This window comes from Ancylobacter novellus DSM 506, assembly GCF_000092925.1.
Classification (GTDB): domain Bacteria; phylum Pseudomonadota; class Alphaproteobacteria; order Rhizobiales; family Xanthobacteraceae; genus Ancylobacter; species Ancylobacter novellus.
The window spans coordinates 2468602-2693309 of the sequence record NC_014217.1 but is presented as its reverse complement, the minus strand read 5'-3'; the positions used below and the strand labels follow the sequence as shown (position 1 = coordinate 2693309).

Annotated in this window: 221 protein-coding genes, 2 tRNA genes and 1 pseudogene (2 of these 224 only partly in view); 100 read left to right on the top strand and 124 right to left on the bottom strand. The window is 68.6% G+C overall.

Annotated features, from left to right (window positions below; translation table 11 throughout):
* The 5 genes in view from cobN to SNOV_RS12820 are tightly spaced (each overlapping or abutting the next) and all read left to right on the top strand, a layout consistent with a single transcriptional unit that may run on beyond the window.
* On the top strand, positions 1-608 hold the 3' end of the coding sequence (gene cobN, locus SNOV_RS12840; RefSeq protein WP_013167370.1) for a cobaltochelatase subunit CobN. It extends 2875 nt beyond the left edge of the window; the window shows 608 of its 3483 coding nt (coding positions 2876-3483); the start codon falls outside the window, past its left edge; it ends in the stop codon at positions 606-608.
* A complete protein-coding gene (gene cobG / locus SNOV_RS12835; RefSeq protein ID WP_013167369.1) occupies positions 605-1906 on the top strand; it encodes a precorrin-3B synthase in 1302 nt (433 codons plus the stop codon). Before cobN ends, cobG begins: the two co-directional genes overlap by 4 nt.
* The gene (locus tag SNOV_RS12830) at positions 1907-2542 is read left to right on the top strand and encodes a precorrin-8X methylmutase (protein ID WP_013167368.1); all 636 of its coding nucleotides are present in this window, start codon (positions 1907-1909) and stop codon (positions 2540-2542) included. It abuts the gene before it with no gap.
* A complete protein-coding gene (locus tag SNOV_RS12825; RefSeq protein WP_013167367.1) occupies positions 2539-3294 on the top strand; it encodes a precorrin-2 C(20)-methyltransferase in 756 nt (251 codons plus the stop codon). Before SNOV_RS12830 ends, SNOV_RS12825 begins: the two co-directional genes overlap by 4 nt.
* Positions 3291-4049: a precorrin-3B C(17)-methyltransferase gene (locus tag SNOV_RS12820; protein ID WP_013167366.1), complete on the top strand. Its 759-nt coding sequence runs from the start codon at positions 3291-3293 to the stop codon at positions 4047-4049. The genes SNOV_RS12825 and SNOV_RS12820 overlap by 4 nt, the downstream gene beginning before the upstream one ends.
* On the opposite strand, the gene SNOV_RS12815 is transcribed toward SNOV_RS12820, so the two are convergent.
* Positions 4019-4819: a cobalt-precorrin-6A reductase gene (locus tag SNOV_RS12815; protein WP_013167365.1), complete on the bottom strand. Its 801-nt coding sequence runs from the start codon at positions 4817-4819 to the stop codon at positions 4019-4021. The two genes, SNOV_RS12820 and SNOV_RS12815, sit on opposite strands and share 31 nt — an antisense overlap.
* Between SNOV_RS12815 and SNOV_RS12810 the strand changes: the two genes are divergently transcribed.
* The 15 genes from SNOV_RS12810 to modC all read left to right on the top strand — a co-directional run bounded on the left by SNOV_RS12810 (position 4818) and on the right by modC (position 24665).
* Positions 4818-6086, top strand: a complete 1269-nt coding sequence (locus SNOV_RS12810; RefSeq protein ID WP_013167364.1) for a bifunctional cobalt-precorrin-7 (C(5))-methyltransferase/cobalt-precorrin-6B (C(15))-methyltransferase — start codon at positions 4818-4820, stop codon at positions 6084-6086. The genes SNOV_RS12815 and SNOV_RS12810 overlap by 2 nt on opposite strands.
* Complete coding sequence (locus SNOV_RS12805; protein ID WP_013167363.1) at positions 6083-6469, top strand: cobalamin biosynthesis protein; 387 nt, start codon at positions 6083-6085, stop codon at positions 6467-6469. The genes SNOV_RS12810 and SNOV_RS12805 overlap by 4 nt, the downstream gene beginning before the upstream one ends.
* Complete coding sequence (gene cobM / locus SNOV_RS12800; protein ID WP_013167362.1) at positions 6466-7224, top strand: precorrin-4 C(11)-methyltransferase; 759 nt, start codon at positions 6466-6468, stop codon at positions 7222-7224. Before SNOV_RS12805 ends, cobM begins: the two co-directional genes overlap by 4 nt.
* Positions 7221-8531 carry a cobyrinate a,c-diamide synthase gene (locus SNOV_RS12795; protein WP_013167361.1) on the top strand — a complete coding sequence of 437 codons (1311 nt, stop codon included), beginning with the start codon at positions 7221-7223 and terminating at the stop codon, positions 8529-8531. The genes cobM and SNOV_RS12795 overlap by 4 nt, the downstream gene beginning before the upstream one ends.
* Positions 8532-8543: 12 nt before the next feature.
* Positions 8544-8921, top strand: a complete 378-nt coding sequence (locus SNOV_RS12790) for a DUF423 domain-containing protein (protein ID WP_013167360.1) — start codon at positions 8544-8546, stop codon at positions 8919-8921.
* Positions 8922-8999: 78 nt separating this feature from the next.
* Positions 9000-11501, top strand: a complete 2502-nt coding sequence (locus tag SNOV_RS12785) for a glycogen/starch/alpha-glucan phosphorylase (RefSeq protein WP_013167359.1) — start codon at positions 9000-9002, stop codon at positions 11499-11501.
* A 159-nt stretch (positions 11502-11660) separates the two neighbouring features.
* Entirely contained in the window at positions 11661-13895 is a 2235-nt protein-coding gene (gene glgB / locus SNOV_RS12780; protein ID WP_013167358.1) for a 1,4-alpha-glucan branching protein GlgB, read from the top strand.
* A 24-nt stretch (positions 13896-13919) separates the two neighbouring features.
* Positions 13920-15188, top strand: coding sequence for a glucose-1-phosphate adenylyltransferase (gene glgC / locus SNOV_RS12775; RefSeq protein WP_013167357.1), 1269 nt, complete (start codon positions 13920-13922; stop codon positions 15186-15188).
* A gap of 23 nt (positions 15189-15211) precedes the next feature.
* Positions 15212-16669, top strand: a complete 1458-nt coding sequence (gene glgA, locus SNOV_RS12770) for a glycogen synthase GlgA (RefSeq protein WP_013167356.1) — start codon at positions 15212-15214, stop codon at positions 16667-16669.
* Positions 16666-20808, top strand: coding sequence for a bifunctional glycogen debranching protein GlgX/4-alpha-glucanotransferase (locus SNOV_RS12765; RefSeq protein WP_013167355.1), 4143 nt, complete (start codon positions 16666-16668; stop codon positions 20806-20808). Before glgA ends, SNOV_RS12765 begins: the two co-directional genes overlap by 4 nt.
* A gap of 83 nt (positions 20809-20891) precedes the next feature.
* Positions 20892-21146, top strand: a complete 255-nt coding sequence (locus SNOV_RS23830) for a hypothetical protein (protein WP_013167354.1) — start codon at positions 20892-20894, stop codon at positions 21144-21146.
* A 370-nt stretch (positions 21147-21516) separates the two neighbouring features.
* A complete protein-coding gene (locus SNOV_RS12755) occupies positions 21517-21756 on the top strand; it encodes a hypothetical protein (protein WP_013167353.1) in 240 nt (79 codons plus the stop codon).
* A 168-nt stretch (positions 21757-21924) separates the two neighbouring features.
* Positions 21925-22728, top strand: a complete 804-nt coding sequence (gene modA / locus SNOV_RS12750) for a molybdate ABC transporter substrate-binding protein (RefSeq protein WP_013167352.1) — start codon at positions 21925-21927, stop codon at positions 22726-22728.
* A 147-nt stretch (positions 22729-22875) separates the two neighbouring features.
* Entirely contained in the window at positions 22876-23565 is a 690-nt protein-coding gene (gene modB / locus SNOV_RS12745; protein ID WP_081441031.1) for a molybdate ABC transporter permease subunit, read from the top strand.
* Complete coding sequence (gene modC, locus SNOV_RS12740; protein WP_013167350.1) at positions 23562-24665, top strand: molybdenum ABC transporter ATP-binding protein; 1104 nt, start codon at positions 23562-23564, stop codon at positions 24663-24665. Before modB ends, modC begins: the two co-directional genes overlap by 4 nt.
* Positions 24666-24674: 9 nt before the next feature.
* Here modC and SNOV_RS12735 read toward each other — a convergent pair whose 3' ends face one another.
* From SNOV_RS12735 to xylF, 8 genes are all read right to left on the bottom strand, one after another.
* The gene (locus tag SNOV_RS12735; protein WP_013167349.1) at positions 24675-24872 is read right to left on the bottom strand and encodes a DUF3309 family protein; all 198 of its coding nucleotides are present in this window, start codon (positions 24870-24872) and stop codon (positions 24675-24677) included.
* A gap of 51 nt (positions 24873-24923) precedes the next feature.
* Positions 24924-25334 carry a winged helix-turn-helix domain-containing protein gene (locus SNOV_RS12730; RefSeq protein WP_013167348.1) on the bottom strand — a complete coding sequence of 137 codons (411 nt, stop codon included), beginning with the start codon at positions 25332-25334 and terminating at the stop codon, positions 24924-24926.
* 57 nt (positions 25335-25391) lie between these two features.
* Positions 25392-26744, bottom strand: a complete 1353-nt coding sequence (locus SNOV_RS12725; protein WP_013167347.1) for a PepSY-associated TM helix domain-containing protein — start codon at positions 26742-26744, stop codon at positions 25392-25394.
* A 99-nt stretch (positions 26745-26843) separates the two neighbouring features.
* Positions 26844-27395, bottom strand: a complete 552-nt coding sequence (locus SNOV_RS12720) for a copper chaperone PCu(A)C (RefSeq protein WP_013167346.1) — start codon at positions 27393-27395, stop codon at positions 26844-26846.
* Positions 27396-27484: 89 nt separating this feature from the next.
* On the bottom strand, positions 27485-27877 hold the full coding sequence (locus tag SNOV_RS12715) for a hypothetical protein (protein ID WP_013167345.1): 393 nt from the start codon (positions 27875-27877) through the stop codon (positions 27485-27487).
* 86 nt (positions 27878-27963) lie between these two features.
* Positions 27964-28797 (bottom strand): ATP-binding cassette domain-containing protein, encoded by an 834-nt coding sequence (locus SNOV_RS12710; protein WP_013167344.1) that lies wholly within the window; start codon positions 28795-28797, stop codon positions 27964-27966.
* 11 nt (positions 28798-28808) lie between these two features.
* Positions 28809-30137, bottom strand: coding sequence for a sugar ABC transporter permease (locus tag SNOV_RS12705; protein WP_013167343.1), 1329 nt, complete (start codon positions 30135-30137; stop codon positions 28809-28811).
* 86 nt (positions 30138-30223) lie between these two features.
* Entirely contained in the window at positions 30224-31264 is a 1041-nt protein-coding gene (xylF, locus tag SNOV_RS12700; RefSeq protein WP_013167342.1) for a D-xylose ABC transporter substrate-binding protein, read from the bottom strand.
* A 291-nt stretch (positions 31265-31555) separates the two neighbouring features.
* On the opposite strand from xylF, the gene SNOV_RS12695 reads away from it, so the two are divergent.
* The 5 genes from SNOV_RS12695 to SNOV_RS12675 all read left to right on the top strand — a co-directional run bounded on the left by SNOV_RS12695 (position 31556) and on the right by SNOV_RS12675 (position 37253).
* A complete protein-coding gene (locus SNOV_RS12695; RefSeq protein WP_013167341.1) occupies positions 31556-32593 on the top strand; it encodes a LacI family DNA-binding transcriptional regulator in 1038 nt (345 codons plus the stop codon).
* A gap of 35 nt (positions 32594-32628) precedes the next feature.
* Positions 32629-34086 (top strand): xylulokinase, encoded by a 1458-nt coding sequence (gene xylB / locus SNOV_RS12690; RefSeq protein WP_013167340.1) that lies wholly within the window; start codon positions 32629-32631, stop codon positions 34084-34086.
* Positions 34083-35402: a xylose isomerase gene (xylA, locus tag SNOV_RS12685; protein WP_013167339.1), complete on the top strand. Its 1320-nt coding sequence runs from the start codon at positions 34083-34085 to the stop codon at positions 35400-35402. The genes xylB and xylA overlap by 4 nt, the downstream gene beginning before the upstream one ends.
* 155 nt (positions 35403-35557) lie before the next feature.
* Positions 35558-36190, top strand: coding sequence for a L,D-transpeptidase (locus tag SNOV_RS12680; RefSeq protein WP_013167338.1), 633 nt, complete (start codon positions 35558-35560; stop codon positions 36188-36190).
* A gap of 49 nt (positions 36191-36239) precedes the next feature.
* Positions 36240-37253 carry an amino acid ABC transporter substrate-binding protein gene (locus tag SNOV_RS12675; protein WP_013167337.1) on the top strand — a complete coding sequence of 338 codons (1014 nt, stop codon included), beginning with the start codon at positions 36240-36242 and terminating at the stop codon, positions 37251-37253.
* Between the two features lie 193 nt (positions 37254-37446).
* Here the strand turns inward: SNOV_RS12675 and SNOV_RS12670 are convergent, their stop codons facing one another.
* From SNOV_RS12670 to SNOV_RS12650, 5 genes are all read right to left on the bottom strand, one after another.
* Positions 37447-38250: an enoyl-CoA hydratase gene (locus SNOV_RS12670; protein ID WP_013167336.1), complete on the bottom strand. Its 804-nt coding sequence runs from the start codon at positions 38248-38250 to the stop codon at positions 37447-37449.
* Entirely contained in the window at positions 38247-39518 is a 1272-nt protein-coding gene (locus tag SNOV_RS12665; RefSeq protein ID WP_013167335.1) for a CaiB/BaiF CoA transferase family protein, read from the bottom strand. Before SNOV_RS12665 ends, SNOV_RS12670 begins: the two co-directional genes overlap by 4 nt.
* A 78-nt stretch (positions 39519-39596) precedes the next feature.
* Complete coding sequence (locus SNOV_RS12660; protein ID WP_013167334.1) at positions 39597-40322, bottom strand: GntR family transcriptional regulator; 726 nt, start codon at positions 40320-40322, stop codon at positions 39597-39599.
* A 101-nt stretch (positions 40323-40423) separates the two neighbouring features.
* Positions 40424-40738 (bottom strand): antibiotic biosynthesis monooxygenase family protein, encoded by a 315-nt coding sequence (locus SNOV_RS12655; protein WP_013167333.1) that lies wholly within the window; start codon positions 40736-40738, stop codon positions 40424-40426.
* A complete protein-coding gene (locus SNOV_RS12650; RefSeq protein WP_013167332.1) occupies positions 40735-41160 on the bottom strand; it encodes a winged helix-turn-helix transcriptional regulator in 426 nt (141 codons plus the stop codon). Before SNOV_RS12650 ends, SNOV_RS12655 begins: the two co-directional genes overlap by 4 nt.
* 106 nt (positions 41161-41266) lie before the next feature.
* Between SNOV_RS12650 and SNOV_RS12645 the strand changes: the two genes are divergently transcribed.
* Positions 41267-41878 (top strand): FMN-dependent NADH-azoreductase, encoded by a 612-nt coding sequence (locus SNOV_RS12645; protein ID WP_013167331.1) that lies wholly within the window; start codon positions 41267-41269, stop codon positions 41876-41878.
* 116 nt (positions 41879-41994) lie between these two features.
* Here SNOV_RS12645 and SNOV_RS12640 read toward each other — a convergent pair whose 3' ends face one another.
* Both SNOV_RS12640 and SNOV_RS12635 read right to left on the bottom strand, forming a co-directional pair.
* Positions 41995-42681, bottom strand: coding sequence for a GntR family transcriptional regulator (locus SNOV_RS12640; protein WP_013167330.1), 687 nt, complete (start codon positions 42679-42681; stop codon positions 41995-41997).
* A 118-nt stretch (positions 42682-42799) separates the two neighbouring features.
* A complete protein-coding gene (locus tag SNOV_RS12635) occupies positions 42800-44005 on the bottom strand; it encodes a pyridoxal-phosphate-dependent aminotransferase family protein (RefSeq protein WP_013167329.1) in 1206 nt (401 codons plus the stop codon).
* Positions 44006-44174: 169 nt separating this feature from the next.
* On the opposite strand from SNOV_RS12635, the gene SNOV_RS12630 reads away from it, so the two are divergent.
* Positions 44175-47147: an FAD-binding and (Fe-S)-binding domain-containing protein gene (locus tag SNOV_RS12630; RefSeq protein ID WP_013167328.1), complete on the top strand. Its 2973-nt coding sequence runs from the start codon at positions 44175-44177 to the stop codon at positions 47145-47147.
* 149 nt (positions 47148-47296) lie between these two features.
* Here the strand turns inward: SNOV_RS12630 and SNOV_RS12625 are convergent, their stop codons facing one another.
* The 3 genes from SNOV_RS12625 to SNOV_RS12615 form a co-directional block, all read right to left on the bottom strand.
* Positions 47297-48616 (bottom strand): TRAP transporter large permease, encoded by a 1320-nt coding sequence (locus tag SNOV_RS12625; protein WP_013167327.1) that lies wholly within the window; start codon positions 48614-48616, stop codon positions 47297-47299.
* Complete coding sequence (locus SNOV_RS12620) at positions 48613-49131, bottom strand: TRAP transporter small permease (protein WP_244412751.1); 519 nt, start codon at positions 49129-49131, stop codon at positions 48613-48615. The genes SNOV_RS12625 and SNOV_RS12620 overlap by 4 nt, the downstream gene beginning before the upstream one ends.
* A 140-nt stretch (positions 49132-49271) precedes the next feature.
* Positions 49272-50255, bottom strand: a complete 984-nt coding sequence (locus tag SNOV_RS12615) for a TRAP transporter substrate-binding protein (RefSeq protein WP_013167325.1) — start codon at positions 50253-50255, stop codon at positions 49272-49274.
* Positions 50256-50484: 229 nt separating this feature from the next.
* On the opposite strand from SNOV_RS12615, the gene SNOV_RS12610 reads away from it, so the two are divergent.
* Both SNOV_RS12610 and SNOV_RS12605 read left to right on the top strand, forming a co-directional pair.
* Entirely contained in the window at positions 50485-50922 is a 438-nt protein-coding gene (locus SNOV_RS12610; RefSeq protein WP_013167324.1) for a GlcG/HbpS family heme-binding protein, read from the top strand.
* Between the two features lie 290 nt (positions 50923-51212).
* A complete protein-coding gene (locus tag SNOV_RS12605) occupies positions 51213-51626 on the top strand; it encodes a BA14K family protein (protein ID WP_244412999.1) in 414 nt (137 codons plus the stop codon).
* Between the two features lie 79 nt (positions 51627-51705).
* Here the strand turns inward: SNOV_RS12605 and SNOV_RS12600 are convergent, their stop codons facing one another.
* From SNOV_RS12600 to SNOV_RS12590, 3 genes are read right to left on the bottom strand one after another with little or no spacing between them, the layout of a single operon-like run.
* On the bottom strand, positions 51706-51906 hold the full coding sequence (locus SNOV_RS12600; RefSeq protein WP_013167322.1) for a hypothetical protein: 201 nt from the start codon (positions 51904-51906) through the stop codon (positions 51706-51708).
* Positions 51907-51908: 2 nt separating this feature from the next.
* Positions 51909-52811, bottom strand: a complete 903-nt coding sequence (locus SNOV_RS12595; RefSeq protein ID WP_013167321.1) for a dihydrodipicolinate synthase family protein — start codon at positions 52809-52811, stop codon at positions 51909-51911.
* Positions 52812-52823: 12 nt separating this feature from the next.
* The gene (locus SNOV_RS12590; RefSeq protein ID WP_013167320.1) at positions 52824-53054 is read right to left on the bottom strand and encodes a hypothetical protein; all 231 of its coding nucleotides are present in this window, start codon (positions 53052-53054) and stop codon (positions 52824-52826) included.
* A gap of 301 nt (positions 53055-53355) precedes the next feature.
* Here SNOV_RS12590 and SNOV_RS12585 point away from each other — a divergent pair, with 301 nt between their 5' ends.
* Together SNOV_RS12585 and SNOV_RS12580 are read left to right on the top strand one after the other, a co-directional pair.
* Positions 53356-53622 (top strand): hypothetical protein, encoded by a 267-nt coding sequence (locus SNOV_RS12585; RefSeq protein WP_013167319.1) that lies wholly within the window; start codon positions 53356-53358, stop codon positions 53620-53622.
* A gap of 132 nt (positions 53623-53754) precedes the next feature.
* Positions 53755-53831, top strand: a tRNA-Met gene (locus SNOV_RS12580).
* A 60-nt stretch (positions 53832-53891) separates the two neighbouring features.
* Here SNOV_RS12580 and SNOV_RS12575 read toward each other — a convergent pair.
* Complete coding sequence (locus SNOV_RS12575) at positions 53892-54173, bottom strand: hypothetical protein (RefSeq protein ID WP_013167318.1); 282 nt, start codon at positions 54171-54173, stop codon at positions 53892-53894.
* Positions 54174-54356: 183 nt separating this feature from the next.
* Between SNOV_RS12575 and SNOV_RS12570 the strand changes: the two genes are divergently transcribed.
* A complete protein-coding gene (locus tag SNOV_RS12570) occupies positions 54357-54800 on the top strand; it encodes a hypothetical protein (protein ID WP_244412750.1) in 444 nt (147 codons plus the stop codon).
* 15 nt (positions 54801-54815) lie between these two features.
* Here the strand turns inward: SNOV_RS12570 and SNOV_RS12565 are convergent, their stop codons facing one another.
* The 3 genes from SNOV_RS12565 to SNOV_RS12550 all read right to left on the bottom strand — a co-directional run bounded on the left by SNOV_RS12565 (position 54816) and on the right by SNOV_RS12550 (position 58086).
* Positions 54816-55055 (bottom strand): DUF2188 domain-containing protein, encoded by a 240-nt coding sequence (locus SNOV_RS12565; protein ID WP_013167316.1) that lies wholly within the window; start codon positions 55053-55055, stop codon positions 54816-54818.
* A 73-nt stretch (positions 55056-55128) separates the two neighbouring features.
* On the bottom strand, positions 55129-57408 hold the full coding sequence (locus SNOV_RS12560; protein WP_013167315.1) for a putative bifunctional diguanylate cyclase/phosphodiesterase: 2280 nt from the start codon (positions 57406-57408) through the stop codon (positions 55129-55131).
* Positions 57409-57585: 177 nt separating this feature from the next.
* Positions 57586-58086 (bottom strand): NUDIX domain-containing protein, encoded by a 501-nt coding sequence (locus SNOV_RS12550; RefSeq protein ID WP_013167314.1) that lies wholly within the window; start codon positions 58084-58086, stop codon positions 57586-57588.
* 30 nt (positions 58087-58116) lie between these two features.
* On the opposite strand from SNOV_RS12550, the gene SNOV_RS12545 reads away from it, so the two are divergent.
* Positions 58117-59043: a metallophosphoesterase family protein gene (locus SNOV_RS12545; protein ID WP_013167313.1), complete on the top strand. Its 927-nt coding sequence runs from the start codon at positions 58117-58119 to the stop codon at positions 59041-59043.
* Here the strand turns inward: SNOV_RS12545 and SNOV_RS12540 are convergent.
* Entirely contained in the window at positions 59030-59623 is a 594-nt protein-coding gene (locus SNOV_RS12540) for a hypothetical protein (protein WP_013167312.1), read from the bottom strand. The two genes, SNOV_RS12545 and SNOV_RS12540, sit on opposite strands and share 14 nt — an antisense overlap.
* A gap of 173 nt (positions 59624-59796) precedes the next feature.
* Here SNOV_RS12540 and SNOV_RS12535 point away from each other — a divergent pair, with 173 nt between their 5' ends.
* Complete coding sequence (locus SNOV_RS12535) at positions 59797-60906, top strand: alpha-hydroxy acid oxidase (protein WP_013167311.1); 1110 nt, start codon at positions 59797-59799, stop codon at positions 60904-60906.
* Positions 60907-61036: 130 nt separating this feature from the next.
* Positions 61037-61327, top strand: a complete 291-nt coding sequence (locus SNOV_RS12530; RefSeq protein WP_013167310.1) for a hypothetical protein — start codon at positions 61037-61039, stop codon at positions 61325-61327.
* A gap of 179 nt (positions 61328-61506) precedes the next feature.
* Here SNOV_RS12530 and SNOV_RS12525 read toward each other — a convergent pair whose 3' ends face one another.
* The gene (locus tag SNOV_RS12525) at positions 61507-62115 is read right to left on the bottom strand and encodes a pyridoxamine 5'-phosphate oxidase family protein (RefSeq protein WP_013167309.1); all 609 of its coding nucleotides are present in this window, start codon (positions 62113-62115) and stop codon (positions 61507-61509) included.
* An 11-nt stretch (positions 62116-62126) separates the two neighbouring features.
* On the bottom strand, positions 62127-62903 hold the full coding sequence (gene phnF, locus SNOV_RS12520; RefSeq protein WP_013167308.1) for a phosphonate metabolism transcriptional regulator PhnF: 777 nt from the start codon (positions 62901-62903) through the stop codon (positions 62127-62129).
* 105 nt (positions 62904-63008) lie between these two features.
* Between phnF and phnG the strand changes: the two genes are divergently transcribed.
* From phnG to SNOV_RS23475, 10 genes and pseudogenes are all read left to right on the top strand, one after another.
* Positions 63009-63485, top strand: a complete 477-nt coding sequence (phnG, locus tag SNOV_RS12515; protein WP_013167307.1) for a phosphonate C-P lyase system protein PhnG — start codon at positions 63009-63011, stop codon at positions 63483-63485.
* A 1-nt stretch (position 63486) separates the two neighbouring features.
* Entirely contained in the window at positions 63487-64083 is a 597-nt protein-coding gene (phnH, locus tag SNOV_RS12510) for a phosphonate C-P lyase system protein PhnH (protein WP_013167306.1), read from the top strand.
* Between the two features lie 4 nt (positions 64084-64087).
* Entirely contained in the window at positions 64088-65215 is a 1128-nt protein-coding gene (locus SNOV_RS12505; protein WP_013167305.1) for a carbon-phosphorus lyase complex subunit, read from the top strand.
* Positions 65212-66096, top strand: a pseudogene (locus tag SNOV_RS12500) (alpha-D-ribose 1-methylphosphonate 5-phosphate C-P-lyase PhnJ); the annotation flags it as partial. The gene SNOV_RS12505 and the pseudogene SNOV_RS12500, both read left to right, overlap by 4 nt.
* A 203-nt stretch (positions 66097-66299) precedes the next feature.
* A complete protein-coding gene (gene phnK / locus SNOV_RS12495; protein WP_013167303.1) occupies positions 66300-67076 on the top strand; it encodes a phosphonate C-P lyase system protein PhnK in 777 nt (258 codons plus the stop codon).
* Positions 67077-67083: 7 nt separating this feature from the next.
* The gene (gene phnL / locus SNOV_RS12490) at positions 67084-67785 is read left to right on the top strand and encodes a phosphonate C-P lyase system protein PhnL (RefSeq protein ID WP_013167302.1); all 702 of its coding nucleotides are present in this window, start codon (positions 67084-67086) and stop codon (positions 67783-67785) included.
* 52 nt (positions 67786-67837) lie between these two features.
* Complete coding sequence (locus SNOV_RS12485; RefSeq protein ID WP_013167301.1) at positions 67838-68977, top strand: alpha-D-ribose 1-methylphosphonate 5-triphosphate diphosphatase; 1140 nt, start codon at positions 67838-67840, stop codon at positions 68975-68977.
* On the top strand, positions 68974-69585 hold the full coding sequence (gene phnN, locus SNOV_RS12480; RefSeq protein ID WP_013167300.1) for a phosphonate metabolism protein/1,5-bisphosphokinase (PRPP-forming) PhnN: 612 nt from the start codon (positions 68974-68976) through the stop codon (positions 69583-69585). Before SNOV_RS12485 ends, phnN begins: the two co-directional genes overlap by 4 nt.
* A gap of 67 nt (positions 69586-69652) precedes the next feature.
* Positions 69653-70621: a glutathione S-transferase family protein gene (locus SNOV_RS12475; protein ID WP_013167299.1), complete on the top strand. Its 969-nt coding sequence runs from the start codon at positions 69653-69655 to the stop codon at positions 70619-70621.
* Between the two features lie 130 nt (positions 70622-70751).
* Positions 70752-71738, top strand: a complete 987-nt coding sequence (locus SNOV_RS23475; protein WP_013167298.1) for a DUF7946 domain-containing protein — start codon at positions 70752-70754, stop codon at positions 71736-71738.
* Between the two features lie 7 nt (positions 71739-71745).
* Here the strand turns inward: SNOV_RS23475 and SNOV_RS12470 are convergent, their stop codons facing one another.
* Positions 71746-72429, bottom strand: coding sequence for a class I SAM-dependent methyltransferase (locus tag SNOV_RS12470; RefSeq protein ID WP_013167297.1), 684 nt, complete (start codon positions 72427-72429; stop codon positions 71746-71748).
* 53 nt (positions 72430-72482) lie between these two features.
* Positions 72483-73670: a tRNA 2-thiouridine(34) synthase MnmA gene (gene mnmA / locus SNOV_RS12465; RefSeq protein ID WP_013167296.1), complete on the bottom strand. Its 1188-nt coding sequence runs from the start codon at positions 73668-73670 to the stop codon at positions 72483-72485.
* Between the two features lie 281 nt (positions 73671-73951).
* On the opposite strand from mnmA, the gene sciP reads away from it, so the two are divergent.
* Complete coding sequence (gene sciP, locus SNOV_RS12460; RefSeq protein WP_013167295.1) at positions 73952-74227, top strand: CtrA inhibitor SciP; 276 nt, start codon at positions 73952-73954, stop codon at positions 74225-74227.
* A gap of 89 nt (positions 74228-74316) precedes the next feature.
* Here sciP and SNOV_RS12455 read toward each other — a convergent pair whose 3' ends face one another.
* Positions 74317-76221 carry a sensor domain-containing diguanylate cyclase gene (locus SNOV_RS12455; protein WP_013167294.1) on the bottom strand — a complete coding sequence of 635 codons (1905 nt, stop codon included), beginning with the start codon at positions 76219-76221 and terminating at the stop codon, positions 74317-74319.
* A 122-nt stretch (positions 76222-76343) separates the two neighbouring features.
* Positions 76344-76886, bottom strand: coding sequence for a GNAT family N-acetyltransferase (locus SNOV_RS12450; RefSeq protein WP_013167293.1), 543 nt, complete (start codon positions 76884-76886; stop codon positions 76344-76346).
* Positions 76887-77185: 299 nt separating this feature from the next.
* On the opposite strand from SNOV_RS12450, the gene SNOV_RS12445 reads away from it, so the two are divergent.
* On the top strand, positions 77186-77722 hold the full coding sequence (locus tag SNOV_RS12445) for a GNAT family N-acetyltransferase (RefSeq protein ID WP_013167292.1): 537 nt from the start codon (positions 77186-77188) through the stop codon (positions 77720-77722).
* A 4-nt stretch (positions 77723-77726) separates the two neighbouring features.
* Here SNOV_RS12445 and SNOV_RS12440 read toward each other — a convergent pair whose 3' ends face one another.
* The 6 genes from SNOV_RS12440 to SNOV_RS12415 all read right to left on the bottom strand — a co-directional run bounded on the left by SNOV_RS12440 (position 77727) and on the right by SNOV_RS12415 (position 86509).
* Positions 77727-78257 carry a dihydrofolate reductase family protein gene (locus tag SNOV_RS12440; RefSeq protein ID WP_013167291.1) on the bottom strand — a complete coding sequence of 177 codons (531 nt, stop codon included), beginning with the start codon at positions 78255-78257 and terminating at the stop codon, positions 77727-77729.
* Between the two features lie 66 nt (positions 78258-78323).
* The gene (locus tag SNOV_RS12435) at positions 78324-79322 is read right to left on the bottom strand and encodes an alpha/beta fold hydrolase (RefSeq protein WP_013167290.1); all 999 of its coding nucleotides are present in this window, start codon (positions 79320-79322) and stop codon (positions 78324-78326) included.
* 143 nt (positions 79323-79465) lie between these two features.
* Positions 79466-81538 (bottom strand): membrane protein, encoded by a 2073-nt coding sequence (locus SNOV_RS12430; RefSeq protein WP_013167289.1) that lies wholly within the window; start codon positions 81536-81538, stop codon positions 79466-79468.
* Entirely contained in the window at positions 81535-84435 is a 2901-nt protein-coding gene (locus tag SNOV_RS12425) for a DUF4159 domain-containing protein (protein ID WP_013167288.1), read from the bottom strand. Before SNOV_RS12425 ends, SNOV_RS12430 begins: the two co-directional genes overlap by 4 nt.
* The gene (locus SNOV_RS12420; protein WP_013167287.1) at positions 84432-85385 is read right to left on the bottom strand and encodes a DUF58 domain-containing protein; all 954 of its coding nucleotides are present in this window, start codon (positions 85383-85385) and stop codon (positions 84432-84434) included. The genes SNOV_RS12425 and SNOV_RS12420 overlap by 4 nt, the downstream gene beginning before the upstream one ends.
* A 113-nt stretch (positions 85386-85498) precedes the next feature.
* On the bottom strand, positions 85499-86509 hold the full coding sequence (locus SNOV_RS12415; RefSeq protein WP_013167286.1) for an AAA family ATPase: 1011 nt from the start codon (positions 86507-86509) through the stop codon (positions 85499-85501).
* A gap of 238 nt (positions 86510-86747) precedes the next feature.
* On the opposite strand from SNOV_RS12415, the gene SNOV_RS12410 reads away from it, so the two are divergent.
* From SNOV_RS12410 to SNOV_RS12395, 4 genes are read left to right on the top strand one after another with little or no spacing between them, the layout of a single operon-like run.
* Entirely contained in the window at positions 86748-87335 is a 588-nt protein-coding gene (locus SNOV_RS12410; protein WP_013167285.1) for a DUF1285 domain-containing protein, read from the top strand.
* Positions 87332-88003 (top strand): CoA pyrophosphatase, encoded by a 672-nt coding sequence (locus SNOV_RS12405; RefSeq protein ID WP_013167284.1) that lies wholly within the window; start codon positions 87332-87334, stop codon positions 88001-88003. The genes SNOV_RS12410 and SNOV_RS12405 overlap by 4 nt, the downstream gene beginning before the upstream one ends.
* Positions 88003-88263, top strand: coding sequence for a DUF6111 family protein (locus SNOV_RS12400; RefSeq protein WP_013167283.1), 261 nt, complete (start codon positions 88003-88005; stop codon positions 88261-88263). Before SNOV_RS12405 ends, SNOV_RS12400 begins: the two co-directional genes overlap by 1 nt.
* An 11-nt stretch (positions 88264-88274) precedes the next feature.
* Complete coding sequence (locus tag SNOV_RS12395; RefSeq protein ID WP_041782240.1) at positions 88275-89486, top strand: CCA tRNA nucleotidyltransferase; 1212 nt, start codon at positions 88275-88277, stop codon at positions 89484-89486.
* 116 nt (positions 89487-89602) lie between these two features.
* Here SNOV_RS12395 and SNOV_RS12390 read toward each other — a convergent pair whose 3' ends face one another.
* The gene (locus SNOV_RS12390) at positions 89603-91462 is read right to left on the bottom strand and encodes an ABC transporter ATP-binding protein (protein ID WP_013167281.1); all 1860 of its coding nucleotides are present in this window, start codon (positions 91460-91462) and stop codon (positions 89603-89605) included.
* 159 nt (positions 91463-91621) lie between these two features.
* Between SNOV_RS12390 and hemF the strand changes: the two genes are divergently transcribed.
* Positions 91622-92515 carry an oxygen-dependent coproporphyrinogen oxidase gene (gene hemF, locus SNOV_RS12385; protein WP_013167280.1) on the top strand — a complete coding sequence of 298 codons (894 nt, stop codon included), beginning with the start codon at positions 91622-91624 and terminating at the stop codon, positions 92513-92515.
* Positions 92516-92645: 130 nt separating this feature from the next.
* Here hemF and SNOV_RS12380 read toward each other — a convergent pair whose 3' ends face one another.
* A complete protein-coding gene (locus SNOV_RS12380; RefSeq protein ID WP_013167279.1) occupies positions 92646-93122 on the bottom strand; it encodes a tRNA (cytidine(34)-2'-O)-methyltransferase in 477 nt (158 codons plus the stop codon).
* Positions 93123-93383: 261 nt separating this feature from the next.
* On the opposite strand from SNOV_RS12380, the gene petA reads away from it, so the two are divergent.
* The 3 genes from petA to SNOV_RS12365 are packed head-to-tail and all read left to right on the top strand — an operon-like array spanning position 93384 to position 96135.
* A complete protein-coding gene (petA, locus tag SNOV_RS12375; RefSeq protein ID WP_013167278.1) occupies positions 93384-93971 on the top strand; it encodes a ubiquinol-cytochrome c reductase iron-sulfur subunit in 588 nt (195 codons plus the stop codon).
* A 24-nt stretch (positions 93972-93995) separates the two neighbouring features.
* A complete protein-coding gene (locus SNOV_RS12370; protein ID WP_013167277.1) occupies positions 93996-95270 on the top strand; it encodes a cytochrome b in 1275 nt (424 codons plus the stop codon).
* Between the two features lie 22 nt (positions 95271-95292).
* A complete protein-coding gene (locus SNOV_RS12365; RefSeq protein WP_244412748.1) occupies positions 95293-96135 on the top strand; it encodes a cytochrome c1 in 843 nt (280 codons plus the stop codon).
* A gap of 165 nt (positions 96136-96300) precedes the next feature.
* Here the strand turns inward: SNOV_RS12365 and SNOV_RS12360 are convergent, their stop codons facing one another.
* From SNOV_RS12360 to SNOV_RS12340, 5 genes are all read right to left on the bottom strand, one after another.
* The gene (locus tag SNOV_RS12360) at positions 96301-96777 is read right to left on the bottom strand and encodes a MaoC/PaaZ C-terminal domain-containing protein (protein ID WP_013167275.1); all 477 of its coding nucleotides are present in this window, start codon (positions 96775-96777) and stop codon (positions 96301-96303) included.
* Positions 96778-96784: 7 nt separating this feature from the next.
* The gene (locus tag SNOV_RS12355; protein WP_013167274.1) at positions 96785-97243 is read right to left on the bottom strand and encodes a MaoC family dehydratase; all 459 of its coding nucleotides are present in this window, start codon (positions 97241-97243) and stop codon (positions 96785-96787) included.
* A gap of 108 nt (positions 97244-97351) precedes the next feature.
* Positions 97352-98449 carry a redox-regulated ATPase YchF gene (gene ychF / locus SNOV_RS12350; RefSeq protein WP_013167273.1) on the bottom strand — a complete coding sequence of 366 codons (1098 nt, stop codon included), beginning with the start codon at positions 98447-98449 and terminating at the stop codon, positions 97352-97354.
* A gap of 78 nt (positions 98450-98527) precedes the next feature.
* Complete coding sequence (pth, locus tag SNOV_RS12345) at positions 98528-99139, bottom strand: aminoacyl-tRNA hydrolase (protein WP_013167272.1); 612 nt, start codon at positions 99137-99139, stop codon at positions 98528-98530.
* Positions 99140-99249: 110 nt separating this feature from the next.
* Positions 99250-99888, bottom strand: a complete 639-nt coding sequence (locus SNOV_RS12340; RefSeq protein WP_013167271.1) for a 50S ribosomal protein L25/general stress protein Ctc — start codon at positions 99886-99888, stop codon at positions 99250-99252.
* A 388-nt stretch (positions 99889-100276) separates the two neighbouring features.
* Between SNOV_RS12340 and SNOV_RS12330 the strand changes: the two genes are divergently transcribed.
* Positions 100277-103123, top strand: coding sequence for an autotransporter family protein (locus SNOV_RS12330; protein WP_013167270.1), 2847 nt, complete (start codon positions 100277-100279; stop codon positions 103121-103123).
* 10 nt (positions 103124-103133) lie between these two features.
* On the opposite strand, the gene SNOV_RS12325 is transcribed toward SNOV_RS12330, so the two are convergent.
* The 7 genes from SNOV_RS12325 to lgt all read right to left on the bottom strand — a co-directional run bounded on the left by SNOV_RS12325 (position 103134) and on the right by lgt (position 110271).
* A complete protein-coding gene (locus tag SNOV_RS12325; RefSeq protein WP_013167269.1) occupies positions 103134-103994 on the bottom strand; it encodes a hypothetical protein in 861 nt (286 codons plus the stop codon).
* 270 nt (positions 103995-104264) lie between these two features.
* Positions 104265-105218, bottom strand: coding sequence for a ribose-phosphate pyrophosphokinase (locus SNOV_RS12320; RefSeq protein ID WP_013167268.1), 954 nt, complete (start codon positions 105216-105218; stop codon positions 104265-104267).
* A gap of 150 nt (positions 105219-105368) precedes the next feature.
* The gene (locus SNOV_RS12315) at positions 105369-106034 is read right to left on the bottom strand and encodes a hypothetical protein (protein ID WP_041782232.1); all 666 of its coding nucleotides are present in this window, start codon (positions 106032-106034) and stop codon (positions 105369-105371) included.
* A 157-nt stretch (positions 106035-106191) separates the two neighbouring features.
* Positions 106192-107343 carry a M24 family metallopeptidase gene (locus tag SNOV_RS12310; protein WP_013167266.1) on the bottom strand — a complete coding sequence of 384 codons (1152 nt, stop codon included), beginning with the start codon at positions 107341-107343 and terminating at the stop codon, positions 106192-106194.
* Positions 107344-107564: 221 nt separating this feature from the next.
* Positions 107565-108326 (bottom strand): peptidoglycan editing factor PgeF, encoded by a 762-nt coding sequence (gene pgeF / locus SNOV_RS12305; protein WP_013167265.1) that lies wholly within the window; start codon positions 108324-108326, stop codon positions 107565-107567.
* On the bottom strand, positions 108323-109432 hold the full coding sequence (locus SNOV_RS12300) for a class I SAM-dependent methyltransferase (protein WP_013167264.1): 1110 nt from the start codon (positions 109430-109432) through the stop codon (positions 108323-108325). The genes pgeF and SNOV_RS12300 overlap by 4 nt, the downstream gene beginning before the upstream one ends.
* Entirely contained in the window at positions 109429-110271 is an 843-nt protein-coding gene (lgt, locus tag SNOV_RS12295) for a prolipoprotein diacylglyceryl transferase (protein WP_013167263.1), read from the bottom strand. Before lgt ends, SNOV_RS12300 begins: the two co-directional genes overlap by 4 nt.
* 191 nt (positions 110272-110462) lie before the next feature.
* On the opposite strand from lgt, the gene SNOV_RS12290 reads away from it, so the two are divergent.
* From SNOV_RS12290 to SNOV_RS12270, 5 genes are all read left to right on the top strand, one after another.
* A complete protein-coding gene (locus tag SNOV_RS12290) occupies positions 110463-110750 on the top strand; it encodes an accessory factor UbiK family protein (protein WP_013167262.1) in 288 nt (95 codons plus the stop codon).
* Between the two features lie 232 nt (positions 110751-110982).
* A complete protein-coding gene (locus SNOV_RS12285) occupies positions 110983-111480 on the top strand; it encodes a type III secretion system chaperone family protein (RefSeq protein ID WP_013167261.1) in 498 nt (165 codons plus the stop codon).
* A 564-nt stretch (positions 111481-112044) separates the two neighbouring features.
* Positions 112045-112869, top strand: coding sequence for a pyrroline-5-carboxylate reductase (gene proC, locus SNOV_RS12280; RefSeq protein WP_041782230.1), 825 nt, complete (start codon positions 112045-112047; stop codon positions 112867-112869).
* Between the two features lie 111 nt (positions 112870-112980).
* The gene (locus SNOV_RS12275; protein ID WP_013167259.1) at positions 112981-113763 is read left to right on the top strand and encodes a TetR/AcrR family transcriptional regulator; all 783 of its coding nucleotides are present in this window, start codon (positions 112981-112983) and stop codon (positions 113761-113763) included.
* Positions 113764-113801: 38 nt separating this feature from the next.
* Positions 113802-114155, top strand: a complete 354-nt coding sequence (locus SNOV_RS12270) for a tRNA-binding protein (protein WP_013167258.1) — start codon at positions 113802-113804, stop codon at positions 114153-114155.
* A gap of 150 nt (positions 114156-114305) precedes the next feature.
* Here the strand turns inward: SNOV_RS12270 and SNOV_RS12265 are convergent, their stop codons facing one another.
* From SNOV_RS12265 to SNOV_RS12255, 3 genes are read right to left on the bottom strand one after another with little or no spacing between them, the layout of a single operon-like run.
* Positions 114306-115688, bottom strand: coding sequence for an ATP-binding protein (locus tag SNOV_RS12265; protein WP_013167257.1), 1383 nt, complete (start codon positions 115686-115688; stop codon positions 114306-114308).
* Between the two features lie 17 nt (positions 115689-115705).
* Positions 115706-116452 carry a response regulator gene (locus tag SNOV_RS12260; protein ID WP_013167256.1) on the bottom strand — a complete coding sequence of 249 codons (747 nt, stop codon included), beginning with the start codon at positions 116450-116452 and terminating at the stop codon, positions 115706-115708.
* A 14-nt stretch (positions 116453-116466) separates the two neighbouring features.
* Positions 116467-117051: a MarR family winged helix-turn-helix transcriptional regulator gene (locus SNOV_RS12255; RefSeq protein WP_013167255.1), complete on the bottom strand. Its 585-nt coding sequence runs from the start codon at positions 117049-117051 to the stop codon at positions 116467-116469.
* Between the two features lie 247 nt (positions 117052-117298).
* Between SNOV_RS12255 and SNOV_RS12250 the strand changes: the two genes are divergently transcribed.
* A complete protein-coding gene (locus tag SNOV_RS12250) occupies positions 117299-118186 on the top strand; it encodes a branched-chain amino acid aminotransferase (protein WP_013167254.1) in 888 nt (295 codons plus the stop codon).
* A gap of 66 nt (positions 118187-118252) precedes the next feature.
* Here SNOV_RS12250 and SNOV_RS12245 read toward each other — a convergent pair whose 3' ends face one another.
* From SNOV_RS12245 to uvrC, 4 genes are all read right to left on the bottom strand, one after another.
* Positions 118253-118711 (bottom strand): molybdenum cofactor biosynthesis protein MoaE, encoded by a 459-nt coding sequence (locus SNOV_RS12245; RefSeq protein WP_013167253.1) that lies wholly within the window; start codon positions 118709-118711, stop codon positions 118253-118255.
* Between the two features lie 15 nt (positions 118712-118726).
* Positions 118727-118978, bottom strand: coding sequence for a molybdopterin converting factor subunit 1 (gene moaD, locus SNOV_RS12240; protein WP_013167252.1), 252 nt, complete (start codon positions 118976-118978; stop codon positions 118727-118729).
* A complete protein-coding gene (pgsA, locus tag SNOV_RS12235) occupies positions 118978-119607 on the bottom strand; it encodes a CDP-diacylglycerol--glycerol-3-phosphate 3-phosphatidyltransferase (RefSeq protein ID WP_013167251.1) in 630 nt (209 codons plus the stop codon). The genes moaD and pgsA overlap by 1 nt, the downstream gene beginning before the upstream one ends.
* Before the next feature lie 156 nt (positions 119608-119763).
* Positions 119764-121827 (bottom strand): excinuclease ABC subunit UvrC, encoded by a 2064-nt coding sequence (gene uvrC / locus SNOV_RS12230; RefSeq protein WP_013167250.1) that lies wholly within the window; start codon positions 121825-121827, stop codon positions 119764-119766.
* Positions 121828-121949: 122 nt separating this feature from the next.
* Here uvrC and SNOV_RS12225 point away from each other — a divergent pair, with 122 nt between their 5' ends.
* Together SNOV_RS12225 and SNOV_RS12220 are read left to right on the top strand one after the other, a co-directional pair.
* Positions 121950-122783, top strand: a complete 834-nt coding sequence (locus SNOV_RS12225; RefSeq protein ID WP_013167249.1) for an FkbM family methyltransferase — start codon at positions 121950-121952, stop codon at positions 122781-122783.
* A 201-nt stretch (positions 122784-122984) separates the two neighbouring features.
* Positions 122985-123929, top strand: a complete 945-nt coding sequence (locus SNOV_RS12220; protein ID WP_013167248.1) for a DMT family transporter — start codon at positions 122985-122987, stop codon at positions 123927-123929.
* A 4-nt stretch (positions 123930-123933) separates the two neighbouring features.
* Here SNOV_RS12220 and SNOV_RS12215 read toward each other — a convergent pair whose 3' ends face one another.
* A complete protein-coding gene (locus SNOV_RS12215; RefSeq protein WP_013167247.1) occupies positions 123934-124710 on the bottom strand; it encodes an SDR family oxidoreductase in 777 nt (258 codons plus the stop codon).
* A gap of 318 nt (positions 124711-125028) precedes the next feature.
* On the opposite strand from SNOV_RS12215, the gene SNOV_RS12210 reads away from it, so the two are divergent.
* Together SNOV_RS12210 and SNOV_RS12205 are read left to right on the top strand one after the other, a co-directional pair.
* A complete protein-coding gene (locus SNOV_RS12210; protein ID WP_013167246.1) occupies positions 125029-125640 on the top strand; it encodes an outer membrane protein in 612 nt (203 codons plus the stop codon).
* A gap of 385 nt (positions 125641-126025) precedes the next feature.
* On the top strand, positions 126026-126673 hold the full coding sequence (locus SNOV_RS12205; RefSeq protein ID WP_013167245.1) for an outer membrane protein: 648 nt from the start codon (positions 126026-126028) through the stop codon (positions 126671-126673).
* Positions 126674-126769: 96 nt separating this feature from the next.
* On the opposite strand, the gene SNOV_RS12200 is transcribed toward SNOV_RS12205, so the two are convergent.
* From SNOV_RS12200 to SNOV_RS12155, 10 genes are all read right to left on the bottom strand, one after another.
* Positions 126770-127378, bottom strand: coding sequence for a glutathione S-transferase family protein (locus tag SNOV_RS12200; protein ID WP_013167244.1), 609 nt, complete (start codon positions 127376-127378; stop codon positions 126770-126772).
* A gap of 99 nt (positions 127379-127477) precedes the next feature.
* Positions 127478-127693 (bottom strand): cold-shock protein, encoded by a 216-nt coding sequence (locus SNOV_RS12195; protein WP_013167243.1) that lies wholly within the window; start codon positions 127691-127693, stop codon positions 127478-127480.
* Positions 127694-127802: 109 nt separating this feature from the next.
* Positions 127803-128675 (bottom strand): 23S rRNA (adenine(2030)-N(6))-methyltransferase RlmJ, encoded by an 873-nt coding sequence (locus tag SNOV_RS12190; protein ID WP_013167242.1) that lies wholly within the window; start codon positions 128673-128675, stop codon positions 127803-127805.
* An 18-nt stretch (positions 128676-128693) separates the two neighbouring features.
* Positions 128694-129365: a ribonuclease T2 family protein gene (locus SNOV_RS12185; protein WP_013167241.1), complete on the bottom strand. Its 672-nt coding sequence runs from the start codon at positions 129363-129365 to the stop codon at positions 128694-128696.
* Positions 129362-129943 (bottom strand): hypothetical protein, encoded by a 582-nt coding sequence (locus SNOV_RS12180; RefSeq protein WP_013167240.1) that lies wholly within the window; start codon positions 129941-129943, stop codon positions 129362-129364. Before SNOV_RS12180 ends, SNOV_RS12185 begins: the two co-directional genes overlap by 4 nt.
* 257 nt (positions 129944-130200) lie before the next feature.
* Positions 130201-130554 (bottom strand): cupin domain-containing protein, encoded by a 354-nt coding sequence (locus SNOV_RS12175; protein WP_013167239.1) that lies wholly within the window; start codon positions 130552-130554, stop codon positions 130201-130203.
* 65 nt (positions 130555-130619) lie between these two features.
* Complete coding sequence (locus tag SNOV_RS24250) at positions 130620-131144, bottom strand: peptidoglycan-binding domain-containing protein (RefSeq protein ID WP_013167238.1); 525 nt, start codon at positions 131142-131144, stop codon at positions 130620-130622.
* 221 nt (positions 131145-131365) lie between these two features.
* A complete protein-coding gene (locus SNOV_RS12165; protein WP_013167237.1) occupies positions 131366-132979 on the bottom strand; it encodes a hypothetical protein in 1614 nt (537 codons plus the stop codon).
* 68 nt (positions 132980-133047) lie between these two features.
* Complete coding sequence (locus SNOV_RS12160) at positions 133048-133743, bottom strand: cysteine hydrolase family protein (protein ID WP_013167236.1); 696 nt, start codon at positions 133741-133743, stop codon at positions 133048-133050.
* Between the two features lie 237 nt (positions 133744-133980).
* The gene (locus SNOV_RS12155) at positions 133981-134787 is read right to left on the bottom strand and encodes a hypothetical protein (protein WP_013167235.1); all 807 of its coding nucleotides are present in this window, start codon (positions 134785-134787) and stop codon (positions 133981-133983) included.
* A gap of 458 nt (positions 134788-135245) precedes the next feature.
* Between SNOV_RS12155 and uvrB the strand changes: the two genes are divergently transcribed.
* Both uvrB and SNOV_RS12145 read left to right on the top strand, forming a co-directional pair.
* Entirely contained in the window at positions 135246-137807 is a 2562-nt protein-coding gene (gene uvrB, locus SNOV_RS12150; protein WP_013167234.1) for an excinuclease ABC subunit UvrB, read from the top strand.
* Positions 137808-138164: 357 nt separating this feature from the next.
* On the top strand, positions 138165-138551 hold the full coding sequence (locus SNOV_RS12145; RefSeq protein ID WP_013167233.1) for a DUF805 domain-containing protein: 387 nt from the start codon (positions 138165-138167) through the stop codon (positions 138549-138551).
* Between the two features lie 55 nt (positions 138552-138606).
* Here the strand turns inward: SNOV_RS12145 and SNOV_RS12140 are convergent, their stop codons facing one another.
* Positions 138607-139581 carry a TIM44-like domain-containing protein gene (locus SNOV_RS12140; protein WP_244412747.1) on the bottom strand — a complete coding sequence of 325 codons (975 nt, stop codon included), beginning with the start codon at positions 139579-139581 and terminating at the stop codon, positions 138607-138609.
* Positions 139582-139819: 238 nt separating this feature from the next.
* On the bottom strand, positions 139820-140140 hold the full coding sequence (locus SNOV_RS24105; RefSeq protein ID WP_244412745.1) for a hypothetical protein: 321 nt from the start codon (positions 140138-140140) through the stop codon (positions 139820-139822).
* A gap of 241 nt (positions 140141-140381) precedes the next feature.
* Between SNOV_RS24105 and ppc the strand changes: the two genes are divergently transcribed.
* Positions 140382-143168: a phosphoenolpyruvate carboxylase gene (gene ppc, locus SNOV_RS12130; protein ID WP_013167230.1), complete on the top strand. Its 2787-nt coding sequence runs from the start codon at positions 140382-140384 to the stop codon at positions 143166-143168.
* Positions 143169-143196: 28 nt separating this feature from the next.
* The gene (locus SNOV_RS12125; protein WP_013167229.1) at positions 143197-143490 is read left to right on the top strand and encodes a cupin domain-containing protein; all 294 of its coding nucleotides are present in this window, start codon (positions 143197-143199) and stop codon (positions 143488-143490) included.
* A gap of 12 nt (positions 143491-143502) precedes the next feature.
* Here the strand turns inward: SNOV_RS12125 and SNOV_RS12120 are convergent, their stop codons facing one another.
* Together SNOV_RS12120 and SNOV_RS12115 are read right to left on the bottom strand one after the other, a co-directional pair.
* Positions 143503-144240, bottom strand: coding sequence for a 3-keto-5-aminohexanoate cleavage protein (locus tag SNOV_RS12120; protein ID WP_013167228.1), 738 nt, complete (start codon positions 144238-144240; stop codon positions 143503-143505).
* Positions 144241-144269: 29 nt separating this feature from the next.
* Positions 144270-144743: a YaiI/YqxD family protein gene (locus tag SNOV_RS12115; protein WP_013167227.1), complete on the bottom strand. Its 474-nt coding sequence runs from the start codon at positions 144741-144743 to the stop codon at positions 144270-144272.
* Positions 144744-145097: 354 nt separating this feature from the next.
* Between SNOV_RS12115 and ggt the strand changes: the two genes are divergently transcribed.
* Positions 145098-146873 carry a gamma-glutamyltransferase gene (gene ggt / locus SNOV_RS12110; RefSeq protein WP_013167226.1) on the top strand — a complete coding sequence of 592 codons (1776 nt, stop codon included), beginning with the start codon at positions 145098-145100 and terminating at the stop codon, positions 146871-146873.
* Positions 146874-147083: 210 nt separating this feature from the next.
* Here ggt and SNOV_RS12105 read toward each other — a convergent pair whose 3' ends face one another.
* From SNOV_RS12105 to urtA, 7 genes are all read right to left on the bottom strand, one after another.
* On the bottom strand, positions 147084-147437 hold the full coding sequence (locus SNOV_RS12105) for an FmdB family zinc ribbon protein (RefSeq protein WP_013167225.1): 354 nt from the start codon (positions 147435-147437) through the stop codon (positions 147084-147086).
* Between the two features lie 127 nt (positions 147438-147564).
* Positions 147565-148794, bottom strand: coding sequence for a formamidase (fmdA, locus tag SNOV_RS12100; RefSeq protein WP_013167224.1), 1230 nt, complete (start codon positions 148792-148794; stop codon positions 147565-147567).
* Positions 148795-148848: 54 nt separating this feature from the next.
* On the bottom strand, positions 148849-149538 hold the full coding sequence (urtE, locus tag SNOV_RS12095; protein WP_013167223.1) for an urea ABC transporter ATP-binding subunit UrtE: 690 nt from the start codon (positions 149536-149538) through the stop codon (positions 148849-148851).
* A 10-nt stretch (positions 149539-149548) separates the two neighbouring features.
* Complete coding sequence (urtD, locus tag SNOV_RS12090; RefSeq protein WP_013167222.1) at positions 149549-150319, bottom strand: urea ABC transporter ATP-binding protein UrtD; 771 nt, start codon at positions 150317-150319, stop codon at positions 149549-149551.
* A gap of 11 nt (positions 150320-150330) precedes the next feature.
* Positions 150331-151503, bottom strand: a complete 1173-nt coding sequence (urtC, locus tag SNOV_RS12085; protein ID WP_013167221.1) for an urea ABC transporter permease subunit UrtC — start codon at positions 151501-151503, stop codon at positions 150331-150333.
* A 10-nt stretch (positions 151504-151513) separates the two neighbouring features.
* On the bottom strand, positions 151514-152440 hold the full coding sequence (urtB, locus tag SNOV_RS12080) for an urea ABC transporter permease subunit UrtB (protein ID WP_013167220.1): 927 nt from the start codon (positions 152438-152440) through the stop codon (positions 151514-151516).
* Between the two features lie 94 nt (positions 152441-152534).
* Positions 152535-153818, bottom strand: a complete 1284-nt coding sequence (gene urtA, locus SNOV_RS12075) for an urea ABC transporter substrate-binding protein (protein ID WP_013167219.1) — start codon at positions 153816-153818, stop codon at positions 152535-152537.
* Positions 153819-154305: 487 nt separating this feature from the next.
* Here urtA and SNOV_RS12070 point away from each other — a divergent pair, with 487 nt between their 5' ends.
* From SNOV_RS12070 to SNOV_RS12060, 3 genes are all read left to right on the top strand, one after another.
* Positions 154306-157695 (top strand): hybrid sensor histidine kinase/response regulator, encoded by a 3390-nt coding sequence (locus SNOV_RS12070; RefSeq protein ID WP_013167218.1) that lies wholly within the window; start codon positions 154306-154308, stop codon positions 157693-157695.
* Positions 157685-158617: a response regulator transcription factor gene (locus SNOV_RS12065; RefSeq protein WP_013167217.1), complete on the top strand. Its 933-nt coding sequence runs from the start codon at positions 157685-157687 to the stop codon at positions 158615-158617. The genes SNOV_RS12070 and SNOV_RS12065 overlap by 11 nt, the downstream gene beginning before the upstream one ends.
* Before the next feature lie 226 nt (positions 158618-158843).
* Positions 158844-159173 carry a hypothetical protein gene (locus tag SNOV_RS12060; RefSeq protein ID WP_013167216.1) on the top strand — a complete coding sequence of 110 codons (330 nt, stop codon included), beginning with the start codon at positions 158844-158846 and terminating at the stop codon, positions 159171-159173.
* A gap of 99 nt (positions 159174-159272) precedes the next feature.
* Here the strand turns inward: SNOV_RS12060 and SNOV_RS12055 are convergent, their stop codons facing one another.
* Positions 159273-159722 carry a DUF779 domain-containing protein gene (locus tag SNOV_RS12055; protein WP_013167215.1) on the bottom strand — a complete coding sequence of 150 codons (450 nt, stop codon included), beginning with the start codon at positions 159720-159722 and terminating at the stop codon, positions 159273-159275.
* 110 nt (positions 159723-159832) lie between these two features.
* A complete protein-coding gene (gene adh, locus SNOV_RS12050; RefSeq protein WP_013167214.1) occupies positions 159833-161350 on the bottom strand; it encodes an aldehyde dehydrogenase in 1518 nt (505 codons plus the stop codon).
* A 238-nt stretch (positions 161351-161588) separates the two neighbouring features.
* On the opposite strand from adh, the gene SNOV_RS12045 reads away from it, so the two are divergent.
* From SNOV_RS12045 to SNOV_RS12035, 3 genes are all read left to right on the top strand, one after another.
* The gene (locus SNOV_RS12045; RefSeq protein WP_013167213.1) at positions 161589-163439 is read left to right on the top strand and encodes a sigma-54-dependent Fis family transcriptional regulator; all 1851 of its coding nucleotides are present in this window, start codon (positions 161589-161591) and stop codon (positions 163437-163439) included.
* Positions 163440-163496: 57 nt separating this feature from the next.
* Entirely contained in the window at positions 163497-163760 is a 264-nt protein-coding gene (locus SNOV_RS12040; protein ID WP_244412743.1) for a hypothetical protein, read from the top strand.
* Between the two features lie 183 nt (positions 163761-163943).
* The gene (locus SNOV_RS12035) at positions 163944-166271 is read left to right on the top strand and encodes an ATP-binding protein (protein WP_013167211.1); all 2328 of its coding nucleotides are present in this window, start codon (positions 163944-163946) and stop codon (positions 166269-166271) included.
* A gap of 6 nt (positions 166272-166277) precedes the next feature.
* Here SNOV_RS12035 and mnhG read toward each other — a convergent pair whose 3' ends face one another.
* Genes mnhG through SNOV_RS12005 form a run of 6 tightly spaced genes read right to left on the bottom strand, consistent with a single transcriptional unit; the run spans position 166278 to position 172343 of the window.
* A complete protein-coding gene (gene mnhG / locus SNOV_RS12030; protein ID WP_013167210.1) occupies positions 166278-166640 on the bottom strand; it encodes a monovalent cation/H(+) antiporter subunit G in 363 nt (120 codons plus the stop codon).
* The gene (locus tag SNOV_RS12025) at positions 166637-166918 is read right to left on the bottom strand and encodes a K+/H+ antiporter subunit F (RefSeq protein ID WP_013167209.1); all 282 of its coding nucleotides are present in this window, start codon (positions 166916-166918) and stop codon (positions 166637-166639) included. Before SNOV_RS12025 ends, mnhG begins: the two co-directional genes overlap by 4 nt.
* Positions 166915-167412 (bottom strand): Na+/H+ antiporter subunit E, encoded by a 498-nt coding sequence (locus SNOV_RS12020; protein ID WP_013167208.1) that lies wholly within the window; start codon positions 167410-167412, stop codon positions 166915-166917. The genes SNOV_RS12025 and SNOV_RS12020 overlap by 4 nt, the downstream gene beginning before the upstream one ends.
* On the bottom strand, positions 167409-169073 hold the full coding sequence (locus SNOV_RS12015) for a monovalent cation/H+ antiporter subunit D (protein ID WP_013167207.1): 1665 nt from the start codon (positions 169071-169073) through the stop codon (positions 167409-167411). Before SNOV_RS12015 ends, SNOV_RS12020 begins: the two co-directional genes overlap by 4 nt.
* On the bottom strand, positions 169070-169414 hold the full coding sequence (locus SNOV_RS12010) for a Na+/H+ antiporter subunit C (RefSeq protein WP_013167206.1): 345 nt from the start codon (positions 169412-169414) through the stop codon (positions 169070-169072). Before SNOV_RS12010 ends, SNOV_RS12015 begins: the two co-directional genes overlap by 4 nt.
* Before the next feature lie 13 nt (positions 169415-169427).
* Entirely contained in the window at positions 169428-172343 is a 2916-nt protein-coding gene (locus SNOV_RS12005) for a monovalent cation/H+ antiporter subunit A (protein ID WP_013167205.1), read from the bottom strand.
* 96 nt (positions 172344-172439) lie between these two features.
* Between SNOV_RS12005 and SNOV_RS12000 the strand changes: the two genes are divergently transcribed.
* Positions 172440-172667, top strand: a complete 228-nt coding sequence (locus tag SNOV_RS12000; protein ID WP_013167204.1) for a helix-turn-helix domain-containing protein — start codon at positions 172440-172442, stop codon at positions 172665-172667.
* A gap of 331 nt (positions 172668-172998) precedes the next feature.
* Here the strand turns inward: SNOV_RS12000 and SNOV_RS11995 are convergent, their stop codons facing one another.
* The 4 genes from SNOV_RS11995 to SNOV_RS11980 form a co-directional block, all read right to left on the bottom strand.
* The gene (locus SNOV_RS11995; protein ID WP_013167203.1) at positions 172999-175071 is read right to left on the bottom strand and encodes an ATP-dependent helicase; all 2073 of its coding nucleotides are present in this window, start codon (positions 175069-175071) and stop codon (positions 172999-173001) included.
* Between the two features lie 310 nt (positions 175072-175381).
* Complete coding sequence (locus SNOV_RS11990; RefSeq protein ID WP_013167202.1) at positions 175382-175564, bottom strand: hypothetical protein; 183 nt, start codon at positions 175562-175564, stop codon at positions 175382-175384.
* Positions 175565-175626: 62 nt separating this feature from the next.
* On the bottom strand, positions 175627-176022 hold the full coding sequence (locus SNOV_RS11985) for a hypothetical protein (protein WP_013167201.1): 396 nt from the start codon (positions 176020-176022) through the stop codon (positions 175627-175629).
* 38 nt (positions 176023-176060) lie between these two features.
* A complete protein-coding gene (locus tag SNOV_RS11980) occupies positions 176061-176870 on the bottom strand; it encodes a sterol desaturase family protein (protein WP_013167200.1) in 810 nt (269 codons plus the stop codon).
* Between the two features lie 226 nt (positions 176871-177096).
* Between SNOV_RS11980 and SNOV_RS11975 the strand changes: the two genes are divergently transcribed.
* Positions 177097-178209, top strand: coding sequence for a Zn-dependent alcohol dehydrogenase (locus SNOV_RS11975; RefSeq protein ID WP_013167199.1), 1113 nt, complete (start codon positions 177097-177099; stop codon positions 178207-178209).
* Positions 178210-178213: 4 nt separating this feature from the next.
* On the opposite strand, the gene SNOV_RS11970 is transcribed toward SNOV_RS11975, so the two are convergent.
* Positions 178214-178576: an antibiotic biosynthesis monooxygenase family protein gene (locus SNOV_RS11970; RefSeq protein WP_013167198.1), complete on the bottom strand. Its 363-nt coding sequence runs from the start codon at positions 178574-178576 to the stop codon at positions 178214-178216.
* Positions 178577-178899: 323 nt separating this feature from the next.
* Between SNOV_RS11970 and SNOV_RS11965 the strand changes: the two genes are divergently transcribed.
* Genes SNOV_RS11965 through SNOV_RS11945 form a run of 5 tightly spaced genes read left to right on the top strand, consistent with a single transcriptional unit; the run spans position 178900 to position 183630 of the window.
* A complete protein-coding gene (locus SNOV_RS11965) occupies positions 178900-180174 on the top strand; it encodes an ABC transporter substrate-binding protein (protein WP_013167197.1) in 1275 nt (424 codons plus the stop codon).
* A 9-nt stretch (positions 180175-180183) separates the two neighbouring features.
* Positions 180184-181065, top strand: a complete 882-nt coding sequence (locus tag SNOV_RS11960; RefSeq protein ID WP_013167196.1) for a branched-chain amino acid ABC transporter permease — start codon at positions 180184-180186, stop codon at positions 181063-181065.
* Positions 181062-182078, top strand: coding sequence for a branched-chain amino acid ABC transporter permease (locus tag SNOV_RS11955; RefSeq protein WP_013167195.1), 1017 nt, complete (start codon positions 181062-181064; stop codon positions 182076-182078). Before SNOV_RS11960 ends, SNOV_RS11955 begins: the two co-directional genes overlap by 4 nt.
* A 3-nt stretch (positions 182079-182081) precedes the next feature.
* A complete protein-coding gene (locus SNOV_RS11950; RefSeq protein ID WP_013167194.1) occupies positions 182082-182897 on the top strand; it encodes an ABC transporter ATP-binding protein in 816 nt (271 codons plus the stop codon).
* Positions 182898-182907: 10 nt separating this feature from the next.
* Positions 182908-183630 (top strand): ABC transporter ATP-binding protein, encoded by a 723-nt coding sequence (locus SNOV_RS11945; RefSeq protein WP_013167193.1) that lies wholly within the window; start codon positions 182908-182910, stop codon positions 183628-183630.
* Between the two features lie 24 nt (positions 183631-183654).
* Here the strand turns inward: SNOV_RS11945 and SNOV_RS11940 are convergent, their stop codons facing one another.
* The 16 genes from SNOV_RS11940 to SNOV_RS11870 form a co-directional block, all read right to left on the bottom strand.
* Positions 183655-184395 carry a GntR family transcriptional regulator gene (locus SNOV_RS11940; RefSeq protein ID WP_013167192.1) on the bottom strand — a complete coding sequence of 247 codons (741 nt, stop codon included), beginning with the start codon at positions 184393-184395 and terminating at the stop codon, positions 183655-183657.
* 64 nt (positions 184396-184459) lie between these two features.
* The gene (locus SNOV_RS11935; protein ID WP_013167191.1) at positions 184460-185242 is read right to left on the bottom strand and encodes an alpha/beta fold hydrolase; all 783 of its coding nucleotides are present in this window, start codon (positions 185240-185242) and stop codon (positions 184460-184462) included.
* A 9-nt stretch (positions 185243-185251) separates the two neighbouring features.
* A complete protein-coding gene (locus tag SNOV_RS11930) occupies positions 185252-185548 on the bottom strand; it encodes a DUF6166 domain-containing protein (RefSeq protein ID WP_013167190.1) in 297 nt (98 codons plus the stop codon).
* A gap of 12 nt (positions 185549-185560) precedes the next feature.
* Positions 185561-185686 carry a hypothetical protein gene (locus SNOV_RS24245; protein ID WP_013167189.1) on the bottom strand — a complete coding sequence of 42 codons (126 nt, stop codon included), beginning with the start codon at positions 185684-185686 and terminating at the stop codon, positions 185561-185563.
* Between the two features lie 134 nt (positions 185687-185820).
* Complete coding sequence (locus SNOV_RS11925) at positions 185821-186123, bottom strand: alkylphosphonate utilization protein (protein ID WP_013167188.1); 303 nt, start codon at positions 186121-186123, stop codon at positions 185821-185823.
* A 33-nt stretch (positions 186124-186156) separates the two neighbouring features.
* Positions 186157-187989, bottom strand: coding sequence for a dihydroxy-acid dehydratase (ilvD, locus tag SNOV_RS11920; protein WP_013167187.1), 1833 nt, complete (start codon positions 187987-187989; stop codon positions 186157-186159).
* A 75-nt stretch (positions 187990-188064) separates the two neighbouring features.
* On the bottom strand, positions 188065-188694 hold the full coding sequence (locus SNOV_RS11915) for a TPM domain-containing protein (protein ID WP_013167186.1): 630 nt from the start codon (positions 188692-188694) through the stop codon (positions 188065-188067).
* Positions 188694-189485: a TPM domain-containing protein gene (locus SNOV_RS11910; protein WP_013167185.1), complete on the bottom strand. Its 792-nt coding sequence runs from the start codon at positions 189483-189485 to the stop codon at positions 188694-188696. Before SNOV_RS11910 ends, SNOV_RS11915 begins: the two co-directional genes overlap by 1 nt.
* Before the next feature lie 23 nt (positions 189486-189508).
* A complete protein-coding gene (locus SNOV_RS11905; RefSeq protein WP_013167184.1) occupies positions 189509-190120 on the bottom strand; it encodes a LemA family protein in 612 nt (203 codons plus the stop codon).
* Between the two features lie 94 nt (positions 190121-190214).
* Positions 190215-190673 carry a YbaK/EbsC family protein gene (locus SNOV_RS11900; protein WP_013167183.1) on the bottom strand — a complete coding sequence of 153 codons (459 nt, stop codon included), beginning with the start codon at positions 190671-190673 and terminating at the stop codon, positions 190215-190217.
* 71 nt (positions 190674-190744) lie between these two features.
* Positions 190745-191029, bottom strand: coding sequence for a hypothetical protein (locus SNOV_RS11895; RefSeq protein ID WP_013167182.1), 285 nt, complete (start codon positions 191027-191029; stop codon positions 190745-190747).
* 90 nt (positions 191030-191119) lie between these two features.
* The gene (locus tag SNOV_RS11890) at positions 191120-192061 is read right to left on the bottom strand and encodes a homocysteine S-methyltransferase family protein (RefSeq protein WP_013167181.1); all 942 of its coding nucleotides are present in this window, start codon (positions 192059-192061) and stop codon (positions 191120-191122) included.
* Positions 192061-193086, bottom strand: a complete 1026-nt coding sequence (locus SNOV_RS11885; protein ID WP_013167180.1) for an ABC transporter substrate-binding protein — start codon at positions 193084-193086, stop codon at positions 192061-192063. The genes SNOV_RS11890 and SNOV_RS11885 overlap by 1 nt, the downstream gene beginning before the upstream one ends.
* Positions 193087-193100: 14 nt before the next feature.
* Positions 193101-193910, bottom strand: a complete 810-nt coding sequence (locus SNOV_RS11880; RefSeq protein WP_013167179.1) for an ABC transporter permease — start codon at positions 193908-193910, stop codon at positions 193101-193103.
* The gene (locus SNOV_RS11875) at positions 193907-194824 is read right to left on the bottom strand and encodes an ABC transporter ATP-binding protein (RefSeq protein ID WP_013167178.1); all 918 of its coding nucleotides are present in this window, start codon (positions 194822-194824) and stop codon (positions 193907-193909) included. The genes SNOV_RS11880 and SNOV_RS11875 overlap by 4 nt, the downstream gene beginning before the upstream one ends.
* 86 nt (positions 194825-194910) lie before the next feature.
* Positions 194911-194986 (bottom strand) — tRNA-Ile (locus tag SNOV_RS11870).
* Positions 194987-195334: 348 nt separating this feature from the next.
* Here SNOV_RS11870 and SNOV_RS11865 point away from each other — a divergent pair.
* The gene (locus SNOV_RS11865) at positions 195335-196057 is read left to right on the top strand and encodes an SIMPL domain-containing protein (RefSeq protein ID WP_013167177.1); all 723 of its coding nucleotides are present in this window, start codon (positions 195335-195337) and stop codon (positions 196055-196057) included.
* Positions 196058-196254: 197 nt separating this feature from the next.
* On the opposite strand, the gene SNOV_RS11860 is transcribed toward SNOV_RS11865, so the two are convergent.
* A complete protein-coding gene (locus SNOV_RS11860; RefSeq protein ID WP_013167176.1) occupies positions 196255-197151 on the bottom strand; it encodes a diacylglycerol/lipid kinase family protein in 897 nt (298 codons plus the stop codon).
* Positions 197152-197309: 158 nt separating this feature from the next.
* Here SNOV_RS11860 and SNOV_RS23825 point away from each other — a divergent pair, with 158 nt between their 5' ends.
* On the top strand, positions 197310-197699 hold the full coding sequence (locus tag SNOV_RS23825) for a hypothetical protein (RefSeq protein WP_013167175.1): 390 nt from the start codon (positions 197310-197312) through the stop codon (positions 197697-197699).
* Between the two features lie 53 nt (positions 197700-197752).
* Here SNOV_RS23825 and SNOV_RS24240 read toward each other — a convergent pair whose 3' ends face one another.
* On the bottom strand, positions 197753-199306 hold the full coding sequence (locus tag SNOV_RS24240) for a hypothetical protein (RefSeq protein WP_013167174.1): 1554 nt from the start codon (positions 199304-199306) through the stop codon (positions 197753-197755).
* Between the two features lie 222 nt (positions 199307-199528).
* Positions 199529-200497: a tetratricopeptide repeat protein gene (locus tag SNOV_RS11845; protein WP_244412741.1), complete on the bottom strand. Its 969-nt coding sequence runs from the start codon at positions 200495-200497 to the stop codon at positions 199529-199531.
* A 360-nt stretch (positions 200498-200857) separates the two neighbouring features.
* Here SNOV_RS11845 and SNOV_RS11840 point away from each other — a divergent pair, with 360 nt between their 5' ends.
* The 3 genes from SNOV_RS11840 to SNOV_RS11830 all read left to right on the top strand — a co-directional run bounded on the left by SNOV_RS11840 (position 200858) and on the right by SNOV_RS11830 (position 204341).
* The gene (locus tag SNOV_RS11840; RefSeq protein WP_013167172.1) at positions 200858-203128 is read left to right on the top strand and encodes a TonB-dependent receptor; all 2271 of its coding nucleotides are present in this window, start codon (positions 200858-200860) and stop codon (positions 203126-203128) included.
* Between the two features lie 87 nt (positions 203129-203215).
* Positions 203216-203899, top strand: a complete 684-nt coding sequence (locus SNOV_RS11835) for a Fe2+-dependent dioxygenase (protein WP_013167171.1) — start codon at positions 203216-203218, stop codon at positions 203897-203899.
* Positions 203900-203978: 79 nt separating this feature from the next.
* Positions 203979-204341: a DMT family protein gene (locus tag SNOV_RS11830; protein ID WP_013167170.1), complete on the top strand. Its 363-nt coding sequence runs from the start codon at positions 203979-203981 to the stop codon at positions 204339-204341.
* 202 nt (positions 204342-204543) lie between these two features.
* On the opposite strand, the gene SNOV_RS11825 is transcribed toward SNOV_RS11830, so the two are convergent.
* From SNOV_RS11825 to SNOV_RS11815, 3 genes are all read right to left on the bottom strand, one after another.
* Positions 204544-205701 carry a PQQ-dependent sugar dehydrogenase gene (locus SNOV_RS11825; protein ID WP_013167169.1) on the bottom strand — a complete coding sequence of 386 codons (1158 nt, stop codon included), beginning with the start codon at positions 205699-205701 and terminating at the stop codon, positions 204544-204546.
* Positions 205702-205804: 103 nt separating this feature from the next.
* Entirely contained in the window at positions 205805-206146 is a 342-nt protein-coding gene (locus SNOV_RS11820) for a hypothetical protein (protein ID WP_013167168.1), read from the bottom strand.
* Between the two features lie 135 nt (positions 206147-206281).
* Positions 206282-206923, bottom strand: coding sequence for a glutathione S-transferase family protein (locus SNOV_RS11815; RefSeq protein ID WP_013167167.1), 642 nt, complete (start codon positions 206921-206923; stop codon positions 206282-206284).
* Positions 206924-207065: 142 nt separating this feature from the next.
* Between SNOV_RS11815 and SNOV_RS11810 the strand changes: the two genes are divergently transcribed.
* From SNOV_RS11810 to SNOV_RS11800, 3 genes are all read left to right on the top strand, one after another.
* Positions 207066-208268 (top strand): pyridoxal phosphate-dependent aminotransferase, encoded by a 1203-nt coding sequence (locus tag SNOV_RS11810; RefSeq protein ID WP_013167166.1) that lies wholly within the window; start codon positions 207066-207068, stop codon positions 208266-208268.
* Between the two features lie 112 nt (positions 208269-208380).
* Positions 208381-208869, top strand: coding sequence for a DUF992 domain-containing protein (locus tag SNOV_RS11805; RefSeq protein WP_041782216.1), 489 nt, complete (start codon positions 208381-208383; stop codon positions 208867-208869).
* A gap of 428 nt (positions 208870-209297) precedes the next feature.
* Positions 209298-209792: a DUF3280 domain-containing protein gene (locus SNOV_RS11800; RefSeq protein WP_013167164.1), complete on the top strand. Its 495-nt coding sequence runs from the start codon at positions 209298-209300 to the stop codon at positions 209790-209792.
* A gap of 116 nt (positions 209793-209908) precedes the next feature.
* On the opposite strand, the gene SNOV_RS11795 is transcribed toward SNOV_RS11800, so the two are convergent.
* Positions 209909-210802, bottom strand: coding sequence for a LysR family transcriptional regulator (locus SNOV_RS11795; RefSeq protein ID WP_187291146.1), 894 nt, complete (start codon positions 210800-210802; stop codon positions 209909-209911).
* Positions 210803-210846: 44 nt separating this feature from the next.
* Positions 210847-211824 (bottom strand): thioredoxin-disulfide reductase, encoded by a 978-nt coding sequence (gene trxB / locus SNOV_RS11790; RefSeq protein WP_013167162.1) that lies wholly within the window; start codon positions 211822-211824, stop codon positions 210847-210849.
* Between the two features lie 277 nt (positions 211825-212101).
* Here trxB and SNOV_RS11785 point away from each other — a divergent pair, with 277 nt between their 5' ends.
* From SNOV_RS11785 to SNOV_RS11770, 4 genes are read left to right on the top strand one after another with little or no spacing between them, the layout of a single operon-like run.
* Positions 212102-212578: an Lrp/AsnC family transcriptional regulator gene (locus SNOV_RS11785; protein ID WP_013167161.1), complete on the top strand. Its 477-nt coding sequence runs from the start codon at positions 212102-212104 to the stop codon at positions 212576-212578.
* On the top strand, positions 212575-213474 hold the full coding sequence (locus SNOV_RS11780; RefSeq protein ID WP_013167160.1) for a glycosyltransferase family 8 protein: 900 nt from the start codon (positions 212575-212577) through the stop codon (positions 213472-213474). The genes SNOV_RS11785 and SNOV_RS11780 overlap by 4 nt, the downstream gene beginning before the upstream one ends.
* Before the next feature lie 4 nt (positions 213475-213478).
* Complete coding sequence (locus SNOV_RS11775; protein WP_013167159.1) at positions 213479-214102, top strand: methyltransferase domain-containing protein; 624 nt, start codon at positions 213479-213481, stop codon at positions 214100-214102.
* Positions 214099-215190: an ELM1/GtrOC1 family putative glycosyltransferase gene (locus SNOV_RS11770; protein WP_013167158.1), complete on the top strand. Its 1092-nt coding sequence runs from the start codon at positions 214099-214101 to the stop codon at positions 215188-215190. The genes SNOV_RS11775 and SNOV_RS11770 overlap by 4 nt, the downstream gene beginning before the upstream one ends.
* A gap of 221 nt (positions 215191-215411) precedes the next feature.
* On the opposite strand, the gene SNOV_RS11765 is transcribed toward SNOV_RS11770, so the two are convergent.
* The 5 genes from SNOV_RS11765 to carA form a co-directional block, all read right to left on the bottom strand.
* Positions 215412-216485, bottom strand: a complete 1074-nt coding sequence (locus SNOV_RS11765) for a glycosyltransferase family 4 protein (protein ID WP_013167157.1) — start codon at positions 216483-216485, stop codon at positions 215412-215414.
* A gap of 22 nt (positions 216486-216507) precedes the next feature.
* A complete protein-coding gene (greA, locus tag SNOV_RS11760; RefSeq protein WP_041782214.1) occupies positions 216508-216981 on the bottom strand; it encodes a transcription elongation factor GreA in 474 nt (157 codons plus the stop codon).
* 136 nt (positions 216982-217117) lie between these two features.
* Entirely contained in the window at positions 217118-220453 is a 3336-nt protein-coding gene (gene carB / locus SNOV_RS11755; RefSeq protein ID WP_013167155.1) for a carbamoyl-phosphate synthase large subunit, read from the bottom strand.
* Between the two features lie 193 nt (positions 220454-220646).
* A complete protein-coding gene (locus SNOV_RS11750; protein ID WP_013167154.1) occupies positions 220647-221144 on the bottom strand; it encodes a hypothetical protein in 498 nt (165 codons plus the stop codon).
* Between the two features lie 181 nt (positions 221145-221325).
* Positions 221326-222528, bottom strand: coding sequence for a glutamine-hydrolyzing carbamoyl-phosphate synthase small subunit (gene carA, locus SNOV_RS11745; protein WP_013167153.1), 1203 nt, complete (start codon positions 222526-222528; stop codon positions 221326-221328).
* Between the two features lie 236 nt (positions 222529-222764).
* Here carA and SNOV_RS11740 point away from each other — a divergent pair, with 236 nt between their 5' ends.
* The 4 genes from SNOV_RS11740 to dnaG all read left to right on the top strand — a co-directional run.
* The gene (locus tag SNOV_RS11740; protein WP_013167152.1) at positions 222765-223232 is read left to right on the top strand and encodes a GatB/YqeY domain-containing protein; all 468 of its coding nucleotides are present in this window, start codon (positions 222765-222767) and stop codon (positions 223230-223232) included.
* A 145-nt stretch (positions 223233-223377) separates the two neighbouring features.
* On the top strand, positions 223378-224034 hold the full coding sequence (locus tag SNOV_RS11735) for an AzlC family ABC transporter permease (RefSeq protein ID WP_244412738.1): 657 nt from the start codon (positions 223378-223380) through the stop codon (positions 224032-224034).
* Complete coding sequence (locus SNOV_RS11730) at positions 224031-224333, top strand: AzlD family protein (protein ID WP_013167150.1); 303 nt, start codon at positions 224031-224033, stop codon at positions 224331-224333. Before SNOV_RS11735 ends, SNOV_RS11730 begins: the two co-directional genes overlap by 4 nt.
* Before the next feature lie 135 nt (positions 224334-224468).
* Positions 224469-224708: the 5' portion of a DNA primase gene (gene dnaG, locus SNOV_RS11725; protein WP_013167149.1), read on the top strand. 1698 nt of this gene lie beyond the right edge of the window; only the first 240 of its 1938 coding nucleotides appear in the window; it begins with the start codon at positions 224469-224471; its stop codon lies off the right edge, out of view.

Genomic DNA, 224708 nt, shown 5'->3' with positions numbered 1-224708 from the left:
CCGCCTATCTCGCCAGCGCCTCGCATGCCTATGGCGGCTCGGAAGGGCAGGCGCAGGAGGCGGGCGCGGCTTTTGCGGCGCGCGTCGCGGCGGCGGACCTGTTGGTGCATGGCGGCGACGATCCCGGCCGCGACCTGCTCGAAGGCGATGCCGATCTCGCCTTCATCGGCGGCTTCGCGGCGGCGGCCGAAAAGCTGGGCCGCACGCCCGACCTCGTGGTGCTCGACACTTCCGACCCGGCGCGGCCGAAGGCCCGCCCGCTCGCCGAGGCGATCGCCCGCATCGTCCGTGGGCGGACCAATCCCCGCTATATCGCCGGACTTATGCGCCACGGCCCGCGCGGCGCCGCGGAGATCGCCGAGACGGTCGACCGGCTGGTCGGCTTCGCTGAAGCGACCCGCGCCGTGCCCGGTCCCCTGATCGACGCGCTGCATGCCGCCTATGTCGGCGACGAGGCGGTGCGCGAATTCCTCAGCGGCGCCTCCCCCGAGGCGGCGCGTTTCGTCGCGGCGCGATTCGAGCGGGCGCGGGAGCGGGGCTTGTGGCATCCGCGCCGCAATGATGTGTCGGCCGGGCTGGCGGCACTGGCGGGGGAGGCGGCGGAATGAGCGTTGTCACCCCTGCCACCGATGTCACCACTGCCACTAATGACGTCGCCACCGGTGGCGCCGGAAATGTCACCGAAAATGCCACCAGCGATGTCACCCGCCTGCGGCGCGGCGCCTGCCCCTCGCTGCCCGCCCCGATGCAGACCGGCGACGGGCTGCTGGCGCGGCTCCAACCCTTGCAGCCGTTGACTTCTGAGCAGCTCTCCGGCCTCGCAAGGCTGGCGCGCGAGCTCGGCAACGGCATCGTCGAGGTGACGGCACGCGGCAAGCTGCAATTGCGCGGCCTGACGACCGCCGGCGCGCCCCGCCTGTCGGAAGCCGTCGATGCGCTGGGAACCGTTGTGCCGCAAGGCTTTCCGGCCGAGGTGAGCGCGCTGGCGGGCCTCGATCCCACCGAGCGTTTCGACCCGCGCCCGCTGGCGCGGGCGATATCGGAGGGCGCGGCCGACCTCATTCCAAGCCTCGCGCCGAAAGCGTCCGTCGTCGTCGACGGAGGCGGCGCGCTGCATCTCGCCGCGCTGAAGGCCGATATCGGCGTGACGGCGGGTGGGGAAGATAACGCTCTGATCTTGCTCGCGAATCGTCCCGCCGGCGAAATTCCGCTCGACCGGGTTCCCGCCATCGTGGTCGCCCTGCTGGCGAAACTGGCCGAGCGCGGGCCGGCGGCACGGATGGCTAACCTCTTGATGGAACACGGAATCGAGGCGCTACGCGCGGAATTCGCGCTTGCGCCCATCCCGCCCGCGGCGCCCCGCCCGCCGGCCGAGCCGGTCGGCCTGCACGCACTGAACGACGGCACCTTTGCGCTCGGCATCGGCCTCGCCTTCGGGCAGGTCGAAGCCGAGGCGCTACAGGCGCTGGCCGAAGCGGCGCGGGCGGCCGGCGCCCGCCATGTCGAGCCCGCCTCGGGGCGCGCGCTGCTCATCGTCGGGCTCTCGCAAGAGGTGGCTAATGCCTTGAAAAATAAAGCCTCCGGGCTCGGCTTCATCACCGATCCGGCCGATCTGCGCCGGCGCGTCTACGCCTGCGCCGGCCAGCCGGCCTGCGCCTCCGCCCGCCTCGACACGCATGCAACCGCCATGCGGATCGCCGCGCTGGCCAAGGGCCGCGAGGTCCATGTTTCCGGCTGCATCAAGGGCTGCGCGCATCCCGCCCCGGTTGCGCTGACCATCGTGGGGCTGGACGAAGGGGCCGGGATCGTGGTCGAAGGCACGCCGCGCAGTGCTCCGGCGCGGGTCGTGCCCGTGTCGGGGCTCGCGCAGGCCGTGCGGGAATTGCTGGAAAAGGAAGACGCCTGAGTGTCCATCCCGTTCGATTACGTCCGCGACGGCAACGCCATCTATGAGCGCTCCTTCGCCATCATCCGCGAGGAGGCCGAGCTCGGCCGCTTTTCGCCGGAGGAGGCGGATGTGGCGGTGCGGATGATCCATGCCTGCGGGCTGGTGGAAGCCGCCTTCGCCATTGATTTCGCTCCGGATTTGGTGCGCGCGGCGAGAGCCGCGCTGGACGCCGGCGCGCCGATCCTGTGCGATGCCGAGATGGTGGCGCATGGCGTCACCCGTGCCCGCCTGCCGGCCGGCAACGAGGTGATCTGCACCTTGCGCGAACCCGCCGTCCCCGGCCTCGCCGAGCGGCTCGGCACCACCCGCTCCGCCGCCGCGCTGGAGCTGTGGCGCGACAAGATGGAGGGCGCCGTCATCGCCATCGGCAATGCGCCGACCGCCCTGTTCCGCCTGCTGGAAATGCTCGACGCCGGCGCGCCCAGGCCCGCCGCCATTCTCGGCATTCCCGTCGGCTTCGTCGGCGCGGCCGAATCCAAGGACGCGCTGGCCGCCGGCGACCACGGCGTGCCGTGGCTGGTGGTGCGCGGTCGGCTGGGGGGCAGCGCCATGACGGCCGCCGCAGTCAACGCGCTGGCGAGGCCGGGCATATGAGTGCAAATCTTTCGGGCGCGAGCAATCTCCCCGGACGCCTGATCGGCGTCGGCGTCGGGCCGGGCGATCCCGAACTGATGACGCTGAAAGCCGTGCGCGCGCTGAAGGAGGCCGACGTCGTCGCCTTCTTCTGCAAGCAGGGCAATGGCAGCCATGCGCGGGCCATCGCCAGCGGCCATTTCCGCGAGGGCATCGAGGAACTCATCCTCGGCTATCCGGTGACGACCGAAAGCCCGAAGGACGAGGCGCCCTACAAGGACGCCATCGCCGGCTTCTACGAGGGTGCCGCCAAGGTGGTGGCCGGCCATCTCGATGCCGGGCGCACCGTGGCGGTGCTGTCGGAAGGCGACCCGCTGTTCTACGGCTCCTACATGCATCTGCATGTGCGGCTGTCGCCGCATTACCCGACCGAGGTGATCGCCGGCGTCACCGGCATGTCCGGCTGCTGGTCGCAGGCCGGAGCGCCGATCGCTCAAGGCGACGACGTGCTCGCCGTGCTGCCGGGCACGCTCGCCGAGGCGGACCTGACGCGCCGGCTCGGCGAGGTGGATGCGGCGGTGATCATGAAGGTCGGGCGCAACCTGCCGAAGATCAGGCGGGCGCTCGCAGCGGCCGGCAAGCTGGAGCGCGCGCTCTATGTCGAGCGCGGCACGATGAACGGCAGCCGCTGCGAGAGGCTGGCGGCGCGCGACGAGAGCCCGGCGCCCTATTTCGCCATCGTGCTGGTGCCCGGCTGGGGAACGAATCCATGAGCGGCAAACTCACCGTCATCGGCCTCGGGCCGGGCGACACGCGCTTCCTCACGCCGGAGGCGAGCGCCGCGCTGGAGGCCGCCGAGGCGGTCTATGGCTATGGGCCCTATCTCGATCGGGTGCCCGCGCGGGCCGGTCAGGCGCGCCATGCCTCCGACAATCGCGAGGAGCTGGACCGCGCCGGCGCCGCGCTCGCCCACGCGGCAACGGGCGCCACGGTGGCAATGGTGTCCGGCGGCGATCCCGGCGTCTTCGCCATGGCGGCCGCGGTGATCGAGGCGATCGAGGCTGGCCCGGCGGAATGGCGCGGGCTGGAGCTCGTGATCGTGCCGGGCATCACCGCCATGCTGGCGGTGGCGGCGAAGTCCGGCGCGCCGCTGGGGCACGATTTCTGCGCCATTTCGCTCTCCGACAATCTCAAGCCCTGGGAGGTGGTGGAAAAGCGCCTGCGCCTCGCCGCGCAGGCCGGCTTCGCCATGGCCTTCTACAACCCGGTCTCGCGGGCGCGCCCGCACCAGCTCGACACCGCTTTCGACATATTGCGCGAGGAGCTGCCCGACACGGTGCCGGTGATCTTCGGTCGCGCGGTGGGGCGGCCGGACGAACGGCTGCGCACGCTCCCGCTCGCCCATGCGCGCGGGCACATGGCCGACATGGCGACCTGCATCATCGTCGGCTCGGCGGAGACGCGCCTCGTCGAGCGGCCGGGCCGGCCGGCGCTGGTCTACACGCCGCGCCGGGCAGGGGATGAGTGATGGAGCCGGCGCTCCAGCCACGCCAACGCTTCCTCGACGCTTGCCACCGTCTCGACCTCTGGCCGCGCCGGGCGCGCCACCATGATCACCTCGATGCCGAGCGCGCGGGCGGCGGCGATCTTGCCATAGGTCGCCGCGCCGCCGCTGTTCTTGGACAGCACGGCGTCGATGCGATTGTCCTTCAGCAGCGCGCGCTCGTCTTCTTCCGGGAAGGGGCCGCGCGCCTCGATGGTGGCGACGGAAGGCAAAGCCAGCGGCGGATCGACCGGATCGATGCTGCGCACCAGCCAGTGGTGCTGCGGCGCGGCTTCCAGCGCGTGGACCTCGTTGCGGCCGAGCGCGGCCAGCACGCGGCGCGGCGACGTGCCGAGTCGCGCCACTGCATCGGGGATATCGGCGGCCTCGGTCCAGAGGTCGCCGGGCTGGCGCGTCCATTCGGGGCGCAGGAGCGCCAGCAGGGGCACGCCGGCGAGGCGCGCCGCCTCGGCGGCGTTGCGCGAGATATTGGCGGCGAAGGGGTGGGTGGCGTCGATCAGCGCATCGATGCGCTCGGCTCTGAGATGCGCCGCGAGGCCCTCCGCCCCGCCGAAGCCGCCGGAGCGGAAGGGCGCAGGCTGGTCGAGCGGGTTGCGCGTGCGCCCGGCAAGCGACAGGCTGACCTCGTAATCGCCATGCGCGGCGAGCGCCGCCGCCAGCGCGCGCGCTTCGGCCGTGCCGCCGAGGATCAGCAGGCGCGGGCGCTTATCGCGGTTCGGGTCGGGCAGGGTCATGCAGGGCACTGAATCCATAGAAACCGGGCGGCCTGACGATGCGCAGGAGGCGCGCTGGTTGTCCATCGTCGGCATCGGCGAGGATGGGCCCGATGGTCTGTCGCCAACTGCGCGCGCCGCCATTGAGAAGGCCGAGGTGGTGTTCGGCGGCGCGCGGCATCTGGTGCTCGCTGGCGAGGCCGTGAAGGGCCGGGCGCAGGCCTGGCCGTCGCCCTTCGAGCGCGGCATCGAGATGGTGTTGAGCTTACGCGGGCAAAGGGTCTGCGTGCTGGCCTCGGGCGACCCGCTCCTTTACGGCGTCGGCGCGACGCTGGCGCGGCAGGTGCAGGCGGAAGAGATGCGGGTGATCCCGGCGCCGTCTTCCTACAGCCTTGCCGCAAGCCGGCTCGGCTGGCCGCTGGCGGAAATCACCTGCCTCACCGTGCATGGCCGCGCGCTCGACCTGATCCGCGCGCATCTGCATCCCGGACGGCGGCTCTTGGTGCTGACCTCGGACGCCGCCGGGCCAAGCGAGATCGCGGGGCTGATGACGGCAAGCGGCTTCGGCGGCTCGGTGTTGCATGTGTTGGAGGCGCTGGGCGGGCCGCGTGAGCGGGTGCGCTCGGGGAAGGCGGCGGCGTTCGACCTCGCCGATATCGACCCGCTCAACCTCGTCGGCATCGAGGTCGTGGCCGGGGAGGGCGCGCGCGTCATCGCGCTGACGCCCGGCCTGCCGGACGAACTCTATGAGCATGACGGCCAGCTGACCAAGCGCGAGATCCGGGCGCTGACCCTCTCCGCGCTGGCGCCGCGCCGGGGCGAAGTGCTGTGGGACATCGGCGCGGGGGCAGGGTCCATCGGCATCGAGTGGATGCTGACCGATCCGTCGCTCAAGGCCGTCGCGATCGAGGAGCGGCCCGAGCGCGCCGCCCGTATCCGCCGCAACGCCGCTTCGCTTGGCGTGCCGGGGCTGGAGATCGTCGAGGGCCGCGCGCCTTTGGTGCTGGCCGGTCTGCCGGCGCCGGACGCCATCTTCATCGGCGGCGGGGCGGGGGATACGGGCGTGCTCGACGCCGCCATCGCCGCGCTCAAAACCGGCGGACGGCTGGTGGTCAATGCGGTGACGCTGGAGACCGAGGCACTGCTGATCGCCCAGCACGCTGCACACGGCGGCGAACTCGTCCGTCTCTCCGTCGCCCGCGCGGCGCCGGTGGGCGGGCTGACCGGCTGGCGGCCGGCCATGCCGGTGACACAGTGGAACTGGGTCAAGCCGGGAGGCGCGTCGTGATCGTCGCCGGCGTCGGCAGCCGCCGCGGCGTGACGGCGGAGGAGGTCTGCGCCTGCGTGCGCGGGGCGATGGCGCGGCACGAGGTGAAGCTGAACGAGATTTCGCTGATGGCCACCCCGGCGCTGAAGGGTGGCGAGGCCGGCATCATCAAGGCGGCGCTCGACCTCGGCTTGCTGCTGGTCATGGTGCCGCAGCAGCAATTGGAGGCGGCGGGGGCGCGGGTGGTGACTCATTCCGAGCGGGTGGTGGCACTGATGGGCGTGCCTTCGGTGGCGGAGGCCTCGGCGCTGGCGGTGGCGGGGCGGCGCTCGACGCTGATCGGGCCGCGCTTCGTGCTCGGACCTGTCACCTGCGCGCTGGCGCGGGAGGCGGAGAAATCATGACGGTGCATTTCATCGGCGCCGGACCCGGCGCGGCCGATCTGATGACGCTGCGCGGGCGCGACCTGATCGCGCGCTCACCCGTCTGCCTCTATGCCGGTTCCATCGTGCCGCCGGAAGTGCTCGGCTGGTGCCCGGAAGGTGCGCGTATCGTCGATACCGCGCCGCTGTCGCTCGACGAGATCGAGGCGGAATACGTTGCGGCGGATGCCGCCGGGCTGGACGTGGCGCGGCTGCATTCGGGCGACCTTTCCATCTATTCAGCGGTGGCCGAGCAGGTCCGGCGGCTGGAGCGGCGCGGCATCGCCTATACGCTCACCCCCGGAGTGCCGGCCTTCGCTGCCGCCAGCGCCGCACTGGGGCGCGAACTCACCGTGCCGGGGCTGGCGCAGAGCGTGGTGATCACCCGCGTTTCCGGCCGGGCCTCGGCCATGCCGGATGGCGAGACGCTGGCCGCCTTCGGCGCGACCGGAGCGACGCTGGCGATCCATCTTGCCATCCATGCGCTGGACAAGGTGGTGGCGGAGCTCACGCCGCTTTACGGGGCGGATTGCCCGGTCGCGGTGGTGGTGGAGGCGACGCGCCCCGCCGAACGCATCCTCCGCGGCACGCTGGCCGACATCGCGGCCCAGGTCGCTGCCGAGCCGGTCGAGCGCATGGCGCTGATCATGGTCGGGCGTGCGTTGGCGGCGGAGGATTTCCGCGAGAGCGCACTCTACGACGCCGCCTATCAGCGCCGCTTCCGGGGGCGGGAATGACTGCCCGCGGCCTCATCATCGCCGCGCCGCGCTCGGGGTCGGGCAAGACGACGGTGACATTGGGAGTGGCGTCAGCGGTGACATCGCGCGGTGTCACCATGCGCGCGGTGAAGTCCGGGCCGGACTATATCGACCCCGCCTTCCACGCCGCCGCCACCGGCCGGCCGGGGCTCAACCTCGACAGCTTCGCCATGGCCCCCGCGCTGATCGACGCGCTGGCTGGCGAGGCGGCAGCCGACGCCGAGCTCGTCATCGTCGAGGCCTCAATGGGCCTGTTCGACGGCATCACCGGCGAGCCGGGCCGCTCCGGCGCGGCGGCGGACCTCGCGGCGAGGCTCGGCCTGCCGGTGGTGCTGGTGCTCGACATCTCCGGCCAGTCGCAATCCGCCGCCGCGGTGGTGCGGGGCTTCGCGACGCATGATCCGGCTGTGCGCATCGCCGGAGTGATCCTCAACAAGGTGGCGAGCGCCCGGCATCGGGCGCAGGCGGGCGAGGCCATCGAGGCGCTGGGCATCCCCGTGCTCGGCTCGCTGCCGCGCGAGGCGGGGACAAGCCTGCCCGAGCGCCATCTCGGCCTGGTGCAGGCGGGCGAGCATGCGGCGCTGGACGAGTATCTGGCGCGGCTGGCGGCGCTGGCGCAGGCGCATATCGATCTCGACGCGCTGATCGCGCTCGCCGTGCCGATGACCGCGAGCGCGGCGCCCCCGGTGGCCCTGCCGCCGCCTGGCCAGCGCATCGCGCTGGCACGCGACATCGCCTTTTCCTTCGCCTATGAGCACCTCATCGCCGGTTGGCGGCGGGCGGGGGCGGAGATCCTCCCCTTCTCGCCGCTCGCCGACGAGGCGCCGGACGAGGGGGCCGATGCGTGCTGGCTGCCGGGCGGCTATCCCGAGCTGCATGGTGGCACCCTCTCCAATGCCACCCGCTTCCTCGACGGTATGCGGCGGTTCAGCGAGACGCGGCCGGTGCATGGGGAGTGCGGTGGCTTCATGGTGCTGGGGCAGGCGATCGAGGATGCCGACGGCGTCTCCCATCCCATGCTCGGCCTGCTCGGCCACGCTACCAGCTTCGCGAAGCGCAAGCTGAACCTCGGCTATCGCCGTGCGGTGACGCTCGAAGCCTCGCCGGTCGGCCCGGCGGGGACTCGGCTTCGTGGCCACGAATTCCATTATGCCAGCGTCACATATCGCGGCGACGATGCGCCGCTGGTCGAGCTGAGCGACGGACAGGGTAATCTGATGGGACCCGCCGGCAGCCGCCGCGGGCAGGTGTCGGGAACCTTCTTCCACGTCATCGCCACCGACTGAATGGAGTGAGTCATGAACGCCTATCGCCGCTTCCTCGTCCTCCTCGCCGGGCTGATGGGTGCGGCGGGAGTGGCCGCCGCGGCGGCCGGCGTGCACGTCGATGCCGATCCGGCCCTTGCCACCGCCGCCAGCTTCCTCATGCTCGGCGCGGCCGCCGTCGTCGGTGCCAGCGCGCTGGCAGCGGCAAAGGGGCCGGGCTGGTCCTTCGCTACCGTCGGCGGAGGCATCATCGCCGCCGGCACGCTGCTGTTCAGCGCCGCGCTGATCACGCGGGTGCTCTGGGGCATGGCCATTTTTCCTATGGCCGCACCGACGGGCGGGACTATTCTGATCCTCGGATGGCTTGTCCTGGGACTGGCGGCATTCGAGCGGGGAACCCGCACCAGCTGAAGTTGGCCAAAAGGTTGCATCAGGCAAGGAACGGCGGCCGCCATCCGGGTGGCAGGTCGCAACGGGAGCACAAGCTGCATGTCAGTCGAGGTCGAAGATAAGATGCTGGACAAGCCGGAAACCACATCCCGTCCGGCGCCGGCCGTGGGCGATGACGTCGCCAAGTTCCGTGCCGCGGTGATTTCCAAGCTCACCTATGCGGTGGGCAAGAACCCGGCAGCCGCGAGCGATCGTGACTGGTTCCTCGCCACCGCCTTCGCCACCCGCGACCGTATCGTCGACCGCTGGATCACCTCGACCCGCCAGACCTATTCGGAAGGCCGCAAGCGGGTCTACTACCTCTCGCTCGAATTCCTCATCGGCCGGCTGCTGTTCGATGCGCTGACCAATCTCGAGCTGCTCGACACGGTGCGCGCGGCGCTCGGCGACCTCGGCGTCGACCTCGACCGGCTGCGGCAGGTGGAGCCGGACGCGGCTCTGGGCAATGGCGGCCTCGGCCGCCTCGCCGCCTGTTTCATGGACAGCATGGCGACGCTCTCCATCGCAGCCTATGGCTATGGCATCCGCTACGAGAACGGCCTGTTCCGCCAGATGATCAAGAATGGCTGGCAGCAGGAATTCCCCGAGGACTGGCTGTCCTTCGGCAATCCCTGGGAGTTCGAGCGGCCGGAAGTCACCTACGATGTCGGCTTCGGCGGCTCGGTGGAATCCGTGCCGGTCGGCGGCGAACGCAAGAAGCAGATCTGGCATCCCGCCGAGACGGTCGAGGCGGTGGCCTACGACACGCCCATCGTCGGCTGGCGCGGCCGGCACGTTAACACGCTGCGGCTCTGGTCGGCCCGCGCGGTCGACCCGCTGCGGCTCGACGCCTTCAACCAGGGCGACCACGTCGGCGCGCTGGTCGACCAGGTGAAGGCCGAGGCGATCTCCAAGGTGCTCTATCCGAGCGATGCGACGCCCGCCGGCCAGGAATTGCGGCTGCGGCAGGAATATTTCTTCACCGCCGCCTCGATGAACGACCTGATGCGCCGGCACATCGACAGCTTCGGCGATGTGCGCTCGCTGCCGGACAAGGTGGCGATCCAGCTCAACGACACGCACCCTTCCATCGCTGTCGCCGAGCTTATGCGCGTGCTCCTCGACGAGCACGATCTGGAATGGGACGAGGCGTGGGACATCACGGTCCGCACCATATCCTACACCAACCACACGCTCCTGCCGGAAGCGCTGGAGACCTGGCCGGTGCCGCTGATGGAGCGCGTGCTGCCGCGCCACATGCAGATCATCTACCTGCTCAACGCCAAGCATCTGGAGAAGGTGCGGGCGGAGTTCCCCAATGACGGGGAGCTGCTCTCCTCGGTGTCGCTGATCCAGGAGGATCACGGCCGGCGCGTGCGCATGGGCAACCTCGCCTTCCTCGGCTCGCACTCGATCAACGGCGTGGCGGCGCTGCACAGCGAGCTGATGACGACGACGGTCTTCAAGGATTTCTACCGGCTGTTCCCCGAGCGGATGAACAACAAGACCAACGGCATCACCTTCCGCCGCTGGCTCTACCAGTCCAATCCGGGCCTCACCAACCTGCTGGTCGACGTGTGCGGGCCGGAGGTGCTGGACGATGCCAGCCAGCTGAAGAAGCTGGAGCAGTTCGCCGCCGACCCGTCGCTGCACGAGCGGCTCGCCGCCGTGCGCCGGCAGAACAAGGTGGCGCTGGCGCGGGTGATCCGCGACCGGCTGGACATCAAGGTCAATCCGGGCGCGCTGTTCGACGTGCAGATCAAGCGCATCCACGAGTACAAGCGCCAGCTGCTCAACGTGCTGGAGACCATCGCGCTCTACGACGCGATGCGCGCCAACCCGGCCAAGAACTGGGCGCCGCGGGTCAAGATCTTCTCCGGCAAGGCGGCGGCCAGCTACCAGATGGCCAAGCTGATTATCAAGCTCGCCAACGATGTTGCCCGGGTGGTCAATGACGACCCGACGGTGCGCGACCTGCTCAAGGTGGTGTTCCTGCCGAACTACAATGTGAGCAAGGCCGAATCCATCATCCCGGCGGCGGACCTGTCCGAGCAGATCTCCACCGCAGGCATGGAGGCCTCGGGCACCGGCAACATGAAGATGGCGCTCAACGGCGCTCTCACCATCGGCACGCTCGACGGCGCCAATGTCGAGATCAAGGAGCATGTCGGCGACGACAACATCTTCATCTTCGGCCTCACCGCCGACGAGGTGGAAGAGCGCCGCCGCACCGGCATCGGCGAGATGGAAGCGATCCGCGCTTCCGAGCATCTCGGCGAGGTGCTGGACGCGGTCGGCTCCGGCGTGTTCTCGCCCGACGAGCCGGACCGCTTCAAGCCGCTAGTCGACGCGCTGCGCCACCACGACTACTTCCTGGTGACCTCCGACTTTGACGCCTATTGGGACGCCCAGCGCAAGGTCGACGCGCGCTGGCTCGACAAGGCGGCGTGGTGGACCTCGAGCGCCATCAACACCTCCAACATGGCGTTCTTCTCGTCCGACCGGACCATCACCGAATACGCGACCGACATCTGGCACGTCCCGGTGCGGCCGGTCCGCTGACGCCGCCGGCGGGCCGGCCGGCGCCATGCCGACGGCCCGTCATTTACCTATCGCCACGGTTGGTGGCTGCGCATTGTGGACTTTGTCTTGGCGGTAGAGGAACCTTCACTGTGCCCGGGCCTTGATACCGAGAGTACGGGACAGGAGAGGTTGGCGGTAATGTTGGCGTGGCAGGCCCCCGGCCATGAGGTCGATGCACTCGTTGGGGGCCGCCATCACGACCCGTTCGCCCTGCTGGGGCCGCACGAGACGCCCGGCGGCCTCGTCATCCGTGCCTTCGTTCCCCATGCCGAGACGCTGGAAGCGATCGAGCCCGACGGCACGCTGATCCTCGCGCTTGACCGCCGGCATGATGCCGGCTTCTTCGAGGGGCGGGTGGCCGGCCGACCCGCCTGGGCGCGCTACTGCCTCAGGGCGCGCAATCGCGGCGGCGAATGGGTGCTGCACGATCCCTATTCCTTCGGTCCCGTGCTGGGGCCGATGGACGACTATCTCCTCGTCGAGGGCACGCACCGCCAGCTCTATGAACGGCTCGGCGCCCATCCCGACGTGCATGAGGGCGTCGAGGGCGTGCGCTTCGCCGTGTGGGCGCCCAACGCCTCGCGCGTCTCGGTGGTCGGCGACTTCAACCAGTGGGACGGGCGCCGCCACCAGATGCGCAAGCGCGTCGACAGCGGCCTGTGGGAGATCTTCGCTCCCGGCGTCGGCGAGGGCACGATCTACAAATACGAGATCATCTCCGGCGACGGCCGGCTGCTGCCGCTCAAGGCCGACCCGTTCGGGTTCAGGGGCGAGTTCCGCCCCGCTACCGGCTCGGTGGTGGCGCGCACCGACAATTTCGAGTGGCACGACGAGGCCCATGTCGCCTCCCGCGACGAGGGCGAGGCGCGGCGCAAGCCGATGTCGGTCTACGAGGTGCATCTCGGCTCGTGGCGGCGCGGCGACTGGGACCGCTTCCTCACCTATGACGAACTGGCCGACCAGCTCGTCTCCTACGCATCGTGGATGGGTTTCACCCATATTGAGCTGCTGCCCGTCTCCGAGCACCCGCTCGATGCTTCCTGGGGCTACCAGCCGATCGGTCTTTTCGCACCGACCAGCCGCTTCGGCGATCCGGAGGGGTTCGCCCGCTTCGTCGACAAGGCGCACCAGGCGGGGCTGTCGATCATCCTCGACTGGGTACCGGCACATTTCCCGACCGACATACACGGCCTCGCCCATTTCGACGGCTCGACGCTCTACGAGCATCCCGACCCGAAGCGCGGCTTCCATCCCGACTGGAATACGGCGATCTACGATTTCGGCCGGCGCGAGGTCGCCAATATGCTGATCGCCAACGCGCTCTACTGGCTCGATCGCTTCCATATCGACGGGCTGCGCGTGGATGCGGTGGCCTCGATGCTCTATCTCGACTACTCGCGCCGCCACGGCGAATGGTCGCCCAACCCTGACGGCTCCAACGACAACAAGGATGCCGTCGCCTTCCTCCAGCGCGCCAATACGGTGATCTATGCCGAGCATCCGGGCACGGTGGTGATCGCCGAGGAATCGACCTCCTGGGCCGGCGTCTCGCAGCCGGTCCACACCGGCGGGCTCGGCTTCGGCTTCAAGTGGAACATGGGCTGGATGCACGACACGCTCGACTACATGTCGACCGATGCCGTGTACCGCCCCTGGCACCACGACAAGATCACCTTCGGGCTGATGTACGCCTTCTCGGAGAACTTCGTGCTGCCGCTCTCGCATGACGAGGTGGTGCACGGGAAGGGCACCATCTTCAGCCGCATGCCGGGCGACGACTGGCAGCGATTCGCCACCATGCGCGCCTATTATGGGATGATGTGGGCCTATCCCGGCAAGAAGCTCCTGTTCATGGGACAGGAATTCGCCCAGCGCAACGAATGGAGCGAGGCTCGCTCGCTCGACTGGCACCTCGTCGGCATGGGGCCGCACCATCGCGGCATGCAGCTGCTGGTGCGGGACCTCAACCACCGTTACCGCGACGAGATCGCGCTGCATGCGCGCGACTGCGAGCCGGACGGCTTCCGCTGGATCGTGGTCGACGACCGCAACCAGTCGGTATTCGCCTGGCTGCGCTTCGGCGGCCCGGACGATCCGCCCATCGCCATGGTCTCGAACCTCACGCCCGTGCCGCGGCCGCATTACCGTATCGGCCTGCCGCAGACCGGCACCTGGCGCGAGATCCTCAACACTGATGCGGCCGATTATGGCGGCTCGGGGCTCGGCAATCTCGGCACGGTCACGGCCGTCGCCGAGCCGGCGCACGGCCAGCCGGCGAGCGCACACATCGTGCTGCCGCCGCTCGCCACGCTCTATTTCAGATGGGAACCCGAACCACCTCCGCCTGAGGGCGAGACGGCGGCCGGACAATAGCAAGGCTCAGGGAGAAGACGCCAAATGGCACGGCCCACGCTCCAGAATGCTCCACTGGCCCGTTCGGCGATGGCCTATGTCCTCGCCGGCGGCCGCGGCAGCCGGCTGATGGAACTCACCGACCGCCGGGCCAAGCCCGCGATCTATTTCGGCGGCAAGTCGCGCATCATCGACTTCGCTTTGTCCAACGCCATCAATTCCGGCATACGCCGCATCGGCGTCGCCACGCAGTACCAGGCGCACAGCCTGATCCGCCACATGCAGCGCGGCTGGAACTTCCTGCGCCAGGAACGCAATGAGAGCTTCGACGTGCTGCCCGCCAGCCAGCGCGTCTCGGAGACCATGTGGTATCTGGGAACGGCAGACGCAGTCTTTCAGAATCTCGACATCATCGAGGCCTACGACACCCGCCACATCATCATCCTGGCCGGCGACCACGTGTACAAGCAGGACTACGAGGTCATGCTGCAGCAGCACGTCGACGCGGGGGCCGACGTGACGGTGGGGTGCCTCGAAGTGCCCCGCGAGGAGGCGAGCGCCTTCGGCGTGATGCATGTCGACGAGAAGGACAACATCATCTCCTTCCTGGAGAAGCCGAAGGACCCGCCGCCCATGCCCGGCCGGCCGGACAAGGCGCTGGCCTCCATGGGCATCTACGTCTTCGAGACCAAGTTCCTCATCGACCAGCTGCGCCGGGACGCCGCCGATCCCAACTCGGCGCATGATTTCGGCAAGGACATCATCCCCTACATCGTCAAGCACGGTAAGGCGGTGGCGCACCACTTCTCGCGCTCCTGCGTGCGCTCCGACATGGAGACCGCGCCCTATTGGCGCGACGTCGGCACGGTCGACGCCTATTGGGAGGCCAATGTCGACCTCACCGGCGTGGTACCCGAGCTCGATCTCTACGACCGCGACTGGCCGATCTGGACCTATGCCGAGATCACGCCGCCGGCAAAGTTCGTGCATGACGACGAGGGCCGCCGCGGACAGGCGATCTCCTCGCTGGTCTCCGGCGGCTGCATTATCTCCGGCTCGTCGCTGCGCCGCGCGCTTTTGTTCACCGGCGTCAGGGTGAATTCATACGGGTCCATCGAAAACGGTGTCATATTGCCCTACGTGGAGGTCGGGCGCTCGGCGCGGCTGAAGAATGTGGTGATCGATTCCCATACGCGCATTCCGGAGGGCCTCGTGGTGGGAGAGGACCCGGAATTCGACGCCAAGCGCTTCCGGCGCACGGAAAAGGGCATCTGCCTCATCACCCAGTCGATGATCGACCGCCTGTCGAATTGAAGAACTGAAGGGCTGGGTCCGGCGTGTCATCGTTGAAGATTCTTTCGGTCGTTTCCGAGGTTTTCCCGCTTGTGAAGACCGGCGGGCTGGCGGATGTCGCCGGTGCGTTGCCGGCGGCGCTGGCGCCGCACGACATCGAGACCCGCACGCTGCTGCCTGGCTATCCGGCTGTGCTGGTGGCGCTGGGGGAAGGCGAGACGGTGCACCGCTTCGACCATCTGTTCGGCGGGCCGGCGCGGCTGCTCGCCGGCACGGCGGGCGGGCTCGACCTCTTCGTCATCGACGCGCCGCATCTCTACGACCGCCCCGGTGGCCCCTATGTCGGTCCGAACGGCGTCGACTGGGGCGACAATGCCCAGCGTTTCGCTGCGCTCGGCGCGGTGGCTTCCGGTCTCGGCCTCGGGCTGCTGCCCGGCTTCGTGCCCGACATCGTCCATGCGCATGACTGGCAGGCGGCCTTGGCGCCGGCCTATCTGCATTATTCCGGCGGGCGGCGACCGGGAACGGTGATGACGATCCACAACATCGCCTTCCAGGGCCAGTTCCCCGCCTACATGTTCGGCATGCTGGGCCTGCCGCCGCATGCGTTCGCGGTAGACGGCGTCGAATATTACGGCATGGTCGGCTACCTCAAGGCCGGCCTGCAGCTCGCCGATCGCATCACCACCGTCTCTCCCGGCTATGCCGGGGAGATCAGGCTGCCAGAGGGCGGCATGGGCCTCGACGGGCTGCTCAGCGCCCGGAGCGACGTCGTATCGGGCATATTGAACGGCCTCGACGAGGCGGCGTGGAACCCCGCCACCGACACGCTCATTCCCTCGCCCTTCGACGAGAAGAAGCTGAAGGCGCGCGCCGCCAACAAGGTGGCGCTGAAGCAGGCCTTCGGCCTCGATCCCGATCCCGACGCGCTGCTGTTCGGCGTGGTGAGCCGGCTCTCCTGGCAGAAGGGGCTCGACCTCCTGGCCGACAGCCTGCATACGCTGACCGGCCTCGGTGCGCAGCTGGTGCTGCTCGGCTCGGGCGATGCCGATCTCGCCGGCCGCTTCTCCTGGGCGGCGCAGACCAATCCCGGCCGCATCGGCGTCGAGCTCGGTTATGACGAGAAGGCGGCACATCTGATCCAGGCCGGCTCCGATGTTCTCATCGTGCCCTCGCGCTTCGAGCCCTGTGGGCTGACCCAGCTCTCGGCGCTGCGCTATGGCGCGTTGCCGCTGGTCTCGCGCGTGGGCGGCCTCGCCGATACGGTGATCGACGTCAACGAGATGGCGCGCACCACCGGCGTCGGCACCGGCGTGCAGTTCTCGCCCGTCACCGCGCCGGCCTTGCAACTGGCCCTCAAACGCATCGCTGGGCTGTGGCAGGACAAGGTGCTGTGGAAGAAGCTGCAGCGCAACGCTATGACCACCGACGTTTCCTGGGAGCGCGCTGCCAAGCAATATGCCGCGCTGTTCCGCCAGCTCGCCGCGGAGCGCGCCGCGTGAGCGATCCGGGCGTTTCGCCGGGTCGTCACGAGCCGCTGGGCGTCACGGCGGACGCCTTGGGGGTCAATGTCGCGGTATTCTCGGCCAATGCCGAGCGCATCGAGTTCTGCCTGTTCGACGCGGCGGGCGAGAAAGAGATCGCCCGTATTGCGCTGCCGGGACGCACAGGGGACGTGTTCCACGGCCATATCGTCGGTGTGCCACCCGGCGCACGCTACGGCCTGCGCGCGGCGGGGCCGTGGGCGCCGTCCAGCGGCCACCGCTTCAATCCCCACAAGTTGCTGGTCGATCCCTATGCCAGCCGGCTCGACCGGCCGTTCCGGCTCGACGTCAGTATGTTCGACGTCCGCGCTCTTGGTGCCGACCGTGACGAGACCGACAGCGCGGCGGTAGTTCCGAAGGCGATCGTGCCGCAGCCGGAGGGCACGGCGCCACGCGCGGCACTGCCGTTCCGCTGGGACGGCGAAGTGCTCTACGAGCTGAATGTGCGCGGCTTCACCAAGCGCCACGAGGCAATTCCACTCAATATGCGCGGCACTTTCGCGGCGCTGGCGCAGCCGCCGGCGCTCGACCATCTGGTGAAGCTCGGCATCACCACGGTCGAGCTCATGCCGTCCATGGCGTGGGTCGACGAGCGGCATTTGCCGCCACTCGGGCTGACAAATTACTGGGGCTACAACCCGGTGGCGTTCGGCGCGCCGGATCCGCGCCTTGCGCCCGGCGGCTTCGAGGACGTGGCGCTCGCTATCGAGGCGCTGCACGGCGCCGGCATCCGGGTCGTGCTCGACGTGGTGCTGAACCACACCGGCGAGAGCGACGAACTCGGGCCGACGGTGAGCCTGCGCGGTCTCGACAACGCCACCTATTACCGCCACGCCAAGGACAATCCGGCGCGCCTGATCAACGACGCCGGCACCGGCAACACGCTGGCGCTGGAGCACGCGCCGGTGCTGCGCCTCGGCATGGACATGCTGCGGCGCTGGGCAGCGCTCGGCCTCGACGGCTTCCGCTTCGATCTTGCGGTGACGCTCGGCCGGCGGCCGGATGGCTTCGACATGGAGGCGCCTTTCCTCGCCGCGCTCCAGCAGGATCCGATGCTGCGCGACCTCGCGCTCATCGCCGAGCCCTGGGATATCGGGCTGGGCGGCTACCAGGTCGGGCAGTTCCCGCCGAACTGGGGCGAGTGGAACGACCGCTTCCGCGACACGGCGCGGCGCTTCTGGCGCGGCGAGGCGGGCATGGTGGGAGAGCTTGCCACGCGGCTCGCCGGCTCGGCCGACATCTTCGGCGCGCGGCGCCGGCCGCTGTCGCGCGGCATCAACTTCGTCACCGCGCATGACGGCTTCACGCTCGCCGACCTCGTCTCCTTCGAGCGCAAGCACAATGAGGCCAATGGCGAGCAGGACCGCGACGGCACCGGCGACAATCACAGTTGGAACCACGGCGTCGAGGGCTGGACCGAGGATGCCGGGATCATGGCGGCGCGCCGCGCCGACATGCGGGCGCTGCTGGCGACGCTGCTGATCGCCCGCGGCACACCCATGCTGACCATGGGAGACGAGCGCGGCCGCTCGCAGGCCGGCAACAACAACGCCTATGCGCAGGACAACGAGCTGACCTGGCTCGACTGGTCGAAAACCGACGAGGACCTCGCCGCCTTCACCGCGAAGCTGGTGAAGCTGCGCCTCGCCCATCGCGCGCTGCGGCTGGAGGCGCCGCTGGCCGGCCATCCGCTCGACGCCAGCGGCATCGCCGACGTCGAGTGGCGCGCGCCGGATGGCGGCGCGCCGCATTGGGACGATGGGTCCACGCGGGCGCTGGTGGCGGTGTTCTACGCGCCGCCGGGCGAGGAGGAGCCCGCCGACCGTGTGGCGGTGGCGCTCAACGCCTCGGACGAGGCGCTGGCGCTGCAATTGCCGGCGCCGCGCGACGGCTTCATCTGGCAGGTCGCCGCCGACACGGCGCAGCCCGATGGTGAGGGCGGTGCACGCGACAGTCTCGCCGCCCGCTCGGTGCTGGTGCTCGTCGAGGCACCGACACCGGACCCGCCGCGCCTGCCGACCGATCCCGCTGTGCTGGAGACGCTCGCCGCCGCCGCCGGCATCGCCAATGAATGGTGGGACGTCGAGGGCACGCATCACCCGGTCGGCGACGACACCAAGCGCGCACTGCTTGCCGCTCTGCATCTGCCGGCCGGGACCACCGGCGAGGCGCGCGACAGCCTGGCGGAGCTGTCGGAGCAGCGCTTCAGCCGCGACCTGCCCTTCGTCCGCGTGCTGCGCAGCGGCGAGGCACCGAGCCTGACCCTCGCGGGGGCGGCCGCCGACGCGGTGCGGCGGCTCGATTTCGTCATCCGGCTGGAGGATGGCGGCGAGTTCGACTTCTCCGTGCATCCGGAGGAGGGGCGGCGGGAGGTGGCGACGCGGCCGGACGGGCGGCGCGCCTTAATCTGCACCATCGGCCTGCCGGCGCTTCCGGTCGGCCGCCACACGCTCATGCTGGGCGAGACCGCCTGCCTCGTCACCGTCGCGCCGCACGCCTGCCATCTGCCGCCCGAACTCGCGGCCGGCGGGCGGCTGACCGGTATCGGTACGCATCTCTACACGCTGCGCCGCGCGGTGCTCGATCAGGGCATCGGCGACTTCACCGCGCTGGGCGAACTCGGCGCGCTGGCGGCGGGGCAGGGCGTGTCGGTGCTGGGCCTCAACCCGCTGCACGCGCTGTTCCCCGACGACCGGGAGCGGGCGAGCCCCTATTCGCCCTCCGACCGGCGCTTCCTCGATCCGATCTATATCGACGTCGCCGCGCTCGGCGCCGATACGGCGCCCTTTGCCGTGCTCTCGGCCAAGGAGGCGGTGGATTACACCGGCGTCTGGGCGGCGAAGCAGGCGGCGCTGAAGGCGGCCTTCGCCGCGTTCCGCTCCGACGCGGATTTCGACCGCTTCGTCACGGAAGGTGGCGAGGCGCTGCGCCGCTTCGCCATCCATCAGGCGATCTCGGCCGAATATCCGGGCAAGGGCTGGCGCGACTGGCCGGGCGGCCTGAGCGATGTCGATAGCCCGGCGGTCGAAAGCTTTGCCGGCAAAAATTCTGAGGCGGTGCGCTTCGCGCTGTGGCAGCAATGGGTGGCCGACCGGCAATTTGCGGCCGCTGCCGAGCGGGCGCGGGCGGGCGCTCTCTCGCTCGGCTTCTACCGCGACCTTGCCGTCGGTACTGCGCCGGACGGGGCGGAGGCCTGGTCGGAAGCTTCCATGCTGATGCAGGGTGTGAGCATCGGCGCGCCGCCCGATCCGCTGGGGCCGGAGGGGCAGAACTGGAACCTGCCGCCCTTCGATCCGCTCGCCTTGCAGCGCGACGGCTACCGCGGCTTCGCGGAGCTGGTGCGGGCGAATATGCGCCATGCCGGGGCGCTCAGGATCGACCATGTGATGGGCCTGCGCCGGCTCTTCCTCATCCCGCATGGGGCGAGCGGCGCGGAAGGCGCCTATCTCGCCATGCCCTTCAGAGGGCTGGCCGGACAGGTGGCGCTGGAGAGCACGCGGGCGAAGTGCCTCGTGGTCGGCGAGGACCTCGGCACCGTGCCCTTCGGCATGCGCGAGCATCTCGCCGACGAGCGCATGCTGTCCTACCGCGTGCTGTGGTTCGAGCGGCAAGGCGAGGATTTCGCGCCGCCCTCCGCTTATCCGGCGCTGGCGGCGGCCTGCGTGTCGACGCATGACCTGCCAACGCTCGCCGGCTGGTGGCAGGGCGTCGATATCGAGGAGCGCCGCGCGCTCGGGTTGGAGGATGAGGCGAGCGTCGAGACGGCGCTGGCCGAGCGCGCCCGCGAGCGCGAAGAACTGGGCGAGGCGCTGCTCAAGGAAGGGCTGATCGCGGCGCTGCCGGCGCCCGACGCGCCGCTGGACGACGAATTCCTCGCCGCGGTGCACGGCTTCATCGCTCGTACCCCGTCCATGCTGGCGCTGGCACAGCTCGACGATCTTGCGGGAGAAACGGTGGCGGTGAACCTGCCGGGCACCGACCGCGAGCGGCCCAACTGGCGGCGCCGGCTGTCGCGTCCGATCGAGGAAGCGATGGAGAGCAATCGCGCCCGCGCCGCGCTCGCCGCCATGGCGAAGGAGCGCGGCGCGAAATCCTGAAGGCCCCCTCCCCAATGGGGAGAGGGAATTGCGGGCCAGTACCGAGAGACTGGATCCCCGGGCCAAGCCCGGGGATGAGGCCGATGCTGACGACCGATCCCCAGCCTTACGGCGTGGGCGGGGTCGCGGGCGAGCCGCCGGGAGCCGGGGCCGGCGGGGTGCTCTCCGGCGTGGCCGGGCTCGGTGCGGCGGGCGGCGTCGTGGCCGACGAACCCGGTGCCGGGGCTGGCGGGGAAGTTGGATCGGCCGGCGGCGTGGCCGGCGAGGTGGAAGCGGGCGGTGTCGGGCTCTCGGTAGGCTGCGTCGTCATCCGTCCCGAATATTGGACGGCGGCATAGATCGCGAGGATTAGCACGACGGCGGCGATGATGAGGGCTGTGGTGCGGTTCATGCGGCGTTACTCCGGCTCGGCGTCGGGCGGCGGGGCTTTGAATCAGAAGGGCTTTTGCCCACCGCGCGGCACGGATGAGGGGCGGAAACGACGTCGGGTGCTCACACCGGAAGCGCGCGCCGGTGTGGAGCGACCCCAATCCTGAACACCTTCATGTGGCAATCTTTCCCCCTCGCACAGATTCCCGTTGTTCCAACGCGCATATTGGACGAAAGTTCCAGACGGCCCGACGCCGACAGGCCGCCGGGACCTAGATCGAGCCGCAGAAGCGGCCGCGCCGCCCGTCTCCCCGACGGGCAAGCAGGGAGGGGACGAACATGTCGCAAGACGATTTCGACGTTGTCACGCTTTCGCCTTCCACCGTGCGCGTGATGCATCGCGTCGCCCATCACATCTACGAATTCTCGCTGGTGGACGACGGCTGCGGACGGCGTGTGGTCAGCCGCGGCCCGCGGATCACTTTCGGCAAGGATTGCGATATCCCCGCGTGGGATCTCGTCGCCCGCGCCGAGACGGTCGCCGCCCAGACGGCGCGGCAGACCGGCATGATCGACTGACCGGCGCCGGGCGTATCGCTTCTCCGCTTCCCTGAAAACCGCGCTCTCTGAGCGGGTGCCCGCGCACATCGCCGTGCGCGGGCACATCGGCGCTTGTATCCCACGGCTAATCATGTATATGGAGGAATACATGTATATGAGCGGATATACCAATCAGGGAGCTACGCCATGCCGCCGCGCCATCTGCCGTCTCGCCGCCTCGTCCTCCGCGGTGCCGCGGCGCTGCTCGCGGCCGTCTTCCTCGCCGCGCCGCTCGCGGGCGCTCGTGCGCAGGACGCCGCGCCGACCGTCTTCGCCGCTGCGAGCCTCACCAACGCCTTCCAGGACATCGGCAAGCTCTACAAGCAGAAGACGGGCAAGGATGTGAGTTTCTCCTTCGCCGCCTCCTCGGCGCTGGCCAAGCAATTGGAGGCCGGAGCACCGGCGGCGATCTTCGCCTCCGCCGACCTGAAGTGGATGGACTACACCGATGGCAAGGGTCTGACGCTGAAGGACAGCCGCGTCACCCCCATCGGCAACAGCCTCGTGCTGATCATGCCGGCCGACAAGGCCAAGGAGGTGAAGATCGACAAGTCGTTCGACTGGCTCGCCTTCCTCGGACCGGACGGCAAGATTGCCACCGGCCTGACCGACAGCGTGCCGATCGGCATCTATGCCAGGACCGCGCTGACCAGCCTCGGCCAGTGGGATAAGGTGAAGGAGCGCGTGGTCGGCGCCGAGAGCGTGCGCGCGGCCCTCGCTCTGGTCGAGCGCGGCGAGGCCACCGCCGGCATCGTCTATTCGACCGATGCCGCCATCGCCAAGAACGTCAAGGTGGTCGCCAACTTCCCGGCCGACAGCCACCCGCCGGTGGAATACCCGTTCGAGCTGGTGAAGGGGCAGGACACCCCGGCAGCCAAGGCGTTCTTCGACTTCCTCGCCGATCCCGAGGCCAAGGCGGTTTACACCAAGTACGGCTTCATCGTGAAGTGAGCCTTTGACATAGTAACGTTGTCATCCCGGAACGGCCGTCAGGCCGTATCCGGGATCGTGTGATCTTTCCCGACAGCGATCCCGGCTCGCGCGTGCCGCGCGTCCGGGATGACGGTGAAAGAGGGGATGACGATCTTAACAATGGGCATGCTCACACCGGAGGAATGGACGGCGGTCTACCTCAGCCTGAAGGTGGCGTTCTGGGCGACCTTCTGGAGCCTGCCTTTCGCCATCCTCACCGCCTGGGTGCTGGCGCGGCTCGACTTCCCCGGCAAGGGGCTGTTCGACGGCATCGTCTACCTCCCCCTCGTGCTGCCCAAGGTGGTGGTTGGTTATCTCCTGCTGATCGCGCTCGGCGCGCGCGGCTTCATCGGCCAATATCTCGACGCCTGGTTCGGGATAAGGCTGATCTTCACCACCGCTGGCGCGACGGTGGCCGCGGCGGTCATCAGTTTCCCGCTCACCGTCAACGCCATCCGCCTCGCACTGGAGGCGGTCGATCGCGGGCTGGAAGTGGCGGCGCGCACGCTCGGCGCCTCGCGGATCGACGTGTTCTTCTCGGTGACGCTGCCGCTGATGCTGCCGGGCATCCTCTCCGGCGCGCTGCTCTCCATCGCCTCGGCGCTGGGCGAGTTTGGCGCCACCATCACCTTCGTCTCCAATGTCGAGGGCCAGACCCGCACCATCCCGCTCGCCATCTACAGCGCCACCCACATGCCGGATGGCGACGCCATGGCGCTCAGGCTCACCATCGTCTCCATCGTGCTGGCGCTCGCGGCTCTGCTGGCGGCGAACCTCGTCGACCGGCGCATCCGGCTATTGATCGGGCGCGTATGATCGAGATCGACATCCGCCTCGCGCGGCCGGGCGGCTTCTCGCTGCAGGCCGATTTCACCGTGCCGAATGCCGGCGTCACCGCGCTGTTCGGCCGCTCGGGTGCCGGCAAGACCACGATCATCCAGGCGGTGGCCGGCGTGGTGCGGCCGGATGAGGGGCGCATCGCGGTCGACGGCGAGACCTTCTTCGATGCGGCGCGCGGCATCGACGTGCCGATCGAGGCGCGGCGGGTCGGCTATGTGTTCCAGGAGGCGCGGCTTTTCCCGCATCTCTCGGTGGAGAAGAACCTGCGCTATGGCGAGCGGCGCAGCCGCGCGGCGGAGCGGCCGATCGCCTTCGACGCGGTAGTCGAACTGCTCGGTATCGGTCATCTGCTCACGCGCCGCCCACATACGCTCTCCGGCGGCGAGCGCCAGCGCGCCGCCATCGGCCGGGCGCTGCTGGCGCAGCCACGGCTCCTGCTGATGGACGAGCCGCTGGCCTCGCTGGACGAGGCGCGCAAGGCGGAAATCCTGCCTTACCTGGAGCGGCTGCGCGACCGGATGGGCTTGCCCATCCTCTATGTCAGCCACTCGGTCGACGAAGTGCTGCGCCTCGCCGACACGGTGGTCGCGCTTCAGAACGGCCGGCAGGTCGCCAGAGGGCCGGTCGCCGAGGCGATGGCGCGGCCGGAAATGGTGCCGATCGTCGGGCGCTTCGATGTCGGTGCGCTGCTCGACTGCACGGTGGCGCGGCACGATCCCGCCTATGCGCTCTCCAGCCTCGCCTTCGCCGGCGGGGAACTGCGCGTGCCGCAGGTCGACCTTCCCGTCGGCGCGCCGGTGCGGGCGCGGGTGCGGGCGCGCGACGTGGCGCTGGCGCTGGCCAAGCCCGCCGACGTGTCGGTCTCCAACCTGCTGCCTGCCATCGTCGAGGAAATTCGGCTGCAGGAAGGCCCCTATGCCGATGTCATGCTCAAGGTCGGGGAGGGGCGGCTGACCTCGACCATCACCCGCGAGAGCGTCGAGCGGCTGGCGCTGCGGCCGGGCCTTGCCCTCTGGGCGATGATCAAGAGCGTGGCCGTGGACAGCCGCAACCCGGATTTCGGTGCGCCGGGCTAATTCGGCCGACTAGTTCGGGTCCTGCATGATCGGCGGCACGCCGGGGCCGACCGCGAACTCGTCGCTGACGAAGCCGATCACGGCGAGGATAATCAGCGCGATGACAAGCACCACGAGCACGCCGCGCAATCCATAGGCGCGATGGCCGAAAAAGCCGGTGGCGCCGAGCAGCACCAGGATCAGGATGATGACGATGAGGGTCTGCATGGGGCCTCCGCTTGTCAGGGAGAACCACCGAACGGGCAGGATGGTTCCTGACTACCCTTCCGCCTTCTCCTCCATCGGCGGGGCGAGGGCGGCGCGCATCTCCTCGACCGCCTTGGCGCTGGCGGCGGCACTGGCGCGCTCCACCTCGCGATAGAGCGCGATCAGCCGCTCGCCGAAAGGGGTGAGGTCGGTGCCGTGGCCGCGCCGGCCCGGATAGGTCTCGACAATCGGCTCGCGGAAATTGCGCGCGATCTCGTCGACCAGCAGCCAGGCGCGGCGATAGCTCATGCCCATGCGGCGGGCGGCGGACAGGATCGAATGCTCGCTGCGGATGGTCTCCAGGAGCTCGATCATGCCGGGGCCGAGATGCCGCCCGTCGCCGAAATAGACGCGGATGAACAGCCCGTCGCGCGGCCGGGGCGCGTCCGTTTCGTCTGCTTCTTCAATGCTCTGCCGTGCCATGCGCGCCCCTTCCCATGAACGCGATGTTAGGGGAAGAGGCGCGGGGCGGGAACCCGCTCAAGCGGTTCTCGTCCGGGGACGGCGACGGGCGAAGGCGAGGTCGAGAAGCACCATCGCCAGCAGCGAGGCCCCGACCAGCGGGAAGATCAGCCCGACCACCGCCATGAGGGCGATGAGCCCGCGCATCACCGAAGGATCGCTTGGGGCCGGCGGGATGCCGAGCGAGCCCTTCGGCCGGCGCTTCCACCACATCACCCCGGCCGAGACCGACATCAGGAGGATGGCGAGGCAGACCGCCAGCATGAGGAGCTGGTTCGCCAGCCCGAATTCCTGGCCCATATGGACGTTGATGCCCCATTCCATCGCCTTGGCGGCGGGGCCGTAATCGGCATAGCTCATGTCGAGCAGAGGCTTGCCGCTGTACTGGTCGAGATGGACGACGCGCTGCTTCGACAAATCGTCCGGGTAGACCGCCGCCGAATAGACGCCGGTGGGTCCGCCGGGCAGGCTCAGCGCATAGCCCGGCGCCACTCCGAGCCGGTCGAAGGTGGCGGCGGCCTCGTCGATGCCGATGGGCTGGCCGGGAGCGGGGGAGGATTCCGGCATCCGCGCCTGCTCCAGCGACCAGGCGGTCGGGCCGTTCGCATGGGCGAGATGCTCGTCCGACATCGGCACGTCGACATAGAGCCCGGCCGGGTAGCCGTAATTGGAGCTGTTCACCCACTCGTTCACCTTGGCGCCCCAGAACACCGACCACGGCATGCCCGACAGCGACATGAAGCCGATGGCGAGGCCGGCGACGGCGCCGGTCACCGCGTGCAGGTCGCGCCAGAACACGCGGCGTCGGGGCGTGCCGCGCACCGTCAGCACGCCGCCGGCCTGCTTGCGCGGCCACCACAGATAGAAGCCGGTGCCGACCAGCAGGATCGACCAGCCGCCGACGATCTCGATGACGCCATTGGCGAGCGTCCCGAACTCGGCCAGGCTGTGCAGGCGGCGGACGATCCACATGACCGTGCCGCGGTCGGGCAACTCGCCGAGCACGCGGGAATCATAGGGGTCGACATAGACCGAGCGGCGCTCGCCCTCGGCGGTCTTCACCACCACCTCGGCCGAGGCGTCTGGCGTCGCCGGCATGTTGACCTTGAGCGCGGTGTCGGGACGCGCCGCCAGCGCGGCGTCGATCCAGGCGCTTGGCGCCTGTGCGGGTGCTTCGCGCGTGGCGACCAGCTTGAGGTCGCGATGGACGAGGCCGTCGATCTCGTCGCGGAAGAGATAGAGCCCACCGGTCACGCTGAGCAGGATCATGAAGGGCAGCACCATCAGGCCGGCATAGAAGTGCCAGCGCCAGACAGCGCGGTAGAGGTCGACCGCGCGCACGGAGGCGGCAGGCGTGGCTGTGGCGGTCATCGGAACGATCCGGATAACGGGTTTTCAGGGCGCGAGGGTGCGCTCCCGGCTCATTAGCCAGGCGGCACGTCGCGCGGGTTCGATTGAGGCGCGGCGGCGCTAGTTGGTCGGCGGTGCCATATGGCCGCTATGGTCCTCGGCCGCCGGCGCGGCCTTGGGTCCGCCCATGCCCTCGATCTTGAACTCGACGTTCACCGTGCCTGCCTTGGCGAAGGTGAGCGTGCCCTTGAAACTCTCGCCCTGCTTGAGCGGCTGCTTCAGCCCGATGAACATGAGGTGATAGCCGCCGGGCGCCAGCTTGAGCTCGCCGCCGGCCGGAATTTCGATCCCATCCGCGAGCATGCGCATGTTCATCACCCCGTCCTTGACGGTCATCTCGTGGATTTCCACGCGGTCGGAGATTTCGGCGGTGCCGGAAACGAGGCGGTCGGCTTCCTTGCCGTCATTCTCGACGCTGAGATAGCCGCCGCCGACCTTGGCGCCGGCGGGCGTCATGCGCGCCCAGGGATGGCCGATCTCGAGCTGGCCGATCTTGTAGTCATGGGCAAAGGCCGGCTGCACGGCGAAGAGGGCGAGGGCGGCGGCGAGGATGAGGAAGCCGATACGGTCCTCGGTGCCGCGCAGCGCGCGGCGCAGGGTGAAGCGGATCATGATGGTACTCCCGATGCCGGCGGGCGCCTCTCTGGCGCGGCCGGCGGATTCGACTGACGTGTGGAGGCGCCCGCGGTGCAGGCATTGCGTCAGGCGAGGGGAGGTGCGCGCGCGAGGCGGGGCGAACGTTCCACGCCACAGGCGACGACGGCATCGCGCGGCAGCGGAGCGTTGACGAGGGCGGGTGCGAAGGGCCGGGCGAGGCTGGCCGATGCCGGCGGCGGCAGGCCGGCACCGAGCGAGACCTGGCAGCCGGTGGTGCAGCAGTCCGGCGTGTGATGAGCGGGATCGGCCGGGGCGGAGGGGGCACCATGCGTGCCGAGACACAGCACCTGGCCGAAGGCGTCGACGGCGACGCCGTTTGCTGCATGGGCGCCGGTCGCGAGGCCGCCGAGCAGCGCCTGCAGCACGAGCACATAGGCGACGGCGAGAGCCATCCCCATCCTGCGCAGCGTGGCTTTCGGCCGGTCCTCGGGCGTCATCGGGAAAGAACTCCTCACCCGCGATCTAGCACGGACGAGGGCGTCGCGGAACAGCGGCACGGCGACGCTGGCCGTGCCCGCTCCCCTCAGTGCGACGCGCCCGGGCCGGGCATGGCGCCGGGGGGCACCTTGCCGAGGATGATCATGCCGAGCACCTCGTCCTGGGTGACGTCGGAGGTGCGCGCGGTGCCGACCAGCTTGCCGTTCTTCATCACGCTCACCCGGTCCGCGAGGTCGAACACGTCGTGGATGTCGTGGCTAATGAGGAAGATGCCGATGCCTTCAGCTTTCAGCTGCTTGATCAGCTCGGCCACCTGCGCCGTCTCCTGCGGGCCGAGCGCCGCGGTGGGCTCGTCCATGATCAGGATCTTGGCGTTGAAGTGGATGGCGCGGGCGATAGCGACCGACTGGCGCTGACCGCCAGAGAGGCCGCGCACCGGCTCCTTGAACTTGCGGAAGTTCGGGTTGAGCCGGCCCATCACCTCGCGGGTGGCCGCTTCCATGGCGACGTCGTCGAGCGTGCCCCACGGCGTCATGATCTCGCGGCCGAGGAACAAATTGGCGGCGGCGTCCACGTTATCGGCGAGCGCCAGCGTCTGGTAGATCGTCTCGATGCCGTAGCGCTTGGCATCGCGCGGATTGGCGATGCTGGCGGCCTCGCCATTGATGCGGACCTCGCCGGTGTCGGCCTTGTAGGCGCCGGCGAGGATCTTGATCAGCGTCGACTTGCCCGCGCCGTTGTGGCCGAGCAGGGCGACGACCTCGCCTGGCATCAGGTCGACGGTGACATGGTCGACGGCGTGGATGCCGCCGAAAGCGATGCAGATGTCACGCATCTCCACCAGCGGGGTGCCGGCGACCTGCGAGGCGCCGGGCGGCAGTGAGGTGGCGGCAGTGGTGGCGGTGATGGTGTCAGTCATGGTGTCACCTCTCACTTGAACCGCTTGCGGTACATGGTGTCGATCCACACGGCGAGCACCAGCACGATGCCGACCACGATGTTCTGGTAGGGCGTGTCGACCCGCATCAGCACCATGCCGGACTGCAGGCTCTGCATCACCAGCGCGCCGATCATGGCGCCGGCGATGGTGCCCGAGCCGCCCGACAGCGAGGTGCCGCCGATCACCGCCGCGGCGATGACGTAGAGCTCGTCGAGTGTGCCCTGCGCGTTGGTCGCCGAGTTGAGGCGGGCGGTGGAGATGGCAGCGCCGATGGCGGCGAGCGCGCCCATCAGCGCGAACACGGCGAGGGTGACGCGCTTGGTGTTGATGCCGGCGAGTTCGGCCGCCTCCGGATTGCCGCCGATGGCGAAGACGTAGCGGCCGAAGCGGGTGCGGGTGGCGACGAAGGTCATGACGATACCGACGGCGAGTGCCACCAGAACCGGCACGGCATAGCCGAAGCTGATCGAGATGCCCTCCGGTGGCACGGTGATCCCGGCGGCCTCGGCATAGCGGCGGGCGAGCGCCGGCGGCAGCGTATAGGCATTGACCATCAGCGTCGCGGCGACGACGGCGAGGCAGCCGGCGGCGACGATGACGAGTTCGGCCCAGACGGGCTTCAGCGGGAAGTGGAAGCGCTGGCGCTGCCGGCGCGCCTGCACGGCGGCGGCGGCGATGAACAGGCAGGCGATGGCCGCGACGATCCAGCTCCATTCGGCGCCGATCGAGCCGTCGGCACCGCCGCCCAGCAGCTTGAAGTTGTCGTCGACGAGCGGGATGGTCTTGCCCTGTGCCACCGCCCAGGCGGCGCCGCGCCAGACCAGGAGGCCACCCAGCGTGACGATGAAGGCGGGCACGCCGAGATAGGCGATGACGAAGCCGTGCAGCGCGCCGATCAGCGCACCGATGGCGATGCCGGTGACGAGCGTGAAGATCATCACCGCCGGGTTGTTGAAGCCGAAGGTCGGCATCAGGTAATTGACCTGGAACACCGCCATGATCATGCCGGTGACGCCGAGGATGGAGCCGACCGACAGGTCGATGTGGCGCATCACGATCACCAGCACCATGCCGGTGGACATGACCGCGATGGAGGAGCTCTGGACCGATAGGTTCCAGAGATTGCGCGGCGTCAGGAAGGTGCCGTCGGCGAGGAAGTCGAACACGACCCAGATGACGGCGAGGGCGCCGATCATGCCGAGGAAGCGAACGTCGAGCTCCAGCGCGCCGAGGAAAGAGGTCGGCGCGGAGGCCGGTGCCGAAGGCGATCCCGGCCTGGATGACGGGACGGGCGTGCTGGCCGTCGTGGTGTCGGTCATGGGCATCCTCCTGCTGCCCGCGCGACCCCGCGCGGGCGCCCCGGTGGGCGAGCGGCGGGGTTGGTCCCCGCCGCGATTGGCCTTGCTCAGTCGCAGGCCTTGACGGTGCCCGGCTTCACGCCCTGGCAGACGGTCGCCTTCGGCACCCAGCCAGCCTCGATGATCACGTCGAGATTATCCTTGGTGATCGGAACCGGCTTCAGGAAAGTGGAGTTCATCGACACCTTCTTCGGGCCGCCCGAGAAGGTGGTCGTGCCCTCGACCGACTTGGGGTCGGCGCCCTTGGCGAGCTGGAGGGCGATCTCCGCGGCGCGCTTGCCGAGCTCGCGGGAGTCCTTCCACACAGACACGGTCTGGGTGCCGAGCGCGATGCGGTTCAGCGCGGCGAAGTCGGCGTCCTGGCCGGACACCGGCACCGAGCCCGCGAGGCCCTGCGCGGCGAGGGCGGCGACGGCGCCGCCGGCCGTGCCGTCATTGGAGGCGACGACGGCGTCGACCTTGTTGTTGGCGGCGGTCAGGAACTGCTCGGTGTTCTTCTGGGCGTTGGCGGGTAGCCAGCTGTCGGTATAGGCCTCACCGACATTCTTGATGTCGCCCTTGTCGATGGCGGGCTTGAGCACTTCCATCTGGCCGGAGAACAGGAAGTCGGCATTCGGATCGGCCGACGAGCCCTTGATGAAGAGGTAGTTGCCCTTCGGCGCCAGCTTCTGCACCTCGGCCGCCTGCATGCGGCCGACCTCCTTGTTGTCGAAGGTGATGTAGTAGGCGTAGGGGATCTCGATCAGGCGGTCATAGCCGACCACCGGGATGCCCTCGGCCTCGGCCTTGGCGATGGCGGGGGCGATGGCGTCGGAATCCTGCGCCAGGATGATGAGGGCGTTGGCGCCCTGCGCGATCAGCGCCTCGACGTCGGAGAGCTGCTTGGCGGCCGACGACTGGGCGTCGGCGGAGATGTACTTGGCGCCGGCGGCGGCGAGCGCCTTCTTGATCGCAGCCTCGTCGGTCTTCCAGCGCTCTTCCTGGAAGTTGGACCAGCTCACGCCGACCACGGGCTCGGCGGCGCGGGCCGCGCCCGTCGCCACCATGGTGGCGAAGGCGGCGGCGGTGATCATCAGTTTCAGCTTCATACGTTCCTCCCAAAAATGGGTGCGATATGTCGGGGCTGTCGGGCTTCGCCGTCTCTGCAATCAGAGGTGCGTGCCTCGATCCTTTCCTGACGTTCGGACCTCATAGAGATTCGAGATTCGTCAAATTGTTGATCGACCGCAACGGGCCGACATACCTTCAGACACCTCGCCAATCCGGGTGACTGCGGTCAAGGTAACAAATCGTGAGGCTCGGCGCCCTCGATATTTGGTCTAGTTGATTACCTCAGACGATGAGTTGCGTACCTCAGATTTTGAGGGCATCCTTGCCGCATGTCCAGAGATGTTTCGCGCATAACCCTGCAAGACGTGGCCCGCGAGGCCGGCGTGTCGCTGGCGACCGCCGACCGCGTGCTCAACGGCCGCACGGGGGTGCGCGGAGCTACGGTCGAGCGGGTGAAGGACGCCGTGGCGCGCCTGGGCTATCGCCCCAACCTCGCCGCGGCGCGGCTCGCGCGCGGTTCGACCTACCGCTTCTGCTTCGTCCTGCCGGTCGGCGCCAACGTCTTCATGCGCACGCTCGCCGAGCAGGTGGCCAACACCGCGGCGTGGCTCGCGACCAACAACGCCTATATCGATACGCTGCGCGTCGACGTGTTCGAGCCCGAGACCTTGGCCACGGCGTTGGAGGGGCTGATCGGCCATTATGACGGCGTCGCGGTGGTCGCGCTCGACCACCCGACCGTGCGGGCGGCGATCGACGACCTCACCGCCGCCGGCATCGCCGTCGTCACGCTGGTCTCCGACGTGCCGTCCTCGCACCGGCTGCACTATGTCGGCATCGACAACATCGCGGCCGGTCGCACCGCCGCGACGCTGCTCGGCCGCTTCGCCGGCGGACGGCGCGGCACGATCGGGCTCATCGTCGGCACACCAGCGCTACGCGACCATGCCGAGCGCCAGTTTGGCTTCACGCAGGTGCTGGCGGGCGAATATCCGGCGCTGAAGGCGCTGCCGGCGCGCGAGAGTCTCGACGAGGACGAGCGCACCGAGGCCATCGTCTCGCAGATGCTGCGCGAGGTGCCGGACCTCGTCGGCCTCTACAATGTCGGCGCCGGCAATCGCGGCATCGCGGCGGCGATCTCCGCCGCCAATCGCGCCTCCGACCTCATCTTCATCGGCCACGACCTTACCGACGACACGCGGCGCTTCCTGCTGCGCGGGGTGATGGACGCGGTGATCAACCAGGACCCCGGCCACCAGTCGCGCTCGGCCGCCCGGGTGCTGCTGGCGCATTGCGCCGGCGAGCCGCTGCTGAACGAGCAGGAGCGCATCCGCATCGACATCTTCGTGCGGGACAACCTGCCGTGACTTTCCCCTCCAACCGTGCCGAAAGGGCGTGAGGCATGTTTCTCGGCCTCGACATCGGGACCTCCGCCATCAAGGCGGTGCTGGTCGACGACGCACAGACCGTCATCGCGACGGCGGAGACGCCGCTGGCGATCTCGCGCCCGCAGCCGGGCTTCAGCGAGCAGAGCCCGGAGGAATGGTGGGAGGCGACACTCGCCAGCATCGACCGGCTGAAGGCCGAGAACCCGCAGGCGCTCGCGGCCGTGCGCGGCGTCGGCCTGTCCGGCCAGATGCACGGCGCCGTGCTTTTAGACAAAAATGGCGACGTGCTGCGCCCCGCCATCCTGTGGAATGACGGCCGCGCCTCCGCCGAGTGCCGCGAGTTGGAGGAGCGCTTCCCCGACCTGCACGCGGTCGCAGGCAATCTCGCCTTCCCCGGCTTCACCGCGCCGAAGCTTTTATGGGTGCGCAAGCACGAGCCGGACATCTTCGCCCGCACGGCCAAGGTGCTGCTGCCCAAGGCCTATGTCGGCTATCGCCTCACCGGCGAGATGGTCGAGGAGATGTCGGACGCCTCCGGCACGCTCTGGCTCGATGTAGGCAAGCGCGACTGGTCGGACGCGGCGCTGGCGGCGACCTATATGGACCGCTCCTTCATGCCGCGCCTCGTCGAGGGCAGTGCGGCGGCGGGCAAGATCACGTCCGACCTCGCCGCGCGCTGGGGCATGGCGACGCCTCCGGTGCTGGCCGGCGGGGCGGGTGATAATGCCGCCGGCGCCATCGGCCTCGGCGCCATCCACGCCAACGATGCCTTCGTCTCGCTCGGCACCTCCGGCGTCCTGTGGGCGACGACCGACCGCTACGCGCCGAATCCGCGCTCCAGCGTGCACGCCTTCTGCCACGCCATCCCCGCGACCTGGCACCAGATGGGAGTGATCCTTTCCGCCGCCTCGGCGCTCGGCTGGTGGTCGGGCGCGACCAAGGTGGCGCCGGGCGAGTTGCTGGCGCCGCTCGGCGAGGCGCCGGACGCGCCCTCGCGGTCGATCTTCCTGCCGTACCTTTCCGGCGAGCGCACGCCGCACAACGACACGGCGATCCGCGCCGCCTTCATCGGCCTCGACCACGACGCCTCACGCGAGGCGATGACGCAGGCGGTGCTGGAGGGCGTCGCCTTCGCCTTCAAGGATTGCCTCGACGCGCTCGCCGCCGCCGGCACCAAGCTGACCGAGGCCGACGTGATCGGCGGCGGCTCGCGCTCGCGCTTCTGGATCGCGGTGCTGGCGAGTGTGCTCGGCCTGCCGCTCCACCGCGTCGAGGACGGTGAGCGGGGCGGGGCGTTCGGCGCCGCGCGGCTCGCCCGTATGGCCGCGACCGGCGAGAGCCCGGCGGCGATCTGCCTGCCGCCGCGGCGCATCGAGACCATCGCGCCCGATCCCATCCTTCAAGCCGCCTATGCGGAACGGCACGCGCTCTACCGGGCGCTGTACCCCGCCCTCAAGGGAGTGACCCCATGAACGCCCGCTTCTTTCCCGAGGTCGCGCCGCTGAAATATGCCGGCCCGACCAGCCGGGACACCTTCGTCTACCGCTGGTACGACAAGAACCGCGTCGTGCTCGGCAAGCGCATGGAGGACCATCTGCGCTTCGCCGTCGCCTATTGGCACAGCTTCACCTGGCCGGGCGGCGATCCGTTCGGTGGCGAGACCTTCCTGCGCCCATGGATGCACGGCAGCGACGAGATGGAGCTGGCGCGGGCCAAGGCGGAGGTCGCCTTCGAGCTGTTCCGTGTCCTCGACGTGCCGTTCTTCGCCTTCCACGACCGCGACATCGCCCCCGAGGGCAGGTCGCTGAAGGAATCGAACGCGAATGTGCGCGCCATCGCCGACGTCTTCGCGAAGAAGATGGAGACCGAGAAGGTCAGGCTGCTCTGGGGCACGGCGAACCTGTTCTCCAACCGCCGCTTCATGGCCGGCGCCGCCACCAATCCCGATCCGGAGGTGTTCGCCTATGCCGCCGCGCAGGTGAAGAACGTGCTGGAGGTCACGCATGAGCTCGGCGGCGAGAACTACGTGCTGTGGGGCGGGCGCGAGGGCTATGAGACGCTGCTCAACACCTCGCTGCCGCGCGAGCTCGACCAGATGGGCCGCTTCCTCAACCTCGTTGTCGAGCACAAATACAAGATCGGCTTCAAGGGCACGATCCTGATCGAGCCGAAGCCGCAGGAGCCGACCAAGCACCAGTACGACTTCGACGTCGGCACGGTGTACGGGCTGCTCTGCCGCGCGGGCCTCGAGAAGGAAGTGAAGGTCAACATCGAGGCCAACCACGCCACGCTCGCCGGCCACAGCTTCGAGCATGAGATCGCCATGGCGGCGGCGCTCGGCATCTTCGGCTCGATCGACATGAACAAGGGCGATGCGCAGTCCGGCTGGGACACCGATCAGTTCCCGACCAATGTCGAGGACACCGCGCTCGCCTTCTACGAGATCCTTAAAGCCGGCGGCTACACCACAGGCGGCACCAATTTCGACGCCAAGATCCGTCGCCAGTCGATCGAGCCGGAGGACCTTGTCCTCGCCCATGCCGCGGCTATCGACGTGTGTGCGCGAGCGCTGCTGATCGCCGCCGACATGTTCGAGGACGGCGCGCTGCGCAAGGCGGTCGACGCCCGCTACGCCCGCTGGGACGAGTCGGAGAACAAGGCCATGCTGGCGCCGGGCGCTTCGCTCGAAGCCATCGCCGCCCGCGTCGAGGCGCAGCGCCTCGATCCGCAGCCCCGCTCGGGCCGGCAGGAGCGCTTCGAGGCGCTGGTCGGCAGCTATCTGCGCTAACCTTCATTCTGCGCCGGTGATCGGCACCGGCGCAGATTTCATCTTCCTGTGATTGACTTGGTGGCATTTCCCCCGTTCGATCGGCAGTCGGGAGCGACCCGTGACTCGGTGCCGGCCAGCCCAGGCCCGCCGCAGCCATCCAAGGGGGAGTACGAATGCGTCTTCGCATGACGGGAGCAGCGCTGGCCGCTGCGAGTGTGACGGTCTTTGCCGCCCTGTCCTTTTCCACCGCCGACGCCCAGGTGCGGCCGCCGGCGACGCTGGGCAACAAGATCGTCGACGTGCCGGAGAAGCCCGGCTACGTGCCCTCCGCCGAGGAGGAGCAGCTCGATCCGGCGTTCCGCCGCCAGCCGGTGTATTTCCGCACCAACGAGGCGCCGGGCACCATCATCATCCACACCAATGAGCGCTTCCTCTATTTCGTGCAGGGCGACAACCGGGCGCTGCGCTACGGCATCGGCGTCGGGCGCGACGGCTTCCAGTGGTCGGGCCTGCAGAAGGTGAGCCGCAAGGCCGAGTGGCCGGACTGGACGCCGCCGCCGGAAATGATCCAGCGCCAGCCCTATCTGCCGCGCTGGATGGCGGGCGGTCCGGGCAACCCGATGGGCGCCGCCGCGCTCTATCTCGGCTCCACGGTCTACCGCATCCATGGCACGAACATGCCCGACACCATCGGCATGGCCGTCTCCTCGGGCTGCTTCCGCCTGATCAATCCGGACGTGCAGGATCTCTTCAACCGCGTGCCGGTCGGCACCAAGGTCGTCATCCGTCAGGCGCCGGAGCTCTGAGCCTCAGGGTTCTGCGTGTCCGGGCGACATCGATCGATCTGAGGGAAACATGAACAGAATCGCATTTGCGCTGGCCGCGGCCGGCATCGTCATGACGGCCGGCCTCGGCCATGCCGATACGCTCGCCGACGTGAAGGCTCGCGGCACGCTGAAATGCGGCGTCAGCCAGGGCCTTGCCGGCTTCTCGGCCAAGGACGACAAGGGCCAGTGGTCGGGCTTCGACGTCGATCTCTGCCGCGCCGTGGCGTCGGCGATCTTCGACGACGCCTCCAAGGTCGAATATGTCCCGCTCTCGGCCGATGCGCGCTTCCCGGCGCTGCAGAAGGGCGAGATCGACCTGCTCTCGCGCAACTCGACCTGGACCATGCAGCGCGAGGCCGACCTCAAGCTGCTGTTCGCGGCCGTCTCCTATTATGACGGCCAGGGCTTCCTGGTCCCGGTGGCGAAGAAAGTCGACACCGCGCTGGAGCTCGACAAGTCCAAGGTCTGCACCCAGAGCGGCACTACCAGCGTCGGCAACGCGAAGGACTTCTTCAAGCAGAACAACATGGCGCTCGAGCTGATCGAGCTGCCGACCGTGGATGAAGTCGTCAAGGCGTATGACGAGGGCAAATGCGACGTCCTCACCACCGACGTGTCGCAGCTCTATGCGCTGCGGTTGCGCCTCGCCAAGCCGGCCGACTACATCGTGCTGCCCGACGTGATCTCCAAGGAGCCGCTCGGCCCGGTGGTGCGGCAGGGCGACGATGCGTGGCTGAACGCGGTCAAGTGGAGCTTCTACGCCCTGTTGAACGCCGAAGAGCTCGGCATCAGCCAGGCGACGCTCGACCAGGCGCTGAAGTCGCAGAAGCCGGACGTGCAGCGCTTCGTCGGCACCGACGGCAGCTATGGCGAGCAGCTCGGCCTGACCAAGGACTGGGCGGTGCGCATCGTCAAGAATGTCGGCAATTACGGCGAGGTGTTCGAGCGTAACATCGGTGCGCAGTCGAAGCTCGGCATCCCGCGCGGCATCAACCAGCTCTGGAGCGCCGGCGGCATCCAGTACGCCCCGCCGATCCGGTGAGGCGGGCATCCTTCGAGGCCCGGCCATTGGCCGGGCACCTCAGGATGACGGTGCGAAGACAGTGGGACGTCATGGCCGGGCTCGTCCCGGCCATCCACGTCTTTGGCGCCTGAAGTAGCCGTGGATCCCCGGGCCAAGCCCGGGGATGACGGTCTGATTGTGGGACGGCTGAGCCGGAGGATTCCGGAGCGGATCACTCCCCCCGCCAGACCGGCGGTCTCTTCGCCAGAAACGCCTCCACGCCTTCGCGGAAATCGGCGCTGCCATAGGTCTCGCGCAACAAATCCGCGTCGGCCGCCTGCGGGTCCTCGGCGAGGCGGCGCAGCAACTCGCGGGTGACGCGCAGCGTGATCGGCGCGTTGGCGGCGAGGCGGGCACACAGCGCGTCGACCTCGGCGTCGATGACCTCCGGCGACGCCACGGTGACATAGTTCGGCGGCATCTCCTCGGCCGGCGGCGTCTCGGCGCAGAGCAGCATGCGTCGCACCAGCGGTGCGCCGAGCGTCGCGGTCAGCCGGCGCAGATTATTGGCGGAGAGGCAGTTGCCGAGCGTGCGAGCGATCGGCACGCCGAAGCGCGCGCCGGGCGTGGCGAGGCGGAAATCGCAGGCATTGGCCAGCATCATGCCGCCGCCGACCGCCCAGCCCTCCACCACCGCGATGGTCGGGACCGGCAGCGTCTCCAGCGCGCCGACATAGCGCTCGACCGCCGTCTCATAGGCGATGCCATCGTCCCCCGAGCCGAAGGCCCGAAACTGCTCTATGTCGGTGCCGGCGACGAAGGCCTTGCCGCCGGCGCCGCGCAGCACCGCGACGCGGATCGAGCGGTCCTCGGCAATGGCCGCGCAGGCGGCCGCCAGTTCCTCATACATGCGCCAGGTCATGGCGTTGCGGGCGGCCGGCCGGTCGAAGACGAGGCGGGCGACGGCACCTTCCTTGGTGAAGCGGACCGTACCCTGATCGGAGGGCGGCGCGTCGGACGTGGCTGCAAGGCTCATGGCGCGAAAGCTCCGCGGGCGGCGAGGTCCTCGACGGCCGAGGCGTCGAGGCCGATCTCGTTGAGGATTTCCCCGCTGTGCTGGCCGAGCAGCGGCGGGGGCCGGCGCACCTGCTGCGGCGTGCCGGTGAGCTTAACCGCAAAGCCGATATTGGACACCTTGCCTTCGTTGGGGTGGTCGATATCGAGCCGCATCTGGCGATGGCGCCCATGCTCGCTCTCGAAGGCTTCGGGATAGCTGTACATGGTGCCGGCGGGAATGCCCGCGGCGAGCAGCGCCTCCACCCATTCGTCGGAGGTGCGGGTGACGAAGGTCTTCTCCAATTCCTCGATCAGCACCTCGCGGTTGGCGAGGCGGTCGGGATTGGTGGCAAAGCGCGGATCGGCGGCGAGGTCCGGGCGCCCGATCACCTCGCAGAGCTGGAGCCAGAGCTTCTGGTTGGTGGCGCCCATGACGAAATAGCCGTCCTTGGACTTCACCGCCTGATAGGGCGCACTCATGCGGTTGGCGGTGCCGAGCGGGATGGGCTGCGTGCCGCGGCCCCAATATTCCGAGATGTCCCACACCGAGAAGGCGAGGGCCGCCTCGAAAAGCGAAGCGTCGATATACTGGCCCTCGCCGGTGTTCTTCGCGCCGATATAGGCGGCGAGCGCCGCATGGGTGGCAAACAGGCCGCAGCCTATGTCGGCGACCGGCACGCCGGCCTTCACTGGCGGGCCGCCGGGATGGCCTGTGACGCTCATCACGCCGGACATGGCCTGCGCCATCAGGTCGAAGCCCGGCCGCCCGGCCCAGGGGCCGGTCTGGCCGAAGCCGGAGATGGAGACATAGACGAGGCGCGGATTGAGCGCGCGCACCGTCTCATAGTCGCATTTCAGCTTCTTCATCACGCCGGGCCGGTAGTTCTCGACGAGGATGTCGGCGCTCTTCACCAGCTCGTAGAACACCTCGCGGCCGGCCTCGCTCTTGAGGTTGATGGCGAGCGAGCGCTTGTTCCGGTTCATGTTGAGGAAGCCCATGCTGTCGGGCCCCTTCATCTTGAACCCCATGGCGCCGCGCGTCTGGTCGCCGGTGCCGGGCGGCTCGATCTTGACGACGTCGGCGCCGAGATCGCCGAGCAGCATGCAGCTATAGGGGCCGGCCATGACCTGGCTGACGTCGAGCACGCGCACGCCGGCGAGCGGCAGCGGCCGCGCGGCCGTGGTCGGCTGCCCCTCGCGCTGCGGGGCGGCGGCTGCCTGCCGGGTCTGGTCGAGAATGTCGCTCATCGGTTTGGCCTTTCAATTCTAATCAATAATTACAGTCTGCAGCGCAGAGCCCGTCATTTGCGAACGGGCCCCCTGTATTCAGGCGGTCAGGCGGCTGGGATTCCGGCGGGCGCGGGCGGCGGGGCTTTCCTGCGCCTCTTCCTTCATGCGGGCGATGAAGGCGCGGGCGATGTCGGCGGTAGTGTCGGTGACATGCACTTCAAGAAGATCGCCGAGACGCTCGCCGTCGCGCGCCTCCAGCGCGGCGATGATCTTCTCGTGGTCGGCCACGGCAGCGGCCCAGTGTTCGCGGCTCTTGCGCATCACGAAGCGGCAGGCGTGGATGCGGGTGAGGATCTGCTGGTAGAAGGCGGCGAGCGTCGCGTTGCCGGCAAGGTCGAAGAGAGCCTCGTGGATCAGCCGGTTGTGGCGCAGATACTCCACTTCCTCGCCCTTCTCGAAATGCTCGATCATGCGGTCGTGCAGAGCCCGCACGCGGGCGATGTCGGCGTCGCTCGCATGGGCGGCGGCGAGCCGGCCGGCGAGGCGCTCCAGCGAGGCCATGATCGGGAACAGTTCCTCGACCTGGTCCTCGGTGATGCGGGCGACGATGGCGCCGCGATGCGGCAGTATCTGCAGCACGCCCTCGGCGGCCAGCACCTTCAGCGCCTCGCGGATCGGGGTGCGCGACACGCCGAACCGCTCGCAGAGCTGCTCCTCCGGCACCTTGTCGCCGGGCTTGAGCTCGCCCTGAAGGATCATCTCGCGCAGCGGCGCCACGAGCGATTCGTGCAGGGAATGGCGGACGATCGGGGCGGCGGGCATTCGGCGGTCCTTGGACTTGCGCAGCGCTGGGGCGCTACCGGCAAGCTACCGCACGGCCTGTCTTGCATCAATAATTAGGATTGGAAGCTTGAGCCTCCCGCTCAGCAGGCAGCCTCGCCCCTGTCGGGGGTGAAACTGCGCACCACCTGATAGATGCCCGGATCGAAGGTGGCGATCGCCAGTGCATCCTGGAAGAAGGTGAGCGGACCGGCATCCCGCCGCATGGCCTCGTAATCCTCCAGGCGGCGCCATTGCGCGTACATCGTGACCTTCGTGCCATCGAGGCTGCGGTGGAGCGTCGCCGAGATGAAGCCCTCGGCGCGGTTGACCGAACCCTCCGTCGCCTCCGTCAATATCTCGATCAGCCGCTGCTGGTTAGCGGGGTCGACGGTGAAGACGTTGATGAGGATGATCACGCGACTCTCTCCGCGCTGAGGCCGCCATTCCGCATGGCTCCCTTGCCCTCTTCGGTGCAGCGCTTGTCGAACTGTGCCTGAGCCTGCGCGATCGCGCCGGTGTTCGCCAGTGCCCATTGGCCGAGCGCCATCACCGGCTCGCGCAGCGAGTGGCCGAGCGGGGTGAGCTCATAGTCCACGCGCGGCGGGATGGTGGGATAGACGGCGCGCGAGACCAGCCCGTCGCGCTCCAGCCCGCGCAGGGTAAGGGTGAGCATGCGCTGCGAGATGCCGTTGATCAGGCGCTTCATCTCGTTGAAGCGGCGTGGGCCATCGGCCAGCATCATGACGATAAGCACGCTCCATTTGTCGCCGATGCGGGCGAGCACGCGGCTCACCTCGCGGCAGCCCTCGCTCTGGAAATCATGATGTGCCTCAGTCACTTCCGTGTGCCTCGGTATGGGTGATGTGCGTTCTTGCGCAATATGGGGACGGGTACGTAATTAGTCCAGGTCACAATTCGTAACCGGGACAATCACGGTATCCACCATGAGCGCAACTTCGTCGAACCGCACCCTTCTGCACATCGATTCCTCCATCCTCGGCGGCCATTCGGTGAGCCGCCAGGTCACCGCGGCGATCGTCGCCCGTCTCACCGCCGCCGACCCCTCGCTCGGCGTCGTCTATCGCGACCTCGCGGCCGAGCCGCTGCCGCACGCGACGCCGGCCAGCATGCCGGCCGACCATCCGCTCTCCGGCGGCAAGGGCGACGCCGCGAGCCAGCAGGCGCTGGACGAGTTCCTCGCCGCCGACATCGTGGTCATCGGCGCGCCGATGTACAATTTCTCCGTCCCCACCCAGCTTCGGGCGTGGATCGACCGCATCCTCGTGCCGGGCAAGACCTTCGCCTATGGCGCGGACGGCAAGGTGGCCGGCCTCGCCGGCGGCAAGCGGGTGATCGTTGCGCTGGCGCGCGGCGGCCATTACGGAGATCCGGTCGCCACCGAGGCGGGCGAGCATGCCGAGACCTATCTGCGCTGGGTGTTCGGCTTCATCGGCATCGAGCCGGAATTCGTGAAGGCCGACGGCATCGCCGCCGGGCAGCGCGAGAGCGCGCTGGAAGGCGCGCTGAGGAGCGCGGCCGAGCTGCAGGCGGCGTGAAGGCCGGTCGTCATCCCGGCCGCGCGTAGCGAGAGCCGGGATCGCTCTCCGATGTTTGCACGGTCCCGGATCGGCCTGACGGCCGTCCGGGATGACGCTGCAAGGGGAACGCGAGCCTACTCCGCCGCGTGGCTGTCGAGCTCGTCGAGCGATTCATGCACCATCGCCGCCTTGTGGCGCAGGTGCTCCTTGAGCACGGTGCCGAGCCGCACGCCGTCGCGGGCCTTCAGCGCCGCCATCATCTCCTCATGGTCCTCCACCGCCTCGCGCCAGCGCTCGCTGGACTTCTGGGCGATGAAGCGCACCGCGTGGATGCGCACCATGAGGGTCTGGTAGAACTGCGTCAGCGCGGTATTGCCGGCGATCTCGAAGAACGCCTCGTGGATGCGGCGGTTGAGCCGCAGATAGCCGGCCGGATCGCCGGCGCGGTAGAATTCCAGCATCTCGTCATGCATGGCCTGCACGCGGGCGACGTCGGCGTCGGTGGCGCGGGCGCAGGCGGCTTCCCCAGCCAGGCCTTCCATCGCCCCCATGATCGGGAACAGCTCGTCGACCTCGTCGGGCGAGACGCGGGCGACGCTGGCGCCGCGATTGGGCGAGAGGATCAGGAGACCCTCGTTCGCCAGCACCTTCAGCGCCTCGCGCAGCGGCGTGCGGGAAACGCCGAAGCGCTGGCACAGCGCCTGCTCGGAGATCTTGTCGCCGGCCTTGAGGTCGCCGCGCATGAGCATGTCGCGCAGCTGCGCGGCCAGCTCGTCATGCAGGCTGCGGCGCGGGATGATGGCGGTCTCCGACATCGCCATGCGGCGGTTCTCTCCAAAATGCCACGCGCCCGGCGCGGCTGAGGGGGTGATAGATTCCCCAAAATCGCGCCGGCCAGCGAATTACGCAAGCCGGCGCCGATTTCACGCTGTCGCTACGTCAGGCGGCGGCGCGCAGGGCGCCGCTGGCGCACTCGGTCAGATAGTCCATCGCCGCCTGTCCGCCGCCCTTCTTGTGCGGCACGCCGGCGATCGACAGGCCCATCTCCACGCCCGACAGCGCGCCGAGGATGGTCAGGTCGTTGGTGTCGCCGAGATGGCCGATGCGGAACACCTTGCCCGAGAGCTTGGTGAGGCCGGTGCCGAGCGACATGTCGAAATGGTTCAGCGTCTTCTCGCGGAAGGCGTCGGCGTCGTGGCCTTCCGGCATCATCACCGCGGTCAGCGAGGAGGAGTAGTACTTCGGCTCGCGGCAGAGCACCTCCAGCCCCCAGGCACGCACGGCGCGGCGGGTGGCCTCGGCGTGGCGGTCGTGGCGGGCGAAGACGTTCTCCAGCCCTTCCTCGTGCAGCATGTCGATGGCCTCGGCGAGGCCGTAGAGCAGGTTGGTGCCGGGCGTGTAGGGGAAATAGCCCTTCTCGTTGTGCGGGATCATCTCCTCCCACGACCAGAACAGCTTCGGCATGGTCGACTTCTTCGCCGCGGCCAGCGCCTTGGGCGAGAGGGCGTTGAAGGACAGACCCGGCGGCAGCATCAGGCCCTTCTGCGAGCCGGAGACGGTGACGTCGACGCCCCATTCGTCATGGCGGAAGTCAATGGAGGCCAGCGAGGAGATGGTGTCGACGAGGAGCAGCGCCGGGTGGCCGGCGGCGTCGATGGCCTTGCGGACCTCCGGGATGAGCGAGATGCAGCCGGTCGAGGTCTCGTTGTGGACGACGCAGACCGCCTTGATCTCGTGGTTCTTGTCCTCGCGCAGCTTCGCCTCGATGGCGGCGGCATCGGCACCGATGCGCCAGTCAGAGGCGATGAAATCGGGCTTGAGGCCGAGCTTAATCGCCATGTTCTTCCACAGCGTGGCGAAATGGCCGGTCTCGAACATCAGCACCTTGTCGCCGGGGGAGAGCACGTTGGCGAGCGCGGCCTCCCAGGCGCCGGTGCCGGAGGCGGGGTAGATGATGACCGGGTTGGCGGTCTTGAAGATCGACTTCATGCCGTCGAGCACGCGCTTGCCGAGCTTCTGGAACTCGGGGCCGCGATGGTCGATGGTCGGCATGTCCATCGCCCGCAGGATGCGGTCAGGCACCGGGGTCGGCCCCGGGATCTGCAGGAAATGGCGACCCGCGACCCGGGCGGCATTGCTGGACATCGGTCTTCTCTCCCATGCGGCGCGCCAGCCGGCGCGTCCCTTCTTCAACAGCGGGCCGGAAACCCGTTTCCGGCGCCCCATCTTGCATAATTGAATTATGAATGCAAAATTCGCCCATGTCCATCGGGTCGCGCCGGCGATCGGATGGACGCGAGGGAGAGACGACATCATGGCGGCACGGCTGGCGCCCGGACTGGAGCGGCGCCTGAAGGCGGAAGTGACGGGTGACGTGTGGTTCGACCGCTTCAATCGCGGGCGCTATGCCACGGACGCCTCGTTCTACCAGATCATGCCGGTCGGCGTGGTCGTGCCGCGCACCACGGAAGAGGCCGAGCGCGCCATCGCGCTGGCGCGGGCCGAGGGCATCCCGGTCACGCCGCGGGGCGGGGGCACCTCGCAATGCGGCCAGACCATCAACGAATCGCTGGTCGTCGACGGCTCCAAGCACCTCAACCGCATCCTCGAGCTCGACGTCGAGGGTGGGTGCTGCATCGTCGAGCCGGGCATCGTGCTCGATGACCTCAACCGGTCGCTGAAGAAGCACGGGCTGTGGTTTCCCGTGGACGTGTCGACCGCCAGCCGCGCCACCATTGGCGGCATGGCCGGCAACAATAGCTGCGGCGGGCGCTCGCTGCGCTACGGCACGATGCGCGACAACGTCATCTCGATCGACGCCATGCTGGCCGACGGCACCAAGGCGCATTTCGGCGCGGTCGACCACAACCTGTCCGGCCTGCCGCCCGATTCGCCGCTGGCGCCGCTTGCCCGCGACCTGATCGAGCTCGGCGCCCGCGAGGCGGCGGAGGTGGCGCTGCGCTTCCCCAAGGTGCAGCGCCGCGTCGGCGGCTACAATCTCGACGCCCTGCTGCCGGACGGGCGCGGCTACAACCTCGCCCATATCCTCGTCGGCTCGGAAGGCACGCTCGCCTATTCGACGAAGATCGAGCTCAAGCTCTGGCCGCTGATCGGCAAGAAGGTCATCGGCGCCTGCCATTTCGGCAGCTTCTACGCTGCGATGGATGCCGCCCAGCACCTCGTGAAGCTCAAGCCCATCGCGGTGGAGCTGGTGGATTCGACCCTGCTTGCGCTGGCGAGCGAGATCCCGATGTTCCAGGCGACGCTCAAGCAGTTCGTGCAGGGCAGGCCGGAGGCGATCCTCCTGGTCGAGTTCGCCGAGGACGAGGCCGAGAACGAGCGGCGGCTGAAGCTGCTCGAAGACACCATGGGCGACCTCGGCTTCGGCTGGGACCGCAGCGGCGCGCAATGGGGAGGCGTCGTGCCGGTGCGCGAGGCGGGCTTGCAGGCCGCCATCGCCGATGTGCGCACTTCCGGGCTCAACATCATGATGTCGATGAAGGAGGCGGGGAAGCCGGTCTCCTTCGTCGAGGACTGCGCCGTGCCGCTGGAGCACCTCGCCGACTACACGGCGCGGCTGACCGAGGTGTTCGAGAAGAACGGCACCCGCGGCACCTGGTACGCCCATGCGTCCGAGGGCTGCCTGCATGTGCGCCCGGTACTGAACCTGCGGCAGGAGAAGGACGTCAAGGCGATGCGCGCCATCGCCGAGGAAGCCTTCGACATGGTGCGCGAGTACAAGGGCTCGCATTCCGGCGAGCATGGCGACGGCATCGTCCGTTCCGAGTTCCACGAGAAGATGTTCGGTTCGCGCCTCGTCCACGCCTTCGAGGAGGTGAAGGACCGCTTCGATCCGAACGGGCTCTACAATCCCGGCAAGATTGTCCGCCCGCCCAAGTTCGACGACCGCTCGCTGTTCCGCTACGCGCCCGACTACAAGGTCGCGCCGATCCCGGCCACGCTCGACTGGACCGGCTATAGCGGCGCCGGCGGCGGCCTGCAGGGCGCGATCGAGATGTGCAACAACAACGGCGCCTGCCGGAAGATGGCGGGCGGCGTGATGTGCCCGAGCTACCGCGTCACCCGCGACGAGAAGGACGTGACGCGCGGGCGCGCCAACACGCTGCGTCTCGCCATTTCCGGCCGCCTCGGCCCGGACGCGCTCGCCTCGGACAAGATGATGGAGACGCTGAAGCTGTGCGTCTCCTGCAAAGGCTGCCGGCGCGAATGCCCGACCGGCGTCGACATGGCGAAGATGAAGATCGAGGCGCTGGCGGCGCGGGCGAAGGCGAAGGGCATCAGCCTGCACCAGAAGCTCGTGGCTTACCTGCCCCGCTATGCGGCGCTGGCCTCCAGGGTGCCGTGGCTGCTGAACCTGCGCGACACGCTCCCCGGCGCGGCGAAGCTCTCCGAGATCGTTGCCCAGTTCAGCGCAAGGCGCTCGCTGCCGCGCTGGCGCGCGGATGTCTTCCGCGAGGACGATACCGTCTTCGGCCCGGAGGGCGGGCGCGAAGTGGTGCTGTTCGCCGACACCTTCAATCGCTGGTTCGAGAAGGAGAACGTGGTCGCGGCGCTGGAGGTGCTCACCGCCGCCGGCTACCGGGTGCACATGCCGCGCCCCGTCGACGGCGTGGCGCGGCCGCTGTGCTGCGGGCGCACCTTCCTTTCCGCCGGCCTCGTCGACGAGGCGAAGGCGGAGGCGCGGCGGGTGGTGGAGACCTACGCCCCCTTCATCGCCCGCGGCGTGCCGGTGGTGGGGCTGGAGCCGAGCTGCCTGCTCGCCTTCCGCGACGAGCTGCCCTCCATGCTGCCGGGGGAGGCGACGCAGCGTCTTTCCGCCCACGCGCTGCTGATCGAGGAGTTCATCGCCCGCGAGATCGACGCCGGCCGCTTCCAACTGCCGCTGGCGCCGGTCGCCGACAAGGCGCTGCTGCACGGCCACTGCCACCAGAAGAGCTTCGGTGCCATGGGGGCGGTGGAGAAGGCGCTGCGCCTCGTGCCGGGGCTGAAGGTCGAGACGGTGGAATCGAGTTGCTGCGGCATGGCCGGGGCCTTCGGCTACCATTCCGAGACCATCGACACCTCGCTCGCCATGGCCGAGCTCTCGCTGCTGCCCGCCATCCGCAAGGCGGAACCGGGCACGCTAGTGGTCGCCGACGGCACCTCGTGCCGCCACCAGATCCATGACGGCGCGCAGCGCGAGGCGATCCATGTCGTCAAGGTTCTGGCCCGCAGCGTCGCCGCGGCGCGCGCCGGCGGGACGCGGCAGATGGAGGCGGCGGAGTAGGGGCCGCCTTCCATATGCCCGTCGATAGACGAGGGCGCCCGGGCTGCAGGCCCGGGCGCCCTTTGCTTTTTCCGCGGATAGGCACGGCCAAAGAAAAAGCCTCCCCGGCGTACCGGGGAGGCTGGAAGCGTGGGGCTGGTGTGGTGCCGTCAGTTCACCGGCATCGCGCCGATGGACGGGTCGCCGTAGAACCACTGCGTCGGCGCCAGTGCGAACCAGGGCACATAGGTGCAGATCATCAGCACCGCCAGCAGCACGACCAGGAAGCCGACATTGGCCTTTGTCGTCTGCCAGATGTCCGACTTGGCTATCGAACAGGCGGCGATGAGCACCGAGGCCACGGGCGGCGTCTGCTGGCCGATGGCGAGGTTGAGCGTGAGCACCAGGCCGAAATGCACCGGGTCGATGCCCACCTGCTGGATCAGCGGCAGGATGATCGGCACGGTGAGGATGATGGCGGCCGCCGAGTGCAGGAACATCCCGAGGATCAGGAAGAGGATGTTGAGCAGCAGCAGCACCATGTAGGGGTTGGTGGTCAGCTCGGCGATGGAGCTGGCCAGCGCTTGCGGCACGCGGCTCTCGGTGAGGAACACGCCGACCAGCGCGGAGGAGGCGACCAGCAGCATGACCACCGCCGTCTGCAGCGCGCCGTCGACGAGCGCGCGGTAAAGCGCCCTCAGGTCGAGCTCCCGGTAGATGACGGTAGAGATGAACAGGGCCGCCACCACCGCCACCGCCGCACCTTCGGTCGCGGTGACGAAGCCGCCGAAGATGCCGCCGAGGATGACCACGGGCAGCATCAGCGCCCAGATCGCCTCGCGGAATGCCTGCACGAGACGGCTCCAGGCGAAGCGCTGCTCGACCGGGAAATCGTGCTTCACCGCGTAGTACCAGCTCGCCAGCGCGAGCCCTGCACCGCCGAGCAGGCCAGGTAGCAGCCCGGAGATGAACATCTTCACCACCGAGACCTGCGCCATGACGGCGTAGAGGATCATCGGGATGGACGGCGGCAGGATGATCGCGAGGCTCGCCGAAGACGACGAGATCGCCGCCGCATATTCCTTGCTGTAGCCACGGCTCTTCATGGCCGGGATCAGCAGCGAGCCGAGCGCCGCGACGCCGGCGACCGCCGAGCCGGAGATCTCGGCGAAGAACATGGACGAGCCGATCGTCACCATGGCGAGACCGCCGCGCACGAAGCCGAGCATCGCCGAGGCGAGATTGATGAGGCGCCGCGAGATCGAGGACGAATTCATGATCCCGCCGGCGAAGATGAACAGCGGGATCGCCAGCAGCGGGAAGTTGGTCGCGCCTTCGAACATGACGAGCGCCACGTTCGGCAACATATCGGTGCCCTGGCTCAACCAGATGGCGATAACCGCGACCATGCCGAGCGCGATGGCGATCGGCACGTTGAGCAGGACCATGCCGAACAGGCCGGCAAACATCAGCCCCATGGTTTCGGTCATCGGGCGGTTCCTCCACTGGCCGGGGCGGCATCGGAAACGGTATCGAGCGCTTCCTTCAGCTCATGATCCTCGAAGCCGGCGCCGCGCGCGGCCGCCAGCACCTCGGGGAAGCGCAGAAGCTCCGCAATGATGAACAGTACCGCCGTGATCGGGATCACCGACTGGGTGATGACGAGCGAGACGGAGGGGATGGAGACCATCGTGCTGCCCTGCAGGATGTCGAGCACCTCGAGGCCGGTCACGGTCAGGATCACGAAGAAGGCCAGAACGACGGCTTCCGCGAAAATGGTGGAAAGCACGCGCAGCCCTGGCGGGAATGCGTTCACGATCCCCGGGAAGCCGATATGGGCGCCGCGCAGGGCGGCGAGCGCGCTGCCGTAATAGGTGAGCCAGCACAGTCCGATGGAGGCGACCTCGTCGTACCAGACGAGCGACAGGCCGACCGCCCGGAAGACGAAACCAAGGACGATGATCACCGTGAGCGCCGCCATGAGCAGCGCCGCGATGACTTCCAAGATCCGATCGTAGGATCTTCTGATTGCAAGCATGTTCGGGTTCCAGGGACGGTGCCGGTGCCCGCGGCGCACAAGACGGCGTCACGGGCCGGCTTGGGGAAAAGGGGCCGGCGGCCTCGCAGACCGCCAGCCGCTGGGATTTAGGAGCCCTTGCCGAGCGCGAGGGAGTCGTCGATTAGCTTCTGGCCGCCCGGAACTTCCTTGGCGAACTGCTCGTAGACGGGCTTGCTCGCGGCGATGAAGGCGGGCTTGTCGACCTCGTTCACCTGCATGCCGGCGTCCTTGAGCTTGCCGAGCAGCTCGTCGTCGAGCTTGGCGGCAATCTCGAGCGCGACGGGCTCCATCTCGACCGCGGTCTCCATCAAGGCCTTCTGGACGTCCGGCGGCAGACGGGACCAGCTGCGGCCCGCGGTGAGATAGGCCGGCGTGTAGACGTGGCCCGTCAGCGAGAGATACTTCTGCACTTCCTGGAAACGCGACGGGTAGATCTGGGCGAGCGGGTTCTCCTGCCCGTCCATCACGCCCGTCTGCAGCGCCACGAAGACCTCGGACAGCGCCATCGGGCTTGGCGTCGCGCCATAGGCCTGGAACATGCGCACGCGCCACACGCCCTGCGGAACGCGCAGCTTGATGCCCGCCAGATCCTCAGGCTTGTTGATCGGACGCTTGCTGTTGGTGATGTGGCGGATACCGTTCTCCCACACCCCAAGGATCTCGTAGCCCTTGTCCTTGGCGATCGGCACCAGCACCGGCTTGATGACCGCTTCGCGAATCTTCGCCGCATGGTCGCGGTTCTGCACCAGATAGGGCATCTCGAACACGCCGAACTCGGGCGCCACGGTCGTCATCACCGTGGAGGGCAGGGCGAGGTCCACCGTCCCGAGCTTGAGCTTCTTCAGCAGCTCGGTGTCGCCGCCGAGCTGGCTCGATCCGTAGGTGACGACCTTGGCCTTGTCGCCCAGCTTCGCATTGGCGCGCTTGGCGAATTCCTGCGTCGTCTGATCGAAGAGCGAACCGGGCTCTCCGACATGGCCGAGCTTGATCTCGATGGGCTCGGCGACCGCCGTGGCGGCAAGCAGCACGGTGCCGGCCAGCGCCGACACGATTCGCGTGAAGCGGATCATGGGTATGCTCCCTTGGGTTTTCCTCTGACCGGCCGGTTACCCGGCACTTTTCACTTCCGAACGGCGCCTTTCGACGGGAGCCGGCGGACGCGTCGATCCTCATTCGAGGGTCGAGATTTAATTATGAATGCAAAAATACGGCGCGATGGCAAGGCTGGACTTGACGATCGGGTGGCGAAAAGGACATTCCGGTTTCCGTCCGAGGACCATGCGCAAGCCGGGAACCCACATGTCCAATCTGAGCCTGACCGCCGCCCAGACCATTCTCGCCACTGCCCTCGACCATTGCCGCAAGGGCAATTTCGCCCCGATGGCGGTGGTGGTGCTCGACGCCCGGGGCGCGGTGAAGGTCGCTGCCGTGGAGGACGGCACCAGCCTGAAGCGCTTCGAGGTGGCACACGGCAAGGCCCATGGCGCGCTCGCCCTCGGCATGGGCTCGCGCTCGCTGTTCAAGCGGGCGAAGGAGCAGCCCTTCTTCATCGCTGCGGCGAGCCATGTCAGCGGCGGTGCGCTGGTGCCGGTGCCGGGCGGCGTGCTGATCCGCGACGCCGCCGGTGCGGTGGTCGGCGCGGTCGGCATTTCCGGCGACACCTCGGACAATGACGAGGCGGCGGCGGGCGCCGGCATCGCCGCGGCGGGCTTCACCGCCGATCCCGGCAAGGACTGAGCGCAGCCGTTCACCGGCAGCGTTCATTCGCGATATGTCGCAGGGCGCGGGGCGGAACGTCTCGCGCCCTCGTCGCGTTGGCCCGGCGGATACCGTCCACCCTTCCGCCCTTGCTGAACGGGTATTCAGCAATCTGCCACATCTCCGACAGATTTCGTTCAGTGGGCATTCATCGACAGGGCGTTACGCCTGAGTAACGGTCTGTATTTCGGAGGAATGCCGCGATGAAGAAAGTCACGATCGCTCTCGCTGCCGCCGCAACGCTGGTAACGTCCAGCGTCGTTCCCGCCATGTCGGCGCCCTGGAGCCCGACGGGCATTGAGAGGCCGGCGTCGGGCATCGAGAATGTACAGTATCGGCCGGCTTACCGGCAGGGATATAGGCAGGGATACAGGCAGGGCGCGCGTGCCGGCTTCTATCGCAGCGGCCGTTACGGCTACTACAACGGCTATCGCGGCTACGGCTACTACCGGCCCGGCTACCGCCAATACAATGGCTGGTGGTTCCCGGCGGGGGCCTTCGCCGCCGGCGCGCTGATCAGCGGCGCCATCGCCGCGCAGTCGCAGCCGACCTATGTCGTGCCGGGTGGCGGCGGCAACGGGCACGTGCAGTGGTGCGCCCAGACCTACCGCTCCTATCGCGCATACGACAACACCTTCCAGCCCTATGTCGGCCCGCGCCAGCAGTGCGTCTCGCCCTACTGAGCCACGCCGACCTTGTGAATGCGAAAGCCCGGCCTCGCGCCGGGCTTTCTGTTTTCGGGCTCTTCGGCGCACCAATAGGTCAGCGCGGCGCTATGCTTTCCACCTTCGCGTCGACGGACGGCGGGTCGTCGGCTGCCGGGCGGGTCAGGTGGCTCAGCACCATGCTGAGCGCGAAGAGCAGGCTCATCACCACCGCCATGCGGGCCATCAATTGCTGGCTGCTGGCATAACGATTGGTATGGCGGCTCCGGTGGCGCAGCGGATGTTCGGTCGGCGACATGTTCACACCAGATGATGCAGCGCGCGGTCGTGCACGCTGGCGAGCGCGGCAATGGCGACGCGGATGGCCGACGCCGAGGCGGCGCTCGGCGGGGTGAGCGGCAGGCGCAGTTCCGGGCTGAAGGTCGGGGTCATCAGCGACGCGGCGTATTTGATGCCGACCGGCTCGGGTTCGAGGTCAAGCGCGCATTTCAGCGTGGCGAGCGCGACGACCAGCTCGGCGGCCTCGTTCCCCTTGCCGGCGAGCCGCAGCTCCCATAGCCGTGCGCACAGGCGCGGGGCGATGTTGGCGGCGGGCTCGAAGCAGGCGCGGGGCGGGCGCAAGCCCGGAAGGAAGGCGCCGACCGCGTTCGGCGCGATGCGCCACAGCCGCTCGGCACAGGCATCGGCGACTGCCCGCTGATGGGCGAAGTCGTCGCTTTCGTCGAGCAGGGCGAAGATGCTGGGAAGCTGCCCGAGGCGGTCGATGGTCTGCGGCGCCAGCGTCACGTTGGTGCGCTGGGGCACGTTGTGCAGGATCAGCGGCAGGTCGACGGCGCGCGCCACCGCCTCGAAATGGCGGTACATGCCCTCCTGGCCGGGCTTGTTGTAATAGGGCGTCACCAGCAGCGCCGCCGAGGCGCCCGCCTGCCGCGCCATGCGGGTGGCCTCTATGGTGGCGGCGGTCGAATTGGTGCCGGTGGCGGCGACGACCGGCGCGCGCCGGCCGGCCGCCTCGACGGCGATGCGGATGAGCCGCTCCTTCTCGCGCAGGGTGAGGGTGGGGCCCTCACCGGCGATCCCGCCGGCGATGAGCCCGCCGACATTCGCGGCCAGAAGCATCTCGACGTGATAGGCGAAGGAATCCTCGTCGACGACGGTTCCGAGGAAGGGCATGACGAGAGGGACGAAGACGCCGCTGAGCATGGCGTGCCTCCCTCACAGGGGAAACGGGAGCGGGCGGCGCGAGACGCGCACCGCGCGGCGGCGTCCGCCGCATTCGGCCATGGCATAGTGCAGGGCGGCTTCCTTGGAGCGGAAGAATCCGCCGCCGCGTCCGTGAAGCTCGAGGGCGACCCAATGGCCGACGGCATCCCTGCCGACGGCGAAACGCAGACGATTGGCGACCGGAACGATGCGATCGGCGATCCTGCATCGGAGACTGCTCATGCTTTTCTGCCGGGTTCACGGCGCGGGATGTGCGCCGCAGCGAAAAGCTAGGCAGGACCGCCTCAAGGAGCGATTGGGAGATGCGGTCTCCGGCATAAGGGGGGCATAAACGGGGGCGGTTTTGACCGGCGCCTTATCGCGGCGGTGCCAGAAACGTATCGATCCTTTATGCGCCGGCGCGGCACAGGGAGCGCTGTCTTTCTCTCGCACGGGAGGTGGGCATGGCCCTGACGAGCGTGTGGCTCATGCTGATGCGCGCATTCGAGCCGAGAGCTTCCCGCCGCCGGGACGCGGCGTCGTGATGCCGAGGGTCGACGAGGCATCCTCGCGCACAGTCGGCCGCTTCGGCGTCAAGCTGGTGCTCGCGCTGGTGCTCTCCGCATTCGCCACCAGCCCGCATCTGCTGGCGATGTCGGCGTGGCTCTCGGTGCTGGCGTGGTTCACCGCGATCCTCGCGGTGATGCGCCGCTACCGCTTCGATCCGGCCGCGTTCACCTCGTGGGACGAGGTGCTGTGGCTGATGTTCCTGGCGCATGGATTCCGCCTCGCGCACATGGCGATGGCGTGAGGAAAGGGTCGCGCCGGAACGGGGGCGGGGCGTGTCGGCCGTGTGTGGCGTCGTTCCTGCCTTGACACCATCCGGCCTGCTTCCTTATATCCCGCCCACTCTGCAAACCGGCCTCATCGCCGGCGTTGTCGTGGCGGGGTAGCTCAGCTGGTTAGAGCACGGGAATCATAATCCTGGGGTCGGGGGTTCAAGTCCCTCTCCCGCTACCACGACAACCAAGAACCACTCGCAGATCGAGAGAAGGCTGCCGGCAGCCGAGCTGCCACAGGTCAGCCCGCGCGCCGCACCAGTGGCGCCAGCTGCCGGTGAAGTGCCGGCACGCGCCAGCCCATGAGCGCGCATGTGATCAGATTGTCCTTGGGGTCCCGGACCTCGATCGGGCTGAAGCGCGGCGAGTGCCGCATCTCATGTGCCTTGTCGACCGCTTCGGCGACCGAGGCGAAACGCGCCCGCCTGATCGGCCCCATCCCGCCGCCTCGGAGCTGCTCGGCATAATAGAGGATGAAGTAGCTTTCCGACCGGGCGGGGACGTCGATGGCGGGGGTTTTCATGGCGGGGACCCTGGCTGACGCAGCTGAAACTCGCGCTGGCGTGCTTGGTTCCCTCGCTCCCCGATCATTGACCACCGACCCGGCAGGCGCCCGCGGCGACGTCCGCGACACACGCTGAACGGGTTCGGCACAGTGGGGCCGGATCGGCGTGGAAAGGCTGCAGTTTCGCCGGTGTGCCGCCACATGGCTCGTCATCATGGCCCGCGTGGCATCAATGGGGTGGTCGAAATGGCGGCTCTTCGATTCTGGCTGGTTTCCGCTCTCGTCCTGTCGGCGCAATCATCGGCCGCCGACAGTTCCTGCTGCGATCCCGCCAGCCCGTTCCGGCCGGGAGAGGCCTATCCGGAGACGCTCGCCGGCTGCGACACATTGCGCCGCTGGGCCGACGCGGCGCCGCGAACGGACAACCGCATCACGCTCGGCATCAAGGGCAGGCTCACGGGCATCCATACGGACGGCGTCATGGCCTATCTGCTGATGTGCGAGCCCGCCGACGTGCAGGTGATGTGCGTCACTTACAGCGCCAACGACCTATCCCGTGGCGATGTCGTGGTGTTCGGTGGCGGATACAGCCGCCTGGACGACCACCACGTGGTGCTGGATCCCTGCCTGGCGTCGCGAGAGTAGCCTGCCGGTCGCCGGTCAGCCCTTCACCTCGGCCTCGGGGCGATCATCGCCGCGGGCGGTTTCCTCATGCCACTTGCCGGACCTGTCCTCATACTCGATCGAGGTGGTCTCGCCGGGACGGGACTGCTCGCGGGCGACGCGCTCGGCGGCGCGGCGTGCCTCCTCATGAGTGGGGAAGGTCTCGGAGAAGACATCCCCGAGCTTGTACGCCCAGCCGCCATCGTGCTCGACGATCTCGTAGGTGATGTGCGCCATGCTGTGCTCCTCGGCAGCTTGTGACCCGCCCAGCGATATGGGACGCGGCATCCGCCGTGACCAGAGGGGGCGCTTACGGAGCCGAACGGCGTGTGTCCGCCGCTACGGCGGATGCAACCTTGCCGGCGGCGTCGTTGCGCAGCTGGCTCGATGGCCAGGTGATGCCGTCCGGATGGACGAGCGCGTCCTCGAAGCGCATCGGCCGGCCGGTGAGAAAGCCCTGCACGAAGTCGCAGCCGATCGCTTCCACCTCGCGCAGCGTCTCGGGCAGCTCGATGCCCTCCGCCACCACCGACATACCGAGCGCATGGGCGAGGTCCACCATCACCGCCACGATCTTTCGAGCCCGAGGCTCCTGCGCGAGGTCGGGCATGAAGGAGCGGTCGATCTTCAGCACGTCCACGGGAAGGTGCTGGAGATAGCTGAAGCTGGAATAGCCGGTGCCGAAATCGTCGATTGCGGTCGAGCAGCCGAGCGCTTTCAGCTGCTGCAGCACATTGGCCGCCGCGGCGGGCTGGGCGAGGAGGGCGCTCTCGGTGAGTTCGAGCCGCACCTCTTCGCCCCTGACGCCGTGGCGGGCAAGGATGGCGGCGATGCGCGTGGCGAGATCGGGTGCGGCGAGCTGCGGCGCCGCGAGATTGACCGAGACGTAACGCAGCGGCGCTCCGCTTGCGCGCCGGCCGGCGTTCCAGCGGGCGCAGGCCTTCACCGCCCGGTCCATGATCAGGTCGCCGAGCCGGTCCATCAACCCCACGGCTTCGGCGAGCGGGATGAAGTCGGCCGGCGGCACCGGGCCGATCCTGGGGTGCTCCCAGCGGGCGAGCGCCTCGAAGCCGGCCACCTTGCCGGTGCGGCTGTCGACCATGGGCTGGAATACCGGATAGAGCTCGTCGGAGCGGTTCGTCACCGCCTCGCGCAGCGCGTTCTCGAGAGTGAGCCGATGCTGATGATCGGCGCGCAGGGATTCGTCGAACACCCGCCAGCGCCCGCTGCGATTGGCGCGCGAAGCCATCTCGGCATTGCGCAGGATCTGCTCGACCCGCCCCGGCCCGGTGGCGATGCCGATCTCGGCGCGCAGGTAGAAGCGACGGCCCTCGCTCTCCAGCGGCGCGTGGAGCAGCGCCTCGATCTCGGCGCCGAGCGCTTCCGGCTCGCCATGGTCGGCAAGGATGAGCGCCAGCTCGCATTCGCCGGTGCGGGCGAGCTGCGCGTCCGCCGGCAGATGTGCGCGCAGCCGATTGGCCAGCGTCACCATCAGCGGCCCGATGAAGTCCTCGCCAAGGCTGGCTGAGAGAATGGCGAGGTCGGGCAGCCGCATCACCAGCGCACCCGCCGGCTCGCGCCCTTCCGCATCGACGAGGCGCACCAGGCCGGCGCGGTTCGGCAGCTCGGTGACGGTGTCGGTATAGGCGAGCCGCTCCAGTGCCTCATTGGCGCGGACCCGGTCGGAGATGTCGCGCAGATAGGCGGTGAACAGGCGACGGTGCTCGGTACGGATTTCGGTGATGGCGAGCTCGACCGGGAAGACATCGCCCTCGGAGGTGCAGGCCTGGATTTCGATCCGCCGCCCCAAAATGTGCGGCGCCGCGCCCGACATGTAGCGCGTCATGCCACTGAGATGCGCACTCCGCAGGCTCGGCGGCACGATGGTCTCGCCGAGCGAGCGGCCGATCACCTGCTCCCGCCTGTAATGGAACATGGCCTCGGCGGCGGGATTGAAGTCGACGATCTGTCCGGCCTCGTCGACGGTGACGATGGCGTCGAGTGCGGCGGAGAGCATGGCGAGGCGCGTCGCCTCGCTGAGCGCGCGGCCGGCGCGCGAGCGCTCCACCGCCAGCGCGATCAGTCCCGCGCAGGCCTTGAAGGCGGTGCGCTCCTCCTTGCTCCAGGCCCTGTCACGGTCGTCGGAGCTCAGGCAAAAATGACCCCACCAGCGCCCTTCCACCATCACCGGCACGGTGTAGAAGCTGACGATGCCGGCGGCGCGGAAGAAGGCGCCGAGATAGCCGTCGAGGTCCTCGGTCCGTCCTTCGATCACCTCGCCCCGCGTGCGTCGCTCGGCCCAGTCGCGCTGGCGGGCGTCGGCATCGACGGGACGCACCGGCGGGTGGGTGTTGTCGGCGAGGGAGGCAAGACCGACGCGCGCCCAGTCGACGCGGCAGGTGACGCCGAGGCCGGCACCGGGCGAGGTATGCACCTCGAAAAGGGCGACGCGGCTGAGCTCGAGCTCGGCCGCAAGCCGCGGCATCAGGCCGGCAAGGGCGCGGCGCCAGTCGAGCGGACCGTTCAGCTCGGCGATGAAGGTGCTCATCACCGACAGCAGGCGGTCCGATACTCCGGCATCCTCGCTCACGACACGTACCTTCCGCACGTTCGTCTAGGTCGGGAGAGAGCAAAAGGTTCCGCCCGCGACACCCGCCCGCCAGTTGCAAGGCCTTACTTGCCCCAGTGTTGGCGGATGCTCCCCACCCATGAACGGTAAAAGGTAACGGGTCTTAGGCTCAACCGGAAGCGGCAATCGCGCGGGCGCTCACCATAGCGCGGCGGCAGGGGCGCCAGTGAGCACCTCGACGATGCGCCGGCGCGTCGCGGGCGAGGTCGCCTCGGGCAGGGCGCCGGGTGGAAAGAAGCCGATCTCGGCGATCTCGCGATTGGGCACGCGCGGCGGCGCTTGCGTGAAGCAGTCGACCACATAGACCGCCACATGGTCGCGTGCGCCCAGATGCAGGTTGAGCATCAGCCCGTGCAGCCGCGGCGGGGCGGCGGGGATGACGGCGGTCTCCTCGAACAGCTCGCGAATGACCGCCGCCTCGATAGTCTCGCCGGGGTCGACCGCGCCGCCCGGCAGGTGCCAGCCAGGTACATAGGTATGGCGCAGCAGCAGGACGGCGCCGTCCTCGTTGATCACTACCGCGCGCACGCCGAGCGTCATGCCGCGGGTCAGCCGGCCCCAGCCGTGCAGCAGGCGCACCAGCAGCCGGCGCGAGGCCGGCATCGGCGTCGGCGGGCTGCCGCTGGGGGAGCTTTCCATCTCCGCCCCCGGGCTGGTAAGGAAGCCCCCGTGTTTGTCCTTGCCCATGTCACCGACGCCCATCTGGGACCGCTTCCCCGCGCGCGCTTCGCCGAGCTCGCCGGCAAGCGGGCGCTGGGCGTGATCAACTGGCGGCGCGGGCGCCAGCACCGATTCAACATCGCCACCATCGACCTGCTGGTGGCCGACATCAAGGCGATGGCGCCGGACCACATCGCGGTCACCGGCGACCTCGTGAATGTCGGCCTCGCCGCCGAATTCGCCACCGGGCTGAACTTCCTGCGCTCGCTCGGCGACGGCCATGACGTGACGGTGGTTCCCGGCAATCACGACGCCTATGTCCGCTCCACCGCGCATCACTCGCTGCTCAACTGGGGCGACTATATGCGCGGCGACGGGGTGAACGGCGACGTCACCGCCGAGGAGGCCTTCCCCTTCGTGCGCCGGCGCGACGGCGTGGCGCTCATCGGCGTCTCGACCGCCGTGCCCACCCACCCCTTCATGGCGACCGGCAAGGTCGGCAAGGCGCAGCGTGCGCGGCTCGGCAAGGTGCTGGACGAACTCGCCGCCGAGGGGCTGTTCCGCGTCGTCATGATCCATCATCCGCCCTGCGGCTGGCGCGCCGGCCACAAGCGGCTGATCGACGAGGAGGCGGTGCGCGAGGTGTTCGCCCGCCATGGCGCCGAGCTGATCATCTGCGGCCACGACCATGTGCCGATGGTGGAGATGCTGCCCGGCCCGCATTCCGGGCTGATCCCGGTGGTGGAGGCGCCGTCCTTCGCCGCCGGGCCGGACGACCGCCATTGGCCGGGCGGCTACCACCTCTACCGCATCGAGCGGATCGACGCGGCGTTTCCGTGGCGCTGCACGCTGGAGGCCCGCGGCTTCCAGCGCGGCGAGGCGAACGTGGCGACGCGCACCGTGCGTGTGCTCACCGAGGCGATCAGCGGACGCTGAATTCCGGGTTGAGCACCAAGAGCGCCAGCACGGCGAGGGCGCCGATCACCAGCCCCAGGAAGAAGAACCCGAAGCCGCGTCCCCGGCCGCGCGGCGGCTGCGCCGGCGCGGCGGCGGGATGGTGCGATGCCGGATGCGGCTCGGTTTCCGGCGGCGCCTGCACCGCGACCATGGCCTGCTCGCGGGCGATGAGCCGGCGGGCGATGTAGCGGGTCACCGCGTCGACGATGTCGTGCGGGTTGGTGCTCTCGGCCAGCACGCGCCGGCCCGAGCGCGTGTCCTGCAGGAAACGGTAGGTGCGGCGGTCGCGGCCGAGCGCGATATGCGCGACCATGTCGACGAAGAGGCGCGGCGTCTCGCCGGGCATCAGCCCGCGGTCGAACAGGTCGGCATGCTCCAGCGGCACATCGGCGAAGATCGGGTCGAGCAACTCGTTGAGCATGGAGAGCCGGGCGAGGCTGGCGTCGCGCAGCTCGACGATGACGCCCGTGCGCTCGGCGGCTTCCACCCGCGCCGCGCGGATGGCCTCGCGCAGCGACAGGCCGGGCGTGTCGCCGGATGAGCGCTCGCTCTCGTCCATCGCCTCGTGCCCTCGCTTCGCCGCCGGTCGGCGCCCCGTCCGCAGCATAGGGCCGCGCGGTTAATGGCCCGTTGGTACGTCCCCGATGCTGCATGACGCCCGGCAAAGGATTATGAAGCCAGGCAGGGATGCGCGACAGAGGGTGATGAGGAGCCGGGGCATTCGGGGACCGCATGACGAGAAGCTACGAGATCCCCGCCGGCGTGGTGGCGGTGGACGACTATGAGAGGCTGGCGCGCGAGTGCCTGAGCCCCGAAGCGTGGGCCTATTATTCTGGCGGCGCGGCGGACGAGATCACCATCCGCTGGAACCGCGAGGCCTTCGACCGGCTGAAGCTGAGGACGCGCGTGCTCGGCGACTTCAGCGGCGGTGGCACCGGACTGACGCTGTTCGGCCAGGCCTTCGACTATCCGATCCTGCTGGCGCCGACCGCGCATCACCGCCTCGCCACGCCGGAGGCCGAGATCGCCACCGTGGTCGGGGCGGGCGGGGCGAGGGCCGGCATGGTGGTAAGCACCGAATCCGACCTCACGCTGGAGGAGATCGCGCAGGCGTCGCGCCGCATGGCCGCGCCTACGCCGCTGTGGTTCCAGCTCTATATCCAGCACGACCGCGGCTTCACCGCCGAGCTGGTGCGCCGCGCCGAGACGGCGGGCTATGGCGCGCTGGTGGTGACAGTCGATGCTCCCGTCTTCAGCCCGCGCAACCGCGAGCAGCGCGCCGGCTACGAGCCGCCCAAGCTCTCCGAGCACGCCAATACGCGCGGGCTGCACACGGATTACGTCGCCGAGGCGGCGCTGGGCGAGAGCCTGATGTTCCGCGGCTATCTCGACGTGACCGCGCGCTGGGCGGACATCGCGTGGCTGCGCTCCATCGCCCGTCTGCCGATCCTCTTGAAGGGCATCATGGCGCCGGAGGATGCGGAGCTGGCGATCGGCCACGGCGCCGACGGCATCGTCGTCTCCAACCATGGCGGGCGGGTGCTCGACACCATGCCGGCGAGCCTCGACGTGCTGCCGGCGGTGTTGCAGCAGGTCGCGGGGCGCGTGCCGGTGCTGATGGATGGCGGCATCCGCCGCGGCACCGACGTGCTGAAGGCGCTGGCGCTCGGCGCCTCGGCGGTGATGGTCGGCCGGCCCTGTCTCTACGGGCTGGCGGTGGCCGGCCCGGCCGGCGTCGCCCATGTGCTGCATCTTCTCCGATGCGAGCTCGAGGTGGCGATGGTGCTCGCGGGCTGCCGCACGCTGGCGGATATCGGTCCGCAGGTGATCTGGCGGGAATGATGTAATATTCGCGGAAGCGTCGGCTCATTTTCGCAGCGGAAGAGGCAATAGTCGCGCGAGATCTCAGGCCGTTTTCTTCTCGGTCCGTTCTGGTATATTTGCCGGACGGGGGTTGGGGAGGACGTTCGACATGCTCGAAGCTCTCATCGCACAGCTCGTGGGCGGCGCGATCGGCGGCACGGCCGGCGGCAAGCTCGTCAAGGACAGCGATCTCGGCAATATCGGCAACCTGATCGCCGGCGCCATAGGCGGCGTCGGCGGCGGGCAATTGCTGGGCGCGCTCATGGGCGGCGCCACTGGCGACACGAGCGCGGGGATCGACATCGCCGCGCTGGCCGGCCAGCTCGTCGGCGGCGGCGTCGCCGGTGCGATCGTGCAGATCGTCGTCGGGCTGATCAAGAACCGGATGCTGGCGAGGTAGCGGGCCTAGCCCGGCGCGCTGTCAGACTCCGCCCGCTTTTCCATTTTCCCTCATCCGCGGGCTTGACCCGCGGACCTAGGGGGACCAAGTGCGCCCGGTCACCGGGTGGCCGGGTCAAGCCTGGCCATGAGGGCGAGAGGGTGGGAAGTGCCCGCCGAACCGGATTCCGCGTCAGACCTTCAGTAGAGCGTCGCTTTGTAGCGCTCCAGCATCTCGGCCTGCGTCTCCGCGGTCGCGAGGTTGAGCTGGTCGCGCAGCATCTCGCCCATCGACGGCAGGCGCGCCCGCTCGATGAAGTGCGACGCATCCCAGGCGTGCGAGCGCATGAACGCCTTGGCGCAGTGCAGATAGGCTTCCTCGACCTCGACGCGCAGCACAGTGACGGGGAGGCGGCCGTCCACCTCGAAGCGGGCGAGAAGGTCCGCATCGTCATGGATGAAGGCGCGGCCATTGACGCGTAGCGTCTCGTCGACGCCGGGGATGAGGAACAGCAGGCCGATCGCCGGATTGGCGAGCAGATTGGTGAGCGTGTCCAGCCGGTTGTTGCCCGGCCGGTCGGGCAGCAGCAGCGTGCCGGCATCCTCGACCTGAACGAAGCCCGGCGCGTCGCCGCGCGGGGTGACGTCGGCCCGCCTGTCGGCGCCGAAGCTCGCCAGCATCACCAGCGGTGACAGGCCGATGAAGGTTCGGCAATGCGGATCCAGCACTGGCAGCACCTTGCGCCGGCTGCGCTCGCGCGGGCTCGCATAGAGCGCGCGGAGCTGTTCGGGAGAGGTGAGGCGGGCCATCGGACGTCCTGTCAGTTCTTCACTATCAGCTGCACGCGGTCGGAGCAGAATCGCGCCCGCGTATACTGGATCGGCCGGCGCTGCGCGTCGCCATTGATGGATTCCACCACCATGACCACGCGGCCCGCCGGCAGGCTGAGCCGGCGGCGCTCCTCCTCGTCGGCGGGGCGGGCGGTGATGCGCGTCTCCAACCGGCGGTAGTCGCCGAGGCCGAGCGTCTCCAGCGCCCGCGTCACCGAGCCGGTGGCGGCGAGGAGGAGGTCGAGGTCGCGGCAGCGCTCGGCATCGTACCAGTGCGAGGCGATGGTGATCGGCACGCCGTCCGCCTCGCGGAGCAGGTCGACCCGGAGCACATCCGCCCCCATGGGAAGATGCAGCGCCTCGGCGATCTCCGCGCTCGCCGGCTCGATGCGCGAGCCGATGAGCCGGCCGCTCGGCGCGCGGCCCTCGCGCGCGACGATCTCGGAGAAGCGGGTGCGCGGGCCGATCGGGTAGCGGATCGGCGGCTCCTTGACGAAGGTGCCGCGGCCGGGCGTCGCCTCGATCAGCCGGCGCTCGGTGAGCATGGCGAGCGCGCGGCGCAGCGTGTGGCGGTTCACGCCGAAGCGCTCGGCCAATTCCATCTCGGTCGGCAGGCGCATGCCGGGGGCGAGGCGGCCCTCGACGATGTCGGCCTCGATGCGCTCGGCGATCTGCTTCCACAGGGCGACGCCGGTGCCGCGGGCAACGTCGTCGCCGGGCTCGGCCTCGCTCCATGCCGTCACTGCGCTGTCGTCGGTATCGCTCATATTTGCGTCGTCCGGTGAAAACCGCGCTTGCCTATTTGTATAGATGATTATACAAATCCGCCGACAAGTAAACAGGCTCGACGCGCGGCGCGTTCCGGATCCCCGATGCAGGCTCTGAAGAAAAATCTGAACGACGGCAGCGACTTGCGCGCCGCCCGGCAGGCCGCGATGGCGCTGCTGGCACGGGCGGGCGCCGCCGAGCTCGACGCCATTCTGGCGCAACTGGCGCCGATTCCCGCGGCTTCCGACCTGCGCCCCACCGAGACCGGCCTCGTCATGCTGCGCGGGCGGACCGGCGGCGACGGCGCGCCGTTCAACCTCGGCGAGGCGACGGTGAGCCGGGCGGCGGTGCATCTGGAAGGCGGCGCCACCGGCTTCGCCTACCGGCTCGGCCGCGACGTCGGTGCTGCCCGAGTGGCGGCGATCATCGACGCGCTATGGCAGGACGAGGAGCGGCGCGACGCGGTCGAAGTTGCGCTGGCGCCGCTGAAGGCGCGGCTCGAGGCCGAGGCGGCCGAGGCGCGGGCCGAGACGGCGGCGACCAAGGTCGACTTCTTCACCCTCGTGCGCGGGGAGGATTGAGATGTCCGCTCAGGTACTTGCACGCGGCTTCGACGATCCGGTCGGCGAGTCGCAGGCCGCCTTCCGCGCTGCCATGTGGGCGCTGGCCCGGCCCGGCCGGGTCGAGGCGCTCGCGACCGATCTCGCCCCGCCCGCGCCGCTCTCGCCCGAGGCGGCGGCGCTGGCGCTGGCGCTGTGCGATTACGAGACGCCGCTCTGGCTTGACGCGACGCTGGCCGCAGTGCCGGAAGTGGCGGATTTCCTGCGTTTCCACACCGGCGCGGCGATTCTCGACGAGCCTGGCGAGGCGCGGTTCGCGATCCTTTCCGATCCGCTGGAGATGCCGGATTTCAGCGCCTTTCCGCAGGGCTCGCCGGAATTCCCCGACGCTTCCGCCACGTTGATCGTGCAGGTCGCCGGCTTCAGCGATGCTCGTTTCATCCTCGAAGGGCCTGGAATCAAAGGACAAACGCCCTTCGGCGCGGCGCAGCTGCCGGGGGATTTCGTCGCCCGCATGGCGGCGAACCGGGCGCTGTTCCCGCGCGGGGTCGACCTCTTGCTCGCCGGCCCCGGCGGGGTCGCCGGGCTGCCGCGTTCCGTGACGGTCAGGGAGGGCTGAGCCGATGTATGTGGCGGCCAAGGGCGGCGAGAAGGCCATCCGCAACGCGCACGCGCTTCTAGCTAAGCGTCGGCGCGGAAACGAGAATCTGCCCTCCATCGGGCTCGACCAGATCGCCGCGCAGCTCACGCTCGCGGTGGATCGCGTCATGGCGGAAGGCTCGCTCTACGACATCGAGCTCGCCAGCCTCGCGGTGAAGCAGGCGCGCGGCGACCTGATCGAGGCGATCTTCCTCATCCGCGCCTTCCGCACCACGCTGCCGCGCTTCGGCAATGCGCAACCCCTCGATACCTCTAGCATGCTGGTGCGCCGGCGGGTCTCGGCGACCTTCAAGGACCTGCCGGGCGGGCAGCTCCTCGGGCCGACCTTCGACTATACTCACAGGTTGCTGGATACCTCGCTGGGTGGTGGCGAAAATGGTGACATTTCCGGTGAGTCACCGGTGGCAAGCGGTCGCGTTTCCGGTGACATCGGTGACATCCCGGCCGCACCGGTGGCGATGCCGCGCGTGACCGACCTGCTGGGGCAGGAGGGGCTGATCGAGGCCTCCCCCGCCGACGACGGCGCCGAGCCCTTCGACATCACCCGCGCGCCGGTCGCTTATCCGGTCGACCGGGCGACCCGTCTCCAGACGCTGGCGCGGGGCGACGAGGGCTACCTGCTGGCGCTCGGCTATTCCACCCAGCGCGGCTATGCCCGCTCGCATCCCTTCGTCGGCGAGATCCGCTTCGGCGACGTCGAGGTGATCTTCGACGTGCCGGAGCTCGGCTTCGAGGTCTCGCTCGGCACGGTGCAGGTCACCGAGTGCCAGATGGTCAACCAGTTCAAGGGCTCGGCCGAGGTGCCGCCGCAGTTCACCCGCGGCTACGGCCTCGTCTTCGGCCAGTGCGAGCGCAAGGCCATGTCCATGGCGCTGGTCGAGCGGGCGCTGCGCTGGAAGGAGCTCGGCGAGGAGCAGGGCGCGCCGGCGCAGGACGAGGAGTTCGTCCTCTCCCATTGCGACAACGTGCAGGCGACCGGCTTCGTCGAGCATCTGAAGCTGCCGCACTATGTCGACTTCCAGGCCGAGCTCGACCTGGTCCGCCGCATGCGGGCCGAACATGAGGCGGAGATGAAGGAGGCCGCGGAATGAGCGCCAGCGATGTCGGCGACATGCCGGAGATCACCTACAACTTCGCCTATCTCGACGAGCAGACGAAGCGGATGATCCGCCGGGCGATCCTGAAGGCGATCGCCGTGCCCGGCTATCAGGTGCCCTTCGCCGCGCGCGAGATGCCCATGCCCTATGGCTGGGGAACGGGGGGCGTGCAGGTCACCGCCGCCGTGCTCGGCCGTGACGATGTGCTGAAGGTCATCGACCAGGGGGCGGACGACACGACGAATGCCGTGGCGATCCGCGGCTTCTTCGAGAAGACCGCGCGGGTGGCGACCACGACGTCCACCACGGAAGCGACGGTGATCCAGACCCGCCACCGCATTCCCGAGACGAAGCTCAGGGAAGACCAGATCCTGGTCTATCAGGTGCCGATCCCCGAACCCTTACGCTTCCTCGAGCCGCGCGAGACCGAGACGCGCCAGCTGCACGCGCTGGCCGAATACGGCCTGATGCATGTGAAGCTCTACGAGGACATCGCCCGGCACGGCCACATCGCCACGACCTATGCCTATCCGGTCGAGGTCGCCGGGCGCTATGTGATGGATCCCTCGCCGATCCCGAAATTCGACAACCCGAAGATGGACGACAGCCCGGCGCTGCAGCTCTTCGGCGCGGGGCGCGAGAAGCGCATCTACGCCATCCCGCCGCACACGCGGGTGCGCTCGCTCGATTTCGAGGACCACCCGTTCAAGGTGCAGCGCTTCGCCAAGCCTTGCGCGCTGTGCGGGGCTACGGGCGTCTATCTCGACGAGGTGATCCTCGACGACAAGGGCGGACGGATGTTCGTCTGCTCCGACACCGATTTCTGCAACACGCGGCAGGAAGCGGGGCATCGCGGCGAGATGGGCGTGCCGGCCGGTACCATCCAGAACCACGTCATGCCCGGACTTGATCCGGGCATCCACGCGGCTCCGTCGGCGCGCCCGGTCCAAGACGTGGATGGCCGGGTCAAGCCCGGCCATGACGGCCCTCTTGCGGGTGAGGGCCGGGAAGAAATCGCCCAGACCGGCACCGTTCGCTCCGGCAGCTACATCGGACTGGGCCGTACGGAGAGCCGATCATGAGCGAGCAGCCCCTTCTCGTCGCCGAGGGCCTTTCCAAGAATTACGGCGCCCGCATCGGCTGCCGCGACGTCTCGCTGGAGGTCTATCCCGGCGAGGTGCTGGCGGTGGTGGGCGAGTCCGGTTCCGGCAAGTCGACCCTGCTCAGCCTGCTCTCGACCGAGCTCGCGCCCATGTCGGGCCGCGTCTCCTATCGCCTGCGCGACGGCGCGCTGACCGACCTCGCCAGCCTCGGCGCGGCCGAGCGGCGGCTGCTCATGCGCACCGACTGGGGCTTCGTGCGGCAGAACCCGGCGGAGGGGCTGCGCATGGCGGTCTCGGCCGGCGGCAATGTCGGCGAGCGGCTGATGGCGGTCGGCTGGCGCCACTACGGCAATATCCGCGAGGAAGCGCTGGACTGGCTCGGTCGGGTGGAGATCGCCGGCGACCGCATCGACGACGACCCGCGCGCCTTTTCCGGCGGCATGCGCCAGCGCCTGCAAATTGCGCGAAATCTGGTGACCCGGCCACGCCTGGTCTTCATGGACGAGCCGACCGGCGGGCTCGACGTCTCCGTGCAGGCGCGCCTCCTCGACCTCATACGCGGCCTCGTGACCGATCTCGGCCTCGCCGTGATCATCGTCACCCACGACCTCGCCGTGGCGCGGCTGCTCTCGCACCGCATGGTGGTGATGCGGCAGGGCCGGGTGATCGAGACCGGCATCACCGACCAGGTGCTCGACGACCCGCGCGAGCCCTATACGCAGTTGCTGGTTTCTTCCGTGCTGGCGGTGTGAGGGCGAGATGAGCGAACCCATCCTCGAAGTCTCCGGCGTCGCCAAGACCTTCGTGCTGCATCTGCGCGGCGGAGCGCGGCTGCCGGTGGTCTCCGGCGCCGGCTTCGAATTGTTCGCCGGCGAATGCGTGGCGCTGGGCGGGCCTTCGGGCGCGGGCAAGAGCTCGCTGCTCAAGATGGTCTACGGCAATTACCGCGTCGACCAGGGCGCCATTCTCGTGCGCGATGGCGACGAGACGGTGGACGTGGCTCATGCCGCGCCGCGCCGGCTGATCCGCCTGCGCGAGACCGCCATGGGCTATGTCAGCCAGTTCCTGCGGGTGATCCCGCGCGTCTCCGCCCTCGACGTGGTGGCCGAGCCGCTCATCCATGACGGCGTCGACCGTGAGGAAGCGCTGGCGAAGGCGCGCGCGCTGCTGGCCCGTCTGAACCTGCCGGAGCGGCTGTGGAGCCTGCCGCCGGCGACCTTCTCCGGCGGCGAGCAGCAGCGGGTGAACATCGCCCGCGGCCTCATCGCCCATCGTCCGCTGCTGCTGATGGACGAGCCGACCGCCTCGCTCGACGCCGCCAACCGCGCCGTGGTGATCGGCCTGATCGAGGAGAAGAAGCGGGCCGGCGTCGCCATTCTCGGCATCTTCCACGATGCCGAGGTGCGCGAGGCGGTGTGCGACCGGATCATCGACGTGACGGAATTCGCGAAAGCGGCGTGAAGCTAGCGGCGTGACTTGAAGGAGGCGGCGCATCGGCGCCGTGTGACGTGACATGACCGAGACGGTGTTCGCCAATGCGCGCCTCGTGCTGCCCGACGAAGTGCTCCACGGCCATCTGGTGGTGCGCGGCGGGCGCATCGCCGAGATCGGCGAGGGCGCGGCGCCGCGCTCGGCGCTGGACATGGGCGGCGACTACCTGCTGCCCGGCTTCGTCGAGCTGCACACCGACCATGTCGAGGGCCATCTCTATCCGCGCCCGCGGGTGATGTGGAACGCCTTCGCCGCGGTGACCGCCTATGACGCGGCGATCGCCTCCGCCGGCATCACCACCGTGTTCGATTCCCTGCGCGTCTGGCCGGACAAGCGCGCCATCGAGATGGCCGGCGACGCGCCGCTGCTGACGGCCACCATCAGGCAGGCGAGCGAGGCCGGGCTGCTGCGCGCCGAGCACCATGTGCATCTGCGCTGCGAGGTGGCGGCGGACGGCGTGGTCGAGGATGCGGAAGCTTTGATGGAGGCGACCGATGTGCGCCTGATCTCGCTGATGGACCATACGCCCGGCCAGCGGCAATTCCTCACCGAGGAGAAATTCCGCAGCTATTACAAGAAGAAGAGCGGCCTGACGGATGCCGAGATGGACATCATCGTCACCGAGCGCATGAAGTCGCACAAGCTGCATGCCGGCGCCAACCGCGCGCGGCTGGTGGCGCTGGCGCATGCGCGCGGCATCGCGCTGGCGAGCCATGACGACGCCACCGACGAGCACGTCACTGAGGCGGTGAAGGACGGCGTCGCCATCGCCGAATTCCCCACCACCGACCGCGCGGCGGACGGCTCGCATGCCGCCGGCATCCGCGTGCTGATGGGCGCGCCGAACATCGTGCGGGGCGGCTCGCACACCGGCAATGTCGCGGCCGAGAGCCTGGCGCGGCGGGGCGTGCTCGACATCATGTCCTCCGACTATGTGCCGGGCAGCCTGCTGCTCGCCGCCTTCGCCCTGCCGGGGCTGGTCGAGGGCATCGGCTTGCCGCAGGCGGTCGCCATGGTCAGCGCCAATCCCGCCGCGGCGGCGGGGCTTGCCGATCGCGGCCGGCTGGCGGAAGGATTGAAGGCGGATATCGTTCGCGTCGCCGATGCCGGCCCGGCGCCGGTGGCGCGCGCGGTGTGGCGCGACGGGGAGCGGGTGGCGTGAGCGAAGGCAGGGGCGCGGGCACCGGCGCGGGCACCGGCGCGGACTGTCCGCCGGCCGAGGCCGGGCTGCTGGGGCCGGGCCTGCTGGTGCTGGTGGTCGGGCCTTCCGGCGCCGGCAAGGACACGCTGATCGCCTATGCCAGGGCCGCGCTGGCGGCCCGCGCCGACATCGCCTTCGCCCGTCGGCGCATCACCCGCGCGGTGGACGCCACCGAGAACCATGTCGCCCTCGACGAGGCCGAGTTCGCCCGCGACCTCGCGCTCGGCCGCTATCCGCTGCACTGGCGCGCCAACGGGCTCTCCTATGCGTTGGGGCCGGAGGTAGCGGACGACATCGCCGCCAGCCGCACCGTGGTCGCCAACGGCTCGCGCGCGGCCATCAAGGAGGCGCGGGCGCGCTTCGCGAAAGTGAAGGTGGTGCATGTGACGGCGCCGGCCGAGGTGCTGGCGGAACGCATCGCCGCGCGTGGGCGCGAGACGACGGCGGAGGTCACCGCGCGCCTCGCCCGCGAACCGGCCCTCGACGCGCCGCCGGACCTGCGCATCTACAATGTCGACGCGGTGGATGCCGCCGGCGAGCGGCTGGCGGCGTTCCTGCGCGGCCTCTGAGCCGCCTCGCTTCCCTTTCCTCCCGCGCGGGGGAGGGGTATCCCATCCGGGGGCCAAGGAGGCGCGCATGGGACTGCTGGTCGAAGGCAAGTGGGTCGACAAATGGTACGACACGGCGAGCACGGGCGGGCGCTTCGTGCGCACCGTCACCAGCTTCCGCAACTGGATCACCGCTGACGGCACGCCCGGCCCGACCGGCGAGGGCGGCTTCGAGGCCGAGGCGGGGCGCTACCACCTCTACGTCTCCTATGCCTGCCCCTGGGCGCACCGCACGCTGATCATGCGCAAGCTGAAGAAGCTGGACGGCGTGGTCTCCTTCTCCGTCGTCGATCCGTTCATGGGCGAGGAAGGCTGGGTCTTCGCCGACCACGCCGCGCGCCGCAGCGACGGCGCGACCGAGGACACCGTGCTCGGCAAGCAGCGGCTCTACGAGGTCTACCTCGCCGCCGCGCCCAACTACTCCGGCCGCGTCACCGTGCCGGTGCTGTGGGACAGGAAGCGCGGCACCGTCGTGAACAATGAATCGGCGGAGATCATCCGCATGTTCAACGCCGCCTTCGGCGCCTTCACCGACGACGACCACGACTATTATCCCGAGGAACTGCACGCGGAGATCGACGCGCTCAACGCCCGCGTCTACGACGCGGTGAACAACGGCGTCTACAAGGCCGGCTTCGCGACGAAGCAGGCGGCCTATGAGGAGGCGGTGCGGGCGCTGTTCGCCATGCTGGACGAGCTGGAAGAGCGCCTGTCCGGCCGCTCCTGGCTGATGGGCGAGACGCTCACCGAGGCCGACATCCGCCTGTTCACCACGCTGATCCGCTTCGACGCGGTCTATGTCGGCCACTTCAAGTGCAACATCCGCCGGATCGCGGATTACCCGAACCTGTCGCGCTTCCTGAAGAGCCTCTACGCCCTGCCGGGCGTGGCCGAGACGGTGAACCTCACCCACATCAAGCGGCACTATTACGAGAGCCACAAGACCATCAACCCGACCGGGATCGTGCCGGTGGGGCCGGAGCTGGGGTGGCTATAAGGCGAGCCTTACGAAAGCGTAAGGTTATGCTGATGATGCCAAGAGCTATCTAGTTTCGAAGCGTTTCTTCAACTGACTTGGGTAGCATATCATACTGCCGAATCGGTCGACACCATTCGGGCAATTCAACATGGCAGAGCAGATAACGTTTCATTTTGAAGGTGCATTTTCAGACGAACATAAGATGAATTTTTACGAGGCGGCTCGCTTTCAATATGCGTCAGCTCGACTTCTCGTGAAGCTGTCTCAATTTCGTCGAAACGGAAAATTTGCTAAAAAAATTACTAATAATAGTAATGCTGACATCCTCATAACAATACCGCATGAAGGGTCGTTTGACATCAGCGTGTTGGCGCCGCTAATCGCCCACGCTCAAGATACTTTCATGTCGACGACGTTAAGCTATCTTATGTCGTACGTCTTCGACCGCATTGTTGGAAAAAAATCGGACAGCGATGTCGTTGGCGCGTTGAACGCGACTAGCGACATCGTATCGCAAATTGGAAGCATCACCGAAAACAATTCGGAAACAATAAATAAAGCTTTAAACATAATACAAAAAGATCAAAAAATAAAAGAGAAATTGCACGCAGAGAGCAGAGATATACTTTCAGCACGAATAGCCGAACTCGAGCGGGAAAAAGAAATAGTACGGCGTGAAGGTCAGGCAACAAGAATTGATGCAGAGAGAGAAAAAAATCTCATCGAGATGTCCGCGCCTCTAGTCAGTGAAATGGCAACCGCACTGAGGAGAAGCGCTAACACGCTTCAAATAATAACCGAAACCCCCGGAACAGTTCCAAAGAATATCTTGTTCTTAAATAGAGATATGGCGTCTGAACTTGAACTATCTGTTGTTGATAAAACTATAACGTCAATACTTGGAGATATAATACAGTACAATAAAGAAAGTGGATGGGGAAAAATAAGAACCTCACTCTCGGAGGTTCCTCTTTCATTCAGCGTTCCGTCAGATACAAAGGGTCGTCTTCAGTCCCAGCTTCTTTCGGCAATGGGAAATGATCTAGTATACATTCAATCCTACGTTGTCCGAGGGCGAGCAGGAGAGCCGATACGGCTGATCATAGTGGGCATACTTCCCCCTCCGCCGAGATAATTTACCATCACCCCGCCAGCTTCACGCCCTCTACCGCCCCGGCCACCTCCGCCTCGCTGCGCTTGCGGAAGCGGACCATGGTGTACATGCCGAGGCCGACATCCTTGGGGACGGGGAGGTCGACGGTGCCGTTCTGCACCGCCCAGTTGCGCAGCCGCGCGAACTGGAATTCCGGGCGCCAGCCGAGCTTGCGCGCGCGCCGGGCGAACCACTTCTCGAAGGCCGCGCGCGGGCCGTCCTCGGCGCCGAGATGGTTGACCAGGATGATCTCGCCGCCGGGCTTCAGCACGCGGGCCATCTCGTCCAGCGTCTCCTCGGGCTGCGGCACCACGGTGATGACGAACTGGGCGATGACGACGTCGAAGGAGTTGTCGGCGAAGCCCATATGGGCGCCGTCCATCAGGCAGAGGCCCTCGACATGGTCGAGCTTCTCCTTCTGCACCCGCTCGCGCGCCTTCTGCAGCATGGGCTCGGAGATGTCGACGCCGACGATGCGGTTGCTGCGCTTGTAGTTGGGCAGGGCGATGCCGGTGCCGACACCGAATTCGAGGATGCGACCGCCGATGTTCTCCGCCGCCTTCATCGCCACCTTGCGGCCAGCCTCGAAGACGGCACCGAACACCATGTCGTAGACCGGCGCCCAGCGGGCATAGGCTTCCTCGACGGTGGCGCGGTCGAGATCGGTGGTCATGAAGTCGTCCCCCTAACAGCTTGGCCGAGCTTGCCCTTGCAGGCGCATCCGAATCACGCCGAACGCGCCATCATCTCCATGTCACGTGTCAGCGTGGTGAAGGACTCCCGTGTACGCCTGATGACGCCGCCGCCGAGCAGCCGCGCGCCGGCGCCGCCATCCTCGTAGAAGACGCAGGCCTGCCCGGGCGCCACGCCTTCCTCGGCGCCGGCCAGATGCACCTCGACGCCGCCGTCGCTCGCGCGGGCGAGATGGCCGGGGACGGGCGCGCGCGCCGAGCGCACCTTCACATAGAGGTCGCGGCCGGCCTCGGCCGCCGCGTCCAGCGTCTCGTCGCCGAGCCAGTTGACCTCGTCGATGCGGATCGCCGAGACGCCGAGCGCCGCGCGCGGGCCGACCAGCACGCGCCGGCGGCCGGCGTCGATGCCGACGACGTAGAGCGGCTCGGAGGCGGCGATGCCGAGGCCCTTGCGCTGGCCGATGGTGTAACGCATCACCCCGGCGTGCTGGCCCAGCACGCGGCCGTCGAGATGCACGATCTCGCCCGGCTCGGCGGCCTCGGGACGCAGCTTCTCGACGATGGCGGTATAGTGGCCGTTCGGCACGAAGCAGATGTCCTGGCTGTCCGGCTTGTCGGCGACCTTCAGCCCGAACTCCTCCGCCAGCGCCCGCACCTCGGGCTTGGTCGTCTCGCCGAGCGGGAAGCGGAGCATGTCGATCTGCTCCTGCGTGGTGGCGTAGAGGAAGTAGCTCTGGTCGCGGCTCTCGTCGAGCGGGCGGAACAGCGCCCGGCGGCCGCCCTCCAGCGCCCGGCTGGTGACGTAGTGGCCGGTGGCGAGGATGTCGGCGCCGAGGTCGCGCGCGGTCTCGAGCAGGTCGCGGAACTTGACCGTGCGGTTGCAGTCGACGCAGGGGATCGGCGTTTCCCCGGCCGCATAGGCGTCGGCGAAGCGTTCGATCACCGCGTGGCGGAAGCGGCTCTCATAGTCGAGCACGTAATGGGGGATGCCGAGTTTCTCGGCCACGGTGCGCGCGTCATAGATGTCCTGGCCGGCGCAGCAGGCGCCGGGGCGGTGGTGCATCGCCTCGCCATGGTCGTAGAGCTGCAGCGTCACGCCCACCACGTCGTAGCCCGCCTTCGCATAGAGCGCGGCGACGACGGAGGAATCCACGCCGCCCGACATCGCGACGACGACGCGCGTGTGGCTCGGGGAGCGGGATGTATCGTCGAGACGGATCATGGCTTCGGAACGGTCTGCGCAGGGTGCGTACTTATATAGGGCAGGATGGCCGTTCTATGAACCCTGCCCGTGCCGTGTCCTGGAGGCCGGTGTAACCACCCGGCGCCTCGTCGCATTGGACAAAGCTGCCGTTGCGGCACGAAGGGTAAACAAAGTCCTGCGTAAATATTAACGAAGCGTCCAACAATTCACGCTCACCGATACGTGATTCGCTTAGGAGAATATTTAAAACTCGCCAGATATGCTGCTGTCATTGGTCGTGTGTATTGAGTGAGCGTAACATGACAGAGCCCTATCGCCCGAGGGTGAAATATGTAATCGGGCCGGACGGAAGTCCGCTGACCATTGCCGATCTGCCCCCGTCAAACACCCGGCGGTGGGTTATCCGCCGCAAGGCGGAGGTCGTCGCCGCCGTCCGTGGCGGGCTCCTCAGCCTTGAGGAAGCCTGCAACCGCTATACGTTGACCACCGAAGAATTTCTTTCCTGGCAGGCCTCCATCGACCGTCATGGTCTTGCCGGCCTGCGCACCACCCGCATTCAGCAGTACCGGCAGTAAGCCGGCACGCCTCACCTTGACTGACGATCGCGGCCGGGCCCTCTGCCCGGCCCTTTTCGTTTTGCGGGGAGCTTGAGCGGGCCGGCCCGTCACTGGAGCGAGGCGGCATTCTCCTCGCCGAACAGGACATGGCGGGCGCGGCCACCATCCTTGGCGCGATAGAGCGCGACGTCGGCCTTGCGCATCAGCGCCTGCGTGTCGTCGTCGGGGCCGAGGACGGCGGTGCCGACCGAGGCGCGGACGTCGAGGTGCTTTCCGTCGATCTCGTAGGGCGCGCCGAGCGTGGCGACGAGCCGGGCGCCGAGCGCCCGTGCGCCCTCCGGCTGTGCGGCGCCGGCCTGGATCACGGCGAATTCGTCGCCGCCGAGCCGGGCGGCGAGGTCGCCCTCGCGCAGGCAGCCGCGCAGCCGCTCGGCCGCGGCGATGAGCAGGGCGTCGCCGACCGGGTGGCCGAACTCGTCATTGACCCGCTTGAAGCGGTCGAGGTCGATCAGCAGCAGCGCCCCCGGCAGTCCGACCCTCGCGCGGGCGATCGCCTCCTGCAGGCGCTGGGAGAACAGCGTGCGGTTGGCGAGGCCGGTGAGCGGGTCGTGATGGGCGAGATGGAAGATGCGCGCCTCGGCGCGGTGGCGCTCGGTGGCGTCCTCCAGCGTCGCCAGCCAGCCGTCGTCGGGGGTGGAATCGAGCTCGACGACGAAGATCCGTCCGTCCGCCAGATGCCAGATGAGCGAGGCGGGGCGCGCCTCTGGAAGCTGGGCGATGGCGCGGCGCAGATAGCGCAGATCGGCCGGCGTCACCCGGCGCGCCGCCACCGCCATGCGGGCGAACTGCGCGAGGCTCAGCCCGCTCAGGGGCTGCCCGGCCGGCAGCGACAGCATCTCGCGCAGGCGCGGATTGACCACGGCGACGCGGCCTTGGCGGTCGAGCATGCACACGCCCTGGTTCAGGTGCTCCATGGCGGTCGCGAAGCGCATGTCCTGCACCCGGCGCTCGCGCTCGGCATTGGCGAGGCGGCCCTGGCTGCGGATCTGCCGCACGCCGAGCAGCACGATGCCGGCGAGGCCGAGCTCGACCAGGCCGGCGCCGGCGGCGATCACCAGCGCCTCCTGGTGCCAGCCGCGCAGCACGTCGTGGGCGGCGCGGCTGACCCGCACCTCGACCGGATAGCTCTGCAGCTTGTGCACGGCGGTGAAGTCGTGCGGGGTGATGCCGAGATCCTCCATCTCGCCCGCGGGCACGGCGGGCGCCTTCTGCGAGGCGGCGAGCGGATTGGCGGCGCCGTCCGCGGGGCGGCCGGCGAGCGCGGGATAGCGGGCGAGCACGTCGCCGTCGCCATGCACCAGCGAGATGACGTCGCCCGAGGTGGCGGCGACCGTGCCGTAGAGCGACTCGAAATAGCGCAGCCGCACCGCGCCGAGCACCGCGCCGAGGAAGGCGCCGTCCTGGCCGGTGACCCGCTGGGCGATGTGGACGGTCCACACCGTGCCGTCCGGATCGGTCAGCGGCGCGGAGATGTAGCGCGTGTTCGGCGGCCCGTCGCGCAGCACGGTGAAGAATTCGCGGTTCGACAGGCTGCCGTCCGGCATGGGCAGGGGATGCGATTGGCCGACGACGTGGCCCTGGTCGTCGATCAGCGCGAGAAGGTCGACATGGGCGAGGCCGTTGATGCGCTGGCGCAGCGAGTCGTGGATGTCGGCGTCGTCCTTCTGGCCGCGGAACTCCTCCTGGGTGTCGATCTCCTGGTTGCGCATCTCCTGCTGCAGGCCGTTCTGCGCCGCCTCCAGCGACTGGAAGGCGCGCTCGGCCTGTTCGGCAAGCACGAGCGCCATGCGCTTGAGTTCCTGCTCGTCGCGATGGATCGCGGCGTGGCGGAACTCGATGAGCACGACGCCGACGCCGATCGCCAGCAGGCAGCCGACGACGAGGCCGAAGACTGCGAGCTGCCGGCCGAAACGGCCCGGCATTGCCCCGGTCGATGGATGGTCTTCGGCCATGATGCCTGCACGCTCCCCGCGCGTGGTCCGCACCCACGCGCTGGCATGAAATTAACCTATTGCGGGCGCGGAAACATCTGCCCGCGCATGTATCGACTCGGAATGGTTAAAGCGGGCGCCGCTCAGGCGGCCGCAGGCGCGAGGCGCTTGAAGTAGATCAGCGTGCCGGTGAGGCCGCCATGGGGCTTCAGCGCGAAGTCGGGGATCTCGCCGACGCGGACATAGCCGAGCTTCTCGTAGAAGCCGGAGGCGCCTTCATCCGCGGCGGTGTCGAGCACGATCAGCGTGCGCCCGCGCAGGGCGGCGATCCGCTCGGCCTCGCGCAGCAGCGCACGGGCGACGCCGCGACCGCGGTAGGCGGGCAGGGTCATCATCTTGGCGATCTCGGCCCGGTGCGGCTGGTTGGGCGGCAGGTCGACGAGCAGCGTGACGGTGCCGATCAGCGCCTCGCCGGCATAGGCGCCGAGCACCACGCGCCCGCCGCGCGCAGCGGCTTCGAGCGAGCCGCGCCAGAAGGTGGCGGCCTCCTCGCGAGGCAGCGGGTGCATGAAGCTGACCGAGCCGCCGGCGGCGACCGTCTCGACGAGGAGGGCGGCGAGCGCGTCGATGGTCTCGGGGGAAGCGGCGAGGGGGCGCAGGGCGATGGCGTCGATATCGGCGGACATGAAGATCACGGAGGAGGACGGGACGGCTTCATCCTATGCCGCATTGCGCGCGGCTGTGAACGCGGCATCTATCCGGTCGAGACGACGTCCGCTCTCGACCTCGCCGCCGCGCCGTGCTATCGGGCGCCCCACTTTCGAGGAAGCTCCCGATGATCCGGATGCCGGCCCAGCGACGACGAGACGAGCGAGCCCGCCGCGCCAGCGCGCGTGCGTGCCTGTCCGTTTCTGCCCGCCGGCGGCCGTGAGGCGCGGACGCCCGGCGCGGCGGCGTGCCGAGTATTGAGCGTCCGAGAGCCATCATGACCGAGCTTTCCATCACCCTTCTGCCCGAGAATCCCGACGACGACGCCGCGATCGAGCGGCTGGTCGCGCGCACCTTCGGGCCTGGCCGCTTCGCCCGCACCGCCTATCGGCTGCGCGAGAACAACCCGCACCGGCGGGACCTCTCCTTCACCGCCTATATCGGCACCATGCTGGTGGGGTCGGTGCGGCTCACCCCGATCCTCGTCGGCGAGGTGCCCGGCCTGCTGCTCGGCCCGCTCACCGTCGAGCCGCCCTTCCGCTCGCACGGCATCGGCCGGCGGCTGGTGGACCGGGCGCTCGATGCCGCGCGCGCGGACGCCGGGCGGGCCGGCGCGGCGCGTCTGGTCCTGCTGGTCGGCGACGAGCCCTATTACGGCCGCATGGGCTTCCAACGCGTGCCGGGCGGCCATGTGAGCCTTCCCGGCCCAGTGGACCCGCAGCGGGTGCTGGCCTTCCTCATGGACGGCCTGGCGCTGGACGAAGTGCGCGGCGCCGTGCGCAAGGACTTCTCCCACCACGCGCCGGCGGCGTGAGGCGTCAGCCGAGCGCGTAGCGCAGCCGCACCATGCCGTTGGCGAAGCTCTCGGTGGCTTCGAGCGCGAGGCCGCGCGCCGGGGTCTCGCCCGGCGGGAACAGCAGCACGCCGCCGCCCAGCAGCACGGGAATGACGAACAGGTCGAGCCGGCGGAGGGCGCCGGCGGCGATGAAGGCCGATTGCAGCCCGCCGCCGCCGATGACCCAGACGTCGTCGTCCTCATCGGCCTGCTCGCGCAGATGATCGACCAGCGCCGGCACGCCCTCGCGCCAGGCTTCGACGCCGGCGGGGGCGCCGGCGAGCGGGCGCGAGGTAACGACGATGCCGCGCTTGCCGGCATAGGGCCAGCCGGTCTCGAAGCCGGCGACGACGTCATAGGTCGTGCGGCCCATCACCACCGTGCCGATCTCGGCGATGAAGCCGGCATAGCCATAATCGACGTCGTCGAAAGGCGTCAGCCAGCCGATGCCGCCGTCGCGGTCGGCGATGTAGCCGTCGAGGCTGGCGGCGATGAAGCCGCGGATCATGCCCATGGAGCCGCTCCCGTCCCAGATTCGAGAAGCCGAGCATGACCGGCCGCGGGTCCCACCGCCAGAGGCCTATAGGGCTTCCATCAGCGCCTTGTGGAATTCCTCCGGCGCCTCGATCTGCGGCGAGTGGCCGAGCTTCCCGAACTCGATCAGCCGGGCGCCGGGGATCGCCTTCGCCGTCTGCTTGCCGAGCTCGGCATAGTCGCCCAGCGTCTTCGCCACCTCCGGCGCGGCGCGATTGGCGCCGGGCGCGGTCCTGTCGAGGGCGCCGACCATGAGCAGCGTCGGCACGCGGATGGCGCCGAACTCGTAGAGCACCGGCTGGGTGTAGATCATGTCGGAGGTCTGCGCCTGGTTGCGGGCGACGATCTCCTTGCCCGGCCCGCCATAGAGGCCGGCGGCCATGGCGACCCAGCGGTCATATTCCGGCTTCCACTGGCCGTTGTAGTAGAACTTCAGCTGATAGGCCTTGATGGAATCGGCGCTGGTCTTGAGCTCCTGCTGGTGGAGCTGGTCGATCGTGGCGTAGGGCACGCCCTTGGCCTTCCAGTCCTCCAGCCCGAGCGGGTCGACCATCACCAGCTTCTCGGTCGCGTCGGGGAAGCTGAGCGCGTAGCGCGCCGCCAGCATGCCGCCCATGGAATGGCCGATGACGGTCGCCTTGCCGATGTCGAGCGAGGCGAGCAGCCTGTTAGTGTTGTCGGCGAGCTGGTGGAAGCTGAACTGGTAGGCTTCCGGTTTGGTCGAGGCGCAGAAGCCGATCTGGTCCGGCACCACGACGCGGAAGCCGGCGGCGCTCAGCACCTTGATCGTGCCTTCCCAGGTGGCGCCGCAAAAATTCTTGCCGTGCAGCAGCACTGCGGTGCGCCCGTTCGCCGTGCCGCCCGGGGCGATGTCCATATAGGCCATCGACATCGGCTTGCCCTGCGAGGTGAAGTCGAAGCGTTTCAGCGGATAGGGATAGTCGAAGCCTTCGAGCTGCGGGCCGTAGGTCTGTGGTGTGTCGGCGATGGCGAAGGTGCTGAAGCAGAGAAGGGCGGCGGACAAGCACAGACGGACGGATTTCACCGGCTCGGGTCTCCTGTTTCGGATGGCGGGGGACGCGCGCCAACGTCGCGTCGCCGCGAATGCCGGAAGAAACTAGGGCAGGCGGGAAATAGCCGAGGTCACAAGGACGGGAGAGTGCCCCCGACCTTGGTCGCAGGCGAGGGTCAGCGGCCCTCGCGGGCCCAGGCGGCGGCGACGCCGGCGAGCAGGATCAAGAGGCCCGACAGCCCGGCGAAGAGCGGGAACAGGCCGAGGCCGCGCACCACCGAGACGTCGCGCATGGCGAGGCCCATCCAGTCCTCGCCGGCGAAGCGCTCGCCCGAGCGCACCGCGACCACGCGCGGCACGCCGCCGGAGAGGTCGGCCATGCGCCACACCCCGCCGCCGGTGGCGGTCACGGTCGGGCGCAGCACCTCGGTGGTCGAGGTCACCTCGGCGAATTCGCGCGGGTTGAGCGGGCCGACATTGACCAGCGCCGTATGGGTGCCGTCGCTCGCCCGCCACAGGCCGAGCATGTCGGCCGGGAAGGTGGTGCGGAACAGGCCCGGCGCGGCGGAGGCGAGCGTGACGCTGCGGGTCTGGCCGGTCGGGGTGGTGATGGTCACCGGCGGCACCGCATCGCCCATGGTCTGGCGCTCGACGACGATGTCGCCGCCATGGGCCGTCATCTTGAGCCGCTCCTCCTCGAGGTCGGGCTCCTTCATCAGCCAGTGCGAGAGCCGGCGCAGCAGGTCGATATGCGGCCCGCCGCCCTCGAAGCCGCGCGCCCACAGCCAGAACTGGTCGGACAGCAGCAGCGCCACGCGGCCCTCGCCGACGCGGTCGAGCAGCACCGCCGGCTTGCCGTCCGGCCCGTCCATCACGCTGGTGCCGTGCACGTCCTTGGCGTCGATGATGCGGAAGAAGCGCGACCAGGCCGGCGGATCGCTCTGCGAGCCGGGGAGGGCGCGGGTGACCGGATGGCGCTGACCGGCCTCGGTCAGGCGTGCGCGGTAGGGCGTCTCGGTCATCTGGCCGGTAGGCGCGGCCGGCAGGATGGCGTCGAGCGGGGTGTAGTAGACCGAGCCGTCGGAGATGTAGTCGGTGCCAGCGGCGACCAGAAGCGCGCCGCCTTCCTCCACATAGCGCACGATGTTGTCGAAATAGATCATCGGCAGCACGCCCTGCTGGGCGTAGCGGTCGAAGATGATCAGGTCGAAATCCTTGATCTTCTGCTGGAACAGCTCGCGCGTCGGGAAGGCGATGAGCGACAATTCGTTGATCGGCGTGCCGTCCTGCTTCTCCGGCGGGCGCAGGATGGTGAAGTGGACGAGGTCGACGTTGGCGTCCGACTTCAGCAGGTTGCGCCAGGTGCGCTCGCCGACATGCGGCTCGCCGGAGACCAGCAGCACGCGCAGCTTGTCGCGCACACCGTCGATGGAGAGCGCCGCGCGGTTGTTGACCGGGGTGAGCTCGCCGTCGAGGCCGGCGGCCTCGATCTCGACGATGTTGGCCCCCGCATGGGTGATCTCGACATCGACACTGGCCGGCTGGCCGGCGGTGACGATGGGCCGGGCCACCACCTCGCCGTCACGGCGCACGGTGACGGAGACGCGCGCGCCGGCCGGCGCGCCCTCGTCCTCGACGCGGTAGCCGACCGTCTGGCGCTGGCCGACGATGCCGAAGCGCGGCGTGGAGGTCAGCGCCACGCGGCGGTCGCGCTCCCCCTCGCGGCCGGAGATGATGGCGTGCACCGGCGCGCGGAAGCCGAGCGCGGCGACGGTCGCGGGGATGTCGTGGACGCGCCCATCGGTGATGAAGATGGCGCCGGCCACCCGCTCGGGCGGCACGTCGGCGAGGCCGGCGGAGAGCGCGGTGAACAGGCGGGTGCCGTCCACCTCGCCGGCGCCGCCGCCGGCATCGATGAAACGGATCTCCGCGCCCTGCTCCTTGAGGCGGGCGAGGCGGGTCTCGAGCTCGGCGCGGGCGGCGTCGGTCATCTGCGTCCGGTCGCCGAATTGCTGGCTGGCGCTCTTGTCGACCACGACCGCGACGACGGTGGAGAGCGGCTCGCGCTCCTCGCGGGTCAGCGAAGGGTTGGCGAGCGCCAGCAAGGCGAGGGCGATGGCGAGCGCGCGCAGGAGCGAGCCGCGGGTGCGCGAGACGATGACGAGCAGCGCCACTGCGGCGGCGACGACCGCCGCGGCGATCAGCCAGGGCAGCGGGATGAGCGGATCGAAGGCGAGGCCGAGATTCATTGGCCGAGCCTCTCAAGCAGCGCCGGGACGTGGACCTGATCGGCCTTGTAGTTGCCGGTCAGCACATACATGACGAGGTTGGCGCCGGCGCGGTAGGCGAGTTCGCGCTGGCGCTGGCCGCCGCCGGAGACGGGCAGCAGCGGCTGGCCATCATCGTCGGCCGCCCAGGCGCCGGCGAGGTCGTTGGAGGTGATGATCACCGGCGAGACGCCGTCGCCGGCGCGGGCCGGGCGCTCCTCGCCATCCTCGGGCGCGGGCAGCGCCTCCACCCAGGTGGTGCCGCCGGTGAAGCGGCCGGGGAAGTCGCGCAGCAGGTAGAACGCCTTGGTCAGGACGTGATCGCGCGGCACCGGCTCCAGCTCGGGGATGTCGAGCCCGCCGAGGATGGCGCGCAGCGTGTCGTTGGCCGGCGATCCCGCGCCGTTCGAGCCGGGCAGGGTGGTCTCGGCGTCGCGGGTGTCGAAGACGATGGTGCCGCCCTGCTTCATGAAGGCGTCGATGCGCGCCAGCGTCTCGCGGCTCGGCTGGGCGGCGCCGGGGACGATCGGCCAGTAGAGCAGCGGGAAGAAGGAGAGCTCGTCGCGCGAGATGTCGACGCCCATCGGCTCGCCGGCTTCCAGCGCGGTGCGTTCGCTGAGGAAATTGGTCAGGCCCTTGAGGCCGGCGCGGCTGACCTCGTCGGTCTCCGCGTCGCCGGTGACGACATAAGCAAGGCGCGTGGCGCTGGTGGCCTGGATGGCGAAGTCGGCCACGGCCGGCGTCATCGGCTTCTGGGCGGCGGCCGGCGGCGCGCCAGCCGGCGGGGCGGGTGTCGCGGCCTGCGCCAGCGGCTTCGGCTGGGCATGCGCCGGCGGCACGGGCAGCGCGGCGGCGAGGCCGAGCGCGAGCAGCAGCGTGGCGGCGCCCGCGGCGCGGCGGGCGGTGAGCCGCGAGAAGCCGCCGGCGAGCAGGAACACGATCATGGCGTCGACCAGGATGAGGGCGAGCAGCGCCAGCAGCAGCGGCGCGCGCAGGTCGCGCGGCGTGGCGTCGCGATAGGGCTCGACGCGGCCGAGGCCGGAAAGGTCGAGCGCGGCGAGGCGGTCGCGCGGCAAGAGGGCGTTGACCGCCACCAGCCCTTCCGGCGGGCCGTAGAAGCCCGGTGGGTGGTCGGCGCTGGCGCGGCCGTTGAAGCCGACCGGGATGGCCCTGGCGGTCGGGGTGGTCGGGCGGAAGGCGCCGAACCCGTCGAGCAGGCGGCTCGGGGCGACGGTCTCGCCATTGGTGGCCGCCGCGCCGTTCTGGTCGGCGGCGATCTCGGCCGCGCTGGCGCCGCCGAGCGCCACCACCCGGCGCAGCATGTCGACGAAGGCGCCGGAGATCGGCAGGTTCGACCAGGAGGTGTCGGCGGTGACGTGGAACAGCACCAGCGTCCCGGCGCCGCGCCGCTCGCCGGTGACGAGCGGCGTGCCGTCCGACAGCGTCGCCCAGGTGCGCGAGGCGAGCAACCCGTCCGGCTCGGCCAGGACCTGACGCTGGACGGTGACGTCGTTCGGCACCGGCACGTCGCGGAACGGCCCGTCGGACGAGAAGCTGCCGAGCGACTGCGGCTGTTCCCAGGACAGCGAGCCGCCGAGCACGCGCCCGCCGCGCCTGAGCGTCACCGGCACGAGATCGTCCGAGCCGTTGGCGAGGCGGGGGCCGGCGAAGCGGATGAGCACGCCGCCGCCCTCGATCCAGCGCGCGAGCCGCGCCTGCGTCTCCGGCTGCAGCGTGCCGACGTCGGAGAGGATGATGACGGGCAGTTTCTGGTCGATGAAGCGGTCCACCGCCTCGCTGGAGCCGGCGCCTTCGCCGGTGCGGATGTCGGCGAAGGGGCCGAGCGCGCGGGTGAGGTAGTAGGACGGCGCCAGCAGCGGCTGGCGCTGGTCGGCGGTGGTGCCGGAGACCATGCCGACCGTGCGCCGGCGCCAGCGCTTGTCGAGCAGCGCCACCGCGCCGGCGGAGGCTTCGTCGACGATCTCCAGCCGCGCCACCTCGTTGCGGATCTCGACCGGCAGGTCGAAGCGCGCCTCGGTCTCGCGGGCACCCGGTTCGAAGCTGAAGGCGGCGTCGCCGAGCGGCAGGCCGCGCATGTCGAGCGCGCGCACCGTGCCCGCGCGCGAGAGCGTGTTGCGGTCCGCGCGGATGACCTTGACGGTGAGCGCGTCCACCGCGTTGTCGGCGGCGGTGAGCGCCAGGGGCTCCTCGACGCCGTCGACCAGCGTGGTCAGCGGGCGGTTGCCGACGGCGTTCGCGATGTCGGCGGGTACGCCTTCGCCGCCCTCCAGCGCCACGCCGTCGGAGAGATAGATGACGGAGGCCTCCGGCGCGGCGGCGAGCGCCTTGGAGAGGCTGGAGAGCGCCTGCGCGCGCTCCGGCATGTGCGGCACCGGGGCGAGGGTGCGCAGGCGCTCGCGCGCCTCGGTCGCCCGCATCACCTGCGGCTCCAGCGGCGGGTCGCCGGTCGGGATGAGCACGATGCCGCGCCCGGCAATGTCGGCGTCGGCGACGATGCCCTCGGCGCTGGCGCGGCGCGCGGCCCAGCTGGCAGCGGAGGGCCAGCCGGAATCGATCAGCAGCACCACCGGGCCGGAAGCGGCCGGGCCGGCGACCGGCGGGTTCCAGATCGGTCCGGCGGCGGCGAAGATGATGATGGCGGCGAGCAGCATACGCAGCGCGGTGAGCCACCAGGGCGTGCGCGCCGGCGTCTCCTCCTTCGGCGGGATGTCGAGCAGCAGCCGCGTCGGCGCGAAGGCGATGCGGCGTGGGCGCGGCGGCACGAGACGCAGCAGGAACCACAGCAGCGGCAGGCCGGCGAGGGCCGCCAGCAGCAGCGGCGTGGTGAAGGCGAGCGGCAGGCCGAGGAAACCCGTCATGCCGCGTGCTCCGATTCGTCGCGTCTGGTCTCGCCGGTGACGCCGCCCTCGCTCGGGGCCACGGCGCCGTGGCCGCCGCTCATGCGCGCGTGCAGCGCCAGCAGCAATTCGCTGGCCGGCCGGTCGGTGCGGTGGATGAGGAAGCTCCAGGTCCGCCGCTCCGCCTCGCGGCGGATGATGGCGCGATGGGTGGCGACGCGCTCGACATATTCCTCGCGCACCGTCTCGGCCCGGCCGATGGTGAGCATCAGCCCGCTTTCGGGCTCGCGGAACTCGACGCGGCCGGAATAGGGGAAGGTCTCCTCAGCGGGGTCGCAGACCTGCACGACATGGCCGTGGGCGCCGGAGGCGGAGAGGCCGATCAGGCTCGCCACCACATCCTTGGTCGGGCTCCACAGGTCGCCGAGCACCACCACCTCGGCCAGCGGCGAGGGCGAGAAGGTGGGCGGCAGGCTCTGCGGCAGGCTCGGGGCGTGCACCAGCGCCTCGGCCATCTTCTCGACGATGCGGCGCGAGGCGGAGGGGTTCATGATGCCGGGGATGCCGACGCGCTCGCCGCCGCGCACCAGCAACTCGGCCAGCGCGAAGGCGACGATCAGCGCGCGGTCGCGCTTGGTTTCCCAGACGAGGGGCGAGGCGAAGACCATGGAGGTGGACAGGTCCGGCCAGATCCACACCGTGTGGGCGGCCTCCCATTCGCGCTCGCGCACATAGAGATGGTCGTCGCGCGCCGAGCGGCGCCAGTCGACGCGGTTCGACGGCTCGCCGTCCATGAAGCGGCGGTATTGCCAGAAGTTCTCGCCCGAGCCGGCGCGGCGGCGCCCGTGCAGCCCGTGATAGACGCTTGCCGCGATCTTGCGCGCCTCCAGCACCAGGCGGGGCATGGCGGCCACCAGGCCTGCCGCGTCCTGCGCGGCACTTCGCACGGCTGTGTCGGCGTCGAACTCCACCCGATCAGGTCCTCGTCTGCACTGCGCGGCTCGTGCCGCGACTTAGGCGGTATATAGGGCCGCTTGCGCCGCCTGCGATGCAAGGCGCCGGCCAGTGGCCGGCGCTCAAGGGCTCAGCCGATCTTCTTCGCCAGCCGGGCGATGATGCCCGGCACGGTCTCGCCATCGGCGCGGGCGGCGAAGGTGAGCGCCATGCGGTGCTTCAGGATCGGCTCGGCGAGCGCCACCACGTCGTCGATGGAGGGCGCGTAGCGCCCGTCCAGCAGCGCGCGGGCGCGCACCGCCAGCATCAGCGACTGCGAGGCGCGCGGGCCGGGACCCCAGGCGATGAACTTGCCGACATCGCCGGATTCCGCGCCCGGACGGGCGGAGCGCACGAGATTCAGGATGGCCTCGACCACGGATTCGCCGACGGGCAGGCGGCGCACCAGACGCTGGGCGGCGATGAGCTCGTCGGCGGTCATCACCGCGCGCGGCTTGGTCTCCTCGGCGCTGGTGGTGTCGAACAGGATCTTCCGCTCGGCGTCGCGATCGGGATAGTCGACGTCGATCTCCATGATGAAGCGGTCGAGCTGGGCTTCGGGCAGCGGGTAAGTGCCTTCCTGCTCCAGCGGGTTTTGGGTGGCCAGCACATGGAAGGGCTTGGGCAGGTCGTGGCGCACGCCGGCGACCGTGACATGGCCTTCCTGCATCGACTGCAGCAGCGCCGACTGGGTGCGCGGGCTCGCGCGGTTGATCTCGTCGGCCATCAGCAGCTGGGCGAAGACCGGGCCGGGGATGAAGCGGAAGGAGCGCCGCCCGCCCGCGCTCTCCTCCAGCACCTCGGCGCCGAGGATGTCGGAGGGCATCAGGTCGGGGGTGAACTGCACGCGGCGGGCATCGAGACCGAGCACCACGCCGAGCGTCTCCACCAGCTTGGTCTTGGCGAGGCCGGGCACGCCGACCAAAAGGCCGTGGCCGCCGGCGAGGATGGTGATCAGCGTGCGCTCGACCACCGCCTCCTGGCCGAAGATCACCGCGCCGATGCCGGCACGGGCGGCGCGCACGTTCGCCGCCGTCGATTCCGCCGAGCGGATGATCATGTCGTCGAGCGATTCGAAATTCTCGCCGGTGGCAGACGTCATGTCGTGCTCCTCAAATCCAAAGACTCAGAGCCCAAACTTCCCGCGCCGGCTATGTTGCATCGCAACAAACAATATTGCAATGCACCAGCCAGATACCATCCACGATCCGTTTCAGCGTAGGCCGGAATGACCGACGCGGGCTTTCGAAAGGGCAAGCTTACGCTATCTTGCCATCGCGTCGACTATCGGGCGGGGGATCACGACTGCGCGATTGCGTATGTGTGACACGGATTTAGCCATGGTTTCAGAGGCTTCCGGCCGACTTGACGAGTTGGTGCGTATGATGGGGACAGCTCCCGAGCGGGTGCTGCCGCCGATCGAGCGCTGGAATCCGCCCGATTGCGGCGACATCGACATCGTGATCGACCGCGAGGGCGTCTGGCACCATGAGGGCCGGCCGATCCGCCGCGAGGCGCTGGTGCGCCTTTTCGCTTCCGTGCTCAGGTGCGAGGGCGAGCGCCATGTGCTCGTCACGCCGGTGGAGAAGCTCGGTATCAAGGTGGAGGACGCGCCCTTCCTCGCCGTCGAGATGGCGGTGGAGGAGGGAGGGGACGGGCCGGTCCTCGTCTTCCGCACCAATCTCGACGACCTCGTGCGCTGCGACGAGGAGCATCCGCTGCGCTTCGATGCACGAGCGGGCGGCGAGCTGCGTCCCTATATCTATGTCCGCCGCGGCTTGTGGGCGCGGCTGACCCGGGCGGTGTTCCTCGACCTCGCCGAGCGGGCCGAGGAGCGGGCGGTCGAGGGGCGCGCCGTCTATGGTGTCGCTTCCGGGGGGGCGTTCTTCGTCCTCGCGCCCGCCGAGACCGTGAAAGAGAGCCTATGACCGCCGTGCCCATCCCCTCCGCCACCGCCGACGTGCCCGATTCTGCGCCCCTCGCGCTGGACGACTTCGTCGCCCGCGCCCGCGCGCGGCTGCTGCACGCGCCGGACCTCGACGGCGAGGCGCCGCGCGGCGACCATGAGCTGACCCCCGAATTCCGCCCGCTGGTCTACGGCCGCCCCGTTCGCGCCGCGGCGGTGCTGATCCCGGTGATCGCCCGCGCGCAGCCGAGCGTGTTGCTCACCCTGCGCTCGCCGCATCTGCCGAGCCATGCCGGCCAGATCGCCTTTCCCGGCGGCAAGATCGACCCGGCCGATGCCGGCCCGCTCGACGCGGCGCTGCGCGAGGCGGAGGAGGAGGTGGGGCTGGCGCGCAGCCTCGTCTCGCCGCTCGGCTATCTCGACCCGTATCTCTCGCGCACCGGCTTCCGCATCGTGCCGGTGGTCGGGCTGGTGCGGCCGGAATTCGGCCTGACGCTCAATCCCGGCGAGGTGGACGAGGCCTTCGAGGTGCCGCTCGATTTCCTGATGAGCCCGGCCAACCACCAGCGCCACACCCGCGAGGCGGAGGGGCTGCGGCGCACCTTCCACGCCATGGCCTATGAGAAGCGCTTCATCTGGGGTGTCACCGCCGGCATCCTGCGCAGCCTCTATGAGCGGATTTACGCCTGATGGTCCGCATTATTGCCGAGCTGGCGCTGTTCCTGGTGCCCTTCGCCGCCTTCGCGCTCTATCTGCGCTTCGGGCGCAAGGTGGACTCGCTGCTGGACGCCTGGTCGCTGCGCGCGCTCATCGGCTGCTCGGTGGCGGCGGTGCTGCTGGTGGCGCTGAGCCTTTATTTCATCGAGGTCGCCGGGCGCGGGCCGACCACGGGCCGCTACGTGCCGCCCACCTGGGAGGACGGCGTGCTGGTGCCGGGGCATGTCGAATGAACCGACCGGGAATGAACCCGCTGCTTGACGGCCGGCCGGGCCTCGCCCGCGTGCTCGCTGCGCTTGACGGCGAGGGCGAGGAGGCGCGCATCGTCGGCGGCGCGGTGCGCGACTGGCTGATCGGGCGCGGCGTGCGCTTCGACATCGACATCGCCACCACGGCGACGCCGGAGGAGGTGACGCGCCGCGCGCTTGCTGCCGGGCTCAAGGCGGTGCCGACCGGGGTCGAGCACGGCACGGTGACGGTGATCGCCGAGGGCGAGCCCTATGAGGTGACGACGCTGCGCGAGGACGTGGAGACCGATGGCCGGCGCGCGCGCGTCGTCTTCGGGCGGAACTGGGCGCATGACGCGCAGCGGCGCGACTTCACCATGAACGCGCTCTATCTCACCCGTGCGGGCGAGCTGATCGACCTCGTCGGCGGCGAGGCCGATGCCCGGGCGGGCAGGGTGCGCTTCATCGGCGATGCCGACGTGCGCATCCGCGAGGATTATCTGCGCATATTGCGCCTGTTCCGCTTCCATGCCGCCTATGGCAAGGGCGCGCTGGACGAAGACGCGCTGGCGGCGGCGGTGCGCAACCGCGAGGGGCTGGACCGGCTCTCGCGCGAGCGCGTGCGGGCGGAAATGATGAAGCTGCTGGTCGCGCCCCGCGCCGCCGAGACGCTGGCGCAGATGGAGGCGGCCGGCCTTTTGGAGCCCGTGCTCGGCAGGGCCGGGGATGCGAGGACCTTCGTCCGCCTTTCCGAGGTCGAGGCGTCGCTCGCCATGGTGCCCGACGCGGTGCGCCGGCTCGGCGCGTTGGCCGTTCGTTCGGAGGAAGACGCGGAAGCCCTGCGCGAGGGGCTGCGGCTCTCCAATGCCGAGGCCACGCGCCTCGCCGCGCTCGCCGGCCCCGCGCCGACGCCGGGCATGTGCGAGAAGGGGCAGAAAGCGTTCCTCTACCGCATGGGCCGCGAGGCCTTCCAGGACCGGGCGCTGATCGCCTTCGCCCACTCCGGGGCTTCGCTGGAGGACGAGGGCTGGCGCGCGCTGGCAAGCCTCGCCGCCGGCTGGCCGATCCCGGTGTTCCCCTTGAAGGCCGCCGATTTCATCGCCCGCGGCATTCAGCCCGGCCCGGCGCTCGGCGCCGCCCTCAAGCGCGCCGAGGAAGCCTGGATCGAGGCCGGGTTTCCGATGGGGGCGGGGGACTTGGAGAGGATTGCGGGGGAAGCGGTCCTCTAACCGCAATCGTCATCCCGGAATGGCCGTAGGCCATATCCGGGATCGCGTGCCGAATTCGGGAAACGATGCCGGCTCTCCGCTGCGCTGCGGCCGGGATGACGGCTTCAAGTCGCCGCCTACTCCGCCGCCGCGGCTTCTTCGGCGTCGATGAAGCCGCCGGACTGGCGGTGCCAGAGGCGGGCGTAGAGGCCGCCCTTGGCCACCAACTCGGCATGGGTGCCGCTCTCGACGATGCGGCCGTGCTCCATCACCACCAGCCGGTCCATGCGGGCGATGGTGGAGAGGCGGTGGGCGATGGCGATCACCGTCTTGCCGGCCATGAGCTCGTCGAGGTTGGACTGGATCGCCGCCTCGACCTCTGAATCCAGCGCCGAGGTCGCCTCGTCCAGCACCAGGATCGGCGCGTCCTTCAGCAGCACGCGGGCGATGGCGATGCGCTGGCGCTGGCCGCCGGAGAGCTTCACCCCGCGCTCGCCGACATGGGCGTCGAGGCCCATCCGGCCCTGCGGGTCGGTCAGCGTGGTGATGAACTCGGCGGCATGGGCGCGCCGCGCCGCCTCCCAGATCGCCGCCTCGTCGGCGCCGGGCTTGCCGTAGCGGATATTGTCGCGCACCGAGCGGTGCATCAGCGAGGTGTCCTGCGTCACCACGCCGATCTTCGCGCGCAGCGAATCCTGCGCGATGCCGGCGACGTCCTGCCCGTCGATCAGCACGCGGCCGCTCTCGGTGTCGTAGAAGCGCAGCAAGAGGCTCATCAGCGTCGACTTGCCGGCGCCGGACGGGCCGACGAGGCCGACCCGCTCGCCCGGCCGGATGGTCAGCGTCAGATGGTCGATGACGCCCGAACCCTTGCCGTAGTGGAACGACACGTCGTCGAAGCGGATCTCGCCGCGGCCCACCTCGAGCGCCGGCGCGCCGGAAGGGTCGGTCACGGTGTGCGGGCGGGCGATGGAGAGGATCGCCTCCTGCACCGTGCCGACATTCTCGAACACGCCGGTCACCACCCACATGATCCAGCCGGACATGTTGGTGATGCGGATGGCGAGGCCGGTGGAGAGCGCGATGGCGCCGAGATTGATCGCCTCGATCGACCATAGCCACACGCCGAGCGCGCCGACCGCGCCGAGCATGAGGCTGTTCAGCACGGAGACGGTGAGCGCCATGCGGGTGATCTGGCGCTGCTGGTTCTTGTTGGCGTCGTTGACGGTCGTCAGCGCCTCGCCGACGTAGGAATCCTCGCGGTCGGCATGGGCGAACAGCTTCACCGTCATCATGTTGGTGTAGCTGTCGACCACGCGGCCGGAGAGCAGCGAATTGCCTTCGGACGTCTTCTTGGAGAGAAGGCGCACCGTCGGCACGAAGCGGCTGAGCGCGAGGATGTAGAGCGCGATCCAGGCGACGATCGGCACGGCGAGCCGCCAGTCGGCCTCGGCGAACAGGATCACTGCGCTCACCGCGTAGACGGTGACGTACCAGAGCGCGTCGATCACCTCGACCACCGAGCCGCGCAGCGCCGGGCCCGCCTGCAATACGCGGGTGGCGATGCGGCCGGCGAAGTCGCTCTGGAAATAGCCGAGCGACTGGCGCACCACCCAGCGATAGGACTGCCAGCGGATCAGGCTGCCGACATTGGCGGTGATGGACTGGCGTATCAGCAGGTCGTGCAGGGCGTTGCAGATGGGCCGCGCGATCACCACCACGAAGGCCATCCACAGCATCAGCATGCCGTGATCTTTGAAGATCGTCGCCGGGCTGGAGGATTGCAGCAGGTCGACGATCTGGCCGATATAGCGGAACAGCGACACCTCGACGATGGCGACGAGGAAGGCGGCGCCGAGCGCGGCGACGAACACCCAGCCGGTCTGGCGCACGAAGTGCCAGTAGAAGGCGATCAGCGATTCCGGCGGGCGCACGATGGGCGCCGGCCGGAACGGATCGACCAGGCTCTCGAACCAGGCGAAGATGCGCGTGAACATGGGCGACCTTCTGCGCCGCCGTTGCGGCACCAGTGTGTCAGATCGGAAAGCGCGAACCAATCGTGAACAGACACGAGTCGTAGGCCGACGGCTACCACCGGCCGGTTGTCCTGTCCGGCCGGCGGCGCTAGATGCGGGCATGTGTTCCAGGGAAGTGCCATGACCAACGCCATCCCCGCCGACATCGAGGCCCGCAAGCAGGCCGCCCGCGCCTGGTTCGAGGAGCTGCGCAACCGCATCTGCGCCTGCTTCGAGAAGCTGGAGGACGAGGCGTCCGACGCGCTCTATCCCGGCGCGCCGGGCCGCTTCGAGCGCACGCCGTGGCAGCGCACCGACCATAGCGGCGGGCCGGGTGGCGGCGGGACGATGGCGGTCATGCGCGGGCGGCTGTTCGAGAAGGTCGGCGTGCACTGCTCCACCGTGCATGGCGAGTTCGCGCCCGAGTTCCGCCAGCAGATTCCCGGCGCCGAGGAGGACCCGCGCTTCCACGCGACGGGCATCTCGCTCATCGCCCACATGACCAATCCGCATGTGCCGGCGGTGCACATGAACACGCGCTTCGTGGTGACGTCGAAGGCGTGGTTCGGCGGCGGGGCGGACCTCACCCCGGTGCTCGACGCCCGCCGCACGCAGGAGGACCCGGATTCGGTCGCCTTCCACGCGGCGATGCGCGGGGCCTGCGAGAGCCGGCCGCATATCGACTATGGGCGCTACAAGGCGTGGTGCGACGAGTATTTCTTCCTGCCGCACCGGGGCGAGGCGCGCGGCATCGGCGGCATCTTCTACGACTGGCTGGATTCCGGCGACTGGGAAGGCGATTTCCACTTCACCAAGGCGGTGGGGCTCGCCTTCCTCGACGTCTATCCGCGCCTCGTGCGGGCCAATGCCGACACGCCCTGGGGCATGGCCGAGCGCGAGGAGCAGCTGGTGCGGCGCGGGCGCTATGTCGAGTTCAACCTGCTCTACGACCGCGGCACGCTGTTTGGGCTGAAGACGGGGGGGAACGTCGATTCGATCCTCTCCTCCATGCCGCCGGTGGTGAAGTGGCCGTGAGCCGGACCGTCGGCATGACTGAGAACGACGTCATGGCCGGGCTTGGCCCGGCCATCCACGCCTTTTGACGGCGAGGAAGTCGTCATGCCCGGCCCAACGCCGGGCATGACGTTGCACGAGGCGACGGTGTTTACCCCGTACCTGTGCGCGCAAACCCGCCGGTCTGCCTAAGCGCCTCGCCGAGGATCATCGCGCCGGCGAGCGCCACGTTGAGCGAGCGGGCGCCCTCATTCAGCGGGATGACGATCCGCGCATCCGCGGATTCGTGCACCGCCTCCGGCACGCCGGCGCTCTCGCGGCCGAGCAGGACCACGTCGGTCTCAGTGAAGGCGAAGTCCACATGGGCGACGGCCCCGCGGGTGGTGGCGAGCACAAGGCGCCGGCCTTCCGCCCGCCGCCATTCCTCGAAGGCTTTGAAGCTCGCATGGCGGCGGATCACCGCGCGGTCGAGATAGTCCATGCCGGCCCGCCGGAAGCCGGCGTCGCCCACCGGAAAGCCGGCGGGCTCGACGATGTGCAGCTCGAGCCCGAGGCAGGCGACGGCGCGGGCCAGCGTGCCGGCATTCTGGGCGATGTCGGGCTCGTAGAGCGCCAGTGCCAGCGTCATCGGAAATCCTTGTCCCTGCGCCCGTCGGTGCGTCCGTAACGTAAGTCGCGGCCGGTCGCTACCATCCCCCGCCGGAGGCGGGCGTGGACCGGCGGGGGCAGGACGGACTGCCGCACTGCGTTCATCTGGACAAGGGGCGGTTCGGATGCAATTAGAGGCACTCGAAGGTAGGGTCGACCGCAGACCACGCGGCCGCACGCCTGTGTCGCGCGCCCGCTCGTCGGGCCGGGGCGGGCGTGACGGAGGTCACCGGTCACGGGCATGAGGGGAAAGGAAACCATCGTGGCAGCAACCGAGACGGCGGGTACCACGCGCCGCGACTTCCTCTACATAGCGACCGGCGCCATGGGCGCGGTCGGCGCCGCCGCCGCGGTCTGGCCCTTCATTTCCCAGCTCCAGCCGGACGCCTCGGTCCTCGCGCTGTCCTCCACCGAGGTGGACCTGTCGCAGATCCAGGAAGGCCAGATCGTCACCGTGAAGTGGCGCGGCAAGCCGGTCTTCGTGTGGAACCGCACGGCCGCCGACATCGAGAAGGCGAAGGCGACCGAGATTTCCGCCCTGATCGACCCGGTGGCGCGCAACGCCAACCTGCCGGCCGAAGCGCCGGCCACCGACCAGAACCGCGCCGCCGAAGGCGAGGGCCGCGAGAAGTGGCTCGTCGTCATCGGCATCTGCACGCATCTGGGCTGCGTGCCGATCGGCCATATGGGCGAATTCGACGGCTGGTTCTGCCCCTGCCACGGCTCCGAATATGATTCGGCCGGCCGCGTCCGCCGCGGCCCGGCGCCCGAGAACCTCGCCGTCCCGCCCTATAGCTTCGTGTCCGACACGAAGATCTCCATCGGCTGAACCGGCGTCCAGGGATACTGACAGATGAGCGGACACTCCACGTTCGAGCCGAAGCACCCGGCGCTCAAGTGGTTCGAGAGCCGGCTGCCGCTGGTCGGCCTGATCCATTCCTCCTTCGTTGCCTACCCCACCCCGCGCAACCTGAACTACTGGTGGACCTTCGGCGGCATCCTGTCGCTGATGCTGGTCGTCCAGATCCTGTCGGGCGTGGTGCTGGTGATGCACTACACGCCGCATGCCTCGATGGCGTTCGATTCGGTCGAGCACATCATGCGTGACGTCAGCTATGGCTGGCTGCTCCGCTACATGCACGCCAACGGCGCCTCGATGTTCTTCATCGCGGTGTACATCCACATGTTCCGCGGCCTCTATTACGGGTCCTACAAGGCCCCGCGCGAGGTGCTGTGGATCCTCGGCTGCATCATCTACCTGCTGATGATGGCGACCGGCTTCATGGGCTACGTGCTCCCCTGGGGGCAGATGAGCTTCTGGGGCGCCACCGTCATCACCAACCTGTTCTCCGCCTTCCCGGTGGTCGGCCCGACCATCGTCGAGTGGCTGTGGGGCGGCTTCTCGGTCGACAACGCGACGCTGAACCGCTTCTTCTCGCTGCACTACCTGCTGCCGTTCATGATCGCCGGCGTCGTCGTCCTGCACGTCTGGGCGCTGCACGTGGTCGGCCAGAACAACCCGACCGGCGTCGAGCCGAAGTCGGAGAAGGACACCGTGCCCTTCACGCCCTACGCGACCATCAAGGACGGGTTCGGCATGGTGTGCTTCCTGATCTTCTTCGCGTGGTTCCTGTTCTACATCCCGAACTATCTGGGCCACGCCGACAACTACATCCCGGCCAACCCGCTGGTGACGCCCGCGCACATCGTGCCGGAATGGTACTACCTGCCGTTCTACGCCATGCTGCGCTCGGTGCCGGACAAGCTCGGCGGCGTGCTCACCATGTTCGGCGCGATCATCGTGCTGTTCTTCGTGCCGTGGCTCGACACCTCCAAGGTGCGCTCCGCCCGCTACCGTCCGCTATTCAAGCAGTTCTTCTGGATCTGGGTGGCGGTGTGCATCGGGCTCGGCTGGCTCGGCTCCAAGCCGGCCGAGGGCGGCTACGTCATCGCCGGCCGCATCCTGACGATCTGGTACTTCGCGCACTTCCTGATCATCCTGCCGCTGCTCGGCCTGTTCGAGAAGCCGAAGGCGGTTCCGGCCTCGATCACCGAGGCGGTGCTCGGAAAGTCCAAGGGCGGGGCTCCCGCCTCGGCCGGCGTCTCGGCGCCGCAGACCAAGGGTTGAGCGGAACACCATGAAAACCACCATGACCTTCCGTTCCGCCTTCCTCCGCCCGGTCGTCGCGGCCGCGCTGGCGATCGGCCTCGCCGCCCCGGCGCTGGCCGCCGAGGGCGCGCCCAAGCCGCACCGCGAGGACTGGAGCTTCGCCGGCCCGTTCGGTCATTTCGACCGGGCCCAGCTGCAGCGCGGCTTCCAGGTGTTCAAGGAGGTCTGCGCCTCCTGCCACTCCGCGCATCTGTTCGCCTTCCGCAACCTCGCCCAGCCGGGCGGCCCGCAGTTCAGCGAGGCGCAGGCCAAGGCGGTGGCGGAGAGCTACCAGATCCAGGACGGGCCGAACGACGCCGGCGACATGTTCGAGCGTCCCGGCCGTCTGTCGGACCGCTGGCCCTCGCCGTTCCCGAACGAGCAGGCGGCCCGCGCCTCCAATGGCGGCGCCTTCCCGCCGGACTTCTCGACGCTGGCCAAGGCGCGCACCTATGAGGTGGGCTTCCCGGGCTTCCTGGTCGACGTCGTCACCCAGTACCAGGAGCAGGGGCCGGACTACATCCACGCCCTGCTGAACGGCTACAAGGAGACGCCGCCGGAGGGTTTCAGCCTGCCGGAAGGGGCGCATTTCAACGAGTACTTCCCCGGCCATGCCATCAAGATGCCGCCGCCGCTGTCGGCCGACCAGGTGACCTACACCGACGGCACGCCGCAGACGGTCGACCAGTACTCGCGCGACGTGGTCGCCTTCATGATGTGGCTCGCCGAGCCGCACCTCGAAGCGCGCAAGCGCCTCGGCTTCCAGGTGATGATCTTCCTGATCGTCTTCGCCGGGCTGCTCTACTTCACCAAGAAGAAGGTGTGGAAGAGCGTCGAGCACTGAGCCGCGCGCTTCTCGACCGACGATATGCGAAGGGCCCCGGAAGGGGCCCTTTTGTTTTGTGGGGTAGCAGCGGGCCGGGCGCGATCCCGGCTCTCCGGCTTCGCCTGCGGCCGGGATGACGATACCGATAGCCGTCATCCCGGGATGACGGCCTCTCCTAGGGCCTCACGCCTCCAGCCGCTCCACGAAGACGCAGTTGGTGAACTCGAAGGCGAGGCGGCCGAGCTGGTCGGTGCCGGTCTCGTGGGTGAAGACGAGGCCCCATTCCGGGCGCGTGGCGCTCGCATTCTTCGCCGTCACCTCGCTCTCGAAGGTCAGCGTGTCGCCGGCGCGGATCGGCAGCAGCCAGTGCAAATCCTTGAAGCCGGGGGAGGGGCCGATGCGCGGCACCTTGCGACCCTCGCGCTGGAGAGCCTCGTGCAGCCGCAGGCAGGCCTCGGCGCGCAGCTTCGAGGAGATGGCGGCGGTCTGCCAGCCCGAGGCGACGAGGCCGCCGAAATGCGTGCGCGCGCCCGCCGCCGCGTCGAGATGGAAGGGCTGCGGGTCCCAGGCGCGGGCGAAGGCGACGATCTCGGCCTCGGTGAAGGTATAGGTTCCGAGGCGCGTCTTCTCGCCGATCTCGATGTCTTCGAAGAACCGCATGGCGCCCTCAGATCAGCCGGAAGCCGGGATTGCGCCGGCCGAACATCACCGTGCCGACGAGGTCGACCATGACGTTGGCGCCGGCGTCTATCAGCTCGAAGCGGAACTTCACCAGCCCCATCTCCGGCTTGCTCTTGGAGGAGCGCGTCTCCAGCACCTCGCGGCGCAGGCTGAGCACGGTGCCGGGATGCACGGGCTTGAGGAAGCGCACCTCATCTATGCCGGGCGAGCCGAGGCAGTCGCTGTTGTTCAGCATGCCGTCGGCGGTCAGCCGCATGAAGATGCAGCACAGGTGCCAACCCGAGGCCGAGAGGCCGCCGAGCCGCGTCGCCTCGGCAGCGGCATCGTCGAGATGGATCGGCGAGGGATCGTATTCCCGCGCGAAGGCGATGATCTCCTCACGCCCGACCACATAGCGCCCGCAGGTGGCGACGTGGCCCTCGTGGAAGTCTTCCCAGTACAGCATGCGTCAACGCCCCGTCCTGCGACGGCATCCTGCCGCCAGACCCGCTCCGCTACCGCAACAGATCACAAGCGACGATGTTCCGGCGGTCAAGAGACCGTCGGTTGCCGGTCAGTTGGCGAAGCGGAAGTGGAGCACGTCGCCGTCGGCGACGACGTAGTCCTTGCCTTCCAGCCGCAGCCTGCCGGCATCGCGCGCGCCGGCCTCGCCATTGCCCTTGACGTAGTCGTCATAGGCGATGGTTTCGGCGCGGATGAAGCCCTTCTCGAAGTCGGAATGGATGACGCCCGCCGCCGCCGGAGCCTTGGTGCCGGCGGTGATGGTCCACGCGCGGGCTTCCTTGGGGCCGACCGTGAAATAGGTCACCAGCTTCAGCAGCTCGTAGCCGGTGCGGATGATGCGGTTCAGGCCGGGCTCCTCGAGGTCGATGGCCTCCAGATAGTCCTTCTGCTCCTCGGCGGGCAGCACGGCAATCTCGCTCTCGATCTTGGCCGAGACGACGACGGCCTTGGCGCCTTCCTCCTTCGCGCGGGCAAAGACCTCGGCGGAGAGGGCATTGCCGTCCTTGGCCGAGGCTTCCTCGACGTTGCAGACATAGAGCACCGGCTTGGAGGAGAGCAGGCCGAGCATGCGGAACGCCTTCTCCTCCTCCGGCTTCACCTCGACGAGGCGGGCGGGCTTGCCCTCGCGCAGCAGGACGAGGGCGCGGTTGATGAGGTCGACCGCCTCCTTCGACTCCTTGTCGCCGCCCTTGGCCTTCTTCTCCAGCGTGCCGACGCGCTTCTCCAGGCTTTCGAGGTCGGCGAGCATCAGCTCGGTCTCGATGGTCTCGATGTCGCTGATCGGCGCCAGCTTGCCCTCGACATGGGTGACGTCCGGGTCCTCGAAGCAGCGCACCACATGGGCGATGGCGTCGCATTCGCGGATGTTGGCGAGGAACTGGTTGCCGAGGCCCTCGCCCTTGGAGGCGCCGCGCACCAGGCCGGCGATGTCGACGAAGGTGAGGCGGGTGGGGATGATCTGGCCCGAGCCGGCGATCTTCGCCAGCGTCTCCAGCCGTGCGTCAGGCACCGCCACGTCGCCGACATTGGGCTCGATGGTGCAGAACGGGTAGTTCGCCGCCTGCGCCGCCGCGGTCTGCGTCAGCGCGTTGAAGAGGGTCGACTTGCCGACGTTCGGCAGGCCGACGATGCCGCATTTGAAGCCCATGGTGAGAAGCTCGGTCTTCCTGAGAATTGTTGCCGCCGTGGTTAGGCAAGACGGCGGGTGAGTGCAAGCGGATCGGGATCAGCCGGGCTTCGCGCCGGCCTTCGCCGGCGTTCCGAAGCCCTGCGCGTCCAGGAACAGGTGCATGCGGTTCTGGAATTCGTCGAGCCGCTGGGTGGCGAGCAGGCCGGCGAAGTCGGCGCAGCCGTCGCATACCGCCTCCACCCAGCCGCGCTCGGCCTTGGCGAAGTCGCTGAGCACGTAGTTGTGCACCAGCGCCTTGTCGCCGGGGTGGCCGATGCCGAGGCGGATGCGCGGATAGTCGTTGCCGCAATGGGCGGTGATGGAGCGCAGGCCGTTATGGCCGGCATTGCCGCCGCCGATCTTCACCCGCACCTTCGCCGGCGGCAGGTCGAGCTCGTCATGGAAGACGAGGATGTCCTTCAGCTCGATCTTGTAGAAGCGCTGCGCCTCGGCGACGGCGCGGCCGCTCTCGTTCATGTAGGTCTCGGGCAGCAGGCACAGCACCTTCACGCCGTCGATCTCGCCTTCGCAGGCGGCGCCCTGGAAGCGCCGGCGCCAGGGCGAGAAGCGCTGCCGGCGGGCGATCGCGTCCACCGCCATGAAGCCGATATTGTGCCGGTTTCCGGCATATTTCGACCCGGGATTGCCGAGCCCGACGAAGAGCAGCACCGCAATTCTCCGTGGGAGAAAGCCCCGGTGGAGGGCTGAAACGATGAGAGCCGGAAGCGGGCTTCCGGCTCTCGAAAATCGCAGGATCGGCCGGCAGCCCGGCGACCGCGTCAGGCCTTCGGCGCTTCCGGCGCCGCAGCGGCGGCGGCCGCAGCCGCGGCTTCCTCGGCCTCGGCCTCCTTCAGGCCCGACGGGGCGGTGATGGTGGCCAGCGTGTCGTCGCCATGGCCGGCCCAGGTCACGCCCGCCGGCAGCTTGATCGCCGAGAGGTGGATCGAGTCGCCGAAGCCGTACTTGGTCAGGTCGACCTCGATGGCCTCGGGAATGGCCTCAGCCGGCACGTTCAGCGAGACGGCGTGGCTGACGATGTTCAGCGTGCCGCCCTGCTTGAGCGCGGGCGCGGTCTCCTGGTTGAGGAAGTGCACGGGCACGTCGACCGTGAGGGTGGCGCCGACCGCCACGCGCAGGAAGTCGACATGCAGCGGGAAATCCTTCACCGGGTCGAGCTGGTAGTCGCGCGGGATCACGCGGTGCTTCTGGCCGTCCACGTCGACGTTGAACAGCGTCGTCAGGAAGTGGCCGGCATAGATGATCTTGTTGATCTCGACGTGGTCGAGCGTGATGCCGACGGGGGCTTTGCCGTCGCCGTAGATCACGGCGGGTACGCGTCCGGCGCGGCGTTCTGCACGAGCGGCCCCCTTGCCGACCTTCGCGCGCGCCGTCGCCTTCAGTTCCTTGATGGCGGTCATGGCTTATCCTCAACTGTTGCAAATGGAGAAGGCCGCTCACGCGGCCCGTTCCTCCAGGCTGGTCTGGTTTCGGCTGCGGCGCGCCTCCAGGGGTGCGGAAAGGCCGCGGCCGGGCGCGCTCATAGCAGCAAAACCCTTGAAGGGCAACGGCTGAGTCGTGACAGCCATGCCGCCATCCCATGGCCGGTGGCACCCGGACACCAGGACGGCGCTCTCAAAAACGCGACCAATAAACGCCATCGCCAACGTTCCCGGCGACGGATAGATTCAGGCAATTCGGGGACGGGCGCAGCAGTACATGAAGATTCGGTCGTTTTCACACGGCGCGTCGCGGACGCGCGCGTATAGCTTCGTCGTGGTCGGTCTCGGTGTCGGTGGCCTTACGCCAATGGCGCAAGCCACGCCTCTGCCGTCGCCGCCGTCGCCGACCACCTACGAGACGCTGGATTTCGGTGACCACGACACGTTCCTCACCGGCATTCGCGGCGACAACATCGTCGGCAACTACATCATACCGGGCACCGCCGAGACGGGCGGCCTCTACTACAACATGACCACGAAGACGTGGCTGCCGATGCCGCAAGCCACGGACAACGGGGCGAACTTCCCCGGCGCCATCGGCTCCTCGCCCTATGGGCCGAATTTCGGCAACCCGGACGGCATCCTGCGCGTCGTCGGCAGCTACCAGACGTCGACCTCGGCGCCCTATGATCTCAGCTATCTCTATGACGGCGCCGCCGCGCCGGGGCAGCAGATCAAGACCCTGGTCTATCCGGGCGCCGACACGCTCTTCACCATCGCGCACAGCACCTTCGGCAACCAGGTGGTCGGCGACTACGACACACGGCTCGCGACCGGCAACGCCTTCATCTACAACATCGACACCGGCACCTTCACGACCAACAACATCCCCGGCGCCGTCAGCACCACGGCCTACGGCATCTATGGCGACAAGATCGCCGGCGGCTACGGCGAGGTGATGGTCGGCGGCGGCATCCATGCCGAGCACGGCTACATCTACGACCAGACCACCGGCACCTACGAGACCTATGACCACCCCGGCGCCGTCGCGACCCATTTCGAGGGCATCACCGGGGCAGGGCGGTCCGGCGAGTACAACCTCGTCGCCAACTGGGTGACGGCGGACGGCGTGGTGCATCCGGCGGTGATGCATGTCGACGCGCTGGGCATCGCGACCTGGTACGAGATCGACATTCCCGGCGCCGTCGTGTCGTCCAATTCCGCCTATGGTGACAACGTCGTCGGCATCTATGTCGACGCCACCGGCATTCACGGCTTCCTCGCCACCATTCCCGGCATCTACAATCCGATCCGCAACACCGGCGCGCTGACCTTCGCCGGCGACAACGCCGCGGCGCTTTCCGGCCGCAAGGGCGACGACATCATCAACAGCGGCACCGTGCAGGTCACCGGCAATGGCGGCATCGGCATGCGCGGCGAGACCTATGGCGTGCTGACCAATAGCGGCACCATCACCGCCACCGGCATCGCCGGCGCGGCCGTGGAGCTGCACGGCCTCTACGGCACCTTCCTCAACTACGGCACCCTGCAGACCACGGTGGAGGCCGACGCCCTGCGCACCGGGCCCGACAGCTACGGCACGGTGATCGTGAACATGGGCGTCATCGACGGCCGGCTGGCGGCGACGGCGGGGCCGGGCAAGCGCTTCGAGAACAGCGGCTGGCTCGGCGTGAGCGGCACCGGGCCGTCGATCACCAGCCTGATCAGCGCCACCTTCGTGCAGACGGCGGCCGGCACCTACGCCCCGCGCATCACCGATACCGGGCCCGACCTGCTGGAGGTAACCGGCACGATGCGGCTCGCCGGCACGCTGCAGACCACCTTCCTGACCACGAGCTTCGCGCCGAGCACCACGCTGATCGCGGCGACGCAGGGCATTACCGGCACCTTCGACGACTTCCTCACGCCCGGGCTGCCCGCGCTCTTCGACGCGAGCCTCGACTACAACCCGACCAATGTGACGCTGAACGTCGCCGCCGACCTCGCCGGCATGGCGGGCAACACGCCGAACCAGCGCGCGGTCGGCGCCGCCATCGACGGCATCATCAACACCACGACGAACGGCCTGCTGACCAGCCTGCCCGGCGCGCTGGCCCCGCTCTACGGCCTGACCGCGGCGGAGCTGCCCGGCGCGCTCGATGCGCTGTCGGGCGCGGCCTATGCCAGCGAGCAGACGGTGCTGATCGGCGACAGCCTCTACAGCCGGCAGGCGGTGCTGGGGCGCCTGCGCCAGGGCGCCTATGCCGGGCAGTCGGGCCCGATGGCGGGCCTCGCCTATGGCGGCCCGGCGCTCGCCTATGCGGCGCCGACCGCCTCCAACGTGCCGTTCCCGACCAAGGCGCCGCCCGCCGCCGAGCCGACCTTCGACGGCACCGTCTGGGCGCAGGCCTTCGGCGGCTGGAGCAATTACGATGGCGGCGCCAACGCGGCCGACGTCGACTCGGATATCGGCGGCATCATCTCCGGCGCCGATGCGAAGCTCGACAACTGGCGGCTCGGCGCGGCGGTCGGCTATTCCTATTCCAGCACCGATGTCGACGATCTCGCGAGTTCGTCCGAAGTGAACAGCCTGCTGCTGGCGCTCTATGCCGGCACCAGCGCCGGGCCTTGGAACCTGCGCCTCGGCGCCACCTACGCCTTCAACTGGATCGATGCCTCGCGCTCCATCGCCTATCGCGGCTATGCCGAGCAGGCGAACGCCGACTATGACGGCGGCACCGCGCAGGTCTTCGCCGAGGTCGGCTACGGCTTCGCGCTCCGGCAGGTCGCGTTCGAGCCCTTCGCCGGCCTCGCCTATGTCCATGTCGATACGGACGGCTTCACCGAGACCGGCGCCTCCGCCGGCCTCGCCGGCGCGTCCAGCTCGATGGGCGTCGGCTATTCCACGCTCGGCCTGCGGGTGGCGACCGCGATGGAGCTCTCTAGCGGCATGGCGCTGGAGCCGCACGCCTCGGTCGCCTGGCAATATGCCTTCGGCGACATCACCCCGGAGGCGCGGATGTCCTTCCTCAGCGTCCCCGGCGCGAACTTCACGGTGGCCGGCGTGCCGCTCGCCGAGAACACCGCCCTCGTCGAGGTCGGCGCCGACCTGCGCATCAGCGAGCAGGCGCGGATCGGGCTGTCCTATGTCGGCCAGCTCGCCGACGAGGTGACGGTGAACGCCGTGCAGGCGAATCTGAGGTGGCGCTTCTGAGGGATAAGCTTCAGAACTTGCCGAGCACCCCGGCCTTGACCACGCCGCTCGGGTCGGAGTCCGGGCTCACCTGACGCTGCACCGAGATGAAGCGCTCATAGGAGCCGGCGGGCGCGCGCAGCTCGACGCCGGTGGTGAGCTGCTGGCTGTTGTTGACCTCGACGCTGGCGCCGAACTTCTCGTCGCCCATGCCGAGCGGGGCCAGCGGCACGGAATAGGTGCTGCCGACCGCCATGCTGTCATAGAGCGAGGGCGTGGTGCCGCTCGCCGAGGCGCCGACCGTGCCGGTGCCGTAGACGGTGAGGTTGTCCTGCCCGACGCCGACGCGGCCCTTGAGCTCGCCCGATCCGCTGCCGGGATCGCGCTCCAGCGCGCTGGAGACGGGGGCGGTGGTGCTGGCGCTGGAGGTGACCGACAGGCTGGTATAGCCCTGCTTCACTTCGAGCTCGGTCGGCAGCTTGCCTTGCTTCACCTTCGGCGCCGGGCCGGGGAGGAGCCAGGCCGGCGGCGCGTCCTTCTTCGCCTCCGGCTCGGGCTCCGGGGCCGCGCCGCCGAGGCCGAGGTCGAGCGAGGTCCACAGCGACGGCTCGGAGCCGTCGTCGGCGCCGACGTCGGTCGAGGCAGCCGGCGGCTCCGCCGGGGCACCGGCGGCCGGCGGCTGGGCCTCGTCATAGGCCGCGCTCTCGTCGGGCGGCGTCACCAGTACCTTGATGCCGTGCCACGGATCGGAATCGGCCGACTGGGCGGCGGCGGGCTCGGTCGCGACGAGGCCGGCGAGAAGGGCGGCGCCGGCGAGGACAGGGGCGAGCCGCAGGGGCGTGCGCGTGGCAAAGGTGCGCATGGCAAGGGTGCGCGTCGACTTCATGCGCATCGTGGCGGCGTCCCGTTCGGTTGAGCGAGCCCAAAGGTTGGGGCCGAACTGTGGAACGATCATGGCGCAGCGCACAATAAGAGCGGCTGCCGGCCATTTAGGTATCGAGGTGCCGGGGCTCTGCTAGGCCTCCACAGGACACCCTCATCCTGAGGTGCGAGCGCAGCGAGCCTCGAAGGATGGTCGCTTGAGCGCGCCCGGACGAGCATCCTTCGAGGCCCGGCTTACGCCGGGCATCTCAGGATGAGGTTCTCCAAAGGGGGATGCCGCTCAATCGAACAGGCTGGAGACGCTTTCCTCATGCGCGGTGCGGCCGATGGCCTCCGCCAGCAGGCTGGCGATGGAGATGACGCGGATGTTGCGCGCCACCCGCACCGCCTCGGTGGGCTGGATGGAATCGGTGATCACCAATTCCTTCAGGTTGGAGGCGGTGACGCGGGCCACCGCGCCGCCGGAGAGCACGCCATGGGTGATGTATGCGTGCACCTCGGTGGCGCCGCGCGCCAGCAGCGCGTCGGCGGCGTTCACCAGCGTGCCGCCGGAATCGATGATGTCGTCGACGAGGATGCAGCGCCGGCCCTCGACGTCGCCGATGACGTTCATCACCTCGCTCTCGCCCGGCCGCTCGCGGCGCTTGTCGACGATGGCGAGCTGGGCGTCGATGCGCTTGGCGAGCGCGCGGGCGCGCACCACGCCGCCGACGTCGGGCGACACCACGGTGATGTTGGAGAGGTCGAAGCGGGCCTTGACGTCCTGCACCATCACCGGGGCGGAGAACAGGTTGTCCGTCGGGATGTCGAAGAAGCCCTGGATCTGCCCGGCATGCAGGTCGACCGTGAGCACGCGGTCGGCGCCGGCATGGGTGATGAGGTTGGCGACCAGCTTGGCGGAGATCGGCGTGCGGCCGGAGGAGCGGCGGTCCTGCCTGGCATAGCCGAAATAGGGGATGACGGCGGTGATGCGGCGGGCGGAGGAGCGGCGCAGCGCATCGGTGATGATGAGCAGCTCCATCAGGTGGTCGTTGGTCGGGAAGGAGGTCGACTGCAGCACGAAGACGTCGGTGCCGCGCACATTCTCCTGGATCTCGACGAAGATCTCCATGTCGGCGAAGCGGCGGACTACCGCGCGGGTCAGCGGGGTGGCGAGATACGCCCCGATCGCCTCCGCCAGCGGCCGATTGGCATTGCCGGCGACGAGTTTGATCGAACCGTTATTGTGAGACATTCCGGCGCGCTCCCAGCCGTAATCCTTGCCGCCGGCCGTCTTACAGCCGTCGCGCAGACCTGATAGGCGGGCCGGCCCTGCCTGTAAAGCGGCGAGGGCCGCGGTGCGGCCGCTTGTCCCTAGGACTCCGGGCAGCGTGGCGCGCCGGCCTCACGGATGGGCGGCGAAGGTGAGGGCGTTCGCCGGCTTGCCGGGCGCGGGGGCTTCCGCAACGGCATCGCCCGGCTCCGCGGTGCCGGCATCGGCGACCGCCGGGCCGTCATCCTCGCGCACCGGCGGGGCATCGGCCGGATCGGGCTGGCGCGCCGCGGCCGGAGCGGCGGAAGGCGTGCCGCCGGCGAGGCGGGTGGTGATCTCGTCGAGGCTCTGGGCGGCGATGCGCTGCACCGTCTCATCGTCCAGCTTGTTCCAGACGTCCTTGCCGGGCCCGACTTTCTCGACGCCGGCGACGCGCAGCACGCGGGTCTCGTCCGCGTCGAACACGTCCCAGGCCCAGTCGACCTCGCCCTTGCCGTTCTCGACGCTGGCGGCGAGATAGCCGCGCACGCGGTAGGCGGCCTTGGACTGGCGCGAGACCACGGGAACCCGGCGGGCGCTGGCTTCGGAAGTGAGGCTGGCGACCAGCTTGTCGAACACCGGCTGGGGCGGACCGTCGATCGATTCGAAGGCGATGGCCTTGCCCGAGGAGGACGAGATCGAGGTCGCCGCGACCGGCCGGTTGGCGTCGGTCTGGCACGCCCCGAGGGCAAGAGCGGCGAAGAGCACCGCGGTCGTCGGCAGGCACCGGCGAAGCTGCCGGCGGAGTCGATCGATCATGAACCCATCCCCGGGGAGCCCGGACGGGCTCCCATCGTCCAGTCCGGAGACGGATTCACCGATCAGCACGCTGATCGGATCCGGCTCCGTGTCGGTCGCGCCGCGTGTCTCCGCGAGGGAGCCGCGAGCGTCGCCGACGGTCGGGAAATGGTTAAAACTAATTAACGATCAGGTCCAGAGGCGCCTCGGTTAAGCACTCGTTACCGTTAACGCCGATTAAGAAAGTGCGCCCGAGGCACATGGCGGTCTCGGTCTCGCTGTCCATGAGAATCATGTGTGCGAACAGCACCATGCCGGGTTCCAGCACCCACGGATTGGCCTCGTAGAACATCGGCGGGTCCATCCAGGAGGGGGTGAATTTCGCCCCGAGCGAATAGCCGCAGGCGGCGAGCCGATGGGCGCTGAGGCCGTGCCCGTCCATCACATGGGCATGGGCGGCGAAGACGTCGCCGGCGGTCTTGCCGGGAATCATGGCGTGGGCGCAGGCCTCCAGCGCCTGCTTCGCCGCGGCGAAGAGCTCGAGATGCCGGTCGCGCGGCGGGCCGACGATGACCGTCTCCATCATCGCCGCATGGTAGCGGCGATAGGCGCCGGCCCATTCCAGCGTGATCTGGTCCTCGCCGTCGAGCTTGCGGCGGCCGGACTTGTAGCGGCAGAGCAGGGCGTCGGCGCCGGAGCCGATGATGAACTCGTTGGCCGGATAGTCGCCGCCGCCCTGGAAGATCGCGCCCTGCATGGCGGCGAGCACCTCGCCCTCGTCGACATCCGGGCCGACGGTGGCGATGGCGGCCTCGCGGGCGGAGAGCGCCAGCTTGCCGGCCTGCCGCACATAGATAATCTCGGCCGGCGATTTGACCGCGCGCAGCCGGTCGACGAGGCGGGAGGCGTCCTCCAGCGTGGCGAAGCCCTCGAAGGCGGCGTCGAGCTTCTTGCCCGCCGCGGCGGTGAGGCCGTAGCTCTCATACTCGACGCCGATGCGGGCGCCTGAGCCGCCGAGACCGGCCACCATGTCGCGCAGCTGCTGCTGCGGGGTGGCGTCGGCCCGGTCGGTCCAGATGCGGATGTCCTCGATCAGCGAGGTGTGCTGCGCTTGCCTGAGATCCGCCGAGCGGGTGAGCAGCGCGAGCCGCCCGTCGGCGCCGAGCCAGAGCGACTGGAAGAAGCAGAAGCCGAACGTGTCGTAGCCGGTCAGCCAGTACATGGATTCCTGCTGGAACATCAGCAGGCCGTCGAGCTTGCGCTCGGCCATCTCGACGAGCAGGCGGCCCTTGCGGCGCTCGAATTCCGGCTGGGTGAAGTGCAGCGTCATGCGGCCTCGCTTTCAGCGATTGTCTCAAGCATTCCGGCTCTCCTCCCCATGACCGTCATCCTGAGGTACCCGGCCATCGGCCGGGCCTCGAAGGATGCTCGTCCGGGTGCACCTGGGTGACCATCCTTCGAGGCTCCCCCGGGTCAAGCCCGGGGTCGCACCTCAGGATGACGGTGCGCTGTGGATTGGACCTTCAGGACGACGCGCTATCACTCCGCCCCTCAGACAAGCGTGATGGCGGCGATCAGCCGGCCGTAATCGGGTTCCTGGCGATGGGTCGAGCGCCGGTAGCTGTAGAAGCGCGCCTCGTCGGCATAGGTGTCGAGGCCGAGATCGTCGACGGTGCCGACGCCGAGCTCCTTCAGCCGCGCGGCGATGTAGCCGGGCAGGTCGAACATGGCGTGGCCGGGACGCCCGGAGGCGATGAGGAAACGCTTGTTGGCGGGGTCGAGGGCGGAGAGATTCTCGACGAATTCCGGCCCGACCTCATAGCTCGGCTGGCGGATCAGCGGACCGATGGCGGCGATGACGCGGGCACGGCTGGCGCCCAGATCCTCCATGCGATCGAGCGTGGCGTCGAGCACGCCGCCGACCGCGCCCTTCCAGCCGGCATGGGCGGCGGCGACGACCCGCGCCTCGGGATCGGCGAACAGCACCGGACCGCAATCGGCGATGGAGACGGCGGCGGCGATGCCGGGCGTGGCGGTCGCTACCGCGTCGGCGCGGGGCCGCTCGTCCCAGGGCCGCTCGACGACGACGCAGTCGGGCGAATGGATCTGCCAGGCGGTGAGCAGATGGCCCTCCGGCACGCCGAGCGCCGCTTCCATGCGGGCGCGGTTCTGCGCGACCAGCGCCTGGTCGTCGCGCGAGCCGGTGCCGCCGTTCAGCCCGGCATAGATGCCCTGCGACACGCCGCCCTCGCGGGTGAAGAAGGCGTGGCGGATGCCGGGCAGGGCCTTGAGGGCGGGGGATTCGACCTTCATGCGGGCGTGTTCCTGAATTCTTCGTCGGGGGCGAATCCGGCGACCGGGCCGAGCGCAGGATGCACCAGAGCGAGCGCCTTGAAGAGGGCCCCCATCTCCTTCTCGCCGGTGCCGGCGAGGCGGGCGCGGGCGGCATCGATGGAAGCGCGGGCGGCGGGATCGGCGTCGCGCTTCAGCCGCTCGGCGCGGGCGTCGAGACCGAGGCGTTCGAGCAGCACGCCCTGTCCGATGGGACCGAAGGCGCGGGCTCCGGCGGCCGTCGCGGCGCGGGCGAGGGCGGCGAAGTCGACATGGGCGGTGAGATCGGCTTCGCCGGGATGAGCGAGCACGTCGTCATAGGCGTGCCGGTGCAGCGCCTGCAGCGTATCGCCGAAACCTCCCGCATGGCCGTAATCGATGAAGAGCGCCGCGCCGCCCGTTGCAGCGAGCCGGGCGCCGAGCTTCTCGGCCACTACGAGGCCGGCGGGGCAGATTTCGAGGATCGCACCGGGCGGCGCGTCACGCAGTCGGGCCTCGGCAGAAGCGTCGAGCCGGGCGCCGGGGCGCAGGCCGAAGGCGAGGGCGCCGTCCTCCTCCAGCCCGACCATGCGCTCGGCGAGGCCTTCCGGCGTCCGGACGAACTGGCGGACCGGCAGGGCGTCGATAAACTCGTTGGCGAGCAGGATGAGCGGGCCGGCGGGCAAGTCGTCGACGGACGAAGCCCAATCGACCTCCTGTCCCGCGAGCGTCTCCGCCTGCTTCTCGCGCAGCCGCGGCGAGGCCTCGACCAGCACCACCCGCGCGGCTTCGCGCAAGCCCGGCACGATGCGCGTCGCCCGCAGCATGTCGGCCATCATGGTGCCGCGGCCGGGGCCGAGCTCGGCCAGCACGAAGCGGGAGGGGGAGCCGAGCCGCATCCATGTGTCGGCCGCCCAGAGGCCGAGCAGCTCGCCGAACATCTGGCTGATCTCCGGCGCGGTGACGAAATCGCCCTGCGCGCCAAAGGGCTCATGCGTGGTGTAGTAGCCGAGCGTCGGGTGGAACAGGCATTGCTGCATGTAGTCGGCGACCGTGATCGGCCCGGTCTGGCCGATCTGCCGCGCGATGATCTCACCCAGCGGCGTCATGCGGCGTCGGCGCTCAGCGCCGGGCGGCGGCGGGCGCGCAGCATCAGCCACGCGCCGAGCGCCAGCATGGGGAGCGACAGCAGCATGCCCATGGTCAGCCAGCCGCCATAGAGATAGCCGAGCTGCGCGTCCGGCTCGCGGAAGAACTCGACGAAGATGCGGGCGCAGCCATAGAGGAAGACGAACAGCCCGGCGACCGTGCCCGGCCGCTTGAGCGCGCCGGCGCGGATGGCGATCTGCAGCACGATGAAGATGGTCAGCCCCTCCAGCCCCGCCTCGTAGAGCTGGCTCGGATGGCGCGGCTCCGGCCCGCCATGGGGGAAGACGAAGGCCCAGGCGACGTCGGTCGGACGGCCCCACAATTCGCCATTGATGAAGTTCGCCAGCCGCCCGAGGAACAGCCCGACCGGCACCACGCTGGCGGCGATGTCGAGCATGGAGACGAAGGCGAGCCCGTGCCGCCGGCAGAACAGGTACATGGCGAGGATGGAGCCGAGGAAGCCGCCATGGAAGGCCATGCCGCCATGCCAGAGAGTCAGCGCCTCCCACGGATGCTCGGCGTAATAGGGTAGGTTGTAGAACAGCACGTAGCCGATGCGCCCGCCGAGGATGACGCCGAGCGCGATCCAGACGATGGCGTCGTCGAACTCCTCCGGCTTGATCGGCGAGCGCCCGCCCCACAGCGCCGGCGTGGCGCAGAGCTTCTTGGCCATCCACCAGCCGAACAGCAGCCCGGCGATATAGGCGAGGGCGTACCAGCGTATGGCGAAAGGGCCGAGCTCGATCAGCACCGGGTCGATGCTGGGGAAGGGCAGGACGAAGAGCGGCGGAGCGAACATGGCGGGCAATCTCCGGCGGCGGGCTCGGCGGCGCGGCGCCGATTCGGCCGCATCCCGCTTTGCCTCGCCTGAATGACAGGATCAAGGCGCAGCCGGGGACAAGCCGCCGCCGCCCTTGCTAAGGCGGGTGCGGCGCCCCATTCTCCCGCTAAAGGCGAGGCATTGTACCTGCCTCAAGTCGGGAGCCGACCATGACCCAGACCACCAGCCGCATCTTCGACGATTTCGCCCGGCTGATGAACGACGCCGCCGGCGTCGCCACCGGCGTGCGCCGCGAGGCCGAGACGGTGATGCGTGCGCAGGCCGAGCGCATCCTGCGCGAGCTCGACGTCGTCACCCGCGAGGAATTCGAGACGGTGAAGGAGCTCGCCGCCGCCGCTCGCGAGGAGAATGAGAGGCTGGCCGCCCGCATCGCCGCGCTGGAGGCGAAGGAGCAGAAACTGGAAGCGACGATCGACCCGCCGGATTCGCTCGGCTGAACCCCTGTGGACGCAGCGCCTGCGCGCTTGCGGCAACCCTGCGAATCCCGACACCTTTCCGCCATGCGCCGCAATTAAAGCGGGCCATGGCCCAACGGTCGTAGCGAGGTACGGATTCAGCGCGATATAGTCGGAGAGAAGGCGATTCGTTCGATTCTCGAATGCTTTGCCGGATAAACGGCTGCGTTGATTGCGTTCGACCCCCTCCGCGCCCACCCTCGCGAGGTCGAGCATGACCTATACCGATTTCGAAACCGACACCCGCCTCAACCCGCTGGACCTTGTCGAGCGCATGGCTGCGCTCAACGAATGGTCGTTCGAGCGTTCGGCCGAGGACGAGATCACCATCTCGCTGGAAGGGCGGTGGACGGACTGCCACATCTCGTTCCAGTGGATGGACGAGGTGGAGGCGCTGCACGTCGCCTGCGCCTTCGACCTCAAGGTGCCGGAGAAGCGCAAGACCGAGGTGCTGCGCCTGCTCTCGCTGATCAACGAGCAGATGTGGATCGGCCATTTCGACCTCTGGTCGAAGGAAGGCGTGATCATGTTCCGCCACGCGCTGCTGCTCGCCGGCGCCGAGGCGACGGATCGCCAGTGCGAAGTGCTGATGGAATGCGCCATCGAGGCGGTGGAGCGCTATTTCCCCGCCTTCCAGTTCGTCGTCTGGGCCGGCAAGTCCGCCCGCGAGGCGATGGACGCCACGCTGTTCGAGACCGTCGGCGAGGCGTGAGGCCGGGCGGCCGCCGACGCCTCGACTAATACTGCCGTCATCCCCGGGCTTGACCCGGGGATCCATGTCTTCCTTTCCGCGGCACAAGTCGTGGACGGCCGGGCCAAGCCCGGCCTGAGGGGGCATTACCGTGACCCTCATCGCCCCCATACGCCCTCATCCTTCGAGGCCCGGCCAAAGGCCGGGCCTCGAAGGATGCTCGTCCGGGCGCGCTTGAGCGACGATCCTTCGAGGCCGCCTGCGGCGGCACCTCAGGATGAGGGCGTATTGGGGGAGGCGCAGGACCATGATCGCGTGCCGCTCTTTTCCTGCAAGCGATCCCAGATCGGCCTGACGGCCGTCCGGGATGACGGCGTGGAGAAGTATAACGTCATCCCCGGGCTTGACCCGGGGATCCACTCTCCCTTCCTACGGCACAAGTCCGTGGATGGCCGGGTCAAGCCCGGCCATGACGGCGTTCTCTTGGAAGTCGTCCTCCCCATTGCCAAAGCCGCGGCGCCCCGGCACAAGGCCGTCAGGACGGTCCGCATAGAGCGCGGCCTGCGTTTGGCATGGGGGACGATGATGGCCACTCTCTCCGACATTCCCGGCCGGGTGCTGCTCGTCGGCGCCGGCAAGATGGGCGGCGCCATGCTGGAAGGCTGGATCGGCCTCGGCCTCGATCCGGCGCGCGCGGCGGTGATCGATCCCGGCCCGCCGCCGGAGGTCGCCGCCCTCATCGAGGCGCGCGGTGTCGCGCTGAACCCGCTCAACGGCTCGCCGCCTTCGGTGATGCTGCTGGCGGTGAAGCCGCAGGTCGCCCCCGACGTGCTGCCGCGCGTCGCCGCGCTCGCCAACCCGGATACGCTGGTGGTCTCGGTGATGGCGGGGCGGACGATTCGATTCCTCGAAGCCGCCTTCCCGCCCGGCATCTCGGTGGTGCGCGCCATCCCCAACACCCCGGCGGCCATCGGGCGGGGGGTGACGGTGGCGGTGCCGAACGCGGCGGTGACGCCGGAGCAGATGAGCATCGCCGACGCGCTTCTGCGCGCCACCGGCGGGGTGGAATGGGTCGACGACGAGGCGCTGATCGACGTCGCCACCGCCGTCTCCGGCTCCGGCCCGGCCTATGTGTTCCTGCTCGCCGAGGCGCTGGCGCAGGCCGGCGCGGCGGCGGGGCTGCCGGCCGACATGGCCGACCGGCTGGCGCGCGCGACCGTCGCCGGCGCGGGCGAACTGATGCGGCAGACCGGCATCGACCCGGCGCAGCTTCGCAAGAACGTCACCTCGCCCAAGGGCACGACGGCGGCGGCGCTGGAGGTGCTGATGGACGAGACGAAGGGCTTCGGCCCGCTGCTCACCGAGGCGGTGGCGGCGGCGACGCGGCGCTCGCGCGAGCTCGCCGGCTGAAAACGGCCTCCGCTTGCGCCGCATCAAGGCGGCGCGGGCGGACTGCCCTTCTCCTTGCCGCTCCTGCGCCTTAAGTACTAGTGCAGGCGACGTTCAGGACAGGAGGTCACCATGGCACGCTCTCCCGGAACGAAAGCGACGTCCGCGGGCAAGACCGGTACCGCGAAGCCCCGCGCCAGCAGGACAGGCGCCGGCAAGGCTGGCACAACGTCCGGTGCGAGCACGGCCGGCACCGGCGATATTGGGTCCGTCGGGACCGACCCGCGCGCAAAAATCGTCGAGAGCTTCCTCCAGTTGCTGGCGGTGAAGCCGTTCGAGCGCATCAGCCTCGGCGAGGTGGCGGCGCAGGCCAACATCCCGCTGGCCGAGCTGCGCAATTCCTTCGGCTCGACCTTCGACATGATCTCCGCCTTCCTGCGCGAGACCGACCGCAAGGTCTTGGCGACCACCGGCGACGACATGGACGACCAGCCGGCGCGCGACCGCCTGTTCGACGTGCTGATGCGCCGGCTCGACGTGCTCACCCCGCACCGGGCGGCGATCCGCTCGCTGGCGGAATCGGCGCGGCGCAACCCGTTCTTCGCGCTGGCGCTGAACCGGCTCTCGGCGCGCTCGCAGCAATGGATGCTGGCGGCGGCGAAGATCGAGACCGCCGGGCTGAAGGGCGCCGTGCGCGCGCAGGGGCTGGCGCTCCTGTTCGCCCGCGTCGGCCAGACCTTCCTGCACGACGACGATCCGAGCCTCGCCAAGACCATGGCCGCGCTCGACCGCGAGCTCGACCGGGGCGAGCGCATGCTGGGCCTGCTCGAAGGCGCCGTGCATCTCGCCACCTGCGGGCGGCGCGGGCGCCGGGCTACGAAGGATGCACCGCCGGAAGCCCCGGCGGCGGCGTGAGGGATGTTGCCCAGGAAGTGAATCGTGAGGAGTGATCCGTGAGTCTTGCGCCGCTGGAAGCGATCTCGATCGCCGATTTCCTCAAGGTGGACATCAGGGTCGGCACCATCATGCAGGCCGAGCCCTTCCCCGAGGCCCGCAAGCCGGCGCTGAAGCTGGTGATCGATTTCGGGCCGCACATAGGCTGCAGGAAGTCGACCGCGCAGATCACCGTGCACTACGCGCCGGAAGACCTGATCGGCCGGCAGGTGGCGGCGGTGGTCAACTTCCCGCCGCGCCAGATCGGGCCGGCGATCTCCGAGGTGCTGACGCTGGGCTTCCCGGATGAGGACGGCGCGGTGGTGCTGTTCCAGCCCGACCACGCGGTGCCGAACGGCGCGCGGCTGTTCTGAGGGCCTGACGCGCAATTTGATCTTCCCTCATCCCCGGGCTTGACCCGGGGATCCAGTCTTTCCGCCTGCACCCGGTCGAAAGTCTGGGTGGCCGGGTCAAGCCCAGCCATGAGGGCGAGAGGGTGGTTTGCACCGTCCGGGATGACGCTATCAGACCGGAATCCGCACCGTCGCCCTCAAGCCCCCGAGCGGGCTGTCGCCGAGGATGACGTCGCCGCCGTGCGAGCGGGCGGCGTCGCGGGCGATGGTGAGCCCGAGGCCGGAGCCGCCGGCGTCCTGGTTGCGCGCCTCGTCGAGCCGCACGAAGGGGCGGAACACGTCGTCGCGCCGCTCGGGCGGGATTCCCGGCCCGTCATCGTCCACCGTCACGGTGAGCCAGCGCTCGTCGCGCGACCCGGCGACCTCGACCCGCGTGCCGTGGCGGCGGGCATTGTTGACGAGGTTGGTGACGCAACGGCGGAAGGCGTCGAGGCGGATCATCACCATCGGGTCGCCGGTGAAGCCGGCGGCGACCTTCGCGCCGTGGCGCTCGGCATTGTAGCGCACCTCGTCGAGCAGTTGGCCAACATCGGCCATGACCGGCGTCTCGCCGGTGTCGTCGCGGGCGAAGGCGAGATAGGCCTCCAGCATGCTCTGCAGCTCGTCGACGTCCTTGCGCAGCGCCTCGGTGTCGGGCGTGTCGCCGATGAGCGCCAGCTCCAGCTTGAAGCGGGTGAGGATGGTGCGCATGTCGTGGGACACGCCCGCCAGCATGGTGGTGCGCTGCTCGATCTGCCGTTCGATGCGCCGCTTCATTTCCAGGAAGGCGAGCGCCGCGCCGCGCACCTCGCGCGCGCCGCGCGGGCGGAAGCCGACCACGTCGCGGCCCTTGCCGAAGGCGACGGCGGCGTCGGCCAGCGCCTCGATCGGCTTGATCTGGTTGCGCAGGAACAGGATGGCGACGAAGAGCAGCACCAGCGAGGTGCCGACCATCCAGACGAGGAAGATGTGCGAGTTGGAGAGGTAGGCCTGGCTGCGGCGGGCGAAGACGCGCATCACCCCGCCTTCCAGCTGCACCCGCACCTCGATGAGGTTGGAGTTGCCGACCGTGTCCGTCCAGAACGGCCGGCGCAGCCGCTTGCCGAGCTCGGTGGTGAAGGCGGAATCGAGAATGGAGAAGAACGGCTTCGGCCCCGGCGGCGGCAGGCGCTCGTCGGGCAGGAAGTCGATCGTCAGCCCCATCGCGATCTGGGCGATGCGCTTGATGCGCTCGCGTTCCTCCGGCGTCGGGAAGGTGGCGGCGAGGTCGGCGAGCGCGGTGACGTCCTGCGACACGGCGGCGGAAAGGCGGCGCGTCACCGTGTTGTAGTGCCGCTCCATGAACACGAAGGCGAGCACCGACTGCAGGATCACCATCGGGGTGATGATGATGATGAGCGAGCGGGCGAACAGCCCCTTCGGCATCACCCGGTTGAACCAGGCGCCGAAGCGGGCATTGTTCTCGCGCATCCGCCTCTGGGTGAGCCGCAGCCGCTCCCGCGCGGCCCCGACCATATGCGTCTCGAGCACGCTCAAGGGGCGACGACCAGCCGGTAGCCGAGGCCCCGCACGGTCTGGACATAGGCCGGGTTGGCGGGATCGCGCTCGATCTTGCGGCGCAGGCGGTTGACCTGCACGTCCACCGCCCGGTCGCCGGCGGCGACGCCGGGGGCGACGAGCGCCTGGCGCGGCACGGTCTCGCCCGGTTTCTCGCCGAGCACGCGCAGCATGTCGCGCTCGCGGTCGGTGAGGCGGACCAGTTCGCCGTCGCGGGTCAGCTCGCCGCGGGCCAGATGGAACATGAACGGCCCGAAGCGCACGGTCTCGATCGCCTGCGCCGGCGGGGGCACGGCGCGCTTGATGATGTTGCCGATGCGCAGCAGCAATTCGCGCGGCTCGAACGGCTTGGCGAGATAGTCGTCGGCGCCGATCTCCAGCCCCTCGATGCGGTCGCCGGTCTCCGAACGGGCGGTGAGCATCATGATCGGCACGCCCGAGCCCTCGCGCACGGCGCGGGCGAGCTCGAAGCCGCTCTCGCCGGGCATCATCACGTCGAGGATGAGCAGGTCGAAGGTCAGCCCCGCCAGCCGGGCGCGGGCGTCGGCGGCGGATTCCGCCGTGGTGACGCGGTAGCCGTGCTCCGTCAGGAACCGGGACAGCAGGTCGCGGATACGCCGGTCGTCATCGACGATCAGCAGGTGGAAGGCGTCGTCGGCAGGCATGGGCCGGGCGATCCTCGCATCCTCGGACAGCTTCGTGTCGAGCTTGGCGTCGAGCATGTATGCGCCTTTCGTCAGCCGGCGGAGCGCATGCGCGCCATGCTGCGCGCCTCGCTCGCCTGGTCGGCGCGGGCGATCAGCTTCTCGATCGCGCCGCGATCTTCCGGGTCGATCATGGCGACAAGAAAGCGGCGGACCAGCTCGCGCGTATCCGGCCCGCTTTCCTCCAGCGCCCGGCGGAGGCGGCGGGACTGGATGGCGACGAATTCCTGCGCCAGCGCCTCGCCCTTGGGGGTGAGGTAGAGCAGCCGCTGGCGGCGGTCGGAGGCGCCGGCGCGGCTGTCGATGAAGCCCTGCTCGACCAACTCGCGCAGCACGCGCCCGAGGCTCTGCTTGGTGATGCGCAGTATGTCCAAGAGGTCCGTCACGCGCATACCAGGGTGGCGGCTGACGAAATGCAGCACGCGATGATGGGCGCGGCCGAAGCTGATGCCCTGCAGGATCTCGTCCGGGTCGCTGACGAAGTTCCTGTAGGCAAAGAACAAAAGCTCGATGAGGTCGAGCATCGGCTCGCCTTCCGCGGCGCCGGCCGGGCGCGGGGAGGGGGCGGATTCGCTCTTGCCGGAGCGCGGCGTCATCGAGACATTTATGTCAGCCATGTTGACTTTTTTCGTTATGATCGTTACCCAGATGTCCCGTTCGGCGAAAGGATCGTTCGGCCTCGGCCCTCGATGCTCTCGAAAACGGAACGATTGCACGCCCGCCGGTCGGGCGGCGAACGATAACGGGACTTCGGCTGCGAGGCAAAAATATTGCTTGCTCGCGGATAAGCCGAAGCCGCCATGCTGAAGGAAAAGAGGGGCCGCGACGTCTCCATGGGCGTCGGGGCCCGTATGGGAGACAACCATGGCAAGCGAACCTTTCGACAAACGCAGCGGCTGGATCTGGTACGACGGCGCCTTCGTGCCGTGGCAGGATGCCCAGGTCCATGTGCTGACCCACGGGCTGCATTACGGCAGCTGCGTATTCGAGGGCGAGCGCGCCTATGGCGGCGAGATTTTCAAGCTCGAGGCGCACACCACGCGCCTGAAGGAAAGCGCGCGCCTGCTCGATTTCGAGATTCCCTACAGCGAGGCCGAGATCAACGCCGCCTGCCGTGAACTGCTGGTGCGCCAGAAGTTCGCCGACGCCTATATCCGCCCCGTCGCCTGGCGCGGCTCGGACATGATGGGCGTCTCGGCGCAGCACAACCAGATCCACCTCGCCATCGCGGCGTGGGAATGGCCGAGCTATTTCGATCCGGCGCAGCGCCTGAAGGGCATCCGCATCGGCGAGGCGAAGTATCGCCGTCCGGACCCGCAGACCGCGCCCTCGACCTCGAAGGCGGCGGGCCTCTACATGATCTGCACCATCTCCAAGCATGCCGCCGAGCGCGAGGGCTATGCCGACGCGCTGATGCTGGACTGGCGCGGGCGCGTGGCCGAATGCACCGGCGCGAACATCTTCTTCGCGAAGGACGGCGTCATCCACACGCCGATCGCCGACGCGTTCCTCAACGGCATCACCCGCCAGACGGTGATCGAGCTGGCCAAGCGCCGCGGCTACGAGGTGATCGAGCGGGCGATCATGCCGGAGGAGCTGCCGAGCTTCGACGAGTGCTTCATCACCGGTACCGCTGCCGAGGTGACGCCGGTCTCGGAGATCGCCGGCCGCCACTACCAGCCCGGCCCCGTCACGCGCACGCTGATGGAGGACTACATGGCCGAGGTGCAGCCGAAGAAGGCGGCGGCCTAAGCTTCTCCGTCCTGAACACGAAAGCGAAATGCCGGCCTTCGGGCCGGCATTTTCATTTGCGGCGCCTTATCCCCACCGCTCCGCCGCCTCGTCGTCGGCATCCTTGGCGGCGACCCAGTTGCTGGCGTCCTCGCGTTCCTCCAGCTTCCAGAACGGGGCGCGGGTCTTCAGCCAGTCCATCAGGAACTCGGCGGCTTCGAAGGCGGCGCCCCGGTGCGAGGACGTGGTGACCACCAGCACGATGTTGTCGCCCGGCACCATCCGGCCGTAGCGGTGGATCACCGTGGCGCCGAGCAGCGGCCAGCGCGTGCCGGCTTCCTCGATCAGGCGGCGGATCTCCTCCTCCGCCATGCCGGGATAATGCTCCAGCGTCAGCGCGATCAGCGGCGCGCCGCCGGGGGCGTCCTGCGCGCGGCAGAGGCCGGTGAAGGTCACCACGGCGCCGACATCGGCGCGGCCGCGGGTGAGCGCGGCGGCCTCGGCGGCGGCATCGAAATCCTCGGACTGGATGCGGACGGTGAACATCTCACCCTCCCTGGATCAGCCGCCCGTCATGGGCGGGAAGAACGCGACCTCGCGTGCGCCGGCGAGCGGCGTATCCGGCTTGGCGTGCCGGCGGTCGAGCGCGGCGCGCACCACCCGCGGATTCTCGAAGGCCCGCGCATATCCCTCGCCACGATCCTTCAGGAAGGCGGCGAGGTCGGCCACCGTGGTCACGCCCTCCGGCACCGCGATCTCTTCGGTCTCGCGCCCGACGCGCTCGCGCACCCAGGCGAAATAGAGCACCTTCACTACTCGTCCTCGATCAGGTGGCGGGCGCCGGCACGGAAATAATCCCAGCCGGTATAGAGCGTCAGCAGCGCCGCGATCCAGAGCAGGATCAGTCCGAACAGGGTGATGCCGGGCACCAGCTTGTCCGCCGCCGGACCTGCCAGCAGCACCGCGACCGCGACCAGCTGCGCCGTGGTCTTCCACTTGGCGAGGCGCGTGACCGGCACGGAGACGCGCAGCTCGGCAAGGAATTCGCGCAGGCCCGAGACCAGGATCTCGCGGCACAGGATGACGATGGCGGCCCAGAGCGACCAGCCGCGAATGGTGCCGTCGGAGGCCAGCATCAGGAGCGAGGTCGAGACCAGCAGCTTGTCGGCGATGGGATCGAGCATGCGGCCGATGGCCGATTGCTGCGACCAGACGCGGGCGAGATAGCCGTCGAAGAAATCGGTGATGGCGGCGACGATGTAGAGCGCCAGCGCCACCCAGCGCAGCCACAGCCCGCCTTCCAATATGTCGGACCAGAACAGGCAGGCTGCCACCAGCGGCACGGCCACGCAGCGGCCATAGGTGAGCAGGTTCGGCAGCGCGAGTGCGTGACCCCGTTTCACCTCGGTCGGCATCCTCTGCTGGGTTGTGACATCGACCATGGCTCGCCGGCTCCCATCACAGGCAGGTAAACACGCAGGCAGGGAACGTCAATCGCCTCGCGCCGACCTTGGCCGGCACGTCACTCCACCGTCATCCCATCGCCATGGTGGAACGCGGCTGTGGCTTCCGCGTGACGCGATGGATGTGATTCGCTTTCACGCCGGCTTGGTGTGGAAGAAGTCGTAGACCGCCCGCGCGGTGGCGGCGTTCACGCCCGGCACGCCTTCGAGGTCGGCGAGCGAGGCACGCTCGATGGCTTTCAGCGTGCCGAAATGGTGCAGCAGCGCGCGTTTGCGGGTCGGGCCGATGCCGGGAATCTCCTGCAGGCCGGACTGGGCGATGTCCTTTTTGCGGCGGGCTCGGTGCGAGCCGATGGCGAAGCGGTGCGCCTCGTCGCGCAGGCGCTGGACGAAATAGAGCACCGGGTCGCGCGGCTCCAGCCGGAAGGGCTCGCGGCCTTGCTGGTAGAAGGTCTCGCGGCCGGCGTCGCGGTCCGGCCCCTTGGCGACGCCGACGAGCGGAACGTCGCTGACGCCGAGTTCGGCGAGGGTCTCCTGCGCCGCCTTGAGCTGGCCGGGACCGCCGTCGATCAGCACGAGGTCGGGCCAGGCGGAAGAGGCCGCATCGCTGGTGGCATCTTCGGTGACATCCTGGACGTCACCGGTGGCATCGTCGGCCATGTCGTTGCCATCGGTGGCGACGGTGACGACCGGCTTCGGGGACTCCCGCAGCAGCCGCGAGAAGCGGCGCATCAGGACCTCGCGCATCATGCCGTAATCGTCGCCCGGCGTGAGGTCGGCGGAGCGGATGTTGAACTTGCGGTACTGGCTCTTGGCGAAGCCCTCCGGCCCGGCGACGATCATCCCGCCCACGGCATTCGTGCCCATGATATGGCTGTTGTCGTAGACCTCGATGCGCTTCGGCGTCTGTTCGAGGCCGAAGGCGCGGCCGAGCTCGTCGAGCAGGCGGGCCTGGCTGGCGCTCTCGGCGAGCTTGCGGCCGAGCGCCTCGCGCGCATTCTGCAAGGCGTGCTCGACCAGCTCGCGCTTCTCGCCGCGCTTCGGCGTGGCGATCTCGACGCGGTGGCCGGCGCGGGTGGAGAGCGCCTCTTCCAAGAGTTCGCGCTCGGCGACGTCGTGGCTTAGCAGGATGAGCCGCGGGCAGGGCTTGTCTTCGTAGAACTGGGCGAGGAAGGATTCCAGCACCTCGCCCGGCTCCAGGGCGCGGTCGGCGCGCGGATAGAGCGCGTGGTTGCCCCAGTTCTGGCCGGTGCGGAAGAAGAACACCTGCACGCAGGTCGCCCCGCCTTCCTGATGGATGGCGAAGACGTCCGCCTCCTCGACCGAGCGCGGATTGATGCCCTGCGTGCCCTGCACGGCGGAGAGCGCGGCGAGCCGGTCGCGCAGCGCGGCGGCGCGCTCGAATTCCAGCGCCTCGGACGCCTCCTGCATCTCGTGCGCCATCTGCTCCTTCACCGCCCGGCTCTTGCCGGACAGGAAGTCGCGCGCCTCGCGCACATATTCGGCGTAGTCGGTGTGGCTCACCTCGCCGGTGCAGGGGCCGGCGCAGCGCTTGATCTGGAACAGCAGGCAGGGCCGCGTGCGGGCCTCGTAGAAGCTATCCGAGCAGGAGCGCACCAGGAACGCCTTCTGCAGCGCGTTGATGGTGCGGTTCACCGCCCATACGGAGGCGAAGGGCCCGTAATAGTCGCCCGGCCGGTTGCGCGCGCCGCGATGCTTGGTGATCTGCGGCGAGACGTGGTCGCGGGTGATGAGGATGTAGGGGAAGGACTTGTCGTCGCGCAGCAGCACGTTGAAGCGCGGGCGGAGCTGCTTGATGAGGTTGGCTTCGAGCAGCAGCGCCTCGGTCTCGGTGCCGGTCGAGACGAACTCCATCTCGGCGGTCGCCGCTACCATGCGCATGATGCGCGCGGTCAGCCCGGCGGGGCGCGTATAGGCGACGATGCGGCGCTTGATGCTCTTGGCCTTGCCGACATAGAGCACGCCGCCGTCCGGGCCGATCATGCGGTAGACGCCCGGCCCGTTGGGCGCGTGCTTGATGGCGCGGGCGATGGCGGCGCGGCCGGTCGCGACCGAGCCCGGCGCGGGCGCGGCTTCCTCGGGTTCTTCGGGCAGCAGGGCGACGTCTTCCTCGATCTCGGCGATGTCGGCATCGTCGGCGTCGAGATCGGGGGCGTCGCGGTTCGGTCGGGCGATCATGCCCCCTAGATACGGATTCGCGGGCCGCGCGAACAGGGGCGGCCTTACGAGCCCCGTGCCGGCATGCTAGAACCGGCGGCATTCGGATGCGGGTTAGCGGGGGCTCGTTTCGGAGGGCCGTCGTGCTCGCTTCATGGAAGGCCGAAGGCGCGATTCGCGCGCCGCGGCTGTTTGCCCTCGCCAGCATCCCGGCCGACTGGAGGGCCGCGGCGAACCCGGCCAGCGAGCTGAACCTGCTGCCGCTGCTGGTGAAGCGTGGCGAGACGGCGCTCGATGTCGGCGCCAATCGCGGCCTGTTCACCTATTGGCTGCTGCGGCTCGGCGTGCGTGTCACCGCCTTCGAGCCGAATCCGGACATGGTGCGCGTGCTCTCCTACCGCTTCGGCCGGGCGCTGAAGGAAGGGCGGCTGACGCTCTGCGGCTATGCCCTCGGCGATGCCGAGGACGAGGCGGTGCTGCACATTCCCCACGACCACGCGCCCCTCGCCACGCTGGACGGGGCGCTCACCGGGCTCGACGAGGCGGTGCGCGACGTCCGGGTGCACCGCCGCCGGCTGGACGACTGCGTCGACGGGCCGGTCGACTTCATCAAGATCGACGTCGAGGGCCACGAGGCCAAGGTGCTGGACGGCGCGGGCCGGCTGCTGGCCGCCCACCGGCCGACCCTGCTGGTCGAGGCCGAGGAACGCCACCGCCCCGGCGCGCTCGCCTCGCTGCGCGAGCGGCTGGAGCCGCTCGGCTATGAGGGGTTCTTCGCGCTCGCCGACGGGATGCATCCGGTCGTGACCTTCGATCCCGCGATCCACCAGCGGCTCGACGCGCTGAACGCGGAGGGCACGGCGGCGCGGGCGCCCTTCGGCTACGTCAACAATTTCGTCTTCACCGCGCGGGCGCAGCAGCGCGCGGACCTCGCCGGCTGGACGCCCGGCAGCGTGAGCCTGCGCACCGCCGCCTGAGCACGTGGCTGAAACGCCTCCAGCGTGCCGGTCGCACCATAAGCTCCGTCATCCCCGGGCTTGGCCCGGGGATGACGGCCTGATGCGTCATTATCGGGTCAGGCTCCGAGCTGACGTAAGGAAGCGCCGCGCAGGATGGCGGGCTGTCATGCGCGGGCGCAAGATGCGCGCTGCGGTGAAACGGTTTACTGGAAGTGCATCATGTCCAGTCTCGCCGACGCCGCTCCCCGTCCCGCGCCACCCTTGACCGGCTACGCCTTCGGCGCCGCCGGGGCGGTCCTGTTCGCCTCCAAGGGCATCATCATCAAGCTCGCCTATGCCGAGGGGATCGACCCCGAGACGCTGCTGGCGCTGCGCATGGCGTTCTCGCTGCCGTTCTATCTGGTGATCGGCGGCATCGCGATCGCGCAGATGCGGGCGAAGGGCGAGGCGCTGCCGGGCTTGAGGATCGTGCTCCAGTCGCTGTTCGTCGGCGCGCTGGGCTACTGGTTCTCCAGCTATGCCGACTTCCTCGGCCTTGCCCATATCTCCGCCTCGTTCGAGCGGCTGATCCTCTATACCTATCCGCTGTTCGTGGTGCTGTTCGGCGCGCTGCTGTTCGGCCAGCCGATCCGCATGAAGGCGCTGTGGGCCTTCGCCGCCGCCTATTCCGGCCTGGCGCTGATCTTCGCGCAGAACTTCTCCGCCAACGCCACCAACACGGTGCACGGCTCGCTCTGGGTGGGTGCCGCCGCCATCACCTTCGCGCTCTACCAACTGATGGCGAGCCGGCTTCTGAAGAGCATCGGCTCGGCGCTGTTCACCTGCATCGCCATGATATCGGCCTCGGTGGTCTCCATCGGCCAGTTCGTGGTCGTGCGCCCGCTCGACGCGCTGGCGATCTCGCCGCACGGGCTGATGCTGGCGGTGATGATCGCGATCGGCGCCACCGTGCTGCCGAGCTTCCTGATGAACGCGGCGCTGAAGCGCATCTCGGCGCAGGCCAATTCGATGATCTCCACCGTCAGCCCGGTGGTGACCATGGTGCTGGCGGTGCTGATCCTCGGCGAGAGCGTGAGCGGCATCGAGCTGGCCGGCGCCGCCATGGTGCTGGTGAGCATCGGCTGGTTCACGCTGAGCGACAGCCGGCGGCGGGCGATCCGCTGATCCGCTAATCGGCCTCGGCGTCGGGCGTGCGCCAGGCGAGGTGCTGGCCGCCGTCGACCGCGATCATCTGGCCGGTGACGCTCGCCGCATGGGCGAGGAAAAGCACCGCCTGCGCGATCTCCTCCGGTAGCGGGCCGCGCCCGAGCAGCACGGAGGAGGTCTGGCGCAGGAAGTCCTCACGGCTCTGGCGCTCATTGGCCAGCGTCGGCCCCGGCCCGACGGCGTTGACCCTGATCCGTGGGGCGAGCGACTGGGCGAGCATCTTCGTCGCCGCCCACAGCGCGTTCTTGGTCAGGCTGTAGGACAGGCAGGCGGGCGTGGGTTTCAGCACCCGCTGGTCGATCAGGTTGACGACGGCGCCGGTGCCGCCCTCGGGCACCTGCGCGGCGAAGGCCTCGGTGAGGAACACCGGCGCGCGCAGATTGACCGCGAACTGCCGGTCCCACAGCCCGAGCTCCAGCGAGCCGACGGCGTCGGGATGGAACTCCGAGGCGTTGTTGACCAGCAGCGAGAGCGGGCCGAGCGCGGCGACGGCCTGCGGGATCACCTGCCGGACCTCCTCGGCATGGGCGAGCTCGGCCGCGACCACCGCAGCGCGGGCGCCGGCGGCCTCGAGCGCGGCGCGCGCCGCGTCGGCTTCCGGGCCGGGACGGCGGACATGGACGGCGACGTCATAGCCCTCCGCCGCCAGACGCAGCGCGATGGCGCGGCCGATGCGCACCGCGCCGCCGGTGACGAGCGCGACGGGCCGGGAAGGGGAGGGAGCGGCGGTTTTGTCCATGGCGCTTTCATGCGCTGCAAATGAAATACCGTCCATGGGGGCGTTTTCGGGCGGTGCGCGGGCGTTAACCGACCGTTCACCAACAAATCGCTGATCGTCGTGCGCTTTCAAGCAGGCGGTAAGTAAATATTCCAGAAGCGGATTCAAATACCAGTGATGTTTACGCAAAATAAATAATAAACGCTTCGTTAATCATAATATATTCTTTCGCGATCATCTAAGATTCTGCTCATGGATTTATCTGAATCTCAGCTTACTTCACGCCGCAAGGGCGCCGTCGCGCGCCGCTGCGACCTGGACGAGATTTAGGAGACGAAAATGCAAAAGAACATGCTTGCAGGGCTCGGACTGGTCGCCCTGCTGGGCACGCCGGCCGCCGCGGCCGACCTGTCCTATCCGCCGCCGGTCGCCGCCTATGCGCCGGCCCCGGTCTTCACCTGGACCGGCTTCTATATCGGCGCCAATGCCGGCTATGGCTTTGGCGAGGCCGATTTCTCCGGCGACATCGACGGCTTCATCGGCGGCCTGCAGGCCGGCTATAACTGGCAGGGCGCCGGCAGCCCGCTGGTGCTCGGCGTCGAGACCGACTTCCAGTATGCCGACGTGTCGAGCTCGGTGTTCAGCCTCGACTATTTCGGCACGGTGCGCGCCCGCGTGGGCTACGCCTTCGACCAGTTCCTGGTCTACGGCACCGGCGGCTTCGCCTATGGCGCCGGCAGCTACGAGCTGCTCGGCCTTACGAATGACCGCAACCATTTCGGCTGGACCGTCGGCGCCGGCGCCGAATATGCGCTCGGCAACAATTGGAGCGTGAAGGGCGAGTACCTCTATCTCGACATGGGCGAGGAGACCTACGCGACCTTCACCGGCCCGCGCGATGTCGGCCTGACCAGCAACGTCATCCGCGCCGGCGTGAACTACCGCTTCTGAGCCGGCGGGCGGCCTTTGCCGCCATATTCGGCCTAACCTGAATTGGCGGCCGCGGTCTTCCGGAATGGAGACCGCGGCCGCTGGTGTTTGGAGGGCCCTTTTGCCGTGAGGGGCTCGATTATGTGCTATTTTCGCAACTGTGCAGATTGATCTTTCAGCGATCATGGCAAAATTGTTGCGCATGACACGCTTTTGTGATTGGCGATTTTACCTCCCGAAATCGAGCGCTCGCGCGGCTTTGCGCGCCATCTGGCGGGCTTTGCGTCATCCGCGCGTCTCCCGCGGCGACCGATTCCGCCGCATTCCGGCCCTCGACATGCCCAGCTGGGCCTCTACTTCACCCCCCGAACTGAATTGCGTTCCTGTGTTTGGGAGAGTGAACCCCATGAAGAAGATCATCAGCTCGGGCGTGGCCGCCATCGCCCTTCTCGCTGCGGCGCCGGCCTTCGCCGCGGACATGGCGCAGCCTTACCCGGTCAAGGCACCGCCGGCCGTCATCGCCGAGCCGGTGTTCAGCTGGACCGGCTTCTACCTCGGTGCCAACGCCGGCTATGCCTGGGGTTCGGGCCAGGAAGGCGCCGAGACCCTCGGCCTCGATCCGGACGGCTTCCTCGGCGGCGGCCAGATCGGCTTCAACTACCAGTTCGACAACAATGTCGTGCTGGGCGCCGAAGCCGACTTCCAGGGCTCCGACATCAAGGACGAGCGCCTCGGCTTCGAGTCCAAGATGGACTATTTCGGCACTGTGCGCGCCCGCCTCGGCTACGCCTTCGGCAACGTGCTGCCCTACGTGACCGGCGGTCTGGCCTGGGGCCACACCGAGGTCAACGACAAGCTGCTCGGCCTCACCTCGGACAAGACCGCGGTGGGCTGGACGGTCGGCGGCGGCGTCGAGTACGCCTTCACCAACAACTGGACCGTCAAGGCCGAGTACCTCTACATGGATCTCGGCGACGACTACTACGCCAGCATCGGCGACAAGAGCGGCCTGACCGCCAACGTCGTGCGCGCGGGCATCAACTACAAGTTCTGACGATCAGCCTGACGGACGCCCGAGCGTTTCCGCCTGAACGAAGGCCCCGGACCAAGTCCGGGGCCTTTTTTCTTGTCGCGGCGGCGGGTGTTTCGGTCAGCCTTTCGGGCGCGTTGCCTCGAAAGCAGGCACGCGTGCGGCGAACGCGTCCAGCCAGGCGACGAGGGCGGGGTGGTCGGCGCGCCAGTTTCCGGCGAAGCGCATGTCGAGATAGCCGAGCGCGCAGGCCAGCGCGATCTCGCCGACATCGGCCGCGGCGGTGACCTCGGCGCGCGGCGGCGGTGCCGCCTCGAACACGGCGAGCGAGCGCGTCACCTTGCCGGCCTGATGGTCGAGCCAGCTGTCACTGCGGATCTCGGCGGGACGGAAACGGGCCTCGTAGACCTGCAGCAGGGCGGCGTCCATCAGCCCGTCGGCCAGCGCCTGCATGGTCAGCGCGGCGAAGCGCGGCTCGCCGCTCGCGGGCACGATGACCCCGCCGCCGGCCGTCATGTCGAGATATTCGAGGATGACGCGGGAATCGTAGAGCGGCCCGCCCTCGTCCCGCAGCAGCACCGGAATCTTGCCCAAGGGGTTCTGCTGGCGCAGCGAATCGGCGGGATTGGTGGTGTCGGCCTGCTCGACGTCGAGATGGATGCCGCACAGCACGGCACCGATCTTCACCTTGCGGCCGAAGGGCGAGGGGGCGGAGGAGCGAAGCTTCATCGGGCACGACGCCTGTTCCGGGCGGGGACGCCCCGGCGTGACATGCGCGCGACGGCCCGGCCCGCCGCGGCGGGACGCCGCAGCTTCGGCGCTGACTTATCAGTCGGCCAGCTGGAGGTCGATGGCCTTCGGCCCCTTGCCGCGCTTGTCGGGCTCGACCTCGAAGCTCACGCGCTGCCCTTCCGCCAGCGTGCCGAGCCCCGAGCGCGTGACCGCCGAAACATGCACGAACACGTCGCGTCCGCCGTCGTCCGGACGAATGAAGCCGTAACCCTTCTCGGTGTTGAAGAACTTGACGGTACCCATGGTCGCCATGCGCCTGCTCCTTACCCTCGGACGGTTTCCCGTCCGCCGGTGCCTTCGACTGGGCAGGGTAAAGCAAGACCGATGCCGGATGATGACGAGCGGGGGCAGGGCTCCGGCGTCAGCGCTCCGGCGTGAGCCAGCCGACCCGCGCGCGGCCGGTTCCATCGGTGGCGAGCACCGGGGCGAGGGCGCCAAGCAGAGCGCGCAGCTCCTCGGCGAGGGTGAAGGGCGGATTGACGATGATCATGCCGCAGCCGGTCATCGTATCGGCCTGCCGGACCGCCCGCAGGTCGAACTGGACGCTCAGCGTCTTGGGGATGCCGGCGCGCTCGATCTCGCGGCGGAACGCGTCGACGGCGCGCACATCCTTGATCGGGTACCACAGCGCGTAGATGCCGGTGGACCAGCGCCTGTGCGCCTCGATGAGCCCCTGGGCGAGGCGGTGGAACTCGCCGGGCTCCTCGAAGGGCGGATCGACCAGCACCAGCCCGCGCCGCTCCTTGGGTGGCAGATAGGCATGCAGCGCCTGCCACGCATCGGTCACCAGCACCTTGGCGCGGGCGTCGCGGCCGACCGACTCAGCGAGCGCGTCGCGCACGCCGGCCACCGTCTCGCAGAACAGCAGCCGGTCCTGCGGGCGGGTCAGCGCCTGCGCGATCAGCGGCGAGCCGGGATAATGGCGCAGATCGGCCGCGAGCGTGGCATCCTCCGCCGGCGGGTTGACCGCGCGGACCGCCTCCAGCCACGGCGCCAGCAGGGCGGCGATGTCGGGCGCGAAGGAGTGGCGCAGTACGGCGCCGATGCCGCCTTCCCACTCGCCGGTGCGGCGGGCCTCGTCGCCCTGGAGGTCGTAGAGGCCGGCGCCGGCATGGGTGTCGATGACGCGGTAGGGCGCGTGCTTGCGGCCGAGATAGGCGAGGATGCGCGCCAGCACGACGTGCTTGACGACATCGGCGAAATTGCCGGCATGGAAGGCGTGGCGGTAGTTCATGCGCCTGTCTCTACGGCGTTATCGCTGGCCTGCGCCTTCGCGCAGCGGCGGCATGACCACACGGGAAGTGCGGCAGGCGCGCCGGTCGACCTCGTCGCAGGAGGTGAAGCCGAGCTGCCGGTTCATGCAGATGCGCACCTCGGTGAGGCGCCGGCGGTCGCAGTCGACCGCTATCATGTCCGGCGCGAGGCCGGGATTGGCGGCGCGGAAGGCGGCCTCCACCTCGCCGGGCGAGACCATGGTGTAGTCGTCGAGGCGGTGGAACGCCTCGGGGATGGTCACGGCCTGATAGGCGCGGCGCACCTTGTCGAAATAGGCGGTGGGGTCGAGCCCGGCGCAGGTGCCGTGCTTGCGCCATTCATGCAGCACGAGGCGCCGGCTCGGCATGAGGTCGAGCATGGAGCGCAGTACCGGCTCGGGCACATAGGGCGCGGGGTTCTGGCAGGATTCCGGCCAGCCGCGCTGATATTGCGGCCACAGCCCGTGCACGACGAAGGCGAAGGGGCGGGCGGTGGCACATTGCGCCGGCTCGGCGCGCGGGCCCATCGCCTCGCAATAGGAGGGCGACCAGGAGAGCGAGAGCACGTAATGGTCGAAGCGGCCGGGCTCGCCCTTCTGCTGGGCGAAGGCGAGCGCGGGCCAGAGCGTCAGCGCGGCGAGGAGGAGCCGCGCCGCCGCGACGAGCTTCACGGGCGGGCCATGCGGCAGTTCGGCGCGTAGGTCCAGGAGCGGTCGAGGCCGTCGACGCACCACTCGACGCCCCAGGAGAAGCCGAGGAAGCCGCCATCCTCGATGATCGAGTACCAGATGGTGTGGCGCTTGTCGTGGACCACCTTGTCGGCGGTGGCGCCGGAGAACTGGCCGGCGCCGAAGAAGCCGGACGTGCCGCCCTCGACCGGGCCCTCGAGGCCGGAGATGTAGACCTCGGCGGCGCAGTAGCGGCGCGGCATGTATTGCTCACCCCAGGGGCGGAAGGCGATCTCGCGCACGCGCTCGAAGCCGGTGATCTTGAGCGAGGAGTTCCAGAAGCGCGATTCGGTGGTGGCGAAGCGGCTCTGGATGCGCGAGAGCGCCGAAGGCGTGTCGCAGGCCGGGACGTTGCCGCTGTAATTAGGGCCGGAGAGCCAGAAGTTCTTCTCGAAGAAATTGGCCGCCTGCGCGCTGCCGAGCGGCGCGACCACGATGGAGGCGGCCAGCATGCCGGCGGCGGCAAGGCCGCTCATCGCCCGCTTGAGGAAGCCCCTAGCACCCTTCGCTTCGGCACGCATCGCACGTCTCCCAAACCCGTTGCGGGCAAGATGCGTCGTCGCTCCGGCCGGGTCAATGACGGCAAGGCCACACCTTTCCGGATTCGGGCACCGTTGGCTTGGGGCCGCACGGGAAGCATGCATCGTCATCCTGAGGTGCGAGCGCAGCGAGCCTCGAAGGATGGTCCTGAAGGTGCACCCGGACGACCATCCTTCGAGGCCCGGCTGACGCCGGGCACCTCAGGATGACGATGCGCTATGCGTGGGCCTTCATGTCCTCAGATCAGCCGGATGACGTAGAGCTTGCGGGTGGTCTCGACCACCTCCCACACGCCCTGGAAGCCGGGGCGGATGACGAAGCTGTCGCCGGCCTTCACCGTCACCGGCGCCTTGCCGTCCTCGTGCAGGATGGAGACGCCTTCGGTGATGGAGCAGAACTCCCACTCCTCATAGTCCACCCGCCAGGCGCCGGGCGAGGATTCCCAGACGCCGGCATAGAGCGCGCCGTCGGGCAGGGTCTCGAAATTCCAGGTGAGATGGCGCGGCGCGCCCGAGACGATGCGCTCGGGCAGCGGCGCGGTCTCTTCCGGTTCGCCGAGGGTCTCGAGATTGAACGGCAGCAGGAAGGACATGGGGCCTCGGCGGGAAGAAGGGAGCCGCCGGGCACGAGAAGGCGCCCGGCGGCGGTGGTACGATCCTAGCTGAAAAATCCCTTGATGGTGGCCCAGATGCTCTTGGGCGGCGCTTCGGCCGCTTCCGCCGCGGGAGAGCCGGCGACGGACGCTTCCACCGGGGCGCTGCCCGGCGCGATCTGCGATTTCGACACCACCTCGGGCGTGATCTCCTTGAACAGAGCGAGCTTGGCCAGCGTCGCCGGCCCGGCATAGCCGTCCGCCTCGAGGCCGTTGGCGGCCTGATACTCCTTTACCGCCTTGGCGGTGCCGGGACCGAACTTGCCGTCCGCGCCGATGCCGAGGGCGGATTGCAGCTTCTTCACCGTCTCGCCGGAGGTGCCGACCTTCAGCAGGATGAGCTCGTAGAGGCCGAGCGCGGCGAAGGTGTCCGGGCCGGCGATGCCGTCGGCCGAGAGGCCGTGCTGCTTCTGGTAGGCCTTCAGCGCTTCCTCGGTCTTCGGGCCGAACCGGCCGTCGGCGGGAACACCCAGCTTCTCCTGAAGGATCTTCACCGGCGCGCCGGCCAGTCCCTTTTTCAAGATCGACATGATGAGCCTCTCAACGCTTGCGCGGGCCGGACGAGGACGCAACGCCTCGCGGGCCGCATGCCCCCGTGCGAGGAGCAGACCACAGCTTGACCGACGGGAAAATGAAGGATCGGCGGCGGGGGCCGCAAACAAGAGCGGCGCGGCCCATCCCGCAGGATGCTCCGCGCCGTCTCAAGCCGCTTCGAGGCGCCCCCCGGCGTCGAAGCGAAAGCGGTCTGACGCTACTCCGCCGGGGCGGCCTGCGGCTCCGGCGTGGCGGTGGCCGGCGCCTCTTCCAGCGCGGCATATTTGGCGCAGGCGAACAGGAAGCCGGCGACCAGCACATAGGCGAAGGACACGGTCGGGGTGACCGCGATGCCTACCGTCTCGCCATGCATGAAGCCGAAGAAGGTGAGCACCGCGCCGGCGAGGGCAAAGGCGGCGGCGTGGACGAACTGCCGCTCGACCACGAACACGCCGATGGCGCCCAGCACGAGGCCGACCAGGATGGCGCCGCCGCCCATCACCTCGATGCCGTGATAGAGCACGCCGACCGCGCCCATCTTCTCGATGCCGATGGCGGCGGCCGAGGTGCCGGCGAGGCCGAGCGAATTGTCGATCAAGAGCTTCGCCCACGCCGCGAGGTGCGGGGTCAGCGCCAGCACCACCGCCGGGGCGTGGCTTGCCGGGGTGGTCTGGAACGCCTGCGCGCCGATCAGCATGCCGATGTAGAGCAGGATCGGCGAGATGGCGACCACCGGGATCAGCGCCAGCAGCAGCGCGATGATGCCGAACCACGAGAGCAGGATGACGATCAGCCCGGTGGCGGCGGAATAGCCGATGCGCCCGCCCATCGATTTCCAGCCGGGGTGGCCGATATAGACGGCGTTGATGAAGGGGTTGCCCATCAGGCAGCCGATCAGGCTGACCACGCCGTCGGCGGTGAGCACCCGCGTGGTCGGGTAGTGGTCGCCCGCGGCTTCCGCGCTCTCCACGTTGTCCATCGCCTCGACCAGATCGTAGATGCCGAAGGGGATGGCGGTGACGAGGATGATGCCGAGATATTTGAAGCCGTGGAAGACGTGGTCGACCGCCGGCAGCGGGATGGAGAAGCCGAAATTCGCCAGCGCGTCGCCGACCTTGGCGACGCTCATGCCGCCATAATTGAGCCCGAACAGGTTCGAGCCCCAGGCGATGACCATGCCGACCGCGATGGCGACGAGGCCGGCGGGGATGCCGCGCGGATATTTCAGCCCGCCGAACCAGCTCACCATGATGATGGCGAAGCAGACGAGGCCGATCACCGGGGTGGAGAAGATCTCGAAGGCCGGGCGCATGGAGATGAAGGCGATGGACACGCCCGCCAGCGTGCCGAGCAGCGCCGCGCGGGGGGTGATCTTGCGGATATAGGGGGCGACGAAGCCGCCGATCATCAGGATGAAGCTCTGGAAGAACACCCAGACGAGGCCGGCCTCCCAGCCCTGGATCGGATCGCCGGTGGCGGCGCCAATCGGCAGCATGATGACGAAGGTGACGACGAACATGTGCGGCACCGAGATGCCCGAGGGCAGGGCGCAGACGTCGTCGCGGCCGGTCTTCTTCGCCAGCTGATAGCCGAGGAAGGCGTAATAGGCGGTGGACAGGAACATCATCAGCCCGACCGCCGGCAGGATGCGGCCGAACACGATTTCCGGCGGCATCTTCAGCACGAACTGCAGGAGGCCGGTGAGCACCAGCATGTTGACGAGGATGTTGGTGCCGAAGCCGAACAGGGCGTTCCAGTCGCCGCGGGTCCACAGCGTCGGGCGCATGCCGACGCGGGAGGGCGAAATCGGGGTCATTTCGGTCGCGGACATGCTCGGTGTTCCTCGAGATGGCGGAAGGGGGTGAGGCGCATGCGCAGGCGTGGAAGGACGCGAAACGGTCAGGCGGCGCTGGCCGCGAGGGCCTTGTTGCCGAGCGCCACCTTCAGCGCCGCGGAATCGGAGACCCAGCCGAAGATCCCGCCCTGGGCCTTCACCATCTCCAGCCCGACGCGGTGGAACTCCGGGAAATAGGAGGCGCAGCAATCGGCCAGCGCCACGCAGCGATAGCCGCGATCATTGCCCTCGCGTATCGTGGTGTGGACGCAGACCTCGGTGGTCACGCCGGCGACCAGCAGCGTGTCGACGCCGCGGTTCTTCAGCATGAGTTCGAGGTCGGTCTGGTAGAAGGCGCCCTTGCCCGGCTTGTCGAGCACCGGCTCGCCGGGGGCGGGGTAGAGCTCGGCGATGATGTCGTGGCCGGGCTCGCCGCGGATGAGGATGCGGCCCATCGGGCCGGCACAACCGATGCGGGCGGTGGGCGCGCCGCGCTCGACCTTGGCGGGCGGGGCGTCGGCCATGTCGGGGCGGTGGCCCTCGCGGGTGTGGATGACGAGCATGCCGGCCGCGCGGGCCGCTTTCAGCGCCGCCTTGCAGGGGCCGACGGCGGCCTGCAGCAGCGAGACATCGTTGCCCAGCGTCTCGCCGAAGCCGCCGGGCTCGAGGAAATCGCGCTGCATGTCGATGATCACCAGCGCCGTGCGGGCCGGATGGAAGGCGAGAGGCGCAGGCTCGGCGGCGAGAAGCGATTCGGTCATTGGCGCTCCGACACGATGAAGGAGCCCGGAGACGGCCGGGCCCGAACGTGCATACAGAGGTGTATGCATCGGGCGTGCCAATGATTATGAGTTAGGCAGTATGGCTCTATCTCATTGAATTGTAACGATTGACGTCCTTCGGCGTGCCCTGCCATTCACGGGACTTCTGCTCACATCTCCGGCATACCGCCTCAATCGGCAACAAACGCCGCAGACGCAGGGGCAGTATCGTCGGTGTTATGGCCGGCGCGTTATTCCCGCCGCCGATGTGAGGGCATCCGCTTCCGCGTTGGCCGCCGCGCTGGCGGCCGCGCCGGATTGGGTGGTGGTGGTCGGGTTGGGCCGACCGGCGACGGCGGCGAGGCCCGTGATCGCCTGCACGAAGGAACATTGCTGGTGATAGGTCATCGCATCGCGCAGGGCGAGCGACAGGGCATATTTGCTCAGCGGGACCGGCGTCCTGTTCGCATCCTGCCGGGCTGTCATGATCATGCCGAGCACCTGCGCCCGGTTGGTTTCGATCTGCTTGGTGATGAGGGTGATGAGCTGGCTCTGCATCACTTCCGAATCCAGCACATTGTTGGTGCCGCCGGCGATGTTGGCGACCAGCGCCGCGATGCTTGGGCCCTGCGCAGCCGTCGAGAAGGCACCGATCGCCGAGGCCACCTGGGCGATCTGGCTCAGCACGGCGCGGCGCGCGGCGACGCGGTAGTAGAGCCCGTCCATGTAGCTCTGGCAGAGCACGTCGGAACGCTGCAACAGGGCGTCCTGGATGAAGTCTCTCTTCGCCGGCGTGTCGATGTCGACGACCTCGCCGAGGTCGAGGACCGGCACATGGGTGGTGGACAGGCCGGACACGGGCTGGACGGCCGGCACGGTGCCGGTAACCGGATCCGCATAGGCGGCGCTGATCGAGTAATCCACCAGCGCCACCGGCCGCATATAGGGGCCGCCGGGCAGGGTCGCCGGATCGCACGCCGCCAGCGGCAGGCCCAGCATTATGAAGCCGATGCCGCGCGCGGCGGCGCTCCAGTACACGCCCATCGCCTCCACCCCCTCTTCCCCGCCGGTATGATGAGGAGGTTCAGCGATGCAATCAATAGATGTGCTAATTAATATTAACTATTTTAGATTGCAGAAGGGATTGATGCGTCGGGTATCTGGACGCGGGGTTCGGGACTGCTGACACATTTTGTCCCGATCGCCTGCTTTCCTGGCCCGCTGCCGTTCTTCTGAGCGCATTTCTTCCTCCCGCATGACCGGGCTTGACCCGAAGTCGGCATTTGCCAACTTCGGTCTTTGAACGAGGAAGTCGGGCAAGCCCGACTTCCTGCCACCCAGTGACCGGGAGCACCCGGTTCCCCTGGGTCCCCCGGTCAAGCCCGGGGATGAGGGCAGGTTTGGATTTCAGCCGCTCAGTCCGGCGGCGAATGGTGCGCAGTCGGGGCTGGGCGCACCTTCCGCCCCTTTTCTCACAGGCCTCGAACGCCCATATTCCGCCCATGGCCAAAGCTTCACGTCCCGGCGGATTCGGAGAGCGCTCCCAGCGCGCCTTCGAGCCCGCGCAAGTTTCCACGCTCGATCCCGCCCTTGCCGAGAAGCTCGGCGTGGCGCCGACCTCGGGTGCCTCCGCCACCGTCGCCGCGCTCTCCGCGCTGATCGAGGGCGGCCGCGCCGAGGTCGACCGGCAGGTCTGGACGCCGCACCGTCCGGCGCGCCCGGAGAAGTCCGAAGGCGGCGTCAAGTTCGTGCTGAAGTCGGACTACACGCCCAATGGCGACCAGCCGAAGGCGATCGACGACCTCGTGGCGGCGGCGAGCGAGGGCGAGCGCGACCAGGTGCTGCTCGGCGTCACCGGCTCGGGCAAGACCTTCACCATGGCCAACGTCATCCAGCGCCTGCAGCGCCCGGCGCTGGTGCTGGCGCCGAACAAGACGCTGGCGGCGCAGCTCTATGGCGAGTTCAAGAGCTTCTTCCCCGACAATGCGGTGGAGTATTTCGTCTCCTATTACGACTACTACCAGCCGGAAGCCTACGTCCCGCGCACCGACACCTTCATCGAGAAGGAATCCTCGATCAACGAGCAGATCGACCGCATGCGCCACTCGGCGACGCGCTCGCTGCTGGAGCGCGACGACGTCATCATCGTCGCCTCGGTGTCCTGCATCTACGGTATCGGCTCGGTCGAGACCTATGCCTCGATGACCTTCAAGATCGAGGTGGGCGAGCGCATCGACCAGCGCGCGCTGCTCGCGGACCTCGTGGCGCTGCAATACAAGCGCACGCAGGGCGATTTCGGCCGCGGCACGTTCCGGGTGAGGGGCGACGTCATCGAGATCTTCCCGGCGCATTACGAGGATCGCGCCTGGCGCGTCTCGCTGTTCGGCGACGAGGTGGAGAGCATCCAGGAATTCGACCCGCTCACCGGGCAGAAGTCGCAGGACCTCAAATTCGTCAAGCTCTACGCCAACTCGCATTATGTGACGCCGCGCCCGACGCTGATCCAGGCCATCGCCGGCATCAAGAACGAATTGCGCCACCGGCTCGACGAGCTGAACGCCATGGGCCGCCTGCTGGAAGCCCAGCGGCTGGAGCAGCGCTGCACCTTCGACCTGGAGATGATGGAGGCGACGGGAAGCTGCGCGGGCATCGAGAACTATTCGCGCTGGCTCACCGGCCGCCTGCCGGGCGAGCCGCCGCCGACCCTGTTCGAGTACGTGCCGGACAACGCGCTGATCTTCGTCGACGAGAGCCATGTGACGGTGCCGCAGATCGGCGCCATGTATCGCGGCGACTTCCGCCGCAAGGCGACGCTGGCGGAATACGGCTTCCGCCTGCCGAGCTGCATGGACAACCGGCCGCTGCGCTTCGAGGAATGGGAGGCGATGCGCCCGCAGACGGTGCATGTCTCCGCCACCCCCGGCAAATGGGAGATGGAGCGCACCGGCGGCGTCTTCGTCGAGCAGGTGATCCGCCCGACCGGCCTCGTCGACCCGGAGGTCGAGGTGCGCCCGGCGCGCACGCAGGTGGACGATCTCTTGGGCGAGGTGCGGCAGACGGCGGCGAAGGGCTACCGCACGCTGGTGACGACGCTCACCAAGCGCATGGCCGAGGATCTGACAGAGTACCTGCACGAGAACGGCATCCGCGTGCGCTACATGCATTCGGACATCGACACGATCGAGCGCATCGAGATCATCCGCGACCTGCGGCTCGGCGCCTTCGACGTGCTGATAGGCATCAACCTGCTGCGCGAGGGCCTCGACATCCCGGAATGCGGGCTGGTCGCCATCCTCGACGCCGACAAGGAAGGCTTCCTGCGCTCGGAGACCTCGCTGGTGCAGACCATCGGCCGCGCCGCGCGCAACGTCGACGGGCGGGTGGTGCTCTATGCCGACAGCATCACCGGCTCGATGGAGCGGGCGATGGCCGAGACCGAGCGCCGCCGCGCCAAGCAGATCGCCTGGAACACCGAGCACGGCATCACCCCGGAGAGCGTGCGCAAGGCGATCGGCGACATCCTGAACAGCGTCTATGAGCGCGACCATGTGACGGTCGATGCCGGCCTCGCCGAGGAGGGCGCCACCTATGGCCACAACCTCGCGGCGGTGATCGCCGACCTCGAGAAGCGCATGCGCACGGCGGCTGCCGATCTCGACTTCGAGCAGGCGGCGCGGCTGCGCGACGAGATCAAGCGGCTGCAGGCGACCGAGCTCGTGCTCTCCGACGACCCGCTGGCGCGGCAGGAGAATGTCGACGACCGCACCGGCGGCTATCGCGGCGAGCGGAAGTATGGCCGCTCGGCCAATTTGCCGGAGAAGAAAGGCGGCGGGCGGCGGTCGTCCCCGGGCCACGTTTCCTCCGGCCATGAGGCGCGGGCCGACGAGGCGCAGGCGCGCTATGACGCGGGCGGCGCCTCGCGGATCGTCAGGCCCTCGCTCGACGACATGGGCCCCGGCACCGACCGCACCGAGCCGCTGCGCGTCGAGGACTGGGTGCGCCCGGAGCGTCCGGACCCGATGACCAAGGGCTACCGCAAGGGCGGGCGGCGCAAGGGGCGGTAAAGCCGGTAAAGCCGGTAAAGCCTCTTCGTGTCTCCGTCATCCCGGCCGAAGGCGCAGCCGCAGAGCCGGGATCGCTCTCCATTCTGGTCACGATCCCGGATCGGCCGTTGGCCGTCCGGGATGACGAGGAATGGAGAGGTATCGTCATGGCCGGGCTTGGCCCGGCCATCCACGCCTTCGGGCAGAAAGACGTGGATCCCCGGCACGAGGCCGGGGATGACGTCGCGTGGGAGTGGATCGCCCCTCCGAGATGACGGGAACCGGGCGGCCCTTCATCCTCATTGACAGCCGCCACGCCGCGGCTTCCCCTTCGGCACGCGGGGCTCGGCATGTGAGTCTCGGGGCAGGGGGAAAGCCATGGGGTTCACGCAGGCCATCTCCAGCGTGCTGGGGAGATACGCGACGTTCCAGGGGCGCGCGCCGCGCTCGGAATATTGGTGGTTCGTGCTGTTCATGGTGCTGGCGAACTGGGTCGCCGGCATCGTCGACACGCTGACCTTCGGCGACTATTCGCTCTGGCGCTATGGCGACGCGCACCTGTTCACGCCGTTCACCTCGCTGGTCGGGCTGGCGCTGCTGATCCCGTCGATCGCCGTCGGCGTACGCCGCTTCCACGACATGGACCGCACCGGCTGGTGGCTGCTGCTGGCCTTCACCGGCATCGGCACGATCATCGTGTTCTTCTGGTTCATGTTCCGCGGCACGCAGGGTCCGAACCGCTTCGGGCCCGATCCGCTGGGCTGAAACGAAAACGGGCGGCTCTCGCCGCCCGTCCGTCATTCCGGATCGATGGTGCCGCTCAGCCCTGCTGGATGGCGCTGAGGAGCCATTCGCCGCCGGGGCTGCGGACGAAGGTCCAGAACTCGACCACCTGTTCCTTGCGGCTGGGGTCGCCCTGGACGATGCGGCCGGTAGCCTTCTCGACGATCACGTCGGTCAACTCGTAGCGCATGGCGACGGTGGCGTATTCGCTGCCGTCCTCGGCCCAGGCTTCCGACAGGTCGCCCTGCAGCAGCTTGACGTCGCCGAGGCGGTTCTCCAGCCCGTCGCGCTCGAGCTGGTCGAGCTCCTCGCGCAGATAGCCGCCCATCTCGGGCGTGGCGAGCCGCAGCAGCGTGTCGCGGTCGGCGCGGCCATAGGCGGTCTGGATCTCCTCCAGCCGGCGCTCGAACGTGTCGAAGTCGGAACCCTGCAGCTGGATCGGTCGGCCGCGCGGGCCGGTGCCGAAGCCGGCGCGGGGAGCCGCGCCTGCGCCGCCCATCGGCGCTCCACCCATCGGTGCCCCACCCATGGGGGCGCCGCCGTTCAGCGCCTCGCGCTGCATCGGATCGGGGCGTGCGCCGCCGGCATAGGAAGGCTGGTTGCGCGAGCGCATCCAGCCCATCACCAGCCGGACCACGATGACGACGAGGGCGATCTGCAAGAGCAGGCCGAGAATGCCGGCGAGGCTGCCGAGGCCGGAGAAGAAGCCCGAGCCGAACAGCAGGCCGAACAGACCGGCGCCGAGCAGGCCGCCCATCAGCCCGCCCATGAAGCCGCCGCGGTTGAAGAAGCCGCCGGGCGCGCGGGCCGCGGTCTGGCCCATCTGGCTCTGCGGCGTGGCGGAACGCTGCATCGACTGGGCGGTGGGCGCCGTCGGGGTGGGGGCTGGGGTGGACCAGGTGCGCGTGCCACGGCTGCCGAAGCTGCCGCCACGGCCGACGCGGGCCTCGGCAAAATCGGCGGCGACGGTGACGCCAGCGGCCAGGAGGAGCGCGCCAAGGGCAAGGCGCAAGGAAAGAGAACGCGGACGCAAGTCGGTGGCCTCTCTACGGTGGAAACGTGACGCGGCGCATGCCGCTACGTCATCCATATGGAGGAGAGGAGGGGCAATTGCCAGCCCGCAGAACCCCATTGCGGCCGGACCGCTCGTCGCAGCTCCGGCGCCGTGGCCCGACGCACCGCTTTGCGCCCGGCCACACATTCGCGTGAAGCGGCGGCCCGCCCGCTGTTACGGGGACCGCCGAGCGGGCTCAGCAGCCGAGGAGCGACTCGATGGCGGCGATGGAGCCTACCGGCGCATTCGCGTTCGGGCTCTTCTTGCCGGTTTCGGCAGGACGGGTGGCGGAAAGAGAGGCGGCCTCGACGAAGGCGGCAGTCCGGGACGGACGAGTCACGGTCGGGGTCTGAACCTCGCTACGGTTCATGACGGGGGGCATTTCGAAGTCCTTCCTGTTACGCATACGCTTCAGTTCGACACATCCGGCCTTGGCCGGTCTTTCATTTTGCCGGACGACAACCTGCGGATGTCGCCTTTGCATGCCCACCTTTATGAGCCAGTAACTCTGAATCATCCCTGAGCACAGCGTTCATGCTGGCGGCGATTTCGTTCACAATCGCGGCGGCGATAGGGCATTTGATGAGAATTACGAAGGCTGTGGCGCGGCCGCCTCACCCAAATGGCCATAGTGGTGTCGGTGTGTGCGGGGCGGGGCATTCGGCCTGCGGCATTGCGGGCGGGGAGAACGCCGCGGCTAGGCTGTCATGGACGGCATGCTAATTGCTAAGTTCGCCTTAGCCTAAAGGAGTATCGCCATGTCCGTTGCCCTCACCATCGCCCTGCCCGATGCCGAGCTCGATGCCGACGGCGAACTCGACCTGTCGCTGCGCGACGACATCCGCATGCTGGGCCGGGTGCTGGGCGACACGCTGCGCGACCAGGAGGGCGAGCCGACCTTCGAACTGGTGGAGCGCATCCGCCGCGTCTCCACCCGCTTCCACCGCGAGGAGGACGAGGGCGCCCGGCACGAGCTGGAGGCGATCCTGAACCAGCTCGACCCCGAGCAGACCGTCACCATCGTCCGGGCTTTCTCCTATTTCTCCCACCTCGCCAACATCGCCGAGGACCAGAACGTCATCCGCCGCATGCGCGCGGCGGCGGCGGCCGGCAATGGCGGTCCGCCCAGCGTGGCCCGGGCGATCGAGAAGGCACGCGCGCATGGCGTCTCGTCCGCCGAGCTGCGCGGCTTCTTTGATACCGCGCTGGCGAGCCCGGTGCTCACCGCCCACCCGACCGAGGTGCGCCGCCGCTCGACGCTGACGCATGAGATGTGCATCGCCGAGCTGCTGGCCGACCGCGCCCGGCTCGACCCGACGCCGGAGGAGCAGGAGCTCGCCGACGACGAGCTGCGCCGCCGCGTGCTGATGCTGTGGCAGACCAACCTGCTGCGCCGGACCAAGCTGACGGTGCTGGACGAGGTGGCGAACGGGCTCGCCTATTACGACTACACCTTCCTGCGCCAGCTGCCGAAGCTCTATGCGGCGGTGGAGGACCGGCTCGCCGCGCTCGACGGCAGCGGCGAGGCTTCCGAACTCGCCTCCTTCCTGCGCATCGGCAGCTGGATCGGCGGCGACCGCGACGGCAACCCCTTCGTCACCGCCGACGTCACCCGCGAGACGCTGCGCATGCAGAGCGCGCAGGCGGTGCGCTTCTATCTGGAGGAGCTCGACGCGCTCGGCGGCGAACTCTCGATCAGCACCATCCGGGTGAAGGTCTCCGGCGAGCTGATGGGGCTGGTCGACGCCTCCTCGGACGGCTCGCCGCACCGGCGCAACGAGCCCTACCGCCTCGCCACCGGCGTCATCACTACGAGGCTGCGCGCCACCGCCTTCCGGCTGGAGATCGCCGACCTGCTCGGCATCACCGAGAAGCCGGCGGCGGCGCCCTATGCCTCCGCCCAGGAATTGCGAGCCGACCTCGACATCATCGACCGCTCGCTGCGCACGCACGGCTCCAGCGCCATCGCGCGGGGCAAGCTGCGGGCGCTGCGTCGGGCGGTCGATTGCTTCGGCTTCCATCTCGCGGTGCTGGATTCCCGCCAGAACTCGGACGTCCACGAGCGCTGCGTCGCCGAGCTGTTCGAGGTCGCCGCCCCCGGCACCGACTACAAGGGCCTGCCGGAGGGCACGCGCGTCGCCCTGCTGCTGCGCGAACTCGCCACCGCGCGCCCGCTCACCTCGCCCTTCGTCGCCTATTCCGACGAGACGGTGGGGGAGATGGCGATGCTGCGCACCTGCGCCCGCATCCACCAGATCTACGGCCCCGAGGCGATCCAGACCTGCATCATCTCCAAGGCCGAGGGCGTCTCGGACATGCTGGAGCTGGCGCTGCTGCTCAAGGAGGTCGGCCTCGTCGATCCCGCCGGTACGGCGGCGGTGAACATCGTGCCGCTGTTCGAGACCATCGAGGACCTGCGCAACGCCGCCAGGGTGATGGAGCAGATGTTCCGCCTGCCGGAATACCGCAAGCTGGTCGACAGCCGCGGCGGCGTGCAGGAGGTGATGCTCGGCTATTCCGACAGCAACAAGGATGGCGGCTTCGTCACCTCCGGCTGGGAGCTCTACAAGGCCGAGATCGAGCTGATCGAGGTGTTCAAGCGCCACGGCGTGCGGCTGCGGCTGTTCCACGGCCGCGGCGGCTCGGTCGGCCGCGGCGGCGGGCCGAGCTACGATGCCATCCTCGCCCAGCCGGGCGGGGCGGTGCAGGGGCAGATCCGCATCACCGAGCAGGGCGAGATCATCTCGTCCAAGTACTCCAACCCGGCGGTCGGGCGCGGCAACCTCGAAATCCTCGCCGCCGCGACCATGGAGGCGACGCTGCTCTCCGGCGACGCCAAGGCGCCGCGCGAGGAATATCTGTCGGTGATGGAGAAGATCTCCGACGCGGCGTTCAAGGCCTATCGGGCGCTGGTCTACGAGACCCCGCGCTTCGAGGATTATTTCTGGGAATCCACCGTCATCAACGAGATCGCGACGCTGAACATCGGCTCGCGCCCGGCCTCGCGCAAGAAGACGCGGCGGGTGGAGGACCTGCGCGCGATCCCGTGGGTGTTCTCCTGGGCGCAGTGCCGGCTGATGCTGCCGGGCTGGTACGGCTTCGGTACGGCGGTGGGCGAATGGCTGAAGGCCAATCCCGACGGCCTGCCGCTCTTGCAGGAGATGTACCGCGAGTGGCCGTTCTTCCGCACACAGCTCTCCAACATGGACATGGTGCTGTCGAAGAGCTCCATCGCCATCGCCTCGCGCTATGCCGAGCTGGTGGAGGACGTGGAGCTGCGCGAGAGCATCTTCGGGCGCATCCGCGCCGAGCATCAGGCGGCGATCGACGCGCTGCTGTCGATTGCGCAGCAGCCGAAGCTGCTGGGTTCGAACCCGCTGCTCGACCGCTCCATCCGCGCGCGCTTCCCCTATATCGACCCGCTGAACCATGTGCAGGTCGGCCTGCTGCGCGCCTATCGCGGCAACGACACCGACGAGAAGGTGCTGCAGGGGATACAGCTGACGATCAACGGCATCTCGGCAGGACTGCGCAACTCGGGGTAAGAAGGGGCGAACCTCCGGGGAGCGTCACATGGCCTTCGTCTGCACTTCGCCCGCCGTCCCCACGCTGCTGGCGGACGACGAGCGCGTCCGCATCACGCGCTGGGATTTCGAGCCCGGCGCGACCACCGGCTGGCATGAGCACGCGATGGACTACGCCATCGTCTTCGTGACCGACGGTTTCATGCAGATCGACGTCGACGGCGTGGTCACCGAGGTTCGCATGCGGGCCGGCGAGGCCTATTCGCGCCCGGCCGGCATCCGCCACGACGTGAAGAATGCCGGCGAGGCGAAGATGAGCTTCGTCGAGGTGGAGATGAAGTGAGGGGCGGCTGCGCTAGGCCGTCCGCACGTCCGGCGGCACCCTTGCCATCAGCATCGCCGCCTTGATCAGCGCCGCATTGTCCTCGGTCTGCGAACCGTTCGGCATGTGCTTGCCGTCCTCCAGCCCGATGCGGCTGTCGAGGCCGCGCAGCAGCGCGTCGCGGTAGAGCGGCCACATGGTGGCGTCGAGGCCGTGCTGGAGCACCGGCACGTCGAGGCTGGCGCGGGCGAGCACCTTGCGGATCGCCGCGGCGACCTCCAGCCCCTCCGCCTCGTCCTGCTCGTTGATCTCGATGAGGATGCGCAGCGCCTGGCGCGCCTGCGGCAGCTTCACGAAGCGCTCGGCATCGGCCGCCGACCACAGGCCCGCCTCGACGCCGATGCCGCGCGAGAGGGCGAGCGCGATCATCTCCGGCGCGTCCTCCTCGATGAGGTTCACCGAGACGTAGTCCGGCAGCACGGTCCATGCCTTCACCGCCTCCAGCCGGCCGGCGCCGCCCGGCGCGATGCCGGCATGGGTCGACAGGCCGATGGGCGTGCCCGGCACGCGGGCGCGGATCGCCTCCAGCGCGCTCGCGACATGGACCGGGTCGAGCGTCTCGGCGCCCGCCTCGTCGCGCGGATGCAGATGCAGCTCGGTGGCGCCGGCGGCCAGCACCGCAGCGGCGTCGGCCGCAAGCTCGGCCGGGTTGAGCGGCGTGGCAGCATGGAAATCCCGGCTCCGCGAGCCGTTGAGGCAGGCCTGCAGCATTTCGCCCTCCACTCCTTCAGGTGCCGGGTTCAACCCGCGAGGAAGCCTTTCCGTTTCAGCCGCTGCACCGCGCGTTCCAGCGCCTGAAGAAATTCCGAGCGGTCGCGGGCGGAGAAGGGGCGGGGGCCGCGGGTGATCTCGCCGGCCTCGCGCAGATCCTGCATCAGGTTGCGGGTGGCAAGCTGCATGCCGATGGAGGAGGCGGTGAAGGGCTTTCCGGTCGGCCCGATGGCCTCCGCGCCCTTGGCCACCGCGCGCGCGGCGAGCGGGACGTCGGCGGTGATGACGAGGTCGCCTTCCTCCACCCGCTCGGCGATCCAGTCATCGGCGACGTCGAGGCCCGGCGGCACGATCACCCGCTCCACCTCGGCGTCGCGCGGGACGGCGATGTAGCTGTTGGCGACGAGGAACACCTTGATGCGGTGGCGGGCGGCGACGCGGTAGGTCTCGTCCTTTACCGGGCAGGCATCGGCGTCGATATAGATGACGATCGGTTTCGGCAAAGTATTACCGGTTGTCGTAGGGGTAGTCGCCAAGAAAGAAGGGCTGCCTTGCGGGCAGCCCTTCCCATGTCAGACCGCGGTCCGGCCCGGTAACCGCCTAGAGAGGCGGCGCGTAGTGTCGCATCACGCGGCACGGACCTCGCAAGAGGCAAGTGTCCAGGTCACGGATACCGACGACCGCAGATCAAGACGATCAGACACTGGATCACCTCCTTTCGATTGTTGACGACGATTGAAGCTTAACCCGATTCGTCGAAACGTCACGCTTTCGTTGCGGGCAGGCGGTCGAATTCACTGTTCACTTCGCGTTACGGCGAGCAATCTTTGTTGCACGGCAGCAGGATGGAGGCAGGGATGCGGCGCAGTCTCGGATTCGGTTTTTCCTGGGCGCTCGCGCTCACGCTGCTGGCGACGCCGCTCGGTGAAGCGGCCTTTGCGCAGCAGGCGGCCGACACGCAGGCGCCGGAAGCGCCGAGCCAAGTCGCGGCAGCGCAGAAATCCGCCACCGGCAAGCACTGGATGGTGACGGCGGCCAACCCGCTGGCGGCGCAGGCCGGCGCGGCGGCGCTGAGGGCGGGCGGCAATGCCATCGACGCCATGGTGGCGACGCAGCTCATGCTCGGGCTGGTCGAGCCGCAATCCTCCGGCCTCGGCGGCGGCGCCTTCCTCGTCTTCTGGGACGCGCAGGCGAAGACGCTGACCACCTTCGATGCGCGCGAAACCGCGCCCCGCGCGGCCACCCCGACGCTGTTCCAGGACGAGAAGGGCCAGCCGCTCGCCTTCATGGACGCGGTGGTCGGCGGGCGCTCGGTCGGCACGCCCGGCACGCCGCGACTACTGGAGACCGTGCACCGGCGCTACGGCAAAATCGCCTGGGCGCAGCTCTTCCGTCCGGCCATCCGCCGCGCCGAGGGCGGCTTCGAGGTGTCGCCGCGCCTCGCCTCGCTGATCGCTGAAGACGTCGGCACGCTGACGCGCAACGCGGCGGCGCGGGCCTATTTCCTCGACGCCGATGGCGCGGCGCTCAAAGCCGGTACGTTGCTGAAGAACCCGGCCTATGCGGCGACGCTGCGCCGTCTGGCGCAATATGGCGCCGACGCCTTCTATGGCGGCGAGCTCGCCGCCGACATCGTGCGCACGGTGCGTGAGGCGCAGAACCCCGGCGTGCTGTCGCTCGGCGACCTGCGCGAATACCGGGTGAAGGAGCGCGCGCCGGTCTGCAGCGCCTATCGCAGGCTCGACATTTGCGGCATGGGGCCGCCAAGCTCGGGCGCGCTGACGCTCGGCCAGATCCTCGGCCTCGTCGAGCCCTACGACCTCAAGGGCCTCGGCCCGGCCAGCCCGGAATCGTGGCGGCTGATCGCCGACGCCTCGCGCCTCGCCTTCGCCGACCGCGAGCGCTACATGGCCGATTCCGACTATGTGCCGATGCCGACCAAGGGGCTGCTGGCGAAGGATTATCTCGGCCAGCGCGCCAAGCTGCTCGCCGGCGACGATGCGCTCCCGGGGGTCGCGGCCGGCAACCCGAGCTGGGACCACGCCATGGCCGAGCCGCGCGCCGACGGGGCGGCGCTCGACGTGCCCTCGACGACGCAGATCACCATCGTCGACGGCGAGGGCAATGTCGTCTCCATGACTTCGACCATCGAGGCCGGCTTCGGCTCGCGGCTGATGGTCGGCGGCTTCCTGCTCAACAACGAATTGACCGACTTCTCCTTCCGCTCGCAGCGCGACGGCGTGCCCATCGCCAACCGGGTGGAGCCGGGCAAGCGCCCGCGCTCGTCCATGGCGCCGACCATCGTCATGAAGGACGGCAAGCCGGTGCTGGCGCTCGGCTCGCCGGGCGGCAGCCAGATCATCGGCTATGTCGCGAAGACGCTGATCGCCCATCTCGACTGGGGCATGCCACTCGATGAGGCGATCGCCGCTCCGAACGTGCTGGCGCGGTTCAGCGCGGTCGAGATCGAGGCGGGGACGAAGGCCGAGGAGCTGGCGCCGGGCCTGAAGGGGCTCGGCTTCGAGGTGAAGATCATGCCGATGACCTCCGGCGTGCAGGCGGTGTCGATCGGGCCGGAGGGGCTGACGGGAGCCGCCGACCCGCGCCGCGAGGGCGTGGCGATCGGGGAGTAGGGGCGAGGCGTACGCCGTCATCCCGGCCGAAGTACCACTTTTCCGCCCTCATGGCCGGGCTTGACCCGGCCATCCAGGGGACCGGGTGCATGCGGAAAGTCTGGGTCCCCGGGTCAAGCCCGGGGATGAGGGCGGAGTTGGGGGGCGCTCCATAGAATGCACGCGATCCCGGATCGGCCTTCCGGCCGTCCGGGATGACGTATGAGAGGCCTAATGGCTGATCATCCACGGCCGCGCCGAGGGGAAACTCTTCGCTCCGCTCGCGGCCGTCGCGGTCTTGGATTTCTTGGTGCGGCTCTTCATGCCGGAGCAGCAGGAGCAGCCGGAGGCGTGCTTCTTCGCCGCGTATTCGCCGGTGCTCATCGGCGCGTGGCTAGCGCGCTCATTGGTGGCATGGGCGGCAAGGCTCTCGCGCGACATGCCGGAGAAATGCGGCGCGGTGAGCAGCACGCGCGGGGCGGAGGCGCCGCAATCCGGGCAGGGCTGCGGGTCCTGGTACTCGCTCATCGGCCGCATGGCGGTGAAGTCGCCGCAGCTCTCGCACTGATATTCGTAGACGGGCATGACCCGTACCTCTTGCCGTTTCCTCGGAGTGTAGGAGCGGGGCGGTGCAAAAGCACCGCCAAAGTCTAGTGGAGAGGCGGGGCGGCGCAAGCGCCGCCCCGCGGCACCGGACATCTAAGCGGGGGGTCTAAAGGTCCGGTGAAAGCGGCATGTCGACCGAGCCGTCGATGAACTTCGTCGGGCCGGCGGCGGTCGGGTTGATGTCGAAGTCGAAGATCTCGGTGGGCAGCCACAGCGTGGCGCAGGCGTTGGGGATGTCGACCACGCCCGAGATGTGGCCCTGCACCGGCGCGGTGCCGAGGATCGAATAGGCCTGCGCGCCGGAATAGCCGAACTTCTTCAGGTATTCGATGGCGTTGAGGCAGGCCTGGCGGTAGGCGACGTTGACGTCGAGATAATGCTGCTGGCCGTACTCGTCGACCGAGATGCCCTCGAAGATCAGGTAGTCCTTGTAATTGGGCGTCATCGGCGACGGCTTGAAGATCGGCGTCTTGATGCCGTACTTGGCCATGCCGCCCTTCAGCACGTCGACCTTCAGATGCACCCAGCCGGCCATCTCGATGGCGCCGCAGAAGGTGATCTCGCCGTCGCCCTGCGAGAAGTGCAGGTCGCCCATGGAGAGGCCGCCGCCGTCGACATAGACCGGGAAATAGATCTTGGAGCCGCGCGACAGGTCCTTGATGTCGCAATTGCCGCCGTGCTCGCGCGGGGGAACCGTGCGCGCGCCCTCGGCCGCCGCCTTCGCCTTGGCGTCGCCGCTGAGCCGGCCCATATGCGCCGTCGCCGCGAAGGGCGGGTTGGCGAGCGGGGGCACGCGGGTCGGGTTGGTGGCGATGAAGTCCACCTCGCGCTTGTTCCAGGTGTCGAGCAGCTTCGGATCGGGCAGGCAGCCGATCAGGCCGGGATGGATCAGCCCGGCGAAGTTCACGCCCGGTATGTGGCGCGAGGAGGTGTACATGCCCTTGAAGTCCCAGATGGACTTCTGGGCCAGCGGGAAGTGGTCGGTCAGGAAGCCGCCGCCGTTCTTCTTCGAGAAGAAGCCGTTGAAGCCCCATTCATTGCCGGGGATCGCCCCGATGTCGAGCAGGTCGACGACCAGAAGGTCACCGGGCTCGGCGCCCTTCACGCCGATCGGGCCGGAGAGGAAATGCACGATCGACAGGTCGATGTCGCGCACGTCGTCGGCGCTGTCGTTGTTCTTGATGAAGCCGCCGGTCCAGTCATAGGTCTCGACGATGAAGTCGTCGCCCGGCTTCACCCACGCCACCATCGGAATGTCCGGGTGCCAGCGGTTGTGAACCATGTCGTTGTCATAGGCCGACTGGTTCAGGTCGATCTTGATCAGCGTATCGGGCATGCTCTTCTCCACTCTCCCCTTGGGCAAGCTCATCAGGCCGGCGGACGCGGTGCGTCAGACCGACAGGAATTTGGCGACCTTCGCCTCGTCGACGTCGGCGCGCAGGTTCTCGTGGACGATCTCGCCATTCTCGATGACGAGCACGCGGTCGGCAATGTCGAGGGCGAAGGAGAGCACCTGCTCGGAGACCACGATGGACAGGCCGCGCTCGTCGCGGATGCGCTTCAGCGTGCGCGCCATCTCGCGGATGATCGAGGGCTGGATGCCCTCGGTCGGCTCGTCGAGCAGCAGCACCTTGGGGCCCGTCGCGAGGGCGCGGGCGATGGCGAGCTGCTGCTGTTGGCCGCCGGAGAGATTGCCGCCGCGCCGGCCCTTCATCTCCAGCAGCACCGGGAACAGCTCGTAGATGTCGGGGGGCACCTTGCTCTCGCCGCGCGGGATCAGCCCGGTCTCGATGTTCTCCTGCACCGTCATGGTGGAGAAGATCATGCGGCCCTGCGGCACATAGGCGACGCCGTTGGCGACGCGCTCGTAGCTCTTGAGCTTCGTGATGTCGGTCTCGCCGACCGAGACGCTGCCGCTCTTGGTCGGCACGATGCCCATGAGCGACTTCATGAGCGTGGTCTTGCCCATGCCGTTGCGGCCCATGATGGCGACGATCTCACTCGGCGCGACCTTGAAGTCGAGGCCGTGCAGCACCTCGCTCTCGCCGTAGGAGACGTGCAGGTTCGAGACGTTCAGCATGCCTGCCTCCTCAATGGCCCAGATAGACCTCAATGACCTTCGGGTCCGCCTGGACCTTGGCCATCGGGCCTTCCGACAGGATCTTGCCCTGGTGCAGCACCGTCACCTTGTGGGCGATGTCCTCGACGAACTTCATGTCGTGCTCGATCACGATCACCGAGCGGTTCTTGATGATGGTGTTGAGCAGCTCGGCGGTCTTCTTGCGCTCGGAGACGCTCATGCCGGCGACCGGCTCGTCGAGCATCAGGAGCTCCGGGTCCTGGATCAGCAGCATGCCGATCTCCAGCCACTGCTTCTGGCCGTGCGAGAGATATTCGGCGCGCTGGTCGAGCTGGTCGGCGAGGAAGATGGTCTCGGCGATCTCATGCACCCGCTCCTTGACGGCCGTGTCGCGGCGGAAGGCGAGCGCCCCCGCCACCGAGCGGCCCTTGGGATAGGAGATCTCGAGGTTCTCGAAGACGGTGAGGTCCTCGTAGATCGACGGGTTCTGGAACTTGCGGCCGATGCCGGCACGCACGATCTCGTGCTCCTTCATCCGCGTCAGCTCGCGGTCCTTGAACTTGATCGAGCCGGCGGTCGCCTTGGTGCGCCCGCAGATGAGGTCGAGCACCGTCGTCTTGCCGGCGCCGTTGGGGCCGATGATGACGCGGATCTCGTTCTCGTCGACGTAGAAGGACAGGTCGTTGACCGCCTTGAAGCCGTCGAAGGAGACGGTGAGCCCCTCCACCGCGAGGACGAAGTCCTTGTTCATGGAGTCGGTGATGACGGGTTGCGCGTTCATGGCTCCGGCTCCTATTCGGCGGCTGCGGGGGCGGCCGAGCCGGCGGCCGGCGGCGTGGCGGCGGGAGGCGTCGCCCGGCGCTTGGCGCCGCCGAAGAGCGGGCCGAGATGCGGGGCGACATAGACCTGGTAGAGGCCGGCGATGCCGTTCGGGAAGATGAGCACCACGGCGATGAACATGCCGCCGAGACCGAAGAGCCAGAGCTCGGGGAAGCTCTCCGAGAAGGAGGTCTTGGCCCAGTTCACCAGCAGCGTGCCGTAGATGGCGCCGAGGATGGAGAGGCGCCCGCCGACCGCGGTGTAGATGACCATCTCGATCGAGGGCACGATGCCGACGAAGGAGGGCGACATGAAGCCCACCTGCAGGGTGAACATCGCCCCGCCAATGGCCGAGAGCGAGGCCGCCAGGCAGAAGACGAAGATCTTGAACGAGGAGACGTCGTAGCCGGAGAAGCGGACGCGGTCCTCCTTGTCGCGCATGGCGACGAGGATGCGGCCGAGCTTCGACGACTTCACGTAATAGGCGAGCAGGATGCAGCCGATGAGCAGCGCCACGCAGACGAAGTAGAGCACGGTCTTGGCACTGTCGGTGCGGATGTCCCAGCCGTGCAGGGTGCGAAGATCCGTGATGCCGTTGATGCCGCCGGTATAGCCCTGCTGGCCGATGATCAGGATGGTCATGATCGCGGCGAGCGCCTGGGTGATGATGGCGAAGTACACGCCGCCGACGCGCCGCTTGAACAGGGCGTAGCCGACGAGCAGCGCGAAGAAGGCGGGCACCAGCACCACGGCAATGGTGGTGAAGCCGAAGCTCCGGAAGGGCTCCCAGAACCAGGGCAGGGCGGTGATCTGGTTCCAGTCCATGAAGTCGGGGATGCCGGGCGTGGTCTGGATCTTGGTGTTCTCGACGCTGGAGGCTTCCAGCTTGAGGAACATCGCCATGCAGTAGCCGCCCAGGCCGAAGAACACGCCCTGGCCGAGCGAGAGGATGCCGGCATAGCCCCAGCACAGCACCAGGCCGAGCGCGACGAAGGCGTAGGTCAGGTACTTGCCGACGAATTGCAGGCGGAAATTGTCCAGCGTCAGCGGCAGGACGACCAGCAGGAGGATCGCGAGGATGACGATCCCGATCATGTCCTGCGGGCGGAGGAAGAAGGTGCGTCCGGATTTGACGGGTGCGGTCATGGCGGCCTCCTCAGCGACGGACCTTGATGACGAACAGGCCCTGCGGCCGCAGCATCAGGATGATGACCACGCCGAGCAGCGTGAGGACCTTGGCCATCGAGCCGGAGAGGAAGAACTCCAGGGTCGACTGGGCCTGCGAGATGGTGAAGGCGGAGGCGATGGTGCCGAGCAGGCTCTGCGCGCCGCCGAACACGACGACCAGGAAGGTGTCGACGATGTAGAGCTGGCCGGAGGTCGGGCCGGTGGAACCGATCATGGTGAAGGCCGAGCCGGCGACGCCGGCGATGCCGCAGCCGAGGCCGAAGGTGTAGCGGTCGACCTTCTCGGTGTTGATGCCCACCGCGCCGGCCATGACGCGGTTCTGCACCACCGCGCGCACCTGCTTGCCCCAGCTCGACTTGTACATGAGCACGGCGACGACGATGGTGATGGCGATGGTCAGGCCCATGACGAACAGGCCGTTGATCTGCACCTCGATGGTGTCGGTGAGCGGCAGCGAGCCCATCATCCATTCCGGCAGCTCGACGCCGACCTCGCGCGGGCCGAAGACCGAGCGGTAGACCTGCTGGAGGATGAGGCTGAGGCCCCAGGTGGCGAGCAGCGTGTCGAGCGGGCGCTTGTAGAGCCGGCGGATCATCGCCCATTCGATGAACATGCCGAGCGCGCCGGAGGCGATGAACGCCAGTATCATCGCCACGAAGAAATAGGCGGTGAACAGCGCAGGCAGATGATTCAGGAAGAATTGCGAGGTGAAATAGGTGACATAGGCGCCGAGAATCATGAACTCGCCATGCGCCATGTTGATGACGCCCATCTGGCCGAAGATGATGGCAAGGCCCAGTGCCATGAGCACGAAGACCGAGAACAGGATTAGGCCGGCGAAGCCTTGCATCACGAAGATCGAGCCGAGCTCGGCCAGCGAATAGTCAGAGAACATCGCGAATTCCCCCGCGTGCGCCGGGCGGCGCGCCTGCGTTCAACCGGAACGGCCCGGAGAGGGGCGACCCTCTCCGGGCGGCAGCTTCAGGCGATCACTGGTAGCCCTTCGGGAACGGATCGGGCTCGATCAGGTCCGGGGTCTCGAACACCACCTTGAACTGGCCGTCGAGCTGCGCCTGGCCGACGCGGGTCTTCGACCACAAATGGTGGTTCGGGTGGATCTTCACATAGCCTTCCGGCGCCTTGCTGAACTCGATGCCGGCGGAGGCTGCGGCGATCTTGTCGACGTCGAAGGAGCCGGCCTTCTCGACCGTCATCTTCCACAGCCAGGGGCCGAGATAGGCGGCCTGGGTGACGTCGCCGATCACGGTCTTCTCGCCCCACATCTTCTTGAAGGCGGCGACGAAGTCCTTGTTGTTCGGGTTGTCGAGCGACTGGAAGTACTTCATGCAGCTATAGGCGCCGGCGAAGTTCTCGCCGCCGATGCCGTCGATCTCGTCCTCGGTCACCGAGATGGTGAGCAGCGTCTGCTTGGAGAGGTCGATGCCGGCGGCCTTGAGCTGCTTGTAGAAGGCGACGTTGGAGCCGCCGACGACCGCGGCGTAGATCACGTCCGGCTTCTTCAGCTTGATCTTGTTGATCACCGAGTTGAACTGGGTGTGACCGAGCGGGAAGTACTCTTCGCCGACGACCGAGGAGTCCTTAAGGTGCCCCTCGATGTGCTTGCGGGCGATCTTCATCGAGGTGCGCGGCCAGATGTAGTCCGAGCCGATGAGGTAGAAGGTCTTGCCGGCCTTGGTCTTCTGCACCCAGTCGAGACCGGCGAGGATCTGCTGCGTGGCTTCCTGGCCGGTGTAGATGACGTTCTTCGACTGCTCGAGGCCTTCATAGAAGGTCGGGTAGTAGAGCATGCCGTTATACTGCTCGACCACCGGCAGCACCGCCTTGCGCGAGGCCGAGGTCCAGCAGCCCATGATGGCCGCGACCTTGTCGTTGACGAGGAGCTTCTTGGCCTTCTCGGCGAAGGTCGGCCAGTCGGAGGCGCCGTCCTCCTGGATGAACTTGATCTTGCGGCCGAGCACGCCGCCCATGGCGTTGATCTGCTCGATGGCGAGCTTCTCGGCCTGCACCGAGCCGGTCTCCGAGATCGCCATGGTGCCGGTGACGGAGTGCAGGATGCCGACCGTGACTTCGGTGTCGGTCACCGCGAGGCCGGTCGTGTTGACCGCCGACGTCGCGGGGGCCTGGGCGAAGGCCGGCGTGGAAAAAAGCCCGGCCTGCGACAGAAGAGGCGCAGCAGGCAGCGCCGCCATGCCCATCAGAAGCTTGCGGCGCGTGGCCGAAAACTTGGAAGACTTATCGTTATTCGAAGACATGCGATCCCCTCCACGGGTTTGACGTGGCCTCAACAAGCTTAGCGATGTGCTTGCATTGTCAGGATGGTGGAGGGCGATGACGCGATGCAGCAATACGTCGATTGACGTATAGGGGATTTGGGGCCGCTCCCACACAGTGGCGTGGCAGGCTGGGGCGTGTGTGCACGCTCCGCCTCGTCGTTTTCACGCGCGCGCGGACGCGAATTCTTCGGGGGTGGGTAATTCAGTGATCGAAACGACATGCCTCAATTGCATTCAGTTGGGCATATTTTCATCGATCGGCAGGTAAATACGCTGACTGTTGCAGGACATTCGGCCGCAGGGGCTCAAGTCGACTTAACTGGAACGATTTGTGCTTGGTTGGTCGGGCGGGGCGAGCAGTCGGCGGCGTGTGCAGTGCAGCATTACAAGGTAACAAACCACAAAATGCCCAGGGGAGGGTGAGCGCAGAAGAATGTCTGGCGTCGGCACGGCGAGGCAAAACCCTATGGCGGCGGAACAAAAGATCGTTCGCGTTCGGCGCCGCTACAATCAGTGGGTCGTCAACGAGACGCTGGAAGACTATGCGCTGCGCTTCACCGCCAAGAGCGCGCGCCGCTGGTCGGCGCTGCGCGTCGCCAACACCGCGCTCGGCGCGGTCTCCTTCCTGGCGCTGGAGGCGATCGGCGGGGCGATCACGCTCGCCTACGGCTTCCAGAACGCGGTGGCGGCCATTCTCGTGGTCTGCGCCGTCATCTTCGCCGCCGGCCTGCCGATCAGCTACTACGCCGCCAAGTTCGGCGTCGACATCGACCTGCTCACCCGCGGCGCCGGCTTCGGCTATATCGGCTCGACCGTCACCTCGCTGATCTACGCCTCCTTCACCTATCTGTTCTTCGCCATCGAGGCGGCGATCATGGCGCTGGCGCTGGAGATGTGCTTCGGCGTGCCGCTGATGGTGGGCTACTTCATCAGCGCGCTGGTGGTGATCCCGCTGGTGACGCACGGCATCACCTTCATCAGCCGCTTCCAGCTCTGGACCCAGCCCTTCTGGCTGGTGCTGAACCTCATCCCCTTCGCCTTCATCTTCGCGATGGACGAGAACCCGCTCGCCGGCTGGACCTCCTTTACCGGCCGCTTCGGCGCGCCGGACGGTTCCTTCGACCTCGTGCTGTTCGGGGCCGCGACCACCGTCGTCTTCGCCCTGGTGGCGCAGATCGGCGAGCAGGTGGACTTCCTGCGCTTCCTGCCGCGCCGCGCGCCCGGCCGCAGCGAGACGGCGCGCAACGTGCTGTGGTGGGTGGCGCTACTGACAGCGGGTCCCGGCTGGATCATCCCCGGCGGCATCAAGATGCTCGCCGGCTCCTTCCTCGCCTATTTCGCGCTCACGCAAGGGGTGCCCTTCATCCACGCCGCCGAGCCGACGCAGATGTATCTGGTCGCGTTCAAGACGGTGTTCTCGCCGGAGGTGGCGCTCGCCTTCACCGGCGTCTTCGTCATCCTCGCCCAGCTCAAGATCAACGTGACGAACTCCTATGCGGGCTCGATTGCCTGGTCGAACTTCTTCTCCCGCCTGACCCACAGCCATCCCGGCCGGGTGGTGTGGCTGGTGTTCAACGTCACCATCGCGCTGATGCTGATGGCGCTCGGCATCTACAAGGCGCTGGAGCAGATCCTCGGCCTCTATGCCATCGTCGCAGTGGCCTGGGTGGCGGCGCTGGTCGCCGACCTCGTGGTCAACAAGCCGATGGGCTGGAGCCCGCCGGGCATCGAGTTCAAGCGGGCGCATCTCTACGACATCAATCCGGTGGGCGTCGGCGCGGTGTTCGTCGGCACCCTCGTCGGCGTGATCGCCTTCGCCGGCTTCTTCGGGCCGACGCTGAAGGTGTTCGCGCCGTTCCTGGCGCTCGCCGTCTCCTTCGTCGCGGCGGCGGCGATCGCCTTCGCCACCCGAGGGCGCTACTACATCGCCCGGCGCACCAACAAGAATTGGGACACGCGGCTTACGCTGAAGTGCTGCATCTGCGAGCACAAGTTCGAGCCGGAGGACATGGCGCATTGCCCGGTCTATGCCGGGCCGATCTGCTCGCTGTGCTGCTCGCTCGACGCGCGCTGCCACGACCGCTGCAAGGAGGATGCGCGCTTCCCCGACCAGATATTGGCGGCGATGCGGGCGACGCTGCCAGTGTGGATGGTGGCTCAGCTCAATTCGCGCATCGGCCACTATATCGGCGTGCTGTCGCTGCTCGCTCTGGTGATCGGCGCGATATTGGGGGTGATCTATTTCCAGGCCACCTTCGCGCCCGTCGCCGAGGCCGAGGCGGTCGGCAGCGTGCTGTTCACGCTCTACTTCATCCTGCTGATCATCGCCGGCGTCGCCGCCTGGCTGTTCGTGCTGGCGCAGGAGAGCCGGCGCGTGGCGCAGGAGGAGAGCAACCGCCAGACCGCGCTGCTGATGCGCGAGATCGAGGCGCACAAGCGCACCGACGCCAAGCTGCAGAAGGCGAAGGAGGCCGCCGAGGCCGCCAACCTCGCCAAGAGCCGCTATGTGGTCGGCATCAGCCACGAATTGCGCACGCCGCTCAACGCCATCCTCGGCTACGCCCAGCTTCTGGAGCGCGACACCTCGATCCCGCCGCACCGGCGCGACGCCATCCGCGTGGTGCGCCGCTCGGCCGAGCATCTGTCCGGCCTGATCGACGGGCTGCTCGACATCTCCAAGATCGAGGCCGGGCGGCTGCACCTCACCCGCGACGAGGTGCGCATTGCCGACTTCCTCGACCAGCTCGTCGACATGTTCCGCCTGCAGGCGACCGCCAAGGGCATCGACTTCGTCTATGTCCGCCCCGACCGGCTGCCGGCGGTGGTCTATACCGACGAGAAGCGGCTGCGGCAGGTGCTCATCAACCTCCTCTCCAACGCCATCAAGTTCACCGATCGCGGCCGGGTGGCGCTGCGCGTCTCCTATCGCAACCAAGTGGCGGAGTTCGAGGTCGAGGACAGCGGCATCGGCATTCCCGCCGCCGACCACAGGCGCATCTTCGAGCCGTTCGAGCGCGGGGAGCGGGCCGGCACCTATTCCACCGCCGGCATCGGCCTCGGGCTGACCATCACCAAGCTGCTCACCGAGATCATGGGCGGGGAGATATCGCTCACTTCCACGCCGGGGGAGGGCAGCAGCTTCAAGGTGAAGCTGATGCTCTCCGAGGTGACCAACCCCTCGCGCGTCGGGCCGATCCAGCACCGGCACATCGCCGGCTATACCGGCCCGCGCCGCACCGTGCTGGTGGCGGACGACGATGCCGCCCATCGCGACCTGATGCACGAACTCCTCGTGCCGCTCGGCTTCACCGTGCTCGCGGCGAGCGATGGCGTGCAGGCGCTCGACATGGTAAGGCAATGGGAGCCGGACGCGCTGCTGCTCGACATCTCCATGCCGGGGCTGAACGGCTGGGAAGTCGTGCGGCAACTGCGCGACGAGGGCTATGCCCGGCTGCGCATCCTGATGATCTCGGCCAATGCCGGCGAGATCCTCGGCGACGGGCTCGCCCAGCACGACGACCATCTGGTCAAGCCGGTGCATCTGCGCACGCTGCTCGAGAAGATGGCGGCGCTGCTCGACATCGAATGGGTGGGCGAGGCCGAGCTCGCCGCCAAGGCGGCGGAGGAGGCGGTGCCGGTCGGCAGCCTGCGCGCGCCCTCCGGCGTGCATATCGACGACCTCGTGAAGCTCGGCGAGATCGGCTATGTGCGCGGCATTCAGGCCAAGCTCACCGAGATCGAGAGCGTCTCGCCGAAGAACAAGGCCTTCGTCACGCATATGCGCGACCTGATGGAAACCTTCGACCTCAAGCAATACATGGCCGTCCTGGAGGCGTTGCGCAGCGATGATGCATAGCGTGGAACGCCGCGACATCGTCTTGGTGGTGGACGATTCCCCCGAGACCCTGAGCCTGCTCACCGACGCGCTGGAGGCCGCCGGCGCCACCGTGCTGGTGGCGGTGGAGGGCGCCAATGCGCTCGCGCTCATCGAGCGCATCACCCCCGACGTCATCCTGATGGACGCGGTGATGCCCGGCATGGACGGCTTCGAGACCTGCCGGCGCCTGAAGCGCAACAAGTCGGTCGCCCATGTGCCGGTGATCTTCATGACGGGCCTGTCGGAGACCGAGCAGATCGTGAAGGGGCTGGAGGCGGGCGGGGTCGACTATGTCACCAAGCCGATCTCGCCGGACGAGCTGATCGCTCGCATCCGCGTGCATCTCGCCAATGCCCGCCAGACCCACAGCGCCCGCGCGGCGCTGGACGCGGCGGGGCGCTATCTGCTCTCGGCGACGCGGGAGGGCAGGGTGCTGTGGTCGACGCCGCAGGCGACCGCGCTGCTCACCTCGATCACCGTCTCGCCGCCCGGCGACAGCCTGATGCTGCCCGAGCCGGTGCGCCGCTGGCTGGAGGGCCGCAAGGGCGAGGCGGCCGCGGCCGAGCCGGACGCCATCGATCTGCCGGTCGAGGGCTCCGCGCGCCGGCTCCGGCTGTCCTATGTCGGCCAGATCGGGCCGGAGGAGCTGCTGCTGCGCATCGTCGAGGATGACCGCCTGCCGCCCGAACAGGTGCTCAGGGCCAAGCTCAATCTCACCGTCCGCGAGGCCGAGGTGCTGATGTGGCTCGCCCGCGGCAAGGCGAATCGCGACATAGGCGAGATTCTCGGCCTGTCGCCCCGCACGGTAAATAAGCACCTCGAACAGATCTACGCCAAGATCGGCGTCGAGAACCGGGCCGCCGCGACGGCCCTGGCGGTGACTGCGCTCACCAAAAAATAGACGCTATCTCAAAAGGTTATACCGGCAGTGACGGTCTCGTGACCGCGCCGCCGCGCGCCTTTTTGCCTGTGACGGGTTGTGCGCGACCTGCCGACGATTTGTACACAAACGGGCGTCGTTACGAAATTTTGCTCAATTCGCCAGCAAAAAAGCTTCAAATTTGTTGCGTTAAGGGTAACGAGGTGTAAATTCGCCGGCCAATCCGCGTCAGAACGGGGGGAACGTTATGACGATGCGCAAATTGGTTGCAGTGAGCTGTGCCGGCCTGATGGCGGGCGCGATGGCATTCGGTGGGTCGGCCCTGGCGCAGCCGCGCTGGGCGGGCAGTGATTTGCAGGGTGCGGTGGAACGCATCTGCATCGTCGAGATCAGTGCCTCGGCGGGCCGGATCGAGCTGCAGAACCTCTGCTACAACCCGCGTGCCGTCCGCATCAGCTGGGGCGACGGGCGCCTCGTCGACTACTGCTTCAACAGCAGCGGCGACGTGCGCTTCGTTGCCAAGCTGGCGGACAACTACAAGATGGTGCGCGAGCAGGACATCCTGCTCTGCCAGTGAGACCCACGCCGCCGGCGACTGCCGGCGAGCGGGCGCGAGACTGCCTGGGCCGCCATCCGCCCTGCGGGAGGCGGCTTTTTGCTGGCGGGAGCTGCAATCTCAGGTTGCCGGGCCTTCGCCGACCGGCGCCAGCCGGTCGAGCTCCTCGTCGGCGAACAGGCGCGAGCGGGTGAGGAAGCGCACGTCCCGCCCATTCTCCAGGCTGAACATGCCGCCGCGGCCCGGCACCACGTCGATGATGAGCTGGGTGTGCTTCCAATAGTCGAACTGCGACGGGCTCATATAGAAGGGCGCGCCGCCGATCTCGCCCATATGCACGTCGCGGTCGCCGACGATGAAGTCGCCGACCGGGTAGCACATGGGCGAGGAACCGTCGCAGCAGCCGCCCGACTGGTGGAACAGCAGCGCCCCGTGATCGGCCCTGAGCGCGGCGATCAGCTCCAGCGCCGCCGGCGTGGCGAGCACGCGCGGTACAATTCCTGATTGGTCCGGACGATTGGCGGCGGCGTCGCTTGCCGCCTGCAGTGCCGTGTCGGTTGCCGTGTCCATTGGGGGGCCTCCGGCGAAAGGCGGCGCCGCGCCGGGGAAGGGGCCGGGCGGCGCCGAGGTGACGGTCTCGGAAACCGGCGGCTTCACGCCGCCGGCCGGACCTGACGGGCTCAGAAGAAGCCGAGCTTCTTCGGGCTGTAGCTGACCAGCAGGTTCTTGGTCTGCTGGTAGTGGTCGAGCATCATCTTGTGGGTCTCGCGCCCGATGCCGGACTGCTTGTAGCCGCCGAAGGCCGCATGGGCCGGGTAGGCGTGGTAGCAGTTGGTCCAGACGCGGCCCGCCTGGATGGCGCGGCCGAAGCGATAGGCGCGGTTGCCGTCGCGGGTCCACACGCCGGCCCCTAAGCCGTAGAGCGTGTCATTGGCGATGGAGAGCGCCTCCTCGTCGTCCTTGAACGTGGTCACCGAGACCACCGGGCCGAAGATCTCTTCCTGGAAGATCCGCATCCGGTTGTGGCCCTTGAACACGGTCGGCTTGACGTAATAGCCGCCGGCGAGGTCGCCGCCGAGATTGTTGCGCTCGCCGCCGGTGAGCACCTGCGCGCCCTCCTGCTTGCCGATGTCGATATAGGACAGGATCTTGTCGAGCTGCTCGGAGGAGGCCTGCGCGCCGATCATGGTGGAGGGATCGAGCGGGGAGCCCTGCACGATGTCCTCGACGCGCTTCAGCGCCTTCTCCATGAAGCGGTCATAGACGCTTTCCTGGATCAGGGCGCGGCTGGGGCAGGTGCAGACCTCGCCCTGGTTCAGCGCGAACATGACGAAGCCCTCGACCGCCTTGTCGAAGAAGTCGTCGTCCTCGGCCACCACATCGCCGAAGAAGATGTTCGGCGACTTGCCGCCGAGCTCCAGCGTCACCGGGATCAGGTTCTGGCTGGCGTACTGCATGATCAGCCGGCCCGTCGTCGTCTCGCCGGTGAAGGCGATCTTGGCGATGCGCGGGTTGGAGGCGAGCGGCTTGCCCGCTTCCAGGCCATAGCCGTTGACGATGTTCAGCACGCCGGGCGGCAGCAGGTCGGCCACCAGCTCGGCAAGCACCAGCACGCTGGAGGGCGTCTGCTCGGCGGGCTTGAGCACCACGCAGTTGCCGGCGGCGAGCGCGGGAGCGAGCTTCCACACCGCCATCAGGATCGGGAAGTTCCACGGGATGATCTGCCCGACCACGCCGAGCGGCTCGTGGAAGTGATAGGCGATGGTGTCGTGGTCGATCTCGGAGAGGTTGCCCTCCTGCGCGCGGACGCAGGCGGCGAAATAGCGGAAATGGTCGATGGCGAGCGGGATGTCGGCGGCCGTGGTCTCGCGGATCGGCTTGCCGTTGTCCCAGGTCTCGGCCAGCGCGAGCAGGTCGAGATTCTCCTCCATGCGGTCGGCGACCTTGTTGAGGATCAGCGCGCGCTCGGCGGCCGAGGTCTTGCCCCAGGCATCCTTGGCGGCGTGGGCCGCGTCGAGCGCCTTCTCGATGTCGTCCTTGTCCGAGCGGGCGACCTCGCAGATCTTGCCGCCCGTGATGGGCGAAGTGTTGTCGAAATAGCGCCCGTTCACCGGCTCGACGAACTGGCCGCCGATGAAGTTGCCGTAGCGGGCTTTGAAAGGCGACTGCTTGGTAATGGAGAGTTCTGGCTTGTTCATTGGTATCCTCCCAGGCTGGGAACGCGAAGATTGCAGCGCCCGTGCCAGCGCGATGCGGCAGTGCACAAAATCGTCATTGCAGCACGGGAAAATATTGATTCCGTTGGGATTGGCGAAGTACTCGCCGGGGATTGAAGAAGAAGCCGATGGACGGCGGGTGAAAACTTGCTAGAAACTGTCGGAAAGAACGACAAGACCTGCGACATGTGTGGCATTTTGCAACACTCGGGAGGATCGCATGCGTCCGGACGCCTCGCCGCGCAGCGTGCTCGCCGCGCGCAAGCAGTTCTTCCAGCACGGGCGGCCGGACAGGCCGCTGGACGGGCTGGTCCCCGAGCCGATCCTGCGCTCCTGGCAGCGCTGTGCCGCGCGCGGCCTCGACAACGCCGCCCTGCCGCGCCTCGAGCCGCTGACCGCGCATGAGCTCAGCGCCATCACCGAGCGGCACGAGAGGCTGCGCCGCCTGTGCCGGCCGGAGATCGAGAGCCTCTATGCCGACGCCATGCAGACCGGCTGCGTGGTCATCCTCACCGATGCGGACGGACTGATCCTCGACGCGCTCGGCAATGCCGACTTCGCCGCCCGTGCCGCGCAGGTGGCGCTGCGCCCCGGCGTGATGTGGGGAGAGAGCTCGACCGGCACCAATGCGGTCGGCACCGCGCTGGTGGAGGGCCGGCCCATCGCCGTTCATGGCGGCGAGCATTATTACGACCCGCACGGCATCCTTTCCTGCTCGGCGGCGCCGATCCTCGACCCCTACGGTCAGACCGTCGGGGCGCTCGACCTGTCCGGGCCGGCGGCGGTGGACCACCGCCATGCGCTCGGGCTGGTGCGGCTCGCGGTGGCGCAGATCGAGCACCGCTTCTTCGACGAGGATTTCGCCGGGCGCCGCATCCTGCGGCTGCAGGCCGACCGGGCGCTGCTCGGCACGGCGCGCGAGGGCGTGCTGGTGTTCGAGGAGGACCGGCTGGTGGCGGCGAACCGCGCCGGCCTCGGCCTCGTCGGTGCCGACTGGTCGGCGCTGGGCGCGGCGCGCGCGGATGAACTCCTGGAACGGCTGCCGCGCGCGGATGGCCAGACCCATGCGCTGCGTGACGGCGCCGGCCGCCCGCTGTTCTGCCGCCTCGACGGCCCGCCGCCTTCGCGCATGATCGGCGTGCTCGCGCCCCCGGCGCGGCGCGAGCAGGGGCCGCTCTTCGCGCCCACCGAGCGCGAGGCGATCGCCCGCGCGGTGCGCATGGTGGAGGCGGACGTGCCGGTGCTGATCCGTGGCGAGACCGGCACCGGCAAGGAGCTGGCGGCGCGCGAGATCCATCGCCTGAGCACGCGCGCGGGCGGCCCCTTCGTCGCGGTGAACTGCGCCGCGGTGCCGGAGACGCTGATCGAATCCGAACTGTTCGGCTATGAGGAAGGCGCCTTCACCGGCGCCCGCCGCCATGGCCGCAAGGGCCTCTTGCGCGAGGCGCAGGGCGGCGTGCTGTTCCTCGACGAGATCGGCGACATGCCGCTCTCGCTGCAATCGCGGCTGCTGCGCGTGCTGCAGGACCGCGAGGTCGCCCCGCTCGGCGGCGGCCGGCCGGTGAAGGTGGACTTCGCGCTGCTCTGCGCCACCCATCGCGACCTCACCGCGCTGGTGGAGGCGGGCAGCTTCCGTCAGGACCTCTATTTCCGCATCGCCCATTACACGGTGGCGCTGCCGCCGCTGCGGGCGCTGCCCGACCGCGCCGGCATCGTGCGCGAACTGTGGCGGCAGCTCGTCGACGATGAGCGCCTCACTCTGACGGAAGGCTGCGCGGCCCGGCTCGCCGGCCATGGCTGGCCCGGCAATTTCCGCCAGCTCGCCGGCACGCTGCGCGCGCTGGCCGCGCTCGCCGAACCCTACCGGCCGGTGGAGGAGGCAATGCTGCCGCCGGAGATCGGCACGGCGCCGGTCTCCGCGTCGCCTTCGGCGTCGGACACCACTCTGGACGCGCTCACGGTCGAGGCGATGCGGCGCACGCTGGAGGCCTGCGGCGGCAATGTCTCGCTGGCGGCGCGCCGGCTCGGCATCAACCGCTCGACGCTCTACCGGCGGCTGTTCCACGCCTGAGCGACGGAACCCGGCGCGTCCCCGGCCCGTTGCCCCCATGACAGGAAACATGGAGGCATGCTCATGGTCCGCGATCCGCGCCGTCTCGACCAGAACCCGGTCGTCGTCGATCCCGCCAATGTCGACGCCGTGCTCGACGACCGCACGACGGCGGTGTCCGATCCGCTGGCGCCGCCGCTCGACGAGGTCGACAACGACAACCATCCGGCCGACGGCAAGCCCGCGTCGCGTACGGCCGGACGGCTGGAGCCGAAGACGCGGCGCACGGTCGACGGCTCGCCGGAGGGCACGCCGTTCAAGCCCGACGATCCGCGCCGCTGAGGCGCGGCCGCTCCTTCCCGCCTGCGCCGGCACGGTAACCCATTGCCGTGTGCCGCGTTTGCGACGGCGGCGAAAATTCGCGGCGGAATCAGCTGCTTAACGCGAGCCGCCGCGCAAGAGGCTCGACACGCCTTCCCCCCACTGTAGAGTGCCCGAAGCAGCCGCGAAGGGCCGGGAAGGGCGATGCCGTTCAACATCAGTTCCGCATCGATCCGCACGCATATCGCCCTGCTGATCGTGGTGCTGCTGGCGCCCACGCTGCTGTTCTCCGGCATATTGCTGGTCAATCTCGCCAATGCCGAGCGCAGCCGCATGGAGCAGGACGGGCGCGATACCGTCCACGCGCTCGCCACGGCGGTGGACGCCGAGCTGATCGGGCTCGAATTCACCCTGCGGGCGATGTCGGTGTCGCCTTCGCTCAAGATGGACAACCTGCGGGACTTCCACAGCTATGCGGTGGAAGTCGCCCGGTGGCGGCAGGCCACCTTCGCGCTGCGCGACCTCGACAGCCAGCAGCTGGTCAATTCGGCGGTGCCGTGGGGCACGCCGCTGCCGGAGGCGACGTCGCTGCGCGAGGCCGACCTGCAGGTGGCGGCGACCGGCCAGCCAGTGGTCTCCGCCGTCGTGCATGGGCTCATCGTCCGGCGCCCGCTCTTCGCCGTCGTCGCGCCCGTCCTGCGGGAGGGGCGGGTGGCGGCCTATCTCAGCCTCAGCGTCCCCACCACCCTCATCGGCAGCATCCTCGCCCGCCTCTCCCTCGAGCCGGGCCAGACGGCGCTGGTGCTCGACGGCAAGCAGGCGCTGGTGGCGCGCTCCGGCTCCGGCGATCCGTCGGTGGGCCAGGACATGAAGCAGCTGGGCATTCCGGGCGAAGGCCCAACGCCGGGCATAGAGCGTAACGCGACGATCGACGACGAGCTCTCCACCATCTTCTACCGGCGCTCGGCGGTTTCGGACTGGACACTCGCGGTCGCGGTGCCGCAGGCGGCGCTGGAGCGTCCGCTGCAGCGCTCGCTGCTGCTGCTGGTCGCGCTCGGCCTCGGCCTCGCCGCGCTGTCGCTCATCGCCGCCTGGGCGGTGAGCCGGCGCTTCAGCAACCCCATCCGGGCGCTGGCCCGCAATGCCGAGCGGCTCAGCCATGGCGAGCGGCTGGAGCCCGTCGGCCCCGACGTCGCCGAGCTCAGGCAGGTCGCCGACGTGCTGGAGACCAGCGGCAACGCCATACGCGAGCGCATCCGCGAGCGCGACGCGGCGCTGGAGGAGCTCGCCAAGCTCAACACCACGCTGGAGAAGCAGGTGGCGCTGCGCACGCAGGAGCTTCAGGCGGCCAACCGCCAGCTCGTCGGCGAGATGCAGCGCAGCGAGGAGAACGAGGCCAAGATCCGCCAATTGCAGAAGATGGAGGCGATCGGCCAGCTCACCGGCGGCATCGCCCACGACTTCAACAACATGCTGGCGGTGATCCTCAGCGGCCTGCATCTGGTCAAGCGGCGGCTCCAGCGCGGCGAGGGCAAGCTCGAGCCGCTGATCGACGCCGCCATCGACGGCGGCGACCGCGCGGTGCAGCTCACCGGCCGGCTGCTCGCCTTCTCGCGCCGTCAGGCGCTCTCGCCGACGCCGAGCGACGTCAACAAGCTGGTCAGCGGCATGTCCGGCCTCTTGCGCGGCTCGCTGCCGGAGACCATCGAGATCGAAATCGTGCATGGCGGCGGGCTCTGGCGCATCAATGTCGACCAGAACCAGTTCGAGAACGTGCTGCTCAACCTCGCGGTGAACGCGCGCGACGCCATGCCGGACGGCGGCAAGCTCACCATCGAGACCACCAACGCCTTCCTGGACGAATCCTATGCCACCCAGCAGCCCGAGGTGACGCCCGGGCAATATGTGCTGATCGCCGTCACCGACAACGGCTCGGGCATGGCCGAGCCGGTGATGGAGAAGGCGTTCGATCCCTTCTTCACCACCAAGCCGCCGGGGCAGGGCACCGGGCTCGGCCTCAGCCAGGTGCACGGCTTCGTCAAGCAGTCGGGCGGGCATGTGAAGATCTATTCCGAGGTCGGCCACGGCACGACGGTGAAGCTCTACTTCCCGCGCTACACCGGCGAGATGCCGGCCGAACCGGCGGCGGCCGGCGAGGTGGCCGGCGGCGGCAATGCCGAGATCGTGCTGCTGGTCGAGGACGACGCGCAGGTGCGGGCGATGAGCCGGACCATGCTCGACGAGCTCGGCTACCGCGTGATCGAGGCCGACAGCGGCGCGGCGGCGCTGCACGAGCTCGAGGCCCATCCCGAGATCCGCGTGCTGCTGACCGACGTGGTGATGCCGACCATGAACGGGCGCCAGCTCGCCAATGCGGCGCTCGCCCTGCGGCCGGACCTCAAGGTGATCTTCACCACCGGCTATACGCGCAACGCCATCATCCACAATGGCGTGCTCGACCACGGCGTGCACCTGCTGATCAAGCCGTTCACCCTCGGCGGCCTCGCCGCCAAGCTGAAGGAAGTGCTGTAGGGAACGTCACGGCTCGGTAGGTTCGGGGTCTTCGGCCGGCACGTCGGTGCGGCCCTCCACCCGGTCGCGGTAGAGCGAGGCGCGGGAGAGCAGCATCAGCGTCACCGGCGTGGTGATGGTGACGAAGACGGCGATCAGCACCTCGTGCACCAGCGGCCGGCTGCGCAGCACGGAGAAGCAGATCATCGACCCGATGAGGATGGCGCCGGTGCCGAGGGTGGCGCCGAGCGAGGGCGCGTGCAGCCGGGCATAGAAGTCCGGCAGCCGCCACAGGCCGATCGAGCCGATCAGCGTCACCAGCGCGCCACCGACGATGAGGACGGAGACCAGCAGCGCCGCCCACAGCGGCAGGTCGGGAGCCGCGCTCATTCGATCACCTCGCCGCGCATGAGGAACTTGGCGAGCGCCACCGTGCCGACGAAGCCGAGCAGGCCGATGATCAGCGCCGCCTCGAAATACAGCGTCGCGCCGCTGCGTATGCCGATGGTGATAAGCATCAGCATGGCGTTCACATAGAAGGTGTCGAGGCCGATGATGCGGTCCTGCGCGCGCGGCCCGCGGATGAAGCGCAGCGCCGCGCAGGCCATGGCGAAGCCCAGCAGCACCTGCGCCGCCGTGATCGACCAGCCGAGGATCATCGCGCTCATTCGAAGATCTCCATCAGCAGGGTCTCGTAGCGCTGCTTGATCGTGCGCACCCAATGCTTCTCGTCGACCAGGTCGAGCACATGCAGGGTGAGGACGCCGCGCGTGGGATCGTAGTGTACCCACTGCGTACCGGGCGTGCAGGTCAGCACGATGGCGAGAACGGCGAGGCCGTAGCGGTCGGTGAGATCGAGCTTCAGGCTCATGAAGCCGGAATGGGTGCGCTTCTCCTCGTCGCCGAGGATGATGCGGCCGACCGCGACATTCGAGCGGAAGACGTCGACGAAGACGCGGCCCGCCAGCCGGGCGATGGCGAGGGGGCGGCCGATGCGTGCCGGCTCGGGATCGAGCGCCACCATGGCCCAGCAGCCGCCGAAGGCGACCAGCGCGCCGAGCAGGATCTGCCCGGTCGACAGGCTCTGCGTCATCAGCAGCCACATGCCGAGCAAGGCGAGGAACAGGAAGGGATGCGGCAGCACCCGCCGGAGCAGGGTCATGGCGCGCCTCCCTGGGAGGACGCCGGCACCGGCGTGATGGGCGCGCCGGAGATCGTGCCGGCCGACGCGGAGCCGAGCACGTCGCGCGAATATTCGCTGGGCCAGTAGAGGATCTGCGCCGTCGCCTCCATGTAGCGCATGGCCGGACCGCCCATCACGGTGAGCGCCACGCAGAGGAACAGCAGCGCCCCGACCGGGATCGCCTCGATGGCGCGCACGCGCGGGATCTCGGTCTCCGTCGGCACCCACAGCGTGCGTATGCCGTTGCGGCTCATGGCGATCAGCGTGGCGAGGCCCGAGGCCATGAGCACGAAGACGAAGACCCAGTGCGAGACCGGGATATCGCCGGCCTCGTTCATCAGCGCCGAGAGCATGGCGAACTTGGCGATGAAGCCCGACAGCGGCGGCAGGCCGGCGAGCAGCGCCGTGCAGGCGACGAAGGCGCCGCCCAGTATGGCGATGGTCGCCGGAATGGCGACGCCGACCTCCTCGTCCTCGTCCTCGATGTCCTCCTCCGGGTCGCCGAAGATCTCCAGCGTGACGGCGAGCACGTCGGCGCCGGCCGCCTGGCCGCGCTCGATCAGCTCGACCAGCAGGAAATAGGCGCCGATGGCAAAGGTGGAGGTGACGAGATAGAACAGCGCGCCGGAGATCACCGCGCTGTTGCCGGTGCCGATGGCGGCGAGCAGCGTGCCGGAGGAGACCAGCACCGCATAGCCGCCGAGCCGCTGCATGGACTGCGAGGCGAGCACGCCGATGCCGCCGAAGACGATGGTGGCGAGCCCGCCATAATAGAGCCAGAGCGCGCCGAAATCGGCCGAGGCGCCGGCCTCGTCGCCGAAGCACAGCAGGAACAGGCGCAGGATCACATAGATGCCGACCTTGGTCATGATGGCGAACATGGCGGCGATGGGCGCGCAGGCGGCGGCATAGGTGGTCGGAAGCCAGAAGCTCAGCGGCCACATGCCGGCTTTCACCAGGAAAGCGATGCCGAGCACGGCCGCGCCCGCCTCCATCAGCATGCGCGACTGCGGCTCCAGCGTCGGCATCATCCGGCTGAGGTCGGCCATGTTGAGCGTGCCGGTGACGCCGTAGATCAGGCTGACGCCTATGAGGAAGAGCGAGGAGGCGACGAGGTTGATCGGGATGTAGTGCAACCCCGCGCGCACCCGCGCCGTGCCCGAGCCGTGCAGCACCAGCCCGTAGGAGGCGGCGAGCAGGATCTCGAAGAAGACGAACAGGTTGAACAGGTCGCCGGTGAGAAAGGCGCCGTTGAGGCCGGTCAGCAGCAGCAGGAACAGCGTGTAGAAGCGCGGCCCCGCCTTGTGCCAGCGCGCCATGGCGAAGAGCAGCGTGGCGCCGGCGAGCAGGGCGGTGACCAGCAGCATGAGCGCGGCGAGCCGGTCGACCACCAGAACGATGCCGAAGGGCGGCGGCCAGTTGCCGAGCGGATAGACGATGATGGTCGACCAGCGGTCGCCGGTCGGCATGTCGACCAGCGCCACCAGGGTCAGCGCGATGGCCAGCAGCGTCGCGACGGTGGCGAGGCTCACCACCATCTTGAACAGGCGCCGGCGCTCGTCGAACAGCAGCATGAAGGCGCCGACCGCCAGCGGCAGCAGGATCGGCAGGACGGCGAGGTGCTCGATGACGGGGATCATCTGTCCGGCTCCCGTCCGTCGACATGGTCGGTGCCGGTGCGCCCGCGCGCGGCGAGCAGCACGACGAGGAACAGCGCCGTCATGGCGAAGCCGATGACGATGGCGGTGAGCACCAGCGCCTGCGGCATCGGGTCGGCGAGCGTCGCCGGATCGCCCGGTGCGCCCGACTTGAGCACCGGCGGCACGTCGATGCGCACCCGGCCCATGCTGAAGATGAACAGGTTCACCGCATAGGAGATCAGCGACAGGCCGATGATCACCTGATAGGTGCGCGGGCGCAGGATCAGCCACACGCCCGAGGCGGCGAAGACGCCGATGCCGATCGCAAGGATCATCTCCATCGCATCATCTCCATCAGTCGGCCCCTTCCGCTGCCTGGGACGCGCGATTGGAGCGCAGCGACTGGTGGGCGAGGGCGATGAGCACCAGCACCGTGGCGCCGACCACCAGGGCGAACACGCCGAGGTCGAACAGCAGCGCGCTCGCCGCCGGCACCTTGCCGATGAAGGGGACGTCCAGATACTGGAAATACGAGGTCAGGAAGGGATAGCCGAACCAGAGGGAGCCGGCTCCCGTGCCCGCCGAGATGAGCAGGCCCGCCCCCATCCAGCGCAGCGGCAGCACGCGCAAATGGTCCTCCACCCAGCGTGTGCCGCTCGCCATGTACTGCACGATGAAGGCGATGGAGAGGGTGACGCCGGCGGCGAAGCCGCCGCCCGGCAGGTCGTGGCCGCGCATGAACAGATAGACCGCCATCACCGCGATCACCGGGAACAGCCAGTTCATGATGAGGCGCGGGATGAGCATGTAGTCGGTCACCGTGTCGCCGGGCGTGCGGTCGGGCGCCGCCTCGTCATAGGCGTCCTGGATGCGCTGCTGTTCCGGGCTCTCTATGCTTTCCGGCGCCGGGCGGAAGCGACGCAGCAGGGCGAAGACGGTGAGGCCGGCGAGGCACAGCACCACGATCTCGCCCATGGTGTCGAAGGCGCGGAAGTCGACGAGGATGACGTTGACGATGTTGCTGCCGCCGCCCTCCGTATAGGCGTTCTGGACGAAGAAGCGGGAGACGCTCTGCGGCAGCGGGCGGGTCATCAGGCAATAGGACAGGAAGGCCATCAGCCCGCCGAGCCCGCAGGCGATGGCGAAATCGACGTAGCGGCGCAGCAGCACCGGCAGCGGCGGGCGGGTCGGGTAGACGTCCTCGATCCGCTTGGGCAGCCAGCGCAGGCCGAGCAGCAGCAGCACGGTGGTGACGATCTCGACGAGGAGCTGCGTCACCGCCAGGTCCGGCGCCGAGAGCCAGACGAAGGTGACGCAGGTGACGAGGCCGGCGCCGCCGACCAGCACCAGCGCGGCGAAGCGATGATACTTGGCCTGGTAGGCGGCGCTGAGTGCGCAGGCGATGCCGATCGCCCAGAGAATGGCGAAGCCCGGCGCCACCCGCGTGCCCGGCAGGCCGCCGGTGCCGACCGCCCCGCCGACGATGAAGGGCGAGAGCGCCGCCACCACCGCCAGCGCCACCACGATGCGCATCTGCGCCTGCAAGCGCCGCGTGCCGAGCGTGGCTTCCGCCGCCCGCGCCCATTGCCAGGACAGCGTGACCAGCACCTTCTCGAAGATGCGCTGGCCCTTGAGCTCGCGCAGCAGCGGCGGGCCCTCGATGCCGCTGTCGAGATAGCGGCGCAGGAGGAGATAGAGCACCACGCCGCCGGCGAGCGCGATGAAGCTCATCAAGAGCGGCAGGGTGAAGCCGTGCCAGACCGCGAGGCTGTAATAGGGGACGGTGCCGTCGAGCGTGCCCTTCACCGCGGTGGCGAGGAAGGGGCCGACGGTGACGCCCGGCGCGATGCCGATCATCAGGCAGATCAGCACCAGCAGCTCGATGGGGAAGCGCATCCAGTGCGCCGGCTCGTGCGGGCGGTGGGCGAGCCCGACCGGCGGCGGGCCGAAGAACACGCCGAAGATGAAGCGCAGGGAATAGGTGACGCTGAACACGCCCGCCAGCGTCGCCCAATAGGGCAGGCTGTCGTCGAGCAGCGAGCCGGTATGGTCGGCCACCGCTTCGGCGAAGAACATCTCCTTGGAGATGAAGCCGTTGAGCAGCGGCACGCCGGCCATGGCGGCGGCGGCGACCATGGCGAGCGAGGCGGTGAAGGGCATGTAGCGGTAGAGGCCGGAGAGCTTGCGCAGATCGCGCGTGCCGGTCTCGTGGTCGATGATGCCCGCCGCCATGAACAGCGACGCCTTGAAGATGGCGTGGTTGAGCGTGTGGAAGATCGCCGCCACCGCCGCCAGCGGGCTGCCGAGGCCGAGCAGAAGGGTAATCAGCCCGAGATGGCTGATGGTGGAATAGGCGAGCAGCCCCTTCAGGTCCTGCTGGTAGATGGCGGCGAAGGCGCCGAGCAGCAGCGTCACCAGTCCGGCCGGCACGACGGTGTAGAACCAGGCGTCGGTGCCGGCCATGACCGGCCAGAGCCGCATCATCAGGAAGATGCCGGCCTTCACCATGGTGGCCGAGTGCAGATAGGCCGAGACCGGCGTCGGCGCCGCCATGGCGTGCGGCAACCAGAAATGGAACGGGAACTGCGCGCTCTTGGTGAAGGCGCCGAGCAGCACCAGCACCAGCACCAGCGCCGGCACATAGAGGTCGCTGTCGCGCAGCAATTCGCCGGAGGCGAGGATCTGGTCGACGTCGTAGCTGCCGACGATGCGTCCGATCAGCAGCACGCCGACAAGGAGGCACAGCCCGCCGGTGGCGGTGACGGTGAGCGCCATGCGCGCGCCGTCGCGCGCCGCCGCGGTGTGGTGCCAGTAGCCGATGAGCAGGAAGGAGAAGAGGCTGGTCAGCTCCCAGAAGAAGACCATCTGCACCAGATTGCCGGACACCACGATGCCGACCATCGAGCCCATGAAGGCGAGCAGGAAGGAGAAGAAGCGCGGCACCGGGTCTTCGCGCGACATGTAGTAGCGCGCATAGAGCACGACGAGCGCGCCGATGCCGAAGATCAGGATGGCGAAGAGCCAGGCCAGCCCGTCGAGCCGCAGGGTGAAGTCGAGGCCCAGGGTCGGCAGCCAGTCGATCCACAGCCGGACCGGGCCGTCATCCGCCACGCTCGCGTAGAGCCACACCACGATGGCGCTGCCCGCCACCGACACGCTCCCGGCCAGGACCGCCGCGGCGTTGCGCGCGTGGGTCGGCAGAAACCCCGCCAGCAGGCTGCCTGCGAAGGGCAGGATCAGCGCGACGAGGAGGAGCGTCTCGTGGGACATAGGTAGCGGGTGCCTCCCTTCGGGCGGATTCCTCGGTGCCTTGCGTGATTTCGCCCATTATGGTTGATTTGGGTGACCTAGCGCAAGGCAGAAACGATGGAATTGGCGCCCGAACAATGCCGCGCCGCACGCGGGCTGCTCAACTGGACGCAGGAGCACCTGGCCGAACGCGCCGGCGTCTCGCGCAGCACGGTCCGCGACTTCGAATGCCACCGCCACGTGCTGCATCGCGGCACCGAAACCCTGCTCATCCGTACCTTCGAGGATGCCGGCGTCATGCTGCTGCCGCCCGGAGAGTACGGACCGGGCGTGCGCATCCGGTGATCTGGTCCTGCTCCTCTCGACCAGGGCCGTACGATTTCTCCCTGATGAACCTCGTCCTGAGGTGCCCGGCCAATGGCTGGGCCTCGAAGGATGCTCGTCGGGGTGCGCTGAAGCGATCATCCTTCGAGGCTCGCTGCGCGAGCACCTCCGGATGAGGGTGGATCATCCTCTTGCCCTCATGGCCGGGCCTGACCCGAAGTCGGCAATTGCCGACTTCGGTCTTCCCAATACAGAACTCGGGCAAGCCCGAGTTCTGGCCACCCAGTGTCCGGGCGCAGCAAGAAAGTCTGGGTCCCCGGGTCCAGCCCGGGGATGAGGGAAGGGGACAGGGCTACTTCCACATGGCGCGCATGCGGGCGCCGATGTCGATGCGCGGGGTGTCCACCGGTCGCTGGCCCGGCTCCGCGGGAGCTGCCGGCGGCCAGGAGGTGGCGGCGAAGCGGTTCAGTATGGTCGGCGGGATGAAGCGGGTGCGCGCGGCATAGACGTGCCGGTCGCCGCGCGCGGCCTGACCGTGGGTGAAGAAGCGCTGCGGCACCATCAGGTGCAGGCTGTCCTTAGCCCGCGTCATGGCGACATAGAGCAGGCGCCGTTCCTCCTCGATCTCGTCCTTGGTGCCGACGCCGAGATCGATGGGGATGCAGCCGTCGACCACGTTGAGCACGAAGACCTTCTTCCATTCCTGCCCCTTAGCGGAATGGATGGTGGAGAGGATGACATAGTCCTCGTCGAGATGCGGCGGGCCGGCCTCGGCGCTGGTGGCGTCGGGCGGGTCCAGCGTCAGCTCGGTGAGGAAGCGCTCGCGCGAGGCATAGCCGCCGGCGATCTGCGCCAGCTGCACGAGATCGGCCTGACGGCTTGCGGCGTCCTCGTGCAGGCGCTCCAGCAGCGGCTCGTACCATTGCCACACGAGGTCGAGCTCGCCCGGCCAGCCGGCGGCCTTGCCCTTCAATTCGCTGATCATGGCGAGGAAGGCCGGCCAGTCCTGTGCCGTGCGGGCCGGGGGCGCGAAGCCTTCCAGCGCCGGCACCAGCGCATCGGAGGTGGCCACCTCGTCGAGGATGCGCCCGGCGGTGGCGGGGCCGAGGCCGTCGAGCAGCCGCAGCACGCGGAAGCCAGCGACGCGGTCGCGCGGGTTCTCGACGAAGCGCAGCGCCGCCAGCACGTCCTTCACATGGGCGGAATCGAGGAATTTCAGTCCGCCGAACTTCACGAAGGGAATGTTGCGGCGGGTGAGCTCGACTTCCAGCGGCCCCGAATGATGGGCGGCACGGAACAGCACCGCCTGCGACTTCAGCGCGATGCCGTCCTCGCGGTTCTCCAGGATGCGGGTGGCGACGAAGTTCGCCTGCTCGATCTCGTCGCGCACGCTGACCAGGATCGGCCGCTCGGTGGAGGCGCGGTCGGACCAGAGGTTCTTGGCGTAGCGCTCGGCGGCGAAGTCGATCACCGCATTGGCGGCGGCGAGGATCGGCTGGCTCGAGCGGTAGTTCTGCTCCAGCATGACGGTGTCCGCGCGGGGCGAGAAGTGCCCGGGAAAGTCGAGGATGTTGCGCACCGTGGCGGCGCGGAAGGAATAGATCGACTGCGCATCGTCGCCGACCACGGTGAGGCCGCGCCCGTCCGGCTTCAGCCCGAGCAGGATGGAGGCCTGCAGCCGGTTGGTGTCCTGATATTCGTCGATCAGCACATGGTCGAAGCGCCCGGCGAGGTCGGCGGCGATCGAGGGCTCGCCGACCATCTGCGCCCAGTAGAGCAGCAGATCGTCGTAATCGAGCACGTTTTGGCGCTGCTTGGCCTCGACATAGGCGGCGAACAGCGCCTTCAGCTCGGCGTTCCAGCCGGCACACCAGGGGAAGGCGCGGCCGATCACCTCTTCGAGCGGCTGCTCGGCATTCACCGCACGGGAATAGATGGCGATCAGCGTGCCCTTGGCGGGGAAGCGCTTCTCGGTTCTGGAGAAGCCGAGCTCGTGGCGCACGAGGTTGATGAGGTCGGCGCTGTCCTCGCGGTCATGGATGGTGAAGTTCGGGTCGAGGCCGATCTGCACCGCATAGTCGCGCAGCAGCCGCGCGCCGACGCCGTGGAAGGTGCCGGCAAAGGTCAGCCCCTCGGTGAGCACGGCCGCATTCGGGCCGAGCACATGGGCGGCGATGCGCTCGACGCGGCGCGTCATCTCGGCCGCGGCGCGGCGCGAGAAGGTCAGCAGCATGATGCGGCGCGGGTCGGCGCCGTTGACGATGAGATGGGCGACGCGGTGGGCGAGCGTGTTGGTCTTGCCCGAGCCTGCGCCGGCGATGACCAGCAGCGGCCCGCCGGTGACGTCGCCGGGACCGGCGATGCCGTGCTCGACCGCCCGCCGCTGCTGCGGGTTCAGCTTGTCGAGATAGGCGGCAGGCTGCATCGGGGCACGAATCGCTGTCGGAGAGGGCAGCGGGCAGGCAAACACGTTTCCCGTTTTGTTCGCAACCGGGGGGACGCGGCGTGGCGGTTTCAAGCACCGTCATGGCCGGGCTTGACCCGGCCATCCACGTCTTCGGGTGTTGAAGGCACTGGTCGCCGCCGGAACCGAGCTGGTTATCGCCAGCTAGCGGTGAAGACGTCGTTCCGACTTTCATCAAAACCGCCGCTGCCACCGGAGTCTCACAAAAGAAACCCGGCCTGTGGATCGGGCCGGGCTATTGCGTCTGGAAGGCGGTGTCAGCGGCGTTGCGCTATTTGCGGATCTCCTTACGGCTGACCTCCGGGAACAGCCACATGGCGATCACCATGAAGGCTCCGAGGAACAGCACCGCGTATTTCGGGCCGACCTGACCGAGATGCGCCTGCAGGGCATAGCCCGCAGCCGCGACAAGGATCACGATCAGCGAGATGGTGAGCTTCACAATTGTGGGCATGGCTGGCTCCGTTTTCCGGGCGTGACGGGTGGTGTTGGTTCATGGCGTTTCCTCTCCCGTGTTCACACCAGGGGCGCGAGAACTTCGCCGCCGACCTGGTAGAGCGCGGCAAGGGCGCCCATCTGGGCGAGCGCCATGATGGCGAGGACGGCGCGGCCATCCTTCCAGCGCTCCGGCCAGATCTCGAACGAGGCCGGCGCGAACAGGAAGGCGAGGCCCGCCACCACGATGACGCTGGTGACGCGCAGCTCGATCAGGCCGAAGGCGAGGGTGAACCCCACCAGCACCAGCATCAGCGCGCCGTTGAGGAGCGCGAGGGCGGGACTGGAGGCCTGCCCGCGCTCCTTCGCGGCGCTGAGCGGGAACGAGCCCGAGAGGATGAGGAAGCCGACGCAGCACAGCGTCGAGAACAGGGCGAACCAGGCAAGCGCGATCACGTTCGGCTCGAGTGCGGCCATGACGGTCTCCTTGAGGCTGTGAGCAGGAAGGCCGCGCGCTATTCGGCGGGCTGCCGGGTCATGGAACCGGCTGCGGCATCGGCTCCGGCGGGCCGCGGCGTGCGCGAGGTCTTGCGCATGTCCCGCTTGATGTAGCGGGTGTCGTAGCCGTTGAAGAGATGGCCGAGGAAGCCGCGATCGAGATCCGAGGTGCCGAACGCCCAGTCCATGATCGGGAAGGTGAGGTTCATGTTCCTCTCCATCATGATCGACTGGTTGTGGTGCGCGGCATGGTGGCGCCGGTTCGTGTTGATGAACGGCATGTTCCGCACGAACCAGTTCTCGTCGATATGCGTGGTGAAGTGCATGAACTCGTAGAGCAGGTACACCGAGGTCGTGGTGGTGATGAACAGCCAGCCGACATTGGGCGAGACCAGCCAGGACAGCACCACGGCGCCGGGGATCGACATCAGCGTGAAGGTCACCAGCGCATAGGGCGGGAAGAAGGTGACGCGCCAGTCGTGATGATCGGCGAAGCGCATCTCCTCCTCGGTGAAGAACTGATGGTGCATCAGCGTGTGGCGGTTATAGACCGCGCGCAGCAGCGGGATGCGCGAGGGCCGGTGCATCACGTAGCGGTGCAGCGCCCATTCAAAGAAATTGCAGAACAGGAACACCACCGGGACGGTGAGCCACTCCCACCACGCCACATTCGCGATGTTCGAGACGTACACGTAAAGGGCGGTGAAGCCGATCGTGTAGATCACCGCGATGTGCAGCCAGCCATTGTACCAGCCGGCGACGCGCTCGCGGTAGGTGGCGCGGTATTTCCTCTGGCGCTCGGTCATCGAGCTGACGGCGAGTTCCATGTCGTCCTCCTTGGCGGGCATTTTCTGAAGGCGTGAGCGTCTGGGCCGCGCGCTATCCGCGCTGTTGCCCTACGACAAGAATGCATCTAACATATCAGTGTTACATTAGATGGCAAGCCGCTTGATCGCCCGCCCCTGAAGATCGGGAAAATGGCAGTGTTCCGGTCGGTTGCGCCATCGCGGCGCCGTCCCGCGGCGCTGGAGAACACGCTTCCGGGAGAGAAAGATGAGCCTGAGCTACCGGGCCGCGGTGCTGCACGAGGCGCACGCGCCGCTCACCATCGAGACCGTGATCGCCGAACCGCTTCGCGCCTCCGACGTGCTGGTGCGCATCAAAGCGGCGGGGCTGTGCCACACCGATCTCGAGGTGATCGAGGGCGGTCTGCGCTACCCCATGCCGATCGTGCTCGGCCATGAGGCGGCAGGCATCGTAGAGGAGGTCGGGCCGGACGCGCGCGGGGTGAAGCCGGGCGACCATGTGGTGCTGTCCTGGAACCCGCATTGCGGCGGCTGCTTCTACTGCGACCGCTCGCTGCCGATCCTGTGCGAGGGCTATCTCAGCGAGGGGCCGAAGGCGCTGGCCTTCGACGGCGCGCCGCGGGCAAGGCTCGCCGACGGCCGCGAACTGCGCCAACTGATGTTCCTCGGCGCCTTCGGCGAGTACTGCATCGTGCCGGACCAGCAGGCGATTCCGGTGCCGCGCGAGATCCCGTTCGATCGCGCCTGTCTGATCGGCTGCGGGGTGATGACCGGGGCAGGGGCGGCGATGAACATCGCCTCGATATCACCCGGCGACACCGTGATGGTGCTGGGCTGCGGCGCGGTAGGGCTGGCGGCGGTGCAGGGCGCGCGGCTGGCCGGCGCCGGCGAGATCATCGCGGTCGACCTCAGCGACGACAAGCTCGACCTTGCCGCCGTCATGGGCGCAACCCGGCTGGTCAATGCCACCCGCGGAGACGCGACGGACGTCGCGCGGGCGGCCACGAAGGGGCGCGGCGCCGATGTGGTGCTGGAATCGGCGGGAAGTCCCGCCGCTTTCCGCACCAGTGCCGAGGCGGTGCGGCCCGGCGGCGAGGTGATCTGGCTCGGCAAGATCGATGTGGCGAAGGACGTCGCCTTCCGCTGGGGCTCGCTGATGGGCGAGAAGCGCATCCGCCGCTCCTCCTATGGCGGCGCACGACCGGAACGGGATTTCCCGCTGTTGGCAAAGGGCTATCTCGACGGGCGGCTGAAGCTTGACGAACTCATCACCGCCCGCATCGCGCTCGACGAGATCAATGACGGCTTCGCCGCGTTGAAGCGCGGCGAGGCGATCCGCAGCGTCATCATGTTCGATTAGCCGGCTATATAGCGATGCTCACGGGTGCATGGGCCTGCCGGCTGTCGTTCGGCGCCTGCGCGCGGTCGCTCAGGCCGTAGTCGCGCGACACCTCGGCAATGCGCAGCCGGTAGTCGCGGAACACGCCGTGGCGCCCCTCGGCCTGCGCCTTTCGGTGATTGGCGCGGTTGCGCCATTGGCGGACCGCTTCCTCGTCGCGCCAGATCGACAGCGAGAGCATCTTTTCCGGGTCGGTGAGGCTCTGGAAGCGCTCGACCGAGATGAAGCCGTCGACCTCGGCGAGGTCGGCGCGCAGCGCGGCGGCGATGTCGAGATAGTGCTGGCGCTCGCCCTCGGCGGGCCAGACCTCGAAAATCACGGCGATCATGGCGGGGCTCCCTTCCCTCATTTCTCGCTTTCGCGGTTGGTATTGCCGGTCATCCTGCTGCCGCGCCGGGCGTCGTGTAAAGCTCCGGCGGCGTGAAATATCCTGAAGATATGTCAGTTCGATTGTTTCCGACGCGGTAGCCGGGTTCACCCGTCGGCGTCGCAAAACCCAGGCGCAGCATCGCTTTGCGAGCGAACGCAGGCGTCGTCGAGCGATCACAAATTGATCTAAGTCAAAATTATTCCTTGCCAGACATTCAGTCTGCATATTTATGATATGTCAGGACCTACGGCGGGCATAAGACCCGCGAGGGGAGGAAATCAATGAATCTCAACCGCCGCTCCGTGCTGCGGGGGATCGGTGCTGCCGGTCTTGCCGCTTCCGTGCCGGGTGTCTTCGCTCCGGCTATCGCCCAATCCAAACCTGTCCGCATCGGCATTCTCGCCCCGCGCTCCGGCGCCATGGGTACGGTCGGCGAATGCGGCATCCGCGCGGTGCAGTGGGCCGCCGAGCGCATGAACAAGGACGGCGGCATCGCCGGCCGCCCGGTCGAGCTGGTCTTCGAGGAGGAGACTTCCCCGAAGGACACGATCGAGCGCTTCCGCCGCCTGGTGCTTCAGGAGAAGGTGGACTGCGTGCAGGGCCTGATCTCCACCGGCGTTTCCATGGGCGTCGCCCCGGTCGCCGAGGAAGAGCAGGCGCTGCTCATCATGTGGGACGGAACCACCCAGGACGGCGTGAAGGAGGCGATGCCCAAGGCGCGCTACGTGTTCCGCTCCACCGACAATGAGTGCGAGGCGGTCATGTCCTCGCTGCTGTCGGTCAAGTATTTCGGCAACAAGATCAAGCGTGTCGCCGGCATCAATCCCGACTACTCCTACGGGCGCAACAACTGGGAGGCGTTCCGGCAGATCCTCACCCGCGCGGGCGTGCAATACGAGGTGGTGGCCGAGCAGTGGCCCAAGGTCGGCACCATGGACCTCACCTCGCACATCGCGGCGCTGAAGGCGGCCAAGCCCGACTTCATCTTCTCGTCCATGCTGTTCGCCGATCTGCCGGTGTTCATGAAGCAGGGCAGCGCCGCCGGGCTGTTCGAGGGCGTGAACCTCGCGCTTCCCGCCGCCGGCTGGCAGCTCAACCAGCTCAAGAAGAGCTTCATGCCGGAGAACATTATCTTCGGGCACAACACGCTCTATTTCGCGCTGCCCGACGCCTCGCCGCTGCAGAAGGCCTTCGTCGCGGACTATATGGACCGCTACAAGGAGGCCCCGCACTGGGAGGCCGACCGCGCCTATTTCGCGCTCGCCGCCTACAAGGCCGGCACCGAGGCGGCGGCCAAGGCGACGGGCCGCTGGCCGAAGCTCGACGAGATCATCGATTCAATCCCGAAACAGGAAGTGCATAGCCTCGGCGGACCGGGGCGCTTCCGCGCCGACAAGATCGCCGAGCAGGTGTTCTATCAGGGCCTGTCGACCAACGAGAACAATTACGACTTCCCGACGCTGAAGACCGTGAACGCCTACACCGCCGACCAGCTCCAGAAGCCGCCGGGAATGGACTTCTGGGAGTGGCTCAAGACCGCCAAGCTGCCGGCCTGAGGGAGCGACATGGCAATCCTTATCGACATGATCCTCGGCGGCGTTTTCCACGCCGCCGTGGTCTTCCTCGTCGCTGCCGGCCTCCAGCTGGTGTTCGGCGTGCAGAAGATCGTCAACCTCGCCTGCGGCTCGTTCTACGCGCTCGGGGCCTATTTCGGCATCACCGCCGTCGCGGCGGCCGCGGCGATGGGGCTTCCCGGTATCGTCGTGCTGCCGGTGCTGATCCTCGCCGGTCTTGCCATCGGGCTGATCGGCCTGCCGGTCGAGCGGCTGCTGCGCACCGTCTACGAGCGCGACGAGAGCCACCAGCTGCTGCTGACCTTCGGCCTGCTGCTGGTGTTCCAGGACATGATGCGGTTCCTGTGGGGGCCGACGCCGCTCACGCTGGACAACGCCTATCTCGCCTATGGCACCGCCGAGATCGCGGGCATCCGGGTGCCGACCTATAATCTCCTGGTCATCGCCGCCTCGATCGCCATTGCCGGCGGGCTGGGCTGGTTCCTCCAGCGCACCCGCACCGGGCGCATCATCCGCGCCACGGCCGAGAACCGCGAAATGTCGGAGGGCCTCGGCGTCAACTCCAAGCGCATCTTCGCGGCGGTGTTCACGGTGGGCTGCATGCTCGGCACGGTGGGCGGCGCGCTGGTGGTGCCGGCCTCGGCCGCCTCGCTGGAAATGTCGGTCGAACTCGTGGTCGAGGCCTTCGCCGTGGTGGTCATCGGCGGGCTCGGCTCTATGCGCGGGGCGATGGCCGGCGCGCTGATCGTCGGCCTGATCCGCGCCGTCGCGATCATGGTGCTGCCGGAGGCGGAAATCCTCTCGATCTACGTGGTCGTCATCGCGGTGCTGATCCTGCGCCCGGCCGGCCTGTTCGGAAAGGCGATGGCATGAGTGCTCCCCATATCGTCGAGAGCACGCGGTTGGCGCGCTCGCCTTCGAAAGCGACGAGGGCCTCCGGCCTCTGGGCTCTCCTGGTGATCCTCGCGGCGATGGCGGCCCTGCCGTTCTTCGCCTCCACCTACACGCTGACCCTGATGGTGCCATTCTTCGCGCTCGCCATCGCCTTGCTCGGCTTCAACCTGTTGTTCGGCTACACCGGACTGCTCTCCTTCGGCCACGCCATGTTCCTGGGCATCGGCGCCTATACCGCGGCGGTGATGACCTCGAAGCTCGGCGTGCAGTCCTTCGAGCTGATCCTGCTGGTCTCGATCCTCGTCTCGGTGATCATCGCCATCCCGGTCGGCTTCCTGTGCGTGCGCTACACCCGCATCTTCTTCGGCATGCTGACGCTGGCTTTCGGCATGCTGTTCCACTCGGTGCTGTACAAGTTCTACGGCCTCACCGGCGGCGACCAGGGCATGCGGGTGCTGCGCCCGCTGCTGTTCGGCATGGAGTTCGAGGGCGGCAAGACCGCCTTCCTTACCGGGCCGTTCTACTATTACGCCCTCGGCCTGCTCGGGGCTCTCGGCCTCATCATGTGGCGCATCGTGCGCTCGCCCTTCGGCCTGCATCTCCAGGCGATCCGCGAGAACGCGCAGAAGGCGGCCTATCTCGGTGTCCAGGTCACCCGCATGCGCCTCGCCGCCTATGTCATCTCAGGCCTTTACGGCGCCATTGGCGGAGCGATCCTCGCCATCACCATCGGCCTTGCGGATCCGGAGATCGTCTACTGGACCCAGTCCGGCAACCTCGTCTTCATGGCGGTGCTCGGCGGTTCCGGGGCCTTCATCGGTCCGGTGGTCGGCTCGCTCGCCTTCGTCCTGCTGCAGGACACGGTGATGTCGATCACCCAGTACTGGCGTTTCGTGATGGGCGCGGTGCTGATCCTTCTTGTCGTGTTCTTCCCCGGCGGCCTGTCCGGCATCGCGGGAAGCCTCCTCCACCGCTTCAAGCGCGGGAGCTGAACCATGACGGCGCTTCTCGAAGCCAACACCGTCTGCAAGAGCTACGGCGATTTCCACGCCCTGACCGATGTCTCGATCTCGATCAATGACGGCGAGTTCATCTCCATCGTCGGGCCGAATGGCGCGGGCAAGAGCACGCTGGTGAATGTGCTCACCGGCCTGCTCAAGCCGACCTCGGGACAGGTTTCTTTCCGCGGCAGCGACATTGGCGGCATCGGCCCGGTGGAACTGGCGCGGCGCGGCATGGCGCGCGGCTTTCAACTGGTGAACATCTTCCCCGAGCTCACCGTGCGCGAGACGCTGTGCGTCGCCGCCTCCTCGCGGCTGAAACGCACCATCAATCCGCTGCGCAGCCTGATCCGCGACCGCGAGGTGCATGATGCCGTGGAGGAGGTGGCGGATATCTTCAACCTGCGCCACCGGCTCGACCAGCGCGCCCGCGCCCTCTCTCAGGGCGAGAAGAAGCTGCTCGATGTCGCCAGCGCCTTCGCGCTGAAGCCGGAGCTGATCCTGATCGACGAGCCGACCTCCGGGGTCTCCACCGGCGACAAGCACGCCATCATGGAGCTCTTGATCGCCGCCTGCCGCAAGGCGGGGGTACGGGCGATCATCCAGGTCGAGCACGACATGGATCTCGTCGCCCGCTACTCCGACCGCATCGTCGCGCTTCAGGCCGGGCGTGTGCTGGCCAATGAGAAGCCGGAAACCTTCTTCAAGGATCCGGCGCTGATCGCCGCGGTGGTCGGCACCCGCCCGCCGCAGATGAAGCACAAGGCCTCGAATGCGGCTGCCAGCTTCGCTTCCGCGACCAGTCATTGAGGAGCCTCCTATGCTGAAGATCTCCGGCCTCAAGGTCGATATTGCCGGCAGCCGCATCCTCAACGGCCTCGACCTCACGGTGGAGCCGGGCGAGCTGGTCTGCCTGATCGGGCGCAACGGCGCCGGCAAGACCACGACCTTCCGCACCATCATGGGTCATCGCGCGCCGGTCGCCGGCGCGATCAGCTTCAAGGGGCAGGACCTCGTCGGGATGCCCACTTACAAGATCGCGCAGCTCGGCATCGGCTATTCGCCGGAGGAATCCGACGTCTATGCCGATCTCACCGTCGCAGAGAACATCGCGCTGCCGACATGGACCCGACCTTCTCCTCTCTCGGAGGAGGAGCGGGTGGAGCGTTCGCTGAAGGTGTTCCCCAAGCTGCGGCAATATCTGGCGCGCGGCGGCCAGCAGCTCTCCGGCGGCGAGCGCAAGATGGTCTCCGTCGCCCGCGCGCTGGCGCTGGACCCGAGCCTCCTCCTGCTCGACGAGCCGTTCGAGGGGCTGTCGCCGGCGATCATCCCGATGATCTCGGAGGGCATTGCCTCGATCCGCGCCATGGGCGAGGCGGTGCTGATGGCCGAGTCCAACGTCCATCACCTGCCGGATTATGTCGACCGGCTCTATGTGGTCGAGCGTGGCGAGATGATCTTCGAGGGTACGCTGGCGCAGGCCCATGCCGACCGCGCGGTGATGCGCGTCATCGCCGGCGAAGTGGAGATGGAGCACGCGTAAGGCGCGTGCTCAATTCTTGTATCTTCAATCGTCCAGCGTCTTGCGGGCGAAGGATTCGATGTAGTCGATCAGCTTGTCGGAGGCGGCGGCGGCTTTCTCGCCGTCACGTTCCGCAATCGCGGCGGCGAGTTCGGCGTGGAGCTGCGCGGCCAGCGGCAGGTCCGCCACGCGCTTGTAGTGCTGGTACCAGAAGCGGCGGGAGAGCGCGTGCATCAGCCCCATGGAGCGGCTGGCGAATTCGTTGCGCGCGGCATCGGAGACCAGCGTGTTCAGCGTGCGGTCAAGCCGCATGAACTCGATGCCATCCGAGCGCGCGGCGGCATCCTGCATGCCCTTGGCGATCTGAGCGAACTGCTCGCATTCCTCGTCGCTGGCGCGTTCGGCGGCGAGTTCGGCCATCAGCCGCTCCAGCACGCGGCGGGTCTCCAGCAGGCGAAGCTGGGTGCGCAGATTGATCTCGGAGACCAGCACGCCGCGGCGGGGCAGCACCACCACCAGCCCATCGCGGGCGAGCCGCTGCAGCGCCTCGCGGATCGGGGTGCGGCCGATATTCAGCCGCTGCGCCAAGGTCAGCTCGGACAGCACCGTGCCGGGCGGAAGCTGGAGCGTCGAGATCAGCTCCTCGAGCTGGCGATAGGCGCGGTCGGTGAGCGTGAGATCCTCGGCCTCGAGACTCGCCTCGTTACGCCGGCCGCGCCCGCCGCCGGTCTTCCGACCGTCGGTCTTGCGCACATTGGGGGCGCGCTTGGTGCCTGCTGGCGGCATGGGGAACTCCGGGTGCAACGGGCCGCCGGGGAAGCCGGCGGAAGGTGTGGCCGATGCTGAGATATCACTGAGTCGTCTTCAGCCTATCAGAGCGCGCGGCGGCATAAAGGCGCAACACGCTCTGCGCGAAACGGGCGGGATCCTCAGCCATGAGATTGTGGCCGGCGCCCGGCCAGACCTCCAGCGACGCATTTGGGATACTGGCGGCGATGAGCCGGCCATGATCGAGCGGGCACTGGTCGTCCAGTTCGCAGTGCAGCACTCGAGTAGGCAGCTCGATCTGCGTGAGCACGGGACGCAGATCCGCTGCGCGTACCGAGGCCCAGGCGCCGGCAACGGCGGTTGACGTGGCATAGGCGGTGAGGCCGAGCCGGGCCGCCCGCGCGCGCGCCTCCTGCGCGACGCCTTCGGTCGTCTCGGCATGAAACCACACCGCCTCGTTGCCGGGATGCGCGGTGCCGCTGGCCAATAACAGCCCGTCAAGCTTCGCCGAGCCGAAGCGCGCGATGTAGGTCAGCGTCACCAGCACGCCCATGCTCCAGCCGACCAGCGTCACCGGGCCCGGGGCGGAGGCGATCACCGCGGCAAGGTCATCGGCGAAATGACCGAGGGTATAGGCGGCGGTATCGTCCGGGCTTGGCGAACGCCCGCGTCCGCGCAGGTTTGGCATGAGAACGGCGCGCCCGCTATCGAGTCGCGGCGCGATCCCCGCCCACGCGGCCGCCGTTCCCTGAATGCCGTGGACCAGCACGAAGGAACCATTGGCGGGATCCGCCTGACCATGGGCGACGAAGCACTCCACCGCGCCGGCAGGCGCCGCGACGAACTGCGAGACGAACGACGCCATGGAGAAGGCTCAGGCCGCGCGGGCGGTAAGGACGGCCTCGATATCGGCCGTGGTGAATTCCCACTCATTGCCGAAATTGGCGACCACATCGCGCATGAAGCGGTCGTAGTTCTGCAGGGCAAGCGCGGCGGAGCCGAAATGATCGGCAAGGATCGCCAGGGCGAGTTGGGCCGGGGCGACGCCCTCGTAGCTCCACTCGAATCCGTCGCGGCTGATCTCCTTGATGTCGGTGCGCTCCGGCAGCGGCGCACCGTCCACCGTCACCGCCACGCCATCGATGGTCCTGTCCCCACGATATGTCTTCATGATCTTCATCCATCAACTACCGACATCTGACATATTACATGTCTCTCTCATGTTCGGCAATCGGGTTTTGCGGATGAAGCCATTCCAGCGGTCCATGCCGCCATGCGCGTCGACGATCTCGGAGAAAAGCGTGTTCATGCCGGCTCCGCCTGCGCCGCGGACCTTCCGCGGATAGCGAGGAAGGTGCCGCAGGCGGGGCGGGGCCGCTATTGCACGAGCAGATAGGCGGGGGGCCGAGCGCGTGAGCCGCCTGGACGGAAGATCGGCGCGCCTCAGCGCTTGCGCACGAACTCCGTGCGCAGGACGAGGCCCTTGATCGCCTCGTGCCGGCAGTCGATCTCCTCCGGATTGTCCGTGAGGCGGATCGATTTGATCACCGTGCCCTGCTTCAGCGTCTGGCCGGCGCCCTTCACCTTCAGGTCCTTGATCAGGACCACGGAATCGCCGTCCGCCAGCACATTGCCGGAGGCATCGCGCACCTCCAGCGCGGCGGCGGCCGCGGCCTTCATCTCCGAGGCCGGGCGCCACTCGCCGGTGGCTTCGTCATAGACATAGGCGTCGTCTTCATCGGCCATCGCGGCCTCCTGTCGGTAAGCTTTCGCGCGGCCTCAGGGCACCTGCCGGACCGCGCCCTTGGCGGCGCTGGTGGCGAGCGCGGCATAGGCCTTGAGCGCGGTGGTCACGTTGCGCTTGCGCGGCTCGGCCGGCTTCCAGCCGTGCGCTTCCTGCTCCTCGCGGCGGGCCGCGAGCACGGCGTCGTCTACCGCGAGATGGATGCGCCGGTTGGGGATGTCGATCTCGATCACATCGCCCTCGCGCACGAGACCGATCGTGCCGCCTTCGGCCGCTTCCGGCGAGACATGGCCGATGGAGAGGCCCGAGGAGCCGCCGGAGAAGCGCCCGTCGGTGATCAGCGCGCACGCCTTTCCGAGCCCTTTCGACTTCAGGTAGCTCGTCGGGTAGAGCATCTCCTGCATGCCCGGGCCGCCGCGCGGCCCCTCATAGCGGATGAGCACGATCTGGCCCGGCTTCACCCGGTTGCCGAGGATGCCGGAGACGGCGTCGTCCTGGCTCTCGAACACCACGGCGGTGCCGGTGAACTTGAGGATGCTCTCGTCCACGCCCGCCGTCTTCACGATGCAGCCGTCCTCGGCGAGGTTGCCGTAGAGCACGGCGAGGCCGCCATCCTTGGAGAAGGCGTGCTCGTAGTCGCGGATGACGCCCTTCTCGCGGTCGAGGTCGACGTCGTCGTAGCGGGCGGACTGGCTGAACGCGACCTGGGTCGGCACGCCGCCCGGTGCGGCGCGGTAGAATTCGTGCACCGCCTCGCTGGAATTGCGCTTCACGTCCCAATGCTCCAGCGCGACGGCGAGCGAGGGCGCATGGATGCTGCCGACGGAGGTGTCGAGCAGGCCGGCGCGGTCGAGCTCGCCGAGGATGCCCATGATGCCGCCGGCATGGTGGACGTCCTCGACATGCACGTCGGCGACGGCCGGCGCGACCTTGCACAGCACCGGCACGCGGCGCGACAGCCGGTCGATGTCGGCCATGGTGAAGGGCACCTCGCCCTCATGCGCGGCGGCGAGCAGGTGCAGGACCGTGTTGGTCGAGCCGCCCATGGCGATGTCCAGCGTCATCGCGTTCTCGAAGGCGGCGAAGCTGGCGATGGAGCGCGGCAGCACGCTGGAATCGTCCTGCTCGTAATAGCGGCGGGCGAGGTCGACGACGGTGTGGCCGGCCTCGACGAAGAGCCGCTTGCGGTCGGAATGGGTCGCCAGCGTCGACCCGTTGCCGGGGAGGGCGAGGCCGAGCGCCTCGGTGAGGCAGTTCATCGAATTGGCGGTGAACATGCCCGAGCAGGAGCCGCAGGTCGGGCAGGCCGCGCGCTCGATCGCCTGCACGTCCTCTTCCGACACGCGATCGTCGGCCGCGGCGACCATGGCGTCGACGAGGTCGAGCGCCTTGGTCTTGCCGCCCAGCACCACCTTGCCGGCTTCCATCGGGCCGCCGGAGACGAAGATGGTCGGGATGTTGAGGCGCAGCGACGCCATCAGCATGCCGGGGGTGATCTTGTCGCAATTGGAGATGCAGACCATGGCGTCGGCGCAGTGCGCGTTGACCATGTACTCGACGCTGTCGGCGATGAGCTCGCGCGAGGGCAGCGAATAGAGCATGCCGTCATGGCCCATGGCGATGCCGTCATCGACCGCGATGGTGTTGAATTCCTTGGCGACGCCCCCCGCCGCCTCGATCTCGCGCGCCACCAGCTGGCCGAGGTCCTTCAGGTGGACATGGCCCGGCACGAACTGGGTGAAGGAGTTCACCACGGCGATGATCGGCTTGCCGAAGTCGCCATCCTTCATGCCGGTGGCGCGCCACAGGCCGCGCGCGCCGGCCATGTTGCGGCCGTGGGTGGTGGTGCGGGAACGATAGGCGGGCATGGAATTCCTCCAATCTTCGGAGCCGCTTATGCGCCTGGCGGCCAGTCGGCGCAACCTCTTACCGTCGCCGGAGGTTCACAGCAGCACGATGCGGTTCGGCAGCTCGTCGACATCGCCTTCGCGGCGCGGCGCGTGCCGGGCGAGGAGGCGGCCGGCCTCGGCGATGCCGGCCTCCAGCCCCTCGGTGAGGCGATCCTCGCGGGCGCCGACGAGAACGCGGGCGCAGAGCTCGGCCCAGGCGCCGGAGCCGACCTTGGCGTGGATCGCCTCGTCCGCCACCACCTCCACCCGATGCTCGGGCAGGGCGACGAAGATGAGGATGCCGGTGCGCCCGCTCGTCCGGTGGATACTGAGGCCGAGGAAATGGTCGAGCGCGGCATTGCGGGCGGCGGCGTGCTTCACTGCCTGCGGCACGCAATGCGCGCCAAGCGGGGCGAAGGCGAGCAGCGCGCCGAGCAGGACGAAGGCCGCCGCCTGCAATGCCAGAAGCTGCGGCACGTCGATGGGCGTCAGCAGCGCGACGGGCCACGGCAAGGCGAGCGCGATCACCGCCGCCCAGAGCAGCGCGTGATTGGCGTGCGGCACCAGCGGCCGGGTGGAGATGACGACGCCGATCTCGCCCGCCGTACCGGCTTCGGCGCGGCGGACGGCCTCGGCGAGGCGGGCCCGTTCGGCGTCGGTGAGGACGATGTCGTCGCGCGCCATCACCAGCTCCCCGAGGCGCCGCCGCCACCCGACGAGCCTCCCCCGCCGGAGAAGCCGCCGCCGCCGCTCGACCAGCCACCGCCACCGCCGGAGGAGCCCCGGCCCCATTCCCAGCTCGAGACGCCGCCGGCTGCCGCCCCGCGCCGCATCGAGCGGGAGGAGCGGCCATAGCGGACCTGTCGATAGAACACATAGGCCCAGAAGAGGAACATCGCCGCGAAGAACAGCAGGGAGATCCAGTCGTCGGCGGTCATCGCCGGTTCTTCGGCCTGCCGGGCGCGCAGCTCCGCCTCGGCGGGGTCGAGATTGAGGATCTCGATGACCGCGTCGGCGCCCTTGTCGATGCCGCCGGCGAAGTCGCCATTGCGGAAGGCGGGAAGGATGGCGGTGCGGATGATGGTGCTCGCCACCGCGTCGGTGAGCACGCCCTCCAGCCCGTAGCCGACCTCGATGCGCACCTGCTTCTCGTTCGGCGCCACCAGCAGCAGCGCGCCGTTGTCCTTGTCCTTCTGGCCGAGCTGCCAGTGGCGGAATAGCCGGTTGCCGTAATCGGCGATGTCGGTGCCTTCGAGCGAGGGCACGGTGGCGACGACGAACTGGTCGGTGGTCTTCGCCTCCTGCGCCGCCAGCTTCTGCTCCAGCGCCGCGCGCTGGCCGGCGTCCAGTATGTTCGCCGCGTCGACCACCCGGCCGGTGAGCGCGGGAAAGGTGAACTCCGCCCACGCGGCACCGGCGAAGGCGCAGAGCAGCAGCGCCAGTGCGAGGCTCGCGAGGCGGAGTGGATGGGACATGGCGTGCTCGCGCAGGCGCCGGCTCAGTTGAACTTCACCTGCGGCACCTTCATCTGCTCCTCGGGGATGGTGAAGGTCTGCATGGGCTGGTTGTTGCGGTAGAGCGTCATCGCCCAGAGCACGCCCGGGAAGGTGCGCAGTTCGGTGTTGTAGACGCGCACCGCCTCGATGTAGTCGCGCCGCGCCACGGCGATGCGGTTCTCGGTGCCCTCGATCTGCGACTGCAACGCGAGGAAGTTCTGGTTGGACTTGAGGTCGGGATAGGCCTCGGACACCGCGATCAGACGGCCGAGCGCGCTGGAGAGCTGCGCCTGCGCGTTCTGGAACTGCTGGAACTTCTCCGGGTCGGTGACGGTCGAGGCGTCGACCTGGATCGAGGTGGCCTTGGCGCGGGCCTCGGTCACCTGAGTGAGGACGTCCTTCTCCTGCTGCGCATAACCCTTCACCGTCTCGACGAGGTTGGGGATCAGCTCGGCCCGGCGCTGGTACTGGTTGAGCACTTCGCTCCACGCCGCCTTGGCCTTCTCCTCATTGGTCGGGATGTTGTTGACGCCGCAGCCGGCGAGGCCGAGCCCCAGTACCACGAGGAACAGGGCGGCGAAGCCGCGGCGGGCGAGGAGGAGAGCGTTCGACATGTGCAAGGCCCCATGCTCTGCGCCGGTTCATGGCGCCGTTGCGGTGTTATAGGGCGCCGCGCGTGTCACGGCCATGGCGGGACATCGGCCGCCGTCACCCGCAGACGTCGACCCAGCGGCCGCCGACGAGTTCGGCCATCCGCTCCGGCGCGATGCGCAGCGCCGCATTGGTGGCGCCGGCGGCCGGCACCACCTCGGCAAAACCTTTCAGTGAGACGTCGAGATAGACGGTCAGCGGCGAGGGCAGGCCGAAGGGGCAGACGCCGCCGACCGGATGGCTGGTGGCGGCGACCACCTCCTCCGGCCCGAGCATGCGCGGCTTGCCGCCGAGCACGTCCTTGGCCTTGCGGTTGTCGAGCCGTCGCGTGCCGCTCGTCACCACCAGCAGCACCGCCTCGCCGATGCGCAGGCAGATGGTCTTGGCGATCTGCGCCGGCGCCACGCCATGGGCGGCGGCGGCGAGCTCGACGGTGGCCGAGCTCTGCTCGGTCTCGACGACGGCGATGTCGGGGGCATGCGCGGCGAAGAAGGCGCGGACGGATTCGAGGCTCATCGGCGGCTCGCGGCGGGAGATGGCTACCGCCGGATAAAGCAGCGCGCGGCCGCTGTCGAGGCGTCGCCTGTTCAGCGCCTTATCTGCAGCCGCCGGTCGCGGCAGCGCTTGCCGACGAGGCATTGCTGCTGGTCGGCGGTGCGTATCCAGGCCGGCTCGGCGCGCTGCGTGGGGCAATAGCCGGGATTGGTGACGAAGCGCTCATAGATGTTCGGGCCGGTGCCGATCACCACCGCGCCCTGCTGCTGGACCAGCGCCCGCGCGCTGGCGCAGCTCATCCTGAGCGAATCCGGCAGCGCCTGCGCCAGGGCCGGCGCCATGAACAGCAGGGGCAGGGTGAGAAGAAGGGGGCGCATGGGTCTGCCTCGCGCATCGCCGATAACGGCTTCCATTCTAGGCCGATGCCGGCACGGGAACAGGGAGCGTCCGTTCAGGAATAGGAGAGGTCAGGCCGGCTCGGCGACGAAACGCCGGGCGAGCGCCCGGATATGCGCCTCGCTGGTGCCGCAGCAGCCGCCGAGCACGCGCATGCCGCCGGCATGGAGCCGGGCGAGGCCCGCGGCGAAGGTTTCGGGATCGTCCTGCTTCAGATGGTCGAGCTTATCGAGTTCGGACGGTGGCAGCGGAGAGGCGTTGGCCTTGAGGCCGGTCACCCGGCCGTTCGCCGGCCAATGCACGGAGCCTTGCGCCCGCGTGACATGGATCGCATGGGTGCAGCCGATCAAATAATTGCCCGGCGGCGGGGAGGCGGCTTCGTCTATCGCCGCGACGGCGGCGTCGAGCGGCGTGCCGTCGATCAGCCGGGCGTCGTCGTCGATCACCGGCGCCAGCGCATAGGGCAGGCCGGTCGCCGCCATGGCGCGGGCGACGCCGAGAAGCTCCTGCGCGCTCGCGAAGGTCGGGGCGTAGAGCAGGTCGACGCCGAGATCGGCCAGCACCCGCGCCTGCGGGCGGTGATAGGCCTGCGCCTCCGCCGCATCGGGCGCAACGGCGGGATCGTAGCCGTCGCGGCGCGGGCCGAGGACACCGGCGATCATCACGAGGTCGCCGACGCCGAGCGCGTCGCGCATCCCGGCGAGGAAGCGGAAGGCTTCCTCATTCACCCGCCGAAGATCGTCCGGCGCGGAAAATCCCTGGCGGACCAGCCCTTCCGGGTGCGCCCGCCAGGTCGGCGTGCCGACCTGCATCGGCAGGCGGCTCTCGCCTGCCACCTGCATATAGCCGCGATAGATGGCGTCGAGCGCCGCGCGGCCCTCCCTGGTGAACAGGTGCACGAAGGAGGAGAAGTCCGGCGTCGGCAGCCCGAACTCGTAGATCAGCCGCGTCTCGATGGCCCCGTCGGCGAGGATGACGGGGGCGCCTTCGAGGATCGCGGCTGTCGAGGGCATTACTTGACGGTCTCCGCCGCCTTGGCGACGAAGCGGCCGTCGAAGGTCTTGGGAAGGTCGATCTTGGCGCCCTTCAGCTCCGGATCGAACTCCACCAGCATGTTCAGCGCGTTCTTCATGCCGCTCTCCGGGATCACGCCGGTGAGCGAATAGATCGGCTTCGAGGCCTTCACCGCGGCGATGTAGAGCGAGCGGTCGCCGAGCAGATATTCCTCCGGCACCACGTCGGCGATCTCCTCCGGGGTGGCCGTGTGAAGCCACTTCAGCGACTTGTAGAAGGCGTTGGTGAGCTTCTGCACGGTGACCGGATTGGCGTCGACGAAGTCGCGCTTGAGATAGAGCACCGCCGCCGGGTTGGTGCCGCCGAAGATGGCGTCGTTGCCGGCCTCGGAGCGGCTGTCGGCGAGGATGAAGGCGTCGCCGTCGCTCTCCACCTTGGTGATGACCGGATCGAGATTGGCCATGGCGTCGATCCCGCCGCGCTTGAACTGCGCCACCGCCGAGGCGCCGCCGCCCACCCCGATATAGGAGACGTCGTCGGGCGACAGGCCGTTCTTGGCGAGCAGGAAGTTGACGAAGAAATTGGTCGAGGAGCCCGGCGCGGTGACGCCGATCTTGGCGCCCTTCAGGTCCTTGATGGACTTGATGGTGTCGGCCTTGTCCTTCTGCGCCACCAGCACGATGCCGGGGAAGCGGCCGAGCTCGATCACCGAGACGATGTCCTGGCCCTTGGCCTGCATGCGGATGGTGTGCTCATAGGCGCCGGTGACCGCCTCCAGCGAGCCGCTGATCAGCGCCTGCAGCGACTTGGAGCCGCCGCCGAAGTCGTTGATGGTGACGTCGAGGCCCTCTTCCTTGAAGAAGCCCTTGCGCTCGGCGATGGTCAGCGGGAGGTAATAGAGCAGCGGCTTGCCGCCGACGCCAAGCGTCAGGCTCGGCTTCTCCGGCGCCTGCGCTGCGGCCGGAGCCGCAAAGGCGAGCGCGCCGGCGATGGCGAGCGCGGCGGCGGTCAGAACGGATTTCATGGCGTTTCCTCCCATTATTTCAGGCCGGTCGCGGCGGTCGGGCGCCAGACCAGAAGCCGGTTCTCGATGGCGCTGACGAGCGTGTCGATGATGATGACGAAGATGGCGAGCACCAGCATCCCCGAGAACACGCCGGTGACGTCGAACACGCCTTCCGCCTGATGGATGCGGTAGCCCAGGCCTGCCGCCGAGCCGAGATATTCGCCGACCACAGCGCCGACCAGCGCGAAGCCGACCGCCGTGTGCAGCGAGGAGAACATCCAGGTCAGCGCCGAGGGCCAGTAGACGTTGCGCATCAGCTGGCGCTCGTTCATGCCGAGCATGCGGGCATTGGCGAGCACGGTGGGGCTCACCTCGCGCACGCCCTGATAGACGTTGAAGAAGACGATGAAGAACACCAGCGTGACGCCGAGCGCCACCTTGGACCAGATGCCGAGCCCGAGCCACAATGCGAAGATCGGCGCCAGCACCACGCGGGGCAGGGCGTTCGCCATCTTCACATAGGGGTCGAACACCGCGGCCACGAGCTGCTTGCGGGCGAACCAGAAGCCGACCAGCACCCCGCCCAGCGCGCCGATGGCGAAGGCGAGCAGGGTCTCCAAGAGCGTGATGCCGAGATGATACCAGATCACCCCGGTGTAGAAGTCGCGCCAGGTGCGCTGGAACACGTCGATTGGCGTGGAGAAGAAGAACGGGTCGAGCGGATAGAACGCCTTCGCCCCGAAAACGCCGGCGGGGATGCGGTAGGTCGAGCCGACATGCCAGATGGCCATCAGCACCACGGCGACGAGAACCTGCAGGAAAAGAAGCCGGACCCGCCTCACGCCGCGCCCTCCGTCTGCACGCCTTCGGTCTGGACGCCTTCGGTCTGGGCGTAGCCCTTGGCCACCTCGTCGCGCAGCTTCGACCAGATCTCCCGGTGCAGCGCGTGGAAGGCGGGATCGAGGCGGATCTCGGCGATGTCGCGCGGGCGCGGCAGGGCGACCTTCCACTCGCCGATGATGCGCGAGGCCGGGCCGGCGCTCATGATGACGACGCGGTCGGCGAGCGCGATGGCTTCTTCGAGGTCATGGGTGACGAACATCACCGCCTTGCGGTCGGCGCTCCACAGCTCCAGCAGCAAATTGCCCATGATCTGCCGCGTCTGCGCGTCGAGCGGGCCGAAGGGCTCGTCCATCAGCAGGATGCGCGGATCGCGGATCAGCACCTGGGCGAGGCCGACGCGCTTGCGCTGGCCGCCCGAGAGCATGTGCGGGTAGCGCCCGGCGAAGGCGGACAGGCCGACGCGGGAAAGCCAGCGCTGGGCCTTCGCCTCGGCCTCGACCGTGGGCGCGCCGGCGACCTCCAGCCCGATGGCGACGTTCTCCAGCGCCGTCTTCCACGGGAACAGCGCCTCGGCCTGGAAGAGATAGCCGGCCTTGCGGTTCAGCCCGGCGAGCGGCTCGCCATAGATGCTGACGCGGCCGGCGGCGGGGACGAGCAGGCCGGCGGCGGCGTTGAGGAGCGTGGACTTGCCGCAGCCGGTCGGCCCGACGATGGCAACGAACTCACCGTCGGCGACGGAAAGGTCCGCCTTGTCCACGGCGACGAAGGTGCCGTCGCGCCGGTCCGGCGCGGGGAAGGCCACCCGCACCCCGGCGAGCTCGACCGCCAGGCCCTGTGTGCCGTTTTGCGCGTCATCCTGCGAAGCATTGTGCGAGGCGCCCGGGGCGGCCGCCCGGGCTTCGACCACATCCATCACTCCTCCCGCCAGCCCCTTCCGCGGGGCTTTCGTTCGCGGGCAAATTAGCGGGCTGTGGGCGTCATGCAAGGTGGGGGAGGGGTTGGTGGGCCCGGCAGGACTCGAACCTGCAACCAGACCGTTATGAGCGGCCGGCTCTAACCATTGAGCTACAGGCCCTTGCCGGGGCGCGCAAAGGCGCCGGTGGGGCGGGCGGAAACTAGCAAAGGACCGTGCGCGCGCCAACCGGGGCGCTGGCGCTGTCCACCTTCCGTCTCGCCGACGCTCGCCGGCCGGCGAGGGGAGGGCGGGTGGCACACATCCCCACGCGGCTTCGCGGCCGCCGCAGCCGGCCGAGGAGGAGAGTACCCCACGCGCCTCGCACCTGAGTTCACCGCGCGCCATCCCCATCCGCACCATCCCCATCCACGCCGTCCCCATCCGCACCGCCCGCCCCAATGCCGCCGCCTTCGGGCAGCAGTGCTCTCGCTGCCGTTTCGTCATTCGGCTGGTTCGAGGAAGTCAGACATGAAGCTCATCCGCGCCTCCTTCTGCGTCGCCGTGCTGCTCGCGGGGCTCTCGCCGCTCGCCGCGCAGGACATCTCCTCCGGCCCGCGGCGCTCGACCCTCACCGTGACCGGCGAGGGCAAGGCCAGCGCGGTGCCGGACATGGCGAGCCTCACTTCCGGCGTGGTGAGCGAGGGCAAGACCGCGCGCGAGGCGCTCGAAGCCAATTCCTCTGCCGTCGCCCAGCTGATCGAGGCGATCAAGGCCGCCGGCATCGAGCCGCGCGATATCGCCACCTCCGGCTTCTCGGTGCAACCGCAATACGCCCCGCCGAAGAAGGACAGCAACGAGGCCCCGCGCATTGCCGGCTATCAGGTGAGCAACAACGTCACCGTGCGGGTGCGCGACCTCGGCAAGCTCGGTACGCTGCTCGACGAGATGGTGAGCAAGGGCGCCAACCAGATCGGCGGCATCGCCTTCGACATCGCCGATCCCGCCGCGCTGGAGGACGCCGCCCGCGTCGCCGCGGTGAAGGATGCGCGCCACCAGGCCGGGCTGATCGCCGAGGCGAGCGGCGTGCGCCTGGTGAGGGTGCTCTCCATTTCCGGCGAGGGCGGCCCGCGCCCGATGCCGCGCATGATGGCGGCGCCGGCGATGATGAAGGCCGATGCCGTGCCGGTCGAAGCGGGCGAGACCGAGCTGCGCGCCGGCGTGACCATCACCTACGAGATCGAGCCGCGCTGAGGGGGCATCCCAAGGCCCGAAACAGCGTCCTCATCCTGAGGTGCGAGCGTAGCGAGCCTCGAAGGATGCTCGTTACAGCGCACCCGGACGTGCATCCTTCGAGGCCCGGCCGTTGGCCGGGCATCTCAGGATGAGGTTGGTCCTGTCGGAGCTGGAGTTTTGGGTCGGATCCCGAGACGTCCGCCGCCGCCCGACCCTCACTCCCCCTTCGGCGGGATCAGCAGCTTCAGCCCGCGCGGCATGACGCGGTAGTCGAGCGGCATCTTCTCGCGCGCCAGCTCGCCATCGGTCGAGACCCAGGAGCGGTCGCGGTTCGGCCGCCGCAGGGTGATCCGCTTTCCCGTCAGGCTGACGATGCCGGGATTGCTGCGCCAGGTGTCGGCGACCATGTCGGCGCCGGCCTTGAGCAAGGCGAGGGCGCCGCGGTCCTCGGCGATGTGAAGCTCCAGCACGCCCTCGTCGAGATGCGCGCGCCGCCAGCCGGGCCCGCTGAAGCGGTTGACCGAGACGAGGGCGGCGAAGGCGCGGAAGCTGTGCGGCGTGCCGTCGACCGTCACCTCGAGGTCGAAGCGGCCGGTGCGGCGCAGCGCGAGCATGGCAGCGATGATCACGGCGAGGAAACGCCAGAGCTTCCACTGCCGCGCCGTCTCGCGGGCGCGCGCCATCTGGCTGAAGAAGCCCATGCCGGAGATGGTGTGGAAGGGGCGCCCGTTCAGCGTGCCGAAATCGACCTCGCGCACCTGCGCCGCGGCCAGCGCGGCGAGGGCTTCGGGAAGATCGGTCGGCATGCCGATGTCGCGCGCCAGCAGGTTCAGCGTGCCGAGCGGCAATATGCCGAGCACCTTGCCCGAGCCGTCGAGGCTCTTCGCCGCGAGGCTGGCGCTGCCGTCGCCGCCGCCGACGATGACGGTGTCGTGCGGCCCGCGTCCTGATTCTCGAATGGCGCGTACCAGGTTCTTGCCGCGCAGCAGATGCACCTCGACCTGAAGGTCGCCGTCGCCGAGGCCCTGCTCGACGAGGTCGCGCACTTCCTCCGCATTGCGGTCGAGCAGCGTGCCGGCATTGGCGTTGAGCAGGACCAGGACGTGGTGCATGGAGGATCCGGAATCGGGGGGATTTAACCTAACGCCATTCTCGCCGAATCCGCGGCGCTGCGAAGGCGTGTTGCCGCCGCGAGGTTGCGTATTGCGCGCGTGATGCCGATACGGCACAGATTCGCGTGAGTGCGGCGGTAGTGCGGGGGAAGGCCGGAATGGCGGCGGCGAGCGTGTCGATCCTGCGCCTGCGGGCGGGGTTCCTGGTGCTTGCGGCACTCATCTTCGTCTCCGCCAGCGCGGGGCGCTGGGCGGCGACGCTGCTCTCGCTCGGCTGGGGCTGGGCGGCGCTGATCGGCGTCGTGGTGGCAGCCTTGATCGCCCTTATTGTCACGAGGCTCGACCGCATCGCCTATTTCGGCATCGCCGTGGTGGTGACGCTGTTCGGCGCCTACACCGCCTATGATTTCGCCCGCGGGCCGGTCGACTGGTCGGAGGGCTGGGCCTTGCTGGCGGCGCTGGTGCCGGCGGTGCTGCTTGGGGCCGCGTTCTGGGATTTCCGCCATCTCGTCGGTGAGATCCGCGCCTGGGCCAATAGCCGCGGCTGATGAAAAGGCCGCCCCGGCGGGAAGCCGGGACGGCCGGTGGTCGGATCGGCCGGTCAGCCGCCGATCAGGTCGCGACACAGCGCCACGAGGCCGGAATCATAGGAGCGAGGGTCCGACAGCACGCCGGTGCAGCGGGTCTTCTTCTCCGCGATGTCGGAAGCGCGGCTGGTGTTGCGGGCGCCGATGCCCGTGCCACCGCCCGGGCCGGGGCGACCCACGCTGGGACCACCCGTACCAGGGCCGCCGGCGCTGGGACCACCGGGGCCGGTGCCGGGACCCGCGCCGGGGCCGCCAGTGCCGGGGCCGCCCGTACCCGGTCCGGTCGCATCGCCGCCGATACCGATGCCGACATTGACCGCCGCGGTGCTGGCGCCGCCGATGGCGGCGCCCGCATTCGCGCCGACGCCGTCAGCGCCGCCGAGCGACGCGGTGGTGCCGGCCGCCGCGGTCGAGCCCGTGCCGCCGATGGTGGCGCGGGTGCCGCTGGTCAGGCCGCTGCTGCCGCCGAGCGTGGTGGTGCTGCTGACGTCGGCGGTGGGGTTGGTGCCGAGCAGGGTCGCGCTGGTGCGGTTGGTCACGCCGTTCGTGCCGAGCGTGTTCAGCCCGACATTGGCGTTCGCCAGGCTGCGCGTGGCCGGCCGGCGGTCGCCGACCGTGGCATCGACCGTGGCGGTCGTGCCGCGCAGGGAGCCGAGCGTCGTCCGGCTGCCGACTTTGGCCGTCGAGCTGGGGCCGCCGAGGGTTGCGGTGGTGCGATTGGCAACGCCGCCGGTGCCGAGCGCAGTGAGCCCGACAGTGGCGTTGGTCGGCGCGCGCCGGGCGCGGCGATCGCCCAACGTGGCGTCGGCATTGGCAGTCACGCCGCGCGCGCCGAGCGCGTTCGCCTTGGCGTCGACGGCCAGGCCGCGCGTCGACGAGGTGCCGACCGCCGCATTGGCGTTGACGCCGCGACGGCCCAGCAGGTTCACCTTGGCGTCGGCGATGTTGCCGCTGTTGCTGCGGACGACCGCCACCGGCGCCTGGCCGCGCCGCAACAGCTCGAGCTGGATCGCCAGCAGATTGGCCGAGAGGGGAGCGCGTCCGGTCACCGAGGTGGTGCTGTCGCCGCGGGAGCCGCTGCCCATGCCGTCGGAGACCCCGCCGACCGAACCGAGGCCGCCGCCAAGGCCGCCGCCACCGCTCAGGCCGCCGCCGAGACCGGAGGTGGCGCCGCCGACGCTGCCGCCGACGCCGGAAACCGCTCCGCCGACGCTGCTGCCGATACCCGACACGGCGTCGCCTACAGCATTGGTGGTGCCCGAGACGGCGCTACCGACACTGCTGCCGACGTTGGTGCCCGTGCCGGAGAGCGCGCCGCCCACGGCGCCGCCCACACCCGACACGGTGCCACCCACGGCGCCGGTCACGCCCGATACGGTGCCGCCGAGCGACTTTCCAAGGCCGGAGGCGGCGCGCCCGGCTCCATCGCCGGCGCGCCCCGCCGCGCCGCCCAGGCCGCCGCGCGATTGCGCTTCGGCTTCAATCATCGTTCCCATGACGAGACACGCGGCGAGCGCGCCGGTGCCGACCAGGGCCAGTCCTCGTGCTTTTCTCTCTGCCTGCCACATTGCAGCGCTCTCCTGTTGAAGGGGGCGCCGCGTGCAATCTGTTGTCCCGGCGCCGAGGCAAGAAGCGGCGGCGGTGGTAACGGGTTTCAGCCAATACCTCTGGGTCGAAGTCGACCATATGAAGAATGTCAGGCGACAGGTGGCGCTTCGGTATCTTGTTAGGTGCCAGAGGTCGCATAGTAATGAAGAAGCTTTGCTTCGGTTATCCCTGCGTTTTAGTTCTTAACTCAATTGTGATCCGCTGCGGAAGGTGCCGACGCGGCCGACCATCCGCCGAAAACGCGCGATGAACCGTTTGCGAAAGCTGCGCGATGCCGGGCGCTTGACCCGCGTCGGCGCGACGGGCTGCCGGCGAAGCGCGGCTTCGGCCATGCGGGCGCGCTCGAACTGGCCTGCCGCGCCCTCGGGATCGGGCAGGCCGCCGAGCCCTTCGGCCAGCGCCGCCGCATAGGCGCGCAAATCGTGCGGCTCGCCGCTCGCGCAGGCGCGCTCCAGCGCGCGCAGCGCCAGCCAGCGCAGCATCGGTTCCGGTGCGGTGCGCAGGCCGGTCCCGACATTGCGGCAGAAGGCGGGGACGCCGGCCTCGATCGAGCGCGCGAACCAGGGCAGGGCCTCCTCCAGCCGGCCGCCGAGCTCCAGCAGCAGGCGGGCATGGTCGAACTGGCCACGATAGTCGCCGCCTTCCGCTCCGCGCCGATACCAGCGCAGCGCCGCCGCGGGACGGGCAGGGCGGTCCCAGCCGAATTCGAGGAAGCGGCCGAGCATGGTCATCGCCTTGGCGTTGCCGCCCGAGGCCGAGCGCATGTACCAGACGAGCGCCTCGTGCCGTTCGGCCGCCACGCCGCGTCCGTCGAGCAGCAGCGTGGCGAGGTTGAACTGCGCCCAGGCGTGGCCGGCAGCGGCGGCCCTGCGGTAGTGCCGCGCCGCCTCGGCGGCGTCGGCGGGCACGCCCCAGCCAAGTTCGTGGCAGCGCCCGACCATGTTGGTGCCTTCCGCGCTGCCGGCGCTGGCGGCGACGGTGAACCAGCGCAGCCCCGCCTCGGGATCGCGCTCGACCCCATGGCCGTCGACCAGCATCTGGCCCCAGGCGATCTGCGCGTTGACCAGCCCGTTCAGCGCCGCCGCCTCCACCCAGCGGGCGGCTTCCTGCGGCCGCTCACTGATGCGCGCGCGCAACACCTCCGGACCCATTCGCTTGAGCTCGGTAAAGGAAATCCACGCCTCGGGCATGCTTTCGCCGTCCTCCGCGGCCTGCCGGCCCGCTCCGCGCGAAGCCCGGCATGGGCCTTACATCCTTGCGTCACATAAGGTCTCGTCGAGTCTATTCGCAAGATGATTGCTCGTTCTTTAGTTTTTAAAAATTAAAAACTGCATATTTGAATCGTCGTAAGAAGTCGATCTTGGAACAGATAAAAAACATAATGTTTGAAGGGGGGTGGAATCGTCTCTAATAGACGCAAAAAGATACCAATAAGGGGTTGGGTTCCGATGAAGACATTGAAGACGCTGAGAGATACTGCGCCTAACGCCGCAGTGACGGCCGGACTTGCCATGACGATGACGGCATTTCCGATGTTCGGCGCGCTGGCCCAGCAGGCGGCGACCACGCCGCCAGCCTCCGACGAGGAACTGCCGACCGTGACGGTCGAAGGCGAGGGTTCGCCGGCCAACACGCTCGAAGCGTCGACGGGTCTCTCGCGGCTTCCCGGCACGGTGCAGGACACGCCGCAGGTCATCACCGTCATCACCCAGGAGACGATGCAGGAGCAGGGCGTCACCACGCTCGAGCAGGCGCTGCGCAACGTTCCGGGCGTCACCGTCGGCATCGGCGAGGGCGGCGGCGGCATGAACGGCGACCAGTTCCGCATCCGCGGCTTCCAGGCCAAGGGCGACATCTACATCAACGGCCTGCGCGACTTCGGCGTCTATGTCCGCGACAGCTTCGCCTATGAGACGGTCGAGGTGCTGAAGGGTCCCTCGTCCGAAACCTTCGGCGCCGGCACCACCGGCGGCGTCATCAACTCGACGCTGAAGAAGGCGCATCTCGGCGACAAGTACGACATCGAGGGCCAGTTCGGCTCCGGCCCGCTCTATCGCGGCGTGTTCGACATCAACAAGCAGCTCGACCAGACCACGGCGATGCGCATCGTCGGCATGGTCAACGAGCAGGACGTGGAAGACCGCGACCATGTCGAGTCGAACCGCTGGGGCATCCTCGCCGACCTCGGCTTCGGCCTCGGCACCGACCAGACCCTGCACCTGAACTACCTGTACCAGCGCGGCGAGCGCACGCCGGACTACGGCGTGCCGGTCGTCACCCCGCTGTATGGCGACGCCGCGCGCCTCGGGCCGCTCGGCAAGCCGGTGACGGAGTTCGGCGTCCCCCGCTCTACCTTCTACGGCAAGGTGACGGACCACGACGACACCGACACCAACATGTTCACCGCCAACTACAAGCGCGAGGTGAACGACTGGCTGACCATCACCAACGACTCGCGGATCGGCTACTACACCCGCAACTTCGCCACCACCGTGCCGGGCTGCTCCAACGGCGGCACCGACGCGACGCCCGAGGAATATGCCGATAGCTGCACCGGCCAGTTCTTCGCCGGCGGCAACCCGAACATCAGCTTCGGCGGCGGCAATCCGGGCTTCGAGCAGACGAGCTGGAGCGGCCAGAACATCACCACCGCCATCGCGAAGTTCAACACCGGCTTCCTGCGCCACGAGCTGGTCGGCGGCATCGACATGTACTTCGTCAATGACGAGCGCACGCTGGTCTCGGTCGACGGCACCAAGGGCACCTCGACCATCTGGAACCCGATCTACGAGAACACGACCGGCTACTTCCTCTATCCCAACCCGATGGGCAATAACGGCCAGCGTCAGTCGAACGCCACCGATTTCGGCGCCTTCATCAGCGACCGTGTCTGGTTCACCGACCAGATCTCGATCCTGGGCGGCGTGCGCTACGACAACTACTCGTCCGACTACAGCGCCTGGTGCGTCGAGACCGGCTCGACCGTGTGCCAGAACGGCAGCGGTAGCTGGACCAATGCCGACGCCCAGACCGACTTCTGGAGCCCGAAGGCGAGCATCATCTGGGAACCGACCGACACCCAGACCTACTACGTCTCCTGGGCGCGCTCCTTCTCGCCGCAGGGCATGTTCCCGACCAACGACATCACCGTCGTCAACCCGGTCCAGGACGACCTCGAGCCGGAAGAGAACGAGACTTACGAAGCCGGCTTCAAGATCGCGCTGCTGGACGGCCGCCTCGGCTTCACCGGCTCGCTGTTCCGCGTCGACAAGAGCAACGCCTACTACATCGACCCGGTAACCGGCGACAGCGTCGAGACCGGCGAGAACCAGCGCGTGCAGGGCGTCGAGCTCGGCCTGACCGGCAACATCACCGATGCGTGGGTGATCCAGGCGGGCTATGCCTATTACGACAGCGAGATCCAGACCTCGACCACGGATGAATATGTCGGCAACGAAGTGCCCTTCGTCTCGCCGAACAACTTCACCCTGTGGACGACCTACGAGCTCACCAAGAGCTTCTGGACGAGCATCCCGGGCAAGCTGATGGTCGGCGCCGGCGTGACCTATGCCGACCGCTACTACACCAACACCGCCAACACGGCGATCATCCCCGAGACCTTCTCGCTCGATGCCCTCGTCTCCTACCAGTACGAGAACTTCCGTATCGCGCTGAACGGCTACAACCTCACCGACGAGCTGAACTACGCCGCCGGCTGGGGCAACCGCGCGGTGCCGGCCTCGGGACGTACCTTCGTCCTGACCATCGGCGCCACCTTCTGACGGGCCTGCGCCCGAACCGACTGACCGTCGCATCTGGGGAAGGCCGGTTCACCGGCTTTCCCCTCTTTTTCATTTCCGGACGAGACCATGCTGATCCAGATCCCCGACATCCTCACGCGCGACGAGGTCGCCCATTGCCGGCGCGTGCTGGAGGCTTCCCCCTGGGTGGATGGGCGCGTCACCGCCGGCCAGCAGGCGGCGCTGACCAAGAACAACCTGCAGATCCCGGTCGACTCGAAGGAAGCCGCCGAGCTCGGCGACATCGTCCTGCGCGCGCTCGGGCGCAACCCGCTGTTCAACTCGGCGGTGATGCCGCTGCGCGTGCTGCCGCCGATGTTCAACCGCTACGATGTCGGCATGAAGTTCGGCGCCCATGTCGACGGCTCGATCCGCGCCATTTCCGGCACCGGCATGCGCATGCGCGCCGACGTGTCGACCACCATCTTCCTGACCGAGCCGGAGGAGTATGACGGCGGCGAGCTGGTCATCGAGGACACCTATGGCGCCCATGAGGTGAAGCTGCCGGCAGGCCATGCCGTGGTCTATCCGGCCTCCAGCCTGCACAGCGTCAAGGAGATCACCCGCGGCAGCCGCTGGGGCTCGTTCTTCTGGTCGCAGTCCATGATCAAGGACCAGGAGCGGCGCTCCATGCTCTACGATCTCGACCGCGCCATCATGGGCACCCGTGCTCGCCTGCCGGACGACGATCCGGCGGTGCTGTCGCTGGCGAACGTCTATCACAACCTGCTGCGGCATTGGGCCGAGCTGTGAGCGGCGGGGCGGCTTTGTGCCGCCATTGACGGATGCCGGCGGACGGCGATGCTCGGCGGTCACGTCACCGGATTCCCCCATGCCCGCGCTGTCGACCCTGCTGCCGCCCTCGCTGACGCCGATCCTGCTGCTCTTCGCCTCGAACGTCTTCATGACGTTCGCCTGGTACGGGCACCTCAAGCACAAATCGGCACCGCTGATGATCGCGATCCTCGCGAGCTGGGGCATCGCCTTCTTCGAGTACTGCCTCGCCGTGCCGGCCAACCGCTACGGCTCGGCGGTCTATTCGACGGTGGAGCTGAAGACCATCCAGGAGGTCATCACCCTGGTGGTGTTCGCCGGCTTCTCGGTGCTGTGGCTGAAGGAGCCCTTCGCCTGGAACCACCTGATCGGCTTCGCCTTCATCGCGGTGGGCGCGTTCTTCATCTTCCAGAAGTGGTGAGGCGGCGGCAAAGCCCGAGCGCCAGGCTCAGCGTCTGGCCCGCAATTCCATTTAGCCCGGCGATGACCACCCTCTCGCCCTCATGGCCGGGCTCGACCCGGCCACCCAGTGACCGGGTACCGGCGGAAAGGCTGGGTCCCCGGGTCAAGCCCGGGGATGAGGGGAGGGGAAAGCTAAGGGTGAGGCGGCTCAGCCGTGGCGTTCAATCGTCCGGGCTGAGGCGCAGCAGGCGGCCCTCGCCGGGATCGTCGGTCAACAGCCAAAGCGCGCCGTCCGGCCCCTGCCGCACGTCGCGGATGCGCTCGCCGAGATCGGTGAGCAGCACCTCCTCCTCGATCACCCGCTCGCGGGCGGGGTCGAGCTTCAGGTGTACCAGCCGCGTGCCGGCGAGCCCGCCGGTGAACAGGTCGCCCTTCCAGCGCGGCATCAGGTCGCCGGTGTAGAAGGCGAGGCCGGACGGCGCGAAGGACGGGTCCCAGTACTTCACCGGCTGCTCCATGCCGGCTCTCTCCGTGCCCTCGCCGATGCGCGCGCCGCTGTAGTCGCGGCCATAGGTGATGACCGGCCAGCCATAGTTCTTGCCGGCTTCGGGATGGTTCAGTTCGTCGCCGCCGCGCGCGCCGTGCTCGATGGTCCACAGCCGCCCGGTGGCGGGATCGAGCGCCGCGCCCTGCACGTTGCGGTGGCCGTAGCTCCAGATCTCCGGCCGCGCGCCGGCGCGCGAGCGGAAGGGGTTGTCCTCCGGCACCGAGCCGTCGGTATTGATGCGCACGATCTTGCCAATATGGACCGAGAGGTCCTGCGCCTGCTCGCGCAGCGAATAGCGGTCGCCCAGCGTGACGAACAGCGTGCCGTCGCGGGCGAAGACGAGGCGCGAGCCGTAATGGTTGCTGCCGCCCGCCGCCGGCGACTGGCGGAAGATCACAGTGAGCCCGTCGAGCCGGGCGTCGCCGCCATCCTCGACGAGGCGCGCCCGCGCGACGCTGGTGCCGGAGGCGCCCTCGCGCGGTTCGGCATAGGAGAGGAAGATCTTGCCGCTGCTGGCGAAGTCGGGTGCCAGCGCCACGTCGAGCAGCCCGCCCTGGCCGGTGGCATAGACCGGCGGCAGGCCGGCGACGGGAGCGGAGACGGTGCCGCTGCGGCTGACGATGCGCAGCCGGCCGGGGCGCTCGGTCACCAGCATGCGCCCGTCGGGCAGGAAGGCGAGGCCCCAGGGGTTCTCCAGCCCCGAGGCGACGGTCTCGACGCTGAGCGGCCCGGCGGAGGAGGAGATGCGCGCCGGCTGCTGCGCCGATGCCGGTGTGTTGGTGATCAGACCCGCCAGCGCGGCCACGGCAAGAAGGCGGGGGAAGGTTCTCAAGGCGGCGCTCCGTGCTTCGTCGACCCGGAGCGCATGGTTAGATCACGGGCCCCGTCCGGCCAACCGGACAAGACTGACAAGAACGTGAATGACGCAGCGTCAGTCACCCCTCGCGGCGGCGGGGAGCCTCGGCGCGGGAGGCCGGCTCCAGCGTGTTGCGCAGCATGAAGCTGGTCAGCCCGCACAGGCCGACGAAGGCGGAGATCAGCACTGCGCCCACGGCCATCCGTCCGTCCGAGGCGGGGCCGGCGACGAGCTCCAGCGCCGAGGCGCGCTGCAGGCCGAACAGGCACAGCACGGCGACGGTGGCGAAGGTGAGGGAGAGCACCACGCCCGCTTCCATCAGCGCCCTGACGAGGCGCCGGCGGGCCGTGTGGGTGCCGCGGCCGGCGGCGGCGCGCGGCGACATCTGTTCCGTCGATAGACGCGACAAGAGACGCGACATGGCGAAATCCCTCCGGATCGGCCGGCGGTAAGGGGCGGCTGGCCGACGGTGGTAATTTCGAGGGCGAAGACGGCCCGGCTTCGGCGCCACTTTGCGCGAGCCGGTGCCATTTCGAGGCCATTTCGGGGCAAATAGTTAAACGGTGCTAACCATTTGGCCGGCTAGCTGAGGGCGCCAGTCCATGTCGACATGGCCGGGCTCGTTGGCGACCCGCGCGAGCCACCCCCGTACCGCCGGAAATGCGGCCAGATCGAAGTCGCCCTCATGCGCCACATGGGTATGGGCGTAGAGCGCGATGTCGGCGATGGTCATCGTCCCGTCGATGAAGAAGGGCCGGCGCTGGAGGTGGCGGTCCATCACGCCGAGCGCGGCGTAGCCTTCCTCCAGCCAGCGGTCGATGTCGTGGGTGCGCAGTTCGCGCCCGCCACGCACCAGCTTGAGCCAGAAGCGCGCGGCGGCGATGGCCGGCTCGTGCGAGTGCTGCTCGAAGAACATCCAGCGCAGCACCTCGGCGCGCGCCAGCGGGGCGTCGGGCAGCAGCGGCGTGCCCTCGGCGAGATAGAACAGGATGGCGTTGGATTCGGGCAGGAAGCGCCCGCCGGGCAGCTCCAGCAGCGGCACGCGGCCTTCCGGGTTCTTCATCAGGAAGTCCGGCGTGCGGTTCTCGCCACGCAGCAGGTCGATGTCGACCAGCTGGAATTCATGCCCGAGCTTGGCCAGCAGCAGCCGCACCTTGTAGGCATTGCCGGAGCTCTGCATCGAGTAGATCCTGAGCACGCGGCCGTCTCCGGGATGCTGAAAAGGGTTGCAGCGGCACGATAACGCACGGCCGGGGCCGACGGCAGGTAGGGAATCGCTTGCCGGGGCGCAAGGGCTCGACTAGTTGTCGCGCGCAAAACACCCTCAAGGGAGCTCGGCCATGAGCCTGATATCCGCCGCCCTCAAGCGCATCAACCCTTCCCAGACCATCGCCATTTCGAACAAGGCGCGGGAGTTGAAAGCTGCCGGGCGCGACGTGATTGCGCTGGCCGCGGGCGAGCCCGACTTCGAGACGCCGGACAACATCAAGGAAGCCGCGATCAAGGCGATCCGCGATGGCCAGACCCGCTACACGGCGGTGGACGGCATTCCGGAGCTGAAGGCGGCGATCGTCGCCAAGTTCAAGCGCGAGAACGGCCTCGACTACAAGGCGAGCCAGATCACGGTCGGCACCGGCGGCAAGCAGGTGCTGTTCAACGCGCTGGTGGCGACGCTCGATCCGGGCGACGAGGTGGTGATCCCGGCGCCGTATTGGGTCAGCTATCCCGACATCGTCCAGTTCGCCGGCGGTACGCCGGTGGCGATCGAGACGAAGCTCGAGGACAATTTCAAGCTGAAGCCGGAGGCGCTGGACGCCGCGATCACGCCGAAGACCAAGTGGCTGATCTTCAACTCGCCGTCGAACCCGACGGGCGCCGCCTATACGCGCGCCGAGATGAAGGCGCTCACCGACGTGCTGGTGAAGCACCCGCAGGTGTGGATCCTCACCGACGACATGTACGAGCACCTCGTCTATGACGAGTTCGAGTTCACCACCCCGGCGCAGATCGAGCCCTCGCTCTACGAGCGCACGTTGACCATGAACGGCGTCTCCAAGGCCTATTGCATGACCGGCTGGCGCATCGGCTATGCCGGCGGCCCGGAAGTGCTCATCAAGGCCATGGGCACGCTGCAGTCGCAGTCGACCTCGAACCCGAACTCCATCGCCCAGTGGGCGGCGGTCGAGGCGCTGAACGGCCCGCAGGACTTCATCGCCGCCAACAACAAGGTGTTCAAGGAGCGCCGCGACCTCGTGGTCTCCATGCTCAACCAGGCGACGGGGCTGACCTGCCCGAAGCCGGAAGGCGCGTTCTACGTCTACCCGTCCTGCGCCGGCCTCATCGGCAAGCGCACGGCGTCCGGCAAGCTGGTCGAGAATGACGAGGTTTTCGCGACCGAGCTGCTCGACGCCGAGGGCGTCGCGGTGGTGCACGGCTCGGCCTTCGGCCTCGGCCCGGCCTTCCGCATCTCCTACGCCACGTCGACCAAGGACCTCGAAGAGGCCTGCCTGCGAATCCAGCGCTTCTGCGGCTCGCTCCGCTGAGGTAGAATAATGGTCTCCGGCCGGGCGACGCGCCCCGGCCGGAGGGCCGCCGCCCCCGGCGGCTCGGCGCCGGTTCCAAGCCGGTCGCGCGCCTTCTCTCAGGGAGACAAGAATGATGCGTACTGTCCTGTCGCGCGGCCTTCTCGCCGTTGCGCTCGCCGCCGGCGTGGGCCTTGCCGCCGCGCCCGCCTCTGCCCAGACCAAGCGCGTCGAGGCCGGCGTGCTGACCTGCAGCGGCACCAAGTCCGTGAGCTTCATCATCGGCTCCAAGCGCCTGCTGAGCTGCACCTTCAAGACCCCGCGTGGCCAGACCTTCACCTATGAGGGCAGCATCCGCCGCTGGGGCGTCGACCTCGGCGTGACCGGCCGCAACATGCTGGTGTGGAGCGTGCTGGCGCCCTCGCGCGGCGTCCGCAAGACCGACCTCGACGGCACCTATGTCGGCGTGTCTGGCAGCGTGGCACTCGGCATCGGCGCGGCCGGCAACGTGCTGGTCGGCGGCTCCAACAAGACCATCGCCCTGCAGCCCGTCAGCGTCGAGGGCCAGACCGGCGTGAACCTCGCGCTCGGCGTGGGCGACCTCCGGCTGGTCTCCAACTGAGCCGCTCCTGACCGAGCGATCCGTGGCGCCGCGCGGCGTCGCTGCAATGAGAACAGGCCCGACGGTTCGCCGTCGGGCTTTTTCGTTTGCGGTGGCATAGGCGGGGATCTGGGCAAGAAAAAAGCCGGGTCCAAAAGGACCCGGCTAAGTCTCGCCGCCGAAGCGGCGAACCTTCCAGAGGGGAACAGCCGAAACGAAAACGCATCGGCGTCACCACCGATATGGTCAAAGATCGGGCATCTTGCAATGAATTATGCCCGCATGGCAGGCATGCGTAATTGCATTGACGCTGTCGCACGTTTGTCGCTGCCCGCGAAATGGGCGCCGAATACCACTGCGGATGTTCTTGGAGGACGCTGCTTCCCGGTGCACACTCTTCTGTAAGGCCCGCCAGCGGCCGTGTCGGAGGATCGTCCGGAGGATCGCCCATGTTGAAGCCTCGCCTTGTCCCGCTCCTGTCCGCAGCTGCTCTGTGCCTTCTTGCCGCAGCGCCGGCGTTGGCGGCCTCGCCGCGTATCGCCGTCGCCGATATCGGCTTCACCGATTCGTCCGGCGAGGCGCGCGACCAGGGCGCCGAGCACGAGGCGCGGCGCAGGGCGCTCACCGAGGGCATAAGGACGGACATCGGCAAGGACGGCGCGGCGCAGAGCCTCGCGCTCGCCTGCGAGGGCGCCTGCCGGCTCGATGCGGAAGGGGTGGAGGCGCTGCGCCAGCGCGCCCGCGAGGCGGGAGCTGCCTTCGTGCTAGTCGGCAGCGTGCACAAGATGAGCACGCTGGTCCTGTCCATGCGCGTGGCGGTGCTCGACGTCGCCTCGGGCAAGCTGGTGATGGAGCGGCTGCTCAGCTTCCGCGGCGACAATGACGAGGGCTGGCGCCACGCCGGCGATTTCGTCGCGCGGGAAGTGACGGCGGCGGTGCGCTAGAGCCCTTCCCGTTCGGATGGAACATCCGAACGATCAGGAAGTGCTCTAGATTCAATAAGCTGGAGCAATTCCTCTTCGATCAGATGATTCCATCTGATTGGGAAATGCTCTACGCGTCAGAAGCTCCAGCGCTGCGCCTTGGCGACGAGGAAGTCGCGGAACACCTGGATGCGCGCCACCGAGCGCATCTCCTGCGGATAGACGAAATAGGCCTCCAGCGTCGGCGTGGTGCGCTCGGGGAAGAGCTGCACCAGCGTCGCCGAATCCTCCAAGAGGTAGTCCGGCACGATGCCGATGCCGACGCCGCGCTCCACCGCGCGCTTGAGGCCGAGCACGTTGTTGACCGAGAGCGAGGGCACGCGCCCGTCCTGCCCGTCCTCGACGCCCGCGCGCTCCAGCCAGTTCAGGTCCTGGAAATAGGAGGGGATCGGCCCGCCGAGCAGGATGATGCGGTGCTGGTCGAGTTCCTCCAGCGTGCGCGGATGGCCGTTGCGCTTGAGGTATTCGGCCGAGGCGAAAGCGTGGAAATGCACGGTGAACAGCTTGCGCTGGATCAGGTCCGGCTGCACCGGCTGGCGCAGGCGGATGGCGACGTCGGCCTCGCGCATGGCGAGGTCGAGCTCGTCGTCGGTCAGGATCAGCGTGATGCGGATGTCGGGGTAGAGCTCGAGGAACTCGCCGATGCGGGCGGTCAGCCAGTGGGTGCCGAGGCCCATGGTGGTGGTGACACGCAATTCGCCGTTCGGCTTCTCGCGGCTATCGGTCAGCTTGGCCCGCGCCGCCTCCAGCTTCATGAAGACTTCGTGCGCGGTGCGGTAGAGCAGGTCGCCCTGCTCGGTCAGGATCAGTCCGCGCGCATGGCGGTGGAACAGCGGGATGTTGAGTTCCTGCTCCAGCGCCGAGACCTGCCGGCTCACCGCCGACTGCGACAGCCCGAGGGCCTCGCCGGCATGGGTGAAGGAGCCGGCCTCGGCGGCGACGTGGAACACCTTGAGCTTGTCCCAGTCCATGTCCCGCGCACGGTTGGCCTTGTTGTCCATCGCCCGGTCGCCTCTCATTCAGCTGCGTCGGCAAGGGGCTCGCGGGCGGCGAGGAAGCGCTCGGCCTCCAGCGCCGCCATGCAGCCCATACCGGCGGCCGTTACCGCCTGGCGGAACACGTCGTCGGCGACGTCGCCCGCGGCAAACACGCCTTCCACCGAGGTCTGGGTGGAATGCGGCTCGGTCCAGACATAGCCCGAAGGCTTGAGCTTTAGCTGGCCGGCGATCAGTTCGGTCGCCGGCGCATGGCCGATGGCGATGAACACGCCGTCCGCCGGGCGCTCATGGAAGGCGCCGGTGACGGTGTCCTTCAGCGTCACGCTCGTCACCTTGGGCGGGTTGTCCTCGCCCTTCACCTCATGCAGCGCGGCGTTCCACACCACCTCGACCTTGGGATGGGCGAAGAGCCTCTCCTGCAGGATCTTCTCGGCGCGGAAGGCGTCGCGGCGGTGCACCACCGTCACCTTGGAGGCGAAGTTGGTGAGGAACAGCGCTTCCTCCACCGCCGTGTTGCCGCCGCCGACCACGATCACCTCGCGGCCGCGGTAGAAGAAGCCATCGCAGGTGGCGCAGGCGGAGACGCCGTAGCCGCGGAACGCCTGCTCGGAGGGCAGGTCGAGCCAGCGCGCCTGCGCGCCGGTGGCGAGGATGACGGTCTCGGCGATCCACTCGGTGCCGGAGTCCGTCTTCGCCCGGAACGGGCGGCTCGACAAATCGAGCGAGGTGACGAGGTCGCTGACGATGCGCGTGCCCATCTTCTCGGCCTGCGCCTGCATCTGCTCCATCAGCCACGGGCCCTGGATCGGGTCGGCGAAGCCGGGATAGTTCTCGACGTCGGTGGTGATGGTGAGCTGGCCGCCCGGCTGGATGCCCTGGATCAGCACCGGCTCCAGCATGGCGCGGGCGGCATAGACCGCCGCGGTGTAGCCGGCGGGACCGGAACCGATGATCAGCACCTTGACGTGGTGGCGGGACGGGGAGGCCGGCGACATGGAGGGCTCGCTTGGTTGCGGCGGAGGCTCTCCCTGCGCCGGTTCGGAAAAATCAGGCCGGATGGCGACACATGCGCGCACCGCAAGGGGCAGCCGCGTCAGCCATGCGAAAATGTAGGGGCTCATAGCACCTGCCGCAAGGAGGACGTCCGCTATCCCTTAGTTTTCCAGAAGGAAGATTGCGCTGCAGCAGCGCGCAAGATAATTGCTCTGCGGCCGCTCCACTCGCGCGGCCGAAGGCGCGCCGCTTCCGGCCGCCGCAACCGGAGACGCCCGCGTGGCCCGCCGCATCGACGCGATCGACTGGAACATACTGCGCGAGCTTCAGGGTGACGGCCGCATCACCAATGTCGAGCTGTCGCAGCGCGTCGGCATCTCCGCGCCCCCCTGCCTGCGCCGCGTGCGCACGCTGGAGGAGGAGGGCATCATCAAGGGCTACCGCGCCCTGCTCGACGAGAAGAAGCTCGGCTTCGACCTCATGGCCTTCGCCATGGTGCATCTCGTCAGCCAGGCGGAAGCGGACCTCTCCGCCTTCGCCGCGCAGGTCGAGCGCTGGCCGCTGGTGCGCGCCTGCTGGATGCTCTCGGGCGAGACCGACTTCATCCTGCTCTGCGTGGCGCCGGACCTGCGGAGCTTCCAGAACTTCGTGCTGGAGCTGACCGGCGCGCCGAACGTGCGCAACGTGAAGACCGCGCTGACGCTCAAGCAGACCAAGGACGCCGCGATCGTGCCGATGGAAGGGGACGCTCCTTGATCGTCGCCACCGCGACCGACACCGCCTATGTCGAGCTGACCGGGGTGATGCTCGCCTCGCTCGCGGCCAAGGCGGCGGGCGACTTCGAGGCGGTCTACGTGTTCTGCGACGGCGTGTCCGACGCCGACAAGAAGCGGCTCGCCGCCAGCTACGGCCTGCCCAACATCATCTTCGTCGACCTCACCGACGACATGGCGCAGCACTTCGCGGCGCGGCCGGTCAATCACCACCTCTCGCGTACCGCCTATGCGCGCATCCTCATGCCGCTCGCCCTGCCCGAGGCGACCGGGCGGCTGTTCTACATCGACTGCGACACGCTGGTGAACGCCCCGCTCGCCCCGCTGGCGAACCTGTCGATGAACGGCTTTCCGCTGGCGGCGGTGGACGACATCGCCCACCAGGTCCCCGAGCGCCACGCCAAGCGCAACCGCGACATCGGCCTGCCGGACGCGATGCGCTACTTCAACAGCGGCGTGCTGCTGATCGACCTCGACACCTGGCGGCGCGAGCGTGTCTCCGAGCGCACCATCGACTTCATCGCCTCGCGCGGCGCCACGCTGCCGATGATGGACCAGGACGCGCTGAACGGCGCGCTGCAGGGCCACTGGCTGCCGCTCGACGAGAGCTGGAACATGCACCGCCGGCTGGAGAAGGGCGTCTACAAGGGCGATCCCTCCGTGTGGAAGGACGCCCGCATCGTCCATTTCATCGGCCAGGTGAAGCCCAACTACACCGACTGCAACCACCCCGCGCGCGAGCTCTATTTCGAGCACCGCGCCCGCACCCCCTTCGCCAATGTGCCGCTGAAGACCAAGCTGGGGCGCAAGGTGGAGAAGAGGGTGCGCCGGCTGCGGCGCTTTGCCGGCAAGCTCAAGCGCCGGCTCTTCGGAGGCTAGGACCATGGCCAACAGCCTCGTCGGCGAATACGCCAAGCTGCATGCGCGCCACCGCTACGGCGCCACCGCCCGCCACGCGCTGGCGGACATGCTGCCGCATATCATGGCGCTCAGGCCCGCCTCGCTGATCGATTTCGGCTGCGGGCAGAGCAATCTCGCCTTCCTCATCGCCGCCAAGGCCGGTATCCCGGAGATCCACCGCTACGATCCCGCGATCCCGGAGATCGCCACCCTGCCGGGCAAGCAGGTGGAGCTCGCGGTGAATGTCGACGTGATGGAGCACATACCGGACGAGGAGATCGACGCGGTGCTGGCCTCCATCGCCGCCTCGGCGAAGGACGCGCTGTTCGTCATCGATACCGGCCCGGCCAAGCTGCTGCTCTCGGACGGGCGCAACGCCCATGTCTCGCAGCACGGCTCCGACTGGTGGCTGGCGCGGTTGAAGCCGCATTTCCCGACCATCCGCGCCATGCCGATCCACCGCCGCGCCCGCGTCGCCTTCAAGACCTGGGACGGCGAGGTGAGGGGGCTCACCAGCCTTGCGGTGAGGGCGCGCGAGCGCGTCATCTACCGCACGCAGAAGCTCACCCGCTCGGCGCACCGCAAGCTGTTCGGAGCGCGCCGGTGAAGCTCCTCGTCCTGCGCGACAAGAAGCCGGGGCATTTCAATCAGGCGGAAGGCGTCGCGCGGGCGGTCGGACGGCTCGCCCCCGCCGAGGTGACGCGGCTCGACATCCGCCCGAGCTGGTTCGCCCATGACGACATCCGCAAGCAGGTCATGCGGCGCTGGGGCCGCGACGCCCGTTACTGGCTGCGCGCCATGTACAAGGTCGACGCGGACGCGCTGGAGAAGCCGGACGTCATCATCGGCTCCGGCCGGCCGACCATCGCCGCGGGAATCTTGATCAGCCGCGCCTTTGGCGGCGTGCCCTTCCTCTATTCCGGCGGCATCGGCGGCTACGACACGCGCGAGGTCAGCCTGATGATCGTCGCCTCGCCGCGCGCCGCCAACTACCCGCGCTGCGCCTGGGCGCTGATCCCCTCCATCGTCGATCCCGCCGACTACGCCCTGCCGCGCCGGCTGGCGACGCTGGCGGATCTCAAGGGCGCCGAGATCGCGCTCCTGGTTGGCGGCACCGCCTACCGCAAGGAATGGCCGCAAAACGAGTGGGACGCGCTGGTCCGCCTCGTGCGCGAGGTGGCGAAGGACTATGGCGTGCGCTGGCGCGTCTCCACCTCCCGCCGCACCCCGGACGAGGTCGGCGCGCAGCTCGCCGCGCTGGACAAGGAAGGCGTGCTGGCCGAGTTCATCGACTACCGCAATGCCGGCCCCGGCACGGTGCGCGCGCTCTATGGCGCCGATGCGGTGGCGGTGACCGAGGATTCCATGAGCATGCTGGCCGAGGGGATCACCGCCAAGCGCCCGGTCATCGGCCTGCGCTCGGCCAAGGTGCATGACGGCTATGCCAGCGAAGCCATCGCCGGCTGGGCGATGAAGGACTGGTCGGGCACCGGCAAGCCGAGCCTCGCCATCGTGCCGCTGGCGACCGTCACCGCCGAGCAGTTCGCCACGACGCTCTTGAGCCTGGAGCCGCCGAGGCGGGATGTCCCGGCCGATCTGGCGGCGCTTATTGGGCCGGTGCTGGGGTTGGAAGTGCCGGGATCGGCCGAACAGGTCGCCGTCACCGCTCTCGCAACCCCTCATCCGCGGGCTTGACCCGCGGACCCAGGGGGACTTGGTACGCCCGGTCACTGGGTGCCCGGGTCAAGCCCGGGCATGAGGGAAGAGGAAAAGGCGCGCACACCCTCATCCTGAAGTGCGAGCGGAGCGAGCCTCGAAGGATGGTCGCTTGAGCGCACCCGGACGAGCATCCTTCGAGGCCCGGCCATTGGCCGGGCACCTCAGGATGAGGTGGTCTAGTCGGGAATGGGGCAAGGCTACCCCGCCGCCCACACGCCCTCATAGACCGCGTTGATCCGCGCCGCCTCGACCTCGATCGAGTGCGTCTCCACCACATGGCGCCGCGCCGCCTCGCAGCGCACCACGCGCGAGGCATCGTCGAGCTGCATATAGGCCTCGATCGCGCCGGCCATGGCGGCGACGTCGCCGGGCGGGACCATCGTTCCCGTCTCGCCCTCGACCACCAGTTCCTCGAAGGCGCCGACCGTGGTCGCCACCACCGGCACGCCGGAGGCCATGGCTTCCAGCGGCGTGACGCCAAAACCCTCCCAGCGCTGCGGGGCGACATAGAGGTCGAGGGCGCGATACCATTTCGCCGTCTCGTCCGTCGCCACCTCGCCGGGGAACAGGATGCGGTCCGCCAGCCCCGCCTTGGCCACCTTGTCGCGCTGCTCGGCGAAGAAGGCGGTGTGCGCGCCGGTCGCCCGGCCGAGCACCACGCCGCCCCAGCCGGGATGGTCGGGGAGGGTGCGGATCAGCGCGTCGACGAAGACGTCGGTACCCTTCTGCGCGCGGATGCGGCCGAAGCAGCCGACCATCTTCAGGTCCGGCAGCCCCACCGCGCGGCGCGCCTGCGCCTTGTCCGGCGCGGGGGTGAAGGCGCCGACGTCAATGCCGTGATGGATCACAGTCGAGGAGCGCCGGAGATAGCCGGCGGTCTTCTCGGAGGTGGAGATCACCGCGTCCATGCGCGAGATCAGGAAGCGGCTCCAGCGCGTGTGCCAGCGCTGCGAGGCGGAGGTGAAGACGAGCTTCAGCTTCATGCGCAGTACGTCGCGCAGCAGCACGCCGGCGAGCATCTCGACATTGCGCCGCGCGTGCCAGATGCGCGCCCGGCGCGTGGCCGGGCGGCTCCAGAAATGACGCAGATCGGAGAGGCCGATGCGCGGCACGCCCTCGGCGAGGCGAGGCCCGAGCGCGGCGATGCCGACATCCCGGGCCTGATAGGGCACCACCCGCTCCAGCGTCGCGGTGACGCCGGAGAGGCGGCGCTTGAAGTTGGGCGCCACGACCTCAAGCTGAGCCGGTGCGGGCGCCGTTCCTTCGGTCATTGCGGGTGTCCAGTTGGCTCCGTCAGGCGAAGCGGACGGCGGCGATCTCGTAGGAGCGCGCGCCCTTGGGCGTCACCACTTCCACCGAGGTGCCGCGCTTCTTGCCGATCAGCGCGCGCGCCAGCGGCGAGGAGATGGAGATGCGGCCGGCCTTGGCGTCCGCCTCCATGTCGCCGACGATCTGCCAACTCTTCTCCTCTTCCGTGTCCTCGTCGATGAGGGTCACGGTGGCGCCGAACATCACCGTGTCGCCGGAAAGCTTGGCAACGTCGATGATCTCCGCGCGCGAGAGCTTGTCCTCCAGTTCGGCGATGCGGCCCTCGTTGAGCGCCTGCTGCTCCTTGGCGGCATGATACTCGGCGTTCTCGGACAGGTCGCCATGCGCGCGCGCCTCGGAGATGGCGCTGATGATGCGCTGGCGGTCGACCTGCTGGCGCTGCTTGAGTTCGATCTCCAGGGCGGCATGGCCGCCGGGGGTCATCGGAATCTTTTCCATCGGTCTTTTCTTGACCTCCCAAAGCAAACGAAGCCCCCGCGGGGGTTCATCGGGCCGAGGGGCCTTTCGTGAACCACCCGCGACGGGCTGAGTTTTCAGTCATATACGGCCGTCGGGCTGCGCCGCAGGGGCGCGGTCAGACGCGGCCGGAGTTGAAGTAGTCCTGCAGGGCGCGCACTTCCAGATCGCCGCCAATATAGGCCTTGATCCCTCGCGCCGCTGCGATGGCTCCTGATAGCGTGGTGTAATACGGCACTTTGTGCAAGAGGGCCGCGCGGCGCAGCGAACGCGAGTCCGCGAGCGCCTGCGCGCCCTCGGTCGTGTTGAAGACGAGCTGCACCTCGCCGTTCTTGATCGCGTCGACGATGTGCGGACGGCCTTCCAGCACCTTGTTGATCTTGGCGCTGGGCACCCCGTTCTCGGCGAGGAAGCGCTGCGTGCCGGAGGTGGCGATCACCTTGAAGCCGAGCGCGATCAAGAGCCGCGCCGCATCGAGGATGCGCGGCTTGTCGTCGTCGCGCAGCGAGATGAACACCGTGCCGGAGGTCGGCACCTTGGTGCCGCCGCCGAGCTGGCTCTTGGCGAAGGCGATGGGGAAGGAGGCGTCGAGCCCCATCACCTCGCCGGTCGAGCGCATCTCCGGTCCGAGCACCGTGTCGACGCCGGGGAAGCGGGCGAAGGGGAACACCGCCTCCTTTACCGCCACATGGTCGGCGGCGAACGGCGTGAGCCCGAACGAGGCCAGCGATTCGCCAGCCATGATTCGCGCGGCGATCTTGGCGATGGGCTGGCCCACCACCTTGGCGACGAAGGGCACGGTGCGCGAGGCGCGGGGGTTCACCTCGAGGACGTGGATCACCCCGTCCTTGATGGCGTATTGCACGTTCATCAGGCCGCCGACCTCGAGCGCCAGCGCCATCTTGCGGGTCTGGTTCTCCAGCTCGGCGATCATCTCCGGGCCGAGCGAATAGGGCGGCAGCGAGCAGGCCGAATCGCCCGAATGGATGCCGGCCTCCTCGATGTGCTCCATGATGCCGCAGACGAAGGTGTCCTTGCCGTCGGCGAGGCAGTCGACATCGACCTCGATGGCGTCCGACAGGTAGCGGTCGAACAGCAGCGGGTTCTTGCCCAGCAGCGTGTTGATCTGGCCGGTCTTGTCGTTCGGGTAGCGCGCCTTGATGTCGTTCGGCACCAGCTCGGGCAGGGTGCCGAGCAGGTAGTCGCCGAGCTGGCTCTCCTCGTGGATGATCTGCATCGCCCGCCCGCCCAGCACATAGGAGGGGCGCACGACCAGCGGATAGCCGAGATCGGCGGTGACGAGGCGGGCCTGCTCGACCGAATAGGCGATGCCGTTGGCCGGCTGGCGCAGCTTCAGCTTGTCGAGCAGCGTCTTGAAGCGGTCGCGGTCCTCGGCGAGGTCGATGGCCTCGGGCGAGGTGCCCAGAATCGGGATGTCCGCATCCTCGAGCGCGCGGGCGAGCTTGAGCGGCGTCTGGCCGCCGAACTGCACGATGACACCGTGCAGCGTGCCGTTGGAGCGCTCGCGGTCGAGGATCTCGATCACGTCCTCGGCGGTCAGCGGCTCGAAATAGAGCCGGTCCGAGGTGTCGTAGTCGGTCGAGACGGTCTCCGGGTTGCAGTTGACCATGATGGTCTCGTACCCGGCGTCCTTCAGCGCGAAGGCGGCATGGCAGCAGCAATAGTCGAACTCGATGCCCTGGCCGATGCGGTTCGGCCCGCCCCCGAGGATGGCGACCTTCCTGGCGTTGGACGGGCGCGCCTCGTCCATGAGCTCGCCGGCGAAGGGCGTCTCGTAGGACGAGTACATGTAGGCGGTCGGCGCGGCGAACTCGGCGGCGCAGGTGTCGATGCGCTTGTAGACCGGACGCACGGAAAGCTCGCGCCGGCGCTTCGACACTTCCGCCTCGCTCATCCGGGCAAGGCCGGCGAGGCGCGAATCAGAGAAGCCCATGGATTTCAGGCGGCGGAACGCGCCCGCCGTCCTGGGCAGGCCGTGCGCGCGCACCTTGGCTTCCATGTCGACGATCTCGCGGATCTGCTCGAGGAACCACGGGTCGATCTTGCAGGCGGCGTGGATGGTCTCGTTGTCGAGGCCGAGGCGCATCGCCTGCGCGACCTTCAGCAGCCGGTCGGGCGTCGGCGTGCCGAGGGCGGCGCGGATGGCGTTCTTGTCGTCGTGCAGGCCGAGGCCTTCGATCTCGATCTCGTCGAGGCCGGTCAGCCCGGTCTCCAGCGAGCGCAGCGCCTTCTGCAGGCTCTCCTGGAAGGTGCGGCCGATGGCCATCGCCTCGCCCACCGACTTCATCGAGGTGGTGAGGATCGGCTCGGCGCCGGGGAACTTCTCGAAGGCGAAGCGCGGGATCTTGGTGACGACGTAGTCGATGGTCGGTTCAAACGAGGCAGGTGTCGCCCCGCCGGTGATGTCGTTGGCGATCTCGTCCAGCGTGTAGCCGACCGCGAGGCGCGCGGCGACCTTGGCGATGGGGAAGCCCGTCGCCTTCGACGCCAGCGCCGAGGAGCGCGAGACGCGCGGGTTCATCTCGATCACGATCATGCGGCCCGTCTCCGGGTCAATCGCGAACTGCACGTTGGAGCCGCCGGTCTCCACGCCGATCTCGCGCAGCACGGCGAGCGAGGCGTCGCGCATGCGCTGATATTCCTTGTCGGTCAGCGTCAGCGCCGGGGCGACGGTGATGGAATCGCCGGTGTGGACGCCCATCGGGTCGACGTTCTCGATGGAGCAGATGATGATGCAGTTGTCCGCCTTGTCGCGGACGACCTCCATCTCGTACTCCTTCCAGCCCAGAACGCTCTCTTCCACGAGAACTTCGTTCGTCGGCGAGGCGTCGATGCCGCGCTCGATGATCTCGATGTATTCGGACTTGTTGTAGGCGATGCCGCCGCCCAGCCCGCCCATGGTGAAGGACGGGCGGATGATGGCGGGCAGGCCGACTTCATCCAGTGCTTCAAGAGCCTGCGGCAGGGTCTTGATCTGGCGCGAGCGCGGCGTGTCGAGGCCGATCTTGGTCATCGCGTCGCGGAACAGCTCGCGGTCCTCGGCCTTGTCGATGGCCTCGGCCGTGGCGCCGATCATCTCGACGTCGTACTCGTCGAGCACGCCCATCTTGCGCAGCGACAGCGCGCAGTTGAGCGCGGTCTGCCCGCCCATGGTCGGCAGCAGGGCGAAGCCGCCCGGCACCGCGTGGCGCTCCTTGGCGATGATCTTGGCGACGATCTCGGGCGTGATCGGCTCGATATAGGTGGCATCGGCGAGATCCGGATCGGTCATGATCGTCGCCGGATTGGAGTTGACCAGCACCACCCGGTAGCCTTCGGCCTTCAGCGTCTTGCACGCCTGCGTGCCGGAGTAATCGAACTCGCAGGCCTGGCCGATGACGATAGGGCCGGCGCCGATGATGAGGATGGTGGAGATATCTGTGCGTTTCGGCATCGGATCCCGTGCGGCTCGCGCATGTGTCCGGGCGCACGAAAAAGGACGCGTCGGGCAACGCGTCCTTGGGGCACAACCCGGATCGGACTTTCTTGGCGGGAATAGCCCCGCGGTCGGGGGCTTCCCTTAAACCAGATTCCCCCGGGGGGGAAGGGTGGAGCGGCGATGACTTCTGTGTGCGACGCGCCGCCGCTCACCCCTTCCACAGCCGCGTCAGTGCACCCTGCGTTCCGCCGACGGGATCGCTCTCCGGCAGCGGCACCTTGGCGATGGCCTGGAGCGACAGGTTGAGCGTCGCGGAATTCGGCTTCTCGATCTCGTAGTCCTGCCCCGGCGGATAGGCGCCGACCACGAGGAAGTCCGCGCTCCCCGCGATCTTCTTGTGGCCGGGGCCGGCCGGCAGCACCAGCACGTCGCCGGGGCCGAGCGCGAACTCGGCACCCTCCTCGCCGCCGAGCCGCACCCGCGCGGTGCCGCGGGCGATGCCGAGCGCCTCATGCGCGGTCGAGTGGAAATGGTGGAAATCGTAGATGCCGTTGCGCCAGCGGCATTCCCAGCCATTGGCGCCGATATGCTCTTCCATGGCCTTGGGATCGGCGGGCAGCGCCGCCTTGTAGATCAGCACCGGCAGGGAAGGGTTGTTGGGCACCCCGCGCGAGGGCGGGAACAGGCGGGCCTCCGGCTCGGGCATGGCGTTTCTCCCCTTTTGCGGGAGAACCGCGCGCCGGCCGGGGCGGTTCCCGGCTGACCTTCACCTGCCCTCATGCCCGGGCTTGACCCGGGCACCCAGTGATTGGGCCCACCCGGCCCCCCTGGGTCCGCGGGTCAAGCCCGCGGATGAGGGAAATGGAATGCGACGAGCGCGCCGTAACTCACGCCGCCTTGTTCTTGGCGATCATCTCGACGAAGCGGTCGAAGAGATAATGGCTGTCCTGCGGGCCGGGGCTGGCCTCGGGGTGGTATTGCACCGAGAACACCGGCCGGTCGGTCAGGGCGATGCCGGCATTCGAGCCGTCGAACAGCGAGACGTGGGTCTCCTCGGCGGTGGCCGGCAGGCTGTCGCGGTCGACCGCGAAGCCGTGGTTCATCGAGGTGATCTCGACCTTGCCGGTGGTCATGTCCTTCACCGGGTGGTTCGCCCCGTGATGGCCCTGGTGCATCTTCATGGTGCGCCCGCCGACGGCGAGGCCGATCATCTGGTGGCCGAGGCAGATGCCGAAGGTCGGCACGCCGCGATCGATGATCTCGCGGATCACCGGCACGGCATATTCGCCGGTCGCCGCCGGGTCGCCCGGGCCGTTGGACAGGAACACGCCGTCCGGCTGGAGCGCCATGATCTCCTCGGCCGAGGTGGTGGCGGGCACCACCGTCACCTTGCAGCCGGCGCGGGCGAGCAGGCGCAGGATGTTGCGCTTGATGCCGTAATCGACGGCGACGACATGGTGCGCCGGCGCCTTCTGCTGGCCGTAGCCTTCCGGCCAGGTCCAGGGCGTCTCGTCCCAGGAGAAGCGCTGGGCGGAGGTGACCATCGGTACGAGGTCCATGCCGACGAGGCCCGGCCACTCGGCCGCTTGCCTTTTCAGCGCCTCGACGTCGAACACGCCGTCCGGCGCATGCGCGATCACCGCGTTCGGCATGCCGCCGTCGCGGATCAGCGCGGTCAGCGCGCGGGTGTCGATGCCGGAGATGGCGATGATGCCGCGCGCCTTCAGCCAATTGTCGAAATGGCGGGTGGCGCGGTAGTTCGACGGATCGGTGATCGCCGAATGCAGCACCACGCCGCGCACGCCCGAGGCGCCGGCCATCGAGATGGTCTCGATGTCCTCCTCGTTGGTGCCGACATTGCCGATATGCGGGAAGGTGAAGGTGATGATCTGCCCGGCATAGGACGGATCGGTCAGCACTTCCTGATAGCCGGTCATGGCGGTGTTGAAGCACACCTCGCCCACCGCGTGGCCGGTGGCGCCCAGGCCGAAGCCTTCCAGAACCGTGCCGTCCGCGAGGATCAGGAGGGCGGTCGGAATGGGCTCGGCCCACACGTCGTCGCCGGAGTGCTGTTCAGCGCTACCGTTCATGTGTCTTGTTCCCTGTCGTCGTGTGCCCTAATTAGTCGGTTGCCGCGCCGGATGCCAGCCTTCCTGCTGCGCATCTGGACCTCGAATTGCGGATGGCTGCGCGAGGCGCGCCATCCCAAGGCCCGGGCGGCAGCCCGCCGGGAGCAGTCAAGGGGCACGGGCGGATCCATTCACGATGCGAGCGGCGGTGCGGCCGGAGACGGATCCGGCGCGCGGCCTCGCGATTTTTGGAAGGCATGACGAACGTGCTGCGCGACGAGATCAACACTTCACTGAAAGACGCCATGAAGTCGGGCGACAAGTGCCGCCTCGGCACGCTGCGCCTCGTCAATGCGGCGATCAAGGACCGCGACATCGACCAGCGCGGCCATGGCAAGGACCCGCTCACCGACGACGAACTGCTCGGCCTGCTGACCAAGATGATCAAGCAGCGCGAGGAGTCGGCGAAGGTCTACGAGGAGGCCGGCCGCGTCGACCTCGCGACCCAGGAGCGCGAGGAGATCGCGGTCATCGCCTCCTTCCTGCCCCAGCAGATGAGCGAGGCCGAATCGCAGGCCGCCATCGCCGCGGTGATCGCGGAGATCGACGCGCACGGCCTCAAGGACATGGGCCGCACCATGGCGGCGCTGAAGGAGCGCTATACGGGCGTGATGGACTTCGGCAAGGCCAGCGGCACGGTGAAGGCGCTGCTCACCGCGGGCTGATCCGCGGACGATCCAGTCCGATCCACCGCGCCGTCTTGCGGGCCCTCCAACCCGCTTCCAACACCGCGTCCTCGCCATGCCGCCTGCCGCAGAACCATCCCCGCGCGGGGCCGCGCTCACCTGGGCCGGCTGCCGGCGCGGGGCGATGGCGATCCTCGCCGTGCTGCCCCCGGTCTTCGTCTTCGGCGTCGCCTTCGGCATCGCCGCGCGCGGCCATGGGCTCGAAGGCTGGGTCGCGGCGCTGATGAGCGCGGTGGTCTTCGCCGGGGCGTCCCAGTTCGCGGTGCTGGATCTATGGACCAAGCCGATCCCGTGGCTGCCGCTGCTGGTCGCGACCTTCGCCATCAATGCGCGCCACATCCTGCTCGGCGCGTCGCTGCGGGGGCTGTGCCGCGGCCTGCCGGCCTGGAAGGTCTACGGCTCGATGGCGCTGCTCAGCGATCTCAACTGGGCGGCGCTGGTCGCCGCCGAGCGCCGGGGCGAGCGCGATCTCGGCTATCTCGTCGGTGCCGGCGCGCTGATGTGGGTGACCTGGGTGACGGCCACCGTGATCGGCGCGGTGGCGGGCGGTCTCACGCTCGACGACGTGAAGAACTATGCCCTCGACCTCGTGCTGGTGACCTTCTTCGCCACGACGCTGGTGGGCCTGCGGCGCGGCCGGGTGGACGACCTGCCCTGGCTGGTGGCCGGCCTCAGCGCCATGGCGGCGGTGTGGTTCCTCCCGCCCAACTGGCATGTGCTGGCGGGCGGGCTCGCCGGCGGCATCGCCGGCCTCGTGCGCGACGAGATGAGGCGCTCGTGAGCATCGTCGACGCGCTGCTGATCGTCTTCGCCATGACGCTCGTCACCTATGCGACGCGCGCGGGCGGCATCTTTCTCGTCGGCTTCGTGCCGATGTCCGCCCGCGTGGAAGCGTTCCTGCGCTATCTGGCGGGATCGGTGCTGGTGGCGATCGTCGTGCCGGCGACGGTGCGCGGCGGGTCGGCGGCCTATGTCGCCGTCGCGGTGGCGATCGGCGGCATGCTGGTGCTGCGCAAGGCCCTGCCGGCGATCGCGCTCGGCATCCTCGCCGCGGCGCTCTGGCGCACCTATATGGGGTGAGCCGCCGGCTGGGGACAGCGGGGATGATCTCCACTTCCGGGCGGAAATCCCGCCTTCCCGTCCCATGTCGCTACGGCGGTGCGCCGCCGGCCTGCTATGATGCCCGTTCGGCCTTTCGGTGAGTCCCGTCCCGCCATGCGCTTCCCGCCCTCGTTCCTCGACGAGATACGCGCCCGCCTCCCGGTGTCGGAGGTGGTGGGCAAGCGCGTGCAATTGAAGAAGCAGGGCCGCGAATGGCGCGGCCTCTCGCCCTTCAACCCGGAGAAGACGCCGTCCTTCTACGTCAACGACCAGAAGGGCTTCTACCACTGCTTCTCCTCCGGCAAGCACGGCGACCAGTTCGATTTCCTGATGGAGGTCGAGGGCCTGCCCTTC

Bases quoted from the DNA above. Each gene is read 5' to 3' on its own strand.
- cobG (WP_013167369.1), top strand. From the start codon at position 605: ATGAGCGTTGTCACCCCTGCCACCGATGTCACCACTGCCACTAATGAC.
- SNOV_RS12825 (WP_013167367.1), top strand. From the start codon at position 2,539: ATGAGTGCAAATCTTTCGGGCGCGAGCAATCTCCCCGGACGCCTGATC.
- SNOV_RS12820 (WP_013167366.1), top strand. From the start codon at position 3,291: ATGAGCGGCAAACTCACCGTCATCGGCCTCGGGCCGGGCGACACGCGC.
- SNOV_RS12810 (WP_013167364.1), top strand. From the start codon at position 4,818: ATGCAGGGCACTGAATCCATAGAAACCGGGCGGCCTGACGATGCGCAG.
- SNOV_RS12815 (WP_013167365.1), bottom strand. From the start codon at position 4,819: ATGACCCTGCCCGACCCGAACCGCGATAAGCGCCCGCGCCTGCTGATC.
- cobM (WP_013167362.1), top strand. From the start codon at position 6,466: ATGACGGTGCATTTCATCGGCGCCGGACCCGGCGCGGCCGATCTGATG.
- SNOV_RS12795 (WP_013167361.1), top strand. From the start codon at position 7,221: ATGACTGCCCGCGGCCTCATCATCGCCGCGCCGCGCTCGGGGTCGGGC.
- SNOV_RS12790 (WP_013167360.1), top strand. From the start codon at position 8,544: ATGAACGCCTATCGCCGCTTCCTCGTCCTCCTCGCCGGGCTGATGGGT.
- SNOV_RS12785 (WP_013167359.1), top strand. From the start codon at position 9,000: ATGTCAGTCGAGGTCGAAGATAAGATGCTGGACAAGCCGGAAACCACA.
- glgB (WP_013167358.1), top strand. From the start codon at position 11,661: ATGTTGGCGTGGCAGGCCCCCGGCCATGAGGTCGATGCACTCGTTGGG.
- glgC (WP_013167357.1), top strand. From the start codon at position 13,920: ATGGCACGGCCCACGCTCCAGAATGCTCCACTGGCCCGTTCGGCGATG.
- SNOV_RS23830 (WP_013167354.1), top strand. From the start codon at position 20,892: ATGCTGACGACCGATCCCCAGCCTTACGGCGTGGGCGGGGTCGCGGGC.
- SNOV_RS12755 (WP_013167353.1), top strand. From the start codon at position 21,517: ATGTCGCAAGACGATTTCGACGTTGTCACGCTTTCGCCTTCCACCGTG.
- modA (WP_013167352.1), top strand. From the start codon at position 21,925: ATGCCGCCGCGCCATCTGCCGTCTCGCCGCCTCGTCCTCCGCGGTGCC.
- modB (WP_081441031.1), top strand. From the start codon at position 22,876: ATGCTCACACCGGAGGAATGGACGGCGGTCTACCTCAGCCTGAAGGTG.
- modC (WP_013167350.1), top strand. From the start codon at position 23,562: ATGATCGAGATCGACATCCGCCTCGCGCGGCCGGGCGGCTTCTCGCTG.
- SNOV_RS12735 (WP_013167349.1), bottom strand. From the start codon at position 24,872: ATGCAGACCCTCATCGTCATCATCCTGATCCTGGTGCTGCTCGGCGCC.
- SNOV_RS12730 (WP_013167348.1), bottom strand. From the start codon at position 25,334: ATGGCACGGCAGAGCATTGAAGAAGCAGACGAAACGGACGCGCCCCGG.
- SNOV_RS12725 (WP_013167347.1), bottom strand. From the start codon at position 26,744: ATGACCGCCACAGCCACGCCTGCCGCCTCCGTGCGCGCGGTCGACCTC.
- SNOV_RS12720 (WP_013167346.1), bottom strand. From the start codon at position 27,395: ATGATCCGCTTCACCCTGCGCCGCGCGCTGCGCGGCACCGAGGACCGT.
- SNOV_RS12715 (WP_013167345.1), bottom strand. From the start codon at position 27,877: ATGACGCCCGAGGACCGGCCGAAAGCCACGCTGCGCAGGATGGGGATG.
- SNOV_RS12710 (WP_013167344.1), bottom strand. From the start codon at position 28,797: ATGACTGACACCATCACCGCCACCACTGCCGCCACCTCACTGCCGCCC.
- SNOV_RS12705 (WP_013167343.1), bottom strand. From the start codon at position 30,137: ATGACCGACACCACGACGGCCAGCACGCCCGTCCCGTCATCCAGGCCG.
- xylF (WP_013167342.1), bottom strand. From the start codon at position 31,264: ATGAAGCTGAAACTGATGATCACCGCCGCCGCCTTCGCCACCATGGTG.
- SNOV_RS12695 (WP_013167341.1), top strand. From the start codon at position 31,556: ATGTCCAGAGATGTTTCGCGCATAACCCTGCAAGACGTGGCCCGCGAG.
- xylB (WP_013167340.1), top strand. From the start codon at position 32,629: ATGTTTCTCGGCCTCGACATCGGGACCTCCGCCATCAAGGCGGTGCTG.
- xylA (WP_013167339.1), top strand. From the start codon at position 34,083: ATGAACGCCCGCTTCTTTCCCGAGGTCGCGCCGCTGAAATATGCCGGC.
- SNOV_RS12680 (WP_013167338.1), top strand. From the start codon at position 35,558: ATGCGTCTTCGCATGACGGGAGCAGCGCTGGCCGCTGCGAGTGTGACG.
- SNOV_RS12675 (WP_013167337.1), top strand. From the start codon at position 36,240: ATGAACAGAATCGCATTTGCGCTGGCCGCGGCCGGCATCGTCATGACG.
- SNOV_RS12670 (WP_013167336.1), bottom strand. From the start codon at position 38,250: ATGAGCCTTGCAGCCACGTCCGACGCGCCGCCCTCCGATCAGGGTACG.
- SNOV_RS12665 (WP_013167335.1), bottom strand. From the start codon at position 39,518: ATGAGCGACATTCTCGACCAGACCCGGCAGGCAGCCGCCGCCCCGCAG.
- SNOV_RS12660 (WP_013167334.1), bottom strand. From the start codon at position 40,322: ATGCCCGCCGCCCCGATCGTCCGCCATTCCCTGCACGAATCGCTCGTG.
- SNOV_RS12645 (WP_013167331.1), top strand. From the start codon at position 41,267: ATGAGCGCAACTTCGTCGAACCGCACCCTTCTGCACATCGATTCCTCC.
- SNOV_RS12640 (WP_013167330.1), bottom strand. From the start codon at position 42,681: ATGGCGATGTCGGAGACCGCCATCATCCCGCGCCGCAGCCTGCATGAC.
- SNOV_RS12635 (WP_013167329.1), bottom strand. From the start codon at position 44,005: ATGTCCAGCAATGCCGCCCGGGTCGCGGGTCGCCATTTCCTGCAGATC.
- SNOV_RS12630 (WP_013167328.1), top strand. From the start codon at position 44,175: ATGGCGGCACGGCTGGCGCCCGGACTGGAGCGGCGCCTGAAGGCGGAA.
- SNOV_RS12625 (WP_013167327.1), bottom strand. From the start codon at position 48,616: ATGACCGAAACCATGGGGCTGATGTTTGCCGGCCTGTTCGGCATGGTC.
- SNOV_RS12615 (WP_013167325.1), bottom strand. From the start codon at position 50,255: ATGATCCGCTTCACGCGAATCGTGTCGGCGCTGGCCGGCACCGTGCTG.
- SNOV_RS12610 (WP_013167324.1), top strand. From the start codon at position 50,485: ATGTCCAATCTGAGCCTGACCGCCGCCCAGACCATTCTCGCCACTGCC.
- SNOV_RS12605 (WP_244412999.1), top strand. From the start codon at position 51,213: ATGTCGGCGCCCTGGAGCCCGACGGGCATTGAGAGGCCGGCGTCGGGC.
- SNOV_RS12600 (WP_013167322.1), bottom strand. From the start codon at position 51,906: ATGTCGCCGACCGAACATCCGCTGCGCCACCGGAGCCGCCATACCAAT.
- SNOV_RS12595 (WP_013167321.1), bottom strand. From the start codon at position 52,811: ATGCTCAGCGGCGTCTTCGTCCCTCTCGTCATGCCCTTCCTCGGAACC.
- SNOV_RS12590 (WP_013167320.1), bottom strand. From the start codon at position 53,054: ATGAGCAGTCTCCGATGCAGGATCGCCGATCGCATCGTTCCGGTCGCC.
- SNOV_RS12585 (WP_013167319.1), top strand. From the start codon at position 53,356: ATGCCGAGGGTCGACGAGGCATCCTCGCGCACAGTCGGCCGCTTCGGC.
- SNOV_RS12575 (WP_013167318.1), bottom strand. From the start codon at position 54,173: ATGAAAACCCCCGCCATCGACGTCCCCGCCCGGTCGGAAAGCTACTTC.
- SNOV_RS12570 (WP_244412750.1), top strand. From the start codon at position 54,357: ATGGCTCGTCATCATGGCCCGCGTGGCATCAATGGGGTGGTCGAAATG.
- SNOV_RS12565 (WP_013167316.1), bottom strand. From the start codon at position 55,055: ATGGCGCACATCACCTACGAGATCGTCGAGCACGATGGCGGCTGGGCG.
- SNOV_RS12550 (WP_013167314.1), bottom strand. From the start codon at position 58,086: ATGGAAAGCTCCCCCAGCGGCAGCCCGCCGACGCCGATGCCGGCCTCG.
- SNOV_RS12540 (WP_013167312.1), bottom strand. From the start codon at position 59,623: ATGGACGAGAGCGAGCGCTCATCCGGCGACACGCCCGGCCTGTCGCTG.
- SNOV_RS12535 (WP_013167311.1), top strand. From the start codon at position 59,797: ATGACGAGAAGCTACGAGATCCCCGCCGGCGTGGTGGCGGTGGACGAC.
- SNOV_RS12530 (WP_013167310.1), top strand. From the start codon at position 61,037: ATGCTCGAAGCTCTCATCGCACAGCTCGTGGGCGGCGCGATCGGCGGC.
- SNOV_RS12525 (WP_013167309.1), bottom strand. From the start codon at position 62,115: ATGGCCCGCCTCACCTCTCCCGAACAGCTCCGCGCGCTCTATGCGAGC.
- phnF (WP_013167308.1), bottom strand. From the start codon at position 62,903: ATGAGCGATACCGACGACAGCGCAGTGACGGCATGGAGCGAGGCCGAG.
- phnG (WP_013167307.1), top strand. From the start codon at position 63,009: ATGCAGGCTCTGAAGAAAAATCTGAACGACGGCAGCGACTTGCGCGCC.
- phnH (WP_013167306.1), top strand. From the start codon at position 63,487: ATGTCCGCTCAGGTACTTGCACGCGGCTTCGACGATCCGGTCGGCGAG.
- SNOV_RS12505 (WP_013167305.1), top strand. From the start codon at position 64,088: ATGTATGTGGCGGCCAAGGGCGGCGAGAAGGCCATCCGCAACGCGCAC.
- phnK (WP_013167303.1), top strand. From the start codon at position 66,300: ATGAGCGAGCAGCCCCTTCTCGTCGCCGAGGGCCTTTCCAAGAATTAC.
- phnL (WP_013167302.1), top strand. From the start codon at position 67,084: ATGAGCGAACCCATCCTCGAAGTCTCCGGCGTCGCCAAGACCTTCGTG.
- SNOV_RS12485 (WP_013167301.1), top strand. From the start codon at position 67,838: ATGACCGAGACGGTGTTCGCCAATGCGCGCCTCGTGCTGCCCGACGAA.
- SNOV_RS12475 (WP_013167299.1), top strand. From the start codon at position 69,653: ATGGGACTGCTGGTCGAAGGCAAGTGGGTCGACAAATGGTACGACACG.
- SNOV_RS23475 (WP_013167298.1), top strand. From the start codon at position 70,752: ATGGCAGAGCAGATAACGTTTCATTTTGAAGGTGCATTTTCAGACGAA.
- SNOV_RS12470 (WP_013167297.1), bottom strand. From the start codon at position 72,429: ATGACCACCGATCTCGACCGCGCCACCGTCGAGGAAGCCTATGCCCGC.
- mnmA (WP_013167296.1), bottom strand. From the start codon at position 73,670: ATGATCCGTCTCGACGATACATCCCGCTCCCCGAGCCACACGCGCGTC.
- sciP (WP_013167295.1), top strand. From the start codon at position 73,952: ATGACAGAGCCCTATCGCCCGAGGGTGAAATATGTAATCGGGCCGGAC.
- SNOV_RS12455 (WP_013167294.1), bottom strand. From the start codon at position 76,221: ATGGCCGAAGACCATCCATCGACCGGGGCAATGCCGGGCCGTTTCGGC.
- SNOV_RS12450 (WP_013167293.1), bottom strand. From the start codon at position 76,886: ATGTCCGCCGATATCGACGCCATCGCCCTGCGCCCCCTCGCCGCTTCC.
- SNOV_RS12445 (WP_013167292.1), top strand. From the start codon at position 77,186: ATGACCGAGCTTTCCATCACCCTTCTGCCCGAGAATCCCGACGACGAC.
- SNOV_RS12440 (WP_013167291.1), bottom strand. From the start codon at position 78,257: ATGGGCATGATCCGCGGCTTCATCGCCGCCAGCCTCGACGGCTACATC.
- SNOV_RS12430 (WP_013167289.1), bottom strand. From the start codon at position 81,538: ATGAATCTCGGCCTCGCCTTCGATCCGCTCATCCCGCTGCCCTGGCTG.
- SNOV_RS12425 (WP_013167288.1), bottom strand. From the start codon at position 84,435: ATGACGGGTTTCCTCGGCCTGCCGCTCGCCTTCACCACGCCGCTGCTG.
- SNOV_RS12415 (WP_013167286.1), bottom strand. From the start codon at position 86,509: ATGACGTCTGCCACCGGCGAGAATTTCGAATCGCTCGACGACATGATC.
- SNOV_RS12410 (WP_013167285.1), top strand. From the start codon at position 86,748: ATGGTTTCAGAGGCTTCCGGCCGACTTGACGAGTTGGTGCGTATGATG.
- SNOV_RS12405 (WP_013167284.1), top strand. From the start codon at position 87,332: ATGACCGCCGTGCCCATCCCCTCCGCCACCGCCGACGTGCCCGATTCT.
- SNOV_RS12400 (WP_013167283.1), top strand. From the start codon at position 88,003: ATGGTCCGCATTATTGCCGAGCTGGCGCTGTTCCTGGTGCCCTTCGCC.
- SNOV_RS12395 (WP_041782240.1), top strand. From the start codon at position 88,275: ATGAACCCGCTGCTTGACGGCCGGCCGGGCCTCGCCCGCGTGCTCGCT.
- SNOV_RS12390 (WP_013167281.1), bottom strand. From the start codon at position 91,462: ATGTTCACGCGCATCTTCGCCTGGTTCGAGAGCCTGGTCGATCCGTTC.
- hemF (WP_013167280.1), top strand. From the start codon at position 91,622: ATGACCAACGCCATCCCCGCCGACATCGAGGCCCGCAAGCAGGCCGCC.
- SNOV_RS12380 (WP_013167279.1), bottom strand. From the start codon at position 93,122: ATGACGCTGGCACTGGCGCTCTACGAGCCCGACATCGCCCAGAATGCC.
- petA (WP_013167278.1), top strand. From the start codon at position 93,384: ATGAGGGGAAAGGAAACCATCGTGGCAGCAACCGAGACGGCGGGTACC.
- SNOV_RS12370 (WP_013167277.1), top strand. From the start codon at position 93,996: ATGAGCGGACACTCCACGTTCGAGCCGAAGCACCCGGCGCTCAAGTGG.
- SNOV_RS12365 (WP_244412748.1), top strand. From the start codon at position 95,293: ATGACCTTCCGTTCCGCCTTCCTCCGCCCGGTCGTCGCGGCCGCGCTG.
- SNOV_RS12360 (WP_013167275.1), bottom strand. From the start codon at position 96,777: ATGCGGTTCTTCGAAGACATCGAGATCGGCGAGAAGACGCGCCTCGGA.
- SNOV_RS12355 (WP_013167274.1), bottom strand. From the start codon at position 97,243: ATGCTGTACTGGGAAGACTTCCACGAGGGCCACGTCGCCACCTGCGGG.
- ychF (WP_013167273.1), bottom strand. From the start codon at position 98,449: ATGGGCTTCAAATGCGGCATCGTCGGCCTGCCGAACGTCGGCAAGTCG.
- SNOV_RS12340 (WP_013167271.1), bottom strand. From the start codon at position 99,888: ATGACCGCCATCAAGGAACTGAAGGCGACGGCGCGCGCGAAGGTCGGC.
- SNOV_RS12330 (WP_013167270.1), top strand. From the start codon at position 100,277: ATGGCGCAAGCCACGCCTCTGCCGTCGCCGCCGTCGCCGACCACCTAC.
- SNOV_RS12325 (WP_013167269.1), bottom strand. From the start codon at position 103,994: ATGCGCATGAAGTCGACGCGCACCCTTGCCATGCGCACCTTTGCCACG.
- SNOV_RS12320 (WP_013167268.1), bottom strand. From the start codon at position 105,218: ATGTCTCACAATAACGGTTCGATCAAACTCGTCGCCGGCAATGCCAAT.
- SNOV_RS12315 (WP_041782232.1), bottom strand. From the start codon at position 106,034: ATGATCGATCGACTCCGCCGGCAGCTTCGCCGGTGCCTGCCGACGACC.
- SNOV_RS12310 (WP_013167266.1), bottom strand. From the start codon at position 107,343: ATGACGCTGCACTTCACCCAGCCGGAATTCGAGCGCCGCAAGGGCCGC.
- pgeF (WP_013167265.1), bottom strand. From the start codon at position 108,326: ATGAAGGTCGAATCCCCCGCCCTCAAGGCCCTGCCCGGCATCCGCCAC.
- SNOV_RS12300 (WP_013167264.1), bottom strand. From the start codon at position 109,432: ATGACGCCGCTGGGTGAGATCATCGCGCGGCAGATCGGCCAGACCGGG.
- lgt (WP_013167263.1), bottom strand. From the start codon at position 110,271: ATGTTCGCTCCGCCGCTCTTCGTCCTGCCCTTCCCCAGCATCGACCCG.
- SNOV_RS12290 (WP_013167262.1), top strand. From the start codon at position 110,463: ATGACCCAGACCACCAGCCGCATCTTCGACGATTTCGCCCGGCTGATG.
- SNOV_RS12285 (WP_013167261.1), top strand. From the start codon at position 110,983: ATGACCTATACCGATTTCGAAACCGACACCCGCCTCAACCCGCTGGAC.
- proC (WP_041782230.1), top strand. From the start codon at position 112,045: ATGGCCACTCTCTCCGACATTCCCGGCCGGGTGCTGCTCGTCGGCGCC.
- SNOV_RS12275 (WP_013167259.1), top strand. From the start codon at position 112,981: ATGGCACGCTCTCCCGGAACGAAAGCGACGTCCGCGGGCAAGACCGGT.
- SNOV_RS12265 (WP_013167257.1), bottom strand. From the start codon at position 115,688: ATGGTCGGGGCCGCGCGGGAGCGGCTGCGGCTCACCCAGAGGCGGATG.
- SNOV_RS12260 (WP_013167256.1), bottom strand. From the start codon at position 116,452: ATGCTCGACGCCAAGCTCGACACGAAGCTGTCCGAGGATGCGAGGATC.
- SNOV_RS12255 (WP_013167255.1), bottom strand. From the start codon at position 117,051: ATGGCTGACATAAATGTCTCGATGACGCCGCGCTCCGGCAAGAGCGAA.
- SNOV_RS12250 (WP_013167254.1), top strand. From the start codon at position 117,299: ATGGCAAGCGAACCTTTCGACAAACGCAGCGGCTGGATCTGGTACGAC.
- SNOV_RS12245 (WP_013167253.1), bottom strand. From the start codon at position 118,711: ATGTTCACCGTCCGCATCCAGTCCGAGGATTTCGATGCCGCCGCCGAG.
- pgsA (WP_013167251.1), bottom strand. From the start codon at position 119,607: ATGGTCGATGTCACAACCCAGCAGAGGATGCCGACCGAGGTGAAACGG.
- uvrC (WP_013167250.1), bottom strand. From the start codon at position 121,827: ATGATCGCCCGACCGAACCGCGACGCCCCCGATCTCGACGCCGACGAT.
- SNOV_RS12220 (WP_013167248.1), top strand. From the start codon at position 122,985: ATGTCCAGTCTCGCCGACGCCGCTCCCCGTCCCGCGCCACCCTTGACC.
- SNOV_RS12215 (WP_013167247.1), bottom strand. From the start codon at position 124,710: ATGGACAAAACCGCCGCTCCCTCCCCTTCCCGGCCCGTCGCGCTCGTC.
- SNOV_RS12210 (WP_013167246.1), top strand. From the start codon at position 125,029: ATGCAAAAGAACATGCTTGCAGGGCTCGGACTGGTCGCCCTGCTGGGC.
- SNOV_RS12205 (WP_013167245.1), top strand. From the start codon at position 126,026: ATGAAGAAGATCATCAGCTCGGGCGTGGCCGCCATCGCCCTTCTCGCT.
- SNOV_RS12200 (WP_013167244.1), bottom strand. From the start codon at position 127,378: ATGAAGCTTCGCTCCTCCGCCCCCTCGCCCTTCGGCCGCAAGGTGAAG.
- SNOV_RS12195 (WP_013167243.1), bottom strand. From the start codon at position 127,693: ATGGCGACCATGGGTACCGTCAAGTTCTTCAACACCGAGAAGGGTTAC.
- SNOV_RS12190 (WP_013167242.1), bottom strand. From the start codon at position 128,675: ATGAACTACCGCCACGCCTTCCATGCCGGCAATTTCGCCGATGTCGTC.
- SNOV_RS12180 (WP_013167240.1), bottom strand. From the start codon at position 129,943: ATGCGTGCCGAAGCGAAGGGTGCTAGGGGCTTCCTCAAGCGGGCGATG.
- SNOV_RS12175 (WP_013167239.1), bottom strand. From the start codon at position 130,554: ATGTCCTTCCTGCTGCCGTTCAATCTCGAGACCCTCGGCGAACCGGAA.
- SNOV_RS24250 (WP_013167238.1), bottom strand. From the start codon at position 131,144: ATGTCGATCTTGAAAAAGGGACTGGCCGGCGCGCCGGTGAAGATCCTT.
- SNOV_RS12165 (WP_013167237.1), bottom strand. From the start codon at position 132,979: ATGTCCGCGACCGAAATGACCCCGATTTCGCCCTCCCGCGTCGGCATG.
- SNOV_RS12160 (WP_013167236.1), bottom strand. From the start codon at position 133,743: ATGACCGAATCGCTTCTCGCCGCCGAGCCTGCGCCTCTCGCCTTCCAT.
- SNOV_RS12155 (WP_013167235.1), bottom strand. From the start codon at position 134,787: ATGGGCGTGTACTGGAGCGCCGCCGCGCGCGGCATCGGCTTCATAATG.
- uvrB (WP_013167234.1), top strand. From the start codon at position 135,246: ATGGCCAAAGCTTCACGTCCCGGCGGATTCGGAGAGCGCTCCCAGCGC.
- SNOV_RS12145 (WP_013167233.1), top strand. From the start codon at position 138,165: ATGGGGTTCACGCAGGCCATCTCCAGCGTGCTGGGGAGATACGCGACG.
- SNOV_RS24105 (WP_244412745.1), bottom strand. From the start codon at position 140,140: ATGATTCAGAGTTACTGGCTCATAAAGGTGGGCATGCAAAGGCGACAT.
- ppc (WP_013167230.1), top strand. From the start codon at position 140,382: ATGTCCGTTGCCCTCACCATCGCCCTGCCCGATGCCGAGCTCGATGCC.
- SNOV_RS12125 (WP_013167229.1), top strand. From the start codon at position 143,197: ATGGCCTTCGTCTGCACTTCGCCCGCCGTCCCCACGCTGCTGGCGGAC.
- SNOV_RS12120 (WP_013167228.1), bottom strand. From the start codon at position 144,240: ATGCTGCAGGCCTGCCTCAACGGCTCGCGGAGCCGGGATTTCCATGCT.
- ggt (WP_013167226.1), top strand. From the start codon at position 145,098: ATGCGGCGCAGTCTCGGATTCGGTTTTTCCTGGGCGCTCGCGCTCACG.
- SNOV_RS12105 (WP_013167225.1), bottom strand. From the start codon at position 147,437: ATGCCCGTCTACGAATATCAGTGCGAGAGCTGCGGCGACTTCACCGCC.
- fmdA (WP_013167224.1), bottom strand. From the start codon at position 148,794: ATGCCCGATACGCTGATCAAGATCGACCTGAACCAGTCGGCCTATGAC.
- urtE (WP_013167223.1), bottom strand. From the start codon at position 149,538: ATGCTGAACGTCTCGAACCTGCACGTCTCCTACGGCGAGAGCGAGGTG.
- urtD (WP_013167222.1), bottom strand. From the start codon at position 150,319: ATGAACGCGCAACCCGTCATCACCGACTCCATGAACAAGGACTTCGTC.
- urtC (WP_013167221.1), bottom strand. From the start codon at position 151,503: ATGACCGCACCCGTCAAATCCGGACGCACCTTCTTCCTCCGCCCGCAG.
- urtB (WP_013167220.1), bottom strand. From the start codon at position 152,440: ATGTTCTCTGACTATTCGCTGGCCGAGCTCGGCTCGATCTTCGTGATG.
- urtA (WP_013167219.1), bottom strand. From the start codon at position 153,818: ATGTCTTCGAATAACGATAAGTCTTCCAAGTTTTCGGCCACGCGCCGC.
- SNOV_RS12070 (WP_013167218.1), top strand. From the start codon at position 154,306: ATGGCGGCGGAACAAAAGATCGTTCGCGTTCGGCGCCGCTACAATCAG.
- SNOV_RS12065 (WP_013167217.1), top strand. From the start codon at position 157,685: ATGATGCATAGCGTGGAACGCCGCGACATCGTCTTGGTGGTGGACGAT.
- SNOV_RS12060 (WP_013167216.1), top strand. From the start codon at position 158,844: ATGACGATGCGCAAATTGGTTGCAGTGAGCTGTGCCGGCCTGATGGCG.
- SNOV_RS12055 (WP_013167215.1), bottom strand. From the start codon at position 159,722: ATGGACACGGCAACCGACACGGCACTGCAGGCGGCAAGCGACGCCGCC.
- adh (WP_013167214.1), bottom strand. From the start codon at position 161,350: ATGAACAAGCCAGAACTCTCCATTACCAAGCAGTCGCCTTTCAAAGCC.
- SNOV_RS12045 (WP_013167213.1), top strand. From the start codon at position 161,589: ATGCGTCCGGACGCCTCGCCGCGCAGCGTGCTCGCCGCGCGCAAGCAG.
- SNOV_RS12040 (WP_244412743.1), top strand. From the start codon at position 163,497: ATGCTCATGGTCCGCGATCCGCGCCGTCTCGACCAGAACCCGGTCGTC.
- SNOV_RS12035 (WP_013167211.1), top strand. From the start codon at position 163,944: ATGCCGTTCAACATCAGTTCCGCATCGATCCGCACGCATATCGCCCTG.
- mnhG (WP_013167210.1), bottom strand. From the start codon at position 166,640: ATGAGCGCGGCTCCCGACCTGCCGCTGTGGGCGGCGCTGCTGGTCTCC.
- SNOV_RS12025 (WP_013167209.1), bottom strand. From the start codon at position 166,918: ATGAGCGCGATGATCCTCGGCTGGTCGATCACGGCGGCGCAGGTGCTG.
- SNOV_RS12020 (WP_013167208.1), bottom strand. From the start codon at position 167,412: ATGACCCTGCTCCGGCGGGTGCTGCCGCATCCCTTCCTGTTCCTCGCC.
- SNOV_RS12015 (WP_013167207.1), bottom strand. From the start codon at position 169,073: ATGATCCCCGTCATCGAGCACCTCGCCGTCCTGCCGATCCTGCTGCCG.
- SNOV_RS12010 (WP_013167206.1), bottom strand. From the start codon at position 169,414: ATGGAGATGATCCTTGCGATCGGCATCGGCGTCTTCGCCGCCTCGGGC.
- SNOV_RS12005 (WP_013167205.1), bottom strand. From the start codon at position 172,343: ATGTCCCACGAGACGCTCCTCCTCGTCGCGCTGATCCTGCCCTTCGCA.
- SNOV_RS12000 (WP_013167204.1), top strand. From the start codon at position 172,440: ATGGAATTGGCGCCCGAACAATGCCGCGCCGCACGCGGGCTGCTCAAC.
- SNOV_RS11995 (WP_013167203.1), bottom strand. From the start codon at position 175,071: ATGCAGCCTGCCGCCTATCTCGACAAGCTGAACCCGCAGCAGCGGCGG.
- SNOV_RS11990 (WP_013167202.1), bottom strand. From the start codon at position 175,564: ATGCCCACAATTGTGAAGCTCACCATCTCGCTGATCGTGATCCTTGTC.
- SNOV_RS11985 (WP_013167201.1), bottom strand. From the start codon at position 176,022: ATGGCCGCACTCGAGCCGAACGTGATCGCGCTTGCCTGGTTCGCCCTG.
- SNOV_RS11980 (WP_013167200.1), bottom strand. From the start codon at position 176,870: ATGGAACTCGCCGTCAGCTCGATGACCGAGCGCCAGAGGAAATACCGC.
- SNOV_RS11975 (WP_013167199.1), top strand. From the start codon at position 177,097: ATGAGCCTGAGCTACCGGGCCGCGGTGCTGCACGAGGCGCACGCGCCG.
- SNOV_RS11970 (WP_013167198.1), bottom strand. From the start codon at position 178,576: ATGATCGCCGTGATTTTCGAGGTCTGGCCCGCCGAGGGCGAGCGCCAG.
- SNOV_RS11965 (WP_013167197.1), top strand. From the start codon at position 178,900: ATGAATCTCAACCGCCGCTCCGTGCTGCGGGGGATCGGTGCTGCCGGT.
- SNOV_RS11960 (WP_013167196.1), top strand. From the start codon at position 180,184: ATGGCAATCCTTATCGACATGATCCTCGGCGGCGTTTTCCACGCCGCC.
- SNOV_RS11955 (WP_013167195.1), top strand. From the start codon at position 181,062: ATGAGTGCTCCCCATATCGTCGAGAGCACGCGGTTGGCGCGCTCGCCT.
- SNOV_RS11950 (WP_013167194.1), top strand. From the start codon at position 182,082: ATGACGGCGCTTCTCGAAGCCAACACCGTCTGCAAGAGCTACGGCGAT.
- SNOV_RS11945 (WP_013167193.1), top strand. From the start codon at position 182,908: ATGCTGAAGATCTCCGGCCTCAAGGTCGATATTGCCGGCAGCCGCATC.
- SNOV_RS11940 (WP_013167192.1), bottom strand. From the start codon at position 184,395: ATGCCGCCAGCAGGCACCAAGCGCGCCCCCAATGTGCGCAAGACCGAC.
- SNOV_RS11935 (WP_013167191.1), bottom strand. From the start codon at position 185,242: ATGGCGTCGTTCGTCTCGCAGTTCGTCGCGGCGCCTGCCGGCGCGGTG.
- SNOV_RS11930 (WP_013167190.1), bottom strand. From the start codon at position 185,548: ATGAAGACATATCGTGGGGACAGGACCATCGATGGCGTGGCGGTGACG.
- SNOV_RS24245 (WP_013167189.1), bottom strand. From the start codon at position 185,686: ATGAACACGCTTTTCTCCGAGATCGTCGACGCGCATGGCGGCATGGAC.
- SNOV_RS11925 (WP_013167188.1), bottom strand. From the start codon at position 186,123: ATGGCCGATGAAGACGACGCCTATGTCTATGACGAAGCCACCGGCGAG.
- ilvD (WP_013167187.1), bottom strand. From the start codon at position 187,989: ATGCCCGCCTATCGTTCCCGCACCACCACCCACGGCCGCAACATGGCC.
- SNOV_RS11915 (WP_013167186.1), bottom strand. From the start codon at position 188,694: ATGGCGCGCGACGACATCGTCCTCACCGACGCCGAACGGGCCCGCCTC.
- SNOV_RS11910 (WP_013167185.1), bottom strand. From the start codon at position 189,485: ATGTCCCATCCACTCCGCCTCGCGAGCCTCGCACTGGCGCTGCTGCTC.
- SNOV_RS11905 (WP_013167184.1), bottom strand. From the start codon at position 190,120: ATGTCGAACGCTCTCCTCCTCGCCCGCCGCGGCTTCGCCGCCCTGTTC.
- SNOV_RS11900 (WP_013167183.1), bottom strand. From the start codon at position 190,673: ATGAGCCTCGAATCCGTCCGCGCCTTCTTCGCCGCGCATGCCCCCGAC.
- SNOV_RS11895 (WP_013167182.1), bottom strand. From the start codon at position 191,029: ATGCGCCCCCTTCTTCTCACCCTGCCCCTGCTGTTCATGGCGCCGGCC.
- SNOV_RS11890 (WP_013167181.1), bottom strand. From the start codon at position 192,061: ATGCCCTCGACAGCCGCGATCCTCGAAGGCGCCCCCGTCATCCTCGCC.
- SNOV_RS11885 (WP_013167180.1), bottom strand. From the start codon at position 193,086: ATGAAATCCGTTCTGACCGCCGCCGCGCTCGCCATCGCCGGCGCGCTC.
- SNOV_RS11875 (WP_013167178.1), bottom strand. From the start codon at position 194,824: ATGGATGTGGTCGAAGCCCGGGCGGCCGCCCCGGGCGCCTCGCACAAT.
- SNOV_RS11865 (WP_013167177.1), top strand. From the start codon at position 195,335: ATGAAGCTCATCCGCGCCTCCTTCTGCGTCGCCGTGCTGCTCGCGGGG.
- SNOV_RS11860 (WP_013167176.1), bottom strand. From the start codon at position 197,151: ATGCACCACGTCCTGGTCCTGCTCAACGCCAATGCCGGCACGCTGCTC.
- SNOV_RS23825 (WP_013167175.1), top strand. From the start codon at position 197,310: ATGGCGGCGGCGAGCGTGTCGATCCTGCGCCTGCGGGCGGGGTTCCTG.
- SNOV_RS24240 (WP_013167174.1), bottom strand. From the start codon at position 199,306: ATGTGGCAGGCAGAGAGAAAAGCACGAGGACTGGCCCTGGTCGGCACC.
- SNOV_RS11845 (WP_244412741.1), bottom strand. From the start codon at position 200,497: ATGGGTCCGGAGGTGTTGCGCGCGCGCATCAGTGAGCGGCCGCAGGAA.
- SNOV_RS11840 (WP_013167172.1), top strand. From the start codon at position 200,858: ATGACGATGACGGCATTTCCGATGTTCGGCGCGCTGGCCCAGCAGGCG.
- SNOV_RS11835 (WP_013167171.1), top strand. From the start codon at position 203,216: ATGCTGATCCAGATCCCCGACATCCTCACGCGCGACGAGGTCGCCCAT.
- SNOV_RS11830 (WP_013167170.1), top strand. From the start codon at position 203,979: ATGCCCGCGCTGTCGACCCTGCTGCCGCCCTCGCTGACGCCGATCCTG.
- SNOV_RS11820 (WP_013167168.1), bottom strand. From the start codon at position 206,146: ATGTCGCGTCTCTTGTCGCGTCTATCGACGGAACAGATGTCGCCGCGC.
- SNOV_RS11810 (WP_013167166.1), top strand. From the start codon at position 207,066: ATGAGCCTGATATCCGCCGCCCTCAAGCGCATCAACCCTTCCCAGACC.
- SNOV_RS11805 (WP_041782216.1), top strand. From the start codon at position 208,381: ATGATGCGTACTGTCCTGTCGCGCGGCCTTCTCGCCGTTGCGCTCGCC.
- SNOV_RS11800 (WP_013167164.1), top strand. From the start codon at position 209,298: ATGTTGAAGCCTCGCCTTGTCCCGCTCCTGTCCGCAGCTGCTCTGTGC.
- SNOV_RS11795 (WP_187291146.1), bottom strand. From the start codon at position 210,802: ATGGACTGGGACAAGCTCAAGGTGTTCCACGTCGCCGCCGAGGCCGGC.
- trxB (WP_013167162.1), bottom strand. From the start codon at position 211,824: ATGTCGCCGGCCTCCCCGTCCCGCCACCACGTCAAGGTGCTGATCATC.
- SNOV_RS11775 (WP_013167159.1), top strand. From the start codon at position 213,479: ATGGCCAACAGCCTCGTCGGCGAATACGCCAAGCTGCATGCGCGCCAC.
- SNOV_RS11765 (WP_013167157.1), bottom strand. From the start codon at position 216,485: ATGACCGAAGGAACGGCGCCCGCACCGGCTCAGCTTGAGGTCGTGGCG.
- greA (WP_041782214.1), bottom strand. From the start codon at position 216,981: ATGGAAAAGATTCCGATGACCCCCGGCGGCCATGCCGCCCTGGAGATC.
- carB (WP_013167155.1), bottom strand. From the start codon at position 220,453: ATGCCGAAACGCACAGATATCTCCACCATCCTCATCATCGGCGCCGGC.
- SNOV_RS11750 (WP_013167154.1), bottom strand. From the start codon at position 221,144: ATGCCCGAGCCGGAGGCCCGCCTGTTCCCGCCCTCGCGCGGGGTGCCC.
- carA (WP_013167153.1), bottom strand. From the start codon at position 222,528: ATGAACGGTAGCGCTGAACAGCACTCCGGCGACGACGTGTGGGCCGAG.
- SNOV_RS11740 (WP_013167152.1), top strand. From the start codon at position 222,765: ATGACGAACGTGCTGCGCGACGAGATCAACACTTCACTGAAAGACGCC.
- SNOV_RS11735 (WP_244412738.1), top strand. From the start codon at position 223,378: ATGGCGATCCTCGCCGTGCTGCCCCCGGTCTTCGTCTTCGGCGTCGCC.